Here is a 214,796-nt window from a genome sequence, read left to right as displayed (position 1 = left end):
TTTATGCGGGGATTTTTCTATCTTAGTGTCAATTAAACACGTTCGATAATAGTCGCAATACCTTGGCCAAGACCGATACACATGGTTGCAAGACCAATTTGCGTATCTTGTTGTTCCATCACGTTCAACAATGTTGTTGTGATACGCGCACCAGAACAACCCAATGGGTGACCTAATGCAATTGCACCACCGTTATGGTTGATGATGTCTTGCTTGTCATAGATACCCAGGCCTTTCATTACTGACAGGCCTTGAGCGGCAAACGCTTCATTCAACTCGATGGTTTGAATGTCAGCCATGCTGAGACCAGCACGCTTAAGCGCTTTTTGAGTTGCTGGAACTGGACCGTAACCCATGATCGCAGCATCACAACCTGCAACAGCCATTGAACGAATCACAGCACGTGGTTTTAAGCCAAGTGCCTGAGCGCGTTCAGCAGACATCAACAACATTGCAGAAGCACCATCAGACAAAGCTGAAGATGTTGCAGCAGTAACTGAACCGCCTTTCGGGTCAAATACAGGTTTCAATGCAGCAAAAGCTTCTAGGTTTGCATCTGGACGAATCACTTCATCGACATCGCAAAGCTCAAGGAAGCCTTCCTGGTTATGACCCAAGATGCCTACGATTTCGTTTTTAAAACGACCTTCCTGAGTTGCTGCCCATGCGCGAACGTGAGACTCAACACCAAACTTGTCCTGTTCTTCACGGCTAATGCCATTCATGCGACCCAACATTTCAGCGGTTAAGCCCATCATGTTAGATGCTTTGGCATAGTGTTTAGATGCTTCTGGGTTTAGATCGATGCCGTGCATCATACCTACGTGGCCCATGTGCTCTACACCACCGATGATGAAGATATCACCCTGGTTGGTTGCAATCTGTGCAGCAGCGGTGTGGATCGCCTGCATAGAGGAACCGCAAAGACGGTTAACCGTTTGACCTGCAACAGTCTTAGGTAGGTCAGCAAGTAAACCAATGTTACGAGCAATGTTCATACCTTGCTCTAAAGTCTGGTTTACACAGCCCCAAATCACGTCTTCAACTTCATTTGGGTCAAACTGGTTACGGGCAACGAGGGCACGAACCAATTCAGCAGATAAACTGTCGGCACGTACATTGCGGAACATACCGTTACGTGATTTGCCCATAGCAGAACGAACGCCATCAACAATCACAACGTCACGTGGATTTAAATTAGCCATTCACGTCGCTCCTTAACCGTAGAATTTTGTGTTGTTAGCAGCCATGTCACGCAACATTTGTGGCGCTTCATAAGCCTTACCTAAGTGTGCATATTTGTCGCAAAGCGCAACATATTCAGCAACACCTGTTTGGTCGATGTAACGGCATGGACCACCACGGAATGGAGGGAAACCTACACCCATGATCATCGCCATATCTGCTTCAGAAGCAGTTGCAACGATGTTGTCTTCAAGGCAACGAACGGTTTCGTTACAGAAAGCAAGCATCATGCGGTCAATGATTTCCTGGTTATCAAACTCACGTTTTTCACCAGTTACGAAAGGTGCAATCACTTCATACGCTGTTGGATCAACAGTTTTTGCTTTCTTACCTTTCTTGTCTAACACATATTGGTAGAAACCAACATCGTTCTTTTGACCAAGACGTTTTGCTTCATACATCGCTTCAATCGCGCCTTTGTAGTCTGGCTTCATACGGTCAGGGAAACCTTCCGCCATGACTTCTGCACCATGAACGCCTGTGTCGATACCCACAACGTCGATGAGGTAGGCAGGACCCATTGGCCAGCCAAACTTCGCCATCACATTGTCAACTTGCTGGAAGTCCGCACCGTCTTTTACAAGAAGATCGAACGCACCGAAGTAAGGGAACAATACACGGTTCACAAGGAAGCCTGGGCAATCGTTGACAACGATTGGTGTTTTACCCATTTTTTGGGCAAGTACAACAGTGGTTGCAATCGCTTCTTCAGAAGTCTTTTCACCACGAATCACTTCAACCAATGGCATCATGTGTACTGGGTTGAAGAAGTGCATACCTACGAAGTTTTCAGGACGTTGTAATGCTTTCGCCAAACGCGTGATTGAGATCGTCGATGTGTTAGATGCAATGATCGTGTTTTCACGAACATGCTTTTCAGTGTCTGCTAGTACGATTTCTTTAACTTTAGGGTTCTCAGTTACCGCTTCGATCACGATATCCACTTCTTTAAACTCATCGTAGCTTAAAGTAGGACGAATACGGGCAAGTGTTTCACCCATTTGTGCAGGTTTCATTTTCTTGCGTTCAACTTGCTTGGTCAGTAAGCCATTCGCTTCTTTCATACCTAATGCAAGTTGTGGGTTACCAATGTCTTTCATGATGATTGGAGTGCCTTTGCTTGCCGCTTGGTAAGCAATACCACCACCCATGATACCAGCACCTAGAACAGCTGCTTGGTTTACAGGGTGTGCACCTTTTTCATATTTCTTGGCAGTTTTCTTCACTACCTGGTCATTGATGAATAAACCGATCAATGCACCTGCTTGTGGTGTAATCGCTGCTTTGGCAAAACCTTGTGCTTCCGCTTTTAATGCGTCATCACGTGTTGAGTTTGCGCCTGCCTGTAAAGAATCAAGCAATAATTTTGGCGCAGGGTATTGAGCCGGGTTTGCCTTTGAAAGTACCGCACCTTTCGCAGTGTTGAACGCCATCATTTGTTCCAATGTGTCCAGCTTGATTGCGTCTAGTTTTTCCTGACGTTTTGCTTTCCAGTCAAAACGGCCAGCAATCGCTTGCTTAACCAAGTCAACCGCAGCGTCCTGTAGCTTGTCAGCAGCAACAACCGCATCTACAGCACCATCTTTCAGTGCAGCGGCAGGCTTCTTGGGATTCGCCATTGCCATCCATTCAACGGCATTGTCGATACCGATTAAACGGCTTAAACGTACACTGCCACCAAAACCAGGATAGATACCAAGTTTGATTTCTGGTAAGCCCACCTGTGCCTGCTCTGACATGACACGATAGTCACATACCAGACACATTTCAAAACCGCCACCCAATGCTGTGCCGTTGATTGCAGCAACTTTAGGAATGTCTAAATCTTCAAAGCTGTTGAAGATTTCATGGACAGGCATAAGCCAGTCAACAATCGCCTGTTCACCTGCAGCGAAGTTGTCGCCAAATTCAGTGATGTCTGCACCCACGATAAATGTTGATTTACCAGAGGTAACAACTAAGCCTTTAATGTCGTTATTGGCTTTAACTGCAGCAATCGCTGCCTGGAAGTCTTCAATGGTTGCACGGTTAAATTTATTAACCGACTCACCTTGTAAGTCAAAGCGGAATTCTGCAATTCCGTCCGCAAGCATTTGGACGGTAATGGCATTGCCAGCGTGGATCATGCCTGATCTCCTTGTTGTGGAGGATTCTAAGTTGATGTCATAAAGCTTATGCGCCTGAAAGGGCGCAAAAATGCTTCGCTAATCTTACGATAACTATATCCAAAAAGGACATAACAAGTTGTATCAAGCCGTGACGCGAGGGTCATCAATTTGTTGTGACTCATCGATTGTGTGAATCAGCTAGGCCATAAAAATGGGATAAAAGTGTGTTCCACTTTCTTTAAAGATGGGTTGGGATAAAAAATGAATATCGTTTTTGTCCGATTTAAGTAAGGCAAATTGGTATTTAAGTGCTTAAATTGGGTAGAATAGTCGACTTATTTTTTGTGTGCAATTTGGAAAGTTTGCGATCAAATTGACATTGGGTTTTCATCTGGGCAGATAGAGTAAGTTATGATTAAGTGGATCATATTAGCGATATTTATCATTTCTGCGTTGTATATTCAGCGCCGTGGTAGAGTGAAACATTCATTTTATCGTCAGTTTTTTGACCATTCAACCATTCTCGCACCCATTAATTTTTTAATGTACCTCTTTTCCAGAGTGCCAAACCAACCGTATATCGATACCCAGTATTTCAAGGACCTAAAGGTTCTGGATGAAAACTGGGAAATGATTCGTGATGAGGCCAAGGCCTTATATGACAAGGGTGGCATTAAGGCATCCAGTAGCTATGATGACTTGGGTTTTAACTCTTTCTTTAAAACAGGTTGGAAACGCTTTTACCTGAAATGGTATGACTCGGCACATCCATCTGCGGCTGAACTCTGCCCGAAAACAACAGCTTTATTAAAGACATTACCTAGCATTAAGGCGGCAATGTTTACCGAGCTTGCGCCAGATAGTCGTTTAGTTCGTCACCGCGATCCCTATGCAGGCTCATTGCGTTACCATCTGGGTTTAATAACACCCAATGATGACCGCTGCTTTATTGATGTTGATGGGGAGCGTTATTCATGGCGTGACGGTGAAAGTGTGGTGTTCGATGAAACCTATATTCACTATGCGGAAAATACCACTGACCAGAACCGTATTATCTTTTTCGCTGATGTGGAACGTCCATTAAAAAACCATTTTATGGAAAAGTTTAACCACTGGTTTGGAAAAAGTGTCATGACCGCAGCCAGTTCACCCAATGAGGCAGGTGACCAAACAGGTGGTTTAAACAAGGCTTTTGGCTATATTTATCAAATTCGTATCAAGGCCAAAGCGTTAAAGGCTAAAAATCGTCAGCTTTACTATTTCCTGAAATGGTTCATCATGCTGGGACTGTTTTTCCTGATCTTTATTCGACCTTACGTTTTTTAATCCAGAATAAGATAAACGCCCCCAAAGGGCGTTTTTTAATGCAGCAAATAAGTAGTAATTTGTTTAACCAGATTGTAACAGATGGTCTAATTCAGGATAATCTGACTGGTTTTTATGAAGAGAAATGATAATGAAAAAACAACTATTGATTTGCATGGGTGTGCTTGGACTTACAGCGTGTGGTGGTGGAGATGACGCAATTTATGAGATCGTTGATCCATCCAGCAAGGCTTCTTTTTTTAGTTATGATATTGCCACTGCAAAGGCAGGAGATGATTTAACGAAAAAAACTTATCAGGTCGATAAAGATAAAAATTTCATCGTAAATTATTCTCAGGCACCAAAACTGCAAACGGAAGCAACCCGCAATTTCCTAACCAAAGATGAGCTATCCCAGATTTCCCCGCCGCAGAACACCACTGGTGCATATTGGGTTGGAGACAATGCAATATTCAATGATACAGTGCTGGAATATGAACCTTATAATTTTGGAAACAAAACGCCATTCAAGCTAAGTTATCAGTTGAAGAAGATTGATTTGTCTGGTCAGGAGATCGCGGATTATCTGGACTATTTTTATACACAAGCTCAGCGCTCAACGAAAGTGGGTGACACCACACTTGGCCTAATTAAAAGCTTAACCGTGGCAACCACAGACAAGTTCCCCAACAATGCTGTGTGCTGGCAGAAACAGGTACAACTGAGTACTCAGGATTATATCGAGTTTTATCCAACCCAGGCCCTTGACCATGTCAGCACCAACAACACTGTTTTAGGTGCAGGAACCTGGCAAAATGCAGGCTGGACTGTTTACCAGCCAAGTGATACGCAGAACCTGGCCGATACACGTGTACTGTATCAAAACAAGGAGTATTGGGGATTTGCACATGCACAAAAGGAGGTGAATGATGCTCAACCGAATAGTGTGCTGGCCTGTGACTTCTTTAATGACACTGCATTCAAGAGTGTGGATAAGGTGCTGAACAAGGTTTTCTAATTCGATACTTGCCAGCTATGTCGGAAAGATGGATTTCAGTTGACCAGACTTGAAATTCATCTACTCAGGCTACATCATCAAAACATTACTGATGATGAAAGTCTGCTGTGAATTCAAACGCGCGTGAACACATTGAAAAAATCCTGACCCACATGACCCAACTGCCAGGTGTCTATAAGATGCTGGGCAAGGATGGCGAGTTGCTGTACGTGGGCAAGGCAAAAAACCTAAAAAACCGTGTATCAAGTTACTTTGTTAAAACCATTGAACATCCCAAAACACAGGCATTGGTTGCCCGTATCTATGATATCGAGACATTGGTTGTCCGTTCTGAAACCGAAGCGCTACTGCTTGAACAAAATCTGATTAAACTGCATCGTCCCCCATACAACATTATGCTGCGCGATGATAAGTCTTATGTCTATATCTTTGTCTCGGCAGACAAGCCCTATCCCCGCATTGCCAGTGGACGTGGCAAGGGCAAGCATCAGGTCGGCAAGTTTTTTGGGCCTTATCCAAGTGCCTATAGCGCAAGGGATACCTTACTGATTCTGCAAAAACTGTTTAATGTACGCCAGTGTGAAAATAGCTATTTTTTCCAGCGCAAGCGTCCCTGCCTGCAATACCAGATTAAGCGCTGTACCGCGCCGTGTGTAGGTTTGATCAGCCCAGAAGAATATAAAGAAGATGTTGATAACTCAATCCGTTTTCTACAGGGAGATACCAAAGAACTGAATCAGGAACTGATTGGAAAAATGGAACAGGCGGCTGAAGCACTGGAATTTGAAAAGGCAGTGTTCTATCGGGACCGTTTGGCCTTGCTGCGTGAGGTTCAGGCACAGCAGGCAGTATTTAAAATCAAGGGTGAGGCGGATATTTTGGCGATTGCCCATCAGGCAGGCGTAACCTGCGTCCAGATCATGTATGTGCGCAATGGACGTATGCTGGGCGGAAAAAGTTATTTTCCTGATATGTTGGGAGATGACTTGGGCCAGATGCTCAGTGATTTTATGGCCAACTTCTATTTTCAGGTGGCGGATGAGGTGCCAACTGAGTTGATTGTGAATGTCGATGTGCCTGACCGAATACAGCTTGAAGAGGCCTTGCAGCAAACCTTTAATAAAAAGGTGCAGATTAAATATAAAGTGCGTGAGACACGGGCAGAATGGCAAGAGCTGGCACAGATGAATGTGCAACATGCGATTAAAGGCAAACTCAGCAATCATTTGGAGTTAACTGAACGCTTTTATCAGCTTGAGCAGGTGGTGGGTCGTCCCATTGACCGAATTGAATGTTTTGACATTAGTCATACCATGGGTGAGGCACCGATTGCCTCCTGTGTGGTGTTTGATCAGGGCGGCGCGAGAAAGCGAGATTATCGTCAGTTTGCCATTCAGGATATTACAGGTGGCGATGACTATGCTGCGATGCGCCAGGCACTGATCCGCCGCTATAAAAAGAATATGTTGCCTGATCTGCTCCTGATTGATGGCGGTAAGGGGCAACTGCATATGGCAATGGATGTGATGCAGGAACTTCAGCTTGATGCCTTTATGATCGGCGTGTCCAAGGGTGAGGGTCGTAAGCCTGGTTTGGAGACACTGCATTTTACCGATGGCACCAAGATTCAGCTTTCGGAAGACCACAAGGCACTCCATTTGATCCAGCAGGTTCGGGATGAGGCACACCGCTTTGCCATTACCAAGCATCGGGCGAAACGGGACAAGCGCCGTAGCAGCTCTGTGCTGGAAGCCATTCCAGGGTTGGGGCCTAAACGCCGTCGTGATCTTTTAACTCATTTTGGTGGGATTCAGGGTGTACTGAAAGCTTCGGAAAAAGAATTGATGCTGGTGCCAGGCTTGGGAGAAGTGATGGCACGAACAATTTATAAAATTCTGCATGAGTAAATTGACCAAATTGCTCAGTGACTGGTGCGTCAATGATCATTCACAACTGTACAAAAACGTTTAAAGATAAATTTTTTAACGCTTAGGAAAAAATGATGTCATTGCTTCCGCTGTATCAACAGGTTGAACAACAGGAATGGGTTGATATTCCATCAGGCTGGCTACAGGGCCGCACCGTGTTTGGTGGTCTGATTGCTGGGCTTCTCATTCAAAAGGCGCTGAGCGTGGTGCAGGATACGGCAAAACAGTTATTAAGCTGTAACGTGACCTTTGTTGGCCCTGTACAGGAGGGGCAGGCAAAACTCACGGCTGAGATTTTGCGGCAGGGCAAGTCAGTGACAACACTTGAGGTGCGTTTGTGGCAGGAAGATGCCGTACAAAGTATTTTGGTGGCAAGTTTTGGTTCAGCCCGTGAATCCCGCATCAATGTTCATAACCTGCCACAGGTTCCTGATTATCCGAGTCCTGAGCAACTGGATAAAACAGCCTATATTGAGGGCTTGATGCCACAATGTTTACAGCAATTTGAACTGTGTTGGGCTGAGGGAAGCTATCCAATGGCGGGAAGTAAACTGCCAGATTTTGGTGGCTGGAGTCGTTTTGCACCACATCGTCACGACAACCGTGAAATGCAGTTGGCTGACCTGTTTGCACTCATGGACGTTTGGCCACCTGGGGTGTTGCCCATGTTTAAAACCCCAGCACCTGCGAGTTCCTTAAGCTGGCAGATTACCTATCTGCATCCAATTGCCAATCAGGTTCAGGACTGGTTTAAATACAAGGTGGTGACGGAGTTTGCTGAACACGGCTATTCAACCGAATATGCCTACTTGTGGGACCGTGAAAACCGTTTAATCGCTGTGCTGAGACAGACAGTGGCTGTATTTGCCTGAACTAATGGTAGCATCGGATGAGTTAAAATATAAACGGGTGTTCATCGACACTGCGGTGTATTTCGTATAAAGTTGCTTACAGATGGATACAATCTCAGCACATCCTATACTTATAGCGAATATATGTATTGGATGCGAACAACATGGCGGTGTTTATGAGCACAGGGCGAATCCTGAACATTCCTAATATTTTAACTTTGGCGCGTATTGCCCTTATTCCCGTATTTTTGGCAATTGCATATTGGCCGCCTGCCATTGGGATTGCTGAGCATCATGGGGGAATGATGCGTCATGTGATATTGACCGCCATATTTGTGCTGGCGGCTATCACTGACTGGTTTGATGGCTATCTGGCCAGAACACTCAACCAAACCTCTGCCTTTGGACGTTTCCTTGATCCTGTTGCCGATAAGTTGATGGTTGCGGCGGCATTGATTGTACTGGTGCAATGGCAACCGACCATTTCAATGGCTTTTGCGGCGATCGTGATTATTTCCCGTGAAATCACCGTGTCTGCGCTACGTGAATGGATGGCGGAACTGGGTGCCCGTACCAGTGTGGCAGTGTCGACTGTGGGTAAATATAAAACCGCTTTCCAGATGATTGCGATCAGTGTCTTTCTATTGAACTGGAAACCATTGGAAATGTGGGCCTATGCCTTGCTTTATGCGGCAGTGATTTTGACGTTGTGGTCGATGTTTATTTATATGAAAGCGGCATGGCCTTATCTGAAACAGCCCTAACTATTTTTCTGTATTGCCATATAAATTAAGGCTTTTCTTTTGAAAGGCCTTTTTATATCTGTTCAGAAAAAACAGACAAGAAAAAAGCCCATAACAACGATGAGCTTAGTTCTCTAACTCTAAGGAAAAGTCATGCTCTTTTGGGGAAAGTATGCTGAAGAACAGAATCATCATATGAGAATTTGTTGATATTTACAACGCATAAAAATGTAAATATTTTTTAATATTCTCAGGTTTAATTTCCATGACTTTCAGAAAGGGTGGCAAATTTATGCTCAATCTGTGCGGCATTGCCTTGCAAGATTTCAATCAGCTTTTGAATATTTAGAAAGTCAAAACGGTTCTTTGAGGCAACCAACGTCAATGCAATGGGTGCTTCCTTGCTTGAGAAACGAATTGGCACTGAAAGGCCACAAACCATCGGGTCAATCTCACCTTGTGATAAATAGAAGCCCTGTTTCTTGATTTTTCGCATCTGCTGCATAAACTCATCAGCATTATGGGCAAAGCCAACCTGAGATAGTTCGTGGGTAAACTGTTGATAGTAGGCCTGAATCCGTTGCTTGGTTAAATGGGCAATCACGATTTTTGGAGAGGCTCCGACATATACAGGGCGCGGACAGCCCCTGCCGTATGAGATGAGTTCCGCTTCCTTAAAGGTTTCATGGTGCAGGTCGATGCAATAGTCATGGTTCAGGTAGGTCAGCAGGCAGCACAGTTCGGTACGTTCCACAATATCCCGCATAAAGGGGATGCTGATCTGCACCAATGGGTCGGTACTGTGTGAAATATAATCCAGAACGGCAATTTTAGAACCTAAAGTGTAGTCACCCGATGTACCACTGATCCGCTTTAACATATCAGTCGACACCAGTTCCTTGAGGTAACGGTAGGCGGTTGGTTTGGAAAGACCGAGCTCATCACAAATGATATCGACATTGATAATCGGGCGTGAAACTGAAAACAAGTCCAGCACGGTGAGAATTTTACCAAAACTCGAAATTGCCATGATGAGACATCTACTCCTTAAAATAACCTTAAAACCGAACTTTTATTGCTTTATAACAGAAAAATTTAAGGTCGGATATGGACTTTTGGACTTGATCGGCAGGCAAGATTAAATTAATGCTTCTGCTGAGAAAATCAGGGTGTTTTAAAAGCATTATTCTAAATTAAATTTATATATTATCAAATGGTGATAATTTATCTTGACTAATGCGCTGGGTTTTGAAAAAATTGTCGGTGCAATGTCTTTATTGGATAATTATTTTTAGGCTCACGCTGCAAAAACTCCAATCATTGTGCATCACTCCAAATCATCAGTTCTCACCTTGTCAAAGCAATCTGGCTGTTTCCAGATTGGCTGATTCTGTTGTCACATTTATATGTGAGGTAGATGATAGGGGCGGTAGGCTGATCCTGAATTGAGACACGTTCATGTTATTTAAACAGTTGTTGGCTTTTCGCCCGAGCCGACTTGACCTCATTTTTGCCTGCAAAACATTTGTGGCAGGTATGCTGGCGCTGTTTGTCTCATTTGAGCTGGATTTGATTAATCCAATGTGGTCGATTGGAACAGTGATGATCATTGCCAATCCCTATTCAGGCATGGTGTCCTCAAAATGTGTCTACCGCCTGATTGGTACGCTTGCAGGGGCAATGATTGCCTTGCTGTTGACACCACATTTTATTAATACGCCGTGGCTGTTTACCGTTGTGCTGTCCTTATGGGTTGGCTTTGCTTTATATGTTTCATTGCTGGACCGCACACCACGCAGTTACGTGTTTATGCTGGCGGGATACTCAACCGCAATGATTGTCTATAACGCCATTACCTATATGGACACTTACAATATCTTTGACATTGCCTTGGCCCGTGTACTGGAAATTTCAGTGGGGGTCATTTCAACCGCTGTGGTTTCCGCCACATTCTTTCCTGTTCATGTGGGTGCCATGATTAAGCAGCGTGTCAATAAAACCCTGAATGATCTGGAAAGTACTTTTGAGAAGCTGGTTACGGTTCAGGAGTCGCCAGATAGTTACACTCAGGTTTTGTCCGTGATTACCCGTGATGCCTCGGATATCCATGCCTTGGCGGTGCATCTAGCCTATGAAAAAGGTGAACTCAAAGGCATGACCAAACCGTTGCAGGAAATGCTGCATCAGGTTTCACTGGTGGTTGCCAACCTTGTCGCCTTATCCCAGCGGGTCAAACAGCTTGAGCAAATGCAACTGACCAGTCTTTCGCCACATTTAAGCGTAATTCGTCAGGATGCCTTGGCTTTTTTAAAGCAGGAACGAACATTAACGGCTATGGATTTGCAAGGCTTGCCAAACAGGTTTGAACAGGATTTTGCCGAACTGATCTTGATGGCAACGCCTGAGCAGCAAATTGTATTGGCTGCATTGAAGATGGATGTGCGCCATTTTATTGCCAATATTCTGGCAGTGAAGCTGCTGTGGCAACAGATTCAGCAAGGCAATAAAGAGATTCCAGCGGAAATCACGGCGATGACTACCAAATATCCAAGTTTGCACCGTGATCATGGTATTGCGATTCGAGGTGGAATCAGTGCGGTCTTGATTACCTTTATTGTCACTGCCGCATGGATTCTTTCAGGCTGGAAAGCAGGTTTTATGATGGCGCAGATGGGTGCGATTACCGCCTGTATCCTAACGGCTTTGGACAATCCTGTGCCTGTACTGCGGATTTTCATTTGGGGCAGTATTGTCTCAGCGGGTCTGGTGTTTGTATATGCCTTTGGGATATTTCCGCATATCACGGCATTTTGGCAACTGGCCTTGGTTTTATTCCCAGTATTTCTGGTGGCTGTCACAATGATGGCCAATCAGATGCTGATGCCGATTGGCATGGTGCTTGGAATTAACACCATGATGGGGCTGAATCTACATAATAAATACACCATTGATGCAGTGTCCTATCTGGACAGCTCATTTGCAATGATTCTGGGGGTATTGGTTTCACTGATTGTGATTGACCTTGTACGTGCCGTTTCACCCGACACCAGCGCGACCCGAATTTTGGCCCTGCATTACCAGGCCATGCGTCAGGCAATTAACCTGTCCTATGGCAGTGACTTCAAGATTCATTTACGCAGCATGCTGGACCGTGTTGGGGTGCTGAATACCAAGATGGTACAGAATCCAGAGATCAAGACCTCAATCCAGAATGCATTGATTGAGAGTAGTTCAATTATTGATTTGGTGCGTTTGCAGGAAATCAGCCAGAAGTTGCCTCAATTCGATGATTTACAGTATGCCGTCAAGCTATTGCAACAGCAGCTTGCTGAATACTTTCAATCACAGGAGGCGCAGCTTTCGCTGAATCATTTTCCAATACAGATTGTGCAGCAGATAGAGGTCTTACAGGGCATTGCAGAACAGATTGAAGATAGGCAATTGCGTCAACGGTTGCTGATTTCCCTTAACAATATTTGCAAAAGTATTGGGCATATTTCAACAGAACAGCAGTATTCGGAAATGTATGGCTTAGGTGTGTCACATGGGTGAAATGAATATTTATGGGATCTATTTTCCTATCTTATTGGTGCAGGCCATTATTGCCTATGTGTTGTTTAAGGTCATGAGTCCATTGATTGACCGTCTGGTGGTGAAAGGCTGGATTGCACTGCCCAGTATTTTCAATCTGTGCTTCTACCTGGGGTTGCTATTGCTGGTGCATGGGCTGTTTGTCTGGTTGTGGATATAAGGTTTTTAAATAGATTCTTCATGAAATTGAACAAGCTGGAAATAAGTGTGAAAGGTGATCAACATGAATGCATTTGATGTGCGCAAAGTCATACGTCCGATTGTATTACTGGTGGCGGTTTTCATTGCGGTTTATGCGGTGGTGCATTTATGGAATTACTACAATGCCGCACCGTGGACGCGTGATGGACGTGTGCGTGGCGATGTGGTTCAGGTTGCCTCTGATGTCAATGGTCTGGTGACAGAGGTACTGGTACAGGACAACCAGACCGTGAAAAAGGGGCAGGTGCTTTTTAAGGTTGATGTTGCACGTCAGGCACTTGATGTTGAGCAGGCCAGGTCTGATCTGGCTAAAGCCAAAGCAGGATTGGCTCAGGCACATGCAAATCTGGCAGGTGCCAAAGCCAGTCTGGTCAAGACAGAAGCCAATATGAAATTGGCGGAAAAGAATGCGGCACGCTATGCCAGCCTGATGGATGGTGCGATTTCCAAAAAGGAACAGGATCAGGTTTTTGCAACGCGTGATCAGGCCATTGCCGAGCGAGAGCAACTGGTGGCAAGCATTGAGCAGGCCAATGCCGCTATTCAGCAGCAACAGGCCCTGATTGAGGTTGCCAATAGCAATCTACATTTGGCGCAGTTGAATTTACAGCGTTCAGAAGTGGTTGCACCAGCGGATGGTACCTTATCGAACTTTGATTTGCGTGTCGGTAATTATGTGAAAGTGGGGCAGGCGGTTGCGGCCTTGCTTGATCGTCATCAACTGTATGTGGTGGGTTATTTTGAGGAGACCAAACTCAATCGTATTCATGTGGGAGATCAGGCCACAGTACAGCTCATGGGAGATCACCAGAAAATTCGTGGGCATGTGCAGGGCATTGCAATGGGAATTGAAGATCGTGAGCGTTCAGGTAGCTCCAATTTATTGGCAAATGTGAATCCCACCTTTAGCTGGGTACGTTTGGCCCAGCGTGTGCCAGTGAAAATTGTGCTGGATGAGCAACCACAGAATCCGTTGGCCTTTGTTTCAGGACGAACAGCAACGGTTAGAATTATTGAAAAATGATCAAGGTATAATCCCAGCAGGATCACGATACCAGCTTTGAATCAGTAGTGCAGCAGCAAAACTATCCGCTGATAAACGTTTGGCTCGGCCTTGTTCCTGATAAAATTCGAGTTCTTGCCTTGCTTCACGGGTGGTGAGACGTTCATCCACCATCCATGTTTCAATATTGGTCTGATGGCGTAAACGCCGTGCAAACTTACGCGCACGCGCTGACAGTTCAGACTCAGTTTCATCCATATTCAATGGCAAACCCACCAAAAACAGATTTGGTTGCCATTCCCTGACCAGTTTTAACAATTGATTCCAGTCAGGAATACCATCTTTCATGGCAAATAATGGCAGGGGAGTGGCACTTTCAATAGTGGATTGACCAATTGCCATCCCCATTTTTTGGGTACCAAAATCAAAAGCCATGATGGATTGGGACGCTTGCATATCAGGCATGACCAATCTCGGAAGCAAACCAGATACGGTCTACCCCAATTTTTTTATAGGCTGCATCCCAACGGTCGTCATAAGGCAAGTTGAAAATCAGGTCCATGTCGGATTCACAGATTAGCCAGTCACCCCGTGCAATTTCTTCCTCAAGCTGGTTTTTGCTCCAGCTCGCATAGCCTAACGCAATCTGGTAACGCCCCACACCTTCGTTATGGGCAATCGCATCCAGAATATCCTTGCTGGTGGTGATACAGACATTCTCTCCAACCGCAATCGACGAGTGCCAGGTTGGTTGGCCCGTATGCAGCACAAAGCCAGCTTCAGGACGTAAAGGGCCACCCTGCAAAACCGCATGTGGCTGTACGTTGTCTGCATCGATCTCCAAATCGTTGAGAAGTTCCCTGATCTGTAGGTTTGATGGGCGATTAATCACGATGCCCTGAGCACCATCCTCATCATGACGAGCAACATAAATGACTGTGTTTGCAAAGAAGTCATCTGCCATGTCTGGTGGAGCGATAAGACAACGGTGAGTTAAATATTGTTTCGTCACCTAGGCGGTTCTCCATCAAAACAGGTCCCACTTTAAAAAGGGGGATTTAGGGGGATTAAATAATAGGTTGTTTTTATCAACATACAAGAGTTGATCGGATTTCGCCAATCATTTTCTGATATTTTGTCGTAGAACCTAGGCTGACTGGAATTTGAGCTGGCGTAACTGTCTGGCGTGCTGCAAGGTGGTTTCGCTAATTTCAACACCACCAGACATGCGGGCAAGCTCCAGAATACGCTGTTCTTCATCCAGTTCAATGATGGTGCTGCTAGCGGGGTCGGTCTGTTGTTTCTTCACCAGCAAGTGCTGGTCAGACTGTGCTGCAACCTGAGCCTGATGGGTGATACAAAGCAACTGTACGTGCTGTGCCAGGTCAGCCAATAAACGCCCCACCACTTCAGCCGTACCACCACTGATCCCGACATCGATTTCGTCAAATACCAACACTTCAGATTCGGTTTTTTCAGCATTCATGACCTGCATTACCAGGGCGATACGTGACAGTTCACCGCCTGATGCAACACGGGCCAGCGGTTGTGGTGGAATACCCTTGTTGGCCGTGAATAAGAGTTGAATAAAACTTAGACCCTCGGCATTGGCTGCTTCCAGAGGTTCAAACTTAAACTCAAAATATGCTTCTGGTAATGCCAGTGGTTTGACTTGCTCAGTCAGCTGTTTTGCCAATGGAATGGCAGCTTCACGACGGATTTCATCCAGATGCTGTGCCTGTTGCATAAACTCCTGATAGGAGGTTTCAACCTGTTCCGCCAAGGTTTCAGGATCTTCCAGTTGATGTAGCTGCTCCAGTTCCTGCTGCCAGGTTTCATATTCCTGTTTGAGTAGTTCAGGCTGGGTACGGTATTTACGTGCAAGGCGGTGAAAGATTTCCAGGGTTGCATTGAGCTGTTCCATGCGCTCAGGATCAAAGCTTTGACGGTCAATAAACTGACGTAGGCTTGAGGTGGCATCATCAATCTCACTTTGTGCATTTAACAGTGAATTGTAGATACTGGAAAGCTGTTCACTGCGACCAGCATGCGACTCTAAACGACGAATAATGGAGGCGATTTCCTGCGTGATATTTTGCTCAGCCTCATCCAGCACATTTAGGCCATAACCACAGTCCTGCATAATGTGCTCATGGTGGCTAAGGCGGTCAAATTCCTGTTCAATCTCTCGGTAATCGGTTTGAATCACATCTTCCAGTTCTTCTATTTGTGATTCAAGGGATTGTATTCTTTGAATTCGGGTGGTTTGTGCATCCAATGCGGCTTGATGTTGTCTAATATTTTTTTGCCATGTCGCATAGGCCTCACGTACCGTATTGGCGGGAGCGGCAAAGTTGCTATAACGGTCGAGCCAGTGTTTCGGGTAAGGTGGTTCAAGTAGCTGCTGTTGGCTATGCTGGCTATAGAGCTGGACCAATAAACGTCCAATCTCCTTGAGCTCAGCCAAGCTACTTGGACGGCCATTAATCCAGGCCTTGCTGCGTCCAGTGGCAAAAATCACGCGTCTTAAATGAATCTCACCTGAATCCTCATCCAGTTCATGCTCAGCCAACCATTTAGCCTCTACACTATCGGGTTTATAGCTAAAAACAGCGGTCACATCGGCCTTGTCCGCTCCATAGCGTACATAATTGGTGTCGGTACGTTCCCCCAGACAGGCGGAGAGTGCATCTAACAATAACGATTTGCCTGCGCCAGTTTCACCAGTCAGCACATTGAAACCCTGTTCAATGTCCAGTGCCAGATGGTCGGCAAGTGCAAAATTAATTAAAGTTAAATGGGTGAGCATAAATGCATCCAATGCACAGAATATTTTGCTTAAAGATAAAGAAGTTTTATCGTAGCGACAAGAGTGAATTACGCTTGGCAATATTAAAAAAATAAAATCAACAGGCACTAAATATGGGAATAAAAATTGCTAGTTTTGCATAAGGAAATGGATTGATTAGTTGCGATGGCACAATTAAACTACGTCCAGCATAATCTAATATAAATGCGGCATTATTTGGAGAGTACGCATGAGTTCAGTGCAGTTTGATCATGTAACGGTCATCAAAAAATCGAATGTGTATTTTGGTGGGGCATGTATCAGTCATACAGTACAGTTTGAAGACGGTACAAAAAAGACTTTAGGTGTGATTTTACCCACTGAACAGCCTTTAACCTTTGCGACCCATGTGCCAGAGCGTATGGAAATCATTTCGGGTGAATGTCGGGTTAAAATTGCTGACAGTACTGAAAGTGAATTGTTCCGTGCGGGACAGTCTTTCTATGTGCCTGGAAATAGCAAGTTTGACATTGAGACGGATGAAGTCCTTGATTACGTTTGCCATTTAGAAGGCTAACCTATTCCTGTCTAAATCGGGTACACTAGATTTAATGGAAATCCTGTAAAAGTCATTTTGCAGGATTTTTTATTAAGTTCCCTTGCGGAGCTATAACAGCTCCTCACCTGTAAAGTCATTTTGCAGGATTTTTATTTTTAGGAAATCTCCTTTTATATTCCGCTTTCTTAAAGAGGTCGTTCATGGCTAAACCTGAATATTATTATGGCGTTCATTCAGTGGAGTCATTGCTGGAGTTGGAGCCTGAACGAGTCTTGACCTTATTCACCTTAAAAGGGCGTGATGACCAGCGTTTGCAAAAGATTTTGCAGTTGGCTGAACCTTTTGGAATTAGCGTACAGAAAGCCAGCCGAGACAGTCTGGAAAAACTGGCAGGTCTGCCATTTCATCAGGGTGTGGTGGCGGCGGTACGTCCACATCCAACCTTAAATGAAAAAGATCTGGACCAGTTGATGCAGCAATCACCTGATGCCTTATTGTTGGCATTGGACCAGGTGACGGATCCACATAATTTGGGAGCCTGTATTCGTACTGCGGCGGCAATGGGGGTGCAAGCCGTGATTGTGCCGCGTGACCGTTCAGCAAGTTTAACCCCGACAGCACGTAAAGTTGCCGCGGGCGGGGCCGAGAAAGTGAAGTTTATTCAGGTCACCAATTTGGCTCGCACTTTGGCACATCTCAAAGAGACAACACATACCCGTGTGATTGGCACAATGCTGGATGAAAAGGCATTGCCTATTCAACAGTGTGATTTTAATGGTCCAGTGGTGATTGTGATGGGGGCGGAAGATACAGGATTAAGGCCTATAACCCAGTCGCAATGTGACCAAACCGTTTATATTCCAATGTCTGGTGATTTACAAAGTTTAAACGTCAGTGTGGCGACAGGGATGGCACTTTATGAAGCATGCCGCCAGCGTAATGCTGTATAATTCACACAATTATCGTCAATGTAATTAAAAATGACTGCTCGCACGCAAGGCTATCTGTTTGTCTGTATCACCATGTGCATCTGGGGTGGTTTTACCATTCTCTCCCGTTTAAATCTGCACTGGCATGTCAGTGCCTGGGACTTGGTGGCAATGCGTTTTGCGATTGCTTTTATCATTCTCATGCCTGTGCTCGTGTATAAAAAAGATTTGGCATTCTTGTGGCATCCCCGTCCAATTATTTTGGCCTTAAGTGGTGGGTTGGCCTACTGTCTAACGGTTTATACTGCTTTTTTACATGCACCCGCAGCGCATGCCGCAATTTTTCTCAATGGTTGTATTCCACTGTGTACTGCCGTAGCTGCTTATTTATTGTTTAAACAACCTTTTGACAAACATACCTGGTTCAGTCTCATCATTATGTTGAGTGCTCTGGCACTGATGAGCTACCTGATGTTGCATGAGCAGGCTTCTGCTTTTGGCCTTGGCGATATTCTCTTTTTCCTGAGCGCAGTTTGGTGGGGCATCTTCACTGTATTGTTAAAACAATGGAAATTATCAGCCTGGCATTCGATGGCAAGTGTGGCGATTTGGTCAGCACTGATTTATTTACCGATCTATATCCTGTTTATTCCTAAACATTTTCAGGAAGCAGAGCCTGTCCATTTGCTGATACAGGGTGTATTTCATGGTGTTTTGGTGGTGATTATTGCAACCCTGACCTATGTTGCCGCAATTGAACGTTTGGGTGCATTTAAAACGGGAAGCATTGTGACCTTGGCGCCATTTATTGCTGCTGTCATTGCTGTACCGCTGTTAAATGAACCTTTGAGTCCAGCGATTATGTGTGGATTGGTAGGTATGGGTATTGGTGCGTTACAACCATGGCGCTGGTTCCGTAAAGATGCATTAACAGCCCAGCTGTCTCAACAGAAACAGGATTAGCCGATCTGCTCAGCCCGCTGTAAATAATTTAGGTGCAATGGTTTGAGTTGTTTGTGCAGATGTTCAAGTAGTCCATCGTTCAGTACAATATCATTGGCGAGCTGTTGTTTTTGAGTACGGGGCATTTGAGCTGCAATAATCTTTCGTATTTGTTCTTCAGTTTGCCCATCACGCTGGCTGGCGCGTTGTAACTGGGTTTGTTCATCTGCATCAATCAACAGGGTGTGTTGAACCAGTTCATGCTGGTTGGTTTCAAAGAGCAGGGGTGAAACCAGAATCACGTAGGGGCTTTCTGTCTGCTGTAACTGCTGGATGATGGATTGGCGGATTGCGGGATGGGTAATCTGCTCTAAACTCTGGCGGGCCTCAGGGAACTGAAAAATATGTTCACGTAGTGCTCGACGGTCTAGATTGCCATCTTCTAATACTACCCAGCCGCCAAACAACTGTTGAATTTTCTGTAGCGTTGGCTGGCCTGGTTCAACAATTTCCCTTGCCACAACATCAGCATCAATGACGCGAATACCTTGGGATTCAAACCATTGCGTGGCTGCTGACTTACCACTGCCAATCCCGCCTGTAATGCCCAAGATAAAACGCATATTAACCACCTAAATAGACTTTCATAATCTGATCACCCCATAAAAATGCGATCCAGCCTGCAATGGCGATATAGGGACCAAAGGCAAAGGGCTGGTTTTCACCACGTATTTTCATGAGAATAATACCAATAATGGCACCCACGACTGAAGAAAGCAGGACAATAAGTGGAAGCATCATGGTACCCATCCATGCACCCAAGGCAGCAAGCAACTTAAAGTCACCATATCCCATGCCTTCTTTACCAGTCACCAATTTAAAAAAATAGTAAACGACCCATAGGCAGAGGAAACCAATCAAATAACCCCAAATCGCTGACGTGGCAGTTGTATAAATTGCAAAACTGTTAATTCCTAAGCCTAGTGCTGCCAAAGGAAGCGTAAAACGGTCTGGTAACAATTGTGTGTCGAAATCAATAAAAGTGAGTGTAATCAATATCCATGTGAGGACTAAACCAAAGAGCATCTGAATGGTTGAACCAAATACTGCTACAACGATTAATGAACAAATCATGGTGAGAAGTTCAATCAATGGATAGCGAATACTAATTGGATTCTGACAAGAACCACATCTGCCACGAAGTAGGATCCAACTAATTACAGGTATATTTTGATACCAGCGAATAGAGGATTTACATTGAGGACAGGTTGAGGCAGGTTGGCTTAGTGTTAACTTACTTTGATCAATAAATGGCTGCTCTGGGTGAAGCAGCATTTGGCATTCCTGATGCCATTCTTGTTCCATCATTTTCGGAGTGCGAAAAATGACAACGTTAAGAAAACTGCCAATACATAAACTCAAAAGCCCAACTGCGATGTACAGTGCAGCTGGGTTTTCGATAAGATATAAAAAAAATTGTTGCATTAAACTACTTGACCCATTTGGAAGATTGGGAGGTACATTGCAATAACTAAACCACCGACTAAGACACCTAGAATTGCCATAATAAGAGGTTCCATCATTGCAGTTAAGCCATCTACTGCATTGTCCACCTCATTTTCATAATGAGTTGCCACTTTATCCAGCATACTGTCCAAGGCTCCAGATTCTTCACCAATCGCTACCATTTGAATTGCCATAGATGGGAAGCGGTTGGATACTCGCATCGCAAATTGTAATTGTTGGCCTGTGGCGACATCTTCACGAATTTTCATTACTGCTTTTTCAAAAATCACATTATTGGTTGCACCAGCTGTTGATTCAAGCGCATCTATAAGAGGTACCCCCGCTGCAAATGTGGTGGCAAGTGTTCTGCTATAACGGGCGATAATTGCCTTGTAGACTAAATCGCCAAAAATGGGAGCTTTGAGTGCCATTTTATCTAAAAGGTCACGGAACTTTTTACTACGTTTTTTTGCCTCTAAAAAACTAGCAATAATGATAGCAATTGCGATAATTAGAATAAACCAGTATTCCTGCATCCACTTGGACATATTGACTACCATTTTGGTAAAGGCTGGCAGATCAGCACCAAAAGAATTAAATAAATCTTGGAAAACAGGTACTACTTTCACCATCAAAATAATGGTGACAACTACAGCAACCACAATCACTGTAGCTGGATATTTCATAGCTTTTTTAATTTTTTGTTTGAGTAATTCACTTTTTTCTTTATAGATTGCTACTCGATCCAGCATTGTTTCAAGCGCACCAGATTGCTCTCCTGACTCAACTAGGGAACAGAACAGATTATCGAAATATTGTGGATATTTCTTGAGTGCACCTGCAAAAGTATTACCTCCTTCTACCTCACCCTTTATTCCTAACACTACTTCACGCATTGCAGGGTTTTCCAAACCCTCTGCAACAATTTCAAAGCCTTGAACCAATGGTACACCAGCTTTCATCATGGTGGCTAGCTGACGGGTAAAGATGGTGATATCTAGTGTGGTGACTTTTTTCTTCATCAATCCTTCGAGAATATTTGTACGTTTTTCTCGAATGTTCTTAATGGTAACCCCTTGTTTCCGTAATGTGACTTTGGCCAAAGCCATATTACGAGCTGGTAACTCCCCTTTAATTTTTGCCCCTTTACGGTCTACTCCGTCATAAGCAAAAGTAGGCATCATTTGCGCTTTTTTAGCTGCCATGATTGTAATCCTTTTTATTGATTTTATTCACTGGTGACCCGGTTGACTTCCTGTAGGGAGGTAATCCCCTGTATCACTTTTTTCAAACCCGAACGTCGTAAATTGTTAAATCCCGCTTTTTCCGAGGCTGCTGCAATTTGCAGGGCATTGCCATCTTCCATGATAATTTTAGATATTTCTGGCGTCACTTTCATGACTTCATAAATACCGACACGGCCTTTGTAACCTTCCCTACATTCGCCACAGCCAATAGGTTGAAATATTTTGAATTCGGGGTCTGCGAGATCTTGTTCAGTAAAACCGAGTTCTAACAGACTCTGTTTTGGAATTTCCACAACTTCCTTACATTGAGCACATAAACGACGTGCCAAGCGTTGTGCAATAACCAGATTGACTGAAGTTGCGATATTAAAGGAAGGAACCCCCATGTTACGTAAACGGGTTAGAGTTTCAGGTGCACTGTTGGTGTGTAGGGTTGACATCACCATGTGACCTGTCTGAGCGGCTTTAATGGCAATTTCAGCAGTTTCAAGATCACGAATCTCACCTACCATAATCACATCTGGATCTTGACGTAAGAATGCCTTTAGTGCAGCAGAGAACGTTAGCCCTGTTTTAGGATTAACATTGACTTGGTTAATCCCTTCCAGGTTAATCTCGACAGGGTCTTCTGCTGTAGAGATATTGGTGTCTTCAGTGTTCAGGATATTTAAACCTGTATATAGGGAGACCGTTTTACCTGAACCTGTTGGACCTGTGATGAGCAACATACCTTGAGGCTTATCCAATGCTTCGAGAAATAAGGCCTTTTGTTCGTCTTCGTAGCCAAGTGCTTCAATTCCCAACATTGCACTGGATGGATCAAGGATACGGAGTACTAGTTTTTCACCAAACAGGGTGGGTAAAGAGTTGACACGAAAGTCAATGGCTTTGGTTTTGGATAGCTTAAGCTTAATACGCCCATCCTGTGGCATACGTTTTTCAGAAATGTCCATCTGTGACATGACTTTTAAACGGGACGCGAGACGATTTGCCATTTGTAAAGGTGGATTGGCAATCTGGCGTAAAACACCATCCACACGATAACGGACCCGATATGTTTTTTCATATGGCTCAAAATGTAGATCTGAGGCTCCCATTCGAATCGCATCAATCAGTAATTTATTGATGTACTTTACAATGGGTGATTCATCAGTTTGGGTATTGGTGTCATCGTCTTCTTTATTGGTATCAGTAGCAACATCGATGCCATCTAAATCAAAGTCTTCACTATCACCGAAGTCAAAACTACCACTATCACCAAACTGTTGTTCAATCAGTTTCTCAAGTTTGTTGTGTTCAACAATAATCGGTTCAATATTGAGCTTGGTATTAAAACGAATGGCATCTAATGAATCAATATTGGTCGGGTTGCTGGTCGCAACATATAAGATTTGGCCGCGTTGCACCAAAGGTACAACCCGATGTTTTTGTATTAGCTTATTGTCAGTTAAGTCTTTAGGTAATAAGCCTGTATCATATACAGCCAAGTCGAACAGAGGTTCACCGAATTCATGGGAAATACTTTCTGCAACTGTGAGTGGTGAGAGGCGCTGATGTTCAATCAGGTGAGCCACAATATCCTGTTGGGCCTTTTTTGCCGCATCAATGGCATTCTGCATGTTTGATGCAGGCAAATGCCCCTCTTCGACTAAACGCCGAATGAACCCCGAAAATTTTGGAGACGTATGTAATCCTGACATCTGTCCGCCTTGTGACAATAAATGTTTATAATAGCTATCTTACAAAATTATACTTTTGTTGCGTAAAAATACTACTAGAGAAAGTGTCGTTTTTGACTTGATTCGTATCTAAAACTTTGAACTGATCGAATTTTTTACAAATTAATTTTCTAAAACCAAGACAATTACCTAAAAATGGAAATAATAAAATCAGTCAGGAAATGTCCTATTTTCAAATAAATAGAATGCTATACCCTTATAACATTAATTTTTACAAACATCTGTAAAGTGGTTATCAGGTTAAACCAGATAAAAAAACTGAATTTTATAAAAATCCGTGTAAAATATGCAGCATTTTTTAGAAATTATCAGTAGATCAAAGTATGTCGAGTCCGACCATTGCCCCTTGGGTTGTTGGCAATTGGAAAATGAATCCAATGCATGCTGACGCTTTTCAATTAGTAGAAGAATTTAAACAGCTATTACAACAGGGTAATATCTCTTCTGATCAATGTCATATTGGTATGGCACCAATTGCGATCGCCCTTACCAATGTTCAGGCACAGCTCAAGGATGCGACTCGGACAATCTTTACGGTGGCTCAGGATGTATCACGTGTAGCTGGAACGGGTGCGTATACAGGTGAAGTGAGTGCAGAATTACTCAAGGATAGCCAAATTGATTTTGTTCTGGTTGGCCATTCCGAGCGTCGTGAATTATTCGGTGATGGTGTCGAAACACTTCAGTCAAAATTGTATAATGCGCTGAATGCTGGGCTTAACGTCATTTACTGTGTGGGTGAAAGCCTTGAGCAACGTGAGCAGGGACTGGCTGAGCAAGTGGTATTGCAACAAATCTGTGATATCGCCTCAGTGGTGAAGCCTGAACAGTGGCAAAACATTGTGATTGCTTATGAGCCGATCTGGGCGATTGGCACGGGTAAGACCGCTTCACCAGCAGATGCCCAAGCCATGCATGCAAAAATCCGTGAGGGGCTAAAGCAAATTACGCCTGTAGGTGCGCAAATGGCGATCTTATATGGTGGTAGTGTTAAGCCTGAAAATGCAGATGAATTAGCGGCCTGTCCAGATATTAATGGCGCTTTGGTCGGTGGTGCATCACTCAACGCACAATCTTTTTACCAAATTGCAAAAGCATTTGCACAAAATAAATAACGGGGAATAGAAATGTATAGTTTTATACTTGTTGTACATATCATTTTAGCAATTTTAATTATTGCATTGGTTCTGGTACAACAAGGTAAGGGGGCGGAAGCGGGCGCGTCATTCGGTGGCGGTGGTGCGGCGACTGTGTTTGGTGCATCTGGTGCGGGAAATTTCCTGACCCGTTTAACTGCGATCTTTACTGCATTGTTTTTCGTCACCAGTTTAACCCTGGCGATTTTTGCGAAAAAACAGACCACAGATGCCTATAGTTTAAAAACTGTGCAAAGTTCAACGTCTGTTCCTGCAACATCGCCTGAAACTTCATCAAATGCACCAAAAACGTCTGAATAAGTCGAATTAATACTTTCCTTTTGGGATTTAAAGGAATAGAATGCGTCCCAGAAAGCTGCGGTGGTGGTGGAATTGGTAGACACGCTACCTTGAGGTGGTAGTGCTTTCGGGCGTGGGGGTTCAAGTCCCCCCTTCCGCACCAAGCTTAATAACCAGTAAGTTTGGTGTTGCAGTGATTGTTGATGCGGGATGGAGCAGTCTGGTAGCTCGTCGGGCTCATAACCCGAAGGTCGTTGGTTCAAATCCAGCTCCCGCTACCATTTGATTAAGGTGCAACTTAATCAGGCAAATGTAAAGAAAACTTAAATTGACTTTTTTTTATATTTGTATATAATTTTTGCACGTTGATGCGGGATGGAGCAGTCTGGTAGCTCGTCGGGCTCATAACCCGAAGGTCGTTGGTTCAAATCCAGCTCCCGCTACCAAGTTTCTTAAAGGAGGCTCACAGTAAGGTGGGCCTTTTTGCACAGTGGGCAATGCTTTTCTGTGTAAAATAGGGGCGATTTACGCCCTTTTTTATTGGTTGTTTGGCTGTCGTGTAGTGTCGATATGAGTCGTATGGCGTGATCAAGAACATCATGCTTCACTATACGGGATTGATTGGCTCGCATGAGAGCAACGAGAGTAAATGAAATTATCAAATAAATCTCAAGCATTATATGATCTTATCGCACCAGCTGTGGCTGCCTGTGGTGTAGATTTATGGGGGATTGAGTTCCTGCCACAAGGTAAACGTTCTTTATTACGCATTTTTATTGATAAACCGATTGATGAGAGTGCTGAACCTGTCCTGAATGAAGAGGGTGAGGTTGAACAAGGGCGTGGCATTGGTGTTGAAGACTGTGTTCGCGTGACGCAACAGGTTGGTGCCATGCTTGATGTCCATGATCCAATTTCAGGTGAGTATGCCCTGGAAGTATCCTCACCAGGCTGGGACCGTCCATTCTTTCAGTTGTCACAAATGTCTGGGTATATTGGGCAACAGGTCGCTTTACGACTCATTGCTGCCGTCGAGAACCGTCGTAAATTTCAGGCAAAACTGCTTTCCGTTGATCTGGAAAATGAAATGATTCAGGTTGAAGTGGATGGTAAGCATATGCTTGAAATCGATAGTAATAATATTGATAAAGCAAACTTAATCTATCAAGACTAATATTAACTTAATTGTATAAGAAATCGGTAGGTGACTTATGGGCCGTGAAATTCTTACCGTTGCAGAAACGGTTAGTAATGAAAAAGGTGTTAGTCGTGAAGCAATCTTCCAAGCCCTAGAGCAAGCGCTGGTTGCGGCAACGAAGAAAAAGTTTTACGAAGGCACACATTCGGAAGAAGCTCAGCTTCGCGTTGAGATTGATCGTAAAACAGGTGATTACCGCACGTTCCGTCAATGGACTGTCGTTGCGGATGAAGATCATGAAATGCCTGCATGCCAGGATGCCATTTCTGATGTAGACCCATCGAAGTGGTCAATTGGTGATGTGCGTGAGCTGGAAGTTGAGTCGATTGAATTTGGCCGTATTGCAGCGCAAATTGCCAAGCAGGTGATTGTGCAAAAGATTCGTGAGGCAGAGCGTGCACTGGTCGCAGATGCTTATGAGTCTAAAGTGGGCGAGCTGATTTATGGTGAAGTGAAAAAGCAAACCAAAGATGGCTTTATCATTGACCTTGGTGACAATGCTGAAGCGTATTTGGCACGTGAAGAAACTATTCACAAAGAGATTTTACGTCCTAAACAACGTATCAATGCCATTTTGTATAACGTTAACCGTGAAGGTCGTGGTGCGCAATTATTATTGTCACGTGCACGTCCTGAAATGCTGATTGCCTTGATGAAGAAAGAAATTCCAGAAATTTCTGAAGAAATCATTGAAATTAAGGCGGCAGCGCGTCAGCCAGGTGTTCGTGCTAAAATTGCAGTGAAAACCAATGACCATCGTATTGACCCTGTGGGTGCTTGTATTGGGATGCGTGGTACACGTATCCAGGCGGTACAGCAGGAGTTGAATGGTGAGCGTATTGATGTTGTGGTGTGGTCTGATGACCCAGCGCAATATATCGCAAGTGCATTGGAACCAGCTGATGTATCTGGAATCGTCCTTGATGAAGATGCACACAGTGCGGATATCATTTTCGCCACCAATGACCAGTTGGCGCGTGCCATTGGCTCGCAGGGGCAAAATGTTCGTTTGGCATCGGAATTAACGGGTTATAAACTCGACATGATGCTGGAAGAAGAGTATCGTGCTCGTCAGCAAAATGAAGCACAGCAATATCTGGATATGTTTGTATCCCGTCTCGATATTGAAGAAGATTTGGCCATGGCTTTGGTCGAAATGGGCTTCACTTCTCTGGAAGAAATTGCCTATGTGCCAGCTGAGACATTTGACGAAATCGAGCTTGAGGCTGATTTGGTCGAATTGCTGCAAAGCCGTGCAAAAGAGGCTGCTTTAACCGATGCGTTAAAACAGCAGGAAAATATTCAAGAGCCAAGTGCGGAACTTCTCGGTATGGATGGTATGACCACCGAGATTGCCTATGCATTGGCGGCGCGTGGTGTGGTTACGATTGATGACTTGGCGGACCAAGCGACTGATGATATTTCAGATATCGAAGGCTTGGGTCATGACAAGGCAGGTCAATTAATCATGAAAGCACGTGAATCATGGTTTAACTAGGAGATAATAGATGACGGACAAGTCGATTCAAGAGTTAGCGCTCAGCGTAGAACGTCCTGTAGAGAAACTCCTGGAACAGGTTCGCGATGCAGGTCTACCACAGCGTAAAGCAGATGACATTATTACCACTGAACAGCAGGATACTTTGGTTAATCACCTGAAAAAAGTACATGGTCAGGGCGGTGGTAACACAGGAAAAATTGCGTTGAAACGTACAACTACCCATACAGCCAAAGTCACCAGCACTTCGGGTAAAGCAAAAAGTATCAATGTTGAGGTGCGTAAAAAGCAGGTTTTTGCCAAGCCAAATCCAGAGCAGATCGCTGCGGAAGCCAAAGCTCGTGCCGAAGCTGAGGCGAAAGCCCGTGCTGAGCAGAAAGGGCGTGAAGAAGCGGATAGCAAAGCTCGTATTCATGGTGAACAAAAAACCAATGCGACTTTGGAAGCCATGCGTGCAGCGCATACTTCTGAAAGTGCTTCACAAGCTCCTGCAAAAACCGCAGTTGTGGTGAAAAAACGTGGTAGTGACAAGGTGATTAAAGCGCCTGTTGTTAAGCCAACAGAAACACCTGAACAGAAAAAAGCCCGTGAAGCAGAAGCAGCCAAGTTAAAGGCGACTGAAGAAGCTGTACGTCGTAAAGCTGCGGAAGAAGCACAGAAGCGTACGCTGGAGCAAATGCGCCAGATGGCTTCGAAATATTCAAATGATGATGCAACCACAACCATTCGTGTGATTGATGATTCACCTTTAGCCGCTGGACTTGTTGGTCAGGCGTATGAAGATTCTTTCAACAAGGAAGACCGTGAAATCAAGCGTGGCGGTGCAACTGCAAATCCACGTGCAAGTAAGAAAGGTGGTCGTGGTGGCGATGCCCAGGCGGAGCAGAGCTTTAGCAAGAGCCATCATAAGCGTGGCTTGAAAACCAGCCAGTCAAACAAACATGGTTTTGAAAAACCTGTTAAGAAACAGATTTATGATGTAGAGATTGGTGAGAAGATCATCGTTGCCGATCTTGCACAAAAAATGGCGGTTAAGGTTCGTGAAGTCATCAAGACCCTGATGAAAATGGGTGAGCTTGTGACCCAGAACCAGGCCATTGACCAGGATACAGCAGTCCTTGTGGTTGAGGAACTAGGGCATAACCCTGTTCTTGTTTCTGATACGCAGGCAGAAGATAACTTGTTGGTTGCGGCTGAAGAAGCGCGTGGTGAGCAAACCACTCGTCCACCAGTGGTAACGATCATGGGTCACGTTGACCATGGTAAAACATCATTACTGGACCGTATCCGTCGCTCTAAGGTGGCTGCGGGTGAAGCGGGTGGTATTACCCAGCATATTGGTGCATACCACGTTGAAACTGAGAAAGGCATTATTACTTTCCTCGACACACCAGGACACGCGGCGTTTACGTCAATGCGTGCACGTGGTGCAAAAGCGACTGATATCGTGGTTCTCGTGGTTGCGGCTGATGATGGTGTGATGCCACAAACCGCGGAAGCGATTGACCATGCCCGTGCAGCAGGTACACCGATTATTGTTGCTATCAACAAGATGGACAAGGAATCAGCGGATCCAGATCGCGTACTAAATGAATTGACCACTAAAGGTATTGTGCCTGAAGAGTGGGGCGGTGATGTTCCGATTGCCAAAGTTTCGGCGCACTCTGGTGCGGGAATTGATGAACTGCTTGACTTGATCTTGATTCAGTCTGAACTGATGGAGCTTAAAGCTTCAGCAGAAGGTGCGGCGCAAGGTGTGGTAATTGAAGCGCGTGTTGATAAAGGCCGCGGTGCGGTAACGTCGATTCTGGTACAAAATGGTACATTGAACATTGGTGATTTGGTTCTTGCTGGTTCATCTTATGGTCGTGTACGTGCGATGGTTGATGAAAATGGTAAGCGTATTACATCAGCAGGCCCTTCGATTCCAGTTGAAATCTTAGGTTTACCTGATGCACCAATGGCAGGCGATGAAGTACTTGTCGTGAATGACGAGAAGAAAGCGCGTGAAGTTGCCGATGCCCGTTCAGACCGTGAACGTCATAAGCGTTTAGAGCGTGCAAGTGCAATGCGTCTTGAAAACATCATGGCGTCTATGGGTAAAAAAGATGTTCCTTATGTGAATGTTGTACTCAAAACGGATGTGCGTGGTACTTTGGAAGCGCTTCATGTTGCACTTGATGAACTTTCTACTGATGAAGTGAAAGTACGTGTCATCGGTTCTGGCGTTGGTGCGATCACTGAGTCAGATGTAACCCTAGCTGAATCTTCTGAAGCAGTGTTATTAGGTTTCAACGTGCGTGCAGACAATACGGCGCGTCAAAAATCTGATCAGGATGGCATTGATATCCGTTATTACAGCGTGATCTATCATTTAATTGATGATGTAAAAGCTGCAATGAGCGGTAAGCTTGCCCCTGAACACCGTGAAACAATTCTGGGTGTTGCAGAAGTCCGTGAAGTGTTCCATTCGAGTAAGTTTGGTGCAGCAGCAGGCTGTATGGTACTTGAGGGTACATTACATCGTAACAAGCCAATTCGCGTATTACGTGATGATGTGGTGGTATTCCAGGGTGAGCTTGAATCTCTTCGTCGCTATAAAGATGTTGTGGAAGAAGTTCGTGCAGGTATGGAATGTGGTCTTGCAGTGAAAGGCTATAAAGACATCAAAGTGCAAGACAAGATCGAAGTGTATGATGTTCAATTGATTAAACGGAGTCTTTAATGGCGGGTAGCCAACGCTTAAAGCGCATGGCGGATTCGGTGCAACGTGAGTTGTCTGAGCTGATCCGTCAGGAGCTTAAAGATCCACGTTTGGGTGGTCTGGTGACCATCTCTGCGGTGAAAGTCAGTGCTGACATGGGATATGCTGAAGTTTATGTCACAGTGATGGGACGTGAACTGGGTGATGATCAAAGTGAGGCAGCCAACAAGGAAACTTTAGATGTACTCAATAAAGCTTCTGGTTTTTTGCGTCATGAACTGAGCCGTCGCATCAAGACGCGTATTACGCCAAGATTGCGTTTTCATTATGATAAAACCAATGCCTATGGCAACTATATGTTTGGTCTGATTGCTGAAGCCGTGAAAGACTTGCCTGAACGTGAACAAGATAAAGAATAAGTTGTAAAGAAAGCCACCTTAGGGTGGCTTTTTTATGATCTAAAATATTTATAAAAATAGTGGATAATATGGAAAGTTGACTTCACTCTATAATTTATAGTTTCTCGGCAACCTGAGAAATCAACTGTAAGGATAAATGTTTCTCATTTTAAAGTCATTTTGCTAGATAAATCAAAAAATTATATAGACAATTCTGTATGGAAAAAAGGCAAAACAATAGTAATATGCTTATTATGGAAAGCTTAAAACAAACTTAAAAATGCACATTCATTTTACCATTGAAGATGATCAAAAAAATATCGGGGAAGGACCAATTCAGGTTGGCTGGTTTTTAATAGAGGATAAAGCATCCATTCTATATGAACCACCTTATCGGATGCGTTCGCAATCACAAACCAAACATGCCAAGTCAGCAAGCCGTTGTCCTGCGGTATTACAGTTGGAAAGTCGCTATTTCGCGGTGAATTGCCCATTTGACTTTCACCTGCGTTTTGCAAGGGATGCACAGGGCAAGCCGACTTTAGTTAATGTATTGGGTGATCAGTCGCCTGTACGTGCCAATAAATTGCGAGAGCTGCTCACACTCGTTAATGAAAATGAATGGCGTATGGCTCAAGTCCCAATCTTACAACTGAAACTTCCGTATTGCTTTATTGCAGATGAAGTGGTGTATCTCACTCAACTGGATGCTTTTGGGCATTACCGCAAGAATCCGCTACCAGGCACAATTTTTGGAGGGCGTTTTCCGATTCACATTTGGCCTCGACCACTCATGTGGGCATTTGAATGGCATGACACTTCTAAAGATTTAATTTTAAAACGCGGTGAACCTTTATTTTACTGTCAGTTTGATGGCTATGATCCATCACGCACGATAAAACTGATTCAAGCTGAGAAAACACCTGAACTTATGCACTATATGGATCAAATAAGTGGTGTAGTGAACTATGTGAATCAGACGTTTAGTTTATTTAATGAAGTGGAGAAAATGAGACCCAAAAGCCTATTATTTAGAAAATAAAGGCTTAAATATTTTCTGCATCAATGTGAAATATGTTTTTAAAAATTATTTTTTATGGTTTTAGAGACTAGAAATGGATAATAGTTCCATTTTGGAGTGTTAGATGGATAGTAAGAATGATGGTTTGATGTATACATACATTTATTTTTTGGGGTTCTTATTGTTGGTGTTAATGTTTTTTTTAAATATTTTTTTTATTCCTCAGTTTGTTAAGTATAAAGCACAGGATATTAAAAATATAAGAACAGGTATAATGTGCCAAACAAATACAATAAAAAATAAGCATGGTACATATGATTATTATTTTACTATTGATGGTGGTGAATATAAAATTGATAGTATGTTAATTATGGATTTTCCATTTGTTTTTAATGGGCATAGAAAGAAATTTAATGACTATAATCTATATGGTGGAAATAGAGGTTGCTATAAAGTTAAATATTTATCTATAGATTTTTTTATTTTTAACAAAAGATATATTTATGATTTGGTTGAATAATATATATCTTAATTTAACTCTTTTGGGGGCAAAAATGAGTAGAATTGGTAATGTTGTACAAGATGGAAATAAGTATTTTGATGTAAGTAATGAGATGAAAAAGGTTTTTTATGATTAATGATATATCTTTTAATTTTAAATTAAATGTTTTTTTAAGATTAATTCTTGTTTTGAATCCTTTATTTATTTTATTTTATTTTATTTTACATTTTTTTGTATTTCCAGAAATTGCAAAATATAAAATGGATAATGGTGATATTGAAAATGGTGTTTTATGTTATATACGCTCTAGTGGTAGTAGAGGAGGGGGAATAGAGTTTCGTGTAAGTGTAAATAGAAAGAAGTATAGGCTTGAACAAATGAACTTATCGGGAACACCATATCTTGAATTAAAGAAAAGGTCAATTCTTGAAAAAGATATGTTGGAAAAAAAAGAAGGTTCTTGTTTTAAGGTTAAATACATCTATATTAATGCTTTTTTTGTTAAAAGAGCCTTTATTTATGATTATTTGAAGAATTAAGAGGTGGGTATGAGTTTTAGTGAAATTGGTCGTATATTGAGTAGTGCTGAAAAATATTGGGAGATAAATAGCAATGCTAAAGGAGGGAATATACTGTCATCGATTAGTTATGTTAATAATATGTGGTCAGCAATAAATAATAATTCTAGTAATAATGAAACTGAAACTATAAGGTCATTGTTGCTAGGTATTAAAGATGGTATTGATTTAGTATCAAATGTAAATAAAAATTTATTGATGGGGACTGATTTTTTAAAAACACTTGGATTAGGTCATCGTTTATTGACGAATATATTATTATTAAATGATGAGCTTGAAGAAAGTGAATATATTGCGCGTAACATTGTGTTTGATATCGTATCAGATATAGCATCAATTGTTTCTGATATATCAAAAATTACTCCAAAGTTTAACCCAGCAGGTATAATTTTAACTGTTTTATCAAGTGCCTTTACTTTTGTAAGTAATAATATGGGGAGCGGATGGCAGAATAATGAAAAAATTCATAGAGATGAGATAGCTAAGGAGTTATTGGAAGCATTTGCTGAGGGAATGAAAGAATTAGTGGCATCGCCTTTATCTCTTTCTATGGGGATATATGTTTCTTGGGATGAATGGAGAACAGATTCCATTCAGCTAACAGGAACAGATGAAGCTGACATAATGGGTAAAGATAATGAAGATGTTTATATTTTACTAGGGAATGGAGGTAATGATAAACTGACTGGTGGGCGTGGAAAAGACTCATTATATGGTGGGGCAGATAATGATGAAATTCATGGTAATGGAGGAGATGACTTTTTAAGTGGGGATAGTGGATCAGATCATATTTATGGTGGAGAAGGGCGTGATAAAATATATGGAGGATTGGGAGCTGACTATTTATATGGTGGAATAGGGGATGATATTATTGATGTTAATCAATTTAGAACAGGACTTTCACCAATTGATAATCCAGCAATACGAGATATAGATGATAATTATGTTCAAGGAGGAGGTGGTAATGATACTATTTATGGTGGTGATGGGAATGACGAGCTTTATGCAGGAGATGAATATAATGATCAAAATGATACAGGTACAGTAAATACACTTTATGGTTTTAATGGTAAAGACTATCTTTATGGAGGAGCTGGGAGAGATAATCTATATGGTGGGGATGGAGAAGACTATTTGTATGGAGGAGATGGTGATGATAGCTTATATTTATCAGGTGAGAAATTTAGTGAAATTTCTGTAGATAAAAATAATAACAAAGGCGTTGGCGGAGCTGGTAATGATATTATTATTGGAAGTGATGGCACCGATTTTATTTATACAGCAGAAGAGAGTAATCCCGAAGTAGATGAGGGAACAACAAACCATGCCTATGGACATGGTGGTCGTGATTATATTTATGGGGGTGCGGGTAAAGATTATCTTTATGGCGGTAAGGATAAAGATGTTATTTATGGCGGAAGTGGGGATGATTATTTAGTTGGGGGTGATTTTTCTGATAATGATGATGACCGTTTATATGGCGGTGAAGGGCATGATACCTTAAGAGGTTCTGGTCGACTTGAGGGTGGAAATGGTGTAGATACCTATAAAGCCTTTAGGGATGTAGTTGTAAAAGATGAAGATGGTAAAGGTAAATTAGAATATCAAGATCAATGGTTACGAGGGGCGAGAGATTCATACTATAGTGAGTCGCTTACTTTAACAAAGCCTTTGGATTTTTCCAAGTCTGGTTATTTACTGAATAATACTGATCAAAGTAGAGCTACAGTAATTAAAACAGGACAGAATTATAAAGTTTATCAAGTTAGAGGCAATATTGATTTTAAATTCAAAGGGTTAAATACAGAGGATTTGAGTGATACCGATTTAGGAATCGCTTTTTTTGTTACAGTCTATAATAGTGACGAACCACCAAATGATCCAGCACCAGACTTTTTACCTCCCCATAATCCACCGACCAGATCAGACCCACTCATTCTGGATTTAAACCACGATGGACAAATCAATACAGTGGGCTTGGGTTCAGGTGTTTTTTTCGATTTGGATGGGAACCACTTTGCAGAAAAAACCTCATGGGTTGCTCCACAGGATGGGTTTGTTGTCTTAGATTTGAATAATAATGGCACTATAGATAATGGTGGTGAGCTATTTGGTACAGATACTTTACTGGCAAATGGCAATAAAGCGGTCGATGGTTTTCAGGCACTCGCGCAATATGATGAAAATCAGGACAAAATAATTAATGACCAAGACCAGATTTATCAACAACTTAAAATATGGAAAGATATAAATCAGGATGGTATATCCCAAGCGAATGAACTTTTTAGCTTATCGGATTTGGGTATTACCTCGATTTCAGTCAATCAACAGGCAATAGATGTAAAAGATGAAAATAATGTAGTGCATACCAATCAAGCTACATTTACCCAGGAAGTGTTAGAAAATGGTGTCTTGACAAGTAAAATAGGAAAAGCCGAAACCCTATTATTTGAGGTCAGCACCTCAAATACAGTATGGCAAGGAACGGTGGAAGATGAAGAGGGGATAACGGCAGAAATTCTGGCTCTGCCGAATTTTCCTGGTTATGGTTCAGTTACATCTCTACATACCGCAATGGCAAATGACACCACAGGTGTACTTAAAGCTTTAGTCAGCCAGTTTGCTTCTACACCAGCAGAAGAACAGTTGGCACTTACCCATCAAATTCTATTACATTGGACCAATAATCAAAATATATCTGCTTCGGCCACAACGTATCCTCAAGAAGGAATGAGCAAACAACAATTTGAAATTTTAAAAGCACTTTGGGGTAAAGAAGCTGAATGGAATGGTTGGCCGCCACATCATTCAGCAGCTAGAGAACTGGAAGGGTTTTATCAAAAAGTACTTGCCAGTGCCTATAGTCAGTTGATGCTGCAAACCAGCGAACGGGACTGGATAGACTTTATTCTTTTTAAGGAAGAAAAAGTTTATCAGTGTGAAATCATCCTTGCTGGAACGACCAATGGTTCTGGAGGAGGCCGATCTATACAACGCATGACTACATTTGATGATGAGTTACCGCCTTCTCCAGGAACTCCATGGCAGTATATTTATAGCATCTGGCATGCTGATTTTGGATTGGCGATTGAACAATTAACCCGTTTATTCTTAATGAGTTCTGAGATGGGTAAGGCTGAGATTGAAAAATTTCATGTAATTGTCAAAGGGTTGGATCCAAATAATGCAGTATTGTACCAAGAGTTATTAGAACAGTTCACCCTAAAGGCCCAAGAAATTACAGATGAGAACCTACGGGATTTATTATTAGAATCGGTCTATGCCCTAGATGATAACCTAAATGGAACAGAACAAAATAACGTGATTAAGGCCTTTGGTGGTAGTGACAGTATTGTTGCTTTAGGAGGCGATGACGTTGTTTATGGTGGCAAAGGTGATGACATTATCTATGGTGGTACAGGGAATGATTATTTAGATGGTGGAGCAGATAATGATAAAATTTATGGGGAAAGTGGTGATGATACGCTAGTTGGTGGTGCAGGCAATGATTATTTAGATGGTGGGGCTGGCAACGATACCTATGTTTTTAGCTTGGGTGATGGTCAAGATACGATACAAAGTTCTGAAGACAATCCTAATAAACTAGACCGTATCGTTTTCAATGAGGGAATTGAGGTTGCGGATGTTAGCCTTAAACGTCAGGGAAATGACCTGGTTGTTAAATATTCTGAACAAGATCAGATCATAGTTAAAAACTATTTTGATAGCAATGGTGCAACAGCATATCGTATAGACCAGATTGTATTCGCAGATGGAACAGTCTGGGATGTGGACTATATCAAACAGCAGGTTCTTGTTCCTAGCGAGTCAAATGATACGATTCAAGGCTATAACACTGCAGATCAACTCAGTGGTTTAGCTGGCAATGACACGATTTATGGTCATGCAGGCAATGACACCTTGACAGGTGGAACTGGGAATGACTATCTGGATGGTGGTGTTGGCAATGACAGCTATGTCTTTAGTCTGGGTGATGGTCAGGATACGATCCAAAGTTATGAAAACAATGCCAGTAAACTGGATCGGATTGTCTTTGGTGACGGAATTGAGGTTGCGGATGTTAGCCTCAAACGTCAGGATAATGACCTGATTGTTAAATATTCAGAAAATGATCAGGTTACAGTTAAGAACTATTTTGATAGAAATGGTGCAACAGCATATCGTATAGACCAGATTGTATTTGCAGATGGAACGGTTTGGAATGTTGAGGTCGTTAAGGCAAAAGTCCTCGAAGCAACAGCTGCCAATGATGTGATTCAGGGATATAGCAGTGCAGATCAACTTAGTGGTTTAGCTGGCAATGACACGATTTATGGTCATGCAGGCAATGACACCTTGACAGGTGGAACTGGGAATGACTATCTGGATGGAGGTGCTGGCAATGATAGCTATGTCTTTAGTCTGGGTGATGGTCAGGATACGATCCAAAGTTATGAAAACAATGCCAGTAAACTGGATCGGATTGTCTTTGATGACGGAATTGAGGTTGCGGATGTTAGCCTCAAACGTCAGGGCGATGACCTGATTGTTAAATATTCAGAAAATGATCAGATCACGGTTAAAAACTATTTTGATAGCAATGGTGCAACAGCATATCGTATAGACCAGATTGTATTTGCAGATGGAACGGTTTGGAATGTTGAGGTCGTTAAGGCAAAAGTCCTCGAAGCAACAGCTGCCAATGATGTGATTCAGGGATATAGCAGTGCAGACCAGCTTAACGGTCTGGCAGGAAACGACAGCCTGTATGGTTATGCAGGTAACGACACCTTGACAGGTGGAACTGGGAATGACTATCTGGATGGTGGTGTTGGCAATGACACCTATATTTTTAGCTTGGGTGATGGTCAGGATACGATACAAAGTTCTGAAAGTAATGCCAGTAAACTAGACCGTATCATTTTCACTGACGGAATTACTGCTACTGATGTAACTGTAACCCGCCAAGGTAATGACCTGATCGTTAAATATTCAGAAAATGATCAGGTTACAGTCAAGTATTATTTCGATAGCAATGGTGCAACAGTATATCGTATAGACCAGATTGTATTTGCAGATGAGACAGTCTGGGATGTAGAAACCATAAAAATAAAAGTGCTTGCAGCAACAGCAGGTAATGATGTAATCAATGGTTATAACAGTGCTGATCAGCTCAATGGTCTGGCAGGAAACGACAGCCTGTATGGTCATGCAGGAAATGATACCTTGACAGGTGGAACTGGTAATGATCGGTTGGATGGTGGTACAGGAAATGATACCTATGTTTTTGCCACCAATTTTGGTCATGACATTATCTACAACTATGACTCAGCCCAAAATCGTCAGGATGTTATCCAGTTTACAGATGGTTTAACCCAAGGTGACTTCACATTCCGACGCAATAATGATGACTTGGTGATTCGTACAGTGGACGGTGAAAACAGCATCACTGTACAGAACTATTTCCAGTCCGATGCGCTGGGGCATTACCGAATTGACCAAATCCAGTTTTCTGACAGCACTACACTGGATGTTCAAGCTGTAAAAGCCTTGGTTCTATTGGGAACAATGGACGCTGATGTTTTAAGAGCTTATGCAGCAGGCAGCACGATTTCAGGTGAAGCTGGAGATGATGTGATCTATGGTCATGTAGGGTCAGATCAGCTTTCTGGAGGCAGTGGTTTAGATACGATTTATGGAGGTCAGGGGAATGACCAACTGAATGGTGGCGAGGGTGATGATCGACTGGATGGTGGGGATGGAAATGATACCTATATTTTTGCCACCAATTTTGGTCATGACATTATCTACAACTATGACTCAGCCCAAAATCGTCAGGATGTTATCCAGTTTACAGATGGTTTAACCCAAGGTGACTTCACATTCCAACGCAATAACGATGACTTGGTAATCCGTACAGTGGACGGTGAAAGCAGCATCACGGTACAGAACTATTTCTATTTGGATGCGTTGGGGCATTACCGAATTGACCAAATCCAGTTTTCTGACAACACCACACTAGATGTTGAAGCTGTGAAAGCCTTGGTTCTATTGGGAACAGCAGAAGCTGATATTTTAAGAGCCTATACCACAGGCAGTAGCATTTCAGGGGAAGCTGGCGATGATGTAATCTATGGTAATACAGGATCAGACCAACTTTATGGTGGTGATGGGGTAGACAAACTATATGGTGGAACTGGTAATGACCATTTAGACGGTGGGTCTGGTGATGACCAGCTTTATGGTGATATAGGTCATGATACTTTAATTGGTGGCAGTGGGGATGATCAGCTAAATGGTGGTGAAGGCGATGACCTTTTAGATGGTGGCACAGGTCAGGATATATTAACTGGTGGCGCTGGTAATGATACCTATGTTTTTGCCCCTAATTTTGGTCATGACATTATCAGTAACTATGACAGTACGGTAGGTCGTCAAGACATTATTCAGTTTACGGATGGTTTAATCCAGGGTGACCTCACATTCCGACGCAATAACGATGATTTGGTGATTCGTACGCGAGAGGGTGAAAACAGTATCACTGTACAGCATTATTTTAATTTTGATGCTTTCGGAAATTACCGAATTGACCAAATCAAGTTCTCAGACAATACCATCTTGAATGTTGAGGCTGTTAAGGCTTTGGTCTTGTTAGGTACAGATAATGCTGATCTTTTACAGGCTTATGCAACTGGTAGTACTATTTTTGGCGGGGCTGGCGATGATGTCATTCATGGTAATTCAGGCGTAGATGAGCTTTATGGAGGTGATGGACTAGATCAACTCTATGGTGGCGATAGCGATGATTACTTGGATGGTGGTGCTGATAATGACCAGATTTATGGTGGTTTAGGTAATGATACCTTAACTGGGGGGACTGGAAATGATCTTCTTGATGGTGATGAGGGTAACGATAACCTCCAAGGTGGTGCAGGAAACGATATTCTTATTGCTGGCTCTGGAGACGATATACTAACTGGTGGCATGGACAATGATGAGCTAACTGGTGGTGCTGGCAATGATACCTATATCTTTGCTGCTAATTTTGGTCATGACATTGTTAACAACTATGACTCAGGCCAAAATCGTCAGGATGTTATCCAGTTTACAGATGGTTTAACCCAAGGTGATTTCACATTCCGACGTAATAATGACGATTTGGTGATTCGTACAGTGGACGGTGAAAGCAGCATCACGGTACAGAACTATTTCTATTTGGATGCGTTGGGGTATTACCGAATTGACCAAATCCAGTTCTCAGACAGTACTACACTGGATATTGAGGCTGTGAAAGCCTTGGTTCTATTGGGAACAGCAGAAGCTGATGTTTTAAGAGCCTATACAACGGGTAGCACGATTTCAGGTGAGGCTGGTGATGATGTCATTCATGGAAATATCGGTTCAGACCAGCTTTATGGTGGTGATGGACAGGATCAGCTCTATGGTGACAACGGCAATGATCATTTAGAGGGTGGTGCTGATAATGACCAACTCTATGCTGGCAATGGCAATGATGTCCTTATCGGTGGTTCTGGTAACGATCTGTTGGATGCAGGTGATGGTTCAGATCAGCTCTATGGCGGGACTGGCGATGATGTTCTCAACGGTGGAGCAGGCAACGATCTTTTGGATGGAGGCGATGGTTCCGACCAACTGAATGGTGGGATGGGCGATGATATCTTAATTGGTGGTACAGGTGATGATGTACTGATTGGTGGACAAGGAAACGATATTTATCGCCTTGATTTGGGCTGGGGGCAGGACACCATCCAGTACGAATCCAAGAGTCAAACCGATATTGATACAATTGAGTTCATTAATATCAATCCAGATGACCTGATTGTCAGAAAAGTGGGTCAGGATATGGTCATTATCCACCGTATTACGGGAGACCAACTGATTGTTGAGTCACAATTTAGTGACTATCTATCCAATAAGCCAATCAACAAAGTTCGCTTTGATGACCAAACAGAGTGGGATGAGGCTGCACTCAATATTCAGGCGGTTAAGGGAACTGAACTAGACGATATCATTGAGGGAACAACCGATCATGATGTGATTCATGCAGGTGATGGTGATGACATTGTTTATGGCCGTTCAGTCTATTCAGAAACACCAGAAAGCCAATACTTTGTGTATGGCGGAGCAGGTAACGATAAAATCTATGCCACAGGTTATCTTGATGGTGGTGCAGGTGATGATGAAATTGAAGGCGCTGGGCATTTGCTTGGTGGTGAGGGCAATGACATTCTCAATGGTCAGGGTGTCCTAGAGGGGCAGGCTGGCAATGATACCTTAACTGGACAAGGCAAATTGTATGGGGGCGATGGACAGGATCATCTTACCTTAACAGGTTTGTATGGTGATGAGCTTGGATTGCTTGCTGGCGGTTCGGGTGATGATATCCTGATCGTTGATGTAAACCGAAGACAATTTGTAAATGGTTCTAATCAAAATGAATTTATACAAGATGACGATGGTTATCATGCTATTCAGGATACGGAGCTGACAGAGGCGCAGCGTGCAGTCTATGTTGAGGGTGGTCAGGGTAACGATACCATTTATGGTTCATTTGGGGATGAGGTTTACCTGTTTAATCTGGGGGATGGTCAGGACACCATTATTGAGCGTCCAGCAGGCCAGAACTATAGCAATGTCGCTGTTTCATTTGATGTATTGCGTTTTGGTCAGGGTATTGCAACAACAGACATAAGCCTCCATCGTTATGGCACTGACCTGGTCATCCAGCATAGCAACCAGACAGATCAAGTGACCATTCAAAACTACTTTACGGGTGGTCATCATAAGGTCAATGAAATTCAGTTTGTGGATTCAACCATTTGGAATAATGCCTATATTGAAAACCATGTCACCTATCATGGTACAGCCAATAATGATGAGGTTTGGGGCTATCGTGATACCCATGAAACCTTTGAAATGGGTGCAGGTGATGACAAGGTTTATTCAGGTGCAGGCAATGACATCATCTATGGTCAGGCTGGAGATGATACTCTGTGGGGACAGGCTGGAAATGATACGCTTTATGGAGGGATAGGCGCTGATTATTTAGAAGGTAATGAGGGTGACGACATTCTGTATGGTGATCAGGACAACGACATTCTTTATGGCGGGGCTGGTAATGACATCCTTTATGGCGGGCAGGGCGACGATACACTGAGGGGCGGTACAGGTCACGATATCCTGGATGGCGGTGCAGGGAATGATAAATATTTCTATTACTTGGCTGATGGTACAGAGACTATTAACCAGACAGGTGGTGGAACAGATGTTCTCTGGTTGATGGATCAGGGTATTACCGAGGATAGGATTAAATTTACCAAAGAAAATAATGACCTGATTGTGACGATTGACAATAATCCAAATCAGTCGGTCCGAGTCAAGGACCACTTCCTGGGGGGTGAGAAAGCAATTAGCAGTGTACAGCCGAATGGAGGCTATACCATCACAGCGGCTCAAATTGCAGTCAAGGTCAATGCTTCTTCTGGAGGTTCATCCGATCCAGCAGGTGATACCATTTATCAATATAGCTCTGGTGCAATGACGATCACGGAACAATCGGGTAATGATACAGTTCTATTTAAGAATGGCATTACCTTTAGTCAGGTGGGTAATTATCTGACCAAATCAGGGGATGACCTGATCCTGAAAGTAAATGGTAGCAATACCAATAAAGTCACCATCAAGAATTTCTTTAAGGCAGGTCAGTATCTGGTTGAAACCTTGCAGTTTGAAACAGGTGGACAGTTAACGGCTGAACAAATCTTTGGTGCATTCGGCCTGACAATTCCATCAGGAACAACCCCAACGCCACCAAATCCCGTGGGAGATACAACCTATAATTATAGCTCTGGCGAATTGACCATTACTGAACAGTCGGGCAATGATAAGGTCATCTTTAAAAATGGTATTACTTTTAGTCAGGTTGGAAATTATTTAACCAAATCAGGCGATGATCTCATTCTTAAGGTGAATGGTAGCAATACCAATAAAGTTACTGTGAAAAACTTCTTCCTGGCAGGGAATTATCTGGTTGAAAACTTTGAATTTGAGACGGGTGGTAATTTAACGGCAGAGCAGGTTTTTGGGGCGTTTGGTTTAACATTGCCATCTACAGGTGGCGGAAATCAGGGTTCCAGTGAGGTTGCAGGTGACACTGTCTATAACTATACCACAGGTGCTTTAACCATTACTGAACATTCAGGCAATGACAAGGTCATCTTTAAAAATGGTATTACCTTTAATCAGGTAGGAAGTTATTTGACCAAATCAGGTGATGACCTGATCCTGAAAGTGAATGGTAGCAACACCAATAAGGTCACGGTGAAAAACTTCTTCCTGGCAGGTCAGTATCTGGTTGAAACATTCCAGTTTGAGACTGGCGGGCAAATTACCGCTGAGCAGATTTTTGGGGCATTTGGCATCACCATGCCACAGCAAAGTGCGCCAGCAAACACAGCACCTGAAAATACGGATTTAGATGCCTTTAACACCACCTATAACTATAGTTCAGGTGCCATGGTCATTGATGAAAAGCTAGGTACAGATCAGGTGGTGTTTGGCAATGGAATTACCTTTAGCCAGGTGGGTAACTATCTAACTAAATCGGGTGACGACCTGATCCTTAAGGTGAATGGCAGCAATAGCAACAAGGTTACAGTAAAAGACTTCTTCCTTGGTGGTGCGCATGAGGTCGAATCTTTCAATTTCGAAACAGGTGGCAGTATTTCCTCACAGCAGATTTATCAGGTGTTTGGTGTGGATCGTCCTGTCAATGCTGAGGATGAAGTCACCAGTATTGTAATGGGTGATTCAGGTGATAACGTGCTGAGTAGTGATGCGGCGGTGAGTGAATTATTCATCTTAAACGAGGGCAATGATATTCTTGAATTGTTGCTCAATGCTTCAGGTGAAACTGCTGTGGATTATGTAACGGACTTTGATATGGCAGAAGACCAGATTGATTTGTCGCAAATATTGGACAGTCATGCAACCAGTTCCAATCTTTCCAGCTATATCGAGATTATTTATGATACGGATGCAAAAACCAATACGCTGAGTGTTCGTGGCCAGTCGAATCAGGCATATAAGGATGTACTGGTGATGACCAATCAAAGTGAGCAACTGTATTTACAGGATTTGATCAATAATCAAAGTCTGATCTACTAATACACGATTGCCACAGGTTTCAATTCAGTAAAAAAAGACCAGCTTAAAGTTGGTCTTTTTTGTCCTCTGTCGGGAGGCGACGGTAACGCTGCCAAGGCAGTGGGCGGTTTAAAGCCTCTGGCACATCGCCACTGGTTGAGCGCAGGCGTAAGTGAATCGCTGCCTGTGCCATCAGGTTGGCGGAAACGGGTGCGGTGATAAAGGCAAATAGGGTAATCAGCAACTCGGCAAAACCAAAGCGCCCTTGGGTTGCGGAAAAAATCATGGCTGCAATTAAGAAGCTTCCCAGCCCCAGCGTACTGGATTTTGTTGGTGCATGCAGGCGCATAAACAGATCGGGCAAACGGATCATGCCGATTGATCCGACCAGCATAAAGAAAGCGCCAAATACCACAAAGAATGAAACAATCAACTCAAAAATCAAAGGCATAGCGGTCTCCTAATCAATCACATGCCCAGTGGTGAAATAACGGGCAAGTGCGGCTGTGGACACAAAGCCAAGCATTGCAACCAATAGGGCACCCTCAAACATATTGCTACTGACCCAGTAAATACCCAGCACCACAACCAAACAGGTGGCATTCAGGAACAGCGTATCCAATGCGAGCAGACGATCAATCACAGACGGGCCAATAATCAGTCGGATGAGACAAAGGAACATGGAGATGGTAATGGCAATTAAACCAATACCCAGTGCATACGGTAAAATCGTCATTTGCTTGCTCCCTTGTTCAGCTTTACATCAAAGATTTCAATCAAAGGCATTTCATAGCGCTTTTTAATATCCTGAATATCCAGTTCGGTATCATCTGTGCTGAGTGCGTGAACAAGGATATCCCCTCGTTCCTGATCAATCCCTGCTGAGACAGTCCCAGGAGTGGTGGTAATGATCATCGCCAGCAAAGTGTTGACCTGCTCATGTTCAGTTTCCAGTGGCACGCGATACCATTTTGGGTGCAGATGATCCAGCGGACCCAGCACCAGTTTGGCAACACGAAAATTTGAAACAATGATATCCCACAGCACCACAAACACCAGTCTGATCGCAGGCAGCCAGTGAATGTGGGGTGTTCTGGCAATAAAGGGACGTACCAGACGGGGAATGACAATGGCCAGTAACAGCGCCATTAAAATGTCAGTCGGGTCCACACTGTGCGATAGCATCAGCCAGCTCAAAAATACCAGAAATGACACAAAGGGATGGGGGAACCAACGGTCAAGCAAGCTTATTTTTTGCATGTCAGTGTTCCTCCATTGGCTTTAACTGGGTTGAATTTGGAACTGTCGGTGTATCCAGCACTTGTTCGGCAATCTGGCGCTGCTTGTATTCTGAGATATGCTCACCCTGTAGAGTTGCTTTGGAAATAACATCGGGAATCAACAAGGCATTATGATCTTCAACTTCGCCACCATATTTTGTTTCGGGCAGGTAGGTTGGATCATAAGGCTGTACGCTGATCATGCGGCCCTGTGCATCCGTTTTTAGAATGGCCTGATTATAGAGCGCATGGTTCTGGATTTGCTGGGCGGTCAATACCGTATAGGTCTGGATTGGAGATGCAAACACGACATAACCCATCAGCCCTGCCAAAATGACATAGATCGCTTTGTCATTACGGTTGGGTGCATAGGCTGGCAATCCCTGATAAGTTTGATAGGCTGCTTCATTCGGGTCAATTTCGGGTGGACTGGCACGCCAGAACAGAATGAAACCCACACGGGTCAAGGCAAGAATACTCAATAGGCTAACGATCAGGATAATGGCGATAATCCAGCCCTGATACGCCGTTTCAGCGGTGGCCTGTAAAATAAAGACCTTACCTAGGAAGCCGCTAAATGGCGGTAAACCTGCCATCATCATTGCAATCAGGAAATAGGTCAGTGCCGCTGCCTTTTCATTCTTGATTTTGGGTGCAACTTTCAGGTGGTCCTTGAACGTGCCGCGTTGGGCGGTGATCCAGCCACAGAACAGATAGAATGCAGCTGCAATCAAGGTGCTATGCACCAGATAATACAGGCCTGCCGACCATGCCTGTGTGTTGAACATGGCAATCGCGATCAGCAATGTACCCACAGATGACAGCACCATAAAGCCGACAAAACGGCGCAGCCGTTCTGCACCAATTGCACCAATCACCCCATAAATTGAAGTGACCAGGCCAATCAGTAATAGTGTGTTCTTAAAAATGCTTTGTGCCATGGCATCGTCAAACACTGTGCCATTGACACGCAGAATGGCGTAAATCCCAACCTTGGTCATGATGGTGAAGATTGCGGCAACAGGTGTGCTGGCAACCGCATAGGTTTTTGGCAGCCAGAATCCGACAGGCAGCATTGCAGCCTTGATGCCAAACACTACAAACAGCAGTAAGCCACCTGCAATGGCCAACTTGTGCTGGTCGTTGTCCAGTGTTGGCAGGATACGGCCCACATCCGCCATATTCAGGCTGCCAACGCTGCCATAGATCATGCCCAGACCAATCAGGAACAGGGCGGAAGCCAGCAGATTAATGGTGACGTAATGGATACCCAACTGGAATCTAGGACGACCCTGACCATGCAACAACAGTACATAGGAGGCCATCAACAGGATTTCAAAGAATACAAACAGGTTAAACAGGTCACCTGTCAGGAATGCGCCACAGACCCCCATGAGCAGAAAGTGGAACATGGTGTGGAAATAGCGACCGCGGGTGTCCCAATTGTCGCTGGCATACCAGATCACGGGAATGGCCAGTGCGTAGGTCAGCACCAGCATAAATGCCGATAAGCGATCCAGTACCAGCACAATACCAAACGGGGCTGACCATTCACTGAGCTGGTAAACACTAATCTGTCCTGTACTGGCAATCATCAGGTAACTGATGGCAGTCAGCAGACCCAGAATCGCGGAGGTGAGGCTGATGCCTCGTCGCCAGGGTTGACGCCAGTCCTGCTTTAATGAACCTGCACCAGGGTTACCCAGCAACAACAGCAGAAAGCTGGTCAATACTGGAATCAAGATACTGATGATTGGAGTGTGGGTATGCCAGAAAGTATTCAAGTCAAACATTATGGCTCATCCTCACGTGGGTCATAGGTCAGGGTCGGGTCTTCTTTGGAATCGACATGATCATTTCCCGATTCATAACGGCTGCGCAGTGCCAGTTGTATAACAAATGCGGTGGTGGCAAACCCAATCACAATTGCAGTCAGGACCAGTGCCTGCGGCAATGGGTCGGTGACCTTGGTGGTTTCTGTCAAAATAGCAGGGGCATTGACCTGTAAACGTCCCATCGCAAACAGGAACAGGTTTACGGCATAGCCAATCATGGCAAGGCCAAGTACCACGGGAAAGGTTCTGGCACGCAGGATGAGGTAAATCCCTGTGGCGGTGAGTAGACCAATTGCCGAAGCCAATAAAAATTCAAGGCTGATCATTTATTTGTCTCCATTGGGAATAGGGCCAGACATACTGGAGTGACGTGAGTCTCCCAGCACCGAGATCAACAACATGGTCGCACCGACGACGGTGATATATACCCCTAAATCAAAGGAGGCTGCGGAGGCAAGATGCATTTTGCCTAGTAAGGGGAGTTCCACATAAATATGTGCGCTGGTCAGGAATGGGCGTGACCAGAACCATGCCGCGAGTCCTGTCAATCCTGCAATGGTCAACCCTGAACCAATCCAGATTTCATAGAGACGACCAGACCGAGCTCCAATCATGCGCTCAGCCTGTTCCTGACCCACCACAATATATTGAATGATCAGTGCCATTGCAGTAATCAGTCCCGCGATAAAGCCACCGCCTGGGTAGTTGTGTCCACGCATGAAGATGTAGGTGCTGACCACCAGTGCAAGCGGCAAGACCCATGATGCGGTGATACGCAGCATCAACGGGGATGGATTGAAGCGGTAGGTCAGGCCCTGGGTCATGGTGGTGCCATGCGCTCGCATACCATCCATTAAACAGAGTGCACCAATGGCGGCAATGCCTAAAACGGTAATTTCACCGAAAGTATCGAAACCACGGAAATCCACAAGGATGACGTTGACCACATTGGAGCCGCCGCCCAAAGGAATCGCCTGTTGCATAAAGAACCATGAAATTGAATTATGGTCACGGGTTAAAATCAGCCAGCTAATCCAGCCAATTCCCAAACCGCCTGCAATGGCCAGACTGGCATCGCGCCAGCGCCGTGAGCGGCTGGATTCATAAGGGGTGAGCTGTGGCAACAGTGACAAACTCATCAGCAATAAAACCGTGGTGACCACATCAACCGTGATTTGGGTTAGGGCAAGGTCTGGCGCTGACAGGGTAATGAATACCATGGTGACCACCAGACCCACTGCACCACTAATCAGCACCGCCTTGATGCGCTCATGGTGGAACCAGAGCATCATCCAGCAGCCAGAGAACAGGGTGAGCCACAGTACAATCGCCACCCATGGTGCATGGGTCAGTTCGCGTGTACCTGTGGTTAAGCCTTGGTTGAACAGTGGCAAGCCAACCATGACGATGCTAAACAGCACAATCCAGAGCAGGTAGCTTTGCAAAGAGCCATTTTCAGTCGCCTGCTTAATCTTGCGGCTGTTGAGCAACAAATGTTTTAGGAATAAATCAAATAAAATTCGACCTTGTAGGCGTCCAAACAAGGGATCAAGGTCGATTTTACGCAGTCGCCCCTGTTTGGCTAGGGCAAAATAGAACAGCGTTCCACCGACCAGTGCAATTAGGCTCATGACTAAAGGGGCATTAAAACCATGCCAGATGGCAAGATGGACACCCTCAAAATTTGGCTGCATCAGGCTGGCTCTGGTGACACTGTTGACCAGCGTGCCCGCAAGCAGGGCAGGGAAAATACCCACCAGAATACATAAAGTCGCAAGGATGATTGCAGGCAGTCGCATACCAAGTGGTGGTTCATGGGCATCCTTGTTTGGCACCTGTTTACCCAGTGGGCCATCAAAAAACACGCCATGCACCAAACGAATCGAATAGCTGACCGCAAAGATTCCCGCCAGGGTTGCCACAATGGCCGAGATCACCATCACTGGGCCTGACAGGTTAGCCAGCAGTTCGGTAAAGAACATCTCTTTGGAAATAAAGCCATTGGTCAGTGGCACACCTGCCATCGAGGCGGCGGTGATCATGGTCAAGGTTCCCGTAAAAGGTAGCAGTGCCCAAATCCCACTCAGTTTGCGTAAATCCCGTGTACCCGTTTCGTGATCAATAATCCCTGCAATCATAAAGAGTGCCGCCTTAAAGGTGGCATGGTTGATGATGTGGAAAATGGCTGCCGCAACTGCAAGTGGGGAACCAATCCCAAGCAGGCACACAATCAGGCCCAGATGACTGATGGTGGAGTATGCCAATAGTCCTTTTAAATCTTCTTTAAAGATGGCAAAGCCTGCTGCCATACACAATGTAAACAGGCCAACAAAGGTGACAAGGTTGTGGTACAACGCGGCACCAATAAAAATCGGTGCTAAACGCGCCAGCAGGAAAATTCCTGCTTTCACCATAGTGGCAGAGTGCAGATAGGCAGACACAGGCGTGGGTGCAGCCATTGCATTGGGTAGCCAAAAGTGAAATGGGAATTGCGCACTTTTGGTAAATGCACCCAGCAAAATCAGTAATAGAGTGGGTACAAACAGTTGATGCTGTTGGATGGCATCTTTCATCAATACCAGTTGGTCAATTTCATACGTTCCTGTGATTTGCCCAAGCAGCACAAAGCCCCCTAGCATGGCAAGGCCGCCCATACCTGTAAGGGTCAGGGCCATACGTGCGCCACGCTGCGCTGCGTCATACTGGCTCCAGTAACCGACCAACAGGAAAGAGGAGATACTGGTCAGCTCCCAAAACACCAATAGGATGATCAGGTTGTTCGAAAGCGAGATGCCCAGCATGGCCGCCATAAACAGCATCAGCAACAAATACAGTTTACTCAGTGAGTTTTTGGGACTGAGATAGAAATAGGCATAAATATAAATGAGCGTGCCGATACCGCTAATCAGCAGGCCAAACAATAAACCGAGCGCATCCAGACGAAAACTCAGGTTGATGCCCAGTTGTGGCAGCCAATCCCAGCTTTGTAGCAGGGTATTGCCCTGAAGAACTGTTTCCGCCTGGGTCAAAAGTAAAATAAAACAACTCAGGCTGATGCCAATCGCCCCAAGTGCCGTCACGCCCCGTGAAATACGTTGCAGTTGTGAGACAAGGGTGGTGCCGAGTATGAGCGGTAATAAGATAATAATCGGTAGCACACTGGTATCCATATTGATGATTTAGGTCGGGAGACCTAAGGATGAACTTTCTTTCAGGATTCACAGGCACTCAAGGAGAATACCAAAACTTCAAATCCAGAAACCCAATCAAGTGAATAGGGACAGTCACAAGTTGTATTGCGCAACTTGAAAATAAAAAATGAGATTTATTTTACTATAAAATATCAATAAAAATCTGATGTTATTACATGAAGTTACATATCATGTTGATGTATCGTTTTCAATACTGCCCTGAACCGTATTTCAAAGTGGGCTTTGTTGTGGTGTGTCATCAATCTTGAGTAAATTCAATAAATCAGACTTTTCCTGTGGATTCAGCTCCTGTATCTGGTGAAATAACGCATCCACTTTGGTTAATGTGGGTTCAGAGGGCAAGAGTGGTGGTGTTTGGGTCTCACTCTCTAGTTCAGGCTGCACCAAATCCTGATATAAGGCAGAAAGCTGCTGTTGTGATGCCTCCAACTGAATCGGGTAAATACCGTGCTGGTCCAGTTTTAGGCACTGATAATGCAGCGCATGTTCAAGCAACTCATCACGGTTGCCTGTCACAATGATTTGCAGGCGGGGAAATGCCTCATGCAAGCGCTCAAGAATTTCGGCACATGCATTCTGGTCCAACTGCATATCCACGTGGTCAATCAGCAGGATGCCCTCGCCCTCCAGACATGGATCAAAGCTATGTTGATTGAGCAGGCATAATCGGCGGCTAATATCCCCCACCAGTGCAATCCAGGTTTTTTCTGATGCAGACAGTTGCTGAAATGGCATCACCCGATCTTCATAACGCACTATCAGTTGCAGCTTGGGAACATACTGGATGTAAAGGTCTTGCAGCTCGGGAAAAACGGTATTCAGGCTGGTTTTCAGGGCATGCAGGTTGGGTGCGGAGAACTGTTTGGGATGCTTGGCCAGTTCCAGTTGCAGTTCCTGCAATATTTCGGACTGGTTTTGCTGGTTAAAGTCGTTGCCCATCAGGCGTCTGACAATATGGGCCGAGTGCGCATTCTCGACATCACTGATTTCCCGTAACCATTCAAAAAAACGTGCAAAGGTGGTGTAGGGGATTGGCGTTAAATCATAGGCTGAAATGTCCTGCAAGGTGCCTGGCACATTTTTACTCTGTAGATTCACTTCCTGTACAAAACGTTCCGCAGGATAGTAGGCAATCATTGGCAAACCCAGCAAGGGGTCCTGTTGATTCATCTTTTGGTACAGGCTCACCATCTGGTCAAGCTGCTGGCTTTCAACCTGGCTAATTCCCACTCCCTGACTGTTAAAGGTTTTGTAGAGTTTCCAGCTACAACGTTGTGTGTCGGCTGCCTGTGCAGCGCTACTTTCAGTCAAGCCATGATTGAGTTCCTCACTCATGTGTACCTGAATCTGGATTTTGGCCTGTAGCCGAGTCAGCATAATGTCCTGATCCGCAATCACCACACCCGCAGTCCGAATATCCTTATAGCGTGCCGAAAACCAGGTCAGGGCCTGATAGATGTTCTTTAGGATGGTGGTTTTGCCTGTGGACTGGTCACCCAGAATCAGGGTAATCGGGTATTGTTCAGGTTGAAACTCAATGTTTAAGTCCCGAAACATGCCGACATGCTTAAATAGAACCGATTCAAGTTGCATAAGTTCACCTCAGTCACGAGCGCTTTAACCTACGGACTGGCGAAGACTTGAGGGAGCGCTTTGTTTTAGCTTTAATTGTTGTATCAGGTCATAAAGATGATGGATATTTAAACTTACTTTAGCACGCGTACAGGCGACGTAAAGTAGTCTTAATTCCTCATCTGTAATTTTATGTTCCAGTCCGTTAATCTTGAACTGGTAATCATCTTCAATATGCACCCGATTCCATTCCAGCCCCTTGGCCTTATGCGCGGTTGAGATCACATAGTCTGCCTGTTCAATCGGGGTGATTTTCGCCAATGCCTTTTTCAGCGGTTCAGTGCCATGTTCATCCACCAGCTTGACCAAAGGCTTGATGTCACTGCCATCATTGGTTTCACAGTATTCATGCACATCATGCCATGAATTAAACCACGCCAGTTCTGGCACATCGGTGATGCGCTTGCCCTGTTTCAGTAAACTGGCCGCATCAACAAAGCGACTGAGTTTTTGATGATCGGCTTGCAGACTGACCTTATCACCATGCACCAAACCTGAAAGCAGTAATTCCATGGCACGCGCATTGGTGCGGCATAGAATCGCATCACGCATTTTAGTATGCGGTTTATTCACCACCGTGGATTTTAAGTTTGGATTCCCCAGTAAAGGCACGGTTTCATTTAGTGCGCCAAGCAGGCTGTTGGCAACATCGGCGATGGCGTCACCAAAACGGAATGAGGTGGTCAAGCGGCTTTCAGGCAACGGCATCTGCTGCATAGCGTTGATTGCGCCACGCCATGCGTAGATTTGCTGATGGGCATCACCCACATAAATGACCTGTGTACTTTTTTGGCGCAGTAAAATGCCGAGCATCAACGGATCAGCATCCTGAGCCTCATCAAACAGCACATAATCGGCGGGAATATTTGGTTCAGACAATGCCCAAAGTTTTAGGTAAATATCGTGCCCAATCCCTGCCTGATGGTTCTGGTCAATCGATTCCAGCCAGCGACGTTCAACGGCTGGGTATAAGTGTTGCTGTAAGGATTCAATATCATCCTGATGCAGCCAACTGGGTGCCTGAATATGACGCGGGGCAGGGTATTGCGAACTAGTGGAACAGAAATAGCTGACCGCATTGGCGACCAGACTGGCAAGGCGGCTTGGCATCAGCACATATTTTTCATAGCGCCCGCCCATTAAACGCCTTAGGGTAATCGGTTCCAGCCGATATTCTTTTGCGATAAAGCTTGGGCTGAGGCGGGGCAGACGTAATTTATCAGTCACACCACGCGGCACACTGCGGAAAGCAAGCGAGTGAAAGGTACGGCAGTTTACATTGCCATGAAACTTGTTTTGTGCTTCGGACGCAATGGCCTTGTTAAAGGCCAGATACATACCACGCCGTTCAGGCATGGCATCACTGATCATTTGTAGGGTTGTGGTTTTACCTGTGCCAGCATAGGCAATTACCTTAAAGGATTGCCCTAAACGGGCATTGTCTATGGCAACTGCCTGCTCATAGGTGGCTTTGGGTTTTTCGATACTCGACACAGGAATGGGTTACGCCTCTTTGCTACGGTTGGCTTTTTCAACCAGGCCAGATAAGCCCTGACGACGCGCGAGTTCATCCAGAACAACGTGCGGGTCAAGATCAAAATAGCCAAGCATCACAATGCTGTGGAACCAAAGATCAGCCACTTCATAGATCAGGTCATGTTTATTTTCCAGTGAAGCATGCGTTGCGTAATCTTTAGCCGCGATGATACTTTCTACGCTCTCTTCACCGACTTTTTCCAGAATTTTATTGATGCCTTTTTTATACAGGCTTGCCACATAAGAGCTGTCTGCTTCAGCCTGTTTACGTTCCTGCATCAGGCGCCCTAAATGGCTGAGTACATCCACCTGTTCACTGTGACGGTGATCATGCGCTTCTGTTTTGGCAGATGCGCCATAAATGGCAGTTGGGTCTTTCAACTGTGCATCAACAATTTCCCAACCCTGCGGTGTAAGTTTGCGGTAGAAGCAGGACTCACGACCTGTATGGCAGGCAATGCCACCGTGCTGTTCGATCTGTAGAATGATTACATCGGCATCACAATCGAGACGGATTTCATGCACGGTTTGAAAGTGTCCTGATTCTTCGCCCTTATGCCAAAGTTTTTGGCGTGAACGTGAGTAATACACCGCCTGATTTTTTTCAGCAGTCAGTTGTAATGCCTCACGGTTCATCCATGCAACCATTAACACGCGACCTGTTTGATGATGTTGTGCAATGGCAGGAACAAGACCATTGGAATCAAATTTAACTTCATCTAACCAGTTTGACATGCGTGAAATCCGTTGTGGGCAAAGCAGCTAGTTTAGCGTTTGTGGCTAGGGTTGGCTATGCTTGTTGGGTAAAAAATGCTTTAGGGGCTGGGTTGGATATAAGTACCCATGAGTTGTTTATTTTCTATTTCGAGAAAGGGTAATGTAGAAGCAACAATGATCAGCATACCCCAAGGATAGCTTGACCAAAACCAAGCATCAACTAAAAAATAAGCGCCTGTGATATAAAGCCAAATGTTTAAAATTCGAGGCAAATATGTTTGATGGATCAACAGAAGAAATATAAAGGGCAAGCTGTCCCATAAGATCACCCACGGAAATAGAGGGCTGATCACCAATCTTCCTATCGTCGATTTAGGATTGACCTGCCAATTAATAAAGTGATGGTGAAAATTTAGAAAACAAAACAGGTTGGCAAAGCTTGGAAATAAAAACCAGCATCCTTTTCGAATCGCCTTGCCTTTATCCTGTCGATAGAGTGCCCATAGAAAACTATATTTCATGTTTTAGCCTTATTTTTATTGATGAAACTTTCTGTTTTTACTTATCGATATAGTTTGAGATTTCAATCAGGTTTTGATCAGGGTCACGTAAATAGATGGATAATATCTTTCCGATTGCACCTGTTCTTTCAATCGGTCCCTCAACGATTTCAATATTTAGGCTTTGCAGATGGCTGATCACTTTATTTAATGGCGTTTCGGCAATAAAACATAAATCTGCTGAACCAGCGGTGGGGTGAAAAGCTTTGGGTTCGAACTCTTTGCCAACCTGATGCAAGTTGATTTTTTGAGAACCAAATTGCAGTGCCTTTCGGTTTTCACCAAAGCTGATGACCTCAAAATTCAATGCGGACTGATAAAATTGGCAGGTGGTTTTAATATCAGCAACTGTTAGAACTAAGTGATCTAAATGACTAATTTTCATAAATAGTTTAGGTCTTAATAAATGTGGTTAATAGTCAGTAATGGATTGATTGCTGGAAACTAAAGAATCCTCCTCTTGGTAGTGGGCAATTTGTTGATAATCCAGTTGCTGGAACATACCCTTTTTTAAACCTGAAATGGTGATTGCCATTTCTTTACGGAAATAGGGAATCTGATACATCCACGGGAACACCAGATCACGTAAACCGCCTGCCCACCAGTGATCAGATTGATAAAGTGGTGTGAGCAAACGACTGAGGAATTGATAAAACTGGGTTGAGGAACGACGGTGCTGGTGATAGTTTTGCCACAACAATGCCCAGTCAATGTGCTGATTTTTCCTGGCATTCTGCAAGGACTGTGAAAAAGCCCATGCATCCAGTAAGGCCATATTGGCACCTTGCCCGAGTTGAGGGCTCATGGCATGGGCGGCATCACCCATCACCCCAATTCGACCTTGCCCAAATTGAGACATCACCACATCACGGTATTGGGCTGACAACCATTGAGGTTGATTTTGTTGATCAGCCAAAAGTTGTTTCAACCATTCAGCCACATCAGGCCAGCGATCTGAAACCTGCTTTAACCATTGTTGCTTTGCCGATTCATCCTTTAAAAATGATTGCAGTTGTGTAGTAGGCAAACTCCAGAAGATGCTGGAAAGTCGCTGTTGTGGTGCAGAGGGGATTTCGCCTGTCGGTAAAATCCCCATCATGATCTTGGAACGATCATAAAATTGATGCAGGATTTCAGAGTCCAATACTGGACATTCAGGCACAATGCTCCATGCAGCACCCCACGGATAAGCCTGATCAACCTTAACCCAAGCTTGGGGACGCAATTGACTACGGGCACCATTGGCAATCAGGGCAGCATCAAAACAGGCATCAAATTTCTGTTGTTGGTAAGACCCGACGAGTCGAACCTCATGGGTACTTTTCTGAATCTGATCAATGCCATGTCCCATTTTCCAGTTGATCTGGCAGGAATATTCAGCCAGCTTTTGCATCAGTACATGACATAAGGTGGCACGATGGATGCCTAAACCGTAAAGATGATTTCCAGCCTGATGGTAATGGCTATTGACCAACAGACGCTGATCGGCAAGTTTTCCCTCCAAGCCTGTCACTTTTGCTCCAAGTTTTAAGGCATGGTCGAGTACGCCAAGATGTTCAAAAACTGCCAAGCCAACAGGTTGTAATAATAAACCTGCACCCACAGGCGCGAGCTCATCCACCTGTTCAAAAATGGTGACATAATGACCTTGACGGGCCAGTAAAATAGCAGTGGCGAGTCCTGCTGTACCCGCCCCAATAATCGCAAAATGGGGTGTTTTCATTGTTTGTTCTTATGCAGTCGTTATTGGGTTGTTTTTAAAGAGAATGCAGCTTAATCCTATACCACTTCCCAACGTTTGATAATAGCTGGCAAATCAATTTTGAGGTGGAAGAATAATAACTAGTTTGACCAATAAAGATTAAAGTCGGGATGAGTTAAAAATTTTACCTATTTAAATCTAAAAGATAACAGTTGGATTCAAGTAAAGTAATCCGAAAATTTATAAGATTTTAATTTATTAAATCAGAAAGGATGCCTTGCGAAAATTCTATGTGCCGCCTAATTACAATGAGTTTGAAAACATCGTTGCAACGTAGGTGGATCGTGGTCGAGTGAATAAATAAAAAGGGCAAATGTCATATACATTCGCCCTTTTCAAAAAGAATGACATGGATGCCGTGATTAGAAGAATCCAGCTGGTTTGGTTGAGTAGCTGACTAAAAGATTCTTGGTTTGTTGATAATGCTCTAACATCATGCGATGGTTTTCACGACCAATACCTGACTTCTTATAGCCACCGAATGCCGCATGTGCAGGATAAATATGGTAACAGTTGGTCCATATACGGCCTGCTTCAACAGCACGGCCCGCACGATATGAGGTATGCGCCGAACGAGACCAGACCCCAGCACCTAAACCATAAATGGTTTCATTGGCAATTTGAATCGCTTCATCAAAGTCTTTAAAGGTCGTGACTGACAGGACAGGACCAAAGATCTCCTCCTGGAAAATTTGCATACTGTTATGCCCTTTGAAAACGGTTGGTTCGATATAAAAACCCTCACCCACTTCTTGTCTGGCGCTACCACCTGTAAGAAGTTCAGCACCTTCTTCACGGCCAGTACTGATGCAGCGTAAAATTTTCTCTTGTTGCTCTAGGGAAGCCTGGGCACCAATCATGGTTTCAGTATCTAAAGGATGGCCAACCTTGATTCGTTTCACACGTTCAATGGCTTTTTCTAAAAATGCATCTGCAATGCTTTCCTGAACCAATGCACGAGATGGGCAGGTACACACTTCACCCTGATTCAGTGCAAACATGGCAAAGCCTTCAAGTGCCTTGTCCAGAAAATCATCTTCCTTGTCCATAATATCTTCAAAGAAGATATTTGGAGACTTACCACCAAGTTCCAGCGTGACTGGAATAATGTTTTCTGTCGCATATTGCATAATCAACTGTCCAACCTGGGTTGAACCTGTAAATGCAATCTTGGCAATACGTGGGCTGGTCGCCAGTGGCCGACCCACTTCAGCACCATAACCATTAACCACATTGAGTACGCCTGCTGGTAAAAGGTCCTGGATGAGTTCAAGAACCAGTAAAATTCCGACTGGAGTTTGTTCGGCAGGTTTTAAAACCACACAGTTTCCTGCCGCAAGTGCGGGAGCAAGTTTCCATGCTGCCATTAAAATTGGGAAATTCCACGGAATGATCTGGCCCACGACACCCAATGGTTCATGAAAGTGATAGGCAATGGTATCGTCATCAATTTCTGAAATGCCGCCTTCCTGTGCACGGATACAACCTGCAAAATAACGGAAATGATCGATTGCCAGTGGAATGTCAGCTGCCAATGTTTCACGAACTGGCTTGCCATTATCCCAGGTTTCCGCAACCGCAAGCATTTCAAGGTTTGCCTCCATGCGATCAGCAATTTTGAGCAAGATATTTGAACGCACTGTTGGAGAACTTTTATTCCATTCAGCCTTTGCTTTATGGGCTGCATCAAGTGCAAGTTCAATGTCTTCAACCGAGGAACGCGGGATTTTTGTAAATACTTTGCCATCGACAGGTGAAACATTGTCGAAGTATTCTCCTCTAACAGGAGCTACCCATTGGCCACCAATAAAATTTTCATACTGTGATTTAAACTGGACTTTGGAATCTGGTTGATTCGGATCGATGTAACGCATATATATATTCCTTTGCTTATAATTGATCTTAAGCGTCTACAGCTTTGGTATAAGGTACTTTTGTACGCTATTTGACTAGGATATAAGGGTGAAGGTTGGAGAAAGGTTGGAAACCATGCTCAGACGTGAGGGATGCACAAATGTTTACAAAGCAAGAGCTCATACGGCAAAGACAGTCTATTGATCAGTTAAAGCAACAAAATAGTTTGTCTCCCCAAAGTGCTGAGAAGTTAGAGCAGAGTATCGCGAGTTCTTGGCAGCGATCAGTATTGTCCTCAATTCCAAAAGAGCGTTTGGCGGCACCGTTGCTCAACCACAATAAAAAAAATAAAACCAGTCTGGATAAGGCTTTAAATGCCTGTTCCAGTGAACTGGGCCATATTGCCGCACAATCCTCAATGGTGATCGCTGTTGGTGATGTGGGAAGTACGATTATATGGACTGCTTCGAGTACACAAATGCAAAGTGCCGCTGAAAAGGTACATTTCATTGCAGGTGGACAATGGGCAGAGGAGGTGGTTGGAACCAATGCTTTGGCTCTATCGCTAAAAACCCAACAATCCAGTTGTGTATTTTCCAATGAACACTATATGGAGTCCATCCATGACTGGGTCTGTTATGCAGCTCCAATTATCGACCCTTATTCCAAACAGGTATTGGGTGTGGTCGATTTATCAACCACGTGGAAAAAACACAACAGTTTAGGGGTTTTGGCGGCAGAGCGTTGTGCCTCCATCATTCAAACCGCACTTATTGATCAGCAAAGACAACATTTATATATCCGTGCTTTTTCAACCCCACAAATCTTCTTTAATGGTAAGTCATTGGTTCTTACACCACGTCAAATTGAGATTTTGGCAATTTTGGTGCTTTGTCCAAATGGATTAAATTTAGAAAAATTACATCAAGCCCTATATGGTGAGCGTAAAGTCAGCATTGGCACATTAAAAGCTGAAATGTCACAACTCAGGGATATTCTGGGTGGGATGCTAGGTTCACGGCCTTATCGTTTATTGGCCGATGTGGAGGCTGATTTTCTTTTGGCTGAACAGGCGCTTGATTCTGGGTATGTGGCTTCTGCGTTACAGGTATACAAAGGGGTATTTTTGGCTAAGACGGAAAGCCCTTTTTTATGCGCATGGCGGGATTGTCTGGAGTCGCGTTTAAGTGATGCAATCTTTAAAACCACAGAAACGGATTTGTTATTGAAGCATGTTGCTCATTTCCCCGAAGCAATAGATGCGGTTGAACGCCTGATGGAGTTATTGCCTTCAGACCATCCTGCGCATTTATCTTTGAATAAGTTTAAAGATATGTTTTGAAGCTCGTTTTTAGTATTCTGCGAAAAATTATCTTTGAAATTCTAATTTCAGTTTTATTAAAAAATTAAATATATCAGTATATTAATTTAATGGTTGTGTACTGCGATCACAGTTTTTATAGGGATAAAAAAAGTGGGAATATCACCAGTTTGCTATTCCCACAAAAAAAGTAAGCCAGTTCTCGGAGGCTGTGACTTACTTTTAACAGAACGATTAGAGAGCAGCTTTAAATATCTCCACAACCTGGGCATGAGTCGCTTTACGTGGGTTGGTCAGCATACATGCATCCTTTTGTGCATTTTCAGCCATGATTGCAAGATCTTCAGTTTTCACGCCGAGTTCATTCAAACCAGATGGAATACCGATTGAAGATGACAATTCCCGAATGGCGTCAATGGCTGAAAAAGCCGCTTCAGTTTCAGTAAATCCGTCAGTATTTACACCCATCAATTCTGCAATTTTTGCATAACGATCCTGACAGGCAATTAAGTTGAATTCACAGACATGGGGTAACAGTACCGCATTACATACACCATGCGGCAGATTATAGAAACCACCTAATTGATGTGCCATCGCATGAACATAACCGAGAGAAGCATTGTTAAATGCCATACCTGCCAAGTACTGCGCATAACTCATGGCATCACGTGCTTCAATATTTTCGCCATTGGCAACAGCAGGGCGTAACCATTGACTAATCATGGCAATCGCCTTTTCTGCACATGCATCGGTAATTGGATTTGCTGCTGTGGAAACATAGGCTTCTACCGCATGTGTTAAAGCATCCATACCCGTTGCGGCAGTCAAGCCAGCAGGTTTGGCCACCATGAGTTTAGGATCGTCAATTGCAATCAGTGGGGTACAGCGCCAATCGACGATTGCCATTTTTACATGGGTGTCAGTGTTGGTAATGATACAGAAGCGGGTCATTTCAGATGCTGTTCCCGCCGTGGTATTGATCGCAATCAACGGTGTCATGGGAACAGTGCTTTTATCAATGCCTTCATAATCACGGATATGTCCACCGCCAGCTGTTACCAGGCCGATTCCTTTGGCGCAGTCATGTGAGGAACCACCGCCTAAAGAAACGATGAAATCGCAGCCATTGTCGTTATAGGCCTGTACGCCATGATGCACATTGATATCTGTTGGATTGGGTTCTGCACCAGCAAAGATATGGCTGTCTACGCCAGCATCTTTTAAATATTCTGCAATGGTATTGGCTACACCAAATTTAAATAAGCCTTCGTCCGTTACAATCAAGGCTTTTTTCGCACCGAGATTTTGAGCTTTAGTTCCAATTTCTTTGGCACAGCCAGGGCCAAAAAGTGACACGCAAGGGATATAAAAACCGTTTGTTTGATCTGCAATATTCTTAAAAGCCATGGAGTGATTCCTTCTTCCATAATCCATTGTTTGTTATTCAGTGATCTCGTCACTGTAGGCCTAGTATGGGAGGGTTAAATTTTTTTCCCACCTACCAAAAACCTACCAATAAATAAATGAGGTAGCATTGGAAACAGGAGAAGTGGTTCGGATATCCAACACAACAGGGGATAGGGTTTTCTTGGACAGTTTAAAATTAGAGTTGATAAAAATAATATTATTAATAAAATCAGATACTAAATTTAGTCATCATGAGATGGATTGGGATATATAAATTATTTATTCAATTGAGACAGATTAGAATATTAGTGATTTGATATGACCATTTAAAGCATAACGATCAGATTGTTGTTACTTGACGTTTTATATTTATTGAGGGGCAATGATGAGGAGCCAATAGCACCCCATCACACTTGAAGCTAAAAAGTCCCTTGTTTATAAGCGGGTGTGGCTTATTTTATAATCCGCCACAGCGCCAACAAGCTGCTCAATACGATTAAGACAATTGAGACAAACCACGGGGTAATAATGGCAATGGTCAGCAAAATCAACATGGTGCTGCCAAACATCCAGCTACGACGTTGTTGCTGCTGCATTTGCAAACGCATCTGCTGAATTTCTTTAAGCTGTTTGTCATGCCAGGCGGATTGATTCTTCAAGCCATTGAGACTATCAATCAACAGGCTCGGTAAGTCCTGTGCACCCAATAATAAATCAGGAATTTGCTGACCAATTTCCTTGAAATTTTTCACTGGATTCATATTGGCCTTGACCCATTCAGTGAGAATCGGTTTTGCCAGTTTCCAGATATCCAGTTGTGGGTAAAGGTCAGTGCCCAGACCCTCAACATGAACCAGCGTTTTTAACAGCAACATGAGTTGTGGTGGAATTTCCAGATGGAAACGTCGTGCAATATCCATCACCTGAATCAGGATGCCTGCAAAATCCAGTTGATCCATCGGCTTGGACACCATAGGGCCAACGGTACGACGCATTTCACGTGCCAGTGCATCCTGATCGGTTCCTGGTGGAATCCAGCCTGCCTGATGCACAATCTGAATCAACTGCATAAAGTTGCTGTTCATCACGGCCAGTAACATTCGTGCAACGGTCATTTGATCAGACTTGGACAGCTCACCCATAATGGCACAGTCCAGCGCAATAAAACGTGGATTGGCTGGATTAATGGTCTCTACAAAGACATTGCCAGGGTGCATGTCGGCATGGAAAAAGTTGTCACGGAACACTTGGGTAAAGAAAATGGTCAAACCTTTTTCTGCCAAGTCCGCGCGATTCATACCTAAACGGTCAAAGGTCGCAATATCGGAGATCGGTACGCCCGTAATACGTTCAGCGACCATCACGTCTTTACTGTCCATATAGACTTCAGGCACATACATCATGCTGGAACCTGTAAAGTAATGACGCATACGGCGGGTGTTGTCCGCTTCCAGACTTAGGTCAAGCTCATTTAAAATGATCTGACGGTAGTCCTGAATAATCTCGGACAGGTGCAGCGCACGGGCAGCTTCCAGGCGGTTTTCCAGCCAGTCACCCAGCCATGCCAAAATTTCAAAGTCCTGAAGAATCTGGTTGCGAATATCAGGACGGGTGACTTTCACCACCACCTCACGACCATCGTGTAATGCAGCGGTATGCACTTGCGCAATTGAGGCAGCGGCAAGTGGCTGTTCATCAAAACGGGCAAACAAGGTGCCAACATCCGCCTTGAGGGATTCCTGAATCCGCTGTTTAGCCAATTGCGTGTCGTAGGGCTTTACACGGTCTTGCAACAGCACCAGTTGCGATAAGAGTTCTGGTGGAATCAGGTCACGACGGGTAGAGAGGAGTTGACCCAGCTTAATCGCCAAAGGCCCCATCTCTTCCAGTGCTTCCTTGAGTTTAAGAGGATTCTTTTTTTCACGGCTTGACCAAGCCGCAGGATGCATTTTAATCACACCCAAGGCATGTTGGGCTTTTACAGGTAATTCTTCCGCAGGAAATAAGGTGTCAAGGCGATAATGTGCTGCAATGCGCCAAAGTTCAAATAACCGTCTAACATGCGGAATCATATAAAATCTTACCTAGTTTTGTGTGGGTTGCTGGTGTGAATTGAATTGGGCCTGTAATTGCTGGAATCTGGCTTCCAGACGGTCTATTTCCTGATTGAGCTGGCGGGTCTCCCGATTCAGGTCATCCATTTGCCAGCGTGGGGCAAATAAGCCGCTATCTTCTTTTAGGGCATCTTCAACAAAGAACAGGTGGCTTTGCAATGAGCGTTTGAGCTGCTTCGGTGCAAGCTGTATCTTACCCAGTTCATGCGCCAGCTGAGGACCAATCCACGGAGATAGATGTGCGGCAAGGTCAGGTTCTGCCTGCTGCATGATACGCTGGATATCCTGCAATAAATGATAGTCACCTTGCAGTGGAATATTGCCAATCTGGTCCATATCACTGAGCAGGAGTTTGGCTAATTCGACCACATTGGCGACATGCAGGGTGGCTGTGGCATCTGTAATTTTATTTTGAACATCGTAGGGACGCTGTTCAAATATTGATGGGGTTTGACTGTGTCCAGTTACGGTAGGTTCCAGACGAACTTTATTTTCATCAAAAAAAACATCAACCGAGAGCTGTGGATGATCAATCACCACCCGTAACAGTTGACCTTGTAGCTGATTGAGCTGAATACGGCTAATCGCATCCAGATCAATCACCTGATGAATGATACGTTCGACTGCACCCAGTGCTAAAATCGACCACATATCCTAAGCCTTAAAGTTTGAATCCACGGTGAACAGCAACAATACCACCTGTCAGGTTGTGGTAGTCACAGCTTTGGAAGCCCGCATTTTCCATCATGCCTTTTAAGGTGCGCTGGTCTGGATGCATACGGATGGACTCAGCAAGGTATTTATAGCTTTCAGAATCATTTGCAACCAGTTTACCCATGATTGGCAGGGCCGTGAATGAGTAAAGATCATAGAGCTTTGAAAATGGTTCAAACACAGGTTTGGAAAATTCGAGGATCAGTAAACGGCCACCTGGCTTGAGCACACGGTACATGGCTGCAAGTGCTGCATCCTTATCGGTCACGTTACGCAGACCAAAACTGATGGTGACGAGTTCAAAACTGTTATCGGCAAAGGGTTCAAGCGTTTCTGCATTGGCAAGCACAAAATCCACATTGGTACAGCCCGCATCAATCAGGCGGTCACGGCCCACATTGAGCATGGACTCATTAATGTCTGAAAGCACCACATGACCATTTGGACCAACTTCGCGGCTGAACACTTTAGCCAGGTCGCCTGTACCACCCGCGATATCCAGTACATGCTGTCCACGACGCACGCCTGACATGTTAATCGCAAAACGTTTCCATATACGATGAATACCAAATGACATCAGGTCATTCATGATGTCGTATTTGCTTGCCACTGAATGGAACACTTCTGCCACTTTCTGTGCTTTTTCATCGCTGCTGACAGTTTGATAGCCAAAATGGGTGGTTGCACCGACATTGCCTGTATTGGCACCACGCGGCAGGTTGTATTTTGGTACGGAACCTGTTGGTGCTGAGGTCAAACCCTGTTGTAAAGATTGCTGTTGACCCTGTGGCGCTCCCTGCGGAAGCGGTGTGCTGAGGAAAGGACTGACTTTGTCTGAACCTGGGTTTTGCTCAACTTCTGGGGTGGGCTGTTGGTTTTCGTTAGACATTGTTTTCTCCTAAACTTTCGCTCTAGCGGCACGAATCAGCATGCATCATGACAGATTTTGTATTTTTTTACAGGGCTTAGCATATCATTGTTATGAATAATATACAGAAAGTCACTTTCCCAAAAGTGTTTTAATTTTTTATGTGAAGATGAAAAAAATCCCTCTTGGTAGAGGGATTGGAATAGTCCAGCATTTAACTGCGGAAAGGATCTGGATGCCCTGAATGGACTTTCTCAATGATCTCGCGTTCTTTTGCGGTAAAGGTCTTAATAAATGCCGCCGCCGACTTCATTGGCTTCATGGCATCAAAACCTTCCTGAATAAACTCATACATGCCATCAAACTGGTGTTTATGCGCCACGCCCTTACACATTTTAAACGCGGCATACATCATGGTGGAACGCATATATTTATCCAGCGTCACACCCAGTTCATCCAGCAAATCCAGTTGTTCATAACGTGCGTCATGCTGTTCCAGTTTAAGGAATGTCTGGCGCATGATTTCATCGGTTAATGGGGTGTCCAGTGGATAGTCCGCCAGTATTTGCTTCGCAACCTGCTCATCAAGCTGGGTGGCCAGTACCGCCAGGCTCACCGACTTGGTGCCTGTCTTGATGGCATTGGCAGGAATCAGGCCCTCTACTTTATGGGCAAACTTAAGCAGGCGTTCGATTTGCTTTGCCAGTGCGTCAAAATCAGGGCCGCCATATAAACGTTTCAGGAAATATTGCGCCATGATCTGGTTTTCTGGCTTACTGAAGAGTTCTTGATGGCTATGCTCAAGACGTTGTTTTATCCAGCTCTGGACATCATGCAAACGTTGGGCAAGGGCTGGGTCTTCATGATAGTTGAAAGCATTGTATTGTTGTAAAAGGTCATCAAATGCGGTGAGTTTAGACATAATCGGACTTAATTGAAGTAAACCATAAAATCATAGGGCGCATCATAACTGAGAACCATGACAGCATAAACCCTAAATGTCCAACAATCGGTCAGTATGTCCATGCACTCATTTTGTCTACAGAAACTGTACAAGGGGCTTTCTTGGTGCTGGGTCGATTTCACTATACTTAACTTATTTTTTAATAATGAGCCGTTTAGAGCAAAACATGAGTGCACAACAACCAAAATTTGAATTACGTGATGAAGATGAGCTTTCGCTGGACCTGATAGAAGCCCAGTATGCATTGAAAGACAGTCGGGGCAAGAACAATGCGAAAAGTGTCCTTATTCTGGTTAGTGGCATTGAACTGGCGGGCAAGGGGGAGGCGGTCAAGCAGTTGCGTGAGTGGCTTGATCCACGTTACCTGAAAGTCAAGGCGGATGCCCCGAAGCTATTGACAAATAACCAGACATTTTGGCAATCCTATACACCTTTTATACCTGCCGAAGGGCAGATTGTGGTGATGTTTGGCAACTGGTACAGTGACTTGCTGGCAACCGCAATGCATGTGTCCAAGCCATTAAATGAGGCGTTGTTTGATGGCTATGTTGAGCAAATGCGTGCGTTTGAACATGACCTGCAACATAACCATGTGCATGTGGTTAAAGTCTGGTTTGACCTGTCATGGAAATCATTGCAAAAACGGCTGGACCAGATTGATGCCTCGGAACAGCACTGGCATAAACTGCATGGTCTGGATTGGCGTAATAAGAAACAATACGATACCTTGCAGAACCTGAGCCACAGGTTCACCGATGACTGGTTTATCATTAATGGCGAGGATGAAAAGTACCGCGACCAGTGCTTTGCACAATATGTTTTGCAAACGCTTCAGGAACTTCCTGATCATCAGACCAAAATGACTGAAAAATGGCAACAGGCAAAAATTCCGAAACAATTGCTGGAACCCTCCAAAGAGAGTTTGGTTAAAGATGACTATAAAGAAGAACTCAATAAACTGACTAAAAAGGTGGCTGATGCCCTGCGCTATGATGAACGCAAGGTGATTATTGCCTTTGAGGGAATGGATGCTGCGGGCAAGGGTGGTGCCATCAAGCGGATTGTGAAAAAGCTTGATCCGCGTGAATACGAAATTCATAGCATTGCGGCACCTGAGCGCTATGAATTACGCCGCCCTTATTTATGGCGGTTTTGGACACGACTGAATGATGGCGGCAAGATCACGATTTTTGATCGGACCTGGTATGGGCGTGTGCTGGTGGAACGTGTGGAGGGTTTTGCCTCGGTGGTTGAATGGCAACGTGCCTATGATGAAATTAACCGTTTTGAACAGAACCTTGTGGACAGCCAGACGGTGATTGTCAAAATCTGGCTGGCGATTAGCAAGGATGAACAGGCCGTCCGTTTCAAGGAGCGTGAACAAACCCCGCATAAGCGCTTTAAGATTACCGAGGAGGATTGGCGTAACCGTGATAAATGGGATGACTACCTTGAAGCCGCTGCGGATATGTTTGAACGTACCTCTACTGACTATGCGCCATGGCATGTGATTGCGACGGATGATAAGAATACGGCACGGATTGAAGTGTTAAAGGCGATTCTGGAACAGCTTAAGGCAGATTAGTCTGCCTTATTCTATTATTACGCTACAATCGTACTACGGCTTTTTTGCTGAATCCGTTTTGCAAGTGTGTAGCAGTCCTGAATATGTGCTTCGGTGATTTTACGCATCATAAAATAGCCAAGACTGGCCGCCACCAGTTGCCCACCCAGCGGAATGAATTTAGTCACCTGTTTGGTGGCAATCTTGGTGAAAAAGCCATTAAATGATTTTTTCATTGCAGTACGTGCCACCACAAAACCTGAGAACTCGAAGCCACGTTTACGCAGTTCATCCCAGTGAACTTTCTTGGTCTCTGGGTCATAAACGCTGATATGTTCAGGTGCCAGGCCAAAACGTGCATTAATGTCAGGAATGATCTTCGTGAGCATACCTAAATCAACCACCACATCGAAAAATGGAATGGGGACAATGGCCGCACCCGCAGAGTAGTAGGCAGTCTTCTTGGTACGTGCCAGACATTCATCACGGATTTGTTCCAGATTTAAACCTGGGTCAATTGAATCAGGAATTTTTTCAATTTTCATAAAGTTATACCTAAAGTCTATCCCTTGATCGTATATTCAAGCGTATTGAATGGTGAATTTCAAAACAAATTTTTTATTTCATGCTGTGTTTAACGTGACATAGTTCTACAAGCTTGTATAGTGATGATTATCTACTTATTTTCATGTATCAAAATAGTCGTTTATTGATGAGGTTGTATTAACGGATGGGTATTCATGTTATTCAGAGTCAACGCCTTGATGTGTTATTGCAAGGTGTGATGGCATCCATTACCCAACCCAGTGCCTCCCCGTTTCAGGTGTTTAAAACCCAGCATTTTATTGTGCCGAGTCCTGCCCAGGAGCAGTGGCTGACCCAGAAAATTGCTGAACAGCAGGGTATGACTGCGAATTATCAATTCCATCAAAGAATTCGTGGTTTCCAGTGGTATGCCTATCAACAAGTGCTGGAGAATAAAGAACAAGTCCGTAAGGCCAATATTCCACGGCTGATCCTGAAATGGCGGATTTATCAGGCGCTCCAACCCTTTATTCAGGCAGGGCAAAATAGCCTTGCGCTAGAGCATCCGCTGTATTCGATTGTGCAACGGATTTATGACAGTGCCGACCAGTTGCAGCAGGGCACAGAAAAACAGCTTAAAAAACAGGGCATGTTGTACTGGGTGGCGGAGCAGGTTTCGCAACTGTTTAACAACTACATGCTTTATCGTGGCGATTGCCAACAGGGATGCAAGGGAAATTGTCGCTGTGCAGGCAACTGGCTGGCGGCATGGGGGCTAGATCATCCTCTGGATATTGAACGGCTAATCTCCCAAACGGATCAGCAGGTGTCTGCATTTAGCCTAAACCAGACCCAACAACTGGAAGCCTGGCAGCGCTGGCTATGGCAAAACTATTTTCATGCCGACTTTGTGGAGATGCAAAGTATTGATGCCGATTTCTGGCGGGTTCTGGACAATCCACAGACCCGCCAGCGTGCATTGGCGCAGCTTCCAGATCAGGTGATTGTATTTACCCTGCTAGACTTGCCACCCAGCCAACTGCAATTCTTGCGTCGTCTAGGGCAGTATCTGGATGTGTTGATTTTGCACTATAACCCCTCGCAGGAATATTGGGCCGACAGTGTCGACCCCTTGTGGAAGCAGCGTTATGATCTGGGCGTTAAGGAACGTTTTATTGCTAAAAATCCTAAAGCCACCGATACTGAAATCCAGACCTTTTTTGAACAGTTCACCCTGTTTTTCAACTCTCAGGCACGAGAATCCAGACACCCCTTGCTGACACGGTTGGGCAAACAGGCGCGTGACCACTTTTCACTGCTTTCACAACTTGCCACAGGTGAGGAGGGGAAATGGGTCGATGCCTTTGTGGAGCAGTTTCCCGAAACCCTGCTGGGTAAGGTCCAGTCCGATATTTTTTATCTGGCTGAACCTAAAGCGGAACAATATGAGCTTGCACTCGATGATGATTCGATTCAGGTGCATGTCTGCCATTCCAGTTTGCGCCAGCTTGAGGTGTTAAAGGAACAGTTGATATATTGGTTGTCACAGCCTGATTCCGTTGCTCGCCGTCCCAGTGATGTGCTGGTGCTTGCACCCAATCTGGCTGAGCTTGAGCCATTAATCCGTAGTGTATTTCCTGCTGTCCCCAATGAGCATGAAGTGTTTCTGCCTGTCAAGATTGCAGGCGTGGCATCACTGGATGCCCTAAATGCATGGCGTGCGGTGTTGGGGCGTTTACAACTGACACAGGGACGCTTTGCCCATGATGATTTTGCCGACTGGCTCAATCTATCTGCAACACAGCAGCGTTATGGTCTGGACTATACCCAGGCACAACGGATGCTGGCCTTGTTGAGTGATGCAGGCTTTAAGCGCGGTCTGGATGCCGAGCATTTAAAACAAAGTTTAAGTGATGATGATCAGGACTATCGCTATAGCTTTAAATTTGCGCTGGATCGTCTGGCACTGGGAATTGCCGTGCCAGCGCATGTGCTGGTACAGGATATACTGAGCTATGCACAGGTACAGCCAGATGATTTTGAGCTGATTGGAATCTTGATCCAGATTTATCAGGATTTATCTATCCGACGCAATTGGTTGATTGCGCATGAGTTGGGGCAGCAGTCACCTGTTGAGGACTGGCTGAAAAAGCTTAAGGATGACATTCAGGAGTTTGAGCAAGCCGATATTGTTGCCCTAAAGGCCGTGCGTGAGATTGTACAGAAGCAGGAACGGATGCTGACTTTGGCAAGTTATTATGATGATGCTGAAACACATTTGCGCCAGATTACACTGCCATTGCCTTATATCATTGAGGAAATTCAACGTACGCTGGAAAGCCAGTCGGCACAGGTTGAGCCAACAGGGCAGATCACCTTTAGCCAGATTGGACAGATTCGCCCGATTCCTTATCGCCTGATTGTGTTGCTTAATCTGGATACAGGTAAATTCCCCAATCGGGATGCGCATATTCCCTTTGACTTAATGGATGCGTTACGTCAGCAATTGGGAGATCGTTCCCGTCTGGAAGATGATCAGGGGGCTTTTCTGGATGCGGTGCTTTTGGCGGAGGAACAACTCTGGTTGTTTTATAATGGCTTTGATGTCAATGATGGGGAGGTGCGTGAACCCTCCAGTATTTTGCAGGCCTTTCGAGATCATTTGGCGTTGATTGTAAAGCCCTCCCTCTCTAAATCGCTTCCTGAGGGAGAGACTTCATTTGGTGATATTCCCCCACAACTCTATCCGCTTTATCATATCCATCGGCTACAGCCCTTTGATCCACTGGGTTTTATGGCGGAACAGGGCCATGTCCGTTATCAGGACCACTGGTTTAATGTCGCATCGCAAATTCAGCAGGTCAAAGGGGAACGGCAGGCATGGGTAAATACCCGCTATCCCGTTGAACATGATGAGATGCTGATTCTAAATAGCCAGCAATGGATTCAGGATGTGGCGTTCCCAGCGCGTTTGTATTTAAAAACCCTGGGGGTGGAAAATTTAACGGCAACTGAACTGGTGGACCAAACTGAACCATTGTTGCTGGATGGTTTGGGGAAATATGCCATTCGCCATTTTCTACAGCAGCAGGATGAGCAGACCTCGGCTGGCATTTTGCAGGATCAGCTTCCTGTCGGAAAGGTACAGCACAGTGCATGGCAGCAAAGCCGCTTGGAGCAACAGCGCTTGCTTGAACGTTTACAGCAGTATGCGGCAGCCCCGACACCAACCACACAACGGGTCTGGCGTATCTCAAAACAACTGCAAATGGTCTGTGTCACGCCAAAACAGAATGTACAGGACTGGGTCAGTGTGGAAGCGTCGAGTGCGCGGGCCAAACGTTTTGTTAAGCTCTGGCTGGAATATTTGTTGTGGCTGGCTGTGCTGAACGATGACTCCGCTACAGAAAAACGCCGTATCGTGGTGTTTAGTGACCAGACCGTGATTTGTGAGGGACTGGGTTCCGAGCAGGCGAAACACTATCTAGACCACTGGTTACAACTGTGGCAAGAGGCGCAGCAACAGCCTGTGGTCTTACCCGCAGCATTGATCTTGAAGCCAATGGAAAAAGGCAAGTTCCACGAATGGGTCGAGCAGGAGTCTCAAAGGGTTCTGGTTGAAGACAGCCAAAAACAGGTTTTAAAAGACTGGAATGATACAGGTGATTTTTCTGGTTTTGACATGACTCAAAATGAAGCGTGTAAGCTGCATCGTGACTGGCAGTTCCTTTTACAGGAACAGGATGCAACCATATTGTTACACTATGCCTGTGATCATTATTCCCATGCGTTGTATCAACCTATTTTCGAATTTTTACGTGTGGAGTAAGGCATGAACTCACATTTTTCTGTGTCTTATCAACCGATTCGGGATATTCAGTTTGAGGGGCTGCACCTGATCGAGGCCTCGGCTGGAACAGGGAAAACCTATACCTTGTCCAGTTTGATGGTGCGGATTTTTCTGGAAAAATACCTACCGAATCAGGTCATTGCCACCACCTTTACCCGTGCCGCCGCCGCCGAGCTAAAAAGCCGTATCCGTTTGCGTCTGGTGGAGATTCAGCAGTATCTGGAACCATTACGCGGCGAACTTGAAACTGATATCCACATGCAGGCGGAGCAGGAAACTGATCCGCTGAAACAGCATGTGTTAGAAACCTTTGCCCCACGTATCGCCTATGCCTGTGAACGGTTGAAACTGGTGATTGACCAACTGGATGAGTTGTTTGTCGGGACACTGGACAGTTTTAGCCAGAAGCTGTTGCGTGAGTTTGCCTTTGAAAGTGGCAAGATTGAACGCGTGCAAATCACTGAGGACGCCAAGAGCTATACCCGTCAATTGATCCACGATGTGTTGCGCGAATGGATTCAGTCGCAGCCACAACAGGTGATTGATTTTTTATATATCAGTGGGCAACTTAAATCAGTTGATCATTATATTCAATTGGTAGAATCCAGTTTAAATTTTAGTTCAGCCGTTTTTAAGACCTTAGATACACCTGACTTAAATCTAAATAATTTTGAAAGCGCTCTAAATGAGTTAATTCATATTCAAATGGAAGAATTTGAGCAACTTCAAGCCTATTATTTACCTGATGGTGCATATTATAAATTTATTCAAAAAAGTATGGGCGTGAAGTTAAATTCTACTTTTGTAGAAGCTTTACCAAAAATTTTAAAAAATGCGGCTGAACAAGGCATAAATTTTTATTTTGATAGCCATAGTTTGTATCATATTGATACCTTATTTCTGACAGAGGATGGTGCACCTAGAAAGAAATTTTTTAACAAATGTGATCAAAGTATTCAGGATGATTTTTTTAATCATCGGGTGATGATTATATTTAAGAAAATTTCTGACTTTAGGCAGGAAATTCAAAAAACATTAGCTCATTTTGAGTCTTATTTACAATTTCATTTATGCGAACAAGTTAAACAACGTCTACCACAACTTTTACAACAAAAAGGTGAAACCACCTTTGCCCAGCAGATCAAAACCCTGTCAGATGCTTTAAAGGGAGAGCAGGGACAACATTTTGCGGTATTTGTACAGGCACGTTATCCATTGATTCTGGTGGATGAGTTTCAGGACACCAATCAGGATCAGGATGATATGCTGGCAAGCATCTGGCGGCATCCACAGCGTTACCAAAAAGGTTGCATGATTATGGTCGGAGACCGTAAACAGGCGATTTATGGCTTCCGTGGTGGCGACATGCTGACATTCCTGAATGCCTATCAGGATATTATGACCAAGCAGGGACGTGAATATAAATTGATCCACAACCACCGTTCGGTGAAAGAACTGGTTGAAGTGGTGGATGTGCTGTTTCAGCGGCAAATGGATTTTGGCGAGCAGGTGATCTATGACCCGATTCAGGCTGGTTCGCGTCCACATCCTGCCCTGATTGACAATGAACAGACCAATCCCGCACCGTTGCGCTGGTTGCAACTGCAAGAGGGTAATGAGCAAGCCACTCAAGTCGCATGGAAAATCCAGAGCTTGCTGAATCAGGCACATTTGCAGCAGCTATGCCTAGATGGTGAGATACGCAAGGTCATTTGTGAAGATGATATTGCGGTGCTTTCCCGTAGCCACCGACAACTGGACGAGGTGCAGTATGCACTGGAACACTTGGGAATCCGTGTCAATCGCCCCTCAAAGCGCAGTGTGTTTGATTCAAAGATTGCTCAGGATATAGGCGCTTTACTCACGGCCTTGCTGCATCCCTATGACGAGGCCAAGTTAAAGCGTGCCTTGCTGAGCCGACTGTTTGGATTTGATTTAAGTCGCTTATTGGCACTGGAACAAAGTCCAGAGGGCTTGAGTCATTATATCCAGCAATTCGATGACATCCGTGAGATATGGTTGAATCAGGGATTTCTGGTGGCATGGCAACGCTGCCTAAACCAGTTTGGTATCTGGCAGCAACTGGTTGCCACCCAGAGCAAGGACAATGAACGGGCAGTGGTCAATCTGCGCCATCTCACTGATATCCTGAGTCAGCGCAGCGAGCATGTGCAGGGGGCACAAAACCTCTATCACTGGTATTTAAAGCAGCTCAATTCCCCCAGTGACCGTGAATGGGAACTGGAACATAAGCTTTCCAGTGAAGCTGGAGTGCAGTTGATGACCATCCACCAGTCCAAGGGGTTGGAATTTAAAATCGTCTTTTTACTTGGGGCGAATAAAGCCTTTTCGGAAATGCAAAAGACTTTAAATTTCTCAACCACGGAAATCCAGTTGCCAGAAACAGGGCAAACACGAACACAGCGTGTGGTGGCGATTGCGGATAAAAACTTTCTGCAACAGAATGAGTTGGATCAGCACCAGCAACGGGCGCAGGCTGAGCAGAACCGTTTGTGGTATGTGGCGCTGACTCGTGCCAGTCATCGGGTCTATGCGGTGTTTGAACCTGAAAAAGGTGATAAGAACAAACTGTCAGGATTGGCATTCTGGAAGAATCAGGGTGAGGCATTCCAGCATCCACATTGTCTGGATGAAGCTCTGGTTTTGGAACGACCACAGGCATTGCACCGCCAGCAGCAAACCCAACAAAGAATTCCACTTTCCGCACAGCCTTTACCTATGCAGCGTTTTTATGCACGGGGCAAGACCAGCTTCAGTTATCTGGCACAGCATTTAAGACACAAGGCCAGTCATGCGGATCGTCTGGCCAATATTGAGCAGAACTTTGATCAGGCTGAAGATGAGCTAAACGTTATACTGACAGCATCTGCGCCTATTTCCCAACCAATCGCGTGGATTAAGCAATATTTTCCGAAAGGAACACTGGCTGGAAATTTCCTGCATGAGATTTTTGAGCAGATTGATTTCCAGCGACCTGAAACATGGGTTGAGGAAATTCGCCGCCGTTTTAAGAATACCTATCAAGGCTTATGGTTTGACTTGCTGGATCAATACCAGAATTATTTTCCAGCACAGGAAAACTCAGAGCAGCAACTATACCAATGGATTGCGGCATGGCTTGGTGAGGTGTTGGCCACGCCACTGAATCAGGGTTTTCAATTAAAACAATTGCTGACAGGACAATATCTGTCGGAATGTCCATTTTATCTGGCCTTGTCGGATCGTGTGCTGGCCATGCAGCGCGTACAGCAACTGTTCACAGAATATGGCATCAGCATGCCTGAATTGCTGGAGGCGAAATCTGCCCGCTACCTGAATGGCTCAATTGACTTGGTCTATTTCGATGGTCAGCGCTACCATATTGCCGATTATAAAAGTAACTATCTGGGCGCTGAACAGGCAGATTACCAGCCCAGCCAGATTTCAGATAGTATGTCGCTGTCGAGCTACTGGTTACAGGCGGCCTTGTATCTGGTGGCACTGCACCGCTACCTAAGCGTGAAACTACAGAATTACCAGATTGAGCAACATCTGGGTGGGGCATCCTACCTGTATTTGCGTGGCATGAATGGACAGGCACAGCAGGGCTATCTGTATTGGAAACCTGATGATGAATTTATCTTGCGTCTGGATGCCATCCTTGGATATTTCTCTGAGGATAAAATGGGCAAACCAATGTAGATAAAAGTTATGAATTTAGATTAAACAACAGTTTATCATGTGGATAAATGTGTTTATAACCTTGTGGACAAGCGTGTGGGTAAGTTTGAGGATAACTCTGTGGACAAACAAGTAAATGATCAGTCAGCAACGGCAGGCTGGCTTGAGATGTGGAGTAACTACCTCACACAGGCACCATTTTCCCAATCGGCTCAGGCAGATGGTGCAGCGCAAATCTTACAGCAACTGATTGAGGCCAGTTTGCGTGGTGACAGTTGTATTAAGGCAAATTCTGCACAACTTGAAGCACTGGGCGATCTAGTAGTTTGCAGCGATGTTGCAGGCACTCAAGTTGCCCCATGCGTCCACGATCAGCAGGGCTTGGCATTATACCGATATTGGCAACTGGAACAACGCCTAGCTGATCAAATTTGTCGATTAAAGCGACAAACGATTCAGTTGGTCGATACAGCACCTTACCAGCACTTGCTCAGCGATGAACACCAGCAGGCCGCCCTTAAAATGGTGATGCAGCAATGGCTGGGTATCATTACAGGTGGGCCAGGAACAGGTAAAACCTATACGCTGGCGCGTATTATTGCGGTACTGAACCAGATGATTCCTGACCTGCGCATTGCGATGGCGGCACCCACAGGAAAGGCAGCCCAGCGTATGCAGGAGGCCTTGCAGCATTCATTGAATGATCCAAAACTGCTTGAGTCGGGATTGGTCACCGATGAACTGCGCCACCAAAGCACCCAGACCCTGCATCGGTTGTTGGGTATGGGTAATCGGCAGATCCCGCGTTTTCACCAAAAGCAGCCTTTGCCCTATGATGTGATTGTGGTGGATGAAGCCTCCATGCTGGACTTGAATCTGGCAACCCTGTTGTTTGAGGCCGTGCCTGAAAACTGCCGCATTATTTTACTGGGTGATGCCAATCAACTGGCTTCTGTGGATGTGGGTTCTGTACTGGCAGACTTGCAGCAGGTGCAGGACTTGGTTGAAAACCGTGTCCAGTTGCAAAAAAGCCGCCGTTTTGCGGGTGAGGCAAAAATTGGACAGTTGGCAAGATTTATTCAGGCCCAGCAGCAGCCAACACAACATGCTCAGGTATTGACCAGACTGGAACAGGAGATTACTGCACCTACCAGCTTGCAACCGATTGCATTATCCAAAGAGATGCCAGATTTTATTCAACTGGAATATTTGCCCAAGTATGGTGAGTTCGAAATTGAACCCTATCAACAAAAGTTGATGTATGGATTTCAGGGTTATGTTGAGGCACTGCAACACTATATGCAGGTGGATGAACCAGAACCGCATATCCAGCAGGTGATACACGCATTTGATGATTACCGAATCTTAACCGCCGTTCGACATGGTCAACTGGGATTGCAGCAACTGAACCGCTATGCTGAACAGTGGCTCAACCAGCAGCTTAAACAGATTGCGGTGGGCGACTGGTATGTGGGCCGCCCTGTGATGATGACCTACAATGACTATCAGCTTGGAATTTCCAATGGAGACATTGGCATTTGTTTTAAACATAGAAGCCAATCTCAGCAGTTTGAGGTGTATTTTCCAAGTCTGGATAAATGGATTGCCGCACATCGCTTACCTCGGAACATGCAAACTGCATTTGCGCTCACCATTCACAAGTCACAGGGCTCTGAATTTACCCATACCGCGATTGTTCTGGATGCTCCCGCAGAGAAATTACTGAGTCAGGAACTGATTTATACCGCGGTAACACGCGCCAAAAAAGTGGTCAGTATTCTGGCCGATTCAGGCACCTTGCAACAGGCGCTTACAATTCGAACAGTTCGCCGCAGTGGTTTAGTACAAAAGATCAATTTTGCTGGATTATAAACTTATTCTTTAAAATTCACTGTTTTGTAAGAAAAAGCTTACAAGGATTCGAGATATTGTCGCTAGAGCAAGCTGAGTGTTTTTGAGATTATGTACACACAAAGAGCCTAGCACGGAAAGCTAGGTAAATCGCAAAACGATAATAAGAAAGTCTAAAAGACAGCGAACTTACAGTGAGGTAAGTGATAAAAGAGGAAACTTACAGCCGCTAAGCCTTGTAGTTTTGGGAGAGACTACAGGGCTTTTTTATTTTTATCCATATTGAATGAATAACATTATGATAAATATTGGTTTTATTTTAACCAATATCGTTTGGACCATACTTAATCAATTATTGTGATAGCTCATTTGCACTGTTTTGTGTATAGACATTTATCTGTTGAAAAATAACGGCATCATCTGAGAGTAAAATATTGTTGTCTAACAATTTTTCTGGATTGTTAAGTTAAATGTTATACAGAACCGTACGTTTTTGCTTACAAAGAGATGAGAAAAATGCTATTTTTCTCCATAATTAATTTTGACAGAATAGTAAGTATAGAGGGAAGAAGATGTAACCAAAGGAAACATAAAAATCATAATATTGTGGAACGTTCAGAGGGTCTGAATGAAAAAATAACAAGCAATAAAGAATAAAAATAAATCAAAACTAGAATAATAAAAACTACGCGCAGAGGCCCAAGCGAAAACTTGGGCTTTTTTGTGCGTAGTTGTTTTTCAACTGATTAAACCAGATCATTTTCGCTACGGTCAGTGGCAAATAATGAGCGGCGCTGGTTTTTCGGGATTTTTGGACAGTTGCTTGAGATCTGGTACAAAGTTTTTGCCAGTGCGGGCAAGTGGGTACCAACCACAGATTTTCCTGTGGTGAGTAATGACACACTGATGTCACGCTCTGGATCGGCCCAGCATAAAATATTTGAGAAGCCAATATGTCCAAACGCCTGTCCCGTCATTGGGCCAAACAAGCCAATAGGGTTACTGCCTAGCATTGGCCCTAGAGCATAACGCATCGGCGCAAGTAAACTACGGTCAATACTGACGCCAGAGGTCGGTAAGGTGGAACGGAAAACGGTTTTGGCACTCATGACCTGTTTGCCCTGATACTCACCGCCGCTGAGCAACATTTCAAAAAAACGTCCTGACTGCTCTGCACTGGTGTAGATGTTGCCAGCAGGGCAGATGGTGTCCATGAAACGTGTGTCATTGGTAATGTCGACAGCCGTTTGTAGTCCAGCACCCAGCACATGCTCTAAATAACGATCAGTACCCAAACTTGGATGCATGCCAGTGGCATAGTTCAGTGCAACATCCGCACGGTACTCAGGTTTTAGGCCATAGTTGAAATAATCCAGACCCATTGGCTTTTCAATATGCTCAGCCAAATATTCACGCACACTTTGTCCTGTGACACGTTTTACCACCTCACCCAGAATATAGCCTGCGGTCACGGCATGATAGGCAAGATGGGTGCCTGATGGTGAAACGGGCTTGGCTGCACACAGACGCTTTAAAATCTCTTTCTCATCAAACAGCAGTTCAGGGGTGACCTCACCCTCAATCCGTGGAATTCCACCGCGATGTGATAACAGGTGGAACAGGGTGGCACGACGTTTGCCATTGACCCCGTATTCAGGTATGTAATAGCTAATTGGATCAAGCAGGTTTAGGTCACCACGCTCATCCAGCATATGCACCAGCATTGCCGTGACCATTTTAGAGGCTGAGAACAGGCAAACGGGGGTATCTGGTGTGCCGATCTTGGCATCTGTCGCCAGACCATCGGGAGAGTTGCCCTGAGCATAACCAATACTACGGTTCAGCAGGATTTGTCCCTGTCTACGTAGACATAAGGTAATTAAAGGATAGTTCCCCGTTTTATAAAGACATTCAACACTATCCCAAATCTTCTGGACCTGCTTTTCCGTCATGCCGCCCAATTCAGCTGCAACTTCATCTTTGGAACGAATGACTTGATTGAGGTCATCTGGTACATAACAGGTATTGGTGGATAAGATTTTCACGATTCCCTCGCTAATTTTTCGTTTTCTTTCATTTCTGTTACAAACTGAAAACAGAATTGGTAAATAGTTTGCCTGTTTTTCTGACAATTGTCATTGTCTAAATGACGAAATAAAAACATTTTTGCAATATAGCCATAGATCACTTAAAATAGGCGACTTGCTGTAGTGATGCACGGCAATCAGTTGCTTGCAACTGATCATTATCATTTTATTTTTTAAGCATCTCGGAGAAATCGAATGGCTTTAACTAACGCAGATCGCGCAGAGATCATCGCTAAATTTGCTCGTGCTGAAAACGACACAGGTTCACCAGAAGTACAGGTTGCTTTGTTGACTGCTCAAATCAATGATTTGCAAGGTCACTTTAAAGAGCATAAACATGACCACCACAGCCGTCGTGGTTTGATCCGTATGGTAAACCAGCGTCGTAAACTACTTGACTATTTAAATGGTAAAGATCACGGCCGTTATGTTGCTTTGATCGGCGCACTAGGTTTACGTCGTTAATTCGATTTGGCTTTATTTTCGGTATTTCGCATGTTGCAATGCCTTAACGCTGAAAACAAAGTTTCGCCTGATTTAAGTTAGGCGATTTTTAGAAGGGGCGCATGTTCGCTCCTTCTTTGTGTTTAAATTTATTTAAAAATTTTGATCTGGTGCGATGGCTTCTAAGCTTTGTCATTTATCCACACGCGAGTTGTGGTCTGAATGCCAAACCTTAGGGGTCTCACTAGAATAACTTTTTAAAAGAAACCAGGAAAATATAATACATGTCAATGTTTAATATCGTTCGTAAAGAATTCCAATTTGGTCAGCACCAGGTTGTTTTAGAAACGGGTCGTGTTGCACGTCAGGCAAATACAGTGTTGATCACAATGGGTGGTGTGACTGTTCTTGTTGCGGTGGTTGCACAGCCAAAAGCAAAAGCGGGGCAGGACTTCTTCCCGTTAACTGTTAACTATCAAGAAAAACAATATGCAGCTGGTCGTATCCCTGGTGGCTATGGCAAGCGTGAAGGCCGTGCTTCTGAAGCAGAAACTTTAATTTCTCGTTTGATTGACCGTCCAATTCGTCCGTTGTTCCCAGAAGGTTACTTCAACGAAATCCAGGTAACGGCAACAGTTGTTTCTTCTGACAAAACCATGGATGCTGACATTGCTGCAATGTTGGGTACATCTGCTGCATTGTCTATTGCAGGCACACCTTTCCGTGGTCCAATTGGTGGTGCGCGTGTTGGTTTGATCAATGGTGAATATGTTCTTAACCCAACGCTTGAACAGCTTGCACAGTCTGACCTTGACCTTGTGGTTGCAGGTACGGAATCAGCAGTGCTTATGGTTGAATCTGAAGCGAAAGAACTTTCAGAAGACCAGATGCTGGGTGCGGTTCTGTTTGGTCATGATGAAATGCAAATTGCAGTACAAGCCATTAAAGAATTTGCCGCTGCCGTTGGTGCCAAAGAATCTGAGTGGGTTGCGCCAACACACAATGAAGAATTGCGTGCAAAACTGAAAGAAGCGTTTGAAGCAAAAATTTCAGAGGCATATACCATTGCGGTAAAACAAGACCGTTATGCGGCTTTGGATGCGCTGTATGCAGAAGCGAAAGCGCAGTTCGTTCCTGAAGAAGATGTTGATGGCATCGCGGACGAAGTTGACTTCCTGTTCGAAGACCTTAAGTACCGTACTGTTCGTGACAACATCTTGTCTGGCAAACCGCGTATTGATGGTCGTGACACCAAAACAGTTCGTGGTATCGACGTTCAGGTTGGCGTGTTGGATCGTGCCCACGGTTCAGCATTGTTTACCCGTGGTGAAACTCAGGCACTTGTGACTGCAACTCTAGGTAACACACGTGATGCGTTGATGGTCGATACCTTGGCTGGTACCAAGACTGACAGCTTCATGTTGCACTATAACTTCCCTGCATATTCTGTAGGTGAAACAGGTCGTGAATCTGGCCCTAAACGCCGTGAAATCGGTCATGGCCGTTTGGCGCGTCGTGGTGTACAGGCGGTACTTCCTCCAGTTGACCGTTTCCCGTATGTGTTACGTGTGGTTTCAGACATTACTGAATCGAATGGTTCATCTTCAATGGCGTCTGTATGTGGTGCTTCACTTGCACTGATGGATGCGGGTGTTCCACTTAAGGCACCAGTTGCGGGTATCGCAATGGGCCTGGTGAAAGAGGGCGAGCGTTTCGCAGTGCTTTCTGACATCCTGGGTGATGAAGACCATCTTGGCGATATGGACTTTAAAGTGGCGGGTTCTGCAAACGGGATCACTGCACTGCAAATGGACATCAAGATTGAAGGGATTACTGAAGAAATCATGGAAGTTGCATTGAATCAGGCATTTGCTGGTCGTATGCACATCCTGAATGAAATGAACAAGGTGATTTCACGTGCCCGCGCGGAAATCAGTGCCAATGCGCCAACTTTCGAAGTGATCAGCATCAACCCAGACAAGATTCGTGATGTAATTGGTAAAGGTGGTGCAACCATCCGTGCTATTACCGAAGAAACTAAGGCTGCGATTGATATCGAAGACAATGGTACAGTGCGTGTGTTTGGTGAAACCAAGGCTGCCGCTAAAGCTGCAATTGCCAAGATTCAGGCGATTACTGCTGAAGTTGAGCCAGGCACAATTTATACAGGTAAAGTGATTCGTATCGTTGAATTCGGTGCATTCGTGAATATCCTGCCAGGTACAGACGGTTTACTTCACATTTCACAAATTTCAAATGAACGTGTTGCCAACGTGACTGATGTATTAAAAGAAGGTCAGGAAGTTAAGGTTCAGGTTGCCGATGTGGATAACCGTGGTCGTATCAAATTGACCATGAAAGACATCGAACAAGGATAATCGCTGCAATCGACTGACAAAAAGCCCGCCTTGTGCGGGCTTTTTTATGGCATGATATTTTTAGGATTTGGATGAATATCAGGGTTATGCAGCTTTATTATTTTTATCGTCATAACAGTGAAGATACGATTTTTATTAGTGCCGAAGAACAATCAGAACATACGCTGGAATTTTTGTGGGTGGATAGTTTAAGGCAGGATCTGGTCAACCATACAGAATCCTGGCAGAACAATGTTTATGAGCACACAGGACTGGTTTTGAATGAGTTTCATATGCGCGACCTGCTCAACATCGAACATCCCTGTGCTTTCGACAGTGTCGAGGAATATGACCTGCTGGTGTTCCGCAAACTGATTAGCCCAGACGACCAGATTTATGAAAGTGACAGTCCACTGGAATCTCATGAAAGTGTTTTTGGCTTGGCCACCACACCGATGAGTTTTATCTTAACGCCGAATGTCCTGATCAGTTTAAGGGAGCAGGGCAATAAGGCGGTGGAAAGCTATATCCAACGCATCCAGACCATTATGGGGCGGGCGATTGAAGAGCAGAATAAACCACGTAAACTGGCCAGTACCCCAGCGGATCTCTGTTTGCGCCTGCTCAACAGCATGATTGATGGCTACCTCAACCTGCGCACCCCACTGACACGCCGTGTTGAATACTGGCAACAGCAACTGTTGCAGGGCAACCGCCGTTTTAAGCAATGGCATCAGCTATTCCATGAGGATATGGCATTCCAGCAGATTGAGAACCTGTGTGAGGAACAGATTGAGACCTTGCAGGAATTTCGGGATGAGCTGGTGGACAACTACCATCATGTGGTCAGTGAACATAAACACAAAACCCAGGACATTCTTCTGGTTCGGCTGAATGACCTGATGAGCCATGTTGAGCGTGTGCAAAAGCATACCTTACGCTTGAGAAACGCCATTCAATCGGCCATTGATTTACACTTTTCGGCGATTGCCAACCAGACCAATGAAAATATGCGGATTTTGGCGATCATCACCGCCGTATTCGCACCCCTGACCTTGCTGACGGGAATTTACGGAATGAACTTTGAGTTTATTCCAGGATTAAAGTCTCCTGTCGGGTTCTGGATCATGCTGGCGGTGATGCTGTTGAGTACAGTGCTGTTGCTGTATTATTTCTATCAGCAGCATCTGGTGGGGCGGGGTGAGCGTAGCGTCATTGACCTACTGGCACAGCAGCATAAACAACGCAACCTGAATCTGCTCTGGTTTCTGGACTATGAACCGATTAAACAAACCCTCAAAGAGGTTGAGAAAATGACCAAACTTAAATAGTGGATTTGGTCATTTCCCAAACTCAATGAAAATGTTTTAACTGCCTGCGGAGTTGCTGCACTTCATCAATCAGGTCCAGCATCACCGCAACTGCAGATAGGCTGGCATCAAAGTCACGCTGTAAACGGTAGGCACGACGGGCGCGGGCAACATCTTCACCAATGAACTGGTGGCTTTGCGGATCAACCTGAATCTGCAAAATGTCGTAGTCGATCAACTTGAGTACCCAGTCGGTGCTTTGACCACAGGCTTCGGCAAAATGCTCAAGATCAAGTGCCAATTGTTCATCAATGATTTCAACCTGGCAGTGACCGTTATATTGAATTTCTTTGTATTGAATGGTTGTCATGATCTTGCTCCTTATGAGGCACGAGGTCGGAAAGTGGAGAAGGCATCGGCAAACTGCTGATAGGCCTGCTGTTCCTGTTCACTGTGCGCTGGCGGTAACACAATATTGATGATCAGGTAGAGATGACCTGCGGTCTTGTTTGGAATCCCTTTGTCCTTTAAGCGTAGTTGCTGCCCGTTCTTAGCATTTTTAGGGAGGTTGACTTTCAACTGCCCAGCAGGGGTGGAAACCTCAATGCTCTGGCCCAGACCCGCTTCCCACGGGCTTACATCAATGGTCTGGTAGACATCGGCTCCCTCCACATGGATGCGGTCTGTATCCCTGTATTGAATCTCAATATACAGGTCACCATTTTCACCACCATTGATGCCACTCTGGCCCTGCCCATTGAGACGAATCTGCTGACCCTCTTTCATGCCTTTTGGAATTTTGACTTCCAGCGTTTTGCGCTGTACCTCAGGCTCACCATAGGCATTGTAGGTCGGAATCTGTAGGGTAATTTGCTGGGTCGAACCGTGATAGGCAATGTCTAAATCAACTTGAATGCTGGCATGCTGGTCTTCGCCCTTGTAACTGCGTTGCTGGCGTTGCGAACGCTGCTGCCCGCCACCAAACCCTGCGCCAAAACGGCCGAACAAGTCCTCAAAACCACTAAAGTCTGCACCACCATCGCCTGAACTTTGGCGATAGAACTGGGAACCATCAAAACCACCCGTGCCTTGACCAAATCCGCCCGCACCCTGACCAAAGCCTGCAAAGCCCTGTGGATGATCCAGCATCTGGTCATATTCAGCCTTTTTAGTGGCGTCACCCAAGGTATCGTAGGCGACATTAATCGCCTGCATTTTGGCTTCAGCATCTGCTTCTTTACTAATATCTGGATGATATTTCTTTGCTAATTTACGATAGGCTTTCTTGATTTCGTCGGCAGAGGCACCGCGTGTAACCCCTAGTTCCTCATAATAATCTTTTGGCATTCTTTATCGTCTTATCTATTGCTTTTCATTCTATTATTTGACGATTGAGGGAGAAAAAAAAGAGGGAATATGTGGGGATATTGTTGCTGAAAAACAAATCTATGGCATGGATGAGATATGGTTTTTACTCAGCTATTTACTGCCCAGTTATTATTGGTTATTGACATGAGTTTGAATGAAAATAAGGATGAATTAATCATCCTTAATTGTTTATCAATTAAAAAAGCAATTTGCACTAAGTAAATTACCAGCCACCTCGTACGGCTCTAACACCATTTAATGTGGTTCTTTGAGTTGAGGTTAATTTTCCCCATCCACTCCATACAGTATAAATATGCTTCTCTCCATTTGGTGTTGATGTCCAAATAGAGCGAGTAAGCTGAATATCCTGAGTCCATTTTCCATCCATAAAAATTTTTGTATTAAATGCTGGATAAATACAGGAATGTTCAATGATACTCATGGCTTCTTTTGCATTGGGTAATCTATAGCCTTTCCCCAATTTTCTGGTTTCCTTTAAAGCATCTAACCATTGGAATTGATTTGCTTCCCCTATACATTCACTGCCATTCCATATTTGTCCAGCGAAACAGCGTTGCCATATGAGTCCTGTGATTTTGTCCTTAACTTCACTGCCATCACCTATAATTTCAAAGTTTGTATCTGGAGTCGATTTTATCGCTCCTGTTTTACAGGTTTGCGCATATATAGTATGACTGGAAGATACAAAATAACAGCATATAATAAGAGCGATTTTTTTCATTCTATTTCTCCTGATGATATGTTTTAACGTACTGCATGAACTGGGGCAGTAGAAGGTGGGATATGGTCGACGACTCCTGTATTTATTTCAGAGTAAACGTATTTCATATTAGTCCAGTAATCACCACTTATTCCATATCTAGGGTTTTCAGATTGTTTTCCAGAGTAATCCATAATTGAATAGAATTCCTGAGGTGTAGGTGTTCTCCAGTCACTATAACCACAGTACTTTATTTTATTTAACTCATTTATATAATCTTGAGCATTACATTTACTAATGGTTTTTCCACAGGAGTAACCATCAGTTTTTTGATCATTTGTATAAGAGGGAGAATTACCCATGCGGATTGATTTATTGTCATAGTCTCTATAAAATTCAGCAGTATCTTTAACGACTGGTTCACCATTATTTGAAGAAATCTCTGGATCATACCAAGTATATAGCCATTTTTTATCTCTTAATGTTCCGTCATCAGTTTTCTTTTCCCATATTAATCCTGTGACATTGTCTTTTATACATTCTGAACCATTATTATTTAATAAAGTATAACTCAACTCTTTTCCTATTTTGGTTTCCCCATCTTGCCCCAACCCAAAAAACGCCCCTAATGTTTCAATTAAATGACATGGTATTTCATTGTAATCTTGATTCGCACATAATGTTACGCCAGTTCTAGTCAAAAGGCTTTCAGGGTTAATCGTTATAGTTTTTTGTATTGATGGAGCAGAAAGAAACTTTGAATTCCCAGGTTGAGATGCTTGAACAATACACGTACCCTCTGCAATGGTTTGCACTTTCTCTTGATTTATGATGGTACATACATCTATGGTTTGACTAGTAAATGTTGCCGTAAGTTCTGAACTTAACTTTGCATAAAGTGGATATGAGCTTCCAATCACAATACTTTCAGGTAAATTAAAATAAGTAATGTTCTGGGCGATCTTATCTTTGCATTGATTGTTTTCTAAATATTGTGAACTACTACATTGAGTTGAATTGCTGCTATCTTTATTTGATGATGTATTGTTATCACCACCCCCACCACAACTTGCTATGCCCAAAGCACTACTACACATTAGCATATATAATATTTTTTTGTTCATATCTCTATTCTCACAAACTTAATTACTTATGATTGTGAGAAACGGGCTTTAATATGTCTATTCCCAATATTGGGTATAAGCATGATATGTACACTAATAATAACGTGGCATATTTAATAGGAGCTTAACTAAATCGGCTTGTCGGTTGGTGGCTGTTTTTTTATAGATTGATCGAATATGTTTACGTATGGTATCTACCTGAACCAGATTTTTTTGCGCAATTTGCTTAGGTGCTAACCCATCTAATAAATCTAAAGTGATCCGTGATTCAGCAGGGGTTAGATTAAATGCAGCATATAAGAGATGAAAATCAATCGTGACAGATTGCTTTGATGAATAAAATGTCAACATGACTTGTGGGCGTATACCGAATGCTCTAATTTCCTGTTCAGAGACCAAAGCGCTGACAAAGATATACAAAATGTCATTCTCTTGATTGATGATTTTAATACAGCCATTTTCTAGTTTTTGCTCTGGTAAAAGTTGTTGGTATTTATGTGAAAATTCAATATATTTTAGACTTTCACTAAACTTTTCCTGATAAGGTTCAGGTAATTTTAAATAATTTTTTTCAATTTTAATTGTTTTCATTTGACTAAGTAGCTGTTGCATGGCGAGGTTGCAGTGTGATACCTCTCCTGTGAGATTTAGCAACATGATTGGTTGTGCGAGTTTATCAATCAGGGCATAGCCCATAATCGCCTTGGAAGAAAATTCAAAAATATGGCGTTGAATAGTTACAACTCGTTTTAAATGCACCAAAAGCCGATCTAAAAATGCAAGCTCATCCTCAGTTAAAGGTTGCCTCTCTAATGAAGTGCTAATTCCCCATAAAACACAAATTTTTTCATCCAAAATTAATTCATGTGCAGAGGTGTAGCGCACCTGAATAGGCAAAAACACATGTTGAAAAAGATCAGAATGAGCAACATAGTCATCACTTAAGTGATGATGGCACTGATACCATCCTTTACGTTCTGGTGCAAGAAAACTTGTCCAACGGGGATCTGCTTCTACAGGGTAGTGTAAATAGTGCACTTCAGTGCTTGCAATAAGTGCCTCTGGCATAATACTTACTGCGTAACTGTAGGAAAGAGCCTGACGTTTAAAATCCATAGCGAGCAAATGTACAAGAGATGAATCTAAAATTTGATTTAAGTGGTCACCAAAATTTTTCCATCCATTTAGGCTTAATGGAATCTGATAAATTAATTCGACTAATCTGTTATAGTGTTGGCTGTAACGATCCATGTATTTATAACTACACTCATTCTATTCCTCTGATTAAAATACCAAAGGATGATTTTTTCTGATAGGGGAAATACAGGGTTGTTGGAAAACGTAAAAAAGTGACAAGTTTTTAATAGTCTGTATTATTGATATTTCTTTATAATCATTAAGATTTTGGATCATCTCCTTAGGTCAATGCAGCGAAAGCCTTTACATCATGATATAAAGGCTTTATAAACAGCTTAACTCAAATGCTCACCAAATAGGGCCAAAGCTTCTTCGGCGCTAAACTCATAGCGTGTATTGCAGAACTGGCAATCCATCTGAATTGGATTCTGTGCTTCCAGCGTTTCGTGTACTGCATCCACCCCAATCTGGATCAGGGCATTGGCACAGCGTGCTTTGGAACAGGTACAGCCAAACTTTAACTGCTCAACATCAGGTAAACGTACTTCTTCTTCATTATACAGGCGGTACAGGATTTCGTTGGCTGGCAGGTCGGTCAGCTCTTCTGGTTTTAGTGTTTCAGTCAGCATGGTCAGACGTGGCCATAAATCCTCATCCACCAGTTTCTGCTCTTCCTCATCATTGCGCGGCAGCAACTGAATCAGTAAGCCACCCGAACGTTTACTGTTGGTTGCCAGAACAATATGTGTTGGAATCTGTGCAGACAGGTCATAATACTGCATCAGGCAACCTGCCAGTGTTGGTTGATCCAGTGGCACAATCCCCTGATAGCGTTCGCCATGCTCAGGCTCGATATTGATAAATAGAACAGGACTGCTGAGTGACGCAAGTACAGTACGGCTGTCCGACCCCTCTACAAATCTTGGGTCATCTTCATAATCCGCCAGTGCGCGCACTTCACCCAAGTGGTTGCATTCCGCCATTGCCCACTTGAATGTGCCATTGGCCTGAATTTGCAGGCTGATACGACCACGGATTTTAAGGGTACTTGCCAGTAAGGCGGTGGCACTGAGCATTTCACCCAGCAGGCTTTGCACCGCAGGCATATATTCACGTTGTGCCAAAATGGTTTGCAGCGTTTCTTCCAAATGAACCACCTCACCGCGAACAGGGCAGTCTTCAATATAAAAGCGTTGGCGTAAATCAGACATCTTTTTCTCCAGTATTCCGTACAGCGCACAAACAACGCTTTGACTTGCCAAGCCTGAATGGCTGCACAAGTGGGTGAATGGGGGTATGCAGTCAATAATGGTGGCGCTTTGCCAAAACTCAAGATGTTTCATGCGGCGATTTTGCATCAGTTTGTGTCGCCTGATCATCAGGCAGGCGTTCAGGAGAAACAAATTTTATATTTTCAAACAAATACTCAAGTTCAGCAAGTGCATTGGGATAATTGTCCATTGTTTCATACTGATCATGATACCAAGGCGACTGTTTCAGCAACTGTTGATCCTGCTGCTGGAACTGGCTGATTTTTACCTGTGCATCCTCAATTGAATATCCAGTTTCAACCAGTGCCTGTTGAGCCATATCAAGTGAAGACAGATAGGTTTCACGCCAAACATGCTGAATGCCTAAATCATGCAATAAATGGGCATGATGTCGGTCACGCGCACGCACCAGTAAGCTCAGGTCTGGATAATTTAAACAAAGATGGCGCGCCAGATTCATGCTGTCCTCAACATCATCAATGGCAATAATCAGTAGTTTGCAATATTCAATGCCCGCCGCACGCAGATTTTCGACTTTGGTGACATCGGCATCCAGGAAATGGTGTCCATATTGTTCAATAAAGTCGGCATCGGGCTGGTTGCTGTCAATCACACTGAATTGCCTACCTTGCACATGTAATACGCGTGCAACGACTTGCCCAAAACGTCCAAAGCCCACAATCAGAATCGGATGCTGTGGCACATCATGGGCATGTTTAGGCGCTTTTTTCTGCACCAAGGGCAAGATTTTGGCATTCATTATCCAATACAGCAGTGGGGTGAGCAGCATTGAACCAAATATGATCAGCAAGGTCGGTTGCAAAATCTCTTTGCTGAGTAACTGTTCGGTTTCAGCGATTTTTAGCAGAATAAAAGACAGTTCACCGCTTTGTGCCAGCAGGATGGACAGTCCAAGGCTGAACTTGGCAGAATGGTGCTGATAATAACTGCTTGCCGCAATCACAGTTGCCTTAATCAGCAATAATCCAAGGATGGAACCCAGAATGAATAAAGGTGACTGTAGCAGGGGAGTGAGGGAAAGTCCCAGTCCTATGGCAAGGAACAACAACCCGATTGCCGCATCTCTAAACGGGGAGATTATCCGTTCAACTTCCACCTTAAACTCAGTCTCTGCCAGTAAGATGCCAGCCAGAAAAGCGCCAATCAGTGTATGGATGTTGAGAATATCTATGATTAAAAGCACTGAGAGAACAATCAATAATCCCAGAACTGGAATCAGCTCAATACTGTGGCGATGTGCCAAAAAGCGAAAGGTAGGACGAACCAGATAACGGCTGGCGAGAAACAAACCTGAAATGGTGGCAATGATCGCGGCGAAATAGGCGATTCCATGCTGGGTCGATGCAGTCTCTTCCAGTAGGGGAAACAAGCCAATTAGAACCACTGCAAACAGGGTGTATAACTGTAGATTGGGTAGTGCAGTCTGCACCAATTTACTGTTGATTTGTATTTTATTTTGAAGCAGTTGTTGTACAAGGGTGACCGATGACAGGGCAAGTGCAAAGCCGAGAATAATACTTTTTAGAAAATCCTGTAAGATGAAAAAACTGGCACTGACCAGAAAAATAATGGTGAATAGCAGTGGCAATCCACTATTGATCATCAGATTATGGCGCTGTGCCCAGAGTTGTTGCGGTTTAAAGGCAAAGCCCAGAAACAACATCAACATGACCATGCCCAAGTCAGTCAGTTGACTGATTAGCCCTGCATCATCAATCAGATTAAAAACACCAGAACCCAGCAACAGTCCTGCGATCAGATAACCCAAAACAGGGGTTGAGGCATAGCGTTTTGCCAATGGTGCAAAGATTAAGGTCGCAAGCGATAACAAAATGATTTGTAGCAGTAAGGACATCTAATGCCTCAAATTTTTATGTTTCTCATATTGAGTTCTAACTAAACTCTTGTGGATCAACATCAATCGACAGTCTCAGCTGATGCTGACGAGGTAAATGTACCACTTGTTGCCACCATTGACGTAAATAAAAATGCAGTTTTGCCCGATCAGCAGACAAAATCACCATATGCGCCCGATAACGACCTGCTTTACGTTCCATCGGTGCAGGAATAGGGCCCCAAATATCAACAATATCTGCTGCCATCGCCTTGAATTGCTGGGCAATCTCAGACAGGAATTGTTGGCTATACTCTCTATCTTTAGATTCAACCCGAACCAGTGCAGCATAACGATAGGGTGGCAATAACGCTATTTTGCGTTCAGCCAGCATTTGTTTGGCCACAGTTCGATAATCATGTTCAATCAGTGTGGTCAGCATAGGATGATCAGGGCGTAGGCTTTGCAAATAGACATGGCCCTTGTGTTCACCACGTCCCGCGCGTCCCGCAACCTGAACAATCAACTGTGCGGTACGTTCTGGCGCACGGATATCCACACTCAATAAACCTGCATCAATATCCAGAATGGCAACCAAAGTGACATGGGGAAAATGATGCCCTTTTGCCAGCATTTGCGTACCCAGCAAAATTGTTGGTTTGTTTTGTTGAATACGGTCATAAATCTTCTGCCAGCTCCCCACCCGACTGGTGCTGTCGCGGTCAACCCGAATCACTTCATGATGTGGAAACAGTTCATTCAGGTGTTCCTCAACTTTTGCTGTGCCTGCACCGATACTCTTGAGGGTTTGCTGCTGGCATTCAGGGCAGTGTTCAGGCAAACGGTGGATGGTGCCGCAATGGTGACAATGCAGATAATGATAGGGTTGCGAGTGCAGGGTGAAGTGTGCATCACAATGCGGACAATTGGCTTGCCAGCCACAGCTTTCACAGATCAGCACAGGCGCATAGCCACGGCGGTTGAGAAAGATGAGCACCTGTTCCTTGCGTTCCAGTGTCTGCTTGATCTGGTCAATCAAGGTTTGACTGATGCCATGCTGTTTTTTTGCCACCTTTAGGTCAATCACATGCATTTTGGGCAGGCTTGCAACACCAGCCCGTTGGTTTAATTCGAGTAAATGCAGTTTTCCAGACTCGACTAAATGGTAGCTATCAATACTTGGTGTGGCTGACCCCAAAATTACAGGACATTGTTGCAAGTGCCCACGATACAGTGCCACATCACGGGCATGGTAGCGAAAACCCTCTTGCTGCTTATAGGAAAGATCATGTTCCTCATCCAGAATAATCAGCCCAAGACGGGGTAAGGGCGTATAAATTGCTGAGCGTGTGCCAATCACAATTGAAGCTTTACCCGTCTGGGCATGCTGCCAGGCCTGTAGGCGTTTTGAGTCATTCAGACCTGAATGCAGCAAGGCCACATCACAGTGAAAGCGAGACTTAAAACGGGCAACGGTTTGCGGAGTCAGGCCAATTTCAGGCACCAGCACCAGCACCTGTTTGCCCTGTTTTAACACCTCATGCATGACTTGTAGATAGACTTCGGTTTTACCGCTGCCTGTTAAGCCATCCAGTAAAAAAGCCTGATAGTGATGCAGCGATTTTGAAATCTGTTGAATGGCTTGCTTTTGGTCTGGATTGGCTGTGAGTGGCATTTGTGCCAACTGTACAGGCATTGGCGTGAAATCATGCGGTTCAAGCTGGCATTGCACCAGTCCCTTTTTTTCCAGCGCTTTAAGCGTGGTGGTTTCCACACCACTCAGGTTTAAAATGTTCTCTGTGGTTCCGTGCGGATGTAGTCTGAGAATCTGGTAGGCATCATATTGTTTCTGCGAGCGTTTCAATAACCCATTAGGATCATCATGCGGAACGATTTTCCATTGATGAAACAGGATATCTAGGGCGCGGCCTTGCCTGAGTAAGGTGGGTAAGGCGCTTTGCATGACTTCGCCAATTGGAAATTGGTAATACTGTGCTGACCATGTCAATAAAGTTAAAACTTGTTGGTCTAGAATTGCTTCCTGATCGAGCAGTTCGGTAATGGCTTTAAGCTTAAATTGACCTGTAAATGCTTCGTTTGGATCAACCTTTTCAGTGATGATCCCAACCAGGTTCTGCCGTCCAAACGAAATCGCAACGCGTGCGCCAACTTGTGCCTGCGCATATTGCTCGGCACTGACCGTATAGTCAAACGTGTCATAAATATAGACAGGAATGGCAACTCGAATACGGTAAACAATGGCGCTGGAATCTTGGTTCGGCATATAGGCTTCAATCAGGTATAAAATGGCATGACTGCATGTTGTTGAATTATGCTAAAGTGCTGTGCATTATGTCGATGAATTTCTTGCGGAACACTCGTTCCCCATCTCATACACGGATATAACGGTAACGACAACTATTTTGGGACAATTAGAACAGAACCATGCCTGCTTATCAATTTACTGCGCTTGATGCTTCGGGAAAGCAACATAAAGGTGTGCTTGAGGGAGATTCCGCGCGCCAAATCCGTCAACAGTTACGAGATAAAGCATGGACACCGCTTGCGGTCGATGCGGTTGAACAAAAAGACAAACAGCAACAGCGCTCATGGTTTAGAAAGGGTTTTAGTGCCTATGACCTGGCATTGATGACCCGTCAGCTTTCAGTTTTGGTTGCGGCAGGTATTCCGCTGGAAGAAGCCTTGCGTGCGGTCAGTAAACAAAGCGAAAAGGCCCATGTGCAAAACTTGTTGATCGCCGTGCGTTCTAAAGTGCTGGAAGGTCATTCACTGGCTCAGGCCATGCAGCAATCTGGCCGTTTTCCTGAGCTCTATATTGCAACGGTTGCGGCAGGGGAACGTTCAGGGCATCTGGACCTGATTTTAGACCAGCTTTCAGACTACACTGAAAACCGCTTTGCCATGCAGAAGAAAATTCAGGGCGCGATGATTTACCCAATTATCCTGATGCTGATGTCATTTGGGATTGTGATGGGCTTGATGACCTATGTGGTGCCTGAAATTGTCAAAACTTTTGAGCAAAGCAAGGAAGCATTGCCGTGGATTACGGTGCTGCTGATGAAAGCCAGTACTTTTATTCGCCATACCTGGATAGGGATGCTGATCCTTGCCGTGATTATCATCATCCTGTTTACCCGCTTTCTCAGAACCACAGCAGGGCATTATGCATTTGACCGTTTAACGCTCAAGTTGCCACTGTTTGGTAAACTTTCGCGTGGTATAAATGCGGCGCGTTTTGCCAGTACGCTGTCAATCCTGACCCGTTCGGGCGTACCTTTGGTTGAGGCATTACGCATTGGCGCGGAAGTGAGCAATAACTGGGTGATTCGCGATGCGATTGAAGTGGCGATGGAACGTGTAACAGAAGGTGGTAATTTGGCAACACAATTGGAGCGTTGCGGTTATTTCCCACCAATGATGGTACAAATGATTCGGAGTGGTGAGGCTTCGGGTGAACTGGACCGCATGCTGGATCGGGCATCGACCATGCAGGATCGGGAAGTCACAACCTTTATCTCCACCTTGCTGGCATTGCTGGAACCACTGATGCTGATCTTTATGGCAGCAATTGTATTGGTGATTGTGATTGCGGTCATGTTGCCAATTATTAATATGAATAATATGATCTAGGAAATTTGATGTTTGAGATGAAAATGAATAAGCACAATACACAGACCAAAATGATGAATAAACAATCTGGATTCACCCTAATCGAAGTGATGGTGGTGATTGTGATTCTAGGTGTATTGGCTGCGCTGATTGTACCCAACGTGATGGGGCGTGGTGAAAAAGCCAAGGTGGACACCACCAAGATCACACTGAAAGGTGTTGCTGGCGCACTGGATCAATACAAACTGGACAATAGCCGTTATCCAAGCATGCAGGATGGTGGTCTGGATGCCTTGGTAAATCAGCCTGCCTCTGCAAAGAACTGGTTGCCAGGTGGCTATGTCAAGGGTGGCTATCCTAAAGACAGCTGGGAAAATGACTTGCAGTACGTGATTCCAGGCCGTGAAGGCCGTCCATTTGATTTATATTCCTTTGGTGCGGATGGTAAAGAGGGCGGCGAGGGTAATGATGCTGATATTTATTATCAGCCATAATAACTAATCAAAAATATCACTTCACTTTTTAAATAAAATAAATCAGGAGTGAAGTGATAATGTTTCTTAATTCGTAAATAAAATATAATATTTTGAAAAATATAGAACTATTAAAATAGATGATATTTGAGAGTTATAATAAGAACTATTCCCATATTTAATAGTTACAAGAAATAGAAACTATGTAGGGAAATAGACTTTCTCTTTATATCGAAGCTTTGCATAATAAATTCAGACCATTTAAATCAAGTATGGAGTCATCAGATGAAAGCATTTTTTATGTTGGATGAACTGAATCAGTTTCATTGGACAATGCTTAAGTCTGTGTTGTTCATTTTAAGCCTGTTGCCCATCAGTGAGGGTGCCTTAAGCCTGTGGCAGACCACAGAGGGCAGTAGCCAGATCATGATTGGATTTTTTGCATTGAGCATGTTGAGCGCATGGTTTGTGCTGTGTTTCCTAAGTGCATTAAAAACAACGGTATGGGATAATCAGGAGATGATTTCGAGATATGAGCAATTGTTGTTTAAAGCCTACCGCTATATTCCGATGTTATTTTTATCGAGTCTGGTTGCATATTTATCCGTGCACTTATCTGTTGTATTTTAAATATCCTGAATAGTTAGGGCCAAAAACGTAGATTTAAAATCTACGTTTTTTATTCTTCAAATTTAAGCGGGTCGTACCAGTAGCATCGTGATTTTACGAACGATAGGCAATACCAGCAACAAGACAGGAAACGCAATGAGCCATGAAATTCCCCAGGCAGATATCCAGGTATGAAAGGAAAACTGCTCGAGGCCCATACTTCGCAGCGTGCTAATACATGACACAATAAAAGTCATGATAATGGAGAGGAAGAAAGGTAAAACGATGGAAGCGTACCGACTTGGGAGCTTTTGAAAATTAAAGGAAGAAGATTTTGAACTCTGCATTTTTTACTCCGTAAACCAACAAACGCCAGTGCCTGACCAAAATATAAAAATATCTTGATGTCATAGCTCCAAGCCTTGTTGGAGATATGTTGGCACGTTGATTGACGTAAACGTTTACGGCTTTATGATCAGCAACATTAATTTAGCATGAAGTATCAAGATTGGAAATAAAAACAGGTGTATTTATTGAGGCGGCTAAATTCGCTATGCTTCAACTGACGATGCAAGAGAAGAGAGGAAAGATGCAACAGATCGAGTGGAATGATTTTGCAAAGGTAGAATTACGTGTAGGAAGAGTTATTCAGGCAGAGGTTTTTAAGGAAGCACGAAAGCCAGCCTATATTCTACAGGTCGATTTTGGTGAGGAGCTTGGGATCAGAAAATCCAGTGCACAAATCACCAAGTTATATCAACCTGAAGATCTGGTCGGGAAGCTGGTGGTGGCGGTGGTGAATTTTCCGAAGAAGCAAATTGGCCCCATTCAGTCAGAATGTTTGGTGACAGGCTTTCATAATGCAGATGGGGAAGTTGCACTTTGTGTCCCAGAGTTTGATGTGCCTCTGGGAACAAAATTACTGTAGGTTATCGACGTGACTTAAAGGAAACATCAACTTTACGTGGACGATAAATCCAGCCTACAACCAATAGAAGAATGGAGAAGATCAGAATTGGATAATCACTGAAACGACTATATAAGGTTTGTCCCTGCATTGCGGGTAAATCACCACGTAATACAAATTCCTCATCCAAAGGTGCCTGTTTCACGATATGGCCATTGTGGTCAATAAATGCGGTCACGCCTGTATTGGTGGCGCGAATAAACCAGCGACCATTTTCCTTGGCGCGCATTTGCACCATTTGTAGATGTTGCCAAGGTCCAGCCGTTCCTGTAAACCAGGCATCATTTGAAACCGTGATTAAAAAGTCGCTATTGGATGCATTGCGGCGGGTGAGGTTCGGGTAGGCGACCTCATAGCAAATTGCGGCTGCGAGTGCATGACCTTTTACGATCAGTGGCTTCTGATTGGCTTCACCACGCGAGAAACCACTCATGCTGACATCATTCTGCATGGCAGGCAGTACCCATTTCAGCATGCCTGACAATGGAATATATTCCCCAAAAGGTACGAGGCGCTGCTTTTTATATAGCCCGTGAGAATCACTACCTGAAGACATGAGGCTGTTGTAGTACAGTGGTTCACCCACCTGTTGTGACTTTGTCACATCCCAGTATGGAATACCCGTCACCCAGGCCGTATCGGTTTTCTTTGCCTGAGCCGCCATGGCATCCAAAAATTCAGGAATATCGGTCTGGAACATTGGAATTGAAGATTCAGGCCAAACGATCAGGTCACGCCCCCATTCGGCACGGGTCAGGGTTGCGTAAATCTCCAGAGTCTTGATCTGGTATTCAGTCAGCCATTTCAGGTCTTGAGGAATATTGCCCTGAATCAGGGACACACTCAGTGGTTTGGCAGCTTTTGGCTGAACAAACTGGATAAATCCAGCACCCCAGGCCCCTAGCACCAGCAAGGCGGAGGGAATGGCCCAAAACCAGCGTCGATTTAAAATTTCGACCAGCGCACATGCCAACACAATGACGACAAATGAAACTGCATAAATGCCAAATAAAGGCGCATAGCCATCCAGCAGCCGTTCAGTAAATGCGTATCCAGCAAACAACCACGGGAAACCTGTAAATACCCAGGTTTTTGCCCATTCGAACATCACCCAGAGCGGTGCAAAGGTTAATGGTGTTTCTGGAAAAAACCGTCGATATGCCCATGTTTGAAAAGCGGTAAATAAGCCCATTGCGGCTGCCATAAAGACAATCATCAGGATGCTTAAAAAGGCATTGGTGTCGCCATAGGTATGGATGGAGGTGTAGAGCCAAAATGCCCCCACAAACCATAAACCAAAACCATAGGCCCAACCAAGCGCAAAGGCCTGCTTAGGATTACGTTGACGTAACACCGCATAAAGCAAAGCTGGCGACAGAATCGCCAGCCACCAGAAATAATACGGTGCAAGTGCCAGACTGAAGATTGCGCCTGAGATCAGTGCAATCAACAGTGGAACAATAAAAGGAAGCTGTTTTTGAGGTTGAGATGAATTTAACAGCTTTTCAAAATAGCTTCTCATTGACGGACAGCTCGAATCAGATGAATAGTGCGCGCATCTGCTTCAATAATGGTGAATTGCCAATCTCCAAGTTCAATGGTCTGACCCTGTAAATCGCTGACTAAACCAATTTCTTGCAGCAGTAAACCGCCCATAGTTTCAACTTCATCGTCAGAAAAATCAGCATCTAAAATAGTGTTGAAATGTTCAATTGGTGTAAGTGCCTGCACAATCCATGTATTGGCTGTGGTTGGGTCATTGTCTGGCACGATATATAACGCTTCTTCATCCGCAATATCATGCTCATCCTCAATTTCACCCACAATCTCTTCGAGAATGTCTTCAAGTGTCACCAAGCCAGAGGTTGAACCATACTCATCAATCACGATGGCGATATGGGTCTGGGTATTCTTTAACATGCGCAGCACCTGGTCTGAGCGTGCACTTTCGGGCACAAACACAGGCTGGCGCATCAGTGAGCGTATATCCACCTTGACATTACGTTCAGTTAAGAAAGGCAATAGGTCCTTGGCCAACAGGATACCCACCACATTGTCACTTTGATCCGCTGAAAACACGGGGAAGCGGGAATGTGCTGAATCGATGAGTACATGAAGAATATCAAGTAACTGGTCATCTTCCTGTAAGCTGATAATCGCTGTACGTGGCGTCATGACCTCTCGAATCTTTGTTGCTGGCAGATCGAGAACACCCTCAAGCATGGCAACAGTATCTGGCTCTAAAAAGCGACGTGAGTCTTGAACTAACTTGAGTAATTCATCGCGGGTTTCAGGTGCGGTACCTAACCATTTTCTTAAGCCACGCATACCCCACGACGGACTGGATTCCTCGACCATGATCTTTCCTAAAGACTCTCTATATCAATTAGATGATTTTCATCATACCGAAGAAAAAGCGGATATGCATCAAGAATACTATGTAAAAAACGTACAGTTTTTCAAAAAGCTGCTGGTGATTTCTATGGGATTGCTTTGTGCTAAAATGTGAAAATTCGAATAATTGAGTTTTACGATGTCTGAACAACCAAAACTTCCTGCTGTTCAAATCAATACAAGAGGTTTACGTTGCCCTGAACCTGTGATGATGCTGCATCAGGCTATCCGAAAAGCCAAAGCAGGTGACATTGTGGAGGTGCTGGCAACTGACCCTTCTACATCTTGGGATATTCCAAAGTTCTGTATGCATCTGGGGCATGAACTTCTGCTCAAGGAAGAAAGTCTGGATGAGAATAGCAATACTGAATATCGCTACTTGGTACAGAAAGGTTAATTCACTTTTTAATATTACTTACCTCCCATATTGGGAGGTATATGCAAAATCATATTACAAACAGTGGTTATTTTTTACCATGGAACTTTTCAATCCAGTGATTTAACCAATAATCCACACTGACATAGCGGCCACCCCCTAAAACAATTAAGGCAAGTAACATCACAAAATAGGTCACTGCAAACTCAATGCCATTATTTAAAATGACAAATGAGCCACTAGATGTGAGCCAGTCATAGTTGCCATAAGTCATTAAAATATCTCTTGCTTTCTCTAATTTTTCAGCAGACTCCATCACTTGCATATTGGCAAAAGGTGCTTGTGGGTCGGCAATCGCTTGCCAACCATTCGGTAGATGCACAGTAAATATCGCGACGAGCATTGTGATCATCAACGGAATACTAATCCATCGAGTTGCCAAACCCAGTGCTAATAAAATGGCACCACCCAGCTCAGCAGAAGTTGCTAGTGTTGCCATCAGTGTTGGAAAGGGTAAGCCTAGTCCCCAATCAGGATTGCCAAACCATTCAACGGTATCTGTAAAATGAGCAAGCTTGTTAGAACCTGCCATCCAAAAAACTGGTACAAGAAACAGCCTTAACGAAAGTGCTGCAATTCCATCGAAATGTTTTAAATGTGAACAGAAATTCTGATAGCGTAACAATAAAGGATAAATAAATTTATTCATGAGGATTTCACACCGACTCGTATTGAATAGTCATTAGTCGGTTGAGGATTTAGTTTCTTACAAGAAAAAAATTATTTTTTAACTGTAATAAATTGAGTGGTCGCTCGTCTAATAACATGTACCTGAGTACAAAACCCCAAATTGATTTAAAAGGAACTTCAAAATGAATAAGTTAAATTCGATGACTTCAGTCGCTGCTTTAGTTGCTCTATCTATGGTTGGTGCAACAACACACGTCTCAGCCGCCTCCACAACAACTGAAACACATGTAAGCAAAGCGGCTGATGGTAAATGTGGCGAAGCAAAATGTGGTGCAAATAAAGCCAAACAACAGCATAAAACAACAGAAGCAAAATGTGGCGCTGCCAAAAAAGCGGCTGATGCGAAATGTGGTGCAGACAAAAAAATGGCAGATGCAAAGTGTGGCGCAGACAAAAAAGTGGCGGATGGGAAATGTGGCGCACACTAATCAATTAAATGATCGGTGATGACAACAACTTTATAACGTTGTTGTCATCATTGAAAAGGAATGCAAATGGTTGCTTTCACTGGTGCTGGACTAGGTTTAAGACGTGATTTTATTGATACGTTTTTACAAGCAGGCCAACATCCTGATTTTATAGAAGTTGCACCTGAGAACTGGATGGGTTTTGGTGGGCGACATGCAAAGTTATTGGCGCAATGTTTGGAAAAGTCGCCATTAGTTTGTCATGGGCTTTCCTTATCTATTGGTGGGCCACATCCGCTTAATCTTGAGTTTGTGCACCGAGTACGAGATTTTTTAAAACAACATCAGGTACTGACTTATTCCGAGCATTTGAGTTATACCAATGATGGTGGTTATTTATATGATCTGTTGCCGATTCCGATGACAGAAGAAGCAGTGGACTATGTAGTTGAACGGGTCTTGCGTGTACAAGATATTTTAGGACAACGTTTAGTTCTGGAGAATGTTTCAACGTATCTCATGCCGAATGCAGAAATGAGCGAAAGTGATTTTGTTCATGAAGTGATTACACGCGCAGACTGTGAATTATTGCTCGATGTAAATAATGTTTATGTGAATAGTAAGAACCATCAAACAGATGCATATGCTTTTATTGATGCGATGCCGAAAGATCGGATTCGATATCTACATATTGCTGGTCATGAACAAGTGAGTGATGATTTGTTGATTGATACGCATGGAGAAAATGTCTGTGATCCTGTGTGGGAATTGTTGGCATATACCTACCAAACCTGTGGTGTAAAGCCGACCTTGTTAGAACGTGATTTTAATATTCCGACGTGGCAACAACTTCAGCATGAGCTAAATATAATCAAAGATCTACAAAACCAATTTAGCTATCCTCAATCACTTCATACCAGTACCTTAAATATTATAAATGAGGTAAAAATATGAAGATGAATGAACGTCCTTTGCAGCAAACTCAGCAGGCATTTTGTGCGTGGATTCGTGACCCTCGATCAGATCTTCCTGCAGAATTTGTAACAGAGCGAATGCAGGTTTATCGAACCTTATTGTTCAATAATGTCAGTTCATTTATTAACTTGGTGTATCCGATTGCCCGAACGCTATTATCTGAGACGAAATGGCAGTCTTTGCTGCAAGATTTCTTTCAAAATTCACAAAATCAATCGCCATTTTATAATGATATTTCGCTGCAATTCAGAGAATATCTTGATGAGCAACAACATCCAATCTTACAAGAATATCCGTGGTTAGCGGAGTTATTACAATTTGAATGGCTGGAATTGTATTTGGATACGGTTGAAATCGAAGAGAAAACTTTCTCATCAGCGTCAGTTTGGCAATTGAACACACACATTTGGATTTTGGTTTATCAATATCCAGTTTATCTTTGGACGACGGAACACCAAGACTTTGAGTATTCACCGAGCGCAGTGATGGTTTGGCGAAATCATCATGATCAGGTTTGTGTTGAACCATTATCTCCATTGTTCGCTTGTTTGATTGAACAACTAAATCTTAAAGCACTGACAGAACAGGAGCTTAAGCAGTTGATATACACCACAGTGCCAGATTTATCTGAACAAGAAGTAGAGCAACAGCTGAAGCTGTTATCTGAACGATTAACTGAGTTAGATTTATTGTATATCCCAGAACAATAGGATGAGGTCAGGAGATGGTTCAGGCTGCTACCAACAATGACGAGTTCATTCAACAACTACAAAATCCTGTTTTTTTGCATGATTTAAGGCAGCAAATGATGAAGTTTGCAGTATTGCAGCTTTCCTCATTTCATCAAGCGGAAGACGTAGTGCAAGAGGCTTTAGTGAGTGCTTTGCAGCATGTTGAATCATTTTCAGGGCGTGCAGCATTTAAAACGTGGGTGTTTGCGATTCTGAAAAATAAGATCGTTGATTTGATTCGACAAAAAATACGTCTGGTTAGCATGAGTGAGCTATTTCATGATGATGACAGCGAGTTAAGTGTGGATGCGCTGTTTGATGCTGCTGGACATTGGCAAAAATCAGAGATGCCAAAAGCATGGCAAAATCCTGAAGAAATGATGGAGCAGCAAGATTTTTGGATGATTTTCGATGCATGTTTGAATCATTTACCTGCAAAGTATGCACAAGTTTTTATGTTGCGGGAAATGATAGAACTCAGCTCTGATGAAATATGTGAAAAGCTGGAACTTACGGTTTCTAATCTCAATGTTTTAATGTATCGCAGCCGAGCACGATTACGTGAGTGTTTGGAAAATAAATGGTTACTTCAGGAGGATTGCTCATGTTGACCTGTCGACAAGCAACGCAGTTACTTTCTGAACAACAAGATCGACAACTGTTGTTGAAAGAACAGAGTGGTTTGCAATTTCATTTGATGATGTGTCGTTCATGTCGACGTTTTGGTAAGCAAGTGAAAACGCTGAGTGTATTGTCTAAAGCATATAAGCGATTTGATGAAGAGCAGAAAGACTAAAATAAAAAGCCTCAATTCATTGAGGCTTTTTATTTGACTATGTGGCAAGCATTCGGCGTTATCACATTATCTAAAAATTACATATTTGGATAGTTAGGACCACCGCCACCTTCAGGGGTTACCCAGGTAATGTTCTGTGATGGATCTTTAATGTCACAGGTCTTACAGTGAACACAGTTGGCTGCGTTGATCTGGAAGCGTTTAGAACCATCATCATTTTCCATGACTTCGTATACGCCAGCAGGGCAGTAACGTTGTGCAGGCTCATCCCACTTTGGCAGGTTCACCTGAATTGGTGTTTCAGGATTGGTCAGTTTCAAGTGGGCAGGCTGGTTTTCTTCATGCACTGTATTTGAAATAAATACAGAGGATAAGCGGTCAAAAGTCAACTTGCCATCTGGTTTCGGATAGTTTGGCTTGAATGTTGAAGCATCAACTGTTTTAAGCGCAGCATAATCCTGTTTCAAGTCATGCAGGGTAAATGGCACTTTAAAGACGCTTTGATCAATAAAGTTAAATGCGCCACCGATCCATTGACCAAACTTGTGCATTGCTGGACCAAAGTTACGTGCGTTATATAACTCTTCTTTTAACCAAGAGTTGTTATATTTCTCAGTATAAGCCGTGAGTTCCTTAGCAAAGTGATCTTCACCCTCAAGTACACGTGCAATCGCAAGATCGCCACCTTTGGCAACACCCGCAGCAATCGCTTCAAATACCGCCTCACCACACAACATGCCTGATTTCATGGCAGTGTGTGAGCCCTTGATTTTAGAGAAGTTCAAGAAGCCTGCATCATCACCAATCAGGCAACCGCCTGGGAAAGTCAATTTAGGCAATGAGTTAAAACCGCCCTTAACAACCGCACGTGCGCCGTAAGAAATACGTTTACCACCCTCAAGGAATTGCTTGATGGTTGGGTGGGTTTTCCAGCGCTGCATTTCCATAAATGGATACATATGTGGATTTTCGTAAGACAGATCCACAATCATGCCCAAGGTCACCTGGTTGTTTTCAGCGTGGTAGAGCCACCAGCCGCCAGCAGAACCTGTTTCAGACAATGGCCAGCCAGCACCGTGCATTACAAGACCTGGTTTATGTTTTGCTGGGTCGATTTCCCAAAGCTCTTTAATCCCGATCCCGTAGTGTTGTGGATCAGAATTACTGTCTAGCGCAAAGCCTGCTATCAGGCGCTTACCGAGGTGACCACGGCAGCCTTCTGCGAACAAGGTATATTTGGCATGAAGTTCATAACCAGGGGTGAAGTTATGCGTTGGCTCACCATTTTTGCCAATGCCCATATCTCCAGTCTGGATACCTTTTACAGTACCATCTTCATGGTAAAGAATTTCAGAAGCGGCAAAGCCAGGGAAAATTGAAACTTCAAGCTCTTCCGCTTTTTGGCCTAACCAGCGAACAACGTTACCCAGGGAAATTACATAGTTCCCTTCGTTATGCATTGATTTTGGCACCATCCAATACGGCATTTTTTGTGCCTTGGTATCAGAAAGCAGGAAATAGGTTTCGTCGCCTGTTACAGGAACATTGAGTGGCGCACCTTCTTCTTTCCAGTTCGGGAACAGTTCATTCATGGCGCGTGGTTCAAGTACAGCACCAGAAAGGATATGCGCACCTACTTCAGAGCCTTTTTCAACAACACACACAGAAAGGTCAGGTAGGTTGTTTTCAATCGCTAGTTGACGAATTTTAATCGCAGCAGATAAACCCGCAGGTCCTGCACCTACGATCACTACGTCAAACTCCATCGCTTCACGTTCGATGTGTTCCATGTAGGACTCCTCATATTTTTAAGGGTGGCAACCGTAATATTGCGATTCGGTGCTGCCATGAGTGTTCTGTATTGCCAAGCACAAAGACACTATTGTACTTGCAAACGTTTGGGATAGTATAGTTTTAAACCTTGGACTCGCCAATTGGCTGAGCGGTCATATTTTCTCGTCAGCTAGGCATAAACGACGATAAATGAAAATGATTCTCCACCAGACTCGCTACAAAATAAGGGAAAAATCGTGTTTTCTGATGATAAAAACTTAATGAGCATTGCACAATACGTAAAAGATGTACAGCAAAGTCACAAAAGGTCAATTCCACCTTTAGACCAGTGGCATCCAAAGCATTGCGGCAAAATGGATCTAAAGATAAAAGCCAATGGAGAATGGTGGCACGAAGGTCAATTGGTCAAGCGGCAGGCTTTACTCGACCTGTTTAGCAAGGTGCTGTGGAAAGAGGATGGAAAGTTTTACCTGAAAACACCTGTTGAGCAGATTGAAATTGAGGTTGAGGATGAACCGTTGCTAATCAACCAGGTGGATCAGGTTGAGATAGAGGGCAAGCGCTATTTGCAGCTCACCACCAGCAATCAGGATGTGGTGATTGTGGATGAGCGGCACCCAGTTTTTATGCGTGCCTATCCAAATGAAGCTGGGGAGGATGAATTACGTCCTTATGTGCATGTTCGTTTTGGAATGAATGCCCTGATTCAGCGTCAAAGTTTTTATCACCTTGTAAACTATGGCAGTTTGTCTGAAAATGCACAGGGTGAGACGGTTTTAACATTAAAAAGTGGTGATTTGGTCTTGCATTTAAGCACCTGAGGTTTAAGCTTAAAAGAGTGAAGAAACCACAGTGTTAATGTATTTGTATGACTGCTGTCCAATCCCTGCCCGTATTGGCTGACCCCATGCCACATGCATCCTCTGATGCGCCGATTGGGGTTTTTGATTCAGGCATTGGAGGCTTGTCGATTGCGCAGGAGATTGCCCGACATTTACCCAACGAACGGATTCTCTACTATGCCGATACCGCGCATGTGCCTTATGGGGCCCGTTCAGATCAGGAAATTCGACAATTAACAGCGCGTGCGATTGAGTGGCTGTATCGGCAGGGCTGTAAGATTGCGGTGGTGGCATGCAATACTGCATCGGCATTTAGTCTGGACTACCTACGTGACTACTATGGCGAGCATTTTCCGATTGTGGGATTGGTGCCTGCATTAAAGCCCGCCGTGCTGCAAACACGTTCGAAAGTGGTGGCTGTGCTGGCGACACCTGCAACCTTTCGCGGACAGCTCATCAAGGATGTGATGAGCAGGTTTGCCGAACCTGCTGGCGTACGGGTTTTAAAAGTCACCAGTCTGGAACTGGTGCCTTTTGTTGAGGCGGGACAGCAAATGGGCCAGGCCTGTCTGGATGTGTTGCAGGATATATTGCAGCCTGTGGTGGAGCAGGGCGCGGATTTTTTAGTGCTGGGATGTACTCACTATCCTTTTTTAAGGGATGCAATTCATCAGGTTTTTGATGAAAAGTTAAAATTAATTGATTCTGGACAGGCAGTTGCGCGACAAACAGCCTATATTTTGATAAAAAATAGGTTATTATGTGACAAAATAAGTCATAATGTTACACGTATTGAATGTTATGCCAGTGGTCATAATGCTGTTGAGTTAAAATCGGTACTCCAGCATCTCATGCCAGAACAATTAACATGGACGATTCAGAATTTGGATGATATGGGCGCCTAAACGCGTCAGTTGATTCATATTCAAGATTTTATTGGGGTTATTATTGATAAGGCTTAAGCGAAACGGCTTAAGGGTTATTGATAAGTGAATTGGGACCTAGCCTATGCAAGATACTCGTTATCAGGTTTTTATTTCTACGTCTGGCAATGAAATGCAACCAGAACGGGCGGTTTTGGCCCAAACGCTGGTTGGAATGGGGTTCTTTTCGTGGGGCTTGGAACAGCGTACACCCTTGAGCACCTCCATTGCCCGCAGACAGATTGATGACTGTGATTACGTGGTGATTTTGCTGGGTAGCCAGTATGGTGAGCAGTCTGTTTCAGGTGTGGGCTATATGCATCTGGAATATATCTATGCCATGACCAAACAGAAACCCGTGATTGTGTTTATGCATGAAGAGCCAGAATCACGCGAAGCAAAGCTGCATGACCACAAAACTGAGTTAAAAGAAAAATTCAAAGAGTTTAGAAAACAGCTGCAACATGAAGTTGATCAGGTTTTTACTTATCGTAGCTTAAGGGATCTGGAGCTTGCCGTTCGCTCCAGTATGCCACAAATGCTGGAACGCTATCCTGTGGTGGGGTGGGTTCGTCCACAAAACACCCAGGTGTTGCGGGATGAAATTGATGCCTTGCGTGCCAAGGTTAAACAGCTTGAAACTGAAATGGGCAGTCGGGAAGCTGATCCACTTACCAGTGTACCCAAGGTATCCATGCATGAAGTGTATGCATTTGAATACCGTATGCATGCCTATCAGGATGGTAATTTCAAGGAAGTCAAACCACACCGCAAAATGACCTGGGCGCAATTACTGAATGTGCTTGGTTCATCATTTGTGATTCCAACGCCTGAAGAATATTTTTCCAAGCGCATGAACGAATATCTCAATGAAACGGGTCTGGATGATGCACGTAAGGAAATGCCAAGGGCGCATGCGGTATCTCGTGCACAGGTGAATATCCGTGCCTTGCATGAAATCAAGTTGCAGATGCGCCAGAATGAATGGATTGTGCCGACAGGACGGGATGACCGCCAACGTATGCTGTGGCAACTGACCGCAAAAGGGCAGAAGCTTCTGGAAAGCAACATACTGGACAGTAATCGGGTTTTTCAGTTTAAGACCATGCATTAATCCAATTTAAAAAAGTGCGGTAAAACTGCTAAAGTAACTGGAGAAATTCAGCTATAGCGGAAGCGATGTATGTCAGCGACACCAAAACCCAAAGTGACTGTGGTTTTAGCAAATTTAGGTACGCCAGACCAAGCCACTGTGCCAGCAGTACGTCGTTTCTTAAAACAGTTCTTATCCGATACCCGTGTCATTGAAATCCCCAAATTACTGTGGTGGATTATCCTGCATCTGTTTGTACTGACTTTTCGACCTAAGCGGGTTGCCGAAGCTTATGCATCGGTCTGGTCCAAAGATTCCCCAATGCGGGAAATTGTGCTTGAACAAACACGTTTGGTTAAGCAACGTTTGCAGGAAGAAAATCATCAGTTTGACCTCACGGTTGTCCCTGCGATGACTTATGGGCAACCGAGCATTTATGATGTCTTGGCACAACTGGAAAAAACACCGCAAGAGCATGTGATTCTGTTACCGCTATTTCCCCAGTATTCAGCCACCTCAACTGCACCATTGTATGATGCCTTTGCCAGATGGATTCCACAGCAGCGTCATTTGCCAGGACTGACCCTCATCAAGGATTACTATCAGCATCCGCTGTTTATTCAGGCATTGGCGGATAGTGTTCTCAACTATCAGGCTGAACATGGCAAGCCTGAAAAGTTATTGATGTCATTTCATGGCATTCCCCAGCCTTATGCGGACAAGGGTGATCCTTATGCCGACCGTTGCCGAATCACTGCCCGTTTAGTTGCAGATGCCTTGCATCTGAAAGATGAGGAATGGGCGATTAGTTTCCAGTCACGTTTCGGAAAACAGGAATGGGTCAAGCCCTATACCGATCAGTTATTACAACAATGGGGTAAGCAAAAGGTTCAGTCCGTGCAGGTGATTAGTCCCGCATTTTCGGCGGATTGTCTGGAAACGCTGGAAGAGTTGGCGATGCAGAATAAGGAGATTTTCCAGCATGCGGGCGGTGGTGAATATGCCTATATTGCTGCGCTGAATACCGATCAGGCACATATTGATTTGCTTGCCAGTCTGGTTCAGGCTAATCTTGATGCCCTAACCCATACCTTAGCCCACCGTTAACTGCGTTTTAGCCAGAGGTTTTTATGCTACAAGTCAAAATTGTCCCTGTGACTGCCTTTCAACAAAACTGCTCGATTTTATGGGACAGTGAAACCAAAGACGCGATTTTGATTGATGCAGGCGGTGATGCAGCAGTGCTGAAAAAAGAAGTCGAAGCCTTGGGTCTGCATGTGAAAGCGTTATGGCTCACCCACGGACATCTTGATCATGCGGGCGCGGTCGGTGAGTTGGTTGATACATGGAAAGTGCCTGTGATTGGCCCGCATAAAGAGGATCAATTCTGGCTGGACATGATTCAGGAGGTTTCGGCACGTTATGGCTTCCCGATTCCACAACCCGTCAAGGTCGATCAGTGGCTAGAGGGTGGTGAAGTGCTGAAACTGGGTGAGGATGAGTTTGAGGTGCGTTTTGCGCCTGGTCATACCCCAGGCCATGTGATGTTCTACAATGCCAAACATGGCTTATTATGGACGGGCGATGTCCTGTTCAAGGGTTCGATTGGGCGTACTGATTTTCCTAAAGGAAATCACCAGCAATTGCTGGATTCCATACAGCGTGAATGTTTTAGTTTGCCTGATGACACACAATTTATTTCAGGGCATGGGCCAATGAGCACCATTGGTTATGAAAAGCAATTTAATCCTTTCGTAGCTAGTAAAGCGGGTTAACCATCAATTGAGTCATTATTCTTCTATATAAAGTATTCAGCTTATACAGAAGAAATGCTGAACTCCTTAGATGCAACCATTAAACCGTTTCTAACCATTTTTGGTTGGCCAGATTCAGGTCAAAATTTAAATGGTTACAAATGGTCTGCAAGTCAAAAGAAGCCTTGTCCTCTGGGATCTGGATCAGAATGGGCAGGCGGGTAATTCCATTGTCTCCCGTTGGAAATGCATAGTGCCGTTCTTTGTGGTTGACTGAGATCAGTGACTCAAATTCCAGATACACCGTCAGGGACGGAAAACGACGCTGGATACGGATAATCTCCTGATGGGCATGTTTCTTGATTTGAGAGGTTTTCTGCTTGAGTTTAAGAATATTGTCTTTGATCTTCTGTGGTTTATTCAGCAGCTTGCTTAAAAAAGACGAGCTCTGTTTCAGCTGGCGTTGATTTTCCTTGAGCTCATAAAAGGCATCTTTGTACTCCTGTAGGGAACTGATACTAATATCCTTTAGGATATTGGTCGGTTCCAGGGCCTCAATATGATGTTTTTTCCATTCATCATAAGAAAACACGGTAAATACATCGGAATGTCTTTTTTGCAACAGGGTGGCATAGGACTTGAGTCTGGCAATGAACAGGATCACCTGTTTGTTGAAGATGATCGAGGGCTGTGACTGAAACTCGGTGAAATGGCGGATCAGCTCATCCAAAGTCTGCTTAACACTGATATAGAGATAATTGCATTCATCTATGTGGTGTACCGCATGTTTTAGGGCATCTGCAATCGGCTCAAGAATGTTGGTGCATAACTTCTGTTCAAAATCAATCAGCCGTTGCTCAACCAGTTTTTCAAGAAATACACCACTTGGGTTGAGTGGTTCCATGAGAAAGGGAATCAGGGTTTTATGGGTATACAGTTCGATGTTGCGAACAATATCGGAAACATAATGGTTGACCTGTGCATCAATCGTCACAATTCGGCCAACCTGCCACTGGAATTGCTCAAGATGTGCCTCATCCTCAATCTTATCCAAATTCAGGATGGCTGAGTTGACGTAAATGTTCTCACATGCCTCAAATTTTTCCTCCTGTAAGAATCGGCGAATGGAAAAGGTGTTCATCTGGCTTTCTGGGCTGGGTGCCAGTGCAAAGATATATTTTGAGGTTTTGACAATATCCAGTTGTCTGGACTTCTGCTGTTTATATAAAAAGTATTTGAGGATATGGTCTTTTTCCTCCCTGAGCTGATGCGAGCGAAGAATATTGAATGTGTATTTTAAAAGCTGTTGTTTGAGGAACACTTCGGTGATGAAAGTCTTGATCACCACTGTATCTATATGCCTTTGGTTGGCTGGCAGGTCGATTTCTTGCTTTGCCAAAATGATTTGGGCTGCGGCGTAGATGAATTCCCTTAAAATCAGTTTCTTTTGTTCCTGTAGGTCAAAATCATCTTCAGTGTCGATCTGGTGAATCTGGCTGAGAATATTCTCCAGATAGTCAGAAATGTCGTGGATATTGTTGTATTTCCTTAGTTTCTCCAGAGAGTCTGCAATTCTGGTCGTCAGCAGCTTGATATGTGCATATGCAATCTTTTCAGTGAGCAAATGAAAGTCATGTTTTGCCAGATATGAAAAAGTATGCTCTTTTCTGTTCCAGTGAATTTTTTTAAGCTGCAAAATATCCTGGCAGATATTTTCCCACTCTGCTGGAGATGCCTTGGAAAATAGAGCCTGTAAAGCATCTTGCCAATGGATGTCTAAATTGGGATCAATCTGTGTTGCCAACACCTTAAGCTGGTAGGGAATATAGTTATTCATTGTCACTTCCTAATAAATTTAATTTTTTTATTTACTACGCTGACTTCTTATAAAAATGGTCAAAAATAACCCAGCGCGATATGTAATTTGTAATAGTTGATTGGTTCATATGGCTTATGGAATCAAGATTTGCATAAGGTCATAAAAAAGTAAATTACTGTGATGTAATTCACGCATTTAAAATGTGTAAGTTTTTATTAATAATTATTTTTATAAAACAGGCGTGGGATAAGTAGTGAATCCTATTCTTATCCTTTTAAATAAGGAAGATGATTAATCCTCATAATCATCTTCATGGCGTTTGAGATCCGCCTGAGGTGCATCCTGAGTTGGGAGTTTATATTCATCACTTGCCCAGGCACCCAGGTCAATCAATTTACAGCGTTCTGAGCAGAATGGACGAAAATCATTATTTTCCCATGTGCTTGGCTGGCCACAACGAGGGCAGGGAAAGGTACGGGGCATAGAAAATTCCTAAGGCGGCAAGTAAATAGATTAGGCAAACGTCAGGTGAGTTGTTAGACTTATGCCGATTTATAGATAGTTTGATGGGATTATGTCGATTCGTCAATTTCAAGCACAACGCATGCAGGCACCACGTGATTTTCAGCCGATTCCAGATACCCCGATCTGCGTGGAGATTGGGGCTGGAAAGGGCAAACATGCGCTGCTATTTACAGAGCAAAATCCACAAACTACGTTATATGCCATTGAGCGAACCAAAGAAAAATTTGTAGCGATGCAGAAACAGCATCAACTTGAAGTGCGTGAACATTTAAACCCGATTCATGCTGATGCCTTGCCCTGGGTGGTGCATGCCCTGTTTCCTGCACAGGTTGAACAGTTTTTTATTCTCTATCCCAATCCAGAGCCACATAATCCAGCACAACGCTGGCTGAACATGCCATTTTTCGAGTTCCTGCTCTCTCGCCTAAAACCGAATGGTACGATTACGCTGGCGAGCAACATTCCAGCATATATTGATGAAGCAGAGCAACAGCTTATTGATGTGTGGAAATTGCCTTATGAAAAACAAAAGATTGCAACAGACTCAGCCCGCACCCATTTTGAGATCAAGTATCTGGAGCGTGGTGAACTGTGCCAACAGTTGCTGATCACTAAACCACAGGGCTACCAGACCCGTTTTGATGATTTTGCACCGTTGCAGGGGCGGAACATACAAGGGCAGCCTGATGGCGAATAAGCGTATTGCGATTATTGGCGCAGGCCCAGCAGGATTGATGGCGGCTGAAGTGCTGAGCCAATACAATTACGATATTGAGGTTTATGAGCAAAAACCATCAGCGGCCCGCAAGTTTTTAATGGCAGGCAAAACGGGACTGAATATTTCCCATGCCGAGCCTGTCGAAACGTTTATACAGCGTTATGACCATGCTGAATGGCTAGGCCCCTGGATTAAGCAATGCGATGCTGCATGGATTCAGGACTGGATGCACGGGCTGGGCATTGAATCCTACATTGGCAGTTCTGGGCGGGTATTTCCTGTGGAGATGAAAGCCGCGCCATTGTTGCGAGCTTGGTTAAAACGTCTAATGGCGGATGGCGTGAAATTTCATTATCGCCATCGTTGTGTGGCGTTGTCTGGTAATCAATTAATCGTTGAAAATCAAACCCAATCATTCACAAAAAGTTATGACACGATTGTCTTGGCCTGTGGTGCAGTGTCATGGCCGCAGTTGGGCAGCGATGGTGGCTGGCAACACTGGTTATCCTCAAATGAAATTAAGCCATTTCAGGCCAGCAATGTTGGTGTGTTAAAGGCTTGGTCACCGTTTATGCAGGACTGTTTTGGCCAGCCACTCAAGCGTGTCAATGCATGGGTACAGCCTGACCAGCAAACGCATGGCGATATTGTGGTGACGCATTATGGTTTGGAAAGTGGAGTTATTTATAAACTGGGACGTGAGTTAAGACAGCTTGCAGCCCAGAATCAGCCCTTGCAACTGCATCTGGACTTACTCCCTGATATTACGATTGAACAATTAAAAAAGAAATTGCAGGGCAATAAAAAGCAGTCCATTACCAATATTTGGCGTAAGGCAGGTTTGGACCATGTGAAGATCAATTTACTACGAGAAGTGGTGGATAAAAATCTGTGGTCACAGCCTGAAATGATGGCAAGGCAGATCAAACAGTTAAGCATTGCCCTGGATGGTTTCCGCCCAATTGAGGAAGCGATTAGCTGTGCAGGTGGGGTAAAGCAAGTAGCCTTATCTTCACAACTGCAATTGCAGTCCAATCCCTATATATTTTGCTGTGGGGAAATGCTGGACTGGGATGCACCGACAGGTGGATATTTACTGACTGCCTGTTTTGCCACAGGGCGAGCGGCAGGGCAAGGCGTACATCAACTATTGAATGCAGCCATATAATATTTATCTTGTTGTTGAGCTTTCAAAAATGCTAGTTTTTAGAAAACTTTGATTAGGATAATTGGCATGTCTCAAGTTACCCCTATTTACCACGGAAGTTGTTTATGTAATGGCATCCATTATGAGATTCATGGTGAAATTGGCGAGATTGTGCAATGCCACTGTCAACGCTGCCGTAAAGCCAATGGCACAGCCTTTGCAACCAATGCCCCGATTCACAGTGCAGATTTTAAAATTGTGCAGGGTGAAAACCTAATTAAGAAGTTTGAAGTATCGGGGGTGTACCGTTGGTTTTGTGGTGAATGTGGTTCACCGCTGATCAGCTCGCGTGATACACAGCCAGAGCTTTATCGTTTGAGAATTGGTACTTTAGATACTCAGCTACAACAAAAGCCGACTATGCATATCTTTGTTGCTTCTAAAGCTGAATGGGATTGTATTGCCGATGATTTACCGCAATATGCTGAACGTCCTTAAACTCTCAATGTGATTCCCATGATTTTTGATACAGCCTCCCTCAGTCCAACCGAAGCCTATCGTTTACTGGTCGGTGGAGTCACGCCGCGTCCAATTGCATGGATCAGTACCCGATCCGCTGATGGGATTGACAATATTGCCCCTTACTCATTTTTCAATGTGGCTAGTTGTAATCCTCCGATCCTGTGGTATTCACAGGTCAATCCACAAAGTGGTCAGGATAAGGACACCTTGAGAAATTTAATTGCGACCAGGGAATGTGTGGTACATATTGTGAATTCCCAGTTAATGGAAAAGATGAATTTATCCTGTGCCTTGCTTCCCCCTGAGCAGAGTGAGTTTGATTTTGCTGAGATTGAGTCATGTGCTGGCAATAGTGTTGAAGCGTTGGCAGTGAGAGATTCTCCCATTCGTTATGAATGTCATTTAAGGGAAGTGATTCAATTGAGTAGCCTGCCATCAGGTGGAACGGTTGCCTTGCTGGATGTAAAGTCTATTTATGTCGATGACTGTCTTTGGAATGGGACGATGATCAATCAGCAGCAGTTGGATAGCGTAGGCAAAATGGGTGGAGATTTTTATAGTTTAACCACTGAGCTACGCAAACTGGAAAGGCCTTAAAATAGAATAGATTAAAAAAGACAGGAGGCTTTAGCACCTCCTGTTTTTATTACTTTGCTGTTAAAGCTTCACCCTCAAAATTCACGCCATCCCAGCCATTCTGCATAAACTGGCGGATATTCTGGTGGTCGCTTGCTTCAGGTGTGGCAAGTACAGAGGCATAATGTTCCGCAAACAAATTGAGGGTATCCTGTTGGCTTAAACCCTCAAGTTTGGCAAAAGAGAACACTTTGGCACTGCCCTGATTTTCTGTTGCCGCATTAAACTGTGCGCCATTTTGAAAAGCGGTTGGCGTATGTTGATAACGCGCCTCGATAAATGCCAACACATCTGCAAACTTTGCAGAACCATCTTTTAATTGTGACAATAATTCTTGAGCCATATTCAGTTCCCTGTTGATCAAATGAATGGCAGCATCATAGCATTGAATTAATGGAATTGATGAAGACAGGAATTAAACTGGACGTAGCAACACAGGCAGTTTATGCTCAGGGAAAGAATTAACCTACTGAATAATAATGAATCGCCATGATTTTAAACCACCAAGACAGACACTGTTTTTCCGCTTTTTAACTAAGCTGCTCGCCTGTGGTGTGTTGTTGCAACTGCGCCGTATGTTGATGCGTGTGTTGCCATTTATGCGTTTGCAAAGTCGGGTTAGCAATGTTGTTTATCTGTCATGGCTGGTGGATGCTGAACAGGTTCGGCAACGCTATCCTGAACAGGTGACATTGTGGGAGAAACAGGGCAAAACCATTTTTACAATTCTGACCTATCAGCACCATCATTTTGGATTCCAATTTTTAGGCAGGCTACGAAAATGGATGCCATCCCCCCAGCAAAGCAACTGGCGGTTTTATCTGGATGACTCACATCCCAAGACAGTGATATTTGAACAGGTGATGTTAGACCAGTATCTATATGTGCTGGGTGGACGTTTGGCCAGTGATGTGATGCCTGCCCAATATGCACCTATATTTCAGCATCAGTATCAGTATCATAAGCAGCAAAAAAGCATTCAGACTGACATCATGCTTGATCCTGCTTACTCATTTGCCAGCAATGTACAAATCACAGGGGAAAAATGCTTGCCAGGCTCATGGCGGAACGTGTTTACCTCATGGGATGAGGCGGTACATTTTCTTGTTGATCAGGATCATGCATGGGCTGAATGGGTCGACCAGCCACAACGGCTGTCACAGGGCGATATTGAAATGCCGATACAGTTTCAGCAGATTCAGGCAGCAGAGATGATTTCCCTAAAAGCCCCTCAACTGTTACAGCAATTGGGTTTAGAGGATAATGCCGAAGTATTTGCCTTTGTGGTGCCTGAACTGGATTTTCATGTCATCGGCGAGCAGGTTTTAGCCAGATTCCCCTAAACTGTGGATAACTTAAGCCTTATGCACAGCCTTATCACTACCTAAAAACAGCAGTTGAGTTGTCGCAGAATTATGTTATTTTAGAGCAAAGGAGATGGCATTCCTCCTGTTACAAACCGCCATAGTGGCTAATGATGCCTACGTGACCCTGAACAGGGGACGTAGGTTCGTGCGTACTCTGTTCCCTATTTGGAGTTCGCAGATGAAAAAATTCCAGTACAATATTGATAAATTCATGTTTAACTTCATATTTTCTCCAGCTTTTTGTGTGGAGTAATTCATGTATTATCCTTTAATTTCAATTGCTTTGGGTTCTGTGCTGGGTGCATGGCTGCGCTGGCTTCTGAGCTTAAAGCTGAATCCTATTTTTCCAGATATCCCTTTGGGTACGGTCACCGTTAATTTTGTGGGTGGTTTTATTATTGGCTTTGCAATTTCTTATTTTTCCCAAAGTGCCCTAAGTCCCAATTATAAACTGTTTGTGATTACTGGATTTTGTGGCGCACTGACCACATTTTCGACTTTTTCCGCCGAAATTATTGCCCTATTACAAAGTGGCAAGCTGGGCTACGCCTGTGCAGCGATTTTAATTCATGTGATTGGGTCGTTGCTGTTTACCATTCTGGGCATGAGCCTGCATCAGTGGTTGACGGCCACTTAGTTCAAAAAGATGAGCAACAGCTAATTTGGGCATAAAAAAAGAAGTCTAAGAGGAGGAGATAGAACCTTAGACTTCGAATTATGCCAGTTTAATCAATCAAACTTAAAACTAGATTAAGCCTTGCGGTTAAAGCGGGAAAAGCGTTTGTTAAAGCTGGCGACACGGCCCTCATTGCTGGCCTGACGCACTTCACCTGTATAAAACGGATGTGATGCGCTGGAAATATCCAGTGTGACATAGGGATAAACCTTGCCCTGATATTCCCTAGTCTGCTTGGTTTGAATGGTGCTTCCAATCAGGAAATAGGCATCGGCATTGGTGTCGTGGAAAAGAACCTGTTGATAGGCGGGATGAATATCTTTACGCATTGTGAACTACTCCATTGTTTAAAGAAATGTTATAACATAACAATAAATGAAGTCAATTTAATCTGTTTCAAGTTTTGCCTTAATAAGAACAAATCCTGATTGATGAATGGTTAAGGTAATTGCTGTTTAAGTTAAGTGGTTTGAGCGTGAAAAACCCGAATACTTCATATCTTTATTTATAAAAATCTATGACTGATACATATTTTGATATGAAAAATATTCTTAAGCTATTGTTTAATATTTGTTTTATAAGAATAAATATTTAGGATGTTATCTGAATTGAACCCGAATAAAAGATCGGATTAATATGGTGTTGCTTTATATGGATTGGTCTGCACGCAAACTGGATATGCAGGCAAACATTGGAAAAACACGTCACCTCATCTTATTTTAGAATACAGGGAATTGCGATGCTTGTAAGGAAGTTAAAACAATCTGTGGGTAAATTGATGAACTCCACCATTGAGTACCCTGATTTTACCAAGAGAATCCCGTTCCCAATCCGTCATCTTGAGTTTAAGTTTGATGGGCAGAATTTCTATAACAATTTTTACCGCAATGCAGAGCTGGCAAGTGCCTATGTAACAGCGATGTCGATTTTCCTGACCTATGGTGAGGAACTGGTGATTGAAACAGCACGTTATCACCGTGATTTTGTGAATGACCCGATTCTAAAACAGCGCGTAACCGCTTTAATTGGTCAGGAGGCGATCCATTCTAAAGTACACAATGCATTTAATGACCAGACTCTGGCAAACCATCAATATCCTGTACGTTTTTATCGTTTTTTGGCGGAAAATGTTTTCAAGTATGGTTTTCACCGTTTTCCCCAGCCATTGAAATTATCACTGATGGCAGGTATTGAGCATTTTACTGCGGTATTTGCAGAATTTGCCATGAAGCATGATGCGGAGATCTGGGCAAAAGAAATCGATGACAAGACCAAGGGCTTATGGATGTGGCATTTTATGGAGGAATCGGAACATAAGGATGTCGCCTATGATGTCTTCCAGTTGATTTCAGGCAATTATACCCTGCGTATTACAGGCTTCTTCCTTGCCAGTTTTACCATTATGGGACTGGTTTTCGCTGGTGCGGTAGGCATTCCAATTTTAAGACGGCCATTGAATGCAATAAGTCCGCGTTATTGGAAAGATGTGGCCTACAGCCTAAATGTACTGTGGAATCCCCAGAATGGTGTTTTTGGCAGTACGGTCGGGCATGTGATGGAATATCTGCGCCTAGATTTCCATCCGAATGACCATGACACAACTGCATATCTGCAAGACTATAAGCAAAAGTTGTTAAATCCTGAAACAGGCTTGCTTATCCCTTATTTCACCAAAGAATTTATGCCAAAGATTCAGGCGGCATGATAAAAACCTGCATCAGGCTTTAATTGGGAACCAGTTCCTCAAACAGGTCATTCAGGTTGTCATGCACCTTAAGATGGATCAGGTTCCAATAATGTCCTGAAATGGTACGGTTGACCATTAATGTATCTGGAGATGGCTTAAATACATCCCAGTATTTCAATGATTTTTTCACCAATCGCATGCCATCATGATGGGATGAGTTTTCGGCAAAGTCATAATGGGTGCTTAATGGACGTAACAGCACTTCAATCCACTGGACATACAGCTCGCTTGGAAATTTCTGTTTTTCAGCAATTGAATGCAGTTCTACCAGTAAATCTTCAACCTGGGCAATATCCTCCTGACGTGCCGCATTCACCAGGGCTTTAAACTGTTGAATTAGTTCTGGCGAAAGGGTTTTGACACTGCCATAGTCATAGATGATGACACTGCCATCTTCCCGAAAGGCAAAATTGCCTGGATGTGGGTCACAATGGAAGCGTTTCAGGAAGAACATTTCCTGCCCTAGGGCACGGATCAGGCGGCGGCCAATCTGGTTGCGGGTTTCAACCGACCATGTGCTTGCGGTTTCAATCGATTCGCCCTGTTCCAAGCTTAGGGTGAGTACCCGTCGGGAAGAATATTGTTTATACACCGTTGGAATAATTACTTGATCATCAAGCTGTTCATGGAAAGTCTTGAACACTTCCAGATTCTGCGCCTCAATTTCGTAGTTTAACTCGGCGGAAAGGCTATCCTGAATCTCCTGAAATAACTGATCCTGTAATTTTTTATCAATCTTTAAAACACCCATTAAACGCAGGGCAAGACGGACCTGCTTTAAGTCACTTTCACAGGCTTGGTCAACGCCAGGATATTGCACCTTCACCACCACCGCCTGCCCGTCAGGGAGTACTGCACGATGCACCTGACCAATCGAGGCTGCCGCGAAAGGTTCTGGCTCAAATGAGGTAAAAATCTCATTCAGTGGTTTGCCTAACTCTTTTTCAACCTGCTGCTTGATTTCAGCAAAAGGCATGGCTGGGGCCTGACGTTGCAGTTTGGCAATCGCCTTGGCGACTTCAGGCGGGAAAATGTCTTTGTATTGTGAGGCGATCTGCCCGACTTTCATCACTGCGCCTTTCATTTCTCCAAGTGTATTGGCAATCTGTAAACCGATTTCCTGAAAAAGCTGGCTGCGTGCCGCATTTTTTTGTTCTTCATCTGCGGTCAGGTTGCGAATGGAGTTGGCAACGCTTTTGCTGGCGATGCTTGCAGTCATGCCAGCCAGTTTTAGAAAACGTTTACTGGGAGAGCTTGCATGCTTTGCCATGATGGTTGGACCCCTGTGATCTGATTTTAAGCGATACCCTGATCATAGGCGACAAAACTTAAATTGCCTAGATGAAAATGTTAAGTCGTGTAAGCTCATAATATTTAATGCTGAAAATAAAAAAAGTGGTTTGAAGAAAATTTTCTTAATTTGTTAAGTTGCAAGTATATTGATTTTAAAAGATTTTTTTTGTTAAAATAAGACATTATTTAATAATAATTATGATTAAAAGGAATATACACATGGCAACGTATGAACTGTACTTATGGGAACCCGAAGTTGATTTAAGCAATCAGGAGTGGAACACTGCTATAGCTAGTCATGATGAAGATGGAATGACAAGTATCACTCGGGAAAAAATATATTATCTCCATAAAGATAAAGAACATTCTGCACCCCATATCGAGAAATTTTTTAATTGTATTTTAGAAATTTTAAATAAGCTGGAATATCAAGCCTATTTTGAGGGCTTATCAGACTGGATTATTGAACAACAAGGCTATTTTAATAAAAGTCCACGTTTAGTATTTCAGGATGAATATACCCTTGCCAACGTGACGAATAATGAATTTAAGCGAGCCTTGTATGAAGCAATTGAGCAATCAGGGGTTTGTGCCTATGAGACAATGAATGGTTATTTATTACCATCAGACTCTATTGTCCGAAAGAGTATATTTAAAGAAATATTTAATACATATCCTGTATTGGTTCCTCAAGTCCCTAGACCACCTGTAACACTAGATGCTATTCCGCAAAATGTCACTGAAATGAAAGATATGCTAATTGCCTTTATGCAGCAGCATCCTGTAGGCAGTCAGTTTGAAGTGGAGAAAATTGTTAAAGAATTTGATGATAAGAAACAGTATTATGGAGTTTATTTTAAAAGATATTGTGAAAGTGTAATTCATCAATTTAATATAATGTTGAAGTATATTAATAAGAATAAAGAATTTAAATTGGAAGTAATGAATAATAGATTTTATATTGGAGAGGTGTATTTGAGTGAGAGTGATACAGCTTGTTTAAGTAATAACAATTTAAATATAAGTGGAGTAAATATTAAAGATAATATATTTTATTTTGATTATGTGGTTAGTGATCTTGAATTTATTTATGAATTTAATGAAATTTCAGAGTTTAGATCGTTGAGTGATTTTAGGTTTTCTTTTAATGAAATGGATTTTTTTAATAAGTTTTTGTTTCAATTGAATAATATTTTTTACTTATTAGGGTTTTTAAATAATTTTAAAGAGGTAAAAGATTTTTTCTTAAACTCTAGTGGTGATTTTTTAAATGAAACAATGAATGGTTTTTCTAATCAGTTTCTTTTTAGCTTGTTGAAAACTGTGGTGTTTAATAACTTTTCTGAAGAAAAAATAGATAATATTAAGAAAAATTTAGTTAATTCTCAGCCAGAATTTTTTAGGGAAAATATAATTAAAACTATAGATGAAATAATTGAAATGGTAAGGGTTATAAAAGTATCATGCCCTGAAAATCAGTGGACGGATTCTTGTAAAAGTGAGCTACGAGAATAGCTTATCTGCATCTCTTTTAAAACATCGCTTGAAAAATATTATCAAAAAAAGGAATAAAACATGGCAACGTATGAACTATATTTATGGGAACCAGAAGTTGATTTAAGTAATCAGGAATGGAATGAAACATTACAATATATAGATCAGCATGATCCTGTTACTATTAAAACAGTGATTCGTCAAAAAATTTATAAAAATTTTAAAGATAAAGAACATACAGCATCCCATATAGTAACTTTCTTTAACTGTATTTTAGAGATTTTAAATAAACCAGAGTATCAAGCCTATTTTGAGGGTTTGTTAGACTGGATTATTGAACAACAAGGCTATTTTAATAAAAGTCCACGTTTGGTATTTCAGGATGAAGACACCCTTGCCAACGCGACGAGTAATGAATTTAAGCGAGCCTTGTATGAGGCGATTGAACAATCAGGGGTTTGTGCCTATGAAACAATGAATGGGTATTTATTGCCATCAGATTCTATTGCCCGAAAAAGTATATTTAAAGAAATATTTAATGCATATCCTGTATTAGTTCCTCAAGTCCCTAGACCATCTGTAACACTAGGTACCACTCCACAAAATGTCACTGAAATGAAAGATATGCTACTCGCTTTTATGCAGCATCATCCTGTAGGCAGTCAGTTTGAAGTAGAGAAAATTGTTAAAGAATTTAATAGTAATGAGCAATATTATTCTATAATGTTTAAAAAAGATTTTATAAGATTAAGTCATAATTTTAAAATTTCATTGAATTATAATAAGAGGCGTTCTGTTTTTTCATTAGGAATTGGTTTGTATAATTGGGTTATTGTAAATGAATATTTAGATCAAGAGGAAAAAAAATTTTTTGAAAGCAATAAGTTAATTAGATTGAATGGTGTTGATATAAAAAATGTATTTGATATACTTTTTCTTGTAAGTGGTTTGAAGTCTATTAGTTGTTTTTCAAAGAAAAAAGAAATAACATCTTTTGAATTTAAAAATAATGAATTTTTTTTATTTGAAAATTTTTTATTTCAATTGGGAGATGTATTAAATATTTTAGGTTCAATTAAAAGTATTTATGATTTAGTTGATTTGTTTTTCTATTCTAATGAGCTTGTGGATGGAGGGGTAAATAATATATTAAATGGAGTTGCAAGCAAAAATATAAAAGGGGGAGGGGGAGTGTTATTTTTATTAAGAATAGCTTTGTATGGAAATATGGAGGAAAAATATATAAAAAATATTTCTAAAGTTGTAATAAATTATTTTGAAGGTAGGGAGGATGAGATGAAAAAAACTGTGGAGGAAGAAATAAAAATAGCAAATGCTGTAAAAGAGCATGTAAAACAAAGAGTGTCACGTACTGAAATAAGCTGACAGTTTTTTATAAAAATGAGCTACGAGAATAGCTTATCAGCACCTCTTTTAAAAAATCGCTTGAAAAATATTATCAAAAAAAGGAATAAAACATGGCAACGTATGAACTGTATTTATGGGAACCAGAAGTTGATTTAGAGGATGATCAATGGCAGGAAATCTTGGCTGATGCAGAGGATACTTTTAAAATAGCCTATGAAATACGCAATGAGGTTTATTATAAATATGAAGAGAGAGGGGCGGATGCACCTCACCTGCTTAAATTCTTTCAATATCTTTATGAGGTGGTCAAACAACCAAAATACGCAGATTATTTTGAGGGAATGGATCAAAGAATTGAAAATACTCTGGATGTTGCTAAACGAACTAGACGCATTGTATGGCATGATGAAAATATGTTGGGTAATGAAACGAGCCAAGAATTTAAACGAGTTTTATATGAGGCAATTGAACATTCAGGTGTTTGTGCCTATAGCTCAATGGATGGGTTACTCTGTAATACTGACTCATATACCAGACGCAATGCTTTAAAAGATGCTTTTCAGCTCTATCCACCGCTTAAAGCGGTTAAAAAATCTAACAAGATAACCAGTCTGGAGCATATTCCTAAAGATGTAAAAGAAATGCGGGAGATGGTCTTTTTATTTATGCAGCAACATCCATTTGGTCGTTATTTTGAGTTGGAAGAGGAAACTAAATATTCAGGTTCAGTGGAAAAAACCAATGGATTACATTTTCAAAGAGTATGTAATAATGGAGTTAAACAAAAATTTAAGATCGTTTTAACTTACTCTAAAAAGTGGGGTGAATTTGAATTAACAGCCTCATCTTTTTGTTATGATTTTTTCTCTCATGATTTTGATATGAATGAGAAATTATGTGTAATTAAGAAAAATATTAATAATTATTTAATGGGAATTCATTTTAATCTTGGTTTTATAAAATTTGTTCAGGATTTTGAAAGTAAATATGGAGCTAAGCATGATATAAGATATTTTAAATTTGATAAAGAAGATGCAAAATATTTTAATATTTTTTTAGAGCAATTGGATTCTTGTTTAAGTTTATTTGTATCTATTGATAGTCTGGAAAAATTTATTGACCTGTTTTTAAATTCTGATCAGACTGTTTTTAGTACAGAAGATGATTTTATTTTACCAAGCTATAATAATCGTGAAATCAGTCCTTTTGGTGTGGAACAATTAGATTTGGCATATATGTTATTTACTTATGGTAATATCTATCCAGAGAAGAGAAAGAAAATAGAAGAATATGCCTTAAATTATCTATATCCAAATCATTTTTCAGAAGTAATAAAAGAAAAATATAAAAAAAGGTTTAAAGAATTATTTAGACATATAAATTTACTAAATGATTATTTGGTTAATCCTATGAAAGATTAGAGAGATTTATTATTAAGATACATTTAGAGCGTATCAAATACGCCCTATAAAATTTTCATTTAAGATGATTCAATGGCCTAAACGCTTATTATTCAAATATAAACGACCAATTAACAGGACACAGGCTATGGTTAAGCCAATGATCAGGCCCAGCCAGACACCCGCCACGCCCCAAATGGTATAGCGGGCCAAGTACAAGCCAATTGGAAAGGCTACCACCCAGTAGGCCATTAGGGTAATCCACATCGGAGCCTGTGTATCCTGCATGCCACGCAGGCAGCCTGCCGCACTGACCTGCCAGCCATCCACCAATTGGTATGCCATTGCGAACCAGAGCAGGTACATGGCAATCGGCATGATGTGTACATCATTGGTATAAATCGCCACGATATAGGGACGGGCTAGGGCAATCAGGGTCATGGTACAGGTGGCGAAGATGGTGGCACTGATCAACCCAACTTTTTGTACCTGACGCATAGCAAACCAGTTTTTCTCGCCATAATACATCCCAACGCGAATGGTTAAGGCGATTGCCAACGATAGTGGAATCATAAACAGTTGTGAGGTGACTGAAATGGCGATCTGGTGAGCTGCAATCGCATTTTCCCCTAATGGACTAAGGACAATTGCCCCTGTACTAAAGATGCTCACCTCAAAAAACACCGCCAGACCAATCGGAAAGCCCAGCTTTAGAATACGTTTTGTCCAGCCTATGTCCAGTTTTTCCCATTGGGTAAAGATCGGTGCCTGTCTGTAAGCCTGAGCTCTGGAAATATAAACTGCCAAAGTGATGAACATCAGCCATTGCAGGATTGCTGTGGCAAATCCACAGCCTGCGCTTCCCAATGCTGGAATAGGGCCAAATCCATACATGAAAACAAGGTTCAGGGGAATTAGCGCCAATAATGCAAGCAGGCTAATTGCTGTAACAGGACGGGGATGTCCCAATGCTTCGGAATAACTACGCAGGGCGGCATACATCATCACTGCTGGCATGCCAAAACCAATCGCATGCAGGAACAGGCTGGCTTTGGGGAGTAAGCTTTCGGGCACACCAAACAGGGGTAAAAAGAACGGCATACCTTGCAGGATCAACATGGCAACCACTCCAAGAATTGCGGCAACCCATAAGGACTGGCGTGCAATGGTTGGGATTTTCTCAGGGGTTTTTGCGCCCCGTGCTTCCGCAACCAGTGGGGTGGTGGCAATCATGATCCCTGCAAACAGCAACATAATCGGAATCCACAGCCCCACACCAATCGCGATTGCCGCTAGATCTGCTGCGGATAAGTGGCCTGCCATAATCGTGTCAATCAAGCCTAAACCTGCCTGGGCGAACTGTGTAATCAGGATGGGTAACATCAGGTGAAAAAGTTGCTTAAGTTCAAACCGTGCAGTGTGGGTGTGGGGCACAAAAAATACTCTTTAAAATTGTGAAAAATCAGCGTTGTAAAGTTAGTAAAACACCAATGAAAATGACAATACCGCCGAGTAGGCGCTGCCAGTTGACAGGGGTTTTCTCTGTCCCTAACCAGCCAAAATGATCCAGTAACATGGAAATGACAAGCTGCCCAAAAATGACCAAACCCGTAAATGTTAAGAAGCCAAGTTTAGGTGCAGTATAAATGCTCATACTAATTGCATAAACCCCAAGTATTCCACCCAGCCACAAAAACCACGGAATGTGTGAAAGTTCACTTAAACTTGGTTTTGCTGCACTCTGGAAATAGACCATAATCGCAAGAATAATTGTACCAAACAAAAATGAAATAAAAGCTGCCTGTATGGGCGAATGTAAATATGTTTTAAGCTGGGTATTTATTGCGGTTTGAAAGGCCATTGCAATACCAATTCCCAAAGCGAGGGGAATGATAAAAAGTAACTGGCTTGAGAGTTTGATCATATTTATATCATTCATTATTCTTGGTGGTCTCATACATAACATAGATGATGAGCCGTTGATTAGTCGAGTCATGTTAAAATAATTAAGTTCTGTTATTGAGCTTATATTTTGAGTGAATTAAATCCAGCCCTTATTCCACTTTCACTTTATATCCATATGCCCTGGTGTGTGCGCAAGTGCCCATACTGTGACTTTAACTCACATGCTGTACCTGATGGTCAATTGTCCACCGACCTGGAACAGCAGTATCTGGCGGCATTAGTGGCTGACTTTGAAACTCAGGTGGAAATGGCACAAGGGCGCTCCATTCATAGTGTGTTTATTGGCGGGGGAACACCCTCGCTGATTTCTGCACAGGGCTACACATGGTTATTTGAACAGCTCAGGGCTCGTCTGGACTTTGAGCCTGATTGTGAAATCACTTTGGAAGCCAACCCTGGAACGGTTGAGCATGATCCTTTTGCAGACTATCTTGCCGTGGGTATTAACCGCTTGTCGATTGGCGTGCAAAGTTTTAATGCAGAACATTTACAGCGCTTGGGAAGAATTCATTCTGCCGATAATGCGCTCAGTGCCATTCAGCAGGCGCGGCAGGCAGGCTTTGAGCGTGTCAATGTGGATTTAATGCATGGTTTACCCCAACAAACCCTTGAACAGGCTTTAACTGACCTCAAACTTGCGGTAGAGCAGGGCGCAACCCATATCAGTTGGTATCAGTTGACCATTGAGCCGAATACCGTTTTCTTCCGTACCCAACCTGTGCTTCCGCAGGATGAATTGCTGGAGCAGATACAGGAGCAGGGCGAAGCTTATTTAAAGGCACAGGGCTTTATCAATTATGAGGTTTCCGCATGGCGTAAAGAACAGCCATCAGCGCACAACCTGAACTATTGGCAGTTTGGTGATTATTTGGCAATTGGAGCGGGGGCACATGGTAAAGTCACCCGTCCAGATGGAATTTATCGTTTTCAGAAAACCCGTTTGCCCAAGGATTATTTAGCCAAGGTTCCTGCGGATCATCTCCAGATGAAAAAGATTGAATCAGATGAATTGCCTTTTGAATTTATGATGAATGCCTTGCGTTTAAATGATGGAGTTAATGCCGAACTTTATGGGCAGCGTACAGGACTTGAACTAAATGACCTGAATAAAACATTGAACCAATTGCGTGAAAAGAATTTATTGGTTAACGATTTAAACCGCATCTCATGTACTGAACAGGGGCATGTGTTTTTAAATTCAGTGTTGGAAGCGTTTTTATAATTCAGTCTATAAATAGTTTTAGGTAAGGATGTTCAAAAACTGAGAGGATGAGCATCTTTGAAAAATAGTTATTACAAAATAAAAAACCTCATTATTTTTGATGAGGTTTTTCAGAATCTGGTGGGTCACCCGTGACTTGAACATAGAGTTACTTTATTAAAAAGTAAAATTTCTAAGATTCTGCGAACCAACTATCTTTCAATGCCAAAATATATAAGGCCGCTTTTGCTCGAGTTGCACCTACATAAAACCAGGTTGGATGCTGTGCAGCTTTAGCGTTGAGCCCGACAAGAATAACAACCTCTGCCTCCAGACCTTTAAAGCCCTGAATTGTTCCGACACGGACATGATTTTGCATAATCTGAGCCATATTGGTATTAATCTGTACTTGATCTAATCCAACTGACCAGGAGGATTGCTTATTATTATGTCTGAAAGGAGACAGTACCACAATGTTTTCCGCAGGGATCTGCTCTTTCTCAATCAATTGTTTAAGTCGTTGGCGAAGCTGTATCGCCATTTCCGCAAAATCATCGCAATAATGCCAAAGGGGCTCAATACCTTGCTCAACTAAATAACGTTCAGCAGGTTTGGATTGGCCATATTTGGTGGCAACTAAGCCAATAGGCTGAGTATTACGCAGATTCTCGGTCAATGACATGACATTAGCTGCAAAAGGTGGTTGCCATATTTGCTTATCAAGATAAATATTCTGCTGTAAGTCAAAAAAACAATACCAGCTAAAATTTTCTGTACCTAAAGCCTCTAGGGCAATCCACCATTCTGATTTGAAGTCGGCTGCTTCATCAACAATGATGCTATCAAAACGGCTATTTACAATATCTATGGCTTCTAGCAGTAATTCTGTTGCACCCTCGCCATAAAAATATTCTAAATCAGCAGGATTTTGGGGCTCTGTATAGCTTAATCCAGCCAATTCAGCGTATTCCTTGACAAGATCATGAAAGGCAATTGCCTTGATATTGGGAATGTGTGCAGTTGCCTGTGCAAGCTGTGCCGCTAAGTAACGATTATAACAAGTGAGCAAGACTTGTTTATCTTGTTGAGCATGTTGCTCTGCCAGTGCCATTGCTAAATGAGTTTTACCAGAACCTGCAATACCATCAATCAATAAACGATTTTGACTACTGAGCATACGCAAGACATGCATTTGCTGTTGTGTTGCACGATGCAGAGCCTGACTGGTTTGTTCCATCTGTACGACTAAGGGGCTAAAGGTAACAACAGATGGAGCAAAGATTTGCTGAATGGCATGTTGCTGTGGTTTTGTCCAAGTCTTTTGTATAGAGCTTGCTTCTTTAAAGATTTGTAGCAAGGCATTTTCAATATTCTTTAAACTTTGACGATCAAGAAGAAAAGATTTTGAAGGTAATTCAGTTGGTGTTTCAGATTTCCATATCACATCAGGAAAAAACACGGCATGAGTCACCGTTAATTGATTGAGCGCCTCTTTACCAATTTTTGCACTGAGCTTTTCCATGAGCGCATAGCGATTACGCCGAGCCTGCTGACAAGGTGATTGTGACATTGACCGACCAGAAGCATAAAACCATTGCCCGTCTTTTACATATACAGCACCTGCCTTAATTTCCAGAACAATCAAGCCATGCTGGGGATGAAATACGACTGCATCCGCTTCCCCAATCTGTTCACCATGTTGTTGTATCAATCGCCACTCTACCGAACTAAACGATTGCCAAGGCTTGCTTAACGACTCTAAGCATTCAATCACTTTTGATTCAGCCAGGTTACCAACCAATTGTGCACTGCTTATTGTGTTTTGCATATCTATGTGTTTTTGTTAAGGAAAGATGATTTAATTATTGAGGATATGTTTATATAGTGCAAACCTTTTTATAGAAAAACTTCAATTGAACAATTCTTGAGATAGTACCTGCCCCAAAAGCAGTCTATGAGCAAAAATGTCCCATAGCTAAGTCTCCTTAGCTTTCTAATCACCACGTTTAGCATGAATAAGTCCCAAGCCTCCAAAGCTCACACTTTGTTCTGCTTGTGCAGCTTATTCGATGCCATTCCCTAGCATAGAAGTCTATCAAACTGTATCGCTTAAGCTGAGTCAAATTCGCAAGCAAGAGAACAGCAAAGGGGAGCGGTGATCGAGGTATTTAACCAATGAACTGTAAAATGAACCACAGAGAAATTTTTTTGAGTGATCTGGAATTAAAAAAGCCTTGTAAATTTTGATTTACAAGGCTTTGAATCTGGTGGGTCGCCCGCGATTCGAACGCGGGACCAACGGATTAAAAGTCCGCTGCTCTACCGACTGAGCTAGCGACCCAGATAATGATCAAAACTATAAAGTGGTGGGTCGTCCGCGACTCGAACGCGGGACCAACGGATTAAAAGTCCGCTGCTCTACCAACTGAGCTAACGACCCTGAGCGAGGATAAGTAAAGCAACGCTTTACCCGAGCGCAAGAGAAAATCTATGATTTTCTTTGGTCTTGGATCCTAAGCAATCAGAGGAAAGATAAATCTTTCAAACACTGCATCGTTTTGATGTTGCGTATTCTAGCAATTTATTCAGCTAACACAAGAGAAAATTGTAAATCATGCGAATGATTGTTTATAAAAAACACGATTTCCTCTCGTTTAGCTAAAAAATAAACTAAAAACGGTACTGATAACTTTGAATATTGTTAAAGATTTCAGCATTTACATCGCAATAGCCTGTTGCGCCTGGTAATAACACCAACAAACGTTCAGACGTTTTGCCTGGATTAAAGGCATCCTCTTTCAGCTTGTTTTTCTGGTACTTAAATGTGCCTGTGGTTTCAACCTTGGCCTGAACACGCAGGAATACTGGAATTGCGTATGATGGCAGGCATTTCTTAAATACGTTCACCATAGCGCTTAAATCAGCTTCATTCAGTTCTTCACCATCCACCAGCGTGATTGCAGCCATACCCGCACGGCCGTTGGTATTTGGAATTTCCACGCCATAAACCACGGCTTCTGCAATCTTATCGTATTCGCAAACCATGTTTTCAACTTCAGTGGTTGATACATTTTCACCTTTCCAGCGGAAAGTGTCGCCTAAACGGTCCACGAACTGTGCATGACGGAAACCGATGTCACGAACCAGGTCACCTGTATTGAAGTATGAATCACCCTTGGCAAATACATCCTTGAGAATAACCGACTTGTTCTTTTCAGGATCAGTATAACCATCAAACGGAGAGCGGCTGGTAATCTTGCCAACCAGCAAGCCCACTTCACCTGTCTTCACTTTCTTGCAGTGGCCTTTCTTGTCACGGACAAGCTCATTCTTTTCCTTGTCAAACTCAACAATGGCATAAGGGGTAGGAGAGAAGCCCACGGTATTGTCAAAGTTGAAGATGTTGCTAAAGCCAACATTGCCTTCACTTGATGCATAAAGCTCAAGAACTTCCTGCACACCAAAACGTTCCTTGAATTTGCCCCAGATGTTTGGACGCATACCGTTACCAATCATCTTGGTGACACGGTGGGCGCGGTCAAGTTCCGTTGTTGGCGCATCAATGAGGTAACGGCAAAGTTCACCAACATAACCAATGGCAGACGCATTGAATTTTTGTACGTCTTTCCAGAATGCACTGGTTGAATATTTACGACGTACCGCAAGTGTTGCGCTACCCGCAATCACGCCACACCAGCACACCACCACGCCTGTTGCATGGTAAAGTGGCAGGGTCACATACATCACGTCATCCTTGCCAAGATTAAGGATATGGCCGTATGTACCATAAGCCAGCGTCCAGCGGCTGTGGGTGAAAATAACCGCTTTAGGCAGGCCCGTTGTACCAGAAGTATAGATATAGAACAGGCCATCCTTGCCTGTCACTGTACGGGTGGTGGATGGATTGAATTTCGGGAATTGATCAATTTGCTGGGCAAGATTGACATAGCCTTTAGGTGCAGTGCCAGCATGCTTGCGCGTTTCCTGATCAGCAAACCAGTGGAAACGGTCCTGAGCAACATTCAGGTCCTGACGGATTTCATCAATGGCGGCACGGACTTCCTCACCCGCAATCACGGCAATTGGATTGACCAGGTTGATGCTATGGGCAAGTACCTTGCCGACCTGTGAGGTATTCACCAGCGCAATGGTCACGCCAATTTTGGCCAGCGCCACGATTGTGGCAATGAGTTCAGGACGGTTTTCAACCATCACCGCAATAACATCACCCTTTTTTGCGCCCAGAGACAAATAGTAATGTGCAATCTGGTTTGCCCATTCATTTAGTGCTCGATAGCTATAGCTTTGATCTTCAAATAATAGTGCAATACCTTGCGGGTTACGCTTTACTGCTTTTTCAAAGGCGATCCCTAAACCAGCTGGAGAGGCTGGTGTCCGCAAATATGCCTGTTTAAGACCATTGAGGATATGAGGTACTTTGGTGATGAAGTTCGGAAGTCGGGTTGCGACATCACCAAGGGTAATAATATCGGTCTGCGTAGTTTGGCTCATATCAATCCTGTTTTATTTTTCGATCAATCCAAAAAATGGCTATTTGTTGGAACACAACCATTTAACATCATTGTTGTTGATGCTGTTTTTAATGGTAAGTCCCTAGAGCAATCAACCTGAGCTGCGACTAAGCAGCGCAAGGGCCTACCTCTCTTGCAATATTTCAATGACGCTACATTTTACAGTAACAAAAAAGCCTAGTCATCGAAATGACTAGGCTTTTGCTTATTGAGTGCAATTTAGCAAATTATTCATTGCCAACGGTACTCTTTTTCGGTGGACGTCCACGTGGACGGCGGGGGCGGCTAGATTTCTCTTTTTCCGCCTTTGCAGCTTCATCTTCCGCATCCGTTTCTTCAACGTTTGCGGCTGGTTCAGTATTTTCAACAGCTTGAACCGCTTCAGTTGTCTCTGTGACCACCGCAGCTTCAGTTTCAACAGCAGGTTGCTGTGGTTCAACTACTTCAGCAGGTGCTGTTTCTTCTGCCACCACAGGCGTTTCTTCATTTGCAAGTGCCAGTGCCTGTTGTTCAGGTGCTGCATCAGCAACAGTGTTTTCTGCAACAACTGCCTCAATTGCTGTTGCCTGCACTTCTTCCGTGGTTTCAGTGCTTTCTACAGGGGCAGCAGGCGCTGTATTGGAAGCCAGATGCTCCTCTTTTGCCTGCTCAGCCGCAAGTTTTGCTAAACGACGACGTTCACGTGGATCATTTGCAACACGCGAAGCGGATGCTTCTGGTGGTGTTAATGGCAATACAGGTGCTGGTTCAGCTTCTTCCGTTGGCTTCTGGCTTGGAAGTTCTGCATCACGTGTAACAGGGCGCTTTTCCTCAGCAGCTGTTTCAACCACCAGGGTGCTGGCATATTGTTCAGCGAACTTCTGTAAGGCACGGTTGAACGTGGTCACCAAACCAAACTGCTCAATCAGGATTGTGCAATCTTCACCATAAACATGGCGAATCAGGCCACCCATGGTGTATTGCCCCAACGCTGGAATTTGCGATGGTGCAATTTTTGCTGCCGCTTTCTGACTGCTTTGCGCCCCACGCTGATGACGACGGCGTGAACGTGGATCATTGCTTGCACGTTTCGCTGGTGCCTGGGTTGCCTCTTCAACTGGTGTTGTTTCAGCAGCAACTTGCTCTGCCTGGGCAGGTGTGGCTGTTTCAATCGTCTCTACAACTGCTTTTACTGGCTCGACCTGTGGCGCTGGCGCAGTAGTCTGCTGTGGAGTGAGCGCAACAATTTCACTCTGTCCCTGATCAATGTTGACGATCAATGCCGTGTTCATTGGTTCAGTACGAGGCGTATCAATCACATCAACTTTAAGCTGCTGTGGATTGGACGCAACCTCAACTGCAACAGGCGTTTCATTGAGAACACTTTGGTCACGGTGACGGTTCGGGCGGTTTGGACGCTGCTGGTTGTGACGGTCACGACGTGGCAACGGTGCAGAGGCATCATTTCCATGAACAGCATCATTTTGCTGTTGCTGGTTTTGTGATTCCTGTGGGCGTTTTTGCTGGCGTTTCAGGTCACGTTGCTCTTGGCGCTGTTCCTGACGTGACAGTTGAACAACTTCCTCATGCACCTGATTTTGTTGTTCATGGGCGTGTACATGCTGTTCACGCTGCTCTTTATGCTTACGTTTCTTTGGGTTCTGGGATTGGTTTGGACGGTTCGACTTTTCGTCTTTATCAAATGCTTCGCGGGTTTCCTGTTTTACAGGTGTCTGGGAAATATAGACATTATTCGCTGTCGTTTCCGCAATTGCAGCTGTTGCAACCTGGCCGAATTGACCACGGCTCACAGCGCCATTATTGATCATCTGTTCAATGGCTGACGCCGCATTTTGTGCAGAGCGGGACTGATCAATGGTCTGAGCCTGTTTTTGAACAAACAGGTTCTCTAACCATGCGCAAGGGCTTGCTGCTTTTGATGCTGCTGCCTGTGCCTGTTTTGGCTGGGCAGTGCCTTGCTGTGTTGTAGCCTTTTTCTGTGGCGCTGCCGCCTGCTGCTGTGCTGGAGCAGCATGACTGTGCTCAGCTTCTTCCAGATGCCACTCAGAAGATTCATAGCCGAGTTGTTTTTCACTGTCACGGGTCGCTTCAGTACGTTCATAGCTGGATGGTGCAAAGCCTGCTGGATTGTACTGGATTTCATAATGTGGTGTTTCTAAATGTGGATGCGGCAGAATGGTGACACGCACATTGGAGGTTTGTTCCAGATATACAAGGCTGTGACGCTTTTCATTCAACAGGAATGCCGCGATTTCCACAGGGACTTCCACCTGTACCTCGCCTTGACGTTCACGTAATGCAATTTCTTCCACTTTACGCATAATTGAAAGTGAAAGGGAGCGTAGGTCGCGTACCATGCCTGTGCCATGACAGCGTGGGCACACATAGCCCGTTGCTTCCTCAAGCGATGGACGCAAACGTTGACGACTCATTTCCATCAGGCCAAAACGTGAAAGCTGGCCGAACTGGATGCGTGCACGGTCACTTTGGGTTGCTTCACGAAGTTTCGCCTCAACCATACGCTGGTTGCGGTCCTTGGTCATGTCGATAAAGTCGATCACCACCAAACCGCCAATATCGCGTAAACGAAGTTGACGCGCAATTTCCTCAGCCGCTTCAAGGTTGGTATTTAATGCTGTTTCTTCAACATCATGACCACGGGTTGATTTCGCCGAGTTAATATCGATGGAAACCAGTGCCTCGGTTTGGTCAATCACGATTGAACCGCCAGAAGGAAGTTTTACTTCACGTTCATAAGCAGTCTGGATTTGGCTTTCGATGCCGAAATGGGCAAATAATGGCTCATTCTGGGTATAGGTTTTTAACTTGTCCAGCTGACGTGGCATCACAGCCTTAACGAAGTTATAGGCTTCATTATAGGCCTGTTCGCTATCAATCAGGATTTCAGCAACGTCATCACGTAGATAGTCACGGATGGCACGTGTCACCACACCCGCTTCCTGATGCACCAGCATTGGTGATGGACCAGAACTTGCCGTACCCTGAATCTGTGCCCAGAGGTCAAGCAAATGCTGTAGGTCGAGTTGCAGTTCTTCCTGTGAACGTCCGATCCCCGCAGTACGGACAATCACGCTCATGCCACGGGGAACATTCAGGGAAGCCAGAATTTCCTTAAGCTCTTCGCGCACTGAACCTGAAATTTGACGGCTGATGCCACCACCTTTCGGATTGTTTGGCATCAAAACCAGATAACGGCCAGCCAGTGAAATGAAAGTAGAAAGCGCGGCACCCTTGTTGCCACGTTCCTCTTTTTCAACCTGAACCAGTAATTCTGTGCCTTCGGTGATCAGTTCACGGATGTTGGAGGTTTGGCGTGGGTCCGCCTTGAAATACGAGTTTGCAATTTCCCGCATTGATAAAAAGCCCTGGCGCTGAGCGCCGTACTCGACAAAGACTGCTTCTAGAGACGGTTCAACGCGAGTGACATGGCCTTTATAGATATTTGATTTTTTCTGTTCACGGGTACGATTTTCCAGGTCGAAATCGTAAAGACGATTACCAGTAATCAGTGCAACGCGAACCTCTTCAGCGTGGGTTGCATTAATCAGCATACGTTTCATGGGTGTGACACCTAATAGTGATGCACACAAACAACTCGCTCGCTATTTTTGAGCAAACATCAAATTGGCGTGATCAAGACTCAGGAGCAGCTTTGATATGCGAAGCTCTGAAACCACTGACTGTAAATCCAGTTCTGGGTTCTGATACGGTTATTTCGATGTCGGCAATCCTGCTTCAATCCTGGGCACCGTGATATATCACTGGACCCTAAATGATCCAAGTTTCCTGTGCGCTTCACTGGCGGGTGAGCGGTGCATTGGATGTGATGACTTTCACTGTCATTAAGCATTAAGGCCGCCCCATCTGGACGTCCCGATACGGAATGATCATCGTATCTTTGCCTGGCAGTTCCAATGCATCAACGCTTTAGCCTGAATGCGGCATCAGGGAGCAAATTGTCTGATGTGGATCAGTTTACGTTTAATAGCCAACAAACTTGTTGGCAACATATTTTTTCTGGACAAACCGTAGAGTTCATTGAAATATCAACAAACCCTATGTGCAGATGCACAATTAAACGCAACAGTTTGCCATTTTTGCCGATATAATAAGCCTTCGGCGTCGGCATAATTCTTTAGGACCTATCCGAGCTGTTGGTGAATATCTCATCAATTTGAAATTTCAACTGAATAAAATTTCTGATTTGATGCTCACTTACGGCGGTATCCGTGCGCTGAATATATCAAACCTTGCGGCATCTGCCTATGGGCTAAGTTTAGGTTTCTTGTGAAATAACTTAGCTAAATGATCATTTTTTAATCGTATTTAGCAAATCTTGGATGAATCGAGCGTATGAATTCTACACAGCAATGGCAAAGTGTCACTTGGTTTGACGTGGATGAGCATCAGGCTGGACAGCGAATTGATAATTTTTTATTTACCCGATTAAAAGGTGTTCCAAAAAGCCGTATTTACCGTTTGATCCGTGAGGGACAGGTCCGTGTAAACAAAAAAAGGATAAAGGCCGAGACCCGTCTGGAAATTGGCGACCAAGTTCGTGTTGCCCCGATTCGTTATGAACAGAAAGATGAAAGTGCGGTTCCTGTCAGTGACAGTGTGGCACAAAGCCTGCTGAGCCGTGTGGTCTATGAGGATGAGGGCCTGCTGGTGGTGAATAAGCCATCGGGCATTGCAGTGCACGGGGGCAGTGGTGTGGCTTATGGCCTGATTGAGGCTCTGCGTGCCGCCACAGGAAAAAAATATCTGGAACTGATCCACCGTATTGACCGTGATACCTCAGGTTTGGTGATGATCAGCAAGAAACGCAGTACCTTAAAATTATTACAGGATTTACTGCGTGAGCATAAAATCCAGAAAACCTATGCGGCGATCGTCAAGGGGCAGGTTAGTCTGGATCAGCAACTGATTGATGCCCCCCTGTTCCGCTATGAGCTTGCCAATGGCGAGCGTCGTGTGCGTGTCTCTAAAGAGGGTAAGCCGAGTAAAACCGAGTGGAACGTGGTTGAACGTTTCAAGGCGGCAACACTGGTGCATGCCTCGCCTTTGTCAGGCCGTACCCATCAAATTCGTGTGCATGGTTTAAGTATTGGTCATCCACTTATTGGTGATGATAAATATGGTCACAGCACCGCCTATGCTGGTCCAGAGGCCAGACGCTTGTGCCTACATGCCATGCGTCTGCAAATTCCAGGCTACCCAACCATTGAGGCGCCAATGCCTGAAGACATGCAACAGGTTTTAAATGAGTTGAGAAAGCAGAAATGAGTCAAAATATCGAACTGGTGATTTTTGATTGGGATGGAACCTTATTTGATTCAGTGGGGCAGATCGTGGCAAGCCTGCAACATGCGGCGCAACAGTTCCAGCAGCCCTTAACCAATGAGGCTGCGAAAAGCATTATTGGGCTGGGCTTGCCTGAAGTGATGCAAATCCTGTTTCCTCAGGTGCCGCATTTACAGCAGGATATTTTGCAATGCTATGCAGACCACTACGTTGCGAACTCTAAAGGTGATGCATGGTTTGGTGGTGTTGCGGAACTATTGGCTGACCTAAAACGGCAGGGGATCAAGCTGGCGGTGGCAACAGGTAAGAGTCGTAAAGGTCTGGATCGGGTGCTGAACCAAACCAATAGTCACGATATTTTTGACATTACCCGTGCCGCCAGTGAAACCCGATCAAAGCCTGACCCGTTAATGTTGCAGGAAATCCTGCTTGAGACAGGTGTGGCGGTAGAGCGGGCCATTATGGTGGGTGATACCAGTTATGATCTTGAAATGGCGCAAAACCTGAATATGCAGCGCATTGGGGTGAGCTATGGGGTGCATAGTGTGGAAACCTTACAGCAATACCAACCCCTGACCATTGTCAGTTCAGTTCAGGACCTACATGGCTATTTTCAAACTGTATTGCCATCCTCAGCCTTGATTGAAAGTTAATCAACACAATATTGACCTGACTAGGGATAAGGGGAATGATGCCTTACCCTGCATAATAATAAAAGGGAAGTCATGAGTCGTTCAATCCGTTTGCTCAACCTGTTACAACTGCTAAGGGAGTACCGTTATCCTGTGACAGCACAGGTTCTGGCCGAGCGTTTGCAGATTAGCCAGCGCAGTGTTTACCGTGATATTGAAACCTTGAGGGCGCAGGGAGCGGAAATTGAGGCGGCGGCAGGGTTGGGATTTCAGCTCAGGGAAGATTTCCTGTTGCCTCCCATCACCATGAATGAGACCGAAATTGAGGCGATTGTCCTTGCCCTGAACTGGTTGAACTATATTCCTGATCAGGCCTTGAAATCGGCCTCCACTTCTGTATTGGCAAAGTTAAATGCGGTACTGCCTGAACATCGGCAACAGTTGTTGCAGCAAACCACCTTAAGGGCGATCAATGTCTGGTTGCCTGTGGATGAGGCACTGGTGGAGCAAGTCCGCTTGGCCATTCGCCAGCAGGTGAAAATCCTGGTTGATTATGCCGATGAGCAGCAAAGGATAAGCTCAAGGATATTGTGGCCGTTTGCACTGGGCTATTTTAATGACCGTATCGTGCTGGCTGCCTGGTGTGAACTGCGTGATGGGTTTCGGCATTTTCGTATAGATCGGATTCAGCAACTGAGCCTGAGTCAGGAACTGTATCCACAGTTTAAGCAACAACTTTTTCAGCAATGGTGGACACAGGAGGTTTGCCGTTCGACTACTGACAAAAACTGACAATCAAAACAATTAGATTTAAATAAAACCAACAAGCAAGGAAATATGAAAATGGCACTTAAACTTTATACCAATAATTATTCACGTGGTGTGGTGGTGGACTGGTTGCTGATTGAACTGGGCGTTGAATGTGAACGCATTGAGGTTGCCTTTCAAACTGAAATGAAGACCCCTGAATACTTAAAGATCAACCCTTTTGGAAAGGTTCCCGTATTGGTGGACGATGAAGTGGTGGTCTATGAACTGGATGCGATTTGTGCCTATCTGGCAGATAAATTTGCAGACAAGGGTTTGGCACCTGCATTGAATGATCCTAAACGGGGCCTGTACTATCGTTGGCTGTTCTTTATCTCTGGTCCGTGGGAGGCGGCTTCCACCAATCAAATGCTGGGCGTGGAGGTGAAGCCAGAACAAAAATCCTCAGTGGGATATGGTGATTATCAGGATGCCTATCAGGCCTTTGTTCAGGGGCTGAGTGAGGCTGATCCATATCTATGTGGTCAGCAATTTACTGCTGCCGATGTGACGGTTGCCGCGATGCTGTTCTGGCAGCTTAAAATGGGAGGAGTTCAGTCCCATCCAGCCATAGAGCGTTATCTTGACAATATAAAGCAACGACCAAGTTACCAAAGGTTTGCGGAATTTTTTAGTAATGCCTAAAGGGTAAAAAGATAGCCGACTGAATCGGCTATCTTTTTCATCATTGGGACTATGCAGGAATATCGAGCTCAAATACCTGTCGAATTTCTTCCAGAAACTGTTCTGTGGCCAGGCTGGGCTCAAGCCTGTTATAGCTGAAAAATACATCCAGACAGGGGAGGGAATGACTCAGTGGGCGCATCACAATCTGATCCGTTGCCAGTGCCTGCATATAGGAGGGCAGAATGGCACAGCTTTGGCCTGAATGCACTGCCTGAATACTTTCCGCAATGCTGTTGGCCTCAGAAATTGTCTGAAACTGAATCTGTCGCTGTTCAATATACTGAGTGATGGTATCAAACAGGGGCTGGGAGAGCTTTTGGGACAGAACGGTTATGGCCAGCCCACTTAATTGCCCTACTGGAATTTCAGTTAATTGAGCCAGGGGATGCTGTTTGGGGAGCATAAACACCAAGGGTTCTTTCAGTATTAACTGACTGGCAAAAACCTCATTTTGAAACTCCTGATTAATAAAAATAATGTCTAAGTCGCCTTTCTTGAGTTCAGCGATTTGGTCACTCTCTTTCAGGTTCAGGGTGCGGATTTGCAGTTTGGGAAGCTTGACCCTCAGGCGCGGTAGAATATAGGGAAAAATACGGATTTCAGCAGAAGGGACAAAGCCAATTTTCAGATACTGGACTTTTGCCGCTGCCACCTGCCGTGCCATGGTGATGGCCTTGTCCGCCTGTGTCAGGGTAAGGCGAGCCTGTTCCAGAAAAACCAGCCCTTCCTCGGTCAGTTCAACCTTGCGTTTGGTGCGGTGAAAGAGCTGTACGCCAATATCATCCTCAAGGTCCTTGATCTGCTGGCTTAATGAGGGCTGCGCCGTGTGCAGCTTTAGTGCGGCTTTACTAAAGCTGAGTTCTTCAGCGACGGTGATGAAGTAACGTAGATGGCGTAATTCCATAAGACTTGTCCGTGTGTGTCTTACTGTTATTTTTAATTAAAGTATTAAAAAATAATTCTCATGGCCGCATTATATAGTAGCTGCTTTTCTAGACAATATGCTTTTTTCTAAAATATAAAAAATATATTAAAACGCTATGCCTGTAAGTTTAGCTGAATTGTCATTTGGCGTTATGAGTTCAGTAAAATTGTGTTGACTCAGCCAGAGAAAATCAGCATAACTCAATGACCTTATGTTAGGATCAAGAACCGATTATGGAAAGCCATGTTTTTAAAGGATCAGGCAGGTCAAGGCCAGGTTATCATCCCAAGCCATATCTTGATCTGGAAAAGATACAGCCTTAAAAATAAGCCATAATCCTAAGCCAATATAACCCAGCCCCACGAGCGATCAGGTTCCACCACAGAAGAAGTACATGAAAGATAAGCCGACATTAACCTACCAATTGCCGACACAATCTTGCTTGAGCCATACCTGGGGGAAACCTCCTTTTCCACACGAGGCCTCTGACCACTGTGGAATTGACCGTTTCTACAACCTGGACAAACCGTTGACACCGTTTGACCGTAAGGGGCTGCTAAAATGGCTGACAACACGTAAATCCTTTACCTGGAATGTTGACCGTAGCCATGAGTCTAATCTGCGTAACCAGATGCTTGAGTTGCCGCAAAACCGCCCGCATGCCGACCTGAATGACTGGCAGATTTGGTTTGTGGGACATGCCACTATTTTGATCCAGATCGGTCCCTATAATTTTTTAACCGATCCAGTCTGGTGTGAATATGTCAGCCCAAAGCAGGGACGGGGACCCAGACGGGTTTGCCCAGCGGGCATTGCACTGGAGCATCTTCCAACCATCCATGCGGTGTTGTTAAGCCATAACCACTATGACCACATGGATTTGGCTACCCTGGACTGGCTGCACCATAAATTTGAAATGCCGATTTATACAGGTTTGGGCAATGGCCATTATCTGCCGAAGCACCTGCATGTCATTGAAATGGACTGGTGGCAGGAAATCCCCTTTCATGATGAGTTAAAGATCGCCTATACCCCAGCGCAGCATGCATCAGGACGTGGTGTCAGGGACCAGAACAGGGCGTTGTGGGGCGGATTTTCACTATTGGCGAGAACGGGTCACTGTTTTTTCGCGGGTGATACGGGGTATGCAGGTCATTTCAAGAAAATTTATGAACGCTATGGGGCTGCAAGAATTGCATTGCTGCCGATTGGCGCCTATGAGCCACGTCAGTTGATGCGTTATGTGCATATGAATCCACAGGATGCCTTTCATGCGCATCTGGACCTGCATGCGCACCGTTCACTGGCGATTCACTATCGCACTTTCCAACTTACCGATGAAGACCGTGATGCACCAGAACATGAACTGATGCAGGCCATGAAATCCTCTTCAAAACTGGTGAACCCTTTTTACTGTATCCGCGAGGGGCACTTTATTCGGGCCTAGCTTGCTGTAGCGTCCTGATACAGCATAAGGCAATGATGGAAAGGCTCGCAAGTCCAACATTCATCACCACAGGATTGAATGCCTGATAGGTTTGCTCTGGATAGATAAACAAAATAAGAACCAATAATCCAGTCAAACTGAAGATGCTGAGCCAATGCAGATACTGATGGGTTATCCATAAAAATAGGCCACCAAAAATAATCTCGGCGATGCCTGACAGGGAAATCATCCAGGGAATATAAATGGTGGGTACATATAACTGTTGCCAAACGTATTGCTCACCAGCGGCCTGAAAAAACAGTTTGGGAATCAGGCCCTGATAAATCCAGAGTAGTGCGATCATCAACTGGCAAAACTTTAAAATGTGTTGAATCGTTTCAATCGGGCTTTTCATTGAAGTACATCATCCAACAAAAAGTGTTGCTGAACCTCAGGTGTGACCATATAGCAGTGGTCGGTTTTACCAAAAAGACGGTAACGGTTTAAGGCAATGCGGCGATAGGCAAAGTCGCGGATTGCTTTCGGAATCACTCCAGCATATCTCAGTAGGGCATAAGGGTTGTCCAGACGTTGAATAATGCGTAAAAAAGCGGTTGATTCGGTATAAAGCTGGCCCTTTTCAAGCAGTACCATGGTTTCAAAATGATCGGTGGGCAATTGATACTTTCTGAGAAGTTGTTGCCCCAGACTGGATTGAACAGATGCAAGCCTGAATTGATGATGATGGTCATTTTTAATCATAAAATTGGCCCAGGCAGAGCACAGCACACATTGTGCATCAAACAGGATAATGTGATGTGCCTGAATCAGTTGCTCTAGTTTATGCTGCATGGTTGTTTTTCTAGTCATGGCTTGACTAAATTGTCGCCTAATTCAATGTAAAAAGCCATCCGAAGATGGCTTTTTAAAGGATTCTCAGGAATTAAAGAAAGCTTGGTAAGTGACGGGCTGGATCAGTTTCACGGGCAGCCTGTGCATCGGCAACGGTCATGCCAAGTGCTTTTGCAACTCCTTCACCATAGGCAGGGTGGCAGGCATGGCAGTTACGGATATGGCGATATTTGATGAAGTCCAGCGCATCGCCCATTGCACGGGCAGTATTGTCAAACAAGACCTGCTGTTGTTCAGGTGTCATCAGTTCAAACAGGGCGCGAGGCTGGCTGAAATAGTCATGGTCATCTTCACGATAATCCCAGAAATCCGCATCACCATTGATTTTTAATGGGGGTTCCCTGTATTGGGGTTGTTCCTGCCACTGGTTAAAGCTGTTTGGTTCATAGTGCGGTAAACCGCCATAGTTGGCATCAATACGGCCCTGACCATCACGGTGATTGCTGTGAACAGGACAGCGTGCCGCATTGACTGGAATTTGCTGGTAGTTCACACCCAGACGGTAGCGCTGTGCATCGGCATAGTTAAACAGGCGTGCCTGTAGCATGCGGTCTGGTGAGGCGCTGATGCCAGGCACCAGGTTGCTTGGGGCAAAGGCTGACTGTTCCACATCCAGGAAGAAGTTTTCAGGGTTGCGGTTCAGTTCAAATTCACCGACTTCAATCAATGGATAGTCACCATGCGGCCAAACCTTGGTCAGGTCGAATGGATGGTATGGCACTTTCTCAGCATCTTGTTCTGGCATAACCTGAACAAAAAGCGTCCATTTTGGATAGTCACCATTTTCAATCGCATCAAATAGGTCACGTTGATGGCTTTCACGGTCTTTCCCTGCGATGTTTTCGGCTTCAGCATCGGTCAGGTTTTTAATGCCCTGCTGTGTCCTAAAGTGAAATTTCACCCAGAAACGTTCATTGGCCGCATTGATGAAACTATAGGTATGGCTACTGAAACCATGCATATGACGGTAGCTGGCAGGAATACCACGGTCTGACATTACGATAGTGACTTGGTGTAATGCCTCTGGAAGCAGGGTCCAAAAATCCCAGTTGTTGGTTGCACTACGCAAATTGGTTTTCGGGTCACGTTTGACCGCTTTGTTCAGGTCAGGGAATTTACGCGGATCACGCAGGAAGAATACAGGGGTGTTGTTGCCCACCATATCCCAGTTGCCTTCCTCAGTATAGAATTTTAGGGCAAAACCGCGAATGTCCCGTTCCGCATCGGCCGCACCACGTTCACCTGCAACGGTGGTAAAGCGGGCGAACATCTCGGTTTTCTTGCCGATTTCACTAAAAATCTTGGCGCGGGTGTATTGGGTAATGTCATGGGTGACGGTGAAAGTACCAAATGCGCCTGAACCCTTGGCATGCATACGGCGTTCAGGAATCACCTCACGGACAAAGTTGGCAAGTTTCTCATTTAGCCATAAATCCTGGGCAAGCAAGGGTCCCCGTGCACCTGCGGTTAAACTATTCTGGTTGTCAACAACGGGAGCACCAAAGTCTGTGGTTAAGTGGCTAAAAGGACATTTTTTATCGTCTTGGCTCATGTTTGTTCTCCATCAAGATGACCTGTGTAAACTCATCTCGACCATTTGACCGTTCTAAAAGATAGATGCTTGAATCAGCTCATGTGCAAACTGGGTATCAAAATTCAGATGCCTGTACGGGATTTGCAATGATGATTGAACATCCTTTGTGTTTTTACTTTAGGTTGATGAAAGCTTTTTTTCCAATGGATTAAAGCTGATGCCGTAAATGTTTTATTCGATAAAAGCTGTATAAATATTAAATGTGGCAATGAGGATTGTTGAGCAATAAATTGTTAAAATTTGAAAAAAGTCCCATTAAAATAAACAATTAAACGGAATTGAATGGTTCGTTAAGGGTAATTGTATAATCAACTCAAAAATTCAGCTTGTATGCCCATATATAAAAAACAGGACGTTTTTCACCTGTTGCAGTTATGTAAAAGGCAGCCTGAAAGGATGCCCTGGGCTATTTTTAGGCACTGACCAAACGATTGGATTTTACCATATCGGCCAAGCCGTGGGTTTTAAAGTAGTGCTCAAGCCAGCTTTTAATGACCAGTGGATTGTTCATTTGCAGGACATTGTCCAGCAGCTGTTTGGCATCTGCCATTGGGACATGGCAAATTGCCTTTCTCACCCGCAGGATGTTGCTTGAACTCATGGAAAGTGTATTGAACCCTATTGCCATGAGCAGGATGGCGGTCAGAGGGTCACCCGCCATTTCTCCACACACACTGATCGGCTTTTGGTGCTGATGGCAGGCTTGAACAAGATTTTGCAAAGCCCGCAGCACAGACGGATGAAAATGTGAATAGACATTGGCAACATGCGGGTTGTTACGGTCAACCGCAAGCAGGTATTGGGTCAGGTCGTTGGAACCTACAGAGAAAAAGTCCACCAACTCTGCAAATTCATCAATCTGGAACAGGACACTTGGAACCTCGACCATGATGCCGATTTTAGGTTTGGTGATCTTCACCTGTTCCTCTTCCTGAACCGCAATCCAGTCACGTTCCAATAAATAGAGAACTTCCTCCACCTCGCTGACACTGGTGACCATCGGCAGCAGGATATGTAGGTTATTCAAGCCGATGCTGGCCTTGAGCATGGCGCGAATCTGTGCGGAAAAGATTTCTGGATGGTCAAGGGTAAAGCGCAGACCGCGCCAGCCCAGTGCCGAGTTTTCCTCTTCAATGCTAAAGTAGGGTAGGTCTTTGTCCGCACCAATATCCAGCGTCCGCATAATCACAGGCTTGTTGGCAAAATGGCTGAGCTGTTGACGATAGATGGCACGCTGCTCTTCCTCACCTGGGAAGCGCTCACGCAGCATGAATGGAATTTCACTACGGTATAGCCCCACACCCTTGGCACCCCGTTGAACGCCACGCACCACATCAATCATCAAACCTGTGTTGACGAACAATGGAATTTCCACCCCGTCAGGGGTAATGGCATCCCGTGTTTCGTATTGCTTCAAATCTTTGGCGATCTGTTCTTCTTCTTTCTGGACTTCCTTATAACGCTGACGTAAGCGGCGTGGCGGATTGACAAAGACACGCCCCTGATAGGCATCGACAATCATCTCAATGTCATCCAGTGTGTTGATTGGCAATTCGGTGACACCAACAACGGTTGGAATTCCCAAGGCACGTGCCACAATGACCATATGTGAATTGGCGGCACCTTCAGAGGTCACAATTGCCGCAATATTATCGACAGGCAGTTCAACCAGCGCCGCAGTGCTGATCTCCTCGCCAATCAGGATACTGTCAGGGCTGAGTTCACGATGGCTTGAATCCGCTTCCTGTAGGCAAGCCAAAATGCGCCGTCCCAAATCCTTGAGGTCAGAAACCCGTTCCCGCAGGTAGTCATCCTCCATTTGCGCAAACAGCGCCACATGCTTGTCAATGACTTTGCGCACGGCACCCTGAGCCCAGCTACCTGTTCGGATATGGTCCTTGATTTCGCTGGGTAATGCATTTTCATCCAGCATGCGCAGGAACACGCTGAATAAGGCGCGTTCCTCTGACATGAGGGAATCCTGCATTTTTTCATCCAGAGACTGGATTTCCTTACGAACAGAGGCAATGGCCTGATCAAGCAATGCCAGCTCGTCACTGATGTCCTCAGCTTCACGGTCTGGAATTGCGGTCAGGTCGGCGGGCGGGTAGAGCACAATTGCCCGACCCAATGCAATACCGCCTGCGCCAGAAACGCCCTGAAAGGTCTTGTAGGTGGAACCACTATTCGGTTTGCGGAAAACATCAATATTTCCAACCGCATGGGCATGAGCGATAACGCCAGAAAGCTGTGCGCACAGTGTGACAAGGAACGATTCAGCCGCCTCGCTAAAGTCCTGGGACTCCTTGTTCTGGACTACCAAAACGCCCATGACCTTGCGACGGTACATGACAGGTACGCCGAGGAATGAGTTAAACAGCTCTTCACCTGTTTCAGGTAAATAGGCAAAACGTTCGTGTTTTGGGGCATTGTCGAGGTTGACAATTTCCTCACGTTTTCCAACCAGGCCCACCAGACCTTCACCCACGCTTAAGGAAACGTGTCCAACCGCCTCAGGCTTTAGGCCCTTGGAGGCCATCAGCACATAACGCTTGTTGCGTTCATCCAGCAAATAAATCGAGCAGACATCGACATGCATGGCCTCAGCCACATGGTTGACCATAATGTCGAGGGAATCATGCAAACTGACGGACGCATTGATTTCCTGCACAATGCGTCTAAGGGTGTCGAGTTGCATGTTTGACATGGATGCCTGCTCCAGTTTATTGAATTGTTATGTGCCTATTTATAACAGCTATATCGTTAAAAATCATTGCTTAATATGATGATTTTTCGACAATTAACGCTGAGGTAACTGTAAACACAACTCCATCATGGCCTTGCGGTAAACATCACGCTTGAAGTTGACCACCTGACCCAATGGATACCAGTAACTCACCCATTGCCATTGATCAAATTCGGGTGGGTCTGACAGGTTTAGCTGGATATGGTGCGGCGATGCCGTCAACCTCAGTAAAAACCATTTTTGCTTTTGTCCAATACATACGGGATCTGAATCTGACCGAATGTACCGATGTGGCAAACGATAACGCAGCCAACCTTTAGTTTGCGCTATAATCTGGACGTGTTCGGGCAATAAGCCGACTTCTTCTCTCAGTTCACGATAAAGTGCCTGTTCAGGGGTTTCTCCAAACTGGATACCTCCTTGTGGAAATTGCCAGGCATTGTGACCAATGCGCTTTGCCCATAAGACTTGTCCATCATCGTTTGCCAAAATGATCCCGACGTTGGGTCGGAAACCTTCTGAGTCGATCATTTGGCTACCTAAATTTTGTCTATATCGTTGACTTTGATCTCGGGGACAGTCACTCTTCACGTCCAACTCGAAAAAGGTCAAAGTAAAATGTTTAAATTGCTATGATCTTAACGAATTTTTAGTGACTTACGGAAATAGATTTACGTTTTTTTTCTTTAATTTGCATTTAAATGAGTATTTATATGAAATTGGCTTTGTTTGATTTAGATCATACCCTGTTAAATACCGACTCTGACCATTCATGGGGTGAGTTTCTGGTCAATGAGGCCTTGGTTGATCCAGTTCATCATCGTCAAATGAATGACAAGTTCTATGAAGACTACAAGGCGGGGCAACTCGATCCGATTGCCTATAATGAATTTGTATTTGAATTTCTGACCAAACATGACAATGCCTATTTAATCGAATTGCATCAGTTGTTTATGCAAAAGGTGATTCGTCCACAAATGCGTCCCAAAGGTTTTGAGGCCATTAAGAAACATCAGGATTTGGGACATGCCATTGTCGGGATTACCGCAACCAGTGATTTTATTACCGCACCAATTTTCCGTGAATTTGGCATTACTGAAATTATTGCCACCAATGCTGAGGTGCTTGAGGGTAAATATACGGGTAAGGTAACAGGCTTGCCATGCTATCAGAAAGGCAAGCTGGCACGTCTGGACCAATGGTTAGATGGTCGGACGGTTGAGGAATCGTGGGCCTATTCAGACTCGATTAATGACCGTTTCCTACTTGAATATGCCACCCATGCCATTGCAGTCAATCCTGATGACCGTTTGGAGAAGCTGGCGCAGGAACAGGGCTGGGAAATTCAGGACTGGTCGATTTAACTTGGGAAATTTGGATATTTTTAATGTTAGATCATCAAAAAGATATTACTGATGAAATACCAGATAATATTGGAATGAAAGAACAACCACAAACAGGGCAGAATTTTTTTGTTGAACTTTGTGGGGGAGTTTATTGTTCAGCTTGTACTGTTGGGCATCTGTTTCCTGATTGGAAATATTTATTTCGCCTATGTCGCTTTTGGCGTAGGCGCGTTATTTCTGATTTTACCTTTTGGAATGTTGGTCTATTTTATAGCTAAAAAATATCTGAAAAAATAAAACACCGATCAGCAAAAAAATACTTTGTGAGCGCAAATTAGTTGTTTTTCAGAACTGACAGGTTTTACTCTTTGAGATAGTTTTTGTCATATTGCTGTCATCTTTTCTTCTTAAGATTTAAGCATGAAAATAAAAATAAATCGGGAAGAAAATACTTCCACCACGGTTGATGCACTCATCCAGTTAAAACGTCATCAACCCCATATAAAAATACGCTGGATCTTGTTACCCCTCATTATTTTGCTGTTGATGTATGCATGGCAACAACAGTTCTTTACTGGATGGGTGCTCATTCCTTTTATCTGGACCATTATTGTGGGTAATAATGCCTTGATTGCCCGAACCCGCCGTAAAAAATTGCAGAAAATAGATGAGCTAAAAATTGATGCAATTTTCTGGAATCAATTCCGAAATCAATATCCTGAACTGGGTCTAAAGCAACGGTGCCTGATCGAATTTGGTTTTAAGGATTATTTGGCACTTCATGCCATGCAACAGCAAGCCTATGCCATGCCCTCACATGCGGTTGATGCCCTATGGCATGTCATGCTGGGATTTCCACAGCAATATCAGCAACTCTGCCAGCAGACGCTTGGGCGAACGCTAAACCATCAGCCTTATGATCAAAATATAAAAGCGGAAGAACAAGATAGGCAACTCTTTGAGGCGTGGCTTTATAGCTGTATGTTGCATGGTGATCATCCAAGAAATACCACACAAATGCCGAGACTATTTGCCATTGATCAGGCGTTAAACTGGAATAGTGGACAGTATTTTGAATTGGAACAAATGACCAAGGGCTACGCTAAATATTTACAGGATCAGTCCTCTTCCTCTAGTTGTGGCAGTAGTTGCAGTAGCTGTGGTGGGGATTGAAAGCTAAACAAACAGCATCATGTTGATCAGTTCCTGGGCAGCCTTGGACTGGATACGTGCAGGATGCCAGACCATGCCCAGTTGACGGTTCATATTCAGTTTTAAATCCAGTTGTTTTAAATCCTGATTGAGCAAGGTTTTTGGTAGAACTGACCAACCCAAACCAATTGAGACCAACATCCGTATGGATTCCAAGGGATTGTTGCTCATGGTGATTTTCGGTTTTAGCCCTTTCTTTTCAAATTCCGCCAGCGTGATCTGGCTGGTATAGGTATGTGAGGCGGGAAGCAGGCTTGGATAAGCAATCAGGTTTTCCAGACTCAGTTCTGTTTGCTGGGCCAAAGGATGAAAAGGAGAGGTTACAAAAACCAGAGGATCATTCCAGATGGTGACATAGTTGAGGCGATCATCCCCGACAGGGGGAAGAGTTAAAAATGCCAGCTCCAGTTCACCTGCCAGAACCTGCTCATGTGCCTGTTCAGAATCAACAAAATGCACATCTAAAGTCACTTGTGGAAATTGCTGTACAAAACTCTTTAGGGGTTCAGCAAGGTGGTGTAGGCCAATGTGATGACTGGTGCCAATCTTTAAACGGCCCTGTACCTGTGATTGTTCATGGCTCAGCGTATGGTGAATTTCCCCAAGCTCATTCAGCCAGGTTCTCACTTTGGGTAAAAGGGAATGCGCCGCATGGGTCGGCTGAATCCCTCGTCCCGCAGATTCAAATAGTTTGACACCAAAATATTCTTCCAGACCATGAATACGTTTAGTGACGGCAGGCTGGGTAATAAAAAGTTGTTCTGCTGCAATCGAGATTGAACCTGTTTCCATTACTTTGACAAATGCTTCAAAAGCAGCAAGATTCATATCGGATGATCCAAGGAAATTTTAAAATCGTTTAATGTGTGTTATTTAACTTCAAAGTGATTCCAGACTTTTTCATGAAAGAAAAAAGCAAATGCCTGAACAGTAGGCTCAAGTAGACTTAAGGTTGCGGCGATCCAAAAGTTTCCTGTAATCACATAGGCAACCATCATGGCAACACTGATATGCACAACATAATAACTTAAAGTTTTTTTAAAAGTTCGGCGATTGTTGTGTACAAATTTTTTAATTCGAGTCATGGGGATTTCCTTAGAAGTTTTTACATTTGTAAATAATAATCATTATCGAATGAAATGTAAAAAAGAAATTTGTGATAAACCACATTGAATAAAGCAATCGCTGACATAAAATGAAAAGCAGGGGATAAAGATGCTTATTTTTTGTAAATAAAATAGTTATATGGAAAATATTATAACCTTAGAGGGGATTGTTGAAGATTTATCAATCCAGCCAAGTCACTTAAGACTGGATATGACGAGTTATCGTGCACGTTATGTACGGAGTAAGAAGTTTACTTGCAAGATAAATGGATATCTTCTTCAGGGAAATTTTCAGGAGTTGTTTTTTGAAGAGGGAAGTTTTGTTCGGGTTGTAACTTATGCTTATGATGATGTTTCTTTAAGACATCATATCGATGCATTATTAAACTTAAAGACAGCAATTCTTCATATTCCAGCTTGGATGGGGTATGGATTCAAATACGCTTTATTAGACATAGCTGTTATTTTGCCAATATTAATATGGTTAAGCATAGTCATCTCTCTTAGTTTGCTTTTTGGAGGTTCTCCAGTCGCCATTACTTTGGCCATGCTTTTAGCTAAGCTATTTTTGATCCTATATTTTATTATTCAATTGTTATGTATCCCTTTATTTTGGGGATTGGTTCGTGCTGATAAGGAATTATTACGTGATATAGGTTTTTCTCAAAATACGATCGCTTTGAAAAGAATTTTCTATTTTAGACATGGAAAATTCAGATTTGAGCATTCCTATGCTGAGGTTTATTTAAAGGGTAAATACTGTCATGGCATCCATGACTGCTTTAAATTGTTAGAGGTTTATCCAGAGTTTAAACTCTCTGATGTATATGTTGAATAATTCATTCTAATTAAATTTAACCTCTTCTATTTGGTTAACTTGTTTAATGGCTTTTTTAAGAAGTTGATAGCTAGATTTTTAAAATAGTTTTATGTATTCCAAAAAGTTTATTAATTTATAAAAATGATAAATTAGATTTATGTAAAACGATTGCTATAATCAACTCAAGATTTAATTACCCAGTCCTATGACAAGCACGATGGAGAGCGATGACATGGCAGGCAAAACATTGTATGACAAATTATGGGATGACCATTTAGTTAAGCAGCGTGATGATGGTTCAAGCTTAATTTACATTGATCGTCATTTATTACATGAAGTGACCAGCCCACAGGCATTTGAAGGCTTGCAACTTGCTAACCGTCAGCCGTGGCGTTTAAGTGCCAACGTTGCAACCCCTGACCATAACGTGCCAACCTCGAAAAAGGAACGTGAACAGGGTATTGCTGGGATTGAGGATGATACCTCCCGCATTCAGGTTCAGACTTTGGATGACAACTGCAAGACCTTTAACATCACTGAGTTTGGTATCAATGACATCCGTCAGGGCATCGCGCACGTGGTGGGACCAGAGCAGGGTTTAACATTGCCAGGCATGACGGTGGTATGTGGTGATTCACATACTGCAACACATGGTGCTTTTGGCTGTTTAGCACATGGTATTGGAACATCCGAAGTTGAGCATGTCTTGGCAACGCAATGTTTGGTACAGAAAAAATCGAAGAATATGCTGGTGCGTGTCGATGGCGTATTAGGTAAAGGCGTTACCTCAAAAGATGTGGTTTTGGCGATTATTGGCAAAATTGGTACTGCTGGTGGTACAGGCTACGCAATCGAGTTTGGTGGGCAAGTGTTCCGTGATATGTCAATCGAAGGGCGTATGACGGTATGTAACATGGCGATTGAGGCGGGTGCCCGTGTTGGTATGGTTGCTGTCGATGACAAAACCATTGAGTACGTGAAAGACCGTAATTATGCACCAAAAGGCGAGCAGTGGGATCAGGCAGTAGAATACTGGAATACCTTGCATTCGGATGAAGATGCAGTATTTGATGCTGTAGTCGTGTTAAATGGCGCAGAAATTGAGCCGCAAGTATCTTGGGGAACCTCACCAGAAATGGTAATTCCTGTTTCACAGGCGGTGCCAACTTTAGAACAGGCCAAAGATGATGTACAACGTAATGACTGGACGCGTGCTTATCAATATATGGGTTTAACCGCAGGTCAGGCATTGGCTGATATTCAATTAGACCGTGTATTTATTGGTTCGTGCACAAATTCACGTATAGAAGATATCCGTGCTGCGGCCGAAGTTGTGAAAGGCCGTAAAGTCGCTTCAAGCATTAAACAGGCGATGATTGTTCCTGGTTCTGGTTTGGTGAAACAGCAGGCTGAACAGGAAGGCTTGGATCAGGTTTTCTTGGAGGCAGGTTTTGAATGGCGTGAACCAGGTTGCTCCATGTGTTTGGCAATGAATGCAGATAAATTGCAGCCAGGTGAACATTGTGCATCGACTTCAAACCGTAACTTTGAAGGTCGTCAGGGCAATGGAGGACGTACCCATTTGGTCAGTCCAGCAATGGCGGCAGCGGCGGCAATCGCAGGTCACTTTGTTGATGTTCGTTCATTCTAAGGGAGCAGGATCGTGAAAAAATATACTGTAGAACAAGGTATTGTTGCACCTTTAGACCGTGCCAATGTCGATACCGACTTAATCATTCCAAAGCAGTTTTTAAAGTCAATTAAGCGGACTGGTTTTGGTGATAACTTATTTGATGAATTGCGTTATTTGGATGAAGGCTATTTAGGGCAGGACATTAGCAAGCGTCCAATTAATCCCGATTTTGTATTAAATAAGCCTCGCTATCAGGGTTCAAGCATTCTTTTGGCACGTACCAATTTTGGTTGTGGTTCAAGCCGTGAGCATGCGCCTTGGGCATTGAATGAATATGGTTTCCGTACCGTGATCGCGCCAAGCTTTGCCGATATTTTCTTTAATAACTGCTTCAAGAATGGCATGTTGCCTGTGATCCTGTCTGAAGAGATCGTTGACCAGTTGTTCAAGGAATGTGCCGAGACAGAGGGTTATCAACTGACCATCGATTTAGAGGCGCAGGAAGTGCGCACTCCAACAGGTGAGGCATTTAAATTTGAGATTGATCCATTCCGTAAACATTGTTTAATCAATGGCTTGGATGATATTGGCTTAACCTTGCAAGTTGCGGATGACATCCGTGCTTATGAAGAAAAAGCCAAACAGGCGCGTCCCTGGGTGTTTCAGGAAATAAAGGCCTAGGCTTTTGTTGACTGGAGATACTTTAATGTCTGGGGACATTTTAAAGATAGTCATAGCGCAGACATTGAACTCTTGCTAACATGCTAGCGAATAATATTTGCTTGCATGTTATGAGGACTGGGCTTGAATAATGAAAAGAAGACTCGCTTACAGTATTTTGCTGTGTTTAGGTCTTGCGACAACGTTAACGGCATGCCAAAACGCGCCGACTGTTGTTGATCAGGTTCGAATTGCACAGACCACATTGGAAAATAAAGCGAATAATGCAACTTTATATTGTTCAGGGACTGAGAATTGTGAGTTTGAGCGAATCAATGACATTGTTGTGATGGATGCGAAATCCCATCGTATCAGTCAACAGGCAATGGAACACGGCATCATCCGTCTGGATGGTTCGGTTTTCAGCCGAAAACAGCAGGTCTATTTAAGTATACCTGCCAAGCAATATGAGGTTGTGATTCGTTTCTATCCAATTTCTCCAGACCGCGCTGAGATGTTCCATGTGATTCATGAGTTCAAGCCGCATCAGCGCTACACCTTTAAAATGTATCGGGACAGGGCAAAACGCTCAGGTAGTTTGTTGAATGTGTCTGCACCTGAACCCTTATGTGTGGATTTACAGCAAGAGCAGCATACCATTCGCCGCTTCTGTCGCCCATATGATGTGGTGACAGGACTGGGCGAGTTTGTTGAGAAAAAGATTTAATGACTTGCAGTTTAAAACTGCACTAATGAAACTGGAAAAATAGATGTCTAAACATATTTTAATTTTGGCAGGTGATGGGATTGGTCCTGAAATTGTGGGCGCTGCTGAGAAAGTCCTGATCAAGGTCAATGAAAAATTTAATTTAGGTTTGACATGGGAACATGGTCTGTTGGGTGGTTCTGCGATTGATGCACATGGTGAACCTTACCCTGCTGTCACCAGTGAGCAGGCGAAAAAAGCCGATGCAATCTTGTTGGGCGCGGTTGGTGGGCCTAAATGGGATACGATTGAGCGTTCAATCCGTCCAGAGCGTGGCCTGTTAAAAATCCGCAGCGAACTGAACCTGTTTGCCAACCTGCGTCCTGCAATCCTTTATCCGCAATTGGCAGGTGCTTCAAGCCTGAAGCCAGAAATTGTTGCTGGTCTGGATATCCTGATTGTACGTGAGCTTACAGGTGGTATCTACTTCGGTCAGCCACGTGGTATCCGTGAACTGGAAAATGGTGAAAAGCAGGGCTATAACACTGATGTTTATTCAGAAAGTGAGATCAAGCGTATTGCCAAGGTGGCGTTTGAGCTTGCTGGTCTGCGTGGTGGCAAGGTGTGTTCAGTTGACAAGGCAAATGTCCTTGAAGTGACTGAATTGTGGAAGCAAACCGTAACTGACTTGCAGCAGGCACAATATCCAGATATCCAGTTGTCACATATGTATGTTGACAATGCGGCCATGCAGTTGGTGCGTGCGCCAAAACAGTTTGACGTGATTGTAACAGGCAACCTGTTTGGTGATATCTTGTCTGATGAGGCGGCAATGCTGACAGGTTCAATTGGCATGTTGCCATCTGCCTCACTGGATGAAAATGGTAAGGGCATGTATGAGCCTTGTCATGGTTCAGCACCTGATATTGCGGGCCAGAATGTGGCAAACCCACTGGCAACCATTCTTTCTGTAGCAATGATGCTGCGCTATACATTCCGTGAGGAAATTGCTGCACAGGCCATTGAGGATGCGGTAGGCCAGGTGCTTGACCAAGGCCTACGCACAGCGGACATTATGGCTGAGGGAATGACCAAGGTCGGTACGGATGCAATGGGTGAAGCTGTGGTTGCGGTTTTAGGCTAAGCAACTTAGGCATCCCAAAAACGCAGCAATCGCTGCGTTTTTTTATAACATAAAAAATTAACAGGCTTTGCCTTCATAGCGGATGGAGCGGGCAATCTGTTGCTGATCCAGCTCAAAAATAATTTTGCATTGCAGGTTGAGGTCATAGGCACTGCCTGCATTGCCCATGCTTTGAATGGGAATGTTCTGGGCACCCATCTCGGCGGACTGGGCAATTGGAATGGGAATACGTACAGGACGGATCACCGTATAAACAAGCTGGTTGTTCTGGTTTTTGGGCTGGGCCAGGGTTTGCAGTCCTAAAGGTCTTAGGTCGAGCTGCTGCTGGATACTGCTTGCAGACTGGCCAATGTAAGGTTGTAGATAGTCGGGGAGACTGGTGGTTCGCTGCGGAGAGGTCATACATGCTGACAGTCCAATGACTGAACAAAAGAATAGGGACCTTGAATTTATCATTATGACGTTCCTTTATCGTATTGATCTTTTTTTATTCAAAGCCAAAGGGTGCATCTTGTCGAGTCCATTTGTGTGAACCAATCACAATATACATACCTATCTGTTTGTAAAGTAATGTTCAATTGACGCAAAATATGCTTAGATATGCCGCATAATTAAGCGATTGGGAAAAACTTGATGCGCAAGATAATTTTAGGGTTAATGTGTGGTGCTTTCGCCACATTGAGTTATGCAGATAATTGCGACAAGGCACGTAACACTTATGATGATATTTACTGTACCAATAAAATTTATGCGAGTGCCGATGCTGACTTAAACAAGAATTATCAGCAGTTACGCCAGCAGCTCAATGAGACACAACAAAAGATTCTAAAAAAGGCACAGCTCGCATGGATACGTCATCGGGACGCAAGCTGTACAGATTCACAGCAGAACAGTGTTGATGTGCAATGCCGCCTGACCACAACGCAGGAACGCAATCACTGGTTGCTGGAACGTCTTCGTGAGTGCCAAACCGTGGGATGTAAAACCACACGTTTAAGTGAATAATCCCTTGTTTATGCACATAAAAAAAGCCACATATTGATGTGGCTTTTTTGCATTCACTAATTCTTAGCGTGCACGGTAAGTGATACGACCCTTGGTTAAGTCATAAGGTGTCATTTCAACTTTTACGCTGTCGCCTGTTAAAATACGGATATAGTGTTTACGCATTTTACCAGAAATGTGAGCAATAACTTCGTGACCGTTTTCTAGACGCACACGGAACATCGTATTAGGAAGCGTTTCGGTGACAACGCCTTCGAACTCAATGAGTTCCTCTTTATTGGCCATAGCCTACCTGATGATCAAATTGGAAAGGCGCAAATTATAGTCAATTTATTTAAATTTTACAAGATGAAGTCGCTGCAAAGCTTTGAGTAATCATTTGGAAAAACTGTCAGACAATCGACGATTTTTTTTAACAAAAGAAGCAGAATAGTGTTGTCAGTTTGGTCAATCAACGTTAATCTAAATTTAGTGTTATTGTCACAATAAAGTATCTACAGGGAAGGGCACTGCGTGGGTCAGTTAACAGATGCATCGGTTGTATTGCGCTTTGGTTATCAGGCGATTCGTAAAGCTGGATTACCAACTGAAGAGATTTTAACAAAGGCAGGTGTCGCACTCAATCAGGTTGATACAAATGCCAGAACACCATTAAGTGCGCAGAACGCATTCTGGATTGCGGCACAGGACGTGAGCAATGACCCAGACATTGGTTTGCATTTGGGGGAGCATTTACCGCTTTATCGTGGGCAGGTGATTGAACATCTATTTATCAGTAGTGAAACTTTTGGAGAAGGCCTGAAACGTGCCTTGGCCTATCAGCGCCTGATCAGTGATGCCTTTGATGCCAAACTGGTGATTGCAGATGGTCGCTGTTACCTAAGCAATGGTGAGCAGTACTGGTCTGACCAATTTGTAAACCGTCATTTTTCTGAATGTGCGATGTCGGGCATTCTTCGCTTCTTTAAATTCATCACCGAAGGGCAGTTTCAGCCAATCTACATTGACTTCAACTTCAATGAAGGTGCGGATGATGATGAATATTTTCGGGTGTATGGCTGCCCTGTCAGTCTGGGTCAAAAAGAAACCCGCCTTTATTTTGATGATGCGGTACTTGATTATCCATTATGGCAAGCTGAACCTGAATTGCTGCAACTGCATGAGCAGCTTGCAATTGAAAAGTTGCAGGAACTGGCCCGATATGATTTAGTGGGCGAGGTACGCCGTGCCATCGGTTCGACACTGGAAAGTGGAGAAACGACACTGGAAACTGTTGCAGCACAGCTGAATATTACGCCACGCCGTTTACGTACCCAGTTGAGTGAAGCTAATACCAGCTTTCAGCAGATTCTTTCTGACTATCGCTGTCGTTTAGCGAAGAAGCTGCTGGCGAACACCAATGAAAGTGTGGAACGTATCGTTTATTTAACAGGGTTCTCCGAACCAAGTACGTTTTACCGTGCCTTTAAGCGCTGGACCAATGAAACGCCAGTGGAATACCGTAAACGCAAACAACGTTAGATTTTTAGAATGACTAAGCCTTATCTTTTATCGATAGGGCTTTTTTATTCAGGCAGGTTTAACCACTGTGGACCTAGTGGTGGCTGTGGCAAGTCAAACTCTTCAGGATAATAGGCCTGGATAAAATAGAGTCCGTCAGGTGGGGCGGTAATACCAGCGGCTTTACGGTCCTGTGCAGCGAACATGGTGTCAATATGCTCAATCTCATACAGGCCCTGTCCAATCTCCAGTAAACACCCCATGATATTTCGTACCATATGGTGTAGGAAACCGTCTGCCTGAATATCAAGAACTAAATAACGACCATGTTCAAATAGACGACAATGCTTTACATGGCGTACAGGCTGGTTTGACTGGCAGGCCGCTGCACGGAACGACTCAAAATTATGAGTGCCTTCAAATTTGGCCGCTGCCGCAATCATTTTCTCTGCATTTAGCGCATAATAGATATGCGTAACCTGTTTATGCAGTAACGCGGGGCGGTGAGGGCCGTTATACACGACATAGCGATAACGACGTGCAGTCGCCTTGAAACGTGCATGGAAACTTTCATCCATGCACTTGATCCACTGAATTGAAATATCCTTTGGAAGCTGGCTGTTCGCACCCATCAGCCATCCATGGTCAGGGCGAACTGCTTCAGTGTCAAAATGGGCAACCATATTGGTGGCATGTACGCCTGCATCGGTACGGCCTGCCCCATGTAATAGGATAGGTGCATTGGCAATTTTACTGAGAACTTTCTCAATGGTTTCCTGAACACTTGCAACGCCTGCCTGTTGGGTTTGCCAGCCACGATATTGAGTACCACAAAATTCAATACCAATTGCATAACGTTGCATATTTAAACCTCTGTTAATAATGATTCCAATGTTCAAAGCATTGATCATGGGTCGGGTATTTTAAATACATTTGCAATGTTTTTGCATATAAATCGGCATGACTTTGGCAATCATTGATTAAAACCTTGACAGACTGAATCCATGAGCTGACTGCATAACGCTGGTCAAGCTGGCCAAAGGTAACTTGACTGCTGACAATGGTCAGGCACTTTTGATGATAGAGATCTTCAAACAAGGCCAAAATCTCATCGTTGACAGCGATATTGCCTGTTCCAAAACCTTGCAGCACCAAAAACTGTGGGGGTGCAGCCAGAATGTTTTTGAGTTGTAAGATCAGTTGCTGTTGCGGTATTGGCTGTAGCATGAGGTTAAGCACACACAGTTGTGCAGCCTGTGTAATGTGTTCATCCTGTACAATAAAATGATTGGCAGATGTCAGGCATTCCTGGGTAGCAGGGATTCCTGTAAAGGCATCCAGTTCGGTTGTGTGTACTTTCAATGTGGTTTGGGCATGAAAAACCTGTTGGTGGAAAGCAAGATATATACCCGCAGGGAGTTTTAGCACCTGTTCCAGTGTCAGATACAGGTTTCCAAGCGCATCGGTGAATTCCCGTGTGTCATTTCCCTCAATATTCAGTAGCGGATACTGGCTTCCAGTAATGATTGCGTGGCATGAATGTCCCAGAAAACGGGCAAGTGTTGCCGCAGCATAACTCAGTGTGTCTGTACCGTGAATAATCACGAAATGCTGGTAATTGTTGTGCTGTAACTGCTGAACCTGTTGTATCAGTTGCAGCCAGTCCATTGCCGTGCATGCGCTACTGTCCTTAATGCTGGGAGCTGCGAAACATTGAACCTGTAAATGGGGGGGGATAATCTTTTCCAGCAACGGTAAAAAGGCTTGTTCGGGCATTGGCATAAGTGGTTCGCCAATACAGCCAAATGTACCACCCATATAAATCAAAGCGATTTTTTGCATAATCAGAATTTTTGGTATAAAAAAAGCAGTCTATAAGACTGCTTATATTAGACGGGTCAAATTCAGGAAGCTATTTTATTAAGTAACTTTTCTGAACGTTGTTGTTGCTCCGCATTTAGAAGAGCTTGGCTGCTCTTTAACAGTTCCCGTGCTGACTCATAGGCACCGAGCTCAATATATTGTTCAGCCAGTTCAAGGTTAAGCTGTGCTTCATCAAGCTGTTGCAGATCAGGGAATGATTGGGCCAAGGGATCATTGCCAGTTGCGGGTGCTTGCGGTGCTGGTTCAATAAATGCTGTTTTAGGTTCAGTCTGGGTAACTGTCTCTGTAACATCAAAGGTGAACTCGGTTTTTTCAGCCGCAGGTGGCGTCTCTGGTTTCTTCTCAGATGGTTCAAAATTAAAATCCAGGCTTGGAGCTGGAATATCCTCTGATTTGGTTTCAGTCTGGTTTGAGCCGACTTCCAGACTGGATAAGTCAAAGTTTAATTCTGGCTTGCTCTCTACAGTTTTTGTTTCTTCAACTGCTGAAGAAGTGGTGTTTGGTTCTAAATTGAATGAGAATTCAAGTGGCTGCTGTTGTTCTTTTGTCTCAACGGGTTCAGCTACAGGACTAGGCTCAGCACTTTCTTTCTGTTCAAAAGAAAAGTTGAAATCCAGGGGTTGAACTTCGGGAGCTTGTTCAGCAGGTTTTTCCTGTTCAACGGGTGTGGTGTATTCAGACTGTAAATCATCAAAAGACTGTGTTGCTGGGGTTTGAACCAGTGCATCAAAATCAGCGGTATTGTTCTGAACAGGGCTTGCAGCAGGTGTATGCGGTTGTTGAAAATTACTTGGGCTAAACTCAATTGAGTCAGGCTGTCTGTTTCTTTCATACTCACGGTGTTTTGCTTCAGCGGCTTGCGCAATCTCTTCTAGTTTTAAGGCATGGACATGCTTGATCAACTGATCAGCGGCAAAATCATCTTTTTGTGCCAAATGAATATCAAGCAGGAACAGGTACAGCTCATGCTGGGTATTATCCTGTTTTAAGGCCTGATTGATCTGTGCCTCAGCAGTCTGGTAGTTGCCACTTTGAATTTGCTGTTCAAGTTTCTGGCGGAGACTGTCTGGAATTGGGCTCGTGGATTGTGGGGCGGCTTCCTGTTCTTCACGTGCCAGTGTCGTACGTGAAACTTTTTTTGTAGCTGCTGTTTTAGCTGTCTTGCTAGCACCTTTTTTGGATGCTGTATTGCCTTGATTGTCACCCCGTTTTTTTAAAACGACTGCAACAACCAGTACAACGACTAGCAGTACAATTATTATAGTTGACATGATCCATACCCCTTGAAGATAGAGCCGCTTTTGTGCAAATTTATGAGAATTTTCCCGTAACCTAGCGTGTTGGCTTTTTAGTTTCCTGTTGCGCTTTCAGTTGTTCCTGTAGCTCTGCAAGCCGAGCATTCAGTAGCTGAATCCGTTGTTCCTTACCACGTAATGCCAATTCTAACTGTGTTACGTTTCTCTGTAATGTAACGGTTTTTTCGCGTGCTGTCATAACTTTTAATGATAAATCTGCACTGGTTTTCTGCTGTAGTGTGTCTTTTTTCGCACTTCCAGTGCTGGAATCTTGATTACTTTCAGCAAGCAGGGTCATTTCTGCCTGTTGTAAGCGATATTTGGCTTTTCCTGCTGGCGCACCATGTGGTGCTTGGGCTGCAATTTGATTTGCATTTGGATTTTGGCGGCTTGAGACTGTACCCAGATTGAAATTTAAATGAGCACCTTGTCTTAACCGATTGGCATTGCCACCAATAAAGGCATGCTCATTCTGGGCCTTGATCTGGTTCATGACTTTGTACACAGGTTGTTGGGTTTGCCCCGCAATTCTTTGTGCAATGCTCCATAGTGACTCATTACGTCGAACCACATGCTGCTGTTGACTATTTTCACCTGATGCTACGGATGGACTGCTTTGGGGCGACGGCTGTTTAATTGGCTGCTCTTTATTTTTTGCCAGATATTCAGCCACGGTATCCTGCTTTTTTTCCACAAGTTTATTTTCAGTATTTTGGATTGGTTTCTCAGCAGGAATATTTTCATTGGCTGGCTGGGCATTTGCCGCCTGAACAACCGCAGCCTGCTGAACTTCCTGCTTGATTGTTGGTGCAGGAGTTACTGGTTTTTGCTCGGTCACTGCTGTATTGGAAATAGGAGGTGGTGTTGGATTGTTTGCTGCCTGAATAACAGCCGCCTGTTGAACTTCCCGCTTGATTGTTGGAGTAGCTGGCTTTTGCTCAGTTGATACTATTTTCGGTGTGGTTGCTTGTGTATTGCTCGCTGCCTGACTAGTGGCAGTCTGTTCTATCTTGGATGGAGGTGCAACCGAGATGGCTGTGACAATAGGCGCTTTGCTCTCTGGAATATTTAATGCAGGAGGAAGAGCAAAGGGTGCGTTTAGGAGTTTCTCCTGCTTTAGGTTTGTTTCTTTTGAATTTGTTGCTGTATTTGCGTTGTAACGTGTACTTTCTGGTAGGTTCAGTGCAATATCTTTTTCACTGACAATGTATTTAGGCGCCAGCGTTTTTTCATTGCTGCTTTTAGCCGCCGCAATCTGGGTTTTTTGGCGTATTGGCTGTCTGATATGTTTTAGGTGTGCTGCACCATTTTCCTGAATTTTAACAATAATGTTCAGCTCGGCGTCGGTCATTGGTCTTGAAGAGGTAATGACAATCACCCCTTCACCCTTGTTGTTACGACGTGTAAAAAAATTAAGGGCGGCGGGTGGCTGGTGTGTTGCACCGAGCATCATCAGGTCTTCTGGCGTTGCAAGGCTAACATCCAGTTTTGAATTGGCATCTGCCTGATGAAAGCTCATTTCTGCATAAAGCAACTCGCCAGGTGCGGACTGGATTTGCAATGGATCAAGTGTGATTGCATAAAGATGTTGCGAGGATAATATGGTTAAAATGGCAATTTTTAATTTGTTATAAATAGTCATCTCGATCCATGAAACAGTGATGTTTTAGTCAATTCAAAAGTATACATTACCGTGATGTAAATGAATTGTAAAATCTTCATCGGCAATCATAAGAAAAAAGCCGATCAACTGTGATCGGCTTTTGATTTTCATCTATTTTTTGCTTAGACGTTCTTGTATTCCACCAAGATGCGCAGCATGCGGCGTAACGGTTCTGCCGCTCCCCAGAGCAGTTGGTCACCCACTGTAAATGCGCCCAAGTATTCTTTACCCATATTCAGCTTGCGCAGACGGCCCACTGGAACAGTTAAAGTACCTGTAACCGCAACAGGGGTTAGGTCAGTCATGGAGGCTTCGCGGGTATTTGGAACCACTTTTGCCCATTGGCTTGAATTGCGGATCATGTCCTCAATCTCGTCAAGTGGCACATCTTTCTTCAATTTCAGCGTTAAAGCCTGTGAGTGGCAACGCATTGCGCCAATACGCACACAGTGACCATCAATTGGAACGATTTGCTGGTTACCCAGGATCTTGTTGGTTTCGACCTGACCTTTCCATTCCTCTTTTGACTGGCCGCTTTCCAGTTGCTTGTCGATATAAGGAATTAGGGAACCTGCCAACGGCACGCCAAAGTTCGCTTTAGGGAAACCCTCACCGCGTTGTAAATCAGCAATTTGACGGTCAATATCAAGGATGGCGGATTTTGGATCGTCCAGTAACGCCTTGGTGTTGTTATACAAATAGCCCATGCCTGTGATGAGTTCACGCATGTTTTGCGCACCCGCACCAGAAGCGGCCTGATAAGTCATTGAGGTTGCCCATTCCACCAAATTGTTCTGGAACAGTGAACCCAGACCCATCAGCATTAGGGAAACGGTACAGTTGCCGCCAACGAATGTTTTAGTACCATTCACCAAACCATCCTTGATCACGTTCAGGTTGACTGGATCAAGCACAATGATGGCATCATCTGCCATACGCAGGGTGGATGCGGCATCAATCCAGTAACCATCCCAGCCCTCAGCCTTAAGCTTTGGGAAGACTTCAGAGGTATAGTCACCGCCCTGACAGGTTAAAATGACATCCATTTGCTTCAGGCTGTTAATGTCTGATGCATCCATAAGTGCTGGGGCAGTCTTACCACCAAATGCAGGCGCTTCACCACCTGCATTACTGGTAGAAAAATAGAATGGCTCAATGTGAGCAAAATCATTCTCTTCAACCATACGTTGCATCAGGACAGAACCAACCATCCCACGCCAACCGACCAGACCTACTTTCATGTCATTGTGCCTCGGTATGTAAAAAACTTTTAAGGGGTTTGAGTGTATCAAAAGTGTCCGCAACTGCAAGCTTTACCTAAATAAAACCATAATTTTCTTGAGTGGAATAACTTGTTTATATTAGATAGAAAATTGATAAGACCATAACATGATTCAGAAATCCACAACATCAGCAATGAAGTGTAATAAGAGTAGGGCAAAATGATAGCAATTGAGGTTTGTGCAGTGCTGGCGATCTGGTTGAGTGGATGGTCATTGATTCGACGGGATGAGTGGTGGTTTCGGGGGGCTGATTTTCCAAGATTACAGATTCTGTTCGTGGGATTGGTTGCGCTTGCTGGCCTGCTTTTTATTGATGCAGAGTGGACATCCCTTAGGGAATTGCTGCTTTTGGGTGTGATTGCGGCGGTTGCCTACCAGCTTAAGATGGTGCTGCCATATACACCTGTCTGGAAAAAGCAGGTTCTGCATGTGCGTCGGGATCAACTGAATGTTGAGCAGCAAATCTCATTGCTGGTCGCCAATGTGCTTACGCCAAACCATAAATATCACCTGTTGCTGGAACAGATTGACCATTTGCAGCCTGATGTGGTGCTGACACTGGAAACAGACCAGGTTTGGCAGGAGGCATTAAAACCGATTGAAGCGGATTATCCTTACCGCGTTGCAGTGCCTCAGGATAATTTGTACGGAATGCATCTATATAGTCGCTTGCCGTTAGCGGGCACCGAAGTGAAGTTCATTTTGAGTGATGAAACCCCATCCATCCATGCAACAATACGCCTGCGTTCGGGGCTAAGTGTGCAGTTGTACTGTCTGCATCCAAAGCCACCAAGTCCCACAGAGGCAAAGGATTCCACCTTAAGGGATGCTGAACTCCTGATTGTGGGCGACCAGATCAAGGATATTGATGAGAGCTGTATTGTGATGGGTGACCTGAATGATGTGGCATGGTCAAGAACCACCCGCCTGTTCCAGCGGATCAGTGGTCTGCTTGACCCGCGTGTGGGACGTTATTTTATGAATACCTTTCATGCGGATTATCCACTGTTACGTTGGTCGCTGGACCATATTTTCCACAGTACGGACTTTGGTCTGGTTGAAATGAAGCGTTTGCCCCATATTGGTTCAGACCATTTTCCAATCTATGTGGTGCTGCAAACGGGACGGATATTTGAACAAAAGCAGGAAGAGCTGGAGCAGACAGAAAGTGATGAGGACGAGGCGCAGCAGGCGATTCAGGAGGGCATAGCAAAGGCGGAGCAGGAGGAAAAAGTGGTGGTGGATGAACTTGCCCAGACTCATAGAGGTGCAATCATTAAGAATAATCACTAAACTCTCATGTAAGCATTATCGTACAGTGATTTAGGTCCACAGCGAATAGTCTTGGCCGCTTAAAAGATTTATTCTAAATACATCAGCACAGGGACGCAGGAAAGGATTTCCGATTAAGGATAGCGACGCTGAGATGGAAAAAGCATCATGGATATGATGCATGCTATGGAAGCAAGATAATAAAAATATTGTGAAAGCACAACCTCATTTGCCCGAGTTTTGCAGGATGCGAAACTCGGGTTTTAATTTTCTATTGAGCCATTTTCATTTTTTGCATTGGTTTTCCAGCTGTTGGCTGTTCTGGCGGTGCTGTTTCATCTTCCTGTTCGGTTACAGGTATTTCCTCTTCGCCCATTGAGTCCCCAGCTTCATCTGGTCTGGCGGCATCCTCTGGGTCCATGACTTTCTTTGGTTTGAAAATCTTGTCTACTGGAAGTGTGATCTCCAAAGGCTGACAGCGTGTCCAGCGTAAATCGTTGCTTGATGACTGAATGCTATAATTGGCTGCTGTATATTTGATTTTCCAACGGTCAGCATCTGACGGTAGTTTGGCATCAAATTCGTAGATGCGGGTTTCATAAGGGCGTAGCACCTGAATACTGTCTTGTTCTGCTGCACATCTTAAATATTGGTCTGACTGAATATGTACATTGCCCAGTTCCGACCATACTTCCACCTGTCGGCATTGTGGTACCTGCTCAAATATATAGTTTGGTGTGGTATTTCTCAGCTCAATCTGTAATGGTGTTGCCGCAAGCTCCTGTACAGTGCCTGACGGGATGGGTTGCTTGCTATCACCATAGATAAATTGCATGGAACGTTGTATGCCAAGACATTCATCTACAACTACATCAGGGATGGTCATATAATATTCATAGCTATCTTCATCACCTTTACCATTGCCTGTCGCATCACTGCCTCCAGGTCGGGGTTTCTGTGTGCCTGAACCACTGCCACCCAGACTGACATTGGCCGCCAGATAATGGTAATCATCGCCACAGGCGGTCAAGGCACTGGCCAAACTACAGAATAAAAGCACTAGGCCTAAATTTTTACCTGAATTCATTTTATCCACCCTTATAAATATAAGGTACTTGTAGATTTATTTTTCTATCGTACTGATAGACCCCGAAACGAAATTGATAATCCGCATCCTGTTTTTCCTGGTCTTGTTCGCAGTAGTGAATGGCGGCGTTGAGTAACTGTTTTGCCATGTCCTGCCATAGTTCAAGGCTAAGCTGGCGTAGCGCTTCAATCGAGGACATGGTGAGTTTTTCCGCCAGTACAGCCTGTTCCAGATGGGTAAAGCTTTTGTCACTAATGAAGTTGTCAATACCTGCTGCAAGATGGTCGCTTAAGTTTGCTGAGAACAGTGCCTTGCTTTCCTGCATCTGGTTGTCTGGTGTAAAGCTATTCTGTTGCAGCAACACCTCCTGCCCGACCTGTTGCACCACACCCAAACGTTGTAGTTCAAACAAAATTGAACGGGGATGTTTCTCGGTTGAGATATGTCTGACCAGTGCCTCAAAACTGTTTTCCTCACCTGAGACTGGAATTTGGTGTGGCAATTCAAGGGCAATCCAGCGTGCAATCACACGTGCGGGAACACTAATGGCATAGGTTGCCTTGGCTGTTTCAGTGAGCTGGGTGGCCTGTTGCCGAAAGGCACTGACATCTTTGCGGTGCAGGCCAGAGAGCAGGCTGACAGCAGAGTCAGTTTTATTCTGTTTGATCCGTCCCAGCTCAGCCAGGGCCTGTTCGTAGAAAACAGGTTTCAGGGCAGCCACAAAATCGGTATAACCCACCCCTGAATGAATGAGCCAATGCGCAATATGCTGCATCATTGGCACAATACTCTCCAACGTGGTTTCTGCGTCCTGAGGAATCACGCCCTGTGTATTTGCAGAGGATTGCTCTATAGCGGCGGTCATTTGCTCGGCTGGTTTTTCCATATCAAAATACCCTAAGCGGTTGATGCACTGAAGCAGGCAAGTGTCTGATCCCAACTGCTAAACAGAGGATGGGAATGTCTCGGCACCAGCATTGTCAATATTAAAATGAGTAAAAGAGACACTGATGGACACATCTAAACTTTCCACACAGTGCCACCAACCCAATGGAATGAACAGGGCCTCTCCCTCATTCAGCACACATTCAATTCTGCTGCTCTGTGCAAATTCAGGAAAGGATTCTACGAGATTTGCTGCATGGGGATCAGCAATTTTACTGAACACCGCAACATCATTGTACAAATGGGCGACTTGTAGGGCTGGAATGAGGGTGACCTTTTTCCTGCCATAGACCTGAACCAGAACGTTATTGGTTAAGTCATGGTGCAGGGGGGTAAATGCACCCTTGGGGCCAAACCAGATAAAGCTGCGATCTGTCATCTGTGTGTGGTCGGTATAGCCATGAAAATGCCCAATATCCCTAAATAGCTTGGCCAGACTGGATTGGCTGGCTTTGGCATTATTCGCCGTCATGTAAAAATTATTGGAATGATCGGTTTGGGTGACGAGGTCAACATAGTCACGCATGGTCATTTTGGTTTTGTGTCGGATGGAGTTTCTTTCAAAGAGTGGGTCCTGTTCACGGTTAAACTGGACCTCAATCTCCTGATCACCCACCACCTGCTGAAAATACGCGGGTGACCAGCTTTTCAGCGCTGACCAGTGATCAACCGCATGCGTCAGGATAACGGGTAAATTTCGGCTGTAATAATGCTGAATAAAAAAATCAAAAGAAGGTACTTGGATACGTGCAATCTGTTGGTATTCAGGGTTGAGTCGTGCAAAGCGGTCTAAGGTATCCAATAGCCAATTTCTCTTTTTGACTAAAAAGTGCTGTTGCTGGGCAATCTGAAAATAGGGGTCCTGTTTAAGCTGTACCAGCTCTTGAGAAATGGATTTTTCACTGAGGCCCTGAGCCTGAAGTGTTTGATAAATATCTATTTGAGGTTTTTTTTCAAGAACCGCCTGAGCCAGCCATTTTTTTTGTTCGATACTGAAATGGACGGTGGACTCAGCAGGACGTGCTATCCCAGTCAATGACTCCTGCGGTCCAGTAAAAGTTTCATCTGCCTCAAGTGTAATCAGGCCCTCACGCAGCAAAATATTGGCAAGCTCCACAGGGTTGCAGCCACGTTCAAAGTTTTCTTCCAGCCATGCACGCCATTCCTCTGGTAATGCATTAAATTGTCTTATTAAGTTTTGCTGAGCATCCATGGCTTTTGACCTATCAATACAATGATTTGACCTTTTGTCTAGGGGCTGTTGACATTTCACAGATGCTTGCGACAGAGGACATTTCTTAGACGGTACAAGGCATGTTTTGCGTAACTTAGTGATTCTAAGTAAGCAAGACATAACACAGTAGCGGCAAAAAATGTCCCTGTCCCGCAGGGTTATGGTTAAAACTACCTCAAACTTCGTTATGAAACTTGGTAAGGGAATGCCCTTACCCACGTCTCATGCCTTGTTTGAGTTGTTTAGCCTATAACGCAATGCATGGCTGAAATATCAACAGACCCTAAATTTAAGCATAAAAATATTTGCACTCAAGCAGAAAAGTGTTAAATTTTCACAGACAATATATGTGAAAATTTCACACAGAGGGCGACATGATGAAAAATATATGGACTCAACTTGCGATTGGCATGACATGCGTAGCTTTGGTGGGGTGTGGTGGAAACTCATCTTCAGACAACACACCGACTCCAACACCGACTCCAACACCTACGCCAACTCCAACACCTACACCAACTCCAACACCTACACCAACTCCAACGCCTACACCTACACCTACACCGACTCCAACACCTACACCGACCCCAACGCCTACACCGACTCCCACTGCCGTTGCAGATCGTTTTGTGGGAACATGGATGGCTGGGCAGGGGGCCTGTATCAATGGTTCTGGCTTAAAAATGAATATTGTCAAGATGGCGGACAATAGCATCCGTTTTGTTAGCGAAACGGTAAAATATGCGAATGCAAAAGACTGTACGGGTGAACTTTCCCCAAGCTACAAACAGCCAAGTGAATTTAGTTTGGTGACTGAAATTGGGGCAGCACAGACAGTACAAAGCTCCAGCTTTAATCAGGCACAATGGCAACTTGAGGTTGCTGGTAAACTGGGTAGCAAACAGCCTGCAGTTTTGGGCTTTAAAAATGCGGATCAGTTCTGTCTTGTGTCCACAGATCAGCCGAATGACATCCATGCCTATCTACAACAGGTTGATTTTAGTCGGGTGAATACCTGTTATACCCGTAGCGCTCCCTCTTTAAGCCAGCAAAAGCCACAGCAGGTTGTTGCAACCGCAAGTTATCGTTTCGGTGACAATCAAACGGCATGGGCAGATGTTCTGAACCAGTTGAATGACCAGGGTCGCCAGGGCTATGCACTCATTACACCGTCAGTTGCATTGAAAAATCCAGAGGGAAGCAACAGCATCTACAAAAACTTATATGTGAAAAATAACGCCTCACAGGATACCTACACCTATACCACAGCTGATGTAAGCACCAATATTGTTGCCAGCCGTTATACACTTTGGTTTGATGAACTGAAAAAGCAGGGTGCCTTGGGCTATCTCTACAAGCTATCTTTTGGAGAAACCTCGAATAATACCCGCAAATATTTATTTGTAAAAAATGACCAAAAACCAGCGACCTATAGTTATGAAAATCGTTTCTTAACCAGTGCAACACGCGACAATATTTTAGCTGCCCTGAATGACATGGGGGCTAAAGGCTGCAAATTAATTGATGCGGGTTCAACCTATACCAATAATGGTACAAGTAATGGCACATTCTATGTGACCACCTGTGTCAATAGCAGTACTCATCATGGGACATACAGCTATCGTTATGTTCCGCTCACTAGCACGGATGTTGCAATACGAGCGACAATCTTGAAAGATCAGGCAGCAGAGGGTTATCGCCTGATTGATAAGGATAATAAAGCCAGTTTTGGTTTAACGGCATCAGGCTATTTGTTTGAGAAAGATAGTGAAAATACAGGTACGGTTGAATACAAACTTTATGCGGACGATGCGGTAGATAGTTCAGAAGGCGTTTATGGGGTTGAAAACCGTATTCAGGATCAGGGTAAATTGGGTTGGTTCTTTGCAACGAGTTTGGGTAGAGCGTATAGCAATGCACCAAGTCAGTATGATTTAACCACGGGTGTGGTTTTCCCTAAGTAAATTATTACTTTTAAATGAAAAAATCTGTGCTCTCGGGCACAGATTTTTTTATGGTTAATAGATTTTGTCATAACCTTCAGGTCGGGTTTTAAAACGGCGGTGGAACCACATCCATTGTGTTGGTGCAATACGAAGCTGGGCTTCAATAATCTTGTTCACGCGAACAGCATCATCCATTTCATCCTCACTTGGCATATTTTCAACCATTGGCTCAATCAGCACTTTGTACTGAGGATTGCGGATATCACCATAACGGTAGAAATAAAGGGGAATGGCAACAGATTTGGAAATTTTTAACAGGCGACGATGTGCAGTCACCGTTGCGGCAGGAACACCAAAGAAAGGAGCCATCACCCCTTGCTTTAAACCAAAATCCTGATCGGGACTATACCAGATTGCACCGCCATCCTTGAGCCTGCGAATCAGGCCACGCATATCATCATGGTCAATTTGGTGCTGGTAAATAGTGGCACGGCAACGATAAATCAGCATATCCAGCATGGGATTGTTTTGTGGACGATAAACCACATCTGGCTCAAAGTATTGCGCACAGATATAACCGCCTGCGTCCAGCAAGGTACTGTGCGTGCCCAGCAATAAGATGCCTTTACCCTGTGCTTTTGCATGGGTAATATGTTCCAGACCATCAATGCTATGGCGACCCTTAAACCATTTCGGACAGTACCAGGCATTCAGTGTCTCAAACACACCCAGCATCATATCCACAAACACCTGCTTCGCCTGTGCCTCAACCTCGGCTGGTGACCATTCGGGAAAACACAGTTCCAGGTTTCTAAGCGTGGTTTTACGGCGTGACTTGAGTAAATGCCAGCATAAGGCAGCCAGGCCATGTGCCAGTCGCCATTGAATTGCCCAAGGCAGGATTGCCAGTAGCATGAGAAAGGTAATGGCGATCCAGATTTTCCAGTATTTGGGTAATAGGAATTCCCATTGAAATTCGCCAGGTATATAAGACTGCTGTTGACTCATAAACTTAGAAATATGAATGACATTGAATTTTGCAGCAGTGTAGCACGAACTCGGTTTTGCAACTTTAAATATGGCTTTAAACCCAGACTGTTTTATATTAAGACATTGATGGGTGATCATCAGAACAGGAGCATATTTTGAAAACCATAAGAATTATGAAAGGTGATATTACCCAGATTGCTGTAGATGCGATTGTTAATGCGGCAAACACCTCGCTTTTAGGTGGCGGTGGTGTGGATGGCGCAATTCATCGCAAAGGTGGTGCTGAAATCCTTGAGGAATGTCAAAAGATACGCGCCAAGCAAGGAGGCTGTGCGGTGGGAGAAGCTGTGGTTACCACTGCTGGAAATCTGCCTGCTCAATATGTCATTCATACTGTTGGGCCAACATGGCGCAAAGGTGAAAATAATGAAGCGATTTTGCTGGAAAATGCCTATCGCAACAGTTTTAAACTGGCTGAACGCTTGCAGTTAAAGATAGTTGCCTTTCCGAATATTTCAACTGGCGTGTATCGGTTTCCAAAACAGGCTGCGGCTCAGATTGCCTTAAGAACAATATGTGAGGAATTAAACAAAGGGCAGTCTGTACGGGAAGTGGTTTTTGTCTGTTTTGATGATGAGAACCTTAAAATCTATCAGGAAATTAAAGCTGATTTTTTATCGCAAGATATTGAGATAATTTAAATAGAAAGTGGGATGGCAATCATACCAATTAATTGATTAATTAAAGTGGTGCGATTGCCATCGTCATACAAAATGAATGAGTACCCTATTTAGAAATGGTACTTTTCTTTAATTTCCTTTAGATAGGTTCTCCAACGTATCCCAACGTTCCAGTTTTTCCAGCATGACTTCCTCAATTTCGGCTAAACGCTGGCTGGCTTTGGTGGCTGCTTCCGCATCTTTTACAAACCACGAACCATCAGCAAGTTTTGAAGAAAGTTCAGCCTGTTCCTTTTCCAGTTTTTCAATTTCAGCAGGAAGCTGTTCAAGCTCACGCTGATCTTTATAACTAAGTTTGACTTTTTTCGGTGTAGCCGCAGTCAATGCTGCTGCCTCTGCTTTGGCCTGAGCCTTTTTCACATCGCTTTTTTGATCAACCACTTTCTGGTCAGGACGTTGTTCCAGATAGTCTTGATAGCCACCGATGTATTCATCAATATTGCCTTTGCCATCAAAGACCCAGGTTGAGGTCACGACATTGTCCATAAAGGCACGGTCATGCGAGATTAGCAGCAGGGTGCCTTTATATTCAGACAGCATTTCTTCCAGCAGTTCAAGCGTCACCATATCCAGGTCGTTGGTCGGCTCATCCATCACAATCAGGTTTGATGGTTTAAGCAAAAGTTTTGCCAGTAGAATACGATTTCTCTCACCACCAGACAGCGCCTTTACAGGGGTACGGGCACGTTCTGGTGAAAACAAAAAGTCTTGCAAATAGCTATAGATATGACGGCGGTTACCATTCACATCAACAAAGTCAGAACCCTCTGAAACGTTTGCCATTACCGTTTTTTCAAGGTCCAGCGCATTGCGTAACTGGTCAAAATAGGCGATTTCGAGCTGTGTACCTGTCTTGACTGAACCACCATGTTCGATTTCACCTAAAATGGCCTTGATCAAGGTGGTTTTACCCACGCCATTGTCACCAACAAGACCAATACGGTCTCCACGTAACACGATTGTGGAGAAATCCTTAATCAGTGGCTGTTCATTATAGCTAACACGTAGATGTTCAATTTCAAACACCAGCTTGCCTGAGCGATTGGCTTCCTGAGTTGCCATGCTGACTTTGCCCTGTTGTGAACGACGTGCTTTTGATTCTTCACGTAACGCTTTTAGGGCGCGGACACGTCCCTCGTTACGGGTACGACGTGCCTTGATGCCTTGACGAATCCAGGCTTCTTCCTCAGCAAGCTTTTTGTCAAATAAAGCATTTTGTTTTTCTTCTGCCTCCATTTGCTGTGCTTTGAGGTCGAGGTAACGTGAATAATTGCCCTCATAACCACGCAAAACGCCACGATCAAGCTCAACAATACGTGTTGCAATGCTGTCAACAAAGGAGCGGTCATGCGAGATAAACAGTAAAGTAAGATTATTCTGGTCGAGCAGGAATTTCTCCAGCCATTCAATGCTTTCAACATCCAGGTGGTTGGTTGGTTCGTCCAGCAATAACACATCAGGCTGGGTCAGTAGTGCACGGGCAAGCAATACACGGCGCTTACGTCCACCAGACAAGTCAGCCAGATCGGCATTTGGATCAAGTCCCATTTTACCCAAAATGGTGTTGACCTTATTTTCCAGTGCCCAGCCATCCAGTTGGTCGAGTTTGTGCTGGAGCATGCCCATACGGTCACAGGCTTCCATATCGCCCAGAACACAGGCATCGCTTGCCTCATGGTATTCTTTTAATACGCTTGCTGCTTCGCCTGCGCCATCGGCGACAATGTCGGCCACCTTACCTGAATCCATTGGCACATCCTGGGCCAGCATGGAAACGGTTAAACCATTTTGAATCGAAACTTCACCTGTATCGGGTAATAGGCTTCCCTCAATCAGTTTTAATAAAGTAGACTTACCCTCGCCATTACGACCGATTAAACAGACTCGTTCGCCACGCTCCAGATTAAAGTTCGCGCCGTCGAGTAGGGCAGGTCCGCCAAATGCGAGATGGACATCCCTTAAAGTAATATAGGCCATAATGTTTCCTAAAAGCTCAGATGAGGTCTGAAATGACTAAACCAAAAAATTTTGATGATCACGCGTCATTTTCCGCACCCATTGAAGATTTGCAAGTGCGAATTGCATTTTTGGATGATTTAGTTGAGCAATTGAATCAACAGCTCGCCATTCAGACGCGGGAAATTGCTGATTTAAAAAAACAGATGCAGTTGTTGTACCAGCGTGTTGAGGCATCCGATCTGTCTGATGGAATAGCCCCTTTTGATCCCATGAGTAATAAACCCCCGCATTATTAAAATATGATAGGTCATATGCAGAACATATTATTATTGGATATCGAAAACCAACCCAAAAAAGTTCGTGAATTAAACTTTCTATTAAAACAATACAGTCAAGTGATTGTAGTTTATGCAAATTCAAATTTAAATATTGCACTAGATGATTTAATGGAACTTAGTCTTGCCATACAAGATAAACGCTTGCTCATCATTAAAATGCCTAAAACAGGTGCAAATTCTGCTGACTTTGGTTTAACCTTTATTGCGGGGCGTTTATCTGCTCAATTAGAGAAAGGTAGTTCAATTGATGTCATGTCAAATGACACTGCAATGTCATATGCAGTTGAGTTACTCGGGCAGATAGGGATTCAATCAACTCATATTAAACAATTAGCTGAGCCTGTAAAAATTGAGCAAAGCCAGCTCGCTGTTCAAGAAATAAAAATAAAGCCAAAGCCTCAAATAGAAGTAAATGTAGATAAAAAAGTTTTACAACTTCTCGCAAAGAATCAGCCTAAAAAGCCAAAGTCGCTGCTTAAATCTCTAATGTCTTGGTGTAACCTAAATCTGCAACAAGCTGAAATTCTCTTAGAAAAACTACAACAGATTAAGGTGGTGGTGATTGAACAAAATAAATGTGAATATAATAAGAAAGAATTAAAGAAAGCACTTGGTCAAGGAAATTTGAATACCACTAGCCCACGCCTCACAATGACAGAAATAGAGTTGCGTCCGCATTTGATGCGAATAAAACAATATTGTGATTACTTAAGCAAAGTGACAAATAATAAACCATCAAAGATCGATACTTTAAGTAATTCAATCAAAGCTTTGTTTAAATTCGAGAAAGATGAGCATGTGCAACAAATGATTAATTTACTTAAGAAACATCAAATTATTCAATTAAATGCACAAAAAATTGTATATTTGCAAAGTAATATTGATATCTGGTCAACTATTAAATAAATCATTAAACAAGATAAATTGCCTAAAATGAATTTTGTCATGTGATATTGCCTTTTAACATAAACTTATGTAACGCTAATAAAAGGAAGTTTTAGGCGGCTTTATGAGTAATATTGGAATTTGGATCACGGTTGCGATTGTACTGTTTGTACTTGGCTCTATTTTTGGCTTACGTGTCAGTCCACGGGAAAAGGCGCTTGGCATGATGCGTGAGCAGGCCCGTAAGATGGGGCTACATCCACGTTTGATTGTGGCGCCAGAATGGACAAAAATTCCAATGGCATCGGAAAAACGTGCCAGCATGGTGGCTTATTATAGTGTACTGATTCCAGATGCACGTTTGGCACTCATGCGGGCCAGAGTAGTGGATGGAAAGCTTCAGGTGGTGCAGGGTGATCAGAAATTTAATGATTTAACCATTGCATTAAAAGGAGTTTATGCTATTGATATGCAAGCGAACTGTGTCGGACTGTACTGGGATGAGGAAACTGACCTAAGAGCCACACAACTCGATGATATGAAAGCTTATTTACATGAATTGGCACAACGCTAATTCATTGATTGATTATAGGAAAAACGATTTATTATGGCGAATACTCCACGCTCTGCTTCAGAAAGCACAGCAGCTCCCACATCTGCTGCAAAAAAACGTGCCTTGGTGATTGTGGAGTCGCCTGCAAAAGCGAAAACCATTAATAAATATTTAGGTTCACAATTTGTTGTCAAGTCATCAGTGGGTCATGTACGTGACTTGCCTACAGGTGGCGGTGCAAAATCGACTGAAAAGAAGCCTGCGACCCGTACCAAGTTAACCGAAGAACAAAAAGCTGAAAAGGCTCAATCGGCACTGATCAACCGTATGGGTGTCGATCCAGAACATGACTGGATTGCCCATTATGAAGTACTGCCTGGCAAGGAACATGTGGTTGCTGAACTCAAGAAGCTTGCCAAGGATGCGGATGCCATCTATCTCGCAACGGACTTGGATAGGGAAGGAGAGGCAATTGCCTGGCATCTACGGGAAGTGATTGGTGGCGATGACAGCCGTTACCATCGTGTCGTCTTTAACGAAATCACCAAAAATGCCATTCAGGAAGCGTTTAAACAGCCAACACGTCTGGATTTGAACCGTGTCAATGCACAACAGGCACGCCGTTTCCTTGACCGCGTAGTGGGCTTTATGGTTTCGCCGTTGCTGTGGGAAAAAATTGCCCGTGGTTTATCGGCAGGTCGTGTTCAATCAGTTGCGGTAAAACTGGTAGTAGAACGTGAACGTGAAATTCGTGCCTTTATTCCAGAAGAATATTGGCAAGTTTTTGCAGACACGCTATCAAAGAAAGATGACATTCGTCTTGAAGCAGTTAAACAGGCAGGTAAAACGCTTAAACTCAAGAATAAAGCAGAAACTGATGCGTTGTTAAACGTATTAAAAGATGCCGAATATAAAGTGGCACTGCGTGAGGATAAACCGACCAAGGTCAATCCAAGTGCGCCATATATCACCTCGACCCTGCAACAGGCGGCCAGCACACGTTTAGGTTTTTCGGTGAAGAAAACCATGATGCTAGCGCAGCGTTTGTATGAGGGTGGCTTTATTACCTATATGCGTACTGACTCAACTTTTTTGAGTGATGACGCGGTGAATATGGTGCGTAACCATATTCAGCAAAATTTTGGTGAAAAATATATCCCAGCCAAACCAAACCGTTATGGTAACAAGGCGGGCGCACAAGAGGCGCATGAAGCAATCCGTCCATCGGATGTTGGATTGACTGGGGATAAACTTGCAGGTGTGGAGCGTGATGCACAACGTCTGTATGACTTGATCTGGCGTCAGTTTGTTGCCTGTCAGATGACACCAGCAGAATATCTATCTTCAACCCTGACTGTTGAAGCGGCAAATGTTGAGTTAAAGGCAAAAGGTCGTACTTTGGTATTTGATGGCTTTACCCGCGTTCGTGGGGCCAATAAATCTGATGATGATATTTTATTGCCTGCGGTAAAAGTGGGCGAAGTGCTCAAGCTGGAAAAACTTGACCCAAGCCAGCATTTTACCAAGCCACCTGCGCGTTTTACCGAAGCCTCCTTGGTTAAAGAGCTGGAAAAACGCAGTATTGGTCGTCCATCAACCTACGCCGCGATTATTTCCACGATTCAGGAACGTGGTTATGTGAAACTTGAAAACCGTCGTCTCTTTGCAGAGAAGATGGGTGAGATTGTTACTGACCGTCTGGATGAAAGTTTTAACAACCTGATGAATTATGCGTTTACCGCAGATTTAGAGGGACAATTAGACCGTGTGGCGACAGGTGAACGTAACTGGAAAGAATTGCTGGATACGTTCTATGGTGACTTTAAAAAGCGTTTGACCAATGCACAAGGTGAGAACGGCATGCGCCGTAATCAACCTATCGAAGTTGCAGACGTGGCTTGTCCTGAATGTTCTCGCCCCATGCAAATTCGTACAGGCACAACAGGTGTATTTTTGGGATGTTCAGGTTATAACCTGCCACCCAAAGAACGTTGTAAGGGTACATTGAACTTAACGCCTGTCGAGTCTTTGGCTGCATTGTCTGATGATGATGGTGCTGAAACAGCAGACCTGATGTCAAAACATCGCTGTCCTAAATGCGGTACTGCAATGGACAGCTATGTGGTGGATGGCGGTCGTAAACTGCATGTCTGTGGTAATAATCCAGACTGTGATGGCTACGAAGTTGAAGAAGGTGAATTCAAGATCAAGGGCTATGATGGCCCAACCATTCCATGTGATAAGTGTGATGGTGAAATGCAACTGAAAACAGGCCGTTTTGGTCCGTATTTCGCCTGCTCAAGCTGTGACAATACCCGTAAAGTATTGAAGAATGGTCAGCCTGCGCCACCGCGTGTTGACCCAATCAAAATGGAACACCTACGCTCAACCAAACACGATGATTTCTTTGTCTTGCGTGATGGCGCGGCTGGTTTATTCCTTGCAGCAAGTAAATTTCCGAAAATTCGTGAGACCCGTGCACCGAAAGTGGCTGAGCTACGCACTGTTGCAGATCAGCTTGATCCGAAATATCAGTTTTTACTGGAAGCACCAGATGTTGATCCTGAGGGTAATCCAACTGTGGTGAAATTCAGCCGTAAGAATCAGGCACAATATGTTGGGTCTGAAACTGCTGAGGGCAAGCAGACCAAGTGGAGTCTGGTTTTCCAAAATGGAAAATGGATTGAAGCGTAATTGTTGACTTCAAAAAAGATGCTAGCAATTGCTAGCATTTTTTATGAAGCAAATAAAAAGAAAAGATTTAATTGGGGTGAAAACGATGTGGAAGAATATTCGGGTTGCATGTTTACTGGCTGTGCTTTTAATTGTGGCAGTCAATGCTTATCGTGACCAAAATCAGGATTGGAATCAGCCAATAAATATTCTTTTGCATCCGATTAATGCAGATGGCTTAGCTTCTACCCAAAAATATATCCAGCAATTGCAGTTGGATGATTTCTATGAGGTAAAACATTATCTGGAAGAAAATAGCCAGCAATACCGAGGGCAAAGTAGTTATTTTATGGTTCAAATTGGTCGGGAACTAAAAGTGGTTCCACCTAAAACACCTGAACAGCCAAGTATATTAAATAATATTTTGTGGAGCTTAAAGTTCCGCTTCTATGCATGGAAACAGCAACAATCACTGGATGGTTCACCAAGTTTAACCCTATATTTAAATTATTATGACCCTAAACAAACCAGAGAATTAAAACACTCAACAGCACTGGAACGTGGTCGGATTGGTTCAGTCAATTTATTTGCCTCACAAAAACAGGCAGAGCAGAATAATGTGGTGCTTGTACATGAGTTACTCCATGGCTTTGGCGCGACTGATAAGTATAATTTAAATACGGGTGAACCTATTTTCCCAATCGGTTATGCACAGGCGGATAAGCAGCCTTTATATCCACAAACTGAGGCAGAAATCATGGGGGGGCGTATCCCGCTTTCACAGCATAAAAGTAAAATGCCAAATGACCTAGAACAAACCGTGATCAGTGTGCTGACTGCCCAGGAAATTGGCTGGATCAAGTAAATTGTGGATAAGTTTTGACTTATCCATATCTTGTAAAACAACAAGCTCAATAAAAAATTATGGAATAAAACACTGGTTTTTCAACATTTTGTCATGAATTGTCAACATGCCTTATACAGAATTAGGTCTAAAACACGCTCAATATATACATAGCACATTGATGATAAAAGAGTAAATCATGATGAAAACGGTGGGTAATGATCTGGTTCGCAATCAGCTACACGCTGATCGTAAATGGTATCTGTTATTGGGTGTCTTGTTGGTTGTTTTCGGTTTGGTTCTTTTAGCCGCTCTACCATTCGCAACATTGTCCGCCGTACTGCTATTCGGTGTATTGATGATGTTGGGCGGTATTCTGCATTTTGTTGCGGCATTTACGGTGTTTAAGGGCGGTACACGCTGGTTGTGGGCATTGTTTGGTGTGCTGTATTTGGTAGCAGGTTACTTTGCGTTTACCACACCTGTAATTACCGCTGTTGTGCTGACCAGCTTTTTGGCAGTTGCCTTAATTATTGCGGGGATTATCCGTAGCGTAAACGCATTTATCCTTAGGCCGATTTCAGGCTGGGGATGGGTGCTCTTCTCAGGCATACTTACCCTGTTAACAGGCATCCTGATTTTATCATCACCTGATTCACCGTTCTGGGTATTGGGAATGTTCCTTGCGATTGATATTTTATTTCAGGGAATCAACTATCTGAGTTTTGCAGGGGCGATTAAGCAATTACCCCATAGTTCAACCACAGTTTAATGGTTCAATTTAAAAGTAAGGGCATGTGTCACACATGCTCTTTTTGTTTTGTAGCAGAAAATATCTCTCCTGCTTTAGTCTGTTAAAATAGCACTTCGTTTTTAATTGACTGCTTTTATGACGCTTGCCAAGCTAATTGATGAACTGAATCCACAACAAAAACGGGCTGCCACCACGACTGCACAAAACTGTCTGGTGCTGGCAGGGGCAGGTTGTGGCAAGACCAAAACCATTGTGGCAAGGGCAGCGTATTTAATTGACCAAGGTTTACCAGCACAACAGATCCAGATTCTGACCTTTACCCGCCGTGCTGCAAGTGAAATCGTGACCCGAGTTGAACAGCATATGGGAGCACAGGCAAAAGGTTTGCGCGCCTCGACTTTTCATACTTTTTGTATGTACCTGCTGCGCCGTAATCCAAAAGCGTTTGGTCTGACCCAGTTCAGCATTATTGACCGAGATGATCAGTTGCTGATGTTTCGCCTATTGCGTGGCAAGGATAAGGGCAATGTGTTGCCAAAAGCGGCTGAATTATGTGACCTATATTCCTATGCCCGTAATACCAAGACCAAACTATCAGATGCCTTGGTTGAACAATTACCACAAGCCATCGAATATAAAATACAAATTGCTGAATTGATGAAAGCCTACGAACAACGTAAGCAGGAACGTCATTTTCTGGATTATGATGATATTCTGGGGATTGTGGCAGTACATTTACAGAGTTCACCTGAGTTGGTGAATTGGGTCACAGGCTTCTGTTCGGCACTGTTAGTCGATGAAATGCAGGACACCAACCCCCTGCAATGGGCCTTACTACAACCTTTGATTGGTAAAGTGAAACTGTTTTGTGTTGGGGATGATGCGCAGTCCATTTACGGCTTCCGTGGCGCTGACTTTGAAAATATTCATCACTTTAAAGAGCGTGTACCCGATGCTGAAGTGCTGACGCTGGAAATGAATTATCGTTCCACACAAGGCATTCTGGATTTATCCAACTGGTTGTTGGGACAAAGTGCGATTGAGTATGAAAAACATTTACAGGCCTATCGTGGTAAGGGCTTAAAGCCCCAGTTACATATCTTGAGCAACGAGTTTGAAGAAGCCAACTGGATTATTCAGGATTTAAATCAGCGGCATAGTCAAGGTGCTGCTTGGGCTGAACATATGGTGTTATTACGTTCAGGATTTAGCGGTCGTTATCTTGAGGGAGCGTTAATTGCGGCGAATATTCCATATCGTTTTATTGGTGGAGTGAAGTTGCTTGAATCAGCGCATGTCAAAGACGTGTTGAGCTTGCTTCGTGTCAGTGTCAATCCACAGGATGATTTGGCCTGGATGCGGTTCCTCACACTATGGGATGGCGTTGGCGATGTCGGTGCCAGTAAATTGGCGCAGGAACTCATTCAACTGCCTGATATCAAGGCACGTTGTCAGCGCTTGGAACGACATGGCAAAGTACCACAACAAGCGATTTTAATCTTGATGCAACTGGATGTATTGCAACAGCAGGTTGAAGCCTGCATTGGTCTGGCACTGGATGCCTTGAATGAACAACTGGAAAATAATTATAAAACTAAAGATTGGTCGCGTCGTGTCAAAGACTTTGACCTAGTCAAGCAACTGGCACGTAAACACAGTTCGCTTGGAGAATTTCTCGAGGAATATGTACTTGATCCGATTTCTATTTCAGAAATTGATAAAACTCCAGATCAGGACTTGGTCACATTGATTACCATCCATTCAGCCAAAGGGGCTGAACAAAAAGTCTGTTATGTGCCGCATGTCTCACCCACACAATATCCGCATGCGCGGGCACAGGGTGACTTTGATGATGTGGAGGAGGAGCGTCGAGTGCTTTATGTTGCCTTAACCCGTGCGGAGAATGAGCTGATTTTGACCAAACAGAATTTAAATTTATGGTCACATGATCAGTATGATGAGCTGGGTAGAAAAATAGAAAGCTATTTCCTTAATGATTTACCTCAGGATTTGGTCGATATTCGGATTCATCGTGATATTCCACGTGCCTATGGTCAAGCCAGTCGCTCCCGTTCAACTGCAATCAGTTTAGGTTTTGGGATTGATTTGGATTAAACTAGACGGATTCATTTTTTGATTCACCTCTTTAAGCGTGAATCATCTTTTAGGTTTTAACATGAAAATTTTAGTTCGTAATTTAGACCGTGGCGTAACCGATGCAGAAGTGCTCGACCTATTCAAAGCATATGGCGCAGTCGAATCCTGTGTGGTGGTCAAGGATGCTGCAACAGGTAAATCGAAAGGCTTTGGTTTTGTGGAAATGCCGAATCCACGTGAGGCGGTTAAGGCCGTCAAAGGCTTAAATACCTTGAAAGTAAAAGGTTCTGGTATCCGTGTGAAAATAGCGGAAGACAAAGCCTAAATCCAGATGTTAAAGCAATATACCGCTTTATCCATTGTCACACCGAATGGTGGGCGGATTGCACAAGGGCTAAAGACCCTAGAGGTTCGCTCATGGCAACCTGAAAGCTTTCCATTAAAAAACCTGGTCATTGTTGAGAATCAAAACTTCCTTTTGAATGATGGTGATGAGGAAGCGGGATTGGCAGTGGCGCTGGTTGACATTGAATCAGCGCATCCGTGGCAGCCAGACGAAATGGAGGTTGCCTGTGCCTCCTATTGGGCTGAGGGATATTTTGCCTGGGTGATCAGTAATGTACGGCCTTTTGCTGAACCGATTGAGGTCATGGCTAAACGAAAGCTATATAAAATTGAAGTATAAATAACAAGGTATAAAAATATGTACAAACTTTTGATGGGTTTATTATTTTTCTTCATTTTACAAAATAGTTTTGCAATGCCTGACTATCGGGCAGAAATGAGAAAAAAACTACAAGACCAAAAGGTATCACAATTTAATTTTGAAGATGCTTCAGTATCAACCGTGACCCATTTGATTAAGCATGAGTTTGGTATCACTTTTAGTTTTGATGCAAATGTAGACCAAAACAAGACAGCCCCTATTCGCCTAAAAAATTCTAATTTTTTACAGTTTTTAGAAGTGGGACTAAATAAGCTGGATATGAGCTATCAGGTCGTAAGCCCGAATCGTATTAGAATTATGGCTAAAGCTCAGCAAGCACAGCAGCTAAAACCCTCTCTTAATTCTCCTCCACAACTGTGGTCAGACCATAAACAATTAAACCTGTCAGTGGGAGCATGTGCGGATAAGGGATATAAGGTATTACAGAAGCTTGATTTTTCAAAAATTGTGCAAAATCAATTTAATGTTTATGGTAATTTTCAGAATAACCGTGCTGCGGTGAAATGTGTAGATCAAAATCAGCAGTCTTTTGTATATGCCATGGTGGCAGGGGAAGATGTAAAACAGGTTGAAAAGCTCCGTAATGCGATTATGAAAGAACTATAATCTGAATAAATTTGCATATTCAAAGAGAAGAATTACTTCTACAATACATTAAGGTCTATTGAAAATGCATTAGACCCAAGTAAATGCTTGACTGAAAGGAATGTGTTATGTCCCGTGTTGCCCGTTACCATGCTGATCGCACCAATCAAAAACTGTATTTTGCCCGACTCGCATGTCAACAAGCTGAGCAAACTGAACATATCCAACAGGCACAGGCCTATCGTGAAGCTGCGGTTTTCCATTTGCACGGGGCGATTCTAGCTTTCTTGCAGGAACTGGTGCGCTACTACCGCTTAAATGATTTACAGCCGACCTTTAAATCCATTGAGGAACACATGGCGGACAAGGGGCAGGTGTCGCCAGAAGTGCTGGTGTTGCAGCAACTGGCGAAAGATGGTTTTATTGCCGAATTAAAACGTGCTTACCGCATGTGTCAATACGCACCAGAACCCACTGCGCCAGAACCTGAAAATGAGACCTCCTCAAACCTGATTATCAAGGTCACCCAAAGCCCACAGGCATGGCTGCCAGATGCCAAGATTTTGCGGGAGTGGCATCGTGAGTTAAGCCATTTAATTGATGGTTTTCGTAACGAGATGGTTGAGTTCTAGCCTGAATTGATCTTAGACTTGAAATCTGCGCAAACAGGACCTATATAGATAAGACGTGAGATCGCAAAGTGCAAGGGTACTTTGCCACCATGTTGAAGCATGGAGAAAATATATGTCAATGCAACAGTTAAAAGAGTTATTCGGTAATCAGGAAGCGATATTGGAATTGGTTCAACTTGAAGGTGGCGAACTTGCTTTGCGTAATGCTGGTTCTGAACAGGAGCCCTTGGTGAAGATACAGTTTAGTGATGAAGTTAAGGCAATTTTAGGTGAACAGACACCAATGGTTGCACAGCATATGATTCAGGCAGCCCTGTTTGGCTTGCTGGAAAAGCAGATGAATCAGGTGCAGGCTGAGATTGTGGATGAACAACCCACCCATTTCAGCTAATGCTGAATGTTAAAAAAGCGTACTTTGGGTACGCTTTTTTATTGCCCTGAAAATGCTTAATGTGCAGGGGATTGGTGTGCCAGTTCAATCTGGTTCAAAATATGATGACTCATATTCTTCGCCATTTCTTCCTTGGCATAGAATACTTCACCCAAGTGCTCCTCCCGAATCACCGCAGCCTCTTCCTTGCTTTCAGCACAGACCAGTACCTGAATTTCAGGGTTAAGCTGTTTGGAAATGTCCACGATACGGTGAATATCCAGAATATCCATTGGGGAAATGACCAGCAGGCGTGCATGCTGGATATGGGCCTGAATTAGCACATTGGGTTCGGTTGCCTCACCACTGACTGCGGCAATGCCTTGAGAACGCAGTTTTTCCACAATCTCACGGTTTTCCTCAGCAATCACCACCTTGATGTTTTGCTGTATCAGGTTTTCACTGATACGGCGACCTACGCCACCATAGCCAATAATCACCACCTGATCGCGTAAATAGGCCTGATCCACCTCATCGGGAAGCATAGCCAGTGGGTCACCACTACGTTCTAACAAACGTGCCAAATGCGAGCGCTCACGAATCCAGCGTTGTACAGGTTCAATGGCAGAAAACACAAATGAGTTAAGGGTAATTGAGAACAGTGCACCTGCCAGAATCAGGTTCTGTGCATCAGGAGTGAGTAAACCCAGAGATAAGCCGAGTGTGGCTAAAATAAATGAGAATTCCCCAATCTGGGCCAAACTGGCACCGACTGTTAAAGCGGTATTGATCGGATAGCGGAAGAATAAAACCAATGCCATCGCGGCCAAAGTTTTACCCACCATAATAATGGCGATGACCGCCAGAATACGCAAAGGCTCTTCAATCAGGATACTTGGATCGAACAGCATCCCGACTGAGACAAAGAATAAAATCGAGAAGATTTCACGTAATGGTAGGGTTTCCTCTTCTGCACGATGGCTAAAGTCGGACTCTTTCACCACCATCCCAGCGAAAAAGGCACCTAGTGCCATTGAGACACCAAAAACAGCATAGGAACCGTAGGCAATTGAAACTGCGGCAGCAACCACGGTGAGCGTAAAGAGTTCACGGGAACCTAAACGAGCAACAAACTGCATGATCATTGGCACAAGGCGTTTACCAATAATCAGCATGAATGCAATAAATCCTGTGACTTTGAGCAGGGTAATGCCAATCGTCAGCCAGATACTTTGTGAGGTGTCTGTACCAGGTAAGGCGTGTCCGCCCAGTAACACGGCGGTTGCAGGTAAAAGAACCAGCGCGAGAACCATAACAAGGTCTTCAACCAACAGCCAGCCCACTGCAATTTTTCCATTAACCGAGTCGAGTAGCCCACGATCACCCAGTGCCTTGAGCAAGACCACGGTACTGGCACAGGATAGGCTTAAACCAAAGATGAGCGCTGAACCAAAGCTCCAGCCCCATAGCATTGAAACACCGATACCAAGCAAGGTGGCAACCGCAATTTGCAGAATCGCACCAGGTAGGGCAATACGGCGGACCTGTAATAAATCATTGAGTGAAAAGTGCATGCCTACGCCAAACATCAGGAACATCACTCCAAGTTCGGCAAGCTGGTTGGCGAGCTGAATATCACCCACCACACCAGGCGTATTTGGACTAATAATAATGCCTGCAACTAAATAACCGATTAAGGGAGGTAGGCGTAGACGTGCTGCGATATAGCCAAAAATAAGGGCCATACCAAAACCGACAGCAAGTAATATAATCAAATCAACATCATGTGGCATTGTAGTTCCTTAATCGTTGCGGTTAAGGTAGAAATAAATGAGCATAAAACATGCCAAGAAAACAGCGAATAAATTGTAACAAGTAAAATCGAATTTGTTGATGACAATTTTTTTAATGATCAAAAAAAATCATGTAACTCATTTCTTACTATTAATAGCATTTTTTAGGCAATAAAAAAACGGCTTCAAGAGAAGCCGTTTTTTTAAGGAACTAAAATTATTTAATTTTAGCTTCTTTGAAAATCACGTGTTGACGGATTTTTGGATCAAATTTTTTGATTTCCATTTTTTCCGGCATAGTACGTTTATTTTTAGTTGTGGTATAGAAATAACCAGTACCAGCTGTAGAAACGAGACGAATCTTATCACGCATTGCTCAGACTCCTTAGATCTTTTGACCTTGAGCACGGAGATCAGCAACAACTTTCTCGATACCCAATTTATCAATAATACGCATACCTTTAGTGGTTAAGCGAAGACGTACAAAACGTTTTTCGCTTTCTAACCAAAAGCGGTGGTGGTGCAGGTTCGGCTCGAACCGGCGTTTGGTTTTGTTGTTTGCGTGCGATACGTTGTTACCAACGATTGGACGCTTGCCGGTAACTTGGCAAACCTTAGACATGGTGAACTCCATTGCTAGTTTATACAGCACTGTTTCGTGCAACTAGCCATTCAAGTAAACGGATGAAATCATTCAAGGGGCGTTTTATACCAAAAATACGATTAAAAGACAAGCGAATTTGGTAAAAACGGGGCATGATCTAGTGTAATAGATCATGCCTTGATCAGCTTAGCGGAATAGGGTTTTCAAAAGCAGTTTGTGCGCTGCTTTATTATACGGCGGCAAAATAAATTTGAGGCTGTACAGTTTCGGGCTAACAGGATTGGACATCATTGAGCGTTCATGTGAGAAGCTGAAGAAGCCTTCCTTACCGTGGTATTTACCCATACCTGACGCACCGATACCACCGAATGGCAGGTCATCCTGTGCCACATGGGTGAGTACCTGGTTGATGCCAAAATGTCCTGAATGGGTGCGTCCAGCAATATAGTCCGCACGTGCGCTGTCAATGTCAAAATAATAGAACGCCAATGGACGTGGACGGCTGTTGATGAACTGGATCGCATCTTCAATGTGCTCATATTCTAAAATAGGCAGAATAGGGCCGAAGATTTCATTCTTCATGATGTCCATTTCGGTGGTCACACCCGTCAAGAGTGTAGGGGCAATTTTACGAACCTCAGTTAAAGGCTCATTTTTGCTATTTAATTCAACAATACTTGCGCCCTGGTCACGTGCATCTTCCAGATAACCTTGCAGACGGTTGTACTGCTTGTCATTGACAATAGAGGTATAGTCCTTGTTGTCACGCAATGTTGGATACATGGTATTCACAAAATCCTGATAGTGTTTTGTGAACTCTGCGGTCTTGCCCTTAGGCAGGAACATATAGTCAGGTGCAACACAGGTTTGTCCTGCATTCCAGAGCTTGCCTACAGCAATACGCTGTGCCACATCACGGATATTCATTGAAGAATGGACCAGTGCAGGAGACTTGCCACCTAGTTCAAGAATTACAGGAACAAGGTTCTGTGAAGCGGCAGCCATCACGGTTTTACCGACAGAGGTTGAACCTGTAAAAATCATTTTGTCGAAAGGCAGATGGCTGAACGCATCCGAAATGGCACCACCACCATTGACCACGGTCACCAACTCTTGAGGAAATGCTTCAGAAAGGGCATTTTCAAGCACATAACCGAAGTTTGATGATGCACTTGAAATCTTGATCATGGCATGGTTACCCGCAGCCAATGCACAGATCAGTGGACCAACTGAAAGCAGCAGTGGGTAGTTCCACGGTGCAATAATACCGATTACGCCCAATGGCTGATACTGTACCCAGCCTTTTGCAGGTTGGTGTAACATGCTGATATGGCGCTTAGAGGGCTGCATCCATTCAGTCAGGTTTTTGCTATAGTACTTGATATGCTCTAAACAGGTAAGAACTTCACCAATCTTGGTTTCCATAATGGCACGGTTGCCATAATCCTGACTGATTGCGTTCGCAAATTGATCTTGATATTTTACCAAGATGTTTTTAAGTCGGGCTAAGCGTTCAATACGTTCTTTTGCGCTTGGTACAGGATGGCGTTGGTAGGCTGCTTGCTGCTGCTCAAGCAAATCATGTAACCGTTGCACATCGACACGAGGTGTCATCGCGGTTGTTTTTGTTTGACTGTTCATAGGAGTGGACCAAAAGAAAGCTTATTATTTTTTAATTTTTAGAGTAAATACTCTAAAGTGTCAAGTCGCTTTATAGGTTTGTTTTATAACCTATTGATAATGTTATAGATGGTTAAAATCAATGTCGCATGCTAAACCGAACAAAACCAAAGATCGAATTTTGCAAATCAGTTTGCAACTGTTTAATGAGCGTGGCGAGCGTTCGGTCACAACCAACCACATTGCGGCTGAACTGGGGATCAGCCCAGGCAACCTGTATTATCACTTTAGAAACAAGCAGGAAATTATTAAAGAGCTGGCGCAGCAATATCAGGCTGAAACTTTGGAAATGTTGGCATTACCAACAGATCGACCTTTAAATGCCAATGACAAAATCAGGTATTTTCAGGTGTTGAGCAATCAGTTATGGGCCTATCGTTTTATTCATCGTGATGTCTATCATCTGGTCGAAAATAATGAAGACTTTCGCAAAGTTTATCCACATTTTGCAGGTCAGGTGATGCAGCAGGGCCAGAAAATTTACCGTGCATTCGTGGATGCTGGCCTGATGAAAATGACGGACTCGGAAATTGAGGCATTGATCATCAACCTTTGGATTGTGCTGACCAACTGGACCAACTTTTTGTATATGTCGGGTCATATCAGTGACAACAACCGTCTGGAGGAAAAGTGGGTCTGGCAGGCACTGCGTCAAATGGTTTTCCTGGAAGGTCCATATTTGATGGGGGAAAGCCGTCAGACCTACGAGCAACTGCTGCGCTCACTCGGTCCATCAGAATTGTTTGCCAGCCTCTCCAATCTTAAAAATGACGACGATGAGTAGGCTTCACCTATTTAGTCAATGACAAAAAAGCGCTAGAATGCTCGGCTTGATTTTAACTTGATTCGAATAAGTGATATTAACCACATGAACACGACCACTGCCCATACGGCACGACTACTGATTACTTGCGAAGACAAGCCAGGGATCGTGCAAGCTGTATCGAGCTTTTTGTATCATCAGGGAGCAAACATTACCGCACTTGATCAGTACGCAACAGAAGCTCAAGGCGGACGTTACTTTATGCGTGTTGAGTTTGAGCTGGATCATTTACAGTCCCGTAAAGAAGCCCTGATGCAGACCTTTGCGGCCAATGTTGCAGATCGCTATGAAATGCAATGGAAACTGACGTTTGTGGGTGAACTGAAGAAAGTTGGGATTCTGGTTTCCAAAGTGGACCATGCCTTGCTTGAGCTGTTATGGCGCCATGCACGTGGTTCGTTGCCATGCGAAATCACCCAGGTGGTTTCCAATCATCCAGACTTACGCGAAGCGGTTGAAAATTTTGGTATTCCGTTCCATGTGGTGCCTGTCAACAAGGACAACAAGGTGGAAGCCTACGCCCAGATTAATGAGATGATGCAAGGCAACGACCTATTGATTCTGGCGCGTTATATGCAAATCCTGAGCGAAGAGTTTGTTTCGCAATGGGAAATGAAGATCATCAACATTCACCATTCATTCCTGCCTGCTTTCGTTGGTGCAAACCCGTATAAACAGGCCTATGAGAAAGGGGTGAAGCTGATTGGTGCCACAGCGCATTATGTCACTGCCGACCTTGATCAGGGTCCAATCATTGAGCAGGATGTTGAACGTGTCAGCCATGACTACAATGTTGAGCAATTGCGCGAGTTGGGCGAGGATGTGGAACGCAATGTATTGGCACGTGCAGTCAAATGGCATCTGGAAGACCGCATCATTGTCGATGGTAATAAAACCGTAGTGTTCTAATCTGTTATTGTGTATGCATTATGTAAAAAGAACATGCTGTAAGGCATGTTTTTTTATGCCTATTTTTCAATGGCTAATGATTATACAAGAAAAAATAGTTGCAAATGAAAACACTTCTCATTTATTATTAGCCCACTTTCATTGTTCTATCCGATGAGTGAAATCGTTTTTTATTTTTAAAGCGTCACCATCTATTAGGTACTTAGATTCTTATGAGTCAATCTCCTGCAATATTGAATACACCTCATCCGATGAAGAAAAAAATCATCGCTGCCCTCGTGGCGGTTGTGATTGGTCATGTGGGAGTTCTGTGGGCGGTGAGCCACATGAAAACGATTGAGTTAAGACCAGTCGAAAAACAGCCGCTCAAGGTCAAGTTCGTTAAAATTAAGGAACCACCGAAGCCTGAGCCACCGAAGCCTAAAGAAAAGCCAAAGCCACCTGAACCGAAAAAAGAAGTGAAAGAGGTCAAGGTGGTTGAAAAGGCATTACCTCCACCACCGAAGAAGATTCAGCAGGTTAAAAAAGCAGAAACGCCAAAACCTGTGGTTGAGACAGTTGAGCCAAAGGTTGAATCTGTTGTGGTGAGCACCACTGTGGTTGAAAAGCCACAGCCAGTGGTCGAAGCACCAAAACCAGCAGCGCCGCCAGCGGATCCATCTCCAAAACGTGTTTCAATTGGTGGTTCAGGCGTGCAGTGGAGTCGTTCACCAAAACTGTCAGTGTCCGCAAAAGATCTGGAAAACCAGCCGCGTTCAGCAATGGTACTCATCGAAGCAGATGAGAAAGGTAAAATTACCAATGCCCGCATTACGCGCAGTAGTGGTTTGCCAAGTCTGGATGAAAAGATTTTACGTGCTGTCAGAAGTGCGAAATTTAAACCTTATATGGAAAATGGTGTTGCTTACCCAATTCGAGCAGAGCAACCGTTTGATCTTAGTCCTTAATCAATTTGAGTCCTCGCGACAGATAAAATCAGGAGTTCGTATATGAACTTTTCAGTTTATTGGCAACATGCAGATGCAGTAAGTAAAACACTGTATTTCATCCTTTTAGCAATGTCGATTGCGACATGGACTATTTTCATTTTACGCCTATTGGGAACACGCCAGTTGAAGCAACAGGCCTATGCCCAGCTTGCCCAGGCCTTGGCCACGTTGAAGTCTAAACTACAGCCTTTAACCTTTGAACAGCGTAAGGCGGTTGCGGAACAGGCATTGCTTCGCCAGATTTCTGCCGAAAAGTCACAGGCGGAAAAAGGTGTCTCTGTTCTTGGGACGATTGCCTCACTTGCGCCATTTGTGGGTTTGTTTGGTACGGTGTGGGGAATTTTCCATGCATTGGTCGCAGTGGGTAATAGTGGACAGGTAGGCCTGGCTCAGGTGGCAACCCCAGTCGGTGAAGCCCTGATCATGACTGGTCTTGGTCTTGCTGTGGCGATTCCTGCGGTACTTACCTATAACATCTGTGTACGTTTCAATCGTGGTTTGGCACATGACTTACAGGATCAGGCACACAAGCTATTGATTGACACCATGTTGCAACAGGAAACAGCAGCAGTGCCAGAAACCAAGACAACGCAACAAAGCTTAGTTGGAGGTCAGGCTTAATGGGCTTTCAATTGGGTGAAGACCACGATAGTGGCATGAATGAGATGAACCTCATTCCTCTGATCGACATTATGTTGGTATTGATGATTATCTTTTTAGTCACAGCAACGGTTGCTAACCCATCAATTCCATTAAATTTACCACAAACTCAGGCAGAAATTCAGCCACCGCCACCGAAAGCGATGACCATTAGTATTAAAGCCAATGGTGAAATTTTCCTAGACGGGCAAAATCTAGGTTTAGCAGAGCTTGAAACCAGGTTACATGAGGCAGGACAGGGCGAGCAAAAGCCAACAGTTCAACTGGAAGCGGATAAAGAATCCAAGTATGATACCGTGGCTCAGGTGATGTCCCGTGCCAGTGAAGCAGGTTTAAGTGATATTGCGTTTGTAAGCAAAAACTAGACTTTCAATTTGCTAGATAAAAAGCAACTCAATGATGAGTTGCTTTTTTTATGTCTAATCAGTTTTGAGTAAGTCTACAAACCTGGAGCGTAGCTTGGAAAGCTTGGGTGGAATGCTAAAGTTGCAGTAACCCTGTGATGGGTTGCGGGCATAGAAATTCTGGTGATACTCTTCCGCAGGATAGAATGTAGGTGCTGGACTTAACTCGGTGACAATGTTGAGGTTTTCATCTTCCAGACCCTGAATGACCTGTTCAGCCTGCTGTTTCTGTTCATCATTGAAATAGTAGATGACGGAGCGGTATTGTGTGCCAATATCATTGCCCTGGCGGTTTAATGTGGTTGGATCATGTGTGGTGAAAAACACGTTCAGGAGTTGTGAATAGCTGATCTGCTGTTCATCGAAATCAATCAGGACCACCTCGGCATGCTGTGTATTGCCCTGACAGACCTGCTCATAACTTGGGTTGTGGACAATACCCCCCGCATAGCCACTCACCACTTTCTCTACACCTTTAAGCTGTAAAAACACAGCCTCTACACACCAAAAACATCCACCACCAAACAGTGCTTGCTGCATATATTTCCCTTTTCTAATTTTTCAGAATGCTATTAAAGTAAACGAAGTGCCTAAAAAGTAAAAGCCCGTATTTGAAACGGGCTTTTACTTTTTGGCTCAGGACATTATCAGTTCTTGAAAGGAAGTGGCTGAATAACCGTCACAAATTTCACTAAAGTTTGACCTGATTTGTCTATAAACCTCAGCTCATGGCCTTTAATTTCATAGCGATCTGTTTTTGCTAAAGCATCATTAAACTGACGGGAAACCGTGTCCTGTACGCCGTGGCAAGCCATCAATGTACCTGCAATTTGGCCTAGACTAAGCTGTTGGCCCTTGGTTTCATAGCTACCCTGAATCTTGTTACAGCCGTCAGCACCGCCAAAGCGTTTACTGTCTGTATCAAAAGACAGTGTTGGGCGGTTCGGGTTATCCAACTGGATTTTTGTCCCATTGACTTCGGTTGCAAACCATGGGGTATTCTGTAAAGCAATCGCTGTTGAAGAGTTTGCGTTTAGGGAAGATTCAAGTGATGCACAGCCTGTAAATGCCAATGTTGCAGCCAAAGTGCTTGCCGCTAAAAATTTTTTTACCATAAGATAAACTCAGTTGTTTGTTTTGCTGGATATATTACATCAAAATATAATGTGAAATGATTCACGTTTTTATAAGTGTTTTTGTGGGATGAACGTAGTTTTTGGTAAATATTCACGTGAATTTATACTTAATTATTCACTCTTTGGTAAACCTGTTCGAATCAACCTGGAAAAAGCCTCACTGCTTTGGTCTGACTGCTGCCCAAAATCTGCGGTACGCGTATTGATATGGGCCATCTGATACCATTCTTTCATGTTGTAGTTTTGATCCAGTGCCTTAAGATCATAGAGATAATTGGGTAGATAGCCTGATGCCAATAAACGATAATCTTTAGGTAGTCGTTGTGGATTAATGGCTTGTACCATATCAAATACCAGCGTGGTGCAGTTACTGGTCAGCGTGTTGTACCATTTCGCCTCAGCCCGTAATTCATCAGCCTTGTCGAGATACTCGATGAAGAGGGCCTTGCGTTCAGTGGCAGGCATTCTGATCGGGAATAGGTAGACCTGTTCATGGCGGATATTGCTTCGGGTATACACAATGTCTTTTTCGTCAGAGGCGACTAGGCTGAGTTCATATTTACGAAAAAAACCGCCAATGGCTGAAAACTCTTCACCTTTTTCTTTGCGAATTTCAATGGAAAAAACCAGGGGCTTTTGATCAGAGAAATCAAAGCTGACCAATGTATGTGCAATTTGTGGCCCCATCCAGTAGGAGGTAATCACATTCACGCCCGTGATTTTATTCAGGTCTATGTGACGGTCTTCCCAGCGAATATCATAGCTGCCATCTTCATGCCAGTCAAAATTGCGGACCTTATGCAAGGTTACAAGGTCACCGTGTTTTTCGTAGCTCAACTGTTCGGCAACTTCAGGATTCCAGTCTCGGTCCTGTCTTGCATCCAAAGAAAAATACCAGCCAAGTGAACAGGCAAACACCAGACAGTAGATGATGATGTCGGTACGGCGGCTAAATAAATGCCCACTGACATAAAAGCCAATCAGGCTCAGGGCAAATAAGCCCCAGATGACGATGACCACACGGCTGAGCACTGTCCCGAGCGGCTGTTGAATCCATAAGGCAAGGCATAACCAGATACTGGAGAGGATCACGAACAGGGCAAAAAGGCTATGTAGGAAACCAATCCATAGTGCTATAAAGAACTCTCGTGATCCAATGTTATGCATGAGCATCCGCAATCCATTTTTTATTTTTGGTAGGTTGCAAACTCGAACGCTATATTGGTTTTTTCATCAGTATGATGTTCTGAGTTTACTTTATGAAAATCCTCAGAGAGTTCTGGATAATGTGCGTCTCCCTGAACATCCAGATCGACATGGGTCAGTTCAAGGCGATCGGCAATCGCAAGTGTTTGGTTGAAGATCTCTCCTCCACCTATAATAAATAAGGATGACTTTTCAGCGTGTTGTACGTCTGTAAGTGCACCATCAAGTGCCTCTTCGATGCTGTGCGCCACCTTCACATTCTCATACTGCCATGACGGATCACGGGTAATCACCCAGTTCACACGGTTTGGCAGGGCACGTCCCATTGATTCCAGGGTTTTACGGCCCATGATCACCACACCGCCCTGGGTAATGGCCTTGAAATGCTTGAGGTCAGCAGAAATATGCCAAGGCAGGGCATTGCCCTTGCCGATGCAGTTGTTTTTATCCATTGCCACCACGTGAACAACTTCTATACCTTGCCATGCCATTTGATCGTCTCCCTAATCTGATTTTAAACTGCCACAGGTGCCTTGATCGCAGGGTGTGATTCATAACCCACAATTTCAATATCTTCAAATTTAAAATCGAAAATATCCTTGATGTCTGGGTTAAGCTTTAACTGGCACAACGGTAAGGGTTCACGCGTAAGCTGTAACTGGGCCTGCTCAAAATGGTTGGCATATAAATGCGTATCACCGCCTGTCCAGACAAAGTCACCTACCTCTAAACCGCATACCTGCGCAATCATATGTGTAAGCAGGGCATAGCTGGCAATATTAAATGGCACACCTAGAAATACATCCGCACTGCGCTGGTAAAGCTGGCATGACAGTTTGTTATCCTGAACAAAAAACTGGAACAGGGTATGGCAGGGTGGCAAAGCCACTTTTCCAGCCTCGTTTGGATTCCAGCCTGACACAATCAAACGACGTGAATTGGGATTGGTTTTGATTTCATTGACCAGCCATTGGATTTGGTCAAAACCATTTTGCTGGTAGCTGCCATCCTGATTTTGTGTTGCGCCAAAGTTGCGCCACTGATGGCCATAGACTGGACCAAGCTCACCTTCTGGACGGCCAAAGCGGGCGGTTTGTTCCGCAGTTGCCCACTCATCCCAAATTGTGACTTTATTGTCCTTGAGATATTGAACATTGGTGTCACCTTTCAGGAACCAAAGTAGCTCAACCACAATGGAACGAAAGTGAACTTTCTTTGTAGTTAATAGCGGAAAGCCTTTGGATAGATCAAAGCGCATCTGATGACCAAATACTGAACGTGTACCCGTTCCAGTGCGGTCACCCTTGTCACCGCCATTGTCGAGGATATGTTGTAAAAGGTCTAAATATGTACGCATAACTTTCTCTAAAACATTCTGTGGTTAATCAAGATAGGTGTTGAAACCAATGAATATGGAACAGCAAAATTGTTGTCATGATACCTTGATTGCGCCTGGCATGACACTTGCGATGTGTAGTATTTTTTCATTTTTCAATATAAAAAAGAGCGCTCAAGGCGCCCTTTCGTCAGCGGTCAAGCTTATTCTGTGATAAAGCTAACTTTACCATCCGCCAAGGATTTTACACGTGCCAACGACTCGACACGGTAGCCTTTCTCAAGTAAGACGTCACGGCCTGGCTGGAATGACTTTTCAATCACAATCCCGACTCCCACAACTTCCGCATTGGCCTGATGAATCAGGTCGATGAGGCCCAGTGCAGCCTGACCATTTGCCAGAAAGTCATCAATCACCAGCGCCTTGTCTGTTGAACTGAGATGCTTATTTGAAATGGCAATGGTGCTTTCAGTTTGCTTGGTGAATGAGAACACTTTAGAGCGGTAAAGATCATCCTTAAGTGTTAAGGACTGATATTTACGGGCAAAAATCACAGGAACACCAAGTTCCAGACCCGCCATGATGGCTGGCGCAATCCCCGATGCTTCAATGGTGATGATTTTGGTAATTCCCGCATCTTTAAAACGAGCGGCAAATTCCTTACCAATCAACTGCATCAGTACAGGGTCGATTTGGTGGTTCAAGAAAGCGTCAACTTTCAAAACTTGGTCAGATAGAACGATACCTTCATTTAAGATTTTCTGTTCTAAAGCGTACACGGGAGAATCCTCTAAACGGATGCTTTTTCAAGCAAAGGCATATTTTAAAAAGCATCCAAAAAATTGCAAGCCAAAATTGTCGGGTTGATGCTGTTTTCAACCTTATTTACACACTGAACCCGAAGCTGCATATTGCTTTAGAGCTTAGTTTGTTTTCCCTGAATAGCCTGTCAATAAAAGGCCATAGGATGATTTGCCATCATTATGGGTCACTTTTACTGGCAGATAGTCGAGCTTTGGCGCCAGCCAGAAAACAGTGTTGCGTTCAGGTTTGTCATGCTGGAGCACCACCTTAATTGTGTTAAAAGTACCATAATTGGTCTTGATGGTTTCGTTGCCCTGTTTCACAAAACGACGTTCATCCACCGCCTTGTCATCAGCAATCAAATAGCGCGTCTGGAGTGTGTTGCCATTCTTCAGGTCTTCACGCAACTGGAGTTCGGCGTTCAACTCATCCAGTGCACCTGCCTGCCAGGCGAATGAACGGGTTTTGTCATCCTTTTTGGTGTTGATCACCTTGCTGGCTGGATTAAAGTTGATGCTCATGGTGTTGTTGTGGATCAGGACTTTACTGCTGCGGCTAAATTTTTGTGAGGTGATTTTATTATCCGCAAGACTAAACTGACTGGTTTCAGTTGCGGATGCAATACCACCTGCCTTTGCATTGAATACATAGGTCCAGTTGTTGCCTTGTTGCGAAAGGGTACGTGTCGCAGAACCGAGATTCTTGTTATTGTAGCTGAACTGATAGCTCGCCTGAAAAGGGGCCATTGCCAATGCATGACTCGATAAGCCTGCACATAGGATTGCAGCTGAGGTTACTGTCGTAAAACCAAGAACTTTCGATAATTTCTTTGTCATAACACGGTTTCCTTTGAGTGCATCGCAAAGTAGAACACTCATTTATCATTACGATTTATGGTTATTATGCCTGTAGATTATGAAGAAAAGATCAGGTTTTTTACTAAGCGCTTGTTAATTTTTCGTATAAAACATGAAGATGTGTATTTTGAGGCGTGAACGATTTTATGACACGCCCCATGCATGTGATTTCCTTATCTTCTGGTATCTTTTTGCTGGATAGGGGTAACTTCAGTCTCGTCCAGCCCATCCTCATCAAGGTCATCTTCGTTGGATGGATACAGGATTGCAGCCAGATTGACATTGCCCCAGACAATCAATTCAGCGGGGCGTACTCTGGCACGGTTCACATGCACCTTGCCTAGCGTTTCGATGATGCTCGGCTTCTTGCTAAACCACTGGTTTAAATCCAGATAAAGCAAGTCATCCTTAACCGAGACAATGTCAAAATGCTCCAGAATTTTACCGAGTGGGTCTTCCTCACGAAATTTCTGGTAATACCAGATTGCGGTGTGAAAACCCCATTTCAGGAAAATGTTTTTAAACCTTGCCTCAATCACCTGAGTGTTGCTGATCTGTTCAAATACCATCAGTTGAACATCTTTATTCATTTCCATCTGAATCAGTTTCAGGTCCACGGAAAGCGTGGTGTGTATTCCCTTGACATCAAGTGTTGCATAAAGGCGTAGCCAGCCATCATAAAGGTCTGCATGCAGGTCCTTGATGATCTCCACTTTCTCGGTGACATAACGTTCCATTGTCGCATTCACAAACACCTGCGATAACGAAAACTCTCTTTCTTCTTCGATGAATTCTTCGGCTTTTTGGTAAACTTTACGTAGACGTTTAACAACGGATGAAATTAGCGTTTGCATAAAAGTTGTTCCAGAAAGTGAATTGTTTTTAATGCAATGCCACGATCTTTGTAATAACTAAAAAATAAAAATAAATTTCTAACTTGCAGTGTAGCAAAATTAATTGCTACATTTTCATAAAATGATGGTATGGAAACACTGTAGCTATAAGTGGATCACATTTTTGTAAAATTTTGAATATCGGTTAGGTTTTTATACGGTAACCACCGTTGGGGATGAGACATTTTTGTCGCTTGAATCGCATGTGGAAGAAAATAAATTTTCGTTCTGAACTGTCTCCTTATTGGTGGCAAGATCCAGTCTTTATTGCAGCAGTGGCTTTGGCGATGCTGTTGCATGGTGTTGTCTTGACCATTCAGTTTGCGATGCCATCACCTACCGATACCTCAACCAAGGAAATCGCGGTCACGGTTCATCCCAGCAAGGAGCAGGTGAAAGATGCCGACTTTTTGGCACAGGCTGACCAAAAGGGTTCAGGTGAATTCCGCGAGGCACACCTGATGTCGAGTGACATGCCCTCACCAATGCAGGCAGATGCAACGACAGGTGAGTCAGAACTGGAAAGTCTGGAAAAGGTTCAGCAAAAACTGGAATTAAAATTTGAGGAAAAAGTCTTGATGACCGTACTTAGCTGGCAGAAACAGGCTGAGCAGAGTGAACGGAAAAAGGCACTGGATGAATTGCAAAGCCAGTTTCAGGCGAAAGCTGCAATGGTGGCAAGCCTTGAGGCCCAGTACCTGAAACGCCAGCAAAACTTTAGCCGCAAACAGCGTATTAAAACGGTTGATGGCATTCAGGCAAAGCAGGATGCTTCGGCTGCCTATCTGGATAAGTTCCGTCAAAAAGTTGAGTTGTATGGCAACCGTTACTATCCAGATGAAGCAAAACAACAGCGCCTGTCGGGTGAAGTGCGTCTAATGGTCATTCTGAATGCGCAGGGGGGTATCCGTGCCATTCGCCTCATTGAAAGTTCAGGACATGCAATTCTGGATGAGGCAGCAAAAGCCTCTGTACGCCGTGGTGCACCATTTGGAGCTTTTGATGCCAATATGAAGGATATTTCTGAGCTTAGAATTGTGCGTACCTGGCGTTTTGACCCTGTCGATGCTGAATTTGAGGTGCATTAAGCCAATATTTTAGAGTTTATAGAAAATTATTATTCTAAAAATAATAAATATTTTTATATATAAATCATAATTTTAATAGTTTTAATTTTTTAAATATTATTTTAAGTGAAATAAAAACAATGAACTAAATTTATTCGAATTTTCTTGAATTGATAATAAAAATAATTATCATTTGCTATGTCTTTTATTGAACTCTCCTTTTGAATAAGTTCGTCTCTCACTTTAAATACTGGTTTTAGGGGGAGTGAGAGGGAATGTTGTTCAAATGCTCCATACCTTTTATAAGGACCTGCCTTATGCATCACTATCCGACTGGAGCTTTCAAGGCTCATCCACTTATGCTTGCCATGGCGATGTTGCTGCCATCATTTGTTTATGCTGAGACAAATGAAAATGCACAGTTGCCGACAATTACAGTCAAGGCGGCAGATGAAAACCAAGAGAAGAAAGCTTATACCGTTAAAAAAACGACAACTGCCGTACCCTTGGGCTTATCTGTTAAGGAAACACCTCAGTCAGTTTCGGTGGTTACTGAACAAAGAATGAAAGACCAAGGGCTTACAAGCCTTATTGATGTTGCCGATAATGTAACGGGTATCAATGTTCAACGTTATGAAACTAACCGTAGCAGTTTACATGCACGTGGTTTCCAGATTGATAATTACCAAATTGATGGTGTTCCAACACGTTATGACCAGCCATGGAGTTCTGGTGAAACTGTAACAAGTACAGCTTTATTTGATCGAGTTGATGTGGTGCGTGGAGCAACAGGGCTTATGACTGGACCTGGAAATCCATCAGCAGCCATTAATATGATTCGCAAGCGTGCAACAAGTAAAGTACCGACAGCTAATTTAGAAGTCAGTGGCGGTAGCTGGAATAATTATCGTGTCATGGGTGATATTGCCAATAGTCTGAATGAATCAGGGGCATTGCGTGGACGTGCAGTTGCTCAGTACGAGCAGGGTGATAGCTATATTGACTTGTTGAAGAAACAGGCTTTGACTACTTTGGTGACAGGAGAGGCTGATATTGCAGAAAATACCGTATTGTTGGCAGGTGTAAGCTATCAGGAAAATAAAACTGATAGTCCAATGTGGGGTGGTTTACCTGTTTGGTATAGTGATGGTACTCGTACAAAATGGGATCGTAGCAAAACAACGAGTGCGAATTGGGCACAATGGGATAGTGATTACACCAATTTATTTGCAGATGTAACCCACAGTTTTAATGATAACTGGAATGCTAAATTATCTTATAGTCGTGGTGACCGTAATGGTGATTCAAAATTATTGTTTTTGAGCGGTTATCCAGACTCAAATACTGGATTGGGATCGGGTGCGTTTGCAGGCTCATATAAAGTCAACACTACTCAGGATGACGTGAGTTTACAAGTCAATGGTAAGTTTGGTCTTTGGGGACAGCAGCATGAATTAACATTGGGATATCTCTATTCTAAACAGGATTTCAATGCGGATAGCCGTACTGCTGATTTTGGATGTGGATGTGTGCCTAGTGTGGACAATTTCAATCGTTGGAATGGGAATTATCCAACCCCAACATGGAGTGCAACAAGCTTCTATGAAACAAGTAATAGCAAGCAGAATGCGGCTTATGTGGCAACACGCTGGACTATTATTGACCCATTAAAATTCATTTTAGGTGGTCGCCTCACTGATTTTGAAAAAACTGGTGCAGTCGTTTATACACCTGGCTCATATCAGCTTAAATATAACAATGAATTTACACCTTATGTTGGTGTTGTATATGACATTAACAAGTCTATTTCAGCTTATGCAAGTTATACAAATATTTTTCAACCGCAAGCTGAAAAAGATGTGAATGGTACGGTGCTTGATCCAATTGAGGGGAATAGTACAGAGATAGGTATAAAATCTGGTTGGTTTGATGGCAAGTTAAATGGAACCTTGGCGTTATTCCAAATTCAGCAGGATAATTTAGCCCAACAGGCTGGTATTCATGAGAATAAGGAAGTTTATTATCGTGCTGCGAAAGGGACTGAAAGTAAAGGTTTTGAAGTTGAGTTAACTGGTGAGATTTTACCTAGCTGGAAAGTGACCGCAGGCTATAGCCAGTTTAAGGCGACTGATGTAAATGGTGATGATGTAAATTCTGAGTTACCACGTAAATTAGTACAGACCTTTACAACATACCAGTTACCAGGCAAATTAAATGCACTTACTGTTGGTGGTGGTGTTAACTGGCAAAGTAGTACTTATGTCATGGCAGGCAATCCTTTAGGAGTGTCAGAAAAAGTTGAGCAAGATGCTTATGCATTGGTGAATCTAATGGCTCGTTATCAATTAACCAAAGATTTTTCTGCACAATTGAATATTAATAATCTATTTGATAAGGAATATTATGGAATCTTCCCTGCATATGGTCAAACCACATGGGGAACACCACGTAACGCAACTTTAACTTTACGCTATCAATTCTAATTGCAGCGAACAATAAAAAACGGCTTGATTAAGCCGTTTTTTATTGGGGTTGTGGATAAGTCCGAGGTTATTCACAATCCATTTTGACTTGAATAGGCGCGTTCTACTTTGCAAATTTCAACGCTAAAATCTTGATACCATTTTTCTTTACCTAAATGCTGGGCAACCAGATGCTCTACATCTTGCTGCCAACGTTTAATATCTTCAAGACTATTCCAATAAGACAAGGCAATTTCAAAACCATTCTCATTGCAAGCCTCAAACTTTATGCAGTGATATTGACTCAATGCCTTATTCCTCAGCTTTTGTGCCATTTCTGAGTAGGTTGAATCTAGTTCTTTGACAGTGGCTTTAAAAATAACGATATACATGGGATGCTGTTCTAGATTTCATCTGCCTGATATGGATTTGCAACACCAAGCTTTTTAAGAATCTCAATTTCCAATGCTTCCATTTCTTCGGCATCAGATTCACTGGTTTCATGGTCATAGCCAAGCAAATGCAGGATGCCGTGAACCAATAAATGCGTGAAATGATCAGTTGGTGTTTTTTGCTGTTCTGCCGCTTCTTCTAAAACTACGGGAATACAAATCACCAAGTCACCCAAAGGTTCTGCATCCAGTAAGCTAAGCACTTCTTCTGGAATGTCACTTGGAAAAGACAGTACATTGGTGGGTTTATCTTTTTCACGGTATTGCAAATTTAGCTCGTGGCTTTCTGCCAGATCAACACAGGCAATACCAATTTCAAAGTCCGTATTGAAACCAACATGACGCAGGGTGATTTCGATATTTTTTTTGATTTGACCACGTTTAAGTGGTAGTTCGGCAGCTTGAAAGTCTTGTTGCAGACTTAAATTGATTTTCAAAATAGATCCTTAAAATCGTCCCCCTGAGATGCGACTAAAGCATCGCAACAAAAGGGGGATTGGAGATTTTTCTAAGAGTGTTGCGCATCTGCCGCAGAATCATTTTCTGCAATCAATGCCTCTTGTCGAGCTTTGCGTTCGGCACGGGCTTCAGCAGACAGGCGTTGTTGTTCGCTGTCCCAGCCTTCGTAAGCCTCAACAATTTTTTGTACCAGTTGATGACGCACCACATCACGGGAATGGAAACGGGTGATATGAATTTCATGGACATTTTCAAGCACCCGTAAGGCATGAGCCAAACCAGATTGCTGTCCACGAGGTAAGTCCACCTGAGTCACGTCACCTGTAATCACGGCACGCGAACCAAAACCTAAACGGGTAAGGAACATCTTCATCTGTTCAGGTGTGGTGTTCTGTGCTTCATCTAAAATGACAAAAGAGTGATTGAGGGTTCGTCCACGCATATAGGCAAGGGGAGCCACCTCAATCACCTGACGTTCAATCAGTTTGGCCACTTTTTCAAAGCCCAGCATTTCATAGAGGGCATCGTAAAGTGGGCGTAAATAAGGGTCAATTTTCTGGGTGAGGTCACCTGGCAGGAAACCCAGCTTTTCACCCGCTTCAACCGCAGGACGAACCAGCAGGATGCGCTGGATTTCATTGCGTTCCAGCATGTCCACTGCGGCAGCAACCGCGAGATAGGTTTTACCTGTACCCGCAGGGCCAATACCGAATGAAATGTCACTTTGTAAAATGCGCTGCACATAACGTTTCTGGTTGGCACCACGTGGGTTGATTCGCCCTTTGCGGGTCTGCAACCAAACGCTATCCAGTCCTGTATGTTCCTGATCTGAATCATCCATCAGTTCACGGTCGGTCTGTGAACCCTGAATCATCAAATGCAGGACATCGGCACTGATTTGTGAGGAAATTTCTGATTCTTGATAGAGCCGTTGCAACAGTGCCTCGGCTCTTTCGACTGTTTCTATATCACCGTCTAGATAAAAGGCATCGCCTCGGTGAGTAATTTTGACATCTAAACGTTGTTCGATTTGCTTTAAATGCCCGTTGTATGCACCGAGCATTCGTTTTAAATGTTCCATGGAAATTTCAGGGAACGTTACAGTACGTTTAATCGCTGAAGTCAAGAGAAACCCTTTTAGCTCACGTGTAGGAATACCCTTACATTACGCCACGTCAGGTTCAAGATTCAAGAGTTCACCATAAACTAAATTTAAAGTTTTAATTTCAGTGATCTCAATCTCCGCGAAACGCCCAATCCACGCGGCGTCACCGATAAAGGTCACGAGACGGGTATTGTCCGCTGTACCAATTAAAACATTCGGGTCCTTGTCAGATACCTTTTCAATCAGGACGCGTTCAATTTTACCCAGCATGGCATCAGTCTTATCAATACTTGATTGCTTAATCACTTGCTGAACCTGAGCCAAACGGTCTTTTTTCACCTGTTCAGGCGTATCATCTGGCAGGTCTGACGCAGGTGTACCAGGACGTTTTGAATAAACAAAGCTATAGGAATGGTCGAAATCCAGATCCTTAATGAACTGTAGGGTTTCAGCAAAGTGTGCATCGGTTTCACCTGGGAAACCAATAATAAAGTCGCTGGATAAATGCATATCTGGACGCACTTTACGCAATTTCGCAATCTTATCAATATAGACATCAATGGTGTGGTTACGTTTCATTGCCTGCAACACATCGTTGGAACCACTTTGCACAGGCAGGTGCAAATGCGACACCATCTGAGGCAAGTCACGGTAGCATTGAATCAGGTCATCTGAAAATTCAAGCGGATGCGAGGTGGTATAACGCAAGCGCCCAATCCCTGGAATTTCGGCCACTAAACGCAGTAATTCAGGGAAAGTACAGATGTCGCCATCAAAGGTTTCACCACGATAACCATTCACATTTTGTCCAAGTAGGCTGATTTCACGCACGCCTTTCTCAGCCAGCCCTGCAATTTCTGCCAACACATCATCCAGTGGACGGGAAACCTCTTCGCCACGGGTATACGGCACTACACAGAATGAGCAATATTTTGAACAGCCTTCCATAATCGAGACAAATGCTTTAAATCCCTCAACACGTGGTTCAGGCAGGAAGTCGAACTTTTCAATGTCAGGGAAAGAAATATCAACCAGCTTGATTTTTTCTTTCTTTGGTTTTTCTACCTGTGCCTGATGCTGATCGAGCATTTGTGGTAAACGGTGCAGGGTTTGCGGACCAAAGACCATATCCACATACGGAGCGCGTTTCTGGATGTTGTCGCCTTCCTGAGAGGCAACACAGCCACCCACACCAATCACCAGATCAGGATTCTGTTCTTTCAGCTTACGCCAGCGGCCTAGACCACTAAATACTTTTTCCTGCGCTTTTTCACGAATCGAGCAGGTGTTCATGAGCAGAATGTCTGCTTCATTTGGATTGTCGGTGAGCACATAGCCATGTGAATCACCCAGCAAGTCTGCCATACGATGACTGTCATACTCATTCATCTGACACCCTTGAGTTTCAATATACAGCTTCTTTATTGAAACATCAGCGGTGTGCATTGGCTGGGTAACAGTGTTTTCTGAGGCAGCTTTTACAGCACTGGGAATGAATGTTTGAACCGTCATGCAGGCTCCTAAACAAGATGGATTTAAACAAACCGCGGATTATAGCAGCATTTTTCGATGTGCGCAGAGAATAAAAAACTGACAAAAATGGACACATTGTGGATGAAATTACGTGAATTTTAATGAATATGAATCAGCAAGTTACATAACACAACAATAGTGAAGAGCCAGACTTATTACACTATAACGGCAGGGCAAAACTGGGCAAATGTATTGATGAAGATGAATAAGCAACATGATTTTATAACAACCGTGACCAATAAACTGAATAACAAGAAAAACTTCCGCCGTATTGTGGCGGTTGGTGGAATGATTGCGTGCTCTTCTGTCTATGCGCTGGATGAACAGTTTAACGATGCCCTACGTGCGGCCAATGCCAGCAACACTGCCTTGCTCGACCAATATCAAGATGCCATGCAGAATGATGTGTTGGGCTATTATCCTGAATATTGGAAACTTAACACCAACCTCGGTTTTCAGCCTGCATCCTCAATTATCAGCTTTGCCCAGCGCTACCCACAATCTGCAATGGCTGAGAAGCTGGCGGCGGATTATGTAGAAGAAAAAGTCAAACAAGCGAATTTTAGCGAAGCAAAACCCGTTTTAAGCTATGTGACCAATCCAGACCAGGCCGAAAGTTGCGCTGTTGCGCAGGTCAGGGCACAGACAGGTGACAGTCTGGTTTATGCGGAATATAAAGATGTCTGGTTAGCCACCAATGCCCAGCCTGACTCATGTACGGGGTTGGGGCGAATGATGCTTTCCAGCCCACTTATGACTGCCCAGGACCGTCAGCAGCGGTTGTGGGGACAGTTGCGCGCAGGACAGTCGGGACAGGCTATTGCAACTGCACAAACCATGGGGCTGAATCTTTCGCTCGCCCAGTTGAATCAGATTCAGGAAAACCCATTGGGGTATTTATGGAGTGCGCCAAAAACCAATGATGCGGATTATGCCTATCTGATTTTTGCTCTGGGGCGTGTGGCTGACAGTGATTTAACCAATGCCCTGGCAAATATCCAGCGTGCGGCTCAGGATACGCCACCGCCTGTACAAAAATATTTGTACCGTACCATTGGGTATGTCGGTGGCACCACAGTGATGAAAAATGGTTTTAATCGTGAAGTGCTCAATGCCTACGACCAAAGTTATGGCTATCCGCTGAGTCCAGAGGAAGCCGAAATTTACGCGCGTCAGGCGATTCGTTTTGGTGCATGGGAAAGCTTGATTCGTGCCATTGATGCGATGTCAGTCACCCAGAAACAGGAAGACCGTTGGCAGTATTGGCTGGCGCGTGCCTCTGAGCAACGTTCAGATGCGGCATCAAAACAGGCGGCGCAGCAGATTTATCGCAAGCTGGCGCAAAGTGGTGATGACTATCACAACTTGCTTGCCAAGGACCGTTTAGGCGAGCGCTATAACCATCAACCTTATGATGAGCAGCCGAGTTCACAGGATATACAGCGTTTAAATCAAAACATCCATTTTAGACGTGCATTTGCACTTCGGGATGTGAATGCGCCAGCAAACTACACCAACAGGGAATGGAACTGGGCGGTTCGTCAGGCCTACTTGCAGCAGGATGATGGAATGTTGCTGGCCGCGGCAAAACGTGCACATGACATGGGCTGGTATGATCGCGCGATTTACGCCGCTGACCGTACCATGAACAAGCACAACGACACCTACCGCTATGCAACACCGCACCGTAGCAATGTCACCAGCCATAGTTACAATGCTGGTATTGATCCTGCCTGGGCGTATGGTTTAATGCGTCAGGAAAGCCGATTTGTAACAACAGCACGTTCCAATGTTGGAGCGGGTGGCCTGATGCAGATCATGCCAAACACGGCCAAGTTGGTTGCCCGCCAAATGGGGGAAACCTATAACCCAGCCGCACTGAGCGAAATGAATACCAATATTCGCTATGGCACCTATTACTTGTCCATGATTCAAAGCCAGCTCAGTGGCAATGCGGTACTGGCAACAGCGGGTTATAACGCTGGTCCAAATCGGGCAAGGCGTTGGCAGCCAGATTTCCAGACCATGGCGGCAGACCAGTACACAGAAACCATTCCATTATTGGAAACACGTGATTACGTCAAGCATGTCATGACCAATGCAACACATTATGGCGTGGTACTAGGGCAGGGTGCGCAATCCCTGGAGAAACGGATGAGTATCATTCCTGTGCGCAATGAACCCTAGAACACGAGATGTTTAATTTGAAACAATGAAGTTTTTGTATTTGATGAAATTGAAAAAAATATTCAAGCAAGCAATGTTGGGAACCTTGCAGAGCCTGTTCTGCTACTTGGTTCTATCATTCAGTGCGCCATTATATGCAGCAGATAATAACGATCTGGTTGGTTATGTCATGCATATACAAATGACGCCCGCGGCTTGTGCATTGGATACATCGAAGCAGAAACAGCGCAAATGCCTTGAGGGTTATTCACTAACCATCTCAAGTCTGCTGCCAGAAGTGCCTGTCAATAAAAACTGTGAAACCAAGACCTCAGCAAAATTAAGCCCATTGCAGGCAAAGGTTGTCGCACGGGTTATGCCTGATGAAAACGCACGGGTTCAACTTTGGCAAAATGTTGGCGGCTGTGTCCCCATGAATGCCAGTCAGTACTTCAGGACGGTCATCAACTTTGCCGAGCGCCTGAAAATTCCTGCTGACCTAACCAGTCCAAATACCATTGAGGTACAAAAGGAAAACCTGCGTCAGCAATTTACCAAGCTCAATCCATCCCTGCCACCAAATGGAATTCGTTTTAGCTGTCAGGCTTCCAGATTCGATTCCATCCTGACTGAAATTCGCGTGTGTTACCAGAAAAATGGGCAATACAAACAATGTGCAAGCCATATTGTCACGGGCTGTCCAAATGAATTTACCATCAAGGGCAGCTATTAGGCATTTTTTCTGGCTTAATTTGTATTTTCTATCAGACTTTTGTTGAAATCCATTCTCTTTTACATGCATCTACGTTCGCTTTAGAGTACAATCTTTGCCGTTTATGATAATTCGGTTGAATAACAAGAAAATTCAATCGTGCTAACGCATCTCACTGGAGAATATCACATGAAGCAACCCGTTCGTGTTGCCGTTACAGGCGCTGCTGGTCAAATTGGTTATAGCTTACTATTCCGTATTGCAAGCGGTGAAATGTTAGGTAAAGATCAACCAGTCATTCTACAATTGCTTGAAGTTCCTGTTGAAAAAGCTCAACAAGCGCTTAAAGGCGTAATGATGGAACTTGATGACTGTGCTTTCCCATTATTGGCGGGCATGATCGGGACTGATGATCCAAAGGTTGCATTTAAAGATGCAGACTATGCGTTGTTGGTGGGTTCTCGTCCACGTGGTCCTGGTATGGAACGTGCTGACCTGTTGAAAGTGAATGGCGAAATCTTCATTGGTCAAGGCCAGGCTTTAAACGAAGTTGCCAGCCGTGACGTTAAGGTATTGGTTGTAGGTAACCCTGCAAACACCAACGCTTATATCGCGATGAAATCTGCTCCAGACCTTCCAGCGAAAAACTTCACCGCAATGTTGCGTCTTGACCACAACCGTGCGTTGACTCAGATTGCTCAGAAAGCGGGTGTTGCGGTTGCTGACATCGAGAAATTGACAGTTTGGGGTAACCACTCTCCAACAATGTATGCTGACTATCGTTTTGCAACTGCAAATGGCGAAAGCTTGAAAGACAAGATCAACGATGCGGAATGGAACAAAGATGTATTCCTTCCAACTGTTGGTAAACGTGGTGCTGCGATTATCGAAGCGCGTGGTTTGTCTTCAGCTGCTTCAGCTGCCAATGCTGCAATCGATCATATGCGTGACTGGGCGTTGGGTACAAACGGCAAATGGGTAACTATGGGTATTCCATCTGACGGTTCTTACGGTATCCCTGAAGGCGTAATGTACGGTGTGCCAGTGACTTGTGAAAATGGCGAGTACACCCGTGTTGAAGGTCTTGAAATTGACGAGTTCAGCCGTGAGCGTATGGACAAGACACTTCAGGAACTTGAAGAAGAACGTGCGGCAATTGCTGACATGCTAAAATAATTTATCTTTTTGATAAATTGAAAGCACTCTCTTGGAGAGTGCTTTTTTTGTTGCGATAAAAAACAAAAAACTACAAGAAAATATAGACATATATATCCATGCAATCAGTATTTGCTGTTAGATTATTTTGATCGGGATAATTATGTGGAGAATAACAATGTTTGAACAACAACCAACACTTGAGCTTTTATTTGAACAACTGGGACTTGAGGCGGATGATGCCTCAATTGAAAGTTTTGTGAAAACACACCAGCTTGGGGCTGATCAAAAACTACATGAGGCTGAGTTCTGGAGTGCTGGCCAGCGTGACTTCCTAAAAAGCCATTGGGATAAAGATGACGACTGGGCCATTGTGATTGATGAGCTTAACCAGCAACTGCATTTAGATAGCACTCAATAAGCACACATAAAAATAAAGCTCACATCAGTGAGCCTTATTTCGAATCAGGGTTTTAAACCATTCTTCCTCACGGGCAAGGCTAAATGCAGGGTGAACCTGTAACAGTTCCAGATCATTGTCTAAACAGGACACATACTTTTTCAGCCAATGTTGGGTTAATGCCTGTTCCTTTTTCGCTGCTGAGGCATAGGCCAGAAAGAAGTAAATATCCAGATGGTTGTGGTGTGCCAACGGCTTTAAAATCTGCTGGGTGATCAAGGCAAAACGCTGTTCTTTGGTCAGTTCAAAGTAGATCATGTAGGCTTTGGCAAGTTGCAGGGACAGGTTCAAATAGAGACTAAGTGGCATTTCTTCATATTCAATCCGTGCCTGTTCAAGCAGAACGATGGCTTCCTGCAAAAAATGCAACTGTTCCTGACGAACATGGCTCAGCAAGACCAGTTGCAAACGCAATTCAGCCCGCTCCAAAGCCAGTTCAGGGGTATTGCCATTTAAATAAAGTTGGTCGGTTTCACCAATCCGTGCAATCACCTGTTTGGTTTCATTTGACATTTATTGATCCAAAATCGTCAGCTATACCGAGTTATATCGGGCTGTTTTTCGTAATTTAAAGGATTTAACCATTCCATATTGAGTTTCCACTTCGTAGCCATGCGGTGATGGATAAACGCTGTTGTTTCGATAACAGCACTTCATGTAATAAATCACTTTGAAAGATTGCAAGGCGATTGGGTAGGGGCTGGATGATATGCCACTGATCATTCTTATCCTGCAAACGTAATTGACCACCCCAATCCTCCTGCCAGTCTTCATGCAGATAGAACACGGTTGAAATCATACGGTCATTTTTCTGTTGAGGATTGTCCCGATGCAAGGCATAAAACTCGCCTGCGTGATAACAGGCAAAATGTGCCTCAACCTCTTTAATACCCAGATAAAAAGCCTGATTCAAAACTTGGGATAAATGTTCCAAGGTCTGGATATGCTGTTGCGCAATGGGAAGTTGACCATCAATCCATAAAATATGATCACTACGAATATGGCTGACGACACCATTCTGCACACCTGCCGCCCTGAACTGTTCCAAATGTGAACTACATTCATGTACCAGTGCTTGTACATATTCATTTGAATACACCTCATTGATCAGGGCAAATCCAGACGCATTTAAATCATCCAGAATCTTGTCCAGATTCCAGTAGCTTGGGAGAGAAGAAGATTGCATACAGTTCCAGTTCACGCTTAATCGTTTATAGGGCAATTTGAGGTGATCACATCAATGCTAAAGAATAGCCTCTATTTTCATGTTAAACTATCCTTTGAATTGAGGAATAATTGTCAACATGAATTACCGTCACCATTTCCATGCGGGTAACTTTGCCGATGTTATGAAGCATGTGCTTTTGCTTCAACTGCTCACTCGTTTAAATGCCAAAGATAAACCTTATCGATATATTGATACTCATGGCGGGGCGGGCAAGTATGATCTATCACTTGCGCCAGCGCAAAAATCTGGCGAATTCTTAACAGGGATTCATCGTCTGGTACAGTTGGGTGAAATGGAAAAACGCCAGGCACCTGAAGCCATTCAGGAATACCTGAAACTGGTGGAAAGCCTACGTACTGAAGAGGGCAAAGGCAGCTATCCTGGTTCGCCGTGGTTTGCCTTGCAGGCGATGCGTGAAATTGATAAAGCGACTGTGTTTGAAATGCAGCGTGATGTATTCCAGCAATTACGCCACAACATCCGTGATAAACGTATGGGCTTGCATGAGCGTGATGCTTATGAGGGCTTGTTGGGTGTTATTCCGCCGAAAGAAAAACGTGGTTTGGTCATGATCGACCCACCTTATGAGATCGAGCGTAAAGATTTCCCACAACTGGTTGAGTTGTTGCAGACTGCCTATAAAAAATGGCCTACAGGCGTATTTGCGGTTTGGTATCCAATTAAAGACCGTGCCATGATCGAACGTTTTGAAAAGAAAATGTTCAAGACAGGGATTCGCCGTCAGTTGGTGTGCGAAATCTGTGTATGGCCAGATGACACACCAGTCGGGTTAAATGGCTGTGGTTTGTTGGTGATCAACCCACCCTGGAAATTCTCAGAAGATGCGGACCAGGCCCTACAATGGCTGTTCCCACATTTGCGCATGAGTGAAAATGGTGGTCACGCTGCGGTGCGTTGGTTGGTGGGTGAATAAGCCCATCACCGTCAAGATATTCTCGAGGAATTGAAAATAATGACAAATTCTCCTAAACCAGATTCTGATTTAAATAATAGAGACCATTCTTTCGATGGCATCACATTTGAAGTGGAAGAAGAAGAGCAGACGCATGAGGGGCAGAAAGTAAAACGCCGTGGTATCTATCTGTGGCCTAACCTGATTACCACTGCTGCACTTCTTTCGGGTTTCTATTCCATCATCGCAAGCATGAATGGAAACTTTAACCAGGCGATTTATGCCATTTTTCTGGCGGCATTGCTGGATGGTCTGGATGGTCGTGTTGCACGGGCAATTGGTGCGCAAAGTGCATTTGGTGAACAATACGATTCACTGTCTGACCTGTTGGCATTTGGTGTTGCGCCAGCAATTCTGATGTATAGCTGGAGTTTACATGACCTTGGCCGTATTGGTTTGGCATGTTGCTTTATCTATACGGCCTGTGCCGCATTCCGTTTAGCACGTTTCAATGTGCAGATTGGCGTGGTGGACAAGCGTTACTTTATTGGAATTGCCAGCCCGCTTGCAGCGGTGACGGTGATCTCACTGGTCTGGGTTGGACGGGATTTTCCATTTGTATTCGACTTAAAAGATATCGTGGTTCAGGTGGTTAACTGTATTGTCATGGTCAGTATTGGCTTGTTGATGATTTCAAATATCAAGTACTACTCATTTAAACAAATGGATCGCAAACGTGTACCTTTTGTTGTGATGTTGCCAGTGGTCTTGATTTTTGCCGCAATCACGTACAACATTCCAGTAGGAATCCTGATTGTATCTATTCTCTACATCCTTTCAGGTTTCATCACCACTTTACTTGCCAAAAAGAATGATTCAAAAATAACAACCTAAAAAATGGAGGTTCAGTATGCCAATATTGATGAACAACAATCAATTAAAGCTGCTGAACCTGAATAAGACAGATGCTTTAACTTTTTATCCCCCAAAAGGCTTGTTCAAGATTGTCTATCAGGCCTTGATTTTGCCAAACTTACCTGAACCGTTTCATTACCTCAACTTTATCAGCCTGATTGGGCAACCACGAATTCCTGTCTGTTATAACGCCAGCGCAATTACAACTACGGCTATTGATACCGCAACCGTTCTGGTCAGTAGTAGTGTTGCCACTGTAGGGCACCTTAAAAGCTATAGTGCCAAAGAACAGTGTCAGTTTGAAATGGACCGTTATCAATTTTTAGATGTTGACCATATTCAGGCAGAATTCCCCAATTATTACTTTAAGCGTATTGATGACGAATTAAGTTGTCAGCTTAAGGTAAATACCCATGCGGAAATAGAAAATCATTCAGCCTTGCAATGGGGTGTGGCGGACTATTGGTATGCAAGATGCCAATGTGAGGGTGAAATCACCTACAAACAACAGAAATACCAAATTGAGGCGCAGGGCATCTTAAAACATGCCAGGGCAATTTATTTACCTTTCATAGCCTTTCATTTTTTTACTTATCAAATTATTCAGGTGACTCCAGACTTACAAATCGTACTCTCCGAGTTAAGGAATCAATGGAACAACATCGTTTTTTCAAGAATTGAGATTCAGTCTGCGGGACAGCAAACACGACTTTATGAGAAACAGGTCATTTTTGATGTGACACGGGTCTATCCTAAAATCCAGACACCGAATGGTCGGGAAATGTATTTGCCCAGAGAGTTTATTTGGCAGTATCAGGAAAATGATGAGGTTGTTTTTCATTTACAGGCACAAAGCCGAGGGGACTATAAATTTGGCTTGGCTGCGGGTTATGTGGGAAGCTTCAACTACCAATTGTTCTGGAAAAATGAAAAATATGAGGGTTCAGGTTATTGTGAATATGTGGACTGTCGTCCCTTGCATTGGCAGGAAAAAAGTAAAACTGAACAAATAATGGACCAAATTCCACATTTTCAACCCTATTTGTGCAAGAAGTAGGCAGTTGTTGCAATAATTTAAAGAAAGGGG

The 214,796-nt window shown here is 43.9% G+C and carries 191 protein-coding genes, 5 tRNA genes and 1 riboswitch; of the genes, 103 read left to right on the top strand and 93 right to left on the bottom strand.

All coding sequences use genetic code 11. From position 1 onward, the window contains the following. Positions 1–32: 32 nt before the first annotated feature. Both fadA and fadB read right to left on the bottom strand, forming a co-directional pair. Positions 33–1,205, bottom strand: a complete 1,173-nt coding sequence (gene fadA / locus N5J47_RS05955) for an acetyl-CoA C-acyltransferase FadA (RefSeq protein ID WP_267981496.1) — start codon at positions 1,203–1,205, stop codon at positions 33–35. Positions 1,206–1,217: 12 nt separating this feature from the next. After that, a complete protein-coding gene (gene fadB / locus N5J47_RS05950; RefSeq protein ID WP_279961122.1) occupies positions 1,218–3,371 on the bottom strand; it encodes a fatty acid oxidation complex subunit alpha FadB in 2,154 nt (717 codons plus the stop codon). Positions 3,372–3,764: 393 nt separating this feature from the next. Between fadB and lpxO the strand changes: the two genes are divergently transcribed. The 5 genes from lpxO (at position 3,765) to pgsA (ending at position 9,219) form a co-directional block, all read left to right on the top strand. Next, positions 3,765–4,679: a lipid A hydroxylase LpxO gene (gene lpxO, locus N5J47_RS05945; protein ID WP_279961123.1), complete on the top strand. Its 915-nt coding sequence runs from the start codon at positions 3,765–3,767 to the stop codon at positions 4,677–4,679. Positions 4,680–4,809: 130 nt separating this feature from the next. Next, complete coding sequence (locus N5J47_RS05940) at positions 4,810–5,676, top strand: hypothetical protein (RefSeq protein WP_279961124.1); 867 nt, start codon at positions 4,810–4,812, stop codon at positions 5,674–5,676. Positions 5,677–5,783: 107 nt separating this feature from the next. Continuing rightward, positions 5,784–7,583, top strand: a complete 1,800-nt coding sequence (gene uvrC, locus N5J47_RS05935; protein WP_279961125.1) for an excinuclease ABC subunit UvrC — start codon at positions 5,784–5,786, stop codon at positions 7,581–7,583. Between the two features lie 95 nt (positions 7,584–7,678). Continuing rightward, the gene (locus tag N5J47_RS05930; RefSeq protein WP_267981489.1) at positions 7,679–8,476 is read left to right on the top strand and encodes a thioesterase family protein; all 798 of its coding nucleotides are present in this window, start codon (positions 7,679–7,681) and stop codon (positions 8,474–8,476) included. 155 nt (positions 8,477–8,631) lie between these two features. Further along, entirely contained in the window at positions 8,632–9,219 is a 588-nt protein-coding gene (gene pgsA, locus N5J47_RS05925; RefSeq protein WP_267981628.1) for a CDP-diacylglycerol--glycerol-3-phosphate 3-phosphatidyltransferase, read from the top strand. 235 nt (positions 9,220–9,454) lie between these two features. On the opposite strand, the gene N5J47_RS05920 is transcribed toward pgsA, so the two are convergent. After that, entirely contained in the window at positions 9,455–10,228 is a 774-nt protein-coding gene (locus N5J47_RS05920; protein ID WP_279961126.1) for an IclR family transcriptional regulator C-terminal domain-containing protein, read from the bottom strand. Between the two features lie 428 nt (positions 10,229–10,656). On the opposite strand from N5J47_RS05920, the gene N5J47_RS05915 reads away from it, so the two are divergent. From N5J47_RS05915 to N5J47_RS05905, 3 genes are all read left to right on the top strand, one after another. Continuing rightward, entirely contained in the window at positions 10,657–12,750 is a 2,094-nt protein-coding gene (locus N5J47_RS05915) for an FUSC family protein (RefSeq protein WP_279961127.1), read from the top strand. Continuing rightward, the gene (locus N5J47_RS05910) at positions 12,743–12,949 is read left to right on the top strand and encodes a DUF1656 domain-containing protein (protein ID WP_279961128.1); all 207 of its coding nucleotides are present in this window, start codon (positions 12,743–12,745) and stop codon (positions 12,947–12,949) included. Before N5J47_RS05915 ends, N5J47_RS05910 begins: the two co-directional genes overlap by 8 nt. Positions 12,950–13,012: 63 nt before the next feature. Beyond that, positions 13,013–14,014: an HlyD family secretion protein gene (locus N5J47_RS05905; protein ID WP_279961129.1), complete on the top strand. Its 1,002-nt coding sequence runs from the start codon at positions 13,013–13,015 to the stop codon at positions 14,012–14,014. On the opposite strand, the gene ruvX is transcribed toward N5J47_RS05905, so the two are convergent. The 3 genes from ruvX to recN form a co-directional block, all read right to left on the bottom strand. Beyond that, positions 14,015–14,458 carry a Holliday junction resolvase RuvX gene (gene ruvX, locus N5J47_RS05900; protein ID WP_279961130.1) on the bottom strand — a complete coding sequence of 148 codons (444 nt, stop codon included), beginning with the start codon at positions 14,456–14,458 and terminating at the stop codon, positions 14,015–14,017. It abuts the gene before it with no gap. Continuing rightward, a complete protein-coding gene (locus tag N5J47_RS05895; protein WP_279961131.1) occupies positions 14,451–15,005 on the bottom strand; it encodes a YqgE/AlgH family protein in 555 nt (184 codons plus the stop codon). Before N5J47_RS05895 ends, ruvX begins: the two co-directional genes overlap by 8 nt. Positions 15,006–15,140: 135 nt before the next feature. Then, positions 15,141–16,802 carry a DNA repair protein RecN gene (gene recN, locus N5J47_RS05890; RefSeq protein WP_279961132.1) on the bottom strand — a complete coding sequence of 554 codons (1,662 nt, stop codon included), beginning with the start codon at positions 16,800–16,802 and terminating at the stop codon, positions 15,141–15,143. A gap of 229 nt (positions 16,803–17,031) precedes the next feature. On the opposite strand from recN, the gene N5J47_RS05885 reads away from it, so the two are divergent. From N5J47_RS05885 to N5J47_RS05875, 3 genes are all read left to right on the top strand, one after another. After that, positions 17,032–17,358 (top strand): pyrimidine/purine nucleoside phosphorylase, encoded by a 327-nt coding sequence (locus N5J47_RS05885; protein ID WP_004680708.1) that lies wholly within the window; start codon positions 17,032–17,034, stop codon positions 17,356–17,358. Positions 17,359–17,540: 182 nt separating this feature from the next. After that, positions 17,541–18,290 carry a 23S rRNA (guanosine(2251)-2'-O)-methyltransferase RlmB gene (gene rlmB / locus N5J47_RS05880; protein ID WP_267981480.1) on the top strand — a complete coding sequence of 250 codons (750 nt, stop codon included), beginning with the start codon at positions 17,541–17,543 and terminating at the stop codon, positions 18,288–18,290. Between the two features lie 30 nt (positions 18,291–18,320). Further along, entirely contained in the window at positions 18,321–19,232 is a 912-nt protein-coding gene (locus tag N5J47_RS05875; protein ID WP_279961133.1) for a DMT family transporter, read from the top strand. Here N5J47_RS05875 and coaE read toward each other — a convergent pair. The 4 genes from coaE to pilB are packed head-to-tail and all read right to left on the bottom strand — an operon-like array spanning position 19,229 to position 23,664. Next, on the bottom strand, positions 19,229–19,834 hold the full coding sequence (gene coaE, locus N5J47_RS05870; RefSeq protein ID WP_279961134.1) for a dephospho-CoA kinase: 606 nt from the start codon (positions 19,832–19,834) through the stop codon (positions 19,229–19,231). The genes N5J47_RS05875 and coaE overlap by 4 nt on opposite strands. A 1-nt stretch (position 19,835) precedes the next feature. Continuing rightward, positions 19,836–20,696 (bottom strand): A24 family peptidase, encoded by an 861-nt coding sequence (locus tag N5J47_RS05865; RefSeq protein WP_279961135.1) that lies wholly within the window; start codon positions 20,694–20,696, stop codon positions 19,836–19,838. Further along, positions 20,696–21,922, bottom strand: a complete 1,227-nt coding sequence (locus tag N5J47_RS05860) for a type II secretion system F family protein (protein ID WP_279961136.1) — start codon at positions 21,920–21,922, stop codon at positions 20,696–20,698. Before N5J47_RS05860 ends, N5J47_RS05865 begins: the two co-directional genes overlap by 1 nt. Before the next feature lie 23 nt (positions 21,923–21,945). Next, the gene (gene pilB, locus N5J47_RS05855) at positions 21,946–23,664 is read right to left on the bottom strand and encodes a type IV-A pilus assembly ATPase PilB (RefSeq protein ID WP_279961137.1); all 1,719 of its coding nucleotides are present in this window, start codon (positions 23,662–23,664) and stop codon (positions 21,946–21,948) included. A gap of 362 nt (positions 23,665–24,026) precedes the next feature. Between pilB and tpiA the strand changes: the two genes are divergently transcribed. The 13 genes from tpiA (at position 24,027) to N5J47_RS05790 (ending at position 44,225) form a co-directional block, all read left to right on the top strand. Beyond that, positions 24,027–24,818, top strand: coding sequence for a triose-phosphate isomerase (tpiA, locus tag N5J47_RS05850; RefSeq protein WP_267981469.1), 792 nt, complete (start codon positions 24,027–24,029; stop codon positions 24,816–24,818). Between the two features lie 12 nt (positions 24,819–24,830). Next, a complete protein-coding gene (gene secG / locus N5J47_RS05845) occupies positions 24,831–25,160 on the top strand; it encodes a preprotein translocase subunit SecG (protein WP_279961138.1) in 330 nt (109 codons plus the stop codon). Between the two features lie 57 nt (positions 25,161–25,217). After that, a tRNA-Leu gene (locus N5J47_RS05840) sits at positions 25,218–25,302 on the top strand. A gap of 41 nt (positions 25,303–25,343) precedes the next feature. Further along, positions 25,344–25,420 (top strand) — tRNA-Met (locus N5J47_RS05835). Between the two features lie 88 nt (positions 25,421–25,508). Continuing rightward, a tRNA-Met gene (locus tag N5J47_RS05830) sits at positions 25,509–25,585 on the top strand. A 203-nt stretch (positions 25,586–25,788) separates the two neighbouring features. Continuing rightward, positions 25,789–26,313, top strand: coding sequence for a ribosome maturation factor RimP (gene rimP / locus N5J47_RS05825; RefSeq protein ID WP_279961139.1), 525 nt, complete (start codon positions 25,789–25,791; stop codon positions 26,311–26,313). Between the two features lie 37 nt (positions 26,314–26,350). Next, positions 26,351–27,835: a transcription termination factor NusA gene (gene nusA / locus N5J47_RS05820; RefSeq protein WP_267981463.1), complete on the top strand. Its 1,485-nt coding sequence runs from the start codon at positions 26,351–26,353 to the stop codon at positions 27,833–27,835. A gap of 10 nt (positions 27,836–27,845) precedes the next feature. Beyond that, on the top strand, positions 27,846–30,560 hold the full coding sequence (gene infB, locus N5J47_RS05815; RefSeq protein ID WP_279961140.1) for a translation initiation factor IF-2: 2,715 nt from the start codon (positions 27,846–27,848) through the stop codon (positions 30,558–30,560). Beyond that, positions 30,560–30,958: a ribosome-binding factor A gene (locus N5J47_RS05810; protein WP_267981460.1), complete on the top strand. Its 399-nt coding sequence runs from the start codon at positions 30,560–30,562 to the stop codon at positions 30,956–30,958. The genes infB and N5J47_RS05810 overlap by 1 nt, the downstream gene beginning before the upstream one ends. Before the next feature lie 259 nt (positions 30,959–31,217). Further along, the gene (locus N5J47_RS05805) at positions 31,218–31,979 is read left to right on the top strand and encodes a hypothetical protein (RefSeq protein ID WP_279961141.1); all 762 of its coding nucleotides are present in this window, start codon (positions 31,218–31,220) and stop codon (positions 31,977–31,979) included. 103 nt (positions 31,980–32,082) lie between these two features. Then, entirely contained in the window at positions 32,083–32,478 is a 396-nt protein-coding gene (locus tag N5J47_RS05800; protein ID WP_279961142.1) for a hypothetical protein, read from the top strand. Positions 32,479–32,588: 110 nt separating this feature from the next. Continuing rightward, complete coding sequence (locus tag N5J47_RS05795; protein WP_279961143.1) at positions 32,589–32,999, top strand: hypothetical protein; 411 nt, start codon at positions 32,589–32,591, stop codon at positions 32,997–32,999. A 282-nt stretch (positions 33,000–33,281) separates the two neighbouring features. Further along, positions 33,282–44,225: a calcium-binding protein gene (locus N5J47_RS05790; protein WP_279996963.1), complete on the top strand. Its 10,944-nt coding sequence runs from the start codon at positions 33,282–33,284 to the stop codon at positions 44,223–44,225. Positions 44,226–44,268: 43 nt separating this feature from the next. Here N5J47_RS05790 and N5J47_RS05785 read toward each other — a convergent pair whose 3' ends face one another. The 13 genes from N5J47_RS05785 to N5J47_RS05725 form a co-directional block, all read right to left on the bottom strand. Next, on the bottom strand, positions 44,269–44,655 hold the full coding sequence (locus N5J47_RS05785; protein ID WP_267981254.1) for a Na+/H+ antiporter subunit G: 387 nt from the start codon (positions 44,653–44,655) through the stop codon (positions 44,269–44,271). 9 nt (positions 44,656–44,664) lie between these two features. Beyond that, positions 44,665–44,940 carry a monovalent cation/H+ antiporter subunit F gene (locus N5J47_RS05780; protein ID WP_267981253.1) on the bottom strand — a complete coding sequence of 92 codons (276 nt, stop codon included), beginning with the start codon at positions 44,938–44,940 and terminating at the stop codon, positions 44,665–44,667. Beyond that, on the bottom strand, positions 44,937–45,464 hold the full coding sequence (locus N5J47_RS05775; protein WP_267981252.1) for a Na+/H+ antiporter subunit E: 528 nt from the start codon (positions 45,462–45,464) through the stop codon (positions 44,937–44,939). Before N5J47_RS05775 ends, N5J47_RS05780 begins: the two co-directional genes overlap by 4 nt. A 1-nt stretch (position 45,465) precedes the next feature. Beyond that, positions 45,466–47,277, bottom strand: a complete 1,812-nt coding sequence (locus N5J47_RS05770) for a monovalent cation/H+ antiporter subunit D (RefSeq protein ID WP_279959806.1) — start codon at positions 47,275–47,277, stop codon at positions 45,466–45,468. Next, positions 47,277–47,645, bottom strand: coding sequence for a Na+/H+ antiporter subunit C (locus tag N5J47_RS05765; RefSeq protein WP_267981250.1), 369 nt, complete (start codon positions 47,643–47,645; stop codon positions 47,277–47,279). Before N5J47_RS05765 ends, N5J47_RS05770 begins: the two co-directional genes overlap by 1 nt. After that, complete coding sequence (locus N5J47_RS05760) at positions 47,646–50,489, bottom strand: monovalent cation/H+ antiporter subunit A (RefSeq protein ID WP_279959804.1); 2,844 nt, start codon at positions 50,487–50,489, stop codon at positions 47,646–47,648. A 252-nt stretch (positions 50,490–50,741) separates the two neighbouring features. Beyond that, complete coding sequence (locus N5J47_RS05755; protein ID WP_279959803.1) at positions 50,742–52,124, bottom strand: AAA family ATPase; 1,383 nt, start codon at positions 52,122–52,124, stop codon at positions 50,742–50,744. Between the two features lie 24 nt (positions 52,125–52,148). Then, positions 52,149–53,657, bottom strand: a complete 1,509-nt coding sequence (locus N5J47_RS05750; protein WP_267981247.1) for an AAA family ATPase — start codon at positions 53,655–53,657, stop codon at positions 52,149–52,151. A 9-nt stretch (positions 53,658–53,666) separates the two neighbouring features. After that, positions 53,667–54,434 (bottom strand): bifunctional phosphoribosyl-AMP cyclohydrolase/phosphoribosyl-ATP diphosphatase HisIE, encoded by a 768-nt coding sequence (gene hisIE / locus N5J47_RS05745; protein WP_279959802.1) that lies wholly within the window; start codon positions 54,432–54,434, stop codon positions 53,667–53,669. Between the two features lie 80 nt (positions 54,435–54,514). Next, positions 54,515–54,937 carry a hypothetical protein gene (locus N5J47_RS05740; protein ID WP_279959801.1) on the bottom strand — a complete coding sequence of 141 codons (423 nt, stop codon included), beginning with the start codon at positions 54,935–54,937 and terminating at the stop codon, positions 54,515–54,517. Between the two features lie 37 nt (positions 54,938–54,974). Further along, positions 54,975–55,361, bottom strand: coding sequence for a VOC family protein (locus N5J47_RS05735; protein ID WP_279959800.1), 387 nt, complete (start codon positions 55,359–55,361; stop codon positions 54,975–54,977). Between the two features lie 27 nt (positions 55,362–55,388). Beyond that, the gene (locus N5J47_RS05730) at positions 55,389–56,699 is read right to left on the bottom strand and encodes an NAD(P)/FAD-dependent oxidoreductase (protein WP_279959799.1); all 1,311 of its coding nucleotides are present in this window, start codon (positions 56,697–56,699) and stop codon (positions 55,389–55,391) included. Between the two features lie 401 nt (positions 56,700–57,100). After that, positions 57,101–58,612 carry an aldehyde dehydrogenase family protein gene (locus tag N5J47_RS05725; protein WP_279959798.1) on the bottom strand — a complete coding sequence of 504 codons (1,512 nt, stop codon included), beginning with the start codon at positions 58,610–58,612 and terminating at the stop codon, positions 57,101–57,103. A gap of 140 nt (positions 58,613–58,752) precedes the next feature. Here N5J47_RS05725 and N5J47_RS05720 point away from each other — a divergent pair, with 140 nt between their 5' ends. Beyond that, complete coding sequence (locus tag N5J47_RS05720) at positions 58,753–59,934, top strand: transcriptional regulator (protein WP_267981242.1); 1,182 nt, start codon at positions 58,753–58,755, stop codon at positions 59,932–59,934. Positions 59,935–60,147: 213 nt separating this feature from the next. Here the strand turns inward: N5J47_RS05720 and N5J47_RS05715 are convergent, their stop codons facing one another. The 5 genes from N5J47_RS05715 to N5J47_RS05695 form a co-directional block, all read right to left on the bottom strand. After that, on the bottom strand, positions 60,148–61,320 hold the full coding sequence (locus tag N5J47_RS05715) for an iron-containing alcohol dehydrogenase (RefSeq protein WP_279959797.1): 1,173 nt from the start codon (positions 61,318–61,320) through the stop codon (positions 60,148–60,150). Positions 61,321–61,772: 452 nt separating this feature from the next. Continuing rightward, positions 61,773–63,392, bottom strand: a complete 1,620-nt coding sequence (locus tag N5J47_RS05710) for an AarF/UbiB family protein (RefSeq protein WP_279959796.1) — start codon at positions 63,390–63,392, stop codon at positions 61,773–61,775. A 12-nt stretch (positions 63,393–63,404) separates the two neighbouring features. Further along, entirely contained in the window at positions 63,405–64,085 is a 681-nt protein-coding gene (locus N5J47_RS05705; protein ID WP_279959795.1) for a hypothetical protein, read from the bottom strand. A 10-nt stretch (positions 64,086–64,095) separates the two neighbouring features. Next, positions 64,096–65,037, bottom strand: a complete 942-nt coding sequence (gene ubiE, locus N5J47_RS05700) for a bifunctional demethylmenaquinone methyltransferase/2-methoxy-6-polyprenyl-1,4-benzoquinol methylase UbiE (RefSeq protein ID WP_279959794.1) — start codon at positions 65,035–65,037, stop codon at positions 64,096–64,098. 193 nt (positions 65,038–65,230) lie between these two features. Continuing rightward, complete coding sequence (locus N5J47_RS05695; RefSeq protein ID WP_279959793.1) at positions 65,231–65,938, bottom strand: hypothetical protein; 708 nt, start codon at positions 65,936–65,938, stop codon at positions 65,231–65,233. Between the two features lie 208 nt (positions 65,939–66,146). Here N5J47_RS05695 and N5J47_RS05690 point away from each other — a divergent pair, with 208 nt between their 5' ends. Then, positions 66,147–67,565, top strand: coding sequence for a phosphate--AMP phosphotransferase (locus N5J47_RS05690; RefSeq protein ID WP_279959792.1), 1,419 nt, complete (start codon positions 66,147–66,149; stop codon positions 67,563–67,565). Between the two features lie 17 nt (positions 67,566–67,582). On the opposite strand, the gene N5J47_RS05685 is transcribed toward N5J47_RS05690, so the two are convergent. Continuing rightward, on the bottom strand, positions 67,583–68,089 hold the full coding sequence (locus N5J47_RS05685; protein ID WP_279959791.1) for a hypothetical protein: 507 nt from the start codon (positions 68,087–68,089) through the stop codon (positions 67,583–67,585). 185 nt (positions 68,090–68,274) lie between these two features. Here N5J47_RS05685 and N5J47_RS05680 point away from each other — a divergent pair, with 185 nt between their 5' ends. From N5J47_RS05680 to recD, 3 genes are all read left to right on the top strand, one after another. Then, positions 68,275–71,898, top strand: coding sequence for an exodeoxyribonuclease V subunit gamma (locus N5J47_RS05680; protein ID WP_279959790.1), 3,624 nt, complete (start codon positions 68,275–68,277; stop codon positions 71,896–71,898). Between the two features lie 3 nt (positions 71,899–71,901). Next, a complete protein-coding gene (locus tag N5J47_RS05675; RefSeq protein WP_279959789.1) occupies positions 71,902–75,621 on the top strand; it encodes a UvrD-helicase domain-containing protein in 3,720 nt (1,239 codons plus the stop codon). Between the two features lie 99 nt (positions 75,622–75,720). Further along, the gene (gene recD / locus N5J47_RS05670) at positions 75,721–77,472 is read left to right on the top strand and encodes an exodeoxyribonuclease V subunit alpha (RefSeq protein WP_279959788.1); all 1,752 of its coding nucleotides are present in this window, start codon (positions 75,721–75,723) and stop codon (positions 77,470–77,472) included. Between the two features lie 725 nt (positions 77,473–78,197). Here the strand turns inward: recD and N5J47_RS05665 are convergent. Beyond that, complete coding sequence (locus N5J47_RS05665; RefSeq protein ID WP_267981231.1) at positions 78,198–79,496, bottom strand: serine hydrolase domain-containing protein; 1,299 nt, start codon at positions 79,494–79,496, stop codon at positions 78,198–78,200. Between the two features lie 237 nt (positions 79,497–79,733). Between N5J47_RS05665 and rpsO the strand changes: the two genes are divergently transcribed. The 3 genes from rpsO to N5J47_RS05650 all read left to right on the top strand — a co-directional run bounded on the left by rpsO (position 79,734) and on the right by N5J47_RS05650 (position 83,670). After that, positions 79,734–80,003: a 30S ribosomal protein S15 gene (gene rpsO / locus N5J47_RS05660; protein WP_004637724.1), complete on the top strand. Its 270-nt coding sequence runs from the start codon at positions 79,734–79,736 to the stop codon at positions 80,001–80,003. A gap of 269 nt (positions 80,004–80,272) precedes the next feature. Continuing rightward, positions 80,273–82,360, top strand: coding sequence for a polyribonucleotide nucleotidyltransferase (pnp, locus tag N5J47_RS05655; RefSeq protein ID WP_279959810.1), 2,088 nt, complete (start codon positions 80,273–80,275; stop codon positions 82,358–82,360). Positions 82,361–82,446: 86 nt separating this feature from the next. Further along, positions 82,447–83,670, top strand: a complete 1,224-nt coding sequence (locus N5J47_RS05650) for a magnesium transporter CorA family protein (protein ID WP_267981260.1) — start codon at positions 82,447–82,449, stop codon at positions 83,668–83,670. A gap of 22 nt (positions 83,671–83,692) precedes the next feature. Here N5J47_RS05650 and N5J47_RS05645 read toward each other — a convergent pair whose 3' ends face one another. From N5J47_RS05645 to N5J47_RS05610, 8 genes are all read right to left on the bottom strand, one after another. Beyond that, positions 83,693–84,019: a chaperone modulator CbpM gene (locus N5J47_RS05645; RefSeq protein ID WP_267981230.1), complete on the bottom strand. Its 327-nt coding sequence runs from the start codon at positions 84,017–84,019 to the stop codon at positions 83,693–83,695. An 11-nt stretch (positions 84,020–84,030) separates the two neighbouring features. After that, complete coding sequence (locus N5J47_RS05640) at positions 84,031–84,996, bottom strand: DnaJ C-terminal domain-containing protein (protein ID WP_279959787.1); 966 nt, start codon at positions 84,994–84,996, stop codon at positions 84,031–84,033. A 244-nt stretch (positions 84,997–85,240) separates the two neighbouring features. Continuing rightward, the gene (locus N5J47_RS05635) at positions 85,241–85,759 is read right to left on the bottom strand and encodes a DUF1566 domain-containing protein (RefSeq protein ID WP_279959786.1); all 519 of its coding nucleotides are present in this window, start codon (positions 85,757–85,759) and stop codon (positions 85,241–85,243) included. 23 nt (positions 85,760–85,782) lie between these two features. Beyond that, positions 85,783–86,862, bottom strand: coding sequence for a DUF1566 domain-containing protein (locus tag N5J47_RS05630; RefSeq protein ID WP_279959785.1), 1,080 nt, complete (start codon positions 86,860–86,862; stop codon positions 85,783–85,785). Between the two features lie 93 nt (positions 86,863–86,955). Then, entirely contained in the window at positions 86,956–88,113 is a 1,158-nt protein-coding gene (locus tag N5J47_RS05625; RefSeq protein ID WP_279959784.1) for a helix-turn-helix transcriptional regulator, read from the bottom strand. Between the two features lie 221 nt (positions 88,114–88,334). After that, positions 88,335–89,210, bottom strand: coding sequence for an Hsp33 family molecular chaperone HslO (locus N5J47_RS05620; RefSeq protein ID WP_279959783.1), 876 nt, complete (start codon positions 89,208–89,210; stop codon positions 88,335–88,337). Positions 89,211–89,328: 118 nt separating this feature from the next. Then, the gene (locus N5J47_RS05615; RefSeq protein WP_279959782.1) at positions 89,329–91,146 is read right to left on the bottom strand and encodes a cation:proton antiporter; all 1,818 of its coding nucleotides are present in this window, start codon (positions 91,144–91,146) and stop codon (positions 89,329–89,331) included. 37 nt (positions 91,147–91,183) lie between these two features. Beyond that, positions 91,184–93,409: a primosomal protein N' gene (locus N5J47_RS05610; protein ID WP_279959781.1), complete on the bottom strand. Its 2,226-nt coding sequence runs from the start codon at positions 93,407–93,409 to the stop codon at positions 91,184–91,186. Between the two features lie 161 nt (positions 93,410–93,570). On the opposite strand from N5J47_RS05610, the gene gspF reads away from it, so the two are divergent. The 3 genes from gspF to N5J47_RS05595 all read left to right on the top strand — a co-directional run bounded on the left by gspF (position 93,571) and on the right by N5J47_RS05595 (position 95,858). After that, positions 93,571–94,776 (top strand): type II secretion system inner membrane protein GspF, encoded by a 1,206-nt coding sequence (gspF, locus tag N5J47_RS05605; protein ID WP_267981222.1) that lies wholly within the window; start codon positions 93,571–93,573, stop codon positions 94,774–94,776. A 17-nt stretch (positions 94,777–94,793) separates the two neighbouring features. After that, the gene (gene gspG, locus N5J47_RS05600; protein ID WP_279959809.1) at positions 94,794–95,249 is read left to right on the top strand and encodes a type II secretion system major pseudopilin GspG; all 456 of its coding nucleotides are present in this window, start codon (positions 94,794–94,796) and stop codon (positions 95,247–95,249) included. Between the two features lie 264 nt (positions 95,250–95,513). Further along, on the top strand, positions 95,514–95,858 hold the full coding sequence (locus N5J47_RS05595; protein ID WP_279959780.1) for a hypothetical protein: 345 nt from the start codon (positions 95,514–95,516) through the stop codon (positions 95,856–95,858). 62 nt (positions 95,859–95,920) lie between these two features. Here the strand turns inward: N5J47_RS05595 and N5J47_RS05590 are convergent, their stop codons facing one another. Continuing rightward, complete coding sequence (locus N5J47_RS05590; protein ID WP_279959779.1) at positions 95,921–96,184, bottom strand: DUF2798 domain-containing protein; 264 nt, start codon at positions 96,182–96,184, stop codon at positions 95,921–95,923. 242 nt (positions 96,185–96,426) lie between these two features. Between N5J47_RS05590 and N5J47_RS05585 the strand changes: the two genes are divergently transcribed. Further along, positions 96,427–96,765, top strand: a complete 339-nt coding sequence (locus N5J47_RS05585) for a tRNA-binding protein (RefSeq protein ID WP_267981218.1) — start codon at positions 96,427–96,429, stop codon at positions 96,763–96,765. A gap of 1 nt (position 96,766) precedes the next feature. Here the strand turns inward: N5J47_RS05585 and lnt are convergent, their stop codons facing one another. Together lnt and N5J47_RS05575 are read right to left on the bottom strand one after the other, a co-directional pair. Further along, positions 96,767–98,326 carry an apolipoprotein N-acyltransferase gene (lnt, locus tag N5J47_RS05580; protein ID WP_279959778.1) on the bottom strand — a complete coding sequence of 520 codons (1,560 nt, stop codon included), beginning with the start codon at positions 98,324–98,326 and terminating at the stop codon, positions 96,767–96,769. Next, positions 98,323–99,162, bottom strand: a complete 840-nt coding sequence (locus N5J47_RS05575) for a CBS domain-containing protein (protein WP_004656129.1) — start codon at positions 99,160–99,162, stop codon at positions 98,323–98,325. Before N5J47_RS05575 ends, lnt begins: the two co-directional genes overlap by 4 nt. Here N5J47_RS05575 and N5J47_RS05570 point away from each other — a divergent pair. Both N5J47_RS05570 and tusA read left to right on the top strand, forming a co-directional pair. Continuing rightward, positions 99,161–99,313: a hypothetical protein gene (locus N5J47_RS05570; RefSeq protein ID WP_267981216.1), complete on the top strand. Its 153-nt coding sequence runs from the start codon at positions 99,161–99,163 to the stop codon at positions 99,311–99,313. The genes N5J47_RS05575 and N5J47_RS05570 overlap by 2 nt on opposite strands. Before the next feature lie 24 nt (positions 99,314–99,337). Further along, positions 99,338–99,595, top strand: a complete 258-nt coding sequence (tusA, locus tag N5J47_RS05565) for a sulfurtransferase TusA (protein ID WP_279959777.1) — start codon at positions 99,338–99,340, stop codon at positions 99,593–99,595. A 67-nt stretch (positions 99,596–99,662) separates the two neighbouring features. Here tusA and N5J47_RS05560 read toward each other — a convergent pair whose 3' ends face one another. Then, positions 99,663–100,283: a DoxX family protein gene (locus N5J47_RS05560; protein WP_279959776.1), complete on the bottom strand. Its 621-nt coding sequence runs from the start codon at positions 100,281–100,283 to the stop codon at positions 99,663–99,665. Between the two features lie 163 nt (positions 100,284–100,446). Here N5J47_RS05560 and N5J47_RS05555 point away from each other — a divergent pair, with 163 nt between their 5' ends. The 5 genes from N5J47_RS05555 to N5J47_RS05535 all read left to right on the top strand — a co-directional run bounded on the left by N5J47_RS05555 (position 100,447) and on the right by N5J47_RS05535 (position 103,233). Further along, complete coding sequence (locus N5J47_RS05555; protein ID WP_279959775.1) at positions 100,447–100,752, top strand: hypothetical protein; 306 nt, start codon at positions 100,447–100,449, stop codon at positions 100,750–100,752. Between the two features lie 66 nt (positions 100,753–100,818). Further along, positions 100,819–101,685 carry a DUF692 domain-containing protein gene (locus N5J47_RS05550; protein WP_279959774.1) on the top strand — a complete coding sequence of 289 codons (867 nt, stop codon included), beginning with the start codon at positions 100,819–100,821 and terminating at the stop codon, positions 101,683–101,685. Continuing rightward, the gene (locus tag N5J47_RS05545; protein WP_279959773.1) at positions 101,682–102,416 is read left to right on the top strand and encodes a putative DNA-binding domain-containing protein; all 735 of its coding nucleotides are present in this window, start codon (positions 101,682–101,684) and stop codon (positions 102,414–102,416) included. The genes N5J47_RS05550 and N5J47_RS05545 overlap by 4 nt, the downstream gene beginning before the upstream one ends. Positions 102,417–102,430: 14 nt before the next feature. Then, complete coding sequence (locus N5J47_RS05540) at positions 102,431–103,048, top strand: RNA polymerase factor sigma-70 (RefSeq protein WP_279959772.1); 618 nt, start codon at positions 102,431–102,433, stop codon at positions 103,046–103,048. Beyond that, positions 103,042–103,233 carry a zf-HC2 domain-containing protein gene (locus tag N5J47_RS05535; RefSeq protein ID WP_279959771.1) on the top strand — a complete coding sequence of 64 codons (192 nt, stop codon included), beginning with the start codon at positions 103,042–103,044 and terminating at the stop codon, positions 103,231–103,233. The genes N5J47_RS05540 and N5J47_RS05535 overlap by 7 nt, the downstream gene beginning before the upstream one ends. Before the next feature lie 77 nt (positions 103,234–103,310). Here the strand turns inward: N5J47_RS05535 and N5J47_RS05530 are convergent, their stop codons facing one another. Continuing rightward, entirely contained in the window at positions 103,311–105,023 is a 1,713-nt protein-coding gene (locus N5J47_RS05530) for an electron transfer flavoprotein-ubiquinone oxidoreductase (protein WP_279959770.1), read from the bottom strand. A 189-nt stretch (positions 105,024–105,212) separates the two neighbouring features. On the opposite strand from N5J47_RS05530, the gene N5J47_RS05525 reads away from it, so the two are divergent. From N5J47_RS05525 to N5J47_RS05505, 5 genes are all read left to right on the top strand, one after another. Next, complete coding sequence (locus tag N5J47_RS05525) at positions 105,213–105,848, top strand: DUF1285 domain-containing protein (RefSeq protein WP_279959808.1); 636 nt, start codon at positions 105,213–105,215, stop codon at positions 105,846–105,848. Between the two features lie 47 nt (positions 105,849–105,895). After that, positions 105,896–106,774, top strand: coding sequence for a glutamate racemase (gene murI / locus N5J47_RS05520; RefSeq protein WP_267981211.1), 879 nt, complete (start codon positions 105,896–105,898; stop codon positions 106,772–106,774). Between the two features lie 103 nt (positions 106,775–106,877). Then, entirely contained in the window at positions 106,878–107,906 is a 1,029-nt protein-coding gene (locus N5J47_RS05515; RefSeq protein WP_267981210.1) for a DUF4062 domain-containing protein, read from the top strand. A gap of 69 nt (positions 107,907–107,975) precedes the next feature. Continuing rightward, the gene (gene hemH / locus N5J47_RS05510) at positions 107,976–108,992 is read left to right on the top strand and encodes a ferrochelatase (RefSeq protein ID WP_267981209.1); all 1,017 of its coding nucleotides are present in this window, start codon (positions 107,976–107,978) and stop codon (positions 108,990–108,992) included. 23 nt (positions 108,993–109,015) lie between these two features. Further along, entirely contained in the window at positions 109,016–109,660 is a 645-nt protein-coding gene (locus N5J47_RS05505; RefSeq protein ID WP_279959769.1) for an MBL fold metallo-hydrolase, read from the top strand. A gap of 79 nt (positions 109,661–109,739) precedes the next feature. Here the strand turns inward: N5J47_RS05505 and N5J47_RS05500 are convergent, their stop codons facing one another. Continuing rightward, positions 109,740–111,476 carry a hypothetical protein gene (locus tag N5J47_RS05500; RefSeq protein ID WP_279959768.1) on the bottom strand — a complete coding sequence of 579 codons (1,737 nt, stop codon included), beginning with the start codon at positions 111,474–111,476 and terminating at the stop codon, positions 109,740–109,742. A gap of 273 nt (positions 111,477–111,749) precedes the next feature. Beyond that, positions 111,750–111,941, bottom strand: a complete 192-nt coding sequence (locus N5J47_RS05495; RefSeq protein ID WP_004680638.1) for a DNA gyrase inhibitor YacG — start codon at positions 111,939–111,941, stop codon at positions 111,750–111,752. A 91-nt stretch (positions 111,942–112,032) separates the two neighbouring features. Between N5J47_RS05495 and N5J47_RS05490 the strand changes: the two genes are divergently transcribed. From N5J47_RS05490 to N5J47_RS05475, 4 genes are all read left to right on the top strand, one after another. Beyond that, positions 112,033–112,680 carry an SAM-dependent methyltransferase gene (locus N5J47_RS05490; protein ID WP_279959767.1) on the top strand — a complete coding sequence of 216 codons (648 nt, stop codon included), beginning with the start codon at positions 112,033–112,035 and terminating at the stop codon, positions 112,678–112,680. Further along, positions 112,670–113,869 (top strand): TIGR03862 family flavoprotein, encoded by a 1,200-nt coding sequence (locus N5J47_RS05485; RefSeq protein WP_279959766.1) that lies wholly within the window; start codon positions 112,670–112,672, stop codon positions 113,867–113,869. Before N5J47_RS05490 ends, N5J47_RS05485 begins: the two co-directional genes overlap by 11 nt. 66 nt (positions 113,870–113,935) lie before the next feature. Continuing rightward, positions 113,936–114,346 (top strand): GFA family protein, encoded by a 411-nt coding sequence (locus tag N5J47_RS05480; RefSeq protein WP_267981204.1) that lies wholly within the window; start codon positions 113,936–113,938, stop codon positions 114,344–114,346. 18 nt (positions 114,347–114,364) lie between these two features. Then, positions 114,365–114,967, top strand: a complete 603-nt coding sequence (locus N5J47_RS05475) for a flavin reductase family protein (protein WP_279959765.1) — start codon at positions 114,365–114,367, stop codon at positions 114,965–114,967. A gap of 49 nt (positions 114,968–115,016) precedes the next feature. On the opposite strand, the gene N5J47_RS05470 is transcribed toward N5J47_RS05475, so the two are convergent. Continuing rightward, positions 115,017–115,349 (bottom strand): HopJ type III effector protein, encoded by a 333-nt coding sequence (locus N5J47_RS05470; RefSeq protein WP_279959764.1) that lies wholly within the window; start codon positions 115,347–115,349, stop codon positions 115,017–115,019. A 136-nt stretch (positions 115,350–115,485) separates the two neighbouring features. On the opposite strand from N5J47_RS05470, the gene N5J47_RS05465 reads away from it, so the two are divergent. Further along, entirely contained in the window at positions 115,486–116,349 is an 864-nt protein-coding gene (locus N5J47_RS05465) for a DUF2071 domain-containing protein (protein WP_279959763.1), read from the top strand. A gap of 81 nt (positions 116,350–116,430) precedes the next feature. After that, a riboswitch (Fluoride riboswitch) is annotated at positions 116,431–116,497 on the top strand. A 132-nt stretch (positions 116,498–116,629) separates the two neighbouring features. After that, entirely contained in the window at positions 116,630–117,010 is a 381-nt protein-coding gene (gene crcB, locus N5J47_RS05460) for a fluoride efflux transporter CrcB (RefSeq protein WP_279959762.1), read from the top strand. 113 nt (positions 117,011–117,123) lie between these two features. On the opposite strand, the gene N5J47_RS05455 is transcribed toward crcB, so the two are convergent. Further along, positions 117,124–117,378: a type B 50S ribosomal protein L31 gene (locus N5J47_RS05455; RefSeq protein ID WP_004680625.1), complete on the bottom strand. Its 255-nt coding sequence runs from the start codon at positions 117,376–117,378 to the stop codon at positions 117,124–117,126. A 410-nt stretch (positions 117,379–117,788) separates the two neighbouring features. Between N5J47_RS05455 and N5J47_RS05450 the strand changes: the two genes are divergently transcribed. Beyond that, a complete protein-coding gene (locus N5J47_RS05450) occupies positions 117,789–118,754 on the top strand; it encodes a metal-dependent hydrolase (RefSeq protein ID WP_279959761.1) in 966 nt (321 codons plus the stop codon). Between the two features lie 19 nt (positions 118,755–118,773). Here the strand turns inward: N5J47_RS05450 and N5J47_RS05445 are convergent, their stop codons facing one another. Next, positions 118,774–120,066 (bottom strand): AarF/ABC1/UbiB kinase family protein, encoded by a 1,293-nt coding sequence (locus N5J47_RS05445; protein WP_279959760.1) that lies wholly within the window; start codon positions 120,064–120,066, stop codon positions 118,774–118,776. A 242-nt stretch (positions 120,067–120,308) separates the two neighbouring features. Here N5J47_RS05445 and N5J47_RS05440 point away from each other — a divergent pair, with 242 nt between their 5' ends. From N5J47_RS05440 to N5J47_RS05430, 3 genes are all read left to right on the top strand, one after another. After that, positions 120,309–121,604, top strand: coding sequence for a hypothetical protein (locus tag N5J47_RS05440; protein ID WP_279959759.1), 1,296 nt, complete (start codon positions 120,309–120,311; stop codon positions 121,602–121,604). Positions 121,605–121,664: 60 nt separating this feature from the next. Further along, on the top strand, positions 121,665–122,969 hold the full coding sequence (locus tag N5J47_RS05435; protein ID WP_279959758.1) for a hypothetical protein: 1,305 nt from the start codon (positions 121,665–121,667) through the stop codon (positions 122,967–122,969). Between the two features lie 92 nt (positions 122,970–123,061). Next, a complete protein-coding gene (locus tag N5J47_RS05430) occupies positions 123,062–124,372 on the top strand; it encodes a hypothetical protein (RefSeq protein WP_279959757.1) in 1,311 nt (436 codons plus the stop codon). Between the two features lie 69 nt (positions 124,373–124,441). Here the strand turns inward: N5J47_RS05430 and N5J47_RS05425 are convergent, their stop codons facing one another. Together N5J47_RS05425 and N5J47_RS05420 are read right to left on the bottom strand one after the other, a co-directional pair. After that, positions 124,442–125,785, bottom strand: a complete 1,344-nt coding sequence (locus tag N5J47_RS05425; RefSeq protein WP_279959756.1) for an MATE family efflux transporter — start codon at positions 125,783–125,785, stop codon at positions 124,442–124,444. 28 nt (positions 125,786–125,813) lie between these two features. After that, the gene (locus N5J47_RS05420) at positions 125,814–126,275 is read right to left on the bottom strand and encodes a DMT family transporter (RefSeq protein ID WP_279959755.1); all 462 of its coding nucleotides are present in this window, start codon (positions 126,273–126,275) and stop codon (positions 125,814–125,816) included. Between the two features lie 108 nt (positions 126,276–126,383). Between N5J47_RS05420 and hemW the strand changes: the two genes are divergently transcribed. Further along, positions 126,384–127,538, top strand: coding sequence for a radical SAM family heme chaperone HemW (hemW, locus tag N5J47_RS05415; protein ID WP_279959754.1), 1,155 nt, complete (start codon positions 126,384–126,386; stop codon positions 127,536–127,538). 172 nt (positions 127,539–127,710) lie between these two features. Here the strand turns inward: hemW and N5J47_RS05410 are convergent, their stop codons facing one another. From N5J47_RS05410 to N5J47_RS05390, 5 genes are all read right to left on the bottom strand, one after another. Continuing rightward, positions 127,711–129,345, bottom strand: coding sequence for an NERD domain-containing protein (locus N5J47_RS05410; protein WP_279959753.1), 1,635 nt, complete (start codon positions 129,343–129,345; stop codon positions 127,711–127,713). A 437-nt stretch (positions 129,346–129,782) separates the two neighbouring features. Next, a tRNA-Lys gene (locus N5J47_RS05405) sits at positions 129,783–129,858 on the bottom strand. Positions 129,859–129,881: 23 nt separating this feature from the next. Continuing rightward, positions 129,882–129,957 (bottom strand) — tRNA-Lys (locus tag N5J47_RS05400). A 230-nt stretch (positions 129,958–130,187) separates the two neighbouring features. Next, on the bottom strand, positions 130,188–132,029 hold the full coding sequence (locus tag N5J47_RS05395; RefSeq protein ID WP_267981172.1) for a long-chain-acyl-CoA synthetase: 1,842 nt from the start codon (positions 132,027–132,029) through the stop codon (positions 130,188–130,190). Positions 132,030–132,276: 247 nt separating this feature from the next. Beyond that, positions 132,277–135,630 (bottom strand): Rne/Rng family ribonuclease, encoded by a 3,354-nt coding sequence (locus N5J47_RS05390; protein WP_279959752.1) that lies wholly within the window; start codon positions 135,628–135,630, stop codon positions 132,277–132,279. Between the two features lie 793 nt (positions 135,631–136,423). On the opposite strand from N5J47_RS05390, the gene N5J47_RS05385 reads away from it, so the two are divergent. The 4 genes from N5J47_RS05385 to N5J47_RS05370 all read left to right on the top strand — a co-directional run bounded on the left by N5J47_RS05385 (position 136,424) and on the right by N5J47_RS05370 (position 139,458). Next, complete coding sequence (locus N5J47_RS05385; protein ID WP_279959751.1) at positions 136,424–137,356, top strand: RluA family pseudouridine synthase; 933 nt, start codon at positions 136,424–136,426, stop codon at positions 137,354–137,356. After that, positions 137,353–138,027 carry an HAD-IA family hydrolase gene (locus N5J47_RS05380; RefSeq protein ID WP_279959750.1) on the top strand — a complete coding sequence of 225 codons (675 nt, stop codon included), beginning with the start codon at positions 137,353–137,355 and terminating at the stop codon, positions 138,025–138,027. The genes N5J47_RS05385 and N5J47_RS05380 overlap by 4 nt, the downstream gene beginning before the upstream one ends. 72 nt (positions 138,028–138,099) lie before the next feature. Then, the gene (locus N5J47_RS05375) at positions 138,100–138,798 is read left to right on the top strand and encodes a YafY family protein (RefSeq protein WP_279959749.1); all 699 of its coding nucleotides are present in this window, start codon (positions 138,100–138,102) and stop codon (positions 138,796–138,798) included. Between the two features lie 51 nt (positions 138,799–138,849). Further along, positions 138,850–139,458, top strand: a complete 609-nt coding sequence (locus N5J47_RS05370) for a glutathione S-transferase family protein (RefSeq protein WP_279959748.1) — start codon at positions 138,850–138,852, stop codon at positions 139,456–139,458. A gap of 49 nt (positions 139,459–139,507) precedes the next feature. On the opposite strand, the gene N5J47_RS05365 is transcribed toward N5J47_RS05370, so the two are convergent. Continuing rightward, the gene (locus N5J47_RS05365) at positions 139,508–140,404 is read right to left on the bottom strand and encodes a LysR substrate-binding domain-containing protein (RefSeq protein WP_279959747.1); all 897 of its coding nucleotides are present in this window, start codon (positions 140,402–140,404) and stop codon (positions 139,508–139,510) included. A gap of 415 nt (positions 140,405–140,819) precedes the next feature. Between N5J47_RS05365 and N5J47_RS05360 the strand changes: the two genes are divergently transcribed. Further along, a complete protein-coding gene (locus N5J47_RS05360) occupies positions 140,820–141,872 on the top strand; it encodes an MBL fold metallo-hydrolase (RefSeq protein WP_279959746.1) in 1,053 nt (350 codons plus the stop codon). Here the strand turns inward: N5J47_RS05360 and N5J47_RS05355 are convergent. The 5 genes from N5J47_RS05355 to N5J47_RS05335 all read right to left on the bottom strand — a co-directional run bounded on the left by N5J47_RS05355 (position 141,859) and on the right by N5J47_RS05335 (position 147,634). Then, positions 141,859–142,266 carry a DoxX-like family protein gene (locus N5J47_RS05355; protein WP_279959745.1) on the bottom strand — a complete coding sequence of 136 codons (408 nt, stop codon included), beginning with the start codon at positions 142,264–142,266 and terminating at the stop codon, positions 141,859–141,861. The genes N5J47_RS05360 and N5J47_RS05355 overlap by 14 nt on opposite strands. Further along, positions 142,263–142,703 (bottom strand): thiol-disulfide oxidoreductase DCC family protein, encoded by a 441-nt coding sequence (locus N5J47_RS05350; RefSeq protein ID WP_279959744.1) that lies wholly within the window; start codon positions 142,701–142,703, stop codon positions 142,263–142,265. Before N5J47_RS05350 ends, N5J47_RS05355 begins: the two co-directional genes overlap by 4 nt. Positions 142,704–142,794: 91 nt before the next feature. Further along, entirely contained in the window at positions 142,795–144,315 is a 1,521-nt protein-coding gene (locus N5J47_RS05345; RefSeq protein ID WP_279959743.1) for a catalase, read from the bottom strand. Between the two features lie 454 nt (positions 144,316–144,769). Further along, complete coding sequence (ptsP, locus tag N5J47_RS05340; protein WP_279959741.1) at positions 144,770–147,064, bottom strand: phosphoenolpyruvate--protein phosphotransferase; 2,295 nt, start codon at positions 147,062–147,064, stop codon at positions 144,770–144,772. A 93-nt stretch (positions 147,065–147,157) separates the two neighbouring features. Continuing rightward, a complete protein-coding gene (locus N5J47_RS05335; RefSeq protein ID WP_004674529.1) occupies positions 147,158–147,634 on the bottom strand; it encodes an RNA pyrophosphohydrolase in 477 nt (158 codons plus the stop codon). 182 nt (positions 147,635–147,816) lie between these two features. Between N5J47_RS05335 and N5J47_RS05330 the strand changes: the two genes are divergently transcribed. The 3 genes from N5J47_RS05330 (at position 147,817) to N5J47_RS05320 (ending at position 149,622) form a co-directional block, all read left to right on the top strand. After that, entirely contained in the window at positions 147,817–148,467 is a 651-nt protein-coding gene (locus N5J47_RS05330; RefSeq protein WP_279959740.1) for an HAD-IB family hydrolase, read from the top strand. Positions 148,468–148,490: 23 nt separating this feature from the next. Continuing rightward, positions 148,491–148,727, top strand: coding sequence for a hypothetical protein (locus N5J47_RS05325; protein WP_279959738.1), 237 nt, complete (start codon positions 148,491–148,493; stop codon positions 148,725–148,727). A gap of 142 nt (positions 148,728–148,869) precedes the next feature. Beyond that, positions 148,870–149,622 (top strand): hypothetical protein, encoded by a 753-nt coding sequence (locus tag N5J47_RS05320; RefSeq protein ID WP_279959737.1) that lies wholly within the window; start codon positions 148,870–148,872, stop codon positions 149,620–149,622. Positions 149,623–149,625: 3 nt separating this feature from the next. On the opposite strand, the gene N5J47_RS05315 is transcribed toward N5J47_RS05320, so the two are convergent. Together N5J47_RS05315 and N5J47_RS05310 are read right to left on the bottom strand one after the other, a co-directional pair. Continuing rightward, complete coding sequence (locus tag N5J47_RS05315; protein WP_279959736.1) at positions 149,626–150,489, bottom strand: LysR family transcriptional regulator; 864 nt, start codon at positions 150,487–150,489, stop codon at positions 149,626–149,628. A 41-nt stretch (positions 150,490–150,530) separates the two neighbouring features. After that, entirely contained in the window at positions 150,531–150,746 is a 216-nt protein-coding gene (locus tag N5J47_RS05310; RefSeq protein ID WP_267981157.1) for a DUF2061 domain-containing protein, read from the bottom strand. A 160-nt stretch (positions 150,747–150,906) separates the two neighbouring features. On the opposite strand from N5J47_RS05310, the gene N5J47_RS05305 reads away from it, so the two are divergent. From N5J47_RS05305 to leuB, 5 genes are all read left to right on the top strand, one after another. Then, positions 150,907–151,605: a hypothetical protein gene (locus N5J47_RS05305; protein ID WP_279959735.1), complete on the top strand. Its 699-nt coding sequence runs from the start codon at positions 150,907–150,909 to the stop codon at positions 151,603–151,605. A 214-nt stretch (positions 151,606–151,819) separates the two neighbouring features. Beyond that, entirely contained in the window at positions 151,820–153,238 is a 1,419-nt protein-coding gene (gene leuC / locus N5J47_RS05300; RefSeq protein ID WP_279959734.1) for a 3-isopropylmalate dehydratase large subunit, read from the top strand. A 12-nt stretch (positions 153,239–153,250) separates the two neighbouring features. After that, positions 153,251–153,901, top strand: a complete 651-nt coding sequence (gene leuD / locus N5J47_RS05295) for a 3-isopropylmalate dehydratase small subunit (RefSeq protein ID WP_279959733.1) — start codon at positions 153,251–153,253, stop codon at positions 153,899–153,901. Between the two features lie 130 nt (positions 153,902–154,031). Further along, positions 154,032–154,607: a hypothetical protein gene (locus N5J47_RS05290; protein ID WP_267981153.1), complete on the top strand. Its 576-nt coding sequence runs from the start codon at positions 154,032–154,034 to the stop codon at positions 154,605–154,607. 43 nt (positions 154,608–154,650) lie between these two features. Continuing rightward, positions 154,651–155,730 carry a 3-isopropylmalate dehydrogenase gene (gene leuB / locus N5J47_RS05285; protein WP_279959732.1) on the top strand — a complete coding sequence of 360 codons (1,080 nt, stop codon included), beginning with the start codon at positions 154,651–154,653 and terminating at the stop codon, positions 155,728–155,730. 57 nt (positions 155,731–155,787) lie between these two features. Here leuB and N5J47_RS05280 read toward each other — a convergent pair whose 3' ends face one another. Beyond that, complete coding sequence (locus N5J47_RS05280; RefSeq protein WP_347815012.1) at positions 155,788–156,186, bottom strand: hypothetical protein; 399 nt, start codon at positions 156,184–156,186, stop codon at positions 155,788–155,790. A 177-nt stretch (positions 156,187–156,363) separates the two neighbouring features. Between N5J47_RS05280 and N5J47_RS05275 the strand changes: the two genes are divergently transcribed. After that, positions 156,364–156,735: a lysozyme inhibitor LprI family protein gene (locus tag N5J47_RS05275; protein ID WP_279959730.1), complete on the top strand. Its 372-nt coding sequence runs from the start codon at positions 156,364–156,366 to the stop codon at positions 156,733–156,735. A gap of 63 nt (positions 156,736–156,798) precedes the next feature. On the opposite strand, the gene infA is transcribed toward N5J47_RS05275, so the two are convergent. Then, complete coding sequence (gene infA, locus N5J47_RS05270) at positions 156,799–157,020, bottom strand: translation initiation factor IF-1 (protein ID WP_001284370.1); 222 nt, start codon at positions 157,018–157,020, stop codon at positions 156,799–156,801. A 228-nt stretch (positions 157,021–157,248) separates the two neighbouring features. Between infA and N5J47_RS05265 the strand changes: the two genes are divergently transcribed. Then, a complete protein-coding gene (locus N5J47_RS05265; protein WP_267981149.1) occupies positions 157,249–158,256 on the top strand; it encodes an AraC family transcriptional regulator in 1,008 nt (335 codons plus the stop codon). Positions 158,257–158,300: 44 nt separating this feature from the next. Here the strand turns inward: N5J47_RS05265 and truA are convergent, their stop codons facing one another. The 5 genes from truA to asd all read right to left on the bottom strand — a co-directional run bounded on the left by truA (position 158,301) and on the right by asd (position 164,318). Beyond that, positions 158,301–159,098, bottom strand: coding sequence for a tRNA pseudouridine(38-40) synthase TruA (gene truA / locus N5J47_RS05260; protein ID WP_279959729.1), 798 nt, complete (start codon positions 159,096–159,098; stop codon positions 158,301–158,303). A 13-nt stretch (positions 159,099–159,111) separates the two neighbouring features. Beyond that, positions 159,112–160,077 (bottom strand): asparaginase domain-containing protein, encoded by a 966-nt coding sequence (locus tag N5J47_RS05255; RefSeq protein WP_279959728.1) that lies wholly within the window; start codon positions 160,075–160,077, stop codon positions 159,112–159,114. Between the two features lie 62 nt (positions 160,078–160,139). Continuing rightward, positions 160,140–161,390, bottom strand: coding sequence for a FimV domain-containing protein (locus N5J47_RS05250; RefSeq protein WP_279959727.1), 1,251 nt, complete (start codon positions 161,388–161,390; stop codon positions 160,140–160,142). A gap of 61 nt (positions 161,391–161,451) precedes the next feature. Next, on the bottom strand, positions 161,452–163,056 hold the full coding sequence (locus N5J47_RS05245) for a FimV domain-containing protein (RefSeq protein WP_279959726.1): 1,605 nt from the start codon (positions 163,054–163,056) through the stop codon (positions 161,452–161,454). A 143-nt stretch (positions 163,057–163,199) separates the two neighbouring features. Further along, the gene (asd, locus tag N5J47_RS05240) at positions 163,200–164,318 is read right to left on the bottom strand and encodes an aspartate-semialdehyde dehydrogenase (RefSeq protein WP_279959725.1); all 1,119 of its coding nucleotides are present in this window, start codon (positions 164,316–164,318) and stop codon (positions 163,200–163,202) included. A gap of 201 nt (positions 164,319–164,519) precedes the next feature. Between asd and N5J47_RS05235 the strand changes: the two genes are divergently transcribed. Further along, complete coding sequence (locus N5J47_RS05235; protein ID WP_279959724.1) at positions 164,520–165,653, top strand: endonuclease/exonuclease/phosphatase family protein; 1,134 nt, start codon at positions 164,520–164,522, stop codon at positions 165,651–165,653. Positions 165,654–165,903: 250 nt separating this feature from the next. On the opposite strand, the gene N5J47_RS05230 is transcribed toward N5J47_RS05235, so the two are convergent. Genes N5J47_RS05230 through N5J47_RS05220 form a run of 3 tightly spaced genes read right to left on the bottom strand, consistent with a single transcriptional unit; the run spans position 165,904 to position 168,877 of the window. Further along, positions 165,904–166,719, bottom strand: coding sequence for a hypothetical protein (locus N5J47_RS05230; protein ID WP_279959723.1), 816 nt, complete (start codon positions 166,717–166,719; stop codon positions 165,904–165,906). A gap of 1 nt (position 166,720) precedes the next feature. Further along, the gene (locus N5J47_RS05225) at positions 166,721–167,605 is read right to left on the bottom strand and encodes a DUF6502 family protein (protein WP_279959722.1); all 885 of its coding nucleotides are present in this window, start codon (positions 167,603–167,605) and stop codon (positions 166,721–166,723) included. Positions 167,606–167,662: 57 nt separating this feature from the next. Then, positions 167,663–168,877 (bottom strand): cupin-like domain-containing protein, encoded by a 1,215-nt coding sequence (locus N5J47_RS05220; protein ID WP_279959721.1) that lies wholly within the window; start codon positions 168,875–168,877, stop codon positions 167,663–167,665. A gap of 395 nt (positions 168,878–169,272) precedes the next feature. Here N5J47_RS05220 and N5J47_RS05215 point away from each other — a divergent pair, with 395 nt between their 5' ends. Further along, complete coding sequence (locus N5J47_RS05215; RefSeq protein ID WP_279959720.1) at positions 169,273–170,859, top strand: PT dipeptide repeat lipoprotein; 1,587 nt, start codon at positions 169,273–169,275, stop codon at positions 170,857–170,859. Positions 170,860–170,913: 54 nt separating this feature from the next. Here the strand turns inward: N5J47_RS05215 and N5J47_RS05210 are convergent, their stop codons facing one another. Continuing rightward, the gene (locus N5J47_RS05210; protein ID WP_279959719.1) at positions 170,914–171,849 is read right to left on the bottom strand and encodes a lauroyl acyltransferase; all 936 of its coding nucleotides are present in this window, start codon (positions 171,847–171,849) and stop codon (positions 170,914–170,916) included. 137 nt (positions 171,850–171,986) lie between these two features. Here N5J47_RS05210 and N5J47_RS05205 point away from each other — a divergent pair, with 137 nt between their 5' ends. Continuing rightward, positions 171,987–172,532: an O-acetyl-ADP-ribose deacetylase gene (locus tag N5J47_RS05205; protein WP_279959718.1), complete on the top strand. Its 546-nt coding sequence runs from the start codon at positions 171,987–171,989 to the stop codon at positions 172,530–172,532. Positions 172,533–172,640: 108 nt separating this feature from the next. Here N5J47_RS05205 and N5J47_RS05200 read toward each other — a convergent pair whose 3' ends face one another. After that, positions 172,641–174,548 (bottom strand): ATP-binding cassette domain-containing protein, encoded by a 1,908-nt coding sequence (locus N5J47_RS05200; RefSeq protein WP_279959717.1) that lies wholly within the window; start codon positions 174,546–174,548, stop codon positions 172,641–172,643. A gap of 32 nt (positions 174,549–174,580) precedes the next feature. On the opposite strand from N5J47_RS05200, the gene N5J47_RS05195 reads away from it, so the two are divergent. The 12 genes from N5J47_RS05195 (at position 174,581) to N5J47_RS05140 (ending at position 185,009) form a co-directional block, all read left to right on the top strand. Further along, positions 174,581–174,826, top strand: coding sequence for a SlyX family protein (locus tag N5J47_RS05195; RefSeq protein ID WP_267981135.1), 246 nt, complete (start codon positions 174,581–174,583; stop codon positions 174,824–174,826). A 15-nt stretch (positions 174,827–174,841) separates the two neighbouring features. Next, positions 174,842–175,774 carry a PIN domain-containing protein gene (locus tag N5J47_RS05190; RefSeq protein ID WP_279959716.1) on the top strand — a complete coding sequence of 311 codons (933 nt, stop codon included), beginning with the start codon at positions 174,842–174,844 and terminating at the stop codon, positions 175,772–175,774. A 103-nt stretch (positions 175,775–175,877) separates the two neighbouring features. Further along, on the top strand, positions 175,878–176,327 hold the full coding sequence (locus N5J47_RS05185) for an ammonium transporter (RefSeq protein ID WP_267981134.1): 450 nt from the start codon (positions 175,878–175,880) through the stop codon (positions 176,325–176,327). A gap of 33 nt (positions 176,328–176,360) precedes the next feature. Then, positions 176,361–179,000, top strand: a complete 2,640-nt coding sequence (gene topA, locus N5J47_RS05180; RefSeq protein ID WP_279959715.1) for a type I DNA topoisomerase — start codon at positions 176,361–176,363, stop codon at positions 178,998–179,000. A gap of 85 nt (positions 179,001–179,085) precedes the next feature. After that, complete coding sequence (locus tag N5J47_RS05175) at positions 179,086–179,844, top strand: hypothetical protein (protein WP_279959714.1); 759 nt, start codon at positions 179,086–179,088, stop codon at positions 179,842–179,844. 178 nt (positions 179,845–180,022) lie between these two features. Beyond that, complete coding sequence (locus tag N5J47_RS05170) at positions 180,023–180,595, top strand: DUF308 domain-containing protein (protein WP_267981128.1); 573 nt, start codon at positions 180,023–180,025, stop codon at positions 180,593–180,595. A 117-nt stretch (positions 180,596–180,712) separates the two neighbouring features. Beyond that, positions 180,713–182,692, top strand: a complete 1,980-nt coding sequence (locus N5J47_RS05165; RefSeq protein ID WP_279959713.1) for an ATP-dependent helicase — start codon at positions 180,713–180,715, stop codon at positions 182,690–182,692. A gap of 61 nt (positions 182,693–182,753) precedes the next feature. Then, entirely contained in the window at positions 182,754–182,999 is a 246-nt protein-coding gene (locus N5J47_RS05160) for an RNA-binding protein (protein WP_267981126.1), read from the top strand. 6 nt (positions 183,000–183,005) lie between these two features. After that, complete coding sequence (locus N5J47_RS05155) at positions 183,006–183,359, top strand: ASCH domain-containing protein (protein WP_279959712.1); 354 nt, start codon at positions 183,006–183,008, stop codon at positions 183,357–183,359. An 18-nt stretch (positions 183,360–183,377) separates the two neighbouring features. Beyond that, positions 183,378–184,007 carry a hypothetical protein gene (locus N5J47_RS05150; RefSeq protein WP_279959711.1) on the top strand — a complete coding sequence of 210 codons (630 nt, stop codon included), beginning with the start codon at positions 183,378–183,380 and terminating at the stop codon, positions 184,005–184,007. A 107-nt stretch (positions 184,008–184,114) separates the two neighbouring features. Then, complete coding sequence (locus tag N5J47_RS05145) at positions 184,115–184,618, top strand: DUF6586 family protein (protein WP_004674592.1); 504 nt, start codon at positions 184,115–184,117, stop codon at positions 184,616–184,618. A gap of 112 nt (positions 184,619–184,730) precedes the next feature. Continuing rightward, a complete protein-coding gene (locus tag N5J47_RS05140) occupies positions 184,731–185,009 on the top strand; it encodes a hypothetical protein (RefSeq protein ID WP_267981123.1) in 279 nt (92 codons plus the stop codon). Positions 185,010–185,065: 56 nt separating this feature from the next. Here the strand turns inward: N5J47_RS05140 and N5J47_RS05135 are convergent, their stop codons facing one another. From N5J47_RS05135 to N5J47_RS05120, 4 genes are all read right to left on the bottom strand, one after another. Next, the gene (locus N5J47_RS05135) at positions 185,066–186,781 is read right to left on the bottom strand and encodes a cation:proton antiporter (protein ID WP_267981122.1); all 1,716 of its coding nucleotides are present in this window, start codon (positions 186,779–186,781) and stop codon (positions 185,066–185,068) included. Positions 186,782–186,998: 217 nt separating this feature from the next. Then, a complete protein-coding gene (gene rpmG, locus N5J47_RS05130) occupies positions 186,999–187,154 on the bottom strand; it encodes a 50S ribosomal protein L33 (RefSeq protein ID WP_003654787.1) in 156 nt (51 codons plus the stop codon). A 12-nt stretch (positions 187,155–187,166) separates the two neighbouring features. Then, positions 187,167–187,403, bottom strand: coding sequence for a 50S ribosomal protein L28 (gene rpmB / locus N5J47_RS05125; RefSeq protein WP_004649871.1), 237 nt, complete (start codon positions 187,401–187,403; stop codon positions 187,167–187,169). 168 nt (positions 187,404–187,571) lie between these two features. Beyond that, positions 187,572–189,026, bottom strand: coding sequence for a coniferyl aldehyde dehydrogenase (locus N5J47_RS05120; RefSeq protein WP_279959710.1), 1,455 nt, complete (start codon positions 189,024–189,026; stop codon positions 187,572–187,574). Between the two features lie 121 nt (positions 189,027–189,147). On the opposite strand from N5J47_RS05120, the gene N5J47_RS05115 reads away from it, so the two are divergent. The 5 genes from N5J47_RS05115 (at position 189,148) to N5J47_RS05095 (ending at position 192,811) form a co-directional block, all read left to right on the top strand. Continuing rightward, the gene (locus tag N5J47_RS05115) at positions 189,148–189,849 is read left to right on the top strand and encodes a TetR/AcrR family transcriptional regulator (protein WP_267981120.1); all 702 of its coding nucleotides are present in this window, start codon (positions 189,148–189,150) and stop codon (positions 189,847–189,849) included. Positions 189,850–189,933: 84 nt separating this feature from the next. Further along, positions 189,934–190,797, top strand: coding sequence for a formyltetrahydrofolate deformylase (gene purU, locus N5J47_RS05110; RefSeq protein WP_267981119.1), 864 nt, complete (start codon positions 189,934–189,936; stop codon positions 190,795–190,797). 212 nt (positions 190,798–191,009) lie between these two features. Beyond that, a complete protein-coding gene (locus tag N5J47_RS05105) occupies positions 191,010–191,744 on the top strand; it encodes an energy transducer TonB (RefSeq protein WP_279959709.1) in 735 nt (244 codons plus the stop codon). 42 nt (positions 191,745–191,786) lie between these two features. Then, positions 191,787–192,407 carry a MotA/TolQ/ExbB proton channel family protein gene (locus tag N5J47_RS05100; RefSeq protein ID WP_267981117.1) on the top strand — a complete coding sequence of 207 codons (621 nt, stop codon included), beginning with the start codon at positions 191,787–191,789 and terminating at the stop codon, positions 192,405–192,407. Then, positions 192,407–192,811, top strand: coding sequence for a biopolymer transporter ExbD (locus N5J47_RS05095; RefSeq protein WP_279959708.1), 405 nt, complete (start codon positions 192,407–192,409; stop codon positions 192,809–192,811). The genes N5J47_RS05100 and N5J47_RS05095 overlap by 1 nt, the downstream gene beginning before the upstream one ends. 54 nt (positions 192,812–192,865) lie before the next feature. Here the strand turns inward: N5J47_RS05095 and msrA are convergent, their stop codons facing one another. From msrA to N5J47_RS05055, 8 genes are all read right to left on the bottom strand, one after another. Further along, complete coding sequence (gene msrA / locus N5J47_RS05090; RefSeq protein WP_279959707.1) at positions 192,866–193,390, bottom strand: peptide-methionine (S)-S-oxide reductase MsrA; 525 nt, start codon at positions 193,388–193,390, stop codon at positions 192,866–192,868. A gap of 107 nt (positions 193,391–193,497) precedes the next feature. Further along, positions 193,498–193,965 (bottom strand): META domain-containing protein, encoded by a 468-nt coding sequence (locus tag N5J47_RS05085; RefSeq protein WP_279959706.1) that lies wholly within the window; start codon positions 193,963–193,965, stop codon positions 193,498–193,500. 132 nt (positions 193,966–194,097) lie between these two features. Continuing rightward, positions 194,098–195,153: a DUF4105 domain-containing protein gene (locus tag N5J47_RS05080; protein ID WP_279959705.1), complete on the bottom strand. Its 1,056-nt coding sequence runs from the start codon at positions 195,151–195,153 to the stop codon at positions 194,098–194,100. Between the two features lie 20 nt (positions 195,154–195,173). Then, complete coding sequence (locus N5J47_RS05075) at positions 195,174–195,683, bottom strand: dihydrofolate reductase (RefSeq protein ID WP_279959704.1); 510 nt, start codon at positions 195,681–195,683, stop codon at positions 195,174–195,176. A 23-nt stretch (positions 195,684–195,706) separates the two neighbouring features. Next, a complete protein-coding gene (gene thyA, locus N5J47_RS05070) occupies positions 195,707–196,549 on the bottom strand; it encodes a thymidylate synthase (protein ID WP_279959703.1) in 843 nt (280 codons plus the stop codon). Positions 196,550–196,731: 182 nt separating this feature from the next. Beyond that, positions 196,732–197,307, bottom strand: coding sequence for a xanthine phosphoribosyltransferase (locus N5J47_RS05065; protein ID WP_004674619.1), 576 nt, complete (start codon positions 197,305–197,307; stop codon positions 196,732–196,734). 144 nt (positions 197,308–197,451) lie between these two features. Further along, complete coding sequence (locus N5J47_RS05060) at positions 197,452–198,168, bottom strand: DUF3108 domain-containing protein (RefSeq protein ID WP_267981110.1); 717 nt, start codon at positions 198,166–198,168, stop codon at positions 197,452–197,454. Between the two features lie 194 nt (positions 198,169–198,362). After that, positions 198,363–199,043 (bottom strand): hypothetical protein, encoded by a 681-nt coding sequence (locus N5J47_RS05055; RefSeq protein ID WP_279959702.1) that lies wholly within the window; start codon positions 199,041–199,043, stop codon positions 198,363–198,365. Positions 199,044–199,285: 242 nt separating this feature from the next. On the opposite strand from N5J47_RS05055, the gene N5J47_RS05050 reads away from it, so the two are divergent. Both N5J47_RS05050 and N5J47_RS05045 read left to right on the top strand, forming a co-directional pair. Beyond that, entirely contained in the window at positions 199,286–200,170 is an 885-nt protein-coding gene (locus N5J47_RS05050; RefSeq protein ID WP_279962412.1) for a TonB family protein, read from the top strand. A gap of 296 nt (positions 200,171–200,466) precedes the next feature. Continuing rightward, positions 200,467–202,632 (top strand): TonB-dependent siderophore receptor, encoded by a 2,166-nt coding sequence (locus N5J47_RS05045; protein WP_279961337.1) that lies wholly within the window; start codon positions 200,467–200,469, stop codon positions 202,630–202,632. Between the two features lie 71 nt (positions 202,633–202,703). On the opposite strand, the gene N5J47_RS05040 is transcribed toward N5J47_RS05045, so the two are convergent. From N5J47_RS05040 to miaB, 4 genes are all read right to left on the bottom strand, one after another. Next, on the bottom strand, positions 202,704–203,003 hold the full coding sequence (locus N5J47_RS05040) for an antibiotic biosynthesis monooxygenase (protein WP_267981106.1): 300 nt from the start codon (positions 203,001–203,003) through the stop codon (positions 202,704–202,706). Positions 203,004–203,014: 11 nt separating this feature from the next. After that, positions 203,015–203,500: an rRNA maturation RNase YbeY gene (gene ybeY / locus N5J47_RS05035; protein WP_279961338.1), complete on the bottom strand. Its 486-nt coding sequence runs from the start codon at positions 203,498–203,500 to the stop codon at positions 203,015–203,017. 71 nt (positions 203,501–203,571) lie between these two features. Continuing rightward, on the bottom strand, positions 203,572–204,648 hold the full coding sequence (locus tag N5J47_RS05030; RefSeq protein WP_279961339.1) for a PhoH family protein: 1,077 nt from the start codon (positions 204,646–204,648) through the stop codon (positions 203,572–203,574). Positions 204,649–204,687: 39 nt separating this feature from the next. Then, positions 204,688–206,139, bottom strand: a complete 1,452-nt coding sequence (miaB, locus tag N5J47_RS05025) for a tRNA (N6-isopentenyl adenosine(37)-C2)-methylthiotransferase MiaB (protein WP_279961340.1) — start codon at positions 206,137–206,139, stop codon at positions 204,688–204,690. A 309-nt stretch (positions 206,140–206,448) separates the two neighbouring features. Here miaB and N5J47_RS05020 point away from each other — a divergent pair, with 309 nt between their 5' ends. From N5J47_RS05020 to N5J47_RS05005, 4 genes are all read left to right on the top strand, one after another. After that, positions 206,449–208,347 (top strand): lytic transglycosylase domain-containing protein, encoded by a 1,899-nt coding sequence (locus N5J47_RS05020; protein ID WP_279961346.1) that lies wholly within the window; start codon positions 206,449–206,451, stop codon positions 208,345–208,347. Positions 208,348–208,420: 73 nt separating this feature from the next. Beyond that, the gene (locus N5J47_RS05015) at positions 208,421–209,059 is read left to right on the top strand and encodes a ribonuclease I (protein ID WP_279961347.1); all 639 of its coding nucleotides are present in this window, start codon (positions 208,421–208,423) and stop codon (positions 209,057–209,059) included. Between the two features lie 168 nt (positions 209,060–209,227). Continuing rightward, positions 209,228–210,214, top strand: a complete 987-nt coding sequence (locus N5J47_RS05010) for a malate dehydrogenase (RefSeq protein WP_267981101.1) — start codon at positions 209,228–209,230, stop codon at positions 210,212–210,214. A 157-nt stretch (positions 210,215–210,371) separates the two neighbouring features. Beyond that, a complete protein-coding gene (locus N5J47_RS05005; RefSeq protein WP_279961341.1) occupies positions 210,372–210,614 on the top strand; it encodes a DUF2789 family protein in 243 nt (80 codons plus the stop codon). A gap of 24 nt (positions 210,615–210,638) precedes the next feature. On the opposite strand, the gene N5J47_RS05000 is transcribed toward N5J47_RS05005, so the two are convergent. Beyond that, positions 210,639–211,166: a hypothetical protein gene (locus N5J47_RS05000; protein WP_279961342.1), complete on the bottom strand. Its 528-nt coding sequence runs from the start codon at positions 211,164–211,166 to the stop codon at positions 210,639–210,641. 64 nt (positions 211,167–211,230) lie between these two features. After that, positions 211,231–211,839, bottom strand: a complete 609-nt coding sequence (locus tag N5J47_RS04995; protein WP_279961343.1) for a 2OG-Fe(II) oxygenase — start codon at positions 211,837–211,839, stop codon at positions 211,231–211,233. 118 nt (positions 211,840–211,957) lie between these two features. On the opposite strand from N5J47_RS04995, the gene rlmJ reads away from it, so the two are divergent. Genes rlmJ through N5J47_RS04980 form a run of 3 tightly spaced genes read left to right on the top strand, consistent with a single transcriptional unit; the run spans position 211,958 to position 214,766 of the window. Further along, entirely contained in the window at positions 211,958–212,815 is an 858-nt protein-coding gene (rlmJ, locus tag N5J47_RS04990) for a 23S rRNA (adenine(2030)-N(6))-methyltransferase RlmJ (RefSeq protein ID WP_267981097.1), read from the top strand. Positions 212,816–212,854: 39 nt separating this feature from the next. Then, entirely contained in the window at positions 212,855–213,688 is an 834-nt protein-coding gene (gene pssA, locus N5J47_RS04985) for a CDP-diacylglycerol--serine O-phosphatidyltransferase (protein WP_279961344.1), read from the top strand. Between the two features lie 16 nt (positions 213,689–213,704). Further along, positions 213,705–214,766, top strand: a complete 1,062-nt coding sequence (locus N5J47_RS04980; RefSeq protein ID WP_279961345.1) for a DUF6670 family protein — start codon at positions 213,705–213,707, stop codon at positions 214,764–214,766. Positions 214,767–214,796: the final 30 nt, after the last annotated feature.

It is taken from the genome of Acinetobacter sp. GD03645, from assembly GCF_029845285.1.
Lineage (GTDB): Bacteria > Pseudomonadota > Gammaproteobacteria > Pseudomonadales > Moraxellaceae > Acinetobacter > Acinetobacter corruptisaponis.
This window is presented reverse-complemented; position numbering and strand designations above follow the sequence as displayed.

Excerpts from the sequence above, each read along its gene's own strand:
- fadA (WP_267981496.1), bottom strand. The coding sequence starts at position 1,205 with ATGGCTAATTTAAATCCACGTGACGTTGTGATTGTTGATGGCGTTCGT.
- fadB (WP_279961122.1), bottom strand. The coding sequence starts at position 3,371 with ATGATCCACGCTGGCAATGCCATTACCGTCCAAATGCTTGCGGACGGA.
- lpxO (WP_279961123.1), top strand. The coding sequence starts at position 3,765 with ATGATTAAGTGGATCATATTAGCGATATTTATCATTTCTGCGTTGTAT.
- N5J47_RS05940 (WP_279961124.1), top strand. The coding sequence starts at position 4,810 with ATGAAAAAACAACTATTGATTTGCATGGGTGTGCTTGGACTTACAGCG.
- N5J47_RS05930 (WP_267981489.1), top strand. The coding sequence starts at position 7,679 with ATGTCATTGCTTCCGCTGTATCAACAGGTTGAACAACAGGAATGGGTT.
- pgsA (WP_267981628.1), top strand. The coding sequence starts at position 8,632 with ATGAGCACAGGGCGAATCCTGAACATTCCTAATATTTTAACTTTGGCG.
- N5J47_RS05920 (WP_279961126.1), bottom strand. The coding sequence starts at position 10,228 with ATGGCAATTTCGAGTTTTGGTAAAATTCTCACCGTGCTGGACTTGTTT.
- N5J47_RS05915 (WP_279961127.1), top strand. The coding sequence starts at position 10,657 with ATGTTATTTAAACAGTTGTTGGCTTTTCGCCCGAGCCGACTTGACCTC.
- N5J47_RS05910 (WP_279961128.1), top strand. The coding sequence starts at position 12,743 with ATGGGTGAAATGAATATTTATGGGATCTATTTTCCTATCTTATTGGTG.
- N5J47_RS05905 (WP_279961129.1), top strand. The coding sequence starts at position 13,013 with ATGAATGCATTTGATGTGCGCAAAGTCATACGTCCGATTGTATTACTG.
- ruvX (WP_279961130.1), bottom strand. The coding sequence starts at position 14,458 with ATGCCTGATATGCAAGCGTCCCAATCCATCATGGCTTTTGATTTTGGT.
- recN (WP_279961132.1), bottom strand. The coding sequence starts at position 16,802 with ATGCTCACCCATTTAACTTTAATTAATTTTGCACTTGCCGACCATCTG.
- N5J47_RS05885 (WP_004680708.1), top strand. The coding sequence starts at position 17,032 with ATGAGTTCAGTGCAGTTTGATCATGTAACGGTCATCAAAAAATCGAAT.
- rlmB (WP_267981480.1), top strand. The coding sequence starts at position 17,541 with ATGGCTAAACCTGAATATTATTATGGCGTTCATTCAGTGGAGTCATTG.
- N5J47_RS05875 (WP_279961133.1), top strand. The coding sequence starts at position 18,321 with ATGACTGCTCGCACGCAAGGCTATCTGTTTGTCTGTATCACCATGTGC.
- coaE (WP_279961134.1), bottom strand. The coding sequence starts at position 19,834 with ATGCGTTTTATCTTGGGCATTACAGGCGGGATTGGCAGTGGTAAGTCA.
- N5J47_RS05865 (WP_279961135.1), bottom strand. The coding sequence starts at position 20,696 with ATGCAACAATTTTTTTTATATCTTATCGAAAACCCAGCTGCACTGTAC.
- N5J47_RS05860 (WP_279961136.1), bottom strand. The coding sequence starts at position 21,922 with ATGGCAGCTAAAAAAGCGCAAATGATGCCTACTTTTGCTTATGACGGA.
- pilB (WP_279961137.1), bottom strand. The coding sequence starts at position 23,664 with ATGTCAGGATTACATACGTCTCCAAAATTTTCGGGGTTCATTCGGCGT.
- tpiA (WP_267981469.1), top strand. The coding sequence starts at position 24,027 with ATGTCGAGTCCGACCATTGCCCCTTGGGTTGTTGGCAATTGGAAAATG.
- secG (WP_279961138.1), top strand. The coding sequence starts at position 24,831 with ATGTATAGTTTTATACTTGTTGTACATATCATTTTAGCAATTTTAATT.
- rimP (WP_279961139.1), top strand. The coding sequence starts at position 25,789 with ATGAAATTATCAAATAAATCTCAAGCATTATATGATCTTATCGCACCA.
- nusA (WP_267981463.1), top strand. The coding sequence starts at position 26,351 with ATGGGCCGTGAAATTCTTACCGTTGCAGAAACGGTTAGTAATGAAAAA.
- infB (WP_279961140.1), top strand. The coding sequence starts at position 27,846 with ATGACGGACAAGTCGATTCAAGAGTTAGCGCTCAGCGTAGAACGTCCT.
- N5J47_RS05810 (WP_267981460.1), top strand. The coding sequence starts at position 30,560 with ATGGCGGGTAGCCAACGCTTAAAGCGCATGGCGGATTCGGTGCAACGT.
- N5J47_RS05805 (WP_279961141.1), top strand. The coding sequence starts at position 31,218 with ATGCACATTCATTTTACCATTGAAGATGATCAAAAAAATATCGGGGAA.
- N5J47_RS05800 (WP_279961142.1), top strand. The coding sequence starts at position 32,083 with ATGGATAGTAAGAATGATGGTTTGATGTATACATACATTTATTTTTTG.
- N5J47_RS05795 (WP_279961143.1), top strand. The coding sequence starts at position 32,589 with ATGATTAATGATATATCTTTTAATTTTAAATTAAATGTTTTTTTAAGA.
- N5J47_RS05785 (WP_267981254.1), bottom strand. The coding sequence starts at position 44,655 with ATGCCTTTGATTTTTGAGTTGATTGTTTCATTCTTTGTGGTATTTGGC.
- N5J47_RS05780 (WP_267981253.1), bottom strand. The coding sequence starts at position 44,940 with ATGACGATTTTACCGTATGCACTGGGTATTGGTTTAATTGCCATTACC.
- N5J47_RS05775 (WP_267981252.1), bottom strand. The coding sequence starts at position 45,464 with ATGCAAAAAATAAGCTTGCTTGACCGTTGGTTCCCCCATCCCTTTGTG.
- N5J47_RS05770 (WP_279959806.1), bottom strand. The coding sequence starts at position 47,277 with ATGTTTGACTTGAATACTTTCTGGCATACCCACACTCCAATCATCAGT.
- N5J47_RS05765 (WP_267981250.1), bottom strand. The coding sequence starts at position 47,645 with ATGATCAGCCTTGAATTTTTATTGGCTTCGGCAATTGGTCTACTCACC.
- N5J47_RS05760 (WP_279959804.1), bottom strand. The coding sequence starts at position 50,489 with ATGGATACCAGTGTGCTACCGATTATTATCTTATTACCGCTCATACTC.
- N5J47_RS05755 (WP_279959803.1), bottom strand. The coding sequence starts at position 52,124 with ATGCAACTTGAATCGGTTCTATTTAAGCATGTCGGCATGTTTCGGGAC.
- hisIE (WP_279959802.1), bottom strand. The coding sequence starts at position 54,434 with ATGTCAAACTGGTTAGATGAAGTTAAATTTGATTCCAATGGTCTTGTT.
- N5J47_RS05740 (WP_279959801.1), bottom strand. The coding sequence starts at position 54,937 with ATGAAATATAGTTTTCTATGGGCACTCTATCGACAGGATAAAGGCAAG.
- N5J47_RS05735 (WP_279959800.1), bottom strand. The coding sequence starts at position 55,361 with ATGAAAATTAGTCATTTAGATCACTTAGTTCTAACAGTTGCTGATATT.
- N5J47_RS05730 (WP_279959799.1), bottom strand. The coding sequence starts at position 56,699 with ATGAAAACACCCCATTTTGCGATTATTGGGGCGGGTACAGCAGGACTC.
- N5J47_RS05725 (WP_279959798.1), bottom strand. The coding sequence starts at position 58,612 with ATGCGTTACATCGATCCGAATCAACCAGATTCCAAAGTCCAGTTTAAA.
- N5J47_RS05720 (WP_267981242.1), top strand. The coding sequence starts at position 58,753 with ATGTTTACAAAGCAAGAGCTCATACGGCAAAGACAGTCTATTGATCAG.
- N5J47_RS05715 (WP_279959797.1), bottom strand. The coding sequence starts at position 61,320 with ATGGCTTTTAAGAATATTGCAGATCAAACAAACGGTTTTTATATCCCT.
- N5J47_RS05710 (WP_279959796.1), bottom strand. The coding sequence starts at position 63,392 with ATGATTCCGCATGTTAGACGGTTATTTGAACTTTGGCGCATTGCAGCA.
- N5J47_RS05705 (WP_279959795.1), bottom strand. The coding sequence starts at position 64,085 with ATGTGGTCGATTTTAGCACTGGGTGCAGTCGAACGTATCATTCATCAG.
- ubiE (WP_279959794.1), bottom strand. The coding sequence starts at position 65,037 with ATGTCTAACGAAAACCAACAGCCCACCCCAGAAGTTGAGCAAAACCCA.
- N5J47_RS05695 (WP_279959793.1), bottom strand. The coding sequence starts at position 65,938 with ATGTCTAAACTCACCGCATTTGATGACCTTTTACAACAATACAATGCT.
- N5J47_RS05690 (WP_279959792.1), top strand. The coding sequence starts at position 66,147 with ATGAGTGCACAACAACCAAAATTTGAATTACGTGATGAAGATGAGCTT.
- N5J47_RS05685 (WP_279959791.1), bottom strand. The coding sequence starts at position 68,089 with ATGAAAATTGAAAAAATTCCTGATTCAATTGACCCAGGTTTAAATCTG.
- N5J47_RS05680 (WP_279959790.1), top strand. The coding sequence starts at position 68,275 with ATGGGTATTCATGTTATTCAGAGTCAACGCCTTGATGTGTTATTGCAA.
- N5J47_RS05675 (WP_279959789.1), top strand. The coding sequence starts at position 71,902 with ATGAACTCACATTTTTCTGTGTCTTATCAACCGATTCGGGATATTCAG.
- rpsO (WP_004637724.1), top strand. The coding sequence starts at position 79,734 with ATGGCTTTAACTAACGCAGATCGCGCAGAGATCATCGCTAAATTTGCT.
- pnp (WP_279959810.1), top strand. The coding sequence starts at position 80,273 with ATGTTTAATATCGTTCGTAAAGAATTCCAATTTGGTCAGCACCAGGTT.
- N5J47_RS05650 (WP_267981260.1), top strand. The coding sequence starts at position 82,447 with ATGCAGCTTTATTATTTTTATCGTCATAACAGTGAAGATACGATTTTT.
- N5J47_RS05645 (WP_267981230.1), bottom strand. The coding sequence starts at position 84,019 with ATGACAACCATTCAATACAAAGAAATTCAATATAACGGTCACTGCCAG.
- N5J47_RS05640 (WP_279959787.1), bottom strand. The coding sequence starts at position 84,996 with ATGCCAAAAGATTATTATGAGGAACTAGGGGTTACACGCGGTGCCTCT.
- N5J47_RS05635 (WP_279959786.1), bottom strand. The coding sequence starts at position 85,759 with ATGAAAAAAATCGCTCTTATTATATGCTGTTATTTTGTATCTTCCAGT.
- N5J47_RS05630 (WP_279959785.1), bottom strand. The coding sequence starts at position 86,862 with ATGAACAAAAAAATATTATATATGCTAATGTGTAGTAGTGCTTTGGGC.
- N5J47_RS05625 (WP_279959784.1), bottom strand. The coding sequence starts at position 88,113 with ATGGATCGTTACAGCCAACACTATAACAGATTAGTCGAATTAATTTAT.
- N5J47_RS05620 (WP_279959783.1), bottom strand. The coding sequence starts at position 89,210 with ATGTCTGATTTACGCCAACGCTTTTATATTGAAGACTGCCCTGTTCGC.
- N5J47_RS05615 (WP_279959782.1), bottom strand. The coding sequence starts at position 91,146 with ATGTCCTTACTGCTACAAATCATTTTGTTATCGCTTGCGACCTTAATC.
- N5J47_RS05610 (WP_279959781.1), bottom strand. The coding sequence starts at position 93,409 with ATGCCGAACCAAGATTCCAGCGCCATTGTTTACCGTATTCGAGTTGCC.
- gspF (WP_267981222.1), top strand. The coding sequence starts at position 93,571 with ATGCCTGCTTATCAATTTACTGCGCTTGATGCTTCGGGAAAGCAACAT.
- gspG (WP_279959809.1), top strand. The coding sequence starts at position 94,794 with ATGAAAATGAATAAGCACAATACACAGACCAAAATGATGAATAAACAA.
- N5J47_RS05595 (WP_279959780.1), top strand. The coding sequence starts at position 95,514 with ATGAAAGCATTTTTTATGTTGGATGAACTGAATCAGTTTCATTGGACA.
- N5J47_RS05590 (WP_279959779.1), bottom strand. The coding sequence starts at position 96,184 with ATGCAGAGTTCAAAATCTTCTTCCTTTAATTTTCAAAAGCTCCCAAGT.
- N5J47_RS05585 (WP_267981218.1), top strand. The coding sequence starts at position 96,427 with ATGCAACAGATCGAGTGGAATGATTTTGCAAAGGTAGAATTACGTGTA.
- lnt (WP_279959778.1), bottom strand. The coding sequence starts at position 98,326 with ATGAGAAGCTATTTTGAAAAGCTGTTAAATTCATCTCAACCTCAAAAA.
- N5J47_RS05570 (WP_267981216.1), top strand. The coding sequence starts at position 99,161 with ATGATCTTTCCTAAAGACTCTCTATATCAATTAGATGATTTTCATCAT.
- N5J47_RS05575 (WP_004656129.1), bottom strand. The coding sequence starts at position 99,162 with ATGGTCGAGGAATCCAGTCCGTCGTGGGGTATGCGTGGCTTAAGAAAA.
- tusA (WP_279959777.1), top strand. The coding sequence starts at position 99,338 with ATGTCTGAACAACCAAAACTTCCTGCTGTTCAAATCAATACAAGAGGT.
- N5J47_RS05560 (WP_279959776.1), bottom strand. The coding sequence starts at position 100,283 with ATGAATAAATTTATTTATCCTTTATTGTTACGCTATCAGAATTTCTGT.
- N5J47_RS05555 (WP_279959775.1), top strand. The coding sequence starts at position 100,447 with ATGAATAAGTTAAATTCGATGACTTCAGTCGCTGCTTTAGTTGCTCTA.
- N5J47_RS05550 (WP_279959774.1), top strand. The coding sequence starts at position 100,819 with ATGGTTGCTTTCACTGGTGCTGGACTAGGTTTAAGACGTGATTTTATT.
- N5J47_RS05545 (WP_279959773.1), top strand. The coding sequence starts at position 101,682 with ATGAAGATGAATGAACGTCCTTTGCAGCAAACTCAGCAGGCATTTTGT.
- N5J47_RS05540 (WP_279959772.1), top strand. The coding sequence starts at position 102,431 with ATGGTTCAGGCTGCTACCAACAATGACGAGTTCATTCAACAACTACAA.
- N5J47_RS05535 (WP_279959771.1), top strand. The coding sequence starts at position 103,042 with ATGTTGACCTGTCGACAAGCAACGCAGTTACTTTCTGAACAACAAGAT.
- N5J47_RS05530 (WP_279959770.1), bottom strand. The coding sequence starts at position 105,023 with ATGGAACACATCGAACGTGAAGCGATGGAGTTTGACGTAGTGATCGTA.
- murI (WP_267981211.1), top strand. The coding sequence starts at position 105,896 with ATGACTGCTGTCCAATCCCTGCCCGTATTGGCTGACCCCATGCCACAT.
- N5J47_RS05515 (WP_267981210.1), top strand. The coding sequence starts at position 106,878 with ATGCAAGATACTCGTTATCAGGTTTTTATTTCTACGTCTGGCAATGAA.
- hemH (WP_267981209.1), top strand. The coding sequence starts at position 107,976 with ATGTCAGCGACACCAAAACCCAAAGTGACTGTGGTTTTAGCAAATTTA.
- N5J47_RS05505 (WP_279959769.1), top strand. The coding sequence starts at position 109,016 with ATGCTACAAGTCAAAATTGTCCCTGTGACTGCCTTTCAACAAAACTGC.
- N5J47_RS05500 (WP_279959768.1), bottom strand. The coding sequence starts at position 111,476 with ATGAATAACTATATTCCCTACCAGCTTAAGGTGTTGGCAACACAGATT.
- N5J47_RS05495 (WP_004680638.1), bottom strand. The coding sequence starts at position 111,941 with ATGCCCCGTACCTTTCCCTGCCCTCGTTGTGGCCAGCCAAGCACATGG.
- N5J47_RS05490 (WP_279959767.1), top strand. The coding sequence starts at position 112,033 with ATGTCGATTCGTCAATTTCAAGCACAACGCATGCAGGCACCACGTGAT.
- N5J47_RS05485 (WP_279959766.1), top strand. The coding sequence starts at position 112,670 with ATGGCGAATAAGCGTATTGCGATTATTGGCGCAGGCCCAGCAGGATTG.
- N5J47_RS05480 (WP_267981204.1), top strand. The coding sequence starts at position 113,936 with ATGTCTCAAGTTACCCCTATTTACCACGGAAGTTGTTTATGTAATGGC.
- N5J47_RS05475 (WP_279959765.1), top strand. The coding sequence starts at position 114,365 with ATGATTTTTGATACAGCCTCCCTCAGTCCAACCGAAGCCTATCGTTTA.
- N5J47_RS05470 (WP_279959764.1), bottom strand. The coding sequence starts at position 115,349 with ATGGCTCAAGAATTATTGTCACAATTAAAAGATGGTTCTGCAAAGTTT.
- N5J47_RS05465 (WP_279959763.1), top strand. The coding sequence starts at position 115,486 with ATGAATCGCCATGATTTTAAACCACCAAGACAGACACTGTTTTTCCGC.
- crcB (WP_279959762.1), top strand. The coding sequence starts at position 116,630 with ATGTATTATCCTTTAATTTCAATTGCTTTGGGTTCTGTGCTGGGTGCA.
- N5J47_RS05455 (WP_004680625.1), bottom strand. The coding sequence starts at position 117,378 with ATGCGTAAAGATATTCATCCCGCCTATCAACAGGTTCTTTTCCACGAC.
- N5J47_RS05450 (WP_279959761.1), top strand. The coding sequence starts at position 117,789 with ATGCTTGTAAGGAAGTTAAAACAATCTGTGGGTAAATTGATGAACTCC.
- N5J47_RS05445 (WP_279959760.1), bottom strand. The coding sequence starts at position 120,066 with ATGGCAAAGCATGCAAGCTCTCCCAGTAAACGTTTTCTAAAACTGGCT.
- N5J47_RS05440 (WP_279959759.1), top strand. The coding sequence starts at position 120,309 with ATGGCAACGTATGAACTGTACTTATGGGAACCCGAAGTTGATTTAAGC.
- N5J47_RS05435 (WP_279959758.1), top strand. The coding sequence starts at position 121,665 with ATGGCAACGTATGAACTATATTTATGGGAACCAGAAGTTGATTTAAGT.
- N5J47_RS05430 (WP_279959757.1), top strand. The coding sequence starts at position 123,062 with ATGGCAACGTATGAACTGTATTTATGGGAACCAGAAGTTGATTTAGAG.
- N5J47_RS05420 (WP_279959755.1), bottom strand. The coding sequence starts at position 126,275 with ATGATCAAACTCTCAAGCCAGTTACTTTTTATCATTCCCCTCGCTTTG.
- N5J47_RS05410 (WP_279959753.1), bottom strand. The coding sequence starts at position 129,345 with ATGCAAAACACAATAAGCAGTGCACAATTGGTTGGTAACCTGGCTGAA.
- N5J47_RS05395 (WP_267981172.1), bottom strand. The coding sequence starts at position 132,029 with ATGAGCCAAACTACGCAGACCGATATTATTACCCTTGGTGATGTCGCA.
- N5J47_RS05390 (WP_279959752.1), bottom strand. The coding sequence starts at position 135,630 with ATGAAACGTATGCTGATTAATGCAACCCACGCTGAAGAGGTTCGCGTT.
- N5J47_RS05385 (WP_279959751.1), top strand. The coding sequence starts at position 136,424 with ATGAATTCTACACAGCAATGGCAAAGTGTCACTTGGTTTGACGTGGAT.
- N5J47_RS05380 (WP_279959750.1), top strand. The coding sequence starts at position 137,353 with ATGAGTCAAAATATCGAACTGGTGATTTTTGATTGGGATGGAACCTTA.
- N5J47_RS05375 (WP_279959749.1), top strand. The coding sequence starts at position 138,100 with ATGAGTCGTTCAATCCGTTTGCTCAACCTGTTACAACTGCTAAGGGAG.
- N5J47_RS05370 (WP_279959748.1), top strand. The coding sequence starts at position 138,850 with ATGGCACTTAAACTTTATACCAATAATTATTCACGTGGTGTGGTGGTG.
- N5J47_RS05365 (WP_279959747.1), bottom strand. The coding sequence starts at position 140,404 with ATGGAATTACGCCATCTACGTTACTTCATCACCGTCGCTGAAGAACTC.
- N5J47_RS05360 (WP_279959746.1), top strand. The coding sequence starts at position 140,820 with ATGAAAGATAAGCCGACATTAACCTACCAATTGCCGACACAATCTTGC.
- N5J47_RS05355 (WP_279959745.1), bottom strand. The coding sequence starts at position 142,266 with ATGAAAAGCCCGATTGAAACGATTCAACACATTTTAAAGTTTTGCCAG.
- N5J47_RS05350 (WP_279959744.1), bottom strand. The coding sequence starts at position 142,703 with ATGCAGCATAAACTAGAGCAACTGATTCAGGCACATCACATTATCCTG.
- N5J47_RS05345 (WP_279959743.1), bottom strand. The coding sequence starts at position 144,315 with ATGAGCCAAGACGATAAAAAATGTCCTTTTAGCCACTTAACCACAGAC.
- ptsP (WP_279959741.1), bottom strand. The coding sequence starts at position 147,064 with ATGTCAAACATGCAACTCGACACCCTTAGACGCATTGTGCAGGAAATC.
- N5J47_RS05335 (WP_004674529.1), bottom strand. The coding sequence starts at position 147,634 with ATGATCGACTCAGAAGGTTTCCGACCCAACGTCGGGATCATTTTGGCA.
- N5J47_RS05330 (WP_279959740.1), top strand. The coding sequence starts at position 147,817 with ATGAAATTGGCTTTGTTTGATTTAGATCATACCCTGTTAAATACCGAC.
- N5J47_RS05325 (WP_279959738.1), top strand. The coding sequence starts at position 148,491 with ATGTTAGATCATCAAAAAGATATTACTGATGAAATACCAGATAATATT.
- N5J47_RS05320 (WP_279959737.1), top strand. The coding sequence starts at position 148,870 with ATGAAAATAAAAATAAATCGGGAAGAAAATACTTCCACCACGGTTGAT.
- N5J47_RS05315 (WP_279959736.1), bottom strand. The coding sequence starts at position 150,489 with ATGAATCTTGCTGCTTTTGAAGCATTTGTCAAAGTAATGGAAACAGGT.
- N5J47_RS05310 (WP_267981157.1), bottom strand. The coding sequence starts at position 150,746 with ATGACTCGAATTAAAAAATTTGTACACAACAATCGCCGAACTTTTAAA.
- N5J47_RS05305 (WP_279959735.1), top strand. The coding sequence starts at position 150,907 with ATGGAAAATATTATAACCTTAGAGGGGATTGTTGAAGATTTATCAATC.
- leuC (WP_279959734.1), top strand. The coding sequence starts at position 151,820 with ATGGCAGGCAAAACATTGTATGACAAATTATGGGATGACCATTTAGTT.
- N5J47_RS05290 (WP_267981153.1), top strand. The coding sequence starts at position 154,032 with ATGAAAAGAAGACTCGCTTACAGTATTTTGCTGTGTTTAGGTCTTGCG.
- leuB (WP_279959732.1), top strand. The coding sequence starts at position 154,651 with ATGTCTAAACATATTTTAATTTTGGCAGGTGATGGGATTGGTCCTGAA.
- N5J47_RS05280 (WP_347815012.1), bottom strand. The coding sequence starts at position 156,186 with ATGATAAATTCAAGGTCCCTATTCTTTTGTTCAGTCATTGGACTGTCA.
- N5J47_RS05275 (WP_279959730.1), top strand. The coding sequence starts at position 156,364 with ATGCGCAAGATAATTTTAGGGTTAATGTGTGGTGCTTTCGCCACATTG.
- infA (WP_001284370.1), bottom strand. The coding sequence starts at position 157,020 with ATGGCCAATAAAGAGGAACTCATTGAGTTCGAAGGCGTTGTCACCGAA.
- truA (WP_279959729.1), bottom strand. The coding sequence starts at position 159,098 with ATGCAACGTTATGCAATTGGTATTGAATTTTGTGGTACTCAATATCGT.
- N5J47_RS05255 (WP_279959728.1), bottom strand. The coding sequence starts at position 160,077 with ATGCAAAAAATCGCTTTGATTTATATGGGTGGTACATTTGGCTGTATT.
- N5J47_RS05250 (WP_279959727.1), bottom strand. The coding sequence starts at position 161,390 with ATGTCAACTATAATAATTGTACTGCTAGTCGTTGTACTGGTTGTTGCA.
- N5J47_RS05245 (WP_279959726.1), bottom strand. The coding sequence starts at position 163,056 with ATGACTATTTATAACAAATTAAAAATTGCCATTTTAACCATATTATCC.
- asd (WP_279959725.1), bottom strand. The coding sequence starts at position 164,318 with ATGAAAGTAGGTCTGGTCGGTTGGCGTGGGATGGTTGGTTCTGTCCTG.
- N5J47_RS05235 (WP_279959724.1), top strand. The coding sequence starts at position 164,520 with ATGATAGCAATTGAGGTTTGTGCAGTGCTGGCGATCTGGTTGAGTGGA.
- N5J47_RS05230 (WP_279959723.1), bottom strand. The coding sequence starts at position 166,719 with ATGAATTCAGGTAAAAATTTAGGCCTAGTGCTTTTATTCTGTAGTTTG.
- N5J47_RS05225 (WP_279959722.1), bottom strand. The coding sequence starts at position 167,605 with ATGGAAAAACCAGCCGAGCAAATGACCGCCGCTATAGAGCAATCCTCT.
- N5J47_RS05220 (WP_279959721.1), bottom strand. The coding sequence starts at position 168,877 with ATGGATGCTCAGCAAAACTTAATAAGACAATTTAATGCATTACCAGAG.
- N5J47_RS05215 (WP_279959720.1), top strand. The coding sequence starts at position 169,273 with ATGATGAAAAATATATGGACTCAACTTGCGATTGGCATGACATGCGTA.
- N5J47_RS05210 (WP_279959719.1), bottom strand. The coding sequence starts at position 171,849 with ATGAGTCAACAGCAGTCTTATATACCTGGCGAATTTCAATGGGAATTC.
- N5J47_RS05200 (WP_279959717.1), bottom strand. The coding sequence starts at position 174,548 with ATGGCCTATATTACTTTAAGGGATGTCCATCTCGCATTTGGCGGACCT.
- N5J47_RS05195 (WP_267981135.1), top strand. The coding sequence starts at position 174,581 with ATGACTAAACCAAAAAATTTTGATGATCACGCGTCATTTTCCGCACCC.
- N5J47_RS05190 (WP_279959716.1), top strand. The coding sequence starts at position 174,842 with ATGCAGAACATATTATTATTGGATATCGAAAACCAACCCAAAAAAGTT.
- N5J47_RS05185 (WP_267981134.1), top strand. The coding sequence starts at position 175,878 with ATGAGTAATATTGGAATTTGGATCACGGTTGCGATTGTACTGTTTGTA.
- topA (WP_279959715.1), top strand. The coding sequence starts at position 176,361 with ATGGCGAATACTCCACGCTCTGCTTCAGAAAGCACAGCAGCTCCCACA.
- N5J47_RS05175 (WP_279959714.1), top strand. The coding sequence starts at position 179,086 with ATGTGGAAGAATATTCGGGTTGCATGTTTACTGGCTGTGCTTTTAATT.
- N5J47_RS05170 (WP_267981128.1), top strand. The coding sequence starts at position 180,023 with ATGATGAAAACGGTGGGTAATGATCTGGTTCGCAATCAGCTACACGCT.
- N5J47_RS05165 (WP_279959713.1), top strand. The coding sequence starts at position 180,713 with ATGACGCTTGCCAAGCTAATTGATGAACTGAATCCACAACAAAAACGG.
- N5J47_RS05160 (WP_267981126.1), top strand. The coding sequence starts at position 182,754 with ATGAAAATTTTAGTTCGTAATTTAGACCGTGGCGTAACCGATGCAGAA.
- N5J47_RS05155 (WP_279959712.1), top strand. The coding sequence starts at position 183,006 with ATGTTAAAGCAATATACCGCTTTATCCATTGTCACACCGAATGGTGGG.
- N5J47_RS05150 (WP_279959711.1), top strand. The coding sequence starts at position 183,378 with ATGTACAAACTTTTGATGGGTTTATTATTTTTCTTCATTTTACAAAAT.
- N5J47_RS05145 (WP_004674592.1), top strand. The coding sequence starts at position 184,115 with ATGTCCCGTGTTGCCCGTTACCATGCTGATCGCACCAATCAAAAACTG.
- N5J47_RS05140 (WP_267981123.1), top strand. The coding sequence starts at position 184,731 with ATGTCAATGCAACAGTTAAAAGAGTTATTCGGTAATCAGGAAGCGATA.
- N5J47_RS05135 (WP_267981122.1), bottom strand. The coding sequence starts at position 186,781 with ATGCCACATGATGTTGATTTGATTATATTACTTGCTGTCGGTTTTGGT.
- rpmG (WP_003654787.1), bottom strand. The coding sequence starts at position 187,154 with ATGCGTGATAAGATTCGTCTCGTTTCTACAGCTGGTACTGGTTATTTC.
- rpmB (WP_004649871.1), bottom strand. The coding sequence starts at position 187,403 with ATGTCTAAGGTTTGCCAAGTTACCGGCAAGCGTCCAATCGTTGGTAAC.
- N5J47_RS05120 (WP_279959710.1), bottom strand. The coding sequence starts at position 189,026 with ATGAACAGTCAAACAAAAACAACCGCGATGACACCTCGTGTCGATGTG.
- N5J47_RS05115 (WP_267981120.1), top strand. The coding sequence starts at position 189,148 with ATGTCGCATGCTAAACCGAACAAAACCAAAGATCGAATTTTGCAAATC.
- purU (WP_267981119.1), top strand. The coding sequence starts at position 189,934 with ATGAACACGACCACTGCCCATACGGCACGACTACTGATTACTTGCGAA.
- N5J47_RS05105 (WP_279959709.1), top strand. The coding sequence starts at position 191,010 with ATGAGTCAATCTCCTGCAATATTGAATACACCTCATCCGATGAAGAAA.
- N5J47_RS05100 (WP_267981117.1), top strand. The coding sequence starts at position 191,787 with ATGAACTTTTCAGTTTATTGGCAACATGCAGATGCAGTAAGTAAAACA.
- N5J47_RS05095 (WP_279959708.1), top strand. The coding sequence starts at position 192,407 with ATGGGCTTTCAATTGGGTGAAGACCACGATAGTGGCATGAATGAGATG.
- msrA (WP_279959707.1), bottom strand. The coding sequence starts at position 193,390 with ATGCAGCAAGCACTGTTTGGTGGTGGATGTTTTTGGTGTGTAGAGGCT.
- N5J47_RS05085 (WP_279959706.1), bottom strand. The coding sequence starts at position 193,965 with ATGGTAAAAAAATTTTTAGCGGCAAGCACTTTGGCTGCAACATTGGCA.
- N5J47_RS05080 (WP_279959705.1), bottom strand. The coding sequence starts at position 195,153 with ATGCATAACATTGGATCACGAGAGTTCTTTATAGCACTATGGATTGGT.
- N5J47_RS05075 (WP_279959704.1), bottom strand. The coding sequence starts at position 195,683 with ATGGCATGGCAAGGTATAGAAGTTGTTCACGTGGTGGCAATGGATAAA.
- thyA (WP_279959703.1), bottom strand. The coding sequence starts at position 196,549 with ATGCGTACATATTTAGACCTTTTACAACATATCCTCGACAATGGCGGT.
- N5J47_RS05060 (WP_267981110.1), bottom strand. The coding sequence starts at position 198,168 with ATGACAAAGAAATTATCGAAAGTTCTTGGTTTTACGACAGTAACCTCA.
- N5J47_RS05055 (WP_279959702.1), bottom strand. The coding sequence starts at position 199,043 with ATGCAAACGCTAATTTCATCCGTTGTTAAACGTCTACGTAAAGTTTAC.
- N5J47_RS05050 (WP_279962412.1), top strand. The coding sequence starts at position 199,286 with ATGTGGAAGAAAATAAATTTTCGTTCTGAACTGTCTCCTTATTGGTGG.
- N5J47_RS05045 (WP_279961337.1), top strand. The coding sequence starts at position 200,467 with ATGCATCACTATCCGACTGGAGCTTTCAAGGCTCATCCACTTATGCTT.
- N5J47_RS05040 (WP_267981106.1), bottom strand. The coding sequence starts at position 203,003 with ATGTATATCGTTATTTTTAAAGCCACTGTCAAAGAACTAGATTCAACC.
- miaB (WP_279961340.1), bottom strand. The coding sequence starts at position 206,139 with ATGACGGTTCAAACATTCATTCCCAGTGCTGTAAAAGCTGCCTCAGAA.
- N5J47_RS05020 (WP_279961346.1), top strand. The coding sequence starts at position 206,449 with ATGATTGCGTGCTCTTCTGTCTATGCGCTGGATGAACAGTTTAACGAT.
- N5J47_RS05015 (WP_279961347.1), top strand. The coding sequence starts at position 208,421 with ATGTTGGGAACCTTGCAGAGCCTGTTCTGCTACTTGGTTCTATCATTC.
- N5J47_RS05010 (WP_267981101.1), top strand. The coding sequence starts at position 209,228 with ATGAAGCAACCCGTTCGTGTTGCCGTTACAGGCGCTGCTGGTCAAATT.
- N5J47_RS05005 (WP_279961341.1), top strand. The coding sequence starts at position 210,372 with ATGTTTGAACAACAACCAACACTTGAGCTTTTATTTGAACAACTGGGA.
- N5J47_RS05000 (WP_279961342.1), bottom strand. The coding sequence starts at position 211,166 with ATGTCAAATGAAACCAAACAGGTGATTGCACGGATTGGTGAAACCGAC.
- N5J47_RS04995 (WP_279961343.1), bottom strand. The coding sequence starts at position 211,839 with ATGCAATCTTCTTCTCTCCCAAGCTACTGGAATCTGGACAAGATTCTG.
- rlmJ (WP_267981097.1), top strand. The coding sequence starts at position 211,958 with ATGAATTACCGTCACCATTTCCATGCGGGTAACTTTGCCGATGTTATG.
- pssA (WP_279961344.1), top strand. The coding sequence starts at position 212,855 with ATGACAAATTCTCCTAAACCAGATTCTGATTTAAATAATAGAGACCAT.
- N5J47_RS04980 (WP_279961345.1), top strand. The coding sequence starts at position 213,705 with ATGCCAATATTGATGAACAACAATCAATTAAAGCTGCTGAACCTGAAT.